This window comes from Bradyrhizobium sp. WYCCWR15520, from assembly GCF_056174665.1.
Window position 1 is genome coordinate 1 of record NZ_JBWBWM010000006.1, and the last position, 225,746, is coordinate 225,746.

The window sequence follows — 225,746 nt, forward strand, 5'->3', positions numbered from 1 at the left end:
AAATCGTGCCAAACTGTGCGGCGGTGGGCGTGTCTACGGTCGATGCTTGCATCTGACTCTCCGATGGTTCGAGTGTGGAAACCCAAACCTACCGGAGAGGGCACGCTCACCGCCCCATGGAATCTACACAGAGCGACCCCGCCTCAGTTCTTGGTCTTGTCGACCAGCGCGCCCTTCTTGATCCACGGCATCATGTCGCGGAGTTTTGCGCCGACTTCCTCGATCGGATGGGCGGCGAGCTTGGCGCGGGTCGCCTTGAACGAGGTCTGGTTGACCTTGTTCTCCAGCATCCAGTCGCGGGCGAACTTGCCGCCCTGGATGTCGGCGAGGACGCGCTTCATCTCGGCCTTGGTTTCGGCGGTCACGATCCGCGGGCCGGTGACGTATTCGCCGTACTCGGCGGTGTTGGAGATCGAGTAGTTCATGTTGGCGATGCCGCCTTCATAGATCAGGTCGACGATCAGCTTCACCTCGTGCAGGCACTCGAAATAGGCCATCTCGGGGGCGTAGCCGGCCTCGACCAGCGTCTCGTAGCCGCCCTTGATCAGTTCGACCAGGCCGCCACAGAGCACGACCTGCTCGCCGAACAGGTCGGTCTCGCACTCTTCCTTGAAGGTGGTCTCGATGATGCCGGCGCGGCCGCCGCCGATTGCCGAGGCATAAGACAGGCCGAGGTCATGGGCGTTGCCGGAGACGTCCTTGGCGATCGCGATCAGGCAGGGCACGCCGCCGCCGCGCTGGTATTCCGAGCGGACAGTGTGGCCGGGGCCCTTCGGCGCGATCATCAGCACGTCGAGGTCGGCGCGGGGGTCGAGCAGGTTGAAATGGACGTTGAGGCCGTGGGCGAAGACGAGCGCGGCGCCCTTCTTCATGTTGTCATGCAGGTGCTCGCGGTAGATGTCGCCCTGCAGCTCGTCCGGGGTCAGCATCATGACGAGGTCGGCCCATTTGGCGGCCTCGGCGACTTCCATCACCTTGAAGCCGGCGGCTTCCGCCTTCTTGGCCGAGGCCGAACCCTTGCGCAGCGCAATGGCGACTTCCTTGACGCCAGAGTCCTTCAGGTTCAGCGCATGGGCGTGGCCCTGGCTGCCATAGCCGACGATGACGACCTTCTTGCCCTTGATCAGGTTCAGGTCGGCGTCGCGATCGTAATAAACACGCATGGTCGTTTCCTCAATCGATGGCCAAAAAGGGCCGGTTAATCAGGCATTTGGGTGGGTGGGACCGCCGGCCGCCCGCGAATTTCCGGCGTTGTCTAGAGCATTTTCCTTCCGAGGGGAAATCCGTTTATGCATGGCCCGGTGCGGCATCATGCGTCCATGAAGACCGGATAGAGCGAGGCCAAGAGCAGCACCGCCATGACGATGTTGAAGGCGCGCACCGCCCGGCGGGAGGTCAGGACCGGCCGCAGCGCGGTGCCGAACAGGGCCCAGGCGGTGCAGGACAGGATTCCCAACAGCAGGCTGAGGCCGACCTGGATCGCGATGTTCCAGGGATAGGCTGCGATCGCCGCATAGGCGGTGATGGTGCCGATCACCATGACCCAGCCCTTGGCGTTGACCCACTGGAACATGGCCGCGCCCCAGAACGTCATCGGGCGGCCGCGGCTTTTGTCCTCCTCGGCGGAAGGTGGCTCGGACATCGCGATCGCCCAGGCCAGATAGATCAGATAGGCCGCGCCGGCATATTTCAGGATGGTCTGCAGCACCGGATAGGCGATGAAGATGGTGCCGAGCCCGAGGCCGACCGCGCCGACCATGAAGGCGAAGCCGACCGTGATGCCCATGATATGCGGGATGGTCGGGCGGAAGCCGTAAGTGAGCCCCGAGGACAGCAACATGATGTTGTTCGGCCCCGGGGTGAAGAACATCACGGTGGCGAACATGACGAAGGCGATCAAAAGCGACTGCGACATTGGGGGCCTCACGCGATCTTTGGCAGAACTTGTTTTTCTGAAGCCTGGGTAGGTTTGGACAGCAGCATGACGGCGATGCCGCCGACCACGGTGACCATGCCGGCGAGCCGCAGCGGCCCAAAAGTTTCGCCGAACACTACGCTCGATGCGGCGGAACCGACGAACGGCACCAGCAGCGCAAACGGCACCACCTGCGCCGCCGGATAGTCCCGCAGCAGCCGGCCCCACAGCCAGTAGGCGATACTGGTGGAGACGCCGCCCAGGCCGATCATGCACATCAGGCCGGTCAGCGACATGTGGGTCAGCGCATGCCAGGTCGGCTGCGGACCATTGCTGACCAGCGTCAACGCCAGCAGCGGAACTGCCGCGACCAGGCACAGCCACGCGAACAGGTCGAACATCGGCACGCCCTGCGCGCGCCGGAGCAGCAGATTGCCGGCCGCGAAGCTGAGCGGCGAGATCATCAGCACGGCAAATGCGCTGATGCTGAAATCGTAGCCGACGGTGCCGCAGATCATCAGTAACCCAGCGGTGGCAATACCGATGCCGACGCTCTGCCATGGGCCCGGCCGCTCGCGGAACAACAGCGCGGCAAAGCCGATGGTGAACAGCGCCTGGCTCTGCACGATCACGCTGGAAAGGCCGACGGGAACGCCATGCGCGATGGCGAAGGCTTGGGCCAGAAACTGGCCGAGGAACAGCGTGAAGCTGATCGAGGCCAGCACCGTCCATGAAATCTTGGGCCGCGCCACGAACAGGCAGGGCAAGGCGGCGATCGAAAAGCGCAGCGTCGTCATCAGTTCCGGCGAAAACTCATTGAGCGCGATCCGGCTGGCCACGAAAGCAAGGCCCCAGATCACCGCTACCAGCACGGCGATGCAGACATCCGCCGGTTTCATTTTTTTCTAGCTCTGTTGGTCCGGCTTTGGCTTGCGCAGGAGATAGGTGCCGTGGAGCGGCGCGTGGTAATCGACCGATTCCAGCGTGAAGCCGATATCGGTCAGCATGCGCTCGATCACCCAGCCGAAGGTCGAGTATTCGTCGCGCATATGGGTGACCACGCCTTCGCGCTGGAAATCGTGGTTCTTGATGGTGAAATCGGCCCATTGGTCGACATCGCGCTCGACGCCATCCGGCATGCTGACAAAGACGATGTCGCGCAGGTAGAAATTTGCGCCGGGCTTCAGCGCGGCATAGATCCGCGCCAGCGCCACCGCTTTCCAGAAATCCGGCAAATGATGCAGCGTGAATTCGCTGACGATCAGATCGTAGGAATTGGGCTGGTAGGCAAAGCTCAGCATGCCGGCCGGCTGGGTGCGGATTGCGATCTTGCGGTCGCGGGCCTGGATATTGGCGAGCGCCAGCATCGCCGGCGATATGTCTATTGCGTCTACTTCGGCCCCCATCAGCGCCGCTTCGCAGGCCAGTACGCCGTTGCCGCAGCCGATATCGGCCACCCGCCAGCCCGACTGCACACCAAGCATGGTGAGCGCGGCGCGGGCGCGCTCGTCGCTGTCGTCATGCCGGTCGTAGATCGAGGCGACCGCGCGATCGAGCCCGAGACGCCGTCTTTGAGTGTAGTACCAGTCCCGCGCCAGCATGTTCACATCCCCTCAGGCCCACGCCCGATTGCGGCAACGCCAGTGCGCGACACCTCGACAAGGCCGAGCGGGCGCATCAGGTCGATAAATTGACTGATCTTCGATGAATTGCCTGTGATCTCGAACACAAAACTTTCGGTCGTGGCGTCGATCACGCGGGCGCGGAACGCGTCCGCCAGCCGCAGCGCCTCGACCCGGCTGTCGCCGCGGCCACGCACTTTCACCATGGCGAGTTCCCGCTCGATCGAGCGGCCGGTGATGGTCATGTCGACCACGCGATAGACCGGAATCATGCGGTCGAGCTGGTGCTTGATCTGCTCGATCACCATCGGCGTGCCCGTGGTGACGATGGTGATGCGCGAGAGATGTTTCTGGCTCTCGGTCTCGGAGACAGTGAGACTGTCGATGTTGTAGCCGCGGCCGGAGAACAGGCCGATCACGCGCGCGAGCACGCCGGGCTCGTTCTGCACCAGCACCGAGAGCGTGTGCGTCTCGTTGGGATCGTGGCGCTCTTCCAGGAAGTAGGCGGATGCGGGCTGGTTCATGGTCGTCCCCTTACATGTCCTCTCATCACGCCATCGCTCGTTCGGCCGTCGGCGTGACCTCCGTCCCGACCCATTTGCGGAACAGATCGAAATCGATATTGCCGCCTGACAGGATCAGGCCGACGCGCTTGCCGGCGAGTTTTTGCTTTTCCTGCAGCGCGGCGGCGAGCGCGGCTGCGCCGGCGCCTTCGGCCAGGTTGTGCGTATCGGTCCAGTAGGCGCGGATCGCGGCTCCGACCTCATCGTCGGTCACCTGCACGATGCGCGCAGCGCCCTTGCGAATGGTGGCGAAGGCGTCCGGATCGGGGATGCGCGTCGCCATGCCGTCGGCCAGCGTATTGCTGGATTCGGTGGTCACGATTTTTCCTGCCGCAAACGACAGCGCGTAGGACGGCGCTTCGGTGGACTGCACGCCGACGATCTCCGTCTTCAGCCCGAGCAGATCGCGCGCCATGATGCAGCCGGAGATGCCGGAGCCCTGCCCGATCGGCACGTAGAGAATATCGAGATCGGGCGCGGCCCGGAACAGTTCGAGCGCGTAGGTGGCGACGCCAAGCACGAGATCCCTGTGGAACGACGGCACCATGTGCAGGCCGGCGAACTGGGCACGGCGCTGTGCCTCTTCGGCTGCCGCCTGAAAATCCTCGCCATGTTCGATCAACTCGGCGCCGAACGCGCGCATCGCGCGGTTCTTCTCGACCGAATTGCCCTTCGGCACATAGATCATTGCCGGCACGCCGTGACGGGAAGCCGCGAAAGCAAGGCTCTGGCCGTGATTGCCGCGGGTCGCAGAAATGATCCCTGGCGTGTTCGGCCATTCGCGCTTCAGGCGTTCGAGATAAACCAGCCCGCCGCGCACCTTGAAGGCGCCGATCGGCGTGTGGTTCTCATGCTTGACGATGACGCGCGTACCCAGCCGCTCGGCCAGCAGTGGCCAGGCATGCGCCGGCGTCGGCGGCACTGCCTGTCCTACAATTCCGTGCGCGCGTTCGAGCTCGGCGAGGTCAAACATGGATTCTCCCCACTAGCCGCACGCACGATGTGCTCCCTCGCCCCGCTCTTTGCGGGGAGAGGGTTGGGGTGAGGGGCTGCCTCCTCAAAGACGGTGAGGGAGGGACTCGCGGAGAGTCCCCCTCACCCGGCGCGTTGCGCCGACCTCTCCCCGCACGCGGGGAGAGGCAAAGAGAGAGAGCTCGTGATGAGCACTGCACAACCAATTACCTCACACCAGCGCCTTGCCGCCGGCGAAGGCCGCCGCCGTCGCTTCGTCAGTCGCTTCCACCGGCAGCAGCATTTCGTTGTGCGCCTTGCCGGACGGAATCATCGGGAAGCAGTTTTCCAGCGCTGCGACACGACAATCGAACAGTACCGGGCGCTTGACCTTGATCATCTCCTTGAGCGCGCCGTCGAGATCGCCCGGCTTGATCGCCTGGATGCCGACGCAGCCGAAGGCGTCCGCGAGCTTGACGAAATCCGGCAGTGCTTCCGAATAGGAGTGCGACAGCCGGTTGCCGTGCAGAAGCTGCTGCCACTGCCGCACCATGCCCATATACTGGTTGTTCAGGATGAAGATCTTGATCGGCAGTTCAAACTGAACTGCCGTCGACATCTCCTGCATCGTCATCTGCACCGAGGCGTCGCCGGCGATGTCGATCACGAGGCTGTCGGGATGCGCGACCTGCACGCCGAGCGCCGCCGGCAGGCCGTAGCCCATGGTGCCGAGCCCGCCCGATGTCATCCAGCGGTGCGGCTCCTCGAAGCCGAAGAATTGCGCGGCCCACATCTGGTGCTGGCCGACCTCGGTCGTGATGTAGGTATCGTGGCCACGCGTCGCCTCGAACAGCTTCTGGATGGCGTATTGCGGCAGGATAACGTCGTTGCTCTTCTTGTAGGCGAGCGAATTGCGCGCCCGCCAGGTGGCAATCTCCTGCCACCAGCTCTTGATGTCGGGTTTCTTCGCCTCGGCCTTGAACACCTGCAACAGGTCACCCAGCACGTTGCCGACATCGCCGATGATCGGCACGTCGACACGAATGTTCTTGTTGATCGAGGATGGATCGATGTCGATGTGGATCTTCTTCGAGCCCGGCGAAAACGCGTCGGTGCGGCCGGTGATCCGGTCGTCGAAGCGCGCGCCGACACACAGCATGACGTCGCAACCATGCATCGTCATGTTGGCCTCGTAGGTGCCGTGCATGCCGAGCATGCCGAGCCAGTTCTTGCCCGACGCGGGATAGGCGCCCAGCCCCATCAGCGTCGAGGTGATCGGGAATCCGGTGACCTCGACCAGTTCGCGCAGGAGTTTTGACGCCTCGGGTCCGGAATTGATGACGCCACCGCCGGAATAGATCACCGGCCGCTTGGCGGAAGCCAATAGCGCCACGGCCTTGCGAATCTGCGTCGCGTCGCCCTTCACCCGCGGCGTGTAGGAAACATGCACATCGTCCTTGCGCGGCGGATGATAGGTGCCGACCGCGAACTGCACGTCCTTGGGAACGTCGACCACGACCGGGCCGGGACGGCCTGAGCTCGCGACATAGAACGCCTCGTGCAGCACTTTTGCGAGATCGTTGACGTCGCGCACCAGCCAGTTGTGCTTGGTGCAGGGACGGGTGATGCCGACGGTGTCGCATTCCTGGAACGCGTCGTTGCCGATCAAATGAGTAGGAACTTGTCCGGTGATGCAGACCAGCGGGATCGAATCCATCAGCGCGTCCGTCAGCGGCGTCACCATGTTGGTGGCGCCGGGGCCCGACGTCACCAGCACGACGCCCGGCTTGCCGGTCGAGCGCGCATAGCCTTCGGCGGCGTGGCCGGCGCCCTGCTCGTGCCGCACCAGGATGTGCTCGACCTCGCTCTGCTGGAAAATCTCGTCATAGATCGGAAGTACCGCGCCGCCGGGATAGCCGAAGATGTGCTGGACGCCATGATCGATGAGCGCGCGCACGATCATCGCGGCGCCGGTCATCTGATTGGGGTCTTGGCTCTGGTCGGTCATGGTCTGCTCCGGATGCGCTGTTGGCGCGGCTTCTTTCGGTTGTCTGTTTTGGGAAATAAAAAGGGGCCCGAGAGGCCCCATGCACACCGCCTGAATTTGGATGGCCGTTAGCCACCCCCGGCGGTGCGCCTGGGTACGACGACGATCAGGAGTTTGGTAATAATATTACGCATTTTGCGGCTCGGACTTCCCAAAGGTTGCGCGGGTTATACCGTCCGGCTCCCGGAAGTCAAGGGATGGACGCTTTCGGCGCGATTTAGGCAGTGTAGCGGTGTTCCGGGCATTCGGCGAGGGGGAATTTTGCGCGTGCAGCCATGCGGCATCACGTCGAGGTCATTCCGGGATGGTCCGAAGGACCAGACCCGGAATCTCGAGATTCTCCGATGTGCAAGTGCACATCCTAGTTCGCATCTTCGATGCGCCCCGGAATGACGTTAGTCACCCACCCCCTCGCCGCTTCGGGCGTCACCCATTCAAACTCCGGCAACTGGTGCCGGAACCAGGTGAACTGCCGTTTTGCATAATGACGGGTATCCGCGCGGCCGATTTCGGCGGCCTCTTCGCGCGTAATCTCGCCGCCGAGGTAGCGGATCAAAGCCGGCACGCCATGGGCCTTCATCGCCGGCAGCAGTGGATCGAGCTTTCGCGCGGCGAGTGCGGCGACCTCATCCAGCGCACCTTCGGCCAGCATCGCGCCGAACCGTGCATCGATCCGCGCATAAAGCTGGTCGCGTTCGGGCGCGAGGAAAACTGCTGTGAATTCGCCGGGCGGCAGCAGCGGCGGCAGGCCTTCACGATGCCAGTCGGGCAACGCGCGGCCGGTCGCCTCGATCACCTCCAGCGCACGGGCGATCCGGGTGCGGTCGCGCGGTTTCAGGCGTTCGGCAGAGACGGGATCGCGCCGCGCCAGCTCGGTGTGCAACGCCTCGACGCCGTCGCGCTCCAGCCGGGCGCGCACGGCTTCTCGCACTTCCGTAGGGATCGGCGGCACCGCGGACAGGCCGCGCGTCAGCGCCTTGAAATAGAGGCCGGAGCCGCCGATGAAGATCGGCAGACGTTTTTCGGCGCGCGCTTCCGCCAATACCATTTCGGCATCCGCCACCCAGGCACCGGCCGAAAAATTGACCGACGCGTCGACATGGCCATAGAGCCGGTGCGGGACGCGCGTCTCCTCTTCCACCGTCGGCCGGGCCGTGATGATGCGGAGATCGCGATAGACCTGCATCGAATCGGTGTTGATGACGACGCCGCCGGCCTTTTGCGCCAATTCGAGCGCCATGGCCGACTTGCCGCTGGCGGTCGGCCCTGCGATAAGCACGGCCTTGCTCAAACCAAGCTGATGCGCCTGCATGTCCCTCGTCGCCACCCTCATCTGCAACCCGGCCAATCCGGCGCTCGACAGTACCATTGTCGACGGCGCGCTGGCCGTTCTCCCCTCGCCGGGAACGGCACAATGGCTGTTCGACGAAGTGGCAGTCGACATTCCCTTCGACAGCCAGGTCAATAGCCCGGACGAGATCAAGGCGATCGAAACCCGCCTGCAACGGGCGCGCGGCGATCTGCCGATCGACATTGTCGTGCAGCCTGCCGCGGCAAGGCGCAAGAAGCTTTTTCTGGCGGACATGGATTCCACCATGATCGGCCAGGAATGCATCGATGAGCTGGCCGACTTCGCCGGGCTGAAGGCCCATGTCGCCGCCATCACCGAGCGCGCCATGCGCGGCGAGATCGAATTCGAGCCGGCACTGCGCGAGCGCGTCGCGCTGTTGAAGGACATGCAGGTCAGCGTGGTCGACGATGTGCTGGCCAAGCGGATCACGCCAACGCCGGGAGGCCGCGAGCTGGTCATGACCATGCGCGCCAACGGCGCTTACACCTGCCTGATCTCGGGCGGCTTCACGCTGTTCACCCATGCGGTCGCCGCCAGGATCGGCTTCCAGGAGAACCGCGCTAACGAGCTCAGGGTGCGCGACGGCAAATTCACCGGCGAAGTCACTGAACCGATTCTCGGCCGCGCCGCTAAGCTCGCAACCTTGATCGAGCTGCGCGAATCCTTCGACCTCGACGAGATCGACACGCTGGTGACGGGCGACGGCGCCAACGACCTCGGCATGATCCAGGCGGCGGGACTCGGTGTCGCCTATCACGCCAAGCCCGCGGTTGCCGCAGCCGCCGCCGCGCGGATCGACTACGGCGATCTCACTGCGCTGCTCTATGCGCAGGGATATCGGCGCGAGGAGTTCGCGGACTAATTGAAATCGGCTCGTTGCTCACGCCAGCAACGTGAACCTATTGCGACGATGAGCAACCTTAAGTAGCTTGCACAAAAGGCATCTTAAGAGGTCGCAATGAGCCAACCTAAGACGGTTGATCGTGGCGTTTCACTTATCAAATTCGTACTAGGACTCTTAAGGGCTCACCCGGACGGCATGCGTCCGCGCGATATCTACGCGGAGATCGAATCGAAGCTGCCGCTGGACGATTTCGACAAGGAGACGATGAAGGGATCGGGGCTGCCGCGATGGCGAGCCGCCCTGCACTTCCTTTCCGTCGCGGCGACGAAGGCCGGATTGCTCGTCAAGTCGGACGGACGATGGCGGGTGACCGACGAAGGCCAGAAGTTCGTGACCCTGCCGGACTACGAACTCAAGCGGCTGATGCGGTCCCGCTACCGAGAATGGCGCTGGAGCCATCAGAAGAGCAAGACCGATGCTGGAATTGCCAACGCCGTCGACGAAACGCCGCCACCCGATACGTCGGTCTTGTTTGAGGATGCCAAGGAAAAGGCGCGCGACGAAATCGACACCTATCTCGACACGCTGTCCGGCTACGAGTTTCAGAACCTGGTCGCCGCGCTGCTGGAAGGGATGGGGTACGCCACCAGCACCGTTTCAAAGCCGGGCTCGGATGGCGGGACGGATATCCTGGCCTATATCGATCCGCTCGGCGCGCAGACGCCGCACATCCGGGTTCAGGTGAAGCATCGCGACCAGACGGCGTCGCGGGAGGATGTCGCGGCGCTTCGCGGCATTATCCGGGGTGACAGGGAAATCGGCCTGTTTGTTTCTTCCGGCGGCTTCTCACGGGAGGCGCGCCGCGAAGCCGGCAATGGCTCCGTCCATATCGAGCTGGTCGACCTCGACCGCTTTCTTGAACTCTGGCTGCAGCATTACAGCAAGATACCGGAAGTGAAGCGATCGAAGCTGCGCCTCGAGCCGATCCACTTTCTGGCGGTGGTCTCACTCACGTGAGGCCGTTTGGCTCTCCGACGGGCTAAAACTAGTCATGCCCGGACTTGATCCGGGCATCCATCAATCTTGAGCGAGTCTTGCGAATAGGATCGATGGCCGGGTCAAGCCCGGCCATGACGAGATAGATCTACTGCACGCTGAGCGCGACGAAGCGCAATTCGCCCTCGCCGTTCGAGACCAGCAGCAACACCGACTTCTTGCCGTCCTTCTTGAGCTGGTCGACACGCTTCTTGATGTCGGCGGCGCTACCGACCGCCTCCTGCGCCACCTCGACGATGACGTCGCCGGCGGACAGCCGCTTTTCGGCGGCATCGGAGGAGCCGTCAACACCGGTGACGATAACGCCCTTCACGCTCTCCTTGATCTTGTACTTTGTGCGCAGATCCTTGCTCAGCGTGGCAAGATCGAGGCCGAGCGCCTTTTGCGTCACCGGCTTCTCGACCGGGTCTTCCTTGGTCTTGGCGGCCGCCTGCTGCACCTTTTCAGTGTCCTCGAGGCGGCCGAGCGTGACCTTGCGGCTCTCCTCATTGCCCTTGCGGATGATGACCACGTCGACTTCTTTGCCGACCGCGGTGTCGGCCACGACGCGGGAGAGATCCTTCGGATCCTTGACGTCCTTGCCGTCGAACTTGACGACGATGTCGCCGGGCTCGATGCCGGCGGGCTTCGCCGGTCCCTTGTCGTCAACGCCTGCAACCAGCGCGCCGCGGGCGGGCTTGATGTTGAGGCTTTCGGCGATCTCGTCGGTGACCTGCTGAATGCGCACGCCGAGCCAGCCGCGGCGCAGCTCGCCGAACTGCCGGAGCTGATCGACCACGCCCGCCACCGTCTTCGACGGCACCGCGAAGCCGAGGCCGATCGAACCGCCGGTCGGCGAGATGATCAGCGTGTTGACGCCGACCACTTCGCCTTCGAGGTTGAACAAGGGTCCACCGGAATTGCCGCGGTTGATAGAGGCGTCGGTCTGGATGTAGCTGTCGTACGGCCCCTGGCTGATGTCGCGGTTGCGCGCCGACACGATGCCGGCCGTCACCGAGCCGCCGAGGCTGAACGGATTGCCGATCGCGATCACCCACTCGCCGAGCCGTAGCTTGTCGGAATCGCCGAACTTGACCGCGTTCACCGGCTTCACCGGCTTGAACTTCAGGACTGCGATATCGGTCTTCTTGTCGACGCCGACCAGCTCCGCCTTGATCTTGGTGCCGTCGTTCATGATCACGTTGATCTCGTCGGCGTCCGCGATGACGTGATTGTTGGTAACGACGACGCCCGCGGCGTCGATGATGAAACCGGAGCCGAGCGAATTGGTCTTGCGGCGCTGCATCTCGCCGCTCTTGTCGCCATCCTTGGGAGCGGCGCCGCGACGGTTCTTGAAGAAGTCGTCGAAGAACTCCTCGAACGGCGAGCCCGGCGGCAATTGCGGCATCGCTTCCCTGTTACCGCTGCCCTTGGCCTCGACGTTCTGCGAGGTCGAGATATTGACGACGGAGTCGATGACCTTCTCGGCGATGTCGGCGATGCCGTCAGGCCCGCGTGCGCTGGCCGGCGCCGCCGCCAGCATACTGGCGGCGCTGAACGAGATCGCAATCCCCAGCAGGCGCAGGCGGCTCGTCAAAGCGGGTCTGACACCGGTCATATCGGCTTGTCTCCAAAAGGGGTCAAATTTGGGGTCCACACTGCGCCCGAACGGGTCCGAGGCGCAAGCATCTGCACCTGATATTCCGGCGAAAAACCGGCGCCAGGCGACTCACGATTGCGTTGGCGCCACAGCTATTTGCGTCCGCTGGGGCACCGGCATTCCAAGGTGCGAAGCAAGCCAAGGCACTAAACAAACCAAGGCAGGCCATTACACGCCGGAGGAGCCTTAAAGTTCCAAGGCTGTCCGTCGAATCTCGCCACAAACGGCGGTAAAATGCGCTACCGCCGCACGAACCAGATCAGCAGCAGACCCACGACCGCCGAGACGATGCCGACGGTCCGCAGGATATTGTCCGGGGTCGCCAGCGCGCTTTTCATTGCCCGGCGCATCCAGGCCGGGCTCGCAGCGAACATCAGACCTTCGAGCACAAAGAGGATGCCCACACCGATGAGGAAGTCGGCGAACGCTATGGACCTCATCGGATGGCATCCCCCCGCTCTTTAAGCGCCTTTTGCTTTTTTGCCGGCGAAGCGGCCCCCCCGCTTCGCCGTAACGCGCGTATCCCTGGCCCGACCTTACTGCTTCGGCGCCGCTGCCGCCGGCGGGTGGCCGGACGGATTGGCAAAGAAGCGGAAGAACTCGGAATCCGGCCGCAGCAGGAAGCGGGTGTCGTTGGAGCGGAGCCCGGTTTCATAGGCCGACATCGAACGATAGAAGGCAAAGAAATCCGGATCCCGGCCGTAAGCCTCGGCGAACAGGCGGTTGCGCTCGGCGTCGCCCACGCCGCGCGTCTGCTCGGCGGTCGAATTGGCTTCGGCGACGATAACGGTCGCCTCGCGGTCGGCCTTCGAGCGGATCTCCTGCGACTTCTGGCCACCCTGGGCGCGGAACTCCTGGGCCTCGCGCTCGCGTTCGGTCTGCATTCGCTTGTAGACTGCCTGGCTGTTCTGCTCCGGCAGGTCGGCGCGGCGGATACGCACGTCGACCACCTGGATGCCGTACTGGTCGGCCTCCCGGTCGAGCTGGTCGCGGATGCGCGTCATCAGGCCCTCGCGCTCGTCGCGCACCACATTGATGAAGGTGACCTCGCCCAGCACGCGGCGCAATGCCGCGTTCAACAGCGTGGTGAGCTGGATGTTGGCGGCCTGGATCGAGCCGATGCTCTGATAGAAGCGCAGCGGGTTCTTGATCCGGTAGCGGGCGAAGGCGTCGACCACGAGCCGTTTCTGGTCGGAAGCGATGACTTCCTGGGACGGATTTTCCAGATCGAGAATGCGCTTGTCGATGCTGATGACGGTGTCGATGAACGGCGCCTTGAAGTTCAGGCCCGGCTCGGACACGACGTCGACCGGCCGGCCGAGCCGTACCACGAGCGCCTGCTCGGTCTGCGACACCGTGAAGATCGAGCTGTAGCCCACGATCACGAGGGCGAACAGCAGGATCAGGCTGACAATACCTGCAACCGGAGACCTCATCGTGTGCCTCCGCTCTGCTGCTGGCCGGCGGGCGGCGCCGGACGGCGCGGCGTCAATTCGCTGAGCGGCAGGTACGGCACGAGGCCTTGGCCTTGTCCGTTGTTGCCGCCGTCATAGACCAGCTTCTCGGAACCGCCGAGAATCCGCTCCATCGTCTCCAGATAAATTCGCTGCCGCGTCACGTCGGGCGCCTTCTTGTATTCGTCGTAGACTTTGCTGAAGCGTGCGCTCTGGCCCTTGGCCTCGGCGACCGCCTGTTCCTTGTAACCTTCGGCGACCTGCAGGATCTGCGCAGCGCGACCGCGGGCGTCGGGAACGACGCGGTTGGCATAGGATTGCGCCTCGTTCTGCAAGCGCTCGAAGTCGGCGCGCGCAGCCTGGACGTCGCGGAACGCGTCGATGACCTGCGCGGGCGGGTCGACCTTCTGCATCTGCACCTGCGTGATCTGAACGCCCGAGCCGTAATTATCGAGCGTCTTCTGCATCAGCTCGTGAACGGCCTGCTCGGTGGTGTTGCGGGCGCCGGTGAGGATCGGCTGGATCTGCGAACGGCCGATCACCTCGCGCATCGCGCTTTCGGCCACCGCCTTCACGGTGCCTTCGGGATTCTGGATGTTGAAGAGGAAATTGCCGACGCCGTTCGGCTTGATCCGCCACAACACCGTGAAATCGACGTCGACTATGTTTTCGTCGCCGGTCAGCATCAGGCTTTCTTCCGGCACGTCCCGCATGGTGCGGCCCCGCCTTGCAGGATCGTCGATCAGCGTCATGCCGATCGAGATGGTGGAGACGCGCAGCGCCTTGGGCAGCAGCACGGTTTCGATCGGATAGGGCAGATGATAGTTCAGCCCGGGTTCGACGGTGCGCACATGCTTGCCGAAGCGCAGCACTACACCGAGTTCTTCCGACTGCACGCGGAAGAAGCCCGACAACCCCCAGATCACCAGCGCGCCGGCCAGTACCAGCGCGATGCCCATGCCGCTGAAATGTCCGCCCGGCAGCAGCTGCTGCAGCCTGTCCTGGCCGCGCCGCAGAAGGTCTTCCAGATCAGGCGGCCTCGGCCCGACCGACTGCGGTCCACCGCCCCACGGTCCCTTGGGACCCTGACCCCAGGGGCCCCCGCCTTGATTCTTCCACGGCATATAAACTCTCCTCTGCGGGGGACCTGGGTCCGCCTGTTGGGGATGCCTCAGCCTCGCATATCCGCCCGGCTTTATAGGGGACCGCCCGGGCCCTTACAACGCAAGCTTCCTGCTCGAAGCAGCTATGCCTGACGCCATAATTGTCAATGCAAAACATTGGTTAGCGAGGTTAACGCTGATGGCGCCGACGAAATGTCACATAGGAGAAATCGGCACTGTCGTCCGGACCGGCCGGATTCCGCACGCGCGCCACCTCTTCCCACGCAGTCAGATCGACCGCCGGGAAGCTCGTGTCGCCCTCGGGCCGGGCGTGCACCTCGGTAATCTCCAGGCGATCGGCGCTGTCCATCCATTGCGCGTAGATTTCCGCACCGCCGATCACGGCGATCTCAGTGGCGAAACGCCGCAGCGCATCGCCGGTGGCGATCGCCTTGGCGTCGGTGAAGGAATGGGTAACCACCACGCCGTCGGCACGGAATCCGCTGTCACGGGTGACGACGATATTGGTCCGTCCGGGGAGCGGCCGTCCGATCGAGACGAAAGTCTTGCGTCCCATCACCACGGGCTTGCCCGTCGTCAGCGCCTTGAAGTGCGCCATGTCGGATTTCAGCCGCCACGGGATCGCGCCAGCGGCGCCGATCACGCCGTTCTCCGCGACCGCTACGACGAGAACGATTTCCATTAACGCGTCCCTTGCGCCAGCGCCGTCAGATCAGGACCGCCGACCCGGCAAATCGTCCACTCGTCCATCAGGACCGCGCCGAGCGATTTGTAGAATTCGATCGACGGCGTGTTCCAGTCCAGCACCGACCATTGCAAACGCGACCAGCCATTTGCCACGCATTCCTTTGCGAGATGCACCAAAAGCGCCTTGCCGATTCCCTTGCCGCGCAGCGCTGGGCGGACGAACAGGTCTTCCAGATAGATTCCGGAGCGGCCGCTGAAGGTCGAGAAATTGACGAACCAGACCGCGAAGCCGACCGGCTCGCCTTCCCATTCGGCAATCTCGCAGAACAGGCGCGGATTGGCGCCGAACAGCGCCGCGTCGATGTCAACCTCCGTCGCCTCCATTTCGTGGAGCAGCTTTTCGTATTCGGCGAGTTCGCGAACGAAGGACAGGACAAGTCCCGCTTCGCCCGGCCGTGCGCGGCGGATCGTGAGAGACATCAGATGCTCACACCGCGACTCATACAGCGACTTCGGCCTTGATATGCGGGTGCGGGTCGTAGCCCTCGAGCGCGAAATCCTCGTAACGGAAGGCGAAGATATCCTTCACGTCAGGATTGATCTTCATGGCCGGTAACGGACGTGTCGGCCGCGTCAGTTGCAGCCGCGCCTGTTCGAGGTGGTTGGAGTAGAGATGCGCATCGCCGAGCGAATGCACGAAATCGCCGGGCTTCAATCCCGTCACCTGCGCGACCATCATGGTCAGCAACGAATAGGACGCGATGTTGAAGGGGACGCCGAGGAACACGTCGGCCGAGCGCTGATAGAGCTGGCACGACAGTTTGCCGTTGGCGACGTAGAACTGGAACAGGCAATGACAGGGCGGCAGCGCCATCTTGTCGACGTCGGCCGGATTCCAGGCGCTCACGATCAGCCGCCGCGAATCCGGATTTCGCCTGATCATGTCGATGACGTTGGAGATCTGATCGATGCTGCGCCCATCCGGCGCCGGCCATGAGCGCCACTGCGATCCATAGACCGGACCGAGATCGCCGTTGGCGTCGGCCCATTCATCCCAGATCGAAACGCCGTTATCCCTGAGATATTTGATATTGGTGTCGCCGGCCAGGAACCAGAGCAATTCGTGCACGATCGCCTTCAGCGGCAGCCGCTTGGTGGTCAGCATCGGAAACCCGGCCGAAAGGTTGAACCGCATCTGGTGACCGAAGATCGACAGCGTGCCGGTGCCGGTGCGGTCGTGCTTCTCCGCGCCGTCGCTGAGGATGCGTTCAAGCAGGTCGTGATACTGGTTCATGGCTGGTGCTTCAGGCCTTCATCAGGACGGCGAATGTAGCGACCGGGACATCCGATCAACACGCCGATTCGGCGTCAAACACCGATTATACCCGGAAAAATGATCATCTTCCGCGCAAACGACAAGGGGCGGAACCCCTGTCCCGCCCCTCGCCCATCTGCTTGATTGCGTGAATTAATTGACCGGCTTCACCACCGGCGTCCACTTGGCGATTTCGCTCTTCACCAGCGTTCCCAGTGCCGCCGGCGTCCGATCGGCGGCAGGCGGGATGACGCTGCCGAGTTCGAGCAGGCGCTTGCGCACGCCCTCGTCGTCCAGCGCCTTGACCACCGCAGCGTTCAATTTGGCGACGACGTCCGCGGGCGTTCCCTTCGGCGCGAAGATCGCGTTCCACGCCTGGGCCTGGAAAGCCGGCAGGCCAGCCTCGGTGGTAGTGGGAACATCGGGCAGCGATGGATTGCGCTCCGGCGTTGCCACCGCATAGGCCTTGATGGTGCCGCCGTTGATCTGCGGCACAGCGTTGACGATCTGGTCGCACATGTAATCGACCTGCCCGGCCACCAGCGCGTTCATCGCCGGACCGGTGCCGTTGAAGGGCACGCCGATCGGCTTGACCCCAAGCACCGAGTTCAGCAATTCGCACGAAACGTTCGAAACCGAGCCGATGCCGGCATGCGCGGCGTTGACCTTGGCCTCGTTCGCCTTGACGTAGGTAATGAATTCCTTGAGGTCCTTGGGCGGCAGGTCCTTGCGCGCCAGGATCAGGATCGGCGTGCCGGCCAGCAGTCCGACCGGTTCGAAGTCCTTTTCCGGGTGATAGGCGAGCTTGGGATAAAGCGGCACGGAGGCCGCATGTGTGCCCATATGCCCCGTAATCAGCGTATAGCCATCATTGGCGGCACGCGCGGCACGGGTGGTGGCGGTGGTACCGCCGGCGCCGACCACGTTCTCGATGATGATGGTCTGACCGAGCGTCTGCGCCATGTGGCCGGTGACGATGCGCGCGATGACGTCGGTCGGTCCGCCCGCCGCGAACGGCACGATCATGGTGATGTTGCGCGTCGGATAGGCCTGCGCCAGCGCCTGCGACGAAGACAAGCCCAGTCCGGCAAGTACTGCCAGAAAACCGCTCGCGAGCGAGCGACCGTACCGATTCATTTTGATCTCCCGAAATCCGTTATAATGCCGAGCCCGCCGGGTCGGCATTTTCCATGGCATAGAAAATTAGCCCGAAGTCGACCAGACTTCGGGCTGCGGCGCACCGACGCAGGTCAGTTCTCCGACTCGACGAAAACCTCGTCGCGCTTCTTGCGGAGCGCTGGCAGTACCGTAAGGACCAGCAACGTTGCGGCAATTGCCATCAGCACCGCCGACAGCGGCCGCGTCAGGAAGACTGACCAGTCGCCGCGCGAGATCAAAAGCGCCCGCCGCAGGTTCTCTTCCATCAGCGGTCCAAGCACCATGCCGAGCAGCAAGGGCGCCGGCTCGAAATCGTGCTTGATCAGCCAGTAGCCGACCAGCCCGAATATGCCTGCAATGATTACATCCGTCGGCGCGTTGTTCACCGAGTAGATGCCGATGCAGCAGAAGATCACGATGGACGGGAACATCAGGCGATATGGCACGCGCAGAAGTCTCACCCATATCCCCACCAGCGGCAGGTTGATGATGAGAAGCATCAGGTTGCCGACCCACATCGAGGCGATCATGCCCCACACCAGATCGGGTTGCTTCTGCATCACCTGCGGACCCGGCACGATGCCGTGAATCGTCATCGCGCCGACCATCAGCGCCATGACGGCGTTGGGCGGGATGCCGAGCGTAAGCAACGGGATGAAAGACGTCTGGGCGGCCGCGTTGTTGGCGCTCTCGGGTGCTGCGACGCCCCGGATTTCGCCATGGCCGAACTTCGAGGGATCTCTCGCGACTTTTTTCTCGAGCGTGTATGCCGCGAACGATGCGATCGTAGCGCCACCGCCTGGCAGGATGCCGAGGATTGATCCCAGCACCGTGCCGCGCAAGACAGCCGGGGTCGAATCCTTGAGATCCCTCGCCGTCGGCATCAGTCCCGACACCTTCTCCTGGACGAGCTTGCGATCGGTTTCGCCGCCGGCGTCGAGATTGCGAATGATCTCCGCAAAACCGAAAAGTCCCATCGCCAGCGTGGCAAAGCCAAGACCATCGGCCAGTTCGGGAATGTTGAATGCCATTCGGGACGCGCCCGTCTCGATGTCGGACCCGACCATCGACAGCAGCAGGCCCATCACGATCATCGCGATCGCCTTCAGCACCGAGCCCTTCGCGAGCACAACTGCGAAGATCAGGCCGAGCACCATCAACGAGAAGTATTCGGCAGGACCGAACGCCAGCGCTACCTTGGTTAGCGGCGCACCCAAAAGGGCAATCAGCACGGTCGCGACACAGCCGGCGAAGAACGATCCGATCGCGGCGATCGCGAGCGCCGGACCGGCGCGGCCTCTTTTCGCCATCTGGAAGCCGTCGAGGGCGGTAACCACAGAACCGGCCTCACCTGGAATGTTCACCAGGATCGACGTGGTCGAGCCGCCATATTGCGCGCCGTAGTAGATGCCGGCCAGCATGATCAGCGCGCCTACGGGGGGCAGACCAAAGGTGATCGGCAGCAGCATGGCGACGGTGGCGATGGTGCCGATGCCCGGCAGCACGCCGACCAGCGTGCCGACCAGCGCGCCGATCAGACACAGGAGAATGTTGACCGGAATCGGAATGGATGCGCCGCCAAGAAAAGCGGGGCTCCACTGCACGAACTGGAAAACGACGCCGAAACCGAGTCCAAGATTTGAGAAGATATCTCCCATCACGCCCTCACCGGATCATGAAAGTCGGCAGGAGCTGCAAAGGCAGGCCGAGCGCATACGGAAACAACAGGCTGCAAAACGCCGTCAGGCAGATGGCCACGATCACCGTTTCCACCCACTTTGTCTCCGGTGTCCCGCATGCCGCGATCAGGAAGCTGGCCATAGCGGCAAAGATCATTCCCATGGACCGGATCGTGAAAGCAAACGTCAAAATCGCGACCGTCACGAAAAAAGGTCCGCGCCAATGGTATTTCGCAAGATGCGGACCTTCGGTGACAACGCCAACGATAGCAATCAGGGCGCCCAGTCCCAGCAGCAAGAACGCGAACATCCGCGGCGCGGTACCGGCGCCAAACGAAAAGCCGCGCATGCCCTGCAGATCGCTCGATGCCCAGAGGGCAAACGCAGCAATCGCCATCAGGGCAATTCCGCCGACGAATTCCTGCGGATTCCGAACCCATTTCGGCATGATGGATTTAACCGGCGCTTGGCCCGGCGTAGCGTTCATCTATACTCCTCCCCCAAAGGCGGATACGCCCGCTTGTTTGGATAACTTGAAAGCTTGTCCCGGAAACTTGCTAGCGACTTTCGTCGGATAACGCCAGCAAAACCAAAAACGCTTTTGGGCCGAACGGCAAACGGCGCCTTAAGACCGTAATCAAGCCCGCCGGTCGCAACCATTGCGATTGCATCGCCGCAACACCCCTGGGCGGACGGGCCAATCAGCGTCCACGTCCCGCGCGCTGGCCGGGCTAACATGGATGCGCGCCCGGGAAGCCGCACGGCGCCCCCTGCGTTTGGCGGATGCTCGAATCCGTGGCGAAACCGCAACTGGGCGACATCAAACCGAAAGTTCAGGCTGCGTTCCCGTCCCGTTCAGCGCCTTCGGCCCTGTTTTTCTCCAGCCTTCCACCCTATATTAGGCCTGCCGGTTCGCCGGCTATGGAAATAAATGACCGTCGCAATAAACCATTCGGACCCGGGGGCAGTACCCGGCGCCTCCACCCAAGCCCACCCGAGAGCAGCGGGTTTCGGCGGGGGCGAAACAGGATCGACGAGGGCGTAAAGGGCGCGTTTTTTCTCGGTATGGTTCCGCCGATATCGGGCCATGCAATAGTTGCAAACGACAACTATGCTCCGGTTGCTCAGGCTGCGTAACGCAGTTTGAAAGACCAATCTAAAGTCCTAGCGGGTTAAGCTCCGCTAGGCGGGGTCCGGAGGCACCTGGCAACAGAAGCCTCCACTTAATTCTTTTCATTTCCGGCCGACGGAGCCGTTGCTGCAAATTCGATCCGTCGCGCCTGCTGACCTCTGGCTCCCGCCGGGGTAGCATGGGCAAAGGGGCGAGTCGGGGCACCGGCGGCCACAGACGTAACAGGACGACCATGGCAACCGACCATATCCGTTATGACGTGCTGGCGCGCGACGCGCTGCGCGGGGTGCTGCGCCGCGTGCTGGCGGACGCCGCCGAACACGGCCTGCCCGGCGAGCATCATTTCTTCATCACCTTCCTGTCCACCGCCGATGGCGTGAAGCTGTCGCCGCGGCTCTTGGCGCAATATCCGGAAGAGATGACGATCATCCTGCAGCATCAGTTCTGGGATCTGGTGGTGACGGAGGATCGCTTCGAGGTCGGCCTGTCGTTCGGCGGCATCCCCGAGCGGCTGGTGGTGCCGTTCGCGGCGATCAAGAGCTTCCTCGACCCGTCGGTGCAGTTCGGCCTGCAATTCGAGCCGTCGGAAACCATGGCCGAGGCGCCGGCGGCAAAGCTGCCAGCGGTTCCAGCCGCGTCCGCCCTGCCCGTCGCCGCGCCGGAGCCCGAGCCCGCCGCGGAAAGCAAGGACGAGCCGGCCAAGACGAACGAAGGCGCGGAAGTGGTTCGGCTGGATCGTTTCCGCAAGAAATAATCTAAGCGCGGGAAACCCCGCCACGCTGTAATGTACGCGTTCCGCCATTTCACGGCGCAACGGACATTACGCATGGCTCGATCAGAAACATCCGGAAACAAATCCACCCGCAGCGAGACCGACAGCTTCGGTCCGATCGACGTTGACGCCGACCGCTACTGGGGCGCGCAGACGGAACGCTCGCGGCAGAATTTCAAAATCGGCCACGACCGCATGCCGCTGGCGATCGTCCATGCGCTCGGCCTCGTCAAGCTCGCCGCCGCCCAGACCAACCTGGAACTCGGACTGATTGACGAACGCAAAGCCAACGCCATCATCCGCGCCGCGCGCGAGGTGATCGAAGGCAAACTCGACGATCACTTTCCGCTGGTGGTCTGGCAGACCGGCTCCGGCACCCAGACCAACATGAACCTCAACGAGGTGATCGCCAACCGCGCCAACGAGATGCTGGGCGGCGAACTCGGCGCCAAGGAGCCGGTTCATCCCAACGACCACGTCAACATGAGCCAGTCGTCGAACGATTCATTTCCGACGGCGATGCATATCGCCGCCGCCGAACGCATCATCGCCGACCTGATCCCGGCGCTCGACGAACTGCATGGCGCATTGCGAAGCAAGGAAAAGGCGTTCGCCAAGATCGTCAAGATCGGGCGGACCCATACCCAGGACGCAACGCCGCTGACGCTGGGGCAGGAATTCTCAGGCTACGCCGCGCAGGTCGAGAGCGGGATCGCGCGGCTGCGGACGGTGGTGAAGGAACTGTTCCCGCTGGCGCAAGGCGGCACTGCGGTTGGAACCGGCCTCAATTCGAAGCCGAAATTTGCCAAACTGTTCGCCAAGCACGTTGCCGAAATTACCAAGCTTCCCTTCACCAGCGCAGCCAACAAGTTCGAGGCGCTGGCTTCCAACGATGCGTATGTCAGCGTGCATGGCGCGATCAATTCGGTCGCGACCGGTCTGTTCAAGATCGCCAACGACATTCGCCTCTTGGGCTCAGGCCCGCGCTCCGGTCTTGGTGAATTGGTCTTACCAGAAAACGAACCGGGCTCGTCGATCATGCCCGGCAAGGTCAACCCGACGCAGTGCGAAGCGATGACCATGGTGTGCTGCCAGGTGTTCGGCAATCAGACTGCCGTCACCGTCGCCGGCAGCCAGGGGCATTTCGAATTGAACGTCTACAAGCCGGTTTTGGCATATTGTATGATGAATTCCATTCAACTGCTGTCAGATGCGGCACGCTCGTTCACCGAGCACTGCGTGGTCGGCATCCGCGCCGACGAAAAGCGAATCCGCGAGTTGATGGAGCGATCGCTGATGCTGGTCACTGCACTGGCGCCGAAGATCGGATACGACAACGCCGCGAAGGTCGCCAAGTCAGCGCACGCACGCGGAACGACGTTGAAGGAAGAGGCTGTGCGCCTCGGCTTTGTGGACGCCGCCGAATTCGAACGCCTGGTGCAGCCGGACAAAATGACACACCCGGGCTGATGGCCGCATTCCCCCGGGAAACTACGGATGAGGGATAGAAATTATGGATGATATCTGAAGAATGAGGTTGATCATCTATCGCGATTGCGTTGATGCGTGGTAGGAGCAGGGATTATTCGGTTTTCGCAGAGCGAAATTTATTTTTTGATGTTATCAATAAGCGCTACACGGGGATTCCGGATGACCGGTCAATTTGCATGCGTGCTACGTGACTTTTTTCTGCCCCATGAATCATCATGCCTTCGAGTCGCCGGATGATGGAGACGAACATGGGCGACGTGATCAACCTGAAGCGATTCAAGAAGCGTAACGAACGGGAACAATCGGCAAATCAGGCCGATGCCAACCGCGCGCGGTTCGGCCGGACCAAAGCCGAACGCACGCTCGACGAACGTCGCAAGGATCGCGCTGCAGATCTTCTGGACCAGCACAAGCTCGATGACGGAGAGGCGTCATGAAGTCACCCGTCGTCAAGCGCTCGATCGTCGTCGCCGGCCACAAGACCAGCGTCAGCCTCGAAGAGGCTTTCTGGAACGGCATGAAGGAAATCTCGGGCCTGCGGAACATGACGCTGTCCGAGTTGGTCGGCGAGATCGACGGCAATCGCCAGCAGGGCAATCTGTCCTCGGCGATCCGCCTCTTCGTGCTCGACTACTTCCGCACCCGCGCCATGCCGGCCGCCGCGCCGGACGCGCCGCGGCCGCAGGCTTAGGCCTCGATCGGCGAGCGCGTTACGCCGCGCGCCCGCCCTCTCTGTCCGCTCAATAAACGAGTCCGGTGCCGGGCGGCTTTTCCAGCGCCGCGGCCAGCGACCGATACTCCTCGCAGCCGGTGCCGCAGATCGCCGCGATCCGGGTCAGATGATACGACGCCTGGTCGCGATTGCCCTGCTCGATCTGCCACAGGCCGTAATATTGCCAGGTCAGCACGTGCTTTGGATCCGCCTTCAACGCGCGCTCGTACCAGGTCTGCGACAGTTTGTAGTCGCCGAGCTTGCGATAGGAATAGCCGATCAGGTTGGCAACATTAGCATTGTCGTCGCGGCCGAGCGCCTTCAGCTGCGCGATGGCGTCAGCGTAGTCCTGTCGCTCGTAAATCGTTGCGTGCGCGGCGCGATATCCCTGCCTGAACGCGGCATCGTCGGCGCTCGACTGCTTGGTGGCCTTCTTCTTGGCTTTCGAGCTCGACTTGGGCCCGGACCGGTTGTCCGGCGGCGGCGGGGTGGCCGAAGGCGGGTCACCGCCGCCTCCCGCGGCAAAGGCCGGAATGGATGGCGGCGAAGCGATCAGAACCATTGAAAACATGGCCAGCGTTGCAAGCTTGATGGCCGACTTCATCATGCGAACCTCCGGTTTTCCTTACGTGAGTGAATCCATGGTCCAGCCGCAGGTACAGACCCCGCCGCAAGCGAAGTATTCCGCCGGTTCGCCTGGAAAGCGTTGCGCCAGCGGCAAGCTGGACGAATGATGACAATGCGTATCTAATTGATGGACGTCACAGTTCCCCTGCAAAGCAGTGGGCGGAACCGCTAATACAGACACCCATCGAGAGCCCTGGAGAGAGAAATGGACATCGCAAAGCTGACCACGCCTCGCGACCTCAGTCCATTTTCGGAAGCTCTCCATGCCTGCCTTTCTCGTTCTGGATTCCATCTCCCTTGCCACCCCTGACGGACGCCCGCTGTTCGATGGACTGACGCTCGCAATTGGCGACGAGCGCACCGGCCTTGTCGGCCGCAATGGTAGCGGCAAATCCACCTTGCTGCGCCTGATCGCGGGCGAGATCGAACCCGCCGGCGGATCGCTGCAGCGCATCGGCTCGATCGGCATGCTGGCGCAGCTGACCGATGAACGGCTGACGGTCGACGAGGCGCTCGGTGTCACCGGCGGTCTTGCCCGGTTGCAGCGGCTCGAACGCGGCGAAGGATCGCTTGCTGATGCGGCGGAAGCAGATTGGACGCTGGAAACGAGGATAGAGGCGGCGCTGACTGGGGCCGGAGTGTCGTCATTGCCGCTGGATCGCCCGATCGTCTCCTTGAGCGGCGGCGAGCGGACCCGGGTCGCGCTGGCACGCCTTTTGATCGAGGCGCCGGACCTGCTGCTGCTGGATGAGCCCACCAACAATCTCGATGCCGATGGACGGCACGCCGTGGCGCAATTGCTCGAACGCTGGCAGGGCGGCGTCCTCGTTGCCAGCCACGACCGCGCACTGCTCGAACGCGTCGACCGCATCGTCGAACTGACGCCGGTCGGCATCACGATATTCGGCGGCGCGTGGCCGGCCTTTGCCGAAGCGCGTGAGGCGGCGCGGGCCCGCGCCGCCGATGACCTCGAGCGCGCTTCGGACGCGCTGCGCAATACCGAACGCGCGGTGCAGAAGGCTCGGGAAAAGAAAGCACGCCGCGACAAGGCCGGCCGCGCCTGGCGCGCCAAGGGCATCGAGGACAAGATGTTCATGGATCGCGAAAAGGAGCGCGCCGAGAACAGCGCCGCGCGCGCAAGCCACCTCGCCGGCCGCCTGCTCGGCGAGCGCACCGAGGCGCTGGAAATGGCCAAGGCGCAAGTCGAGATCCTCACGCCGCTATCGATCGATCTGCCGCGCACCGATCTGCCCGGCGGCCGCGAGCTCATTATCTTCAAGGACGTCGTGATGACCTTCGGCGAGCGCCGTCTGTTCGGACCGCTGTCGTTCGACATTCGCGGACCCGAGCGGATTGCCATCCGTGGCGCCAACGGTTCTGGCAAGACCACCTTGTTCCGCCTGCTCACCGGTGAGCTGAAGCCTGCGAGCGGCGACATCGGCCGCTTCACCGACCGCATTGCCGTGCTCGATCAGCATATCGGCCTGCTCGATCCCGCGCTAAGCATTCTCGACAATCTGCGCCGCCTCAATCCGGAGCTCTCGGCCAACGCGGCGCACGCGGCGCTAGCGCGGTTTGCATTCCGCAACAAGGCGGCGCTGCAGATCGCATCAACGCTCAGCGGCGGCGAGCGGCTGCGCGCGGGGCTTGCCTGCGTGTTCGCGCGACCGCAGCCGCCCTTGCTGTTGCTGCTGGACGAGCCGACCAACCATCTCGACCTCGCCTCGATCGAGGAACTGGAAGGTGCGCTGAAAGATTTCGACGGCGCGCTGATCGCGGTCAGCCACGATGAGGCGTTTCTGCGGGCGATCGGGATCGAAAGGGAGATCGTACTGAGTTAGACCGCGCAATGACAGGGTGGCGTGACGCGATTGCCGAACGGCAGCGAATGACGCGAGGAGCCCGACGCGGACATGACGGTCAATCGCAGTCGTCTTGGAACCAAACTCCGCGCGGCCGCGCGCCATTTGCGCCCGGAGCGGTGCCCTGTCTTTCGAAGTATTAATTTCGCCGCCAGCATCTCGTAATGGCGGAGCTGGCAACCATACCGTCGACCATCAAAGCGCGAGGTTTTTTGTGGGCGGTGCGTTGGAATACAATCTTACAACGCTGAGAATTTCCCGAGCATATGTCAGCCTACTGTCCCGCCCTGAGGGTGGTGACGCGACGGCGATTTCTCTGGCGTGGATCGGAGACTTTGAGATTCGTATGCACGCAGCCGTGCCTACGAGTGCCGCGGAGCAGCCGCTTTTCATCATCGATATCTTTGACCATGACGCGCAACTCTTTATCGACAGCCGCGCTTGTCACACCGTTGCGGAAGGCGCCATCGCGTTCGACGAATTCCTGCATATGGCGGAGCCCGTAGTAGGCAGGCCGCACAACAAACCCCCTGTGCATGGGCCGCCCGACTGATCTATCTCAGGACTACAACCGAAAAGGCGAGCCCAGCTTGCATTCGGAAGCTAAGGGACCGGTTTCACCAAAGCCCCCCACGATGATTTATGCGCGTTAGTGCACGACCAACACAGGAACGCTTCCGTCCACCAGGACCTCCGATGTTTGACTCCCCAAAATCAGCTTCCTGAGGCCGCGACGCCCATGAGAGGCCATGACGATCAAGTCGCAGCCTCTGGACTTTGCTGTTCCGATAATCGCAGTGGCTGGATGCGCATTCGGAACATGCACGAGTTCTGCGGATATCCCGATCTGCTCGGCCATAGCTCGAGCTTCATCGAGGGCCTCGCGCGCGCGTTGCTTGCCGGCTTCGTCAAGGCTATCCATCATTTCCTGCGTGGGAAAGGCGTGTCCGCTCCCATAGTCGAGCAGCAGCGGTTCGGTGACGGTGATAACTGTCACCTTGGCGTTCAAGGCCTTTGCCAAAGCAAAGCCATGCTTAACGCCTTTTCTCGCGACATCCGATCCATCCGTGCTCACGAGAATATTGGCGTACATTCGTTGGCTCCCGTGCTCGTTGAACATTTCCTTAAAAAGTGAGCCTTTTTCCTTCAAAAAGTGAACCTTGGCCGTAGGACATCGTAGCAGAAAGTACCAATCCGGCGCGCGGAATCGATAGATCAGCAAGGCCGCCGCGAGCGGTTCCCGACCGCCGAAGAACTGCAACGACAGGGCAGCGCGAGGGGCGGTGCGCGATGGACCGATGATTGATCTATCTCAAGATTCCGAAACGCGGGCCCAGCTTACATTCGGAAGGCAGCGGTACGTCCCGGACAATCGAGAGGTGATGCATGTACCGGCATATTCTCATTCCGACGGATGGCTCGGACCTAGCGGAGCATGGGGTGGCGCATGGGCTCGCGCTGGCGAAATCCCTTGGAGCGAAGGTATCTGTTATCTTCGTTCTCGAACCGTTTTCAGAACTGACAGGGCGGTTCCTTGAAGCCGTCGCAAGATATGCCGAGCTGCGCAAGGAGCAGGCCACGAGCGTGTTGGATCGCGCGGCAAACGCGGCCAAGGAGGCTGGTATTTCCTGCGAGACGATTCAGGTGGAGAACGGGCAACCCCATCAAGCCATCATCGCATCAGCCGAGGACAAAGGCTGCGATCTCATTGTCATGTCATCGCATGGGCGCAGCGGACTTTCCAAGCTTCTGATCGGCAGTGTGACAAACAGGGTGCTCGCGCACGCGAAAATCCCCGTACTGATTTGTCGGTGAATGTGCAGACCGTCGATGGCTTAGAATATGCGCCTTGAGCATGATCTTTTCGGGAAACCGCTGCACACTTTTCCGGTCACGCTTTAGTTCGAGCGCGGCGACGGATTGCCGACCTGCGGCGTCAGCGCCAGCGGCGGACGCGGCGGCGGCGGCTTCTGCTTGGCGGCGCCCGGTGCGGGCCTGACGTCGATCGGCGGCGGCAGCGGCGCGACCTGCGGCTGGCCAGCGACAGGCGCGGGCGGCGCAGTGACGACGGGCGAGCGCTGCGGCGTAGCCGCCTTCTTCGCCGGCGGCCGCGGTTCGCGGCCACCCTTTGGCGCAGGCGTCGCCGGCGCGCTCGGTGTCGCTTCCTGGATCGGTGAAAAACCCTCTGCGGGCAGCACGATCGGCGGCGGCGCTGGCGGCGGCGGCTCGCCGCGTTCGATCGCATCAAGCCTTCGGGTTTCGTGATCGATCGCGCGCACCGCCAGCCATGACGACAACGGCGCGACATCGACGCTGCGGCTCAGCGCGTCCGGCGTGCCCACCGCAAGCAGTTGAATCTCCGGCTTCCCGGTCGTCATCGTCAGCGAAAGCGCGGCGCGGATATCGGCCTGATCGGCGGCAATATCGTATCCGCCGGAGACGATCGCCCGCACGCCATTGGCATCCAGCGTCGTCGCACCGACACGAAGCCGACCGTCGCGGATGGTGAACGGGATTTGCGCGGAAGGCACCACGAGCGCACCGGCCGGCAGCGCGGATTCGACGATCTGCTTCAATCGCACGTCGTCCTTGGCTTGCCCGCTGTCATTGGCGCGAACCGCGACCTCGAAGGCGCGCGGGTCGAGACCAGCAATCCTGGCCGCCTCCAGCGTCAGCGTTCCGCTGCCCGACAGCGCGCCCGCCAGCGCCGAGGCGCTGCGGCCCTGGCTCGTCAGCGTCATCTGCAGCGACGCGCGGCCGCCGGGCATCGCGAGATTGCGGTAGCGCAGCGCGGTGCCGTCCACGTCCGAGAGCTGGACGCTCGCATTTACCGCAATTCCGTTCGCACCCGGTCTTGCATCGATACTCGCGGTAACATCGCCGCCGCCGATCTTGCCCCTGATGTCATCGAAGCTCAGCGACCGGCCATCGCTTTTGACCACCCCGCTCACCGGCTGCAGTTCGCTTCCGCCCGGAAGCAGACCGCGCAGCGCCTGAAACGTGATTCTGCCGCGCCAGCCTTTCGCAAGCCCGGTGCCGAGCGGCTCGCCGGGATCGTGTCCGGCGGCACCGAGCGCCAGGGCAAAGGCCGGCGCCAGCGCGATCTGCTCGGCGCCGACTTCCCCCTCGATCTCCTTCTCCTCGCCGAGCATCGCCGCCACTCGGCCGCGCAGCCGCGAACCGCCGACGCTGCTATCGAGATCGTCGAAGGTCAGCCGGTTGCCGGCGAGCTGCACGCGCGACGTCAGGCCGATGTTCTGCGCCAGCGTATCCGCCGGCTTGAGATCGAGCAGCGGAGCGAAATCGGCGCGGCCAACCTTCAGGGCGAGACTGGCCGTGGCCTCCTGTGCCCATGGTTCGGCCGAGCCTTCGGCTTCGGCCTCGAGACCCGTTGCCGAGATCTTTGCCTTGAGCCGCAACGGCGCGCCCCATGCGCCCGTCGCGGTGCCCTCGAATTGCGCCGCGCCATCGCCCGCCGTGACGATGCGATCGAAGCCGAGCAGGCCGAGCAGAGCGCGCCCCTGCTCGGCTGACAGTTTCGCCGCGATCCCGACGTCGCTGCGCTGGAGCTCGGTGAGATCGATACCTTGAATTGCCGCGACGGCTGGCTTGGCGGTGATGGTGGTGACGCCCTTGAGCTGGGGCGACTCGAGCTCGGCTGTGGCACGGGCCTGGACGCGATCGGACGGCCGGGCTTCCCCGGTGAGGTCGAGCGTCAGTTTCAGGCGCGCCGGGCCCGGGCCGGTCCCCATCGCATTGAGCCGCGTGGCCAGCGACGGCGAGAAGGGAACGACCAGGCCGGTCAACCGGCCCAGCGAGGCGGCGGTCGAGTTGAGCGCGAACCATCCGGTCGCGTTGGTGCGGTCGAAATTGCCCGCCCCGTCCAGCGCCAGGCTGTCAAGCTCGCCGATCTTCAACTGCTCGAGCGATAGTTTCGCCGGCGAATAGGACAGTTTGGCCAGCAGCGGACGCAGCTCCTGGCCCGCGAAGGTGGCGCGGCCGACATCGAGCGAAAGTCTTCCCTCATCCGGCCACTCGCCTTGCGGGCCCGCCAGCGACCGCGCAAAGGCCGTGGCGGCATCGAGATCGAGGCGCTCGGACTTCAGCTCGGCGTCAACCCGCAAGCCCCGATTCGCTTGCCGGTGCGACACCGCCACCCGCCCCTCCACAGCGCCGCCATCGATGTCGGCCTTCATGGTGTCGATGGCAAAGCGCTCCGGCGCCACGGTGAGATCGCCGCGCAGGCGAAGCGGCTTCTGGCTGCGAAAGGCGCCGTCGCCGCGGCCCTGCAGCCAGGTCAATAGCGCCTCGGGATCGGAGGAATCGACGCTAACCGCCGCCTTGAACTGGTCCGGCGCGGCGCCCTTCGCTGCGGCTTCGCTGAGCGAAACCCTGGTCGCGCCGGGCGCGCGGAACTCCAGCCTGTGGACGCGCCACGATTTGGCATCGCTTTCGAGCTCGGCCGCGATGTCCTGCAGCGGCCGCCCGCCGAGGATGACCTGTTCGGAAGCGAGTTCAATTTGCGCTGATATCGGCAAATGCGGAACGACTGACGTGAGAGCCCGCAGCGCCGGCAACGCGCGAGCCGGCTCGGCGGCATTGTCCGTTGCATTTTCCTTGGTAACAAACCTGTCGGCATCGAGCTGACGCGCCGACAGCGCCGCACGCAACAGCGGCGCCGCACCGAAACGGATGTCGCCGCTGCCCGCAAGCTTCAGCGCGCGCTCCTCGGCGCCATAGGTCACCTCGACCTGTTCCAGCCGCGCCGCCGAATAGTCGGACTTGACCTTCGCAGCGATACGCCACGGTGGATCGTTGCCCTTCCCCTTCTGGCCGGGAGGAGCGACGAGCGTTATCGCGCCTTCGAACCGCGGCGCGCGGGAGTCGAAGTTCAGAAGGCCGTCGAGATCGATGGCGAGCGAACGCTGGCCCGGATCAATGTTGAGATGAACGCGGGTGCCGTTGCCGTCGGGCCCCTGTCCCGAGGAGACCCGAAACGGATAGCGCGTGCCGGACAGCATGAAATTGCCGTCGCCGCGGACCGAGCCGGCCAGCGAACGGACGTCGCCGCTGAAGGCAATGTCGTTCAGCTCGAGCGTGGAGCGGCTCGCCGCGTCATGCAGGGCGATGCGGCCGGTGAGATTGAGCCGGTCGATCGCCAGCGAACCCAGATTGACGGTCCCGGTCGTCGCCGGCCAGTCGATCCGTCCCTTGGCATCGAGGCCGAGATCGAGCGACATGCGGCTGATCGTCAGTTCGGTGGCGCGCACCTCGCCGCGCATCAGCGAGCCGAGGCTGAATTCCACGTCGAGCTTGTCGGCGCGAACCTTGCCGAGATCGTTGGCGCCGCCGACCGCGACCGAGTGCAGTTGCAGCGACGGCGCCGGCAACAGGCGCGCGTCGAGCTTGCCGCCGACCCGGACCGGCGCGCCGATGATGCGCGTCGCCTCAGCCTCGAATTGCGGCCGGAACTGGCTCCAGTCGATGAAATACGGCCCGACCAGCGCGGCAATCAGCGCAATGATGAAGGCGATTGCCAGGCCGAGCAGTGTCGTCTGCACGGTGCTTCCCCTTGAACCGCCCCGGCGCCGGCCGCGCGTCATGCCGGAACCGGTGCCGGGGCAGCCCGGAATATAGAGAGAAGTATGGCGAAGTCACAGCGTCATACTGACAGGAGCCCTGCCCGGCTCCGGCACCTGCGCCGGGGCCGAACCGCCGTGGCCGGCCGCGTTACCAGCTTGCCGGCAGCCGCTTCAGGCCGCGCAGCACGAAGGTCGGCCGCCATTCCGCATTGACAGCGTCATCGAGCCGCAGGTCCGGCAGCCGGCGCAGCAGGGTCGAAATCGCGATCTCGGCCTCGATCCGCGCCAACTGGGCCCCGAGGCAGAAGTGAATGCCGCCGCCAAAGGACAGCGGCCTCACATTGGGCCTGGTGATGTCGAGCTGCTCCGGCTTATCAGGATAGACCGCGGGGTCGTGGTTGGCGGAGCCGAGCAGGCACAGCACGCTCTCGCCCTTCGGAATGCGTTTTCCGCCGAGATCGTCGATGTCTTCCAGCGCCACCCGGCCGGTGAGTTGCACCGAGGAATCGTAGCGCAGGAATTCCTCGATGGCGTTGGTGATCAGCTCGGGCCGGGCCTTGAGCAGCGCGAGCTGATCCGGATTGCGATGCAGCGCCAGCAACCCGTTGCCGATCAGGTTGACGGTGGTCTCGTGGCCGGCACCGAACAGGAGAATGATGTTGGCGGTCAGTTCCTCGTTGGTGAGCTTGCTGCCGTCTTCCTCAGCCTGCACCAGTTGCGTGGTCAGGTCGTCACCCGGGTTCTTGCGCCTGAGCTCGAACAATTGCTGGAAATACATCGCCGCCATCGCGTTGCCGGCGTTGCCCTGCTTGATTTCCTCGGGCGAGAGCGGCACCGGATCGAGCAGGCGTCCGCCGTCGCGCGAACCGGTATAGAACGCTTCGCGATGCTCTTCGGGGATCCCGAGCATGTCGCAGATGATGGTGACCGGCAGGCGGAACGCGAAATCCTCGATCAGGTCCATCTTGCCCTGCGGGATGATGCGGTCGAGCGTCTCGTCGACGACCTGCTGAATGCGCGGGCGCATATCCTCGACCCGGCGCGCGGTGAAGGCCTTCACCACCAGCCCGCGCAGGCGAGTGTGGTCCGGCGGATCCTGCTGCAGCATCCAGTGGCTCATGCTGCGGAACACCGGCTCGTCCATGATCTTGGGGCCGTAGCGGCGAATGGTGCGCTCGACATAGTCCTTGCCGAACCGCTTGTCGCGCATGACGAGACTGACCTCGGCGTGGCGGCTTGCCACATACGCCCCGAACGACGTCAGATGCACCGGGTCGGTGGTGCGCATCCGCTCGTAATACGGATAGGGGTCGCGGATGAATTCCGGGGCCAGCGGATTGAACAACGGAGCGCTAGTGGCAGTCTGAACATGCTCGTTCATGGTGACCTCATGCTGGCTATGCGCCGTTCAGCGCGTTTCCCCGGGCCGATCGATCAAACTCGATACACTGTTGTATTGAGTTGCATTCTCGCCTAAACTGGGCAGATGTCAAGAGTGCGAACCAGGCCGACCAGGGACGATACCCGCGACAAGCTGTTCGAGGCGGCGGCGCGCGTGTTCGAGGAACAGGGCATCGGCGGCGCCAGCATCGAGACGATCGCGGCTGCGGCCGGCTTCACGCGCGGCGCGTTCTATTCAAACTTCAAGAGCAAGGACGAACTGATCATCGCCATGCTCGAGGATCACGTCGAGCAATCGATCGGCCGGATCCGCGATCTGCTCGAGCAGCACAAGACTCTCGCCGATTTCCTCGATGCGTTGAAGAGCATGAACCGCAGCGCGCAGGATCCGCTCGGCCGCTCTCCGCTGCTTCACATGGAAATGATCCTGTTCGTGGCGCGCGCCGAAAAGCGCCGCCCCGAACTCGCCAAGCGGCTTCGCGCGCGGCGGAAACTTGTCACCGACATCATCGAGACCACGGCGAGGAACAGCGGCAGGACGACCATTCTCAATCCGACATGGGCCGGCGCGCTGGTACTGGCGCTGGAGGATGGATTCCGCCTGCACCGCCTGATCGATCCCGAGACGACGGCGCCCGACAGTTTTTTCCGCGCCATCGGCGACCTGCAACGGGCGATGGGAATTTCGGCGGCGTGAGTGAACATCTTCCGCGTGCTTCCCCCTCGCGCGCCCCGCGGATGCTCGCGAACGATACATCGGATATTCGACACATTCCGCGCGCCAACCTATGCATCGTTTCGCTGCACGCGGAGGGATGCCCCTGAAATACCTGATCCTGATTTCGCTGTGTCTTGCCACCGCGCTTGACGCCAGAGCGGAGGAAGTCATTTCGCTCGCGCTGCCCGTCAGGTGCCAGCCGGGCCTGACCTGTTTCTTCCAGAGCTATGTCGATCACGACGCTTCCGACAAGGCCCGCGACTACCGCTGCGGCGGCCGCAGCTATGACGGCCATGACGGCACCGACATCAGGATCCGGAATCTGGAAATCCAACGGCAGGGAATAGAAGTGCTCGCCGCGGCGCCCGGCCGCGTCATCGGGACGCGAAACGACATGGACGACGTCTCGGTCAAAACCGTGGGCAAGGCTGCCATTGCCGGAAAGGAATGCGGCAACGGCGCGGTCATCGAGCATGAGGGTGGCTGGCGCACGCAATATTGCCACATGGCCAAGGGCAGCGTTCGGGTCAAGGTCGGCGATCAGATGACGACGGGACAGCCGATCGGCCTGGTCGGACTATCCGGCGATACCGAATTCTTCCATCTGCATTTCACGGTGAGGCATCACGGCAAGATCGTGGATCCCTTTGCCTATGGCGCGACGCAGGATTCCTGCGGCGGCGGCCGGTCGATCTGGGCCGCTTCGCTCGGCGAACAGATGCAATACCGCCCCCGCGAAATCATCGATTACGGCTTTGCCGCGATCGCTCCGACCATGGAGCTGGTCGAGTCCGGAGAAATCGGCAAGCATTCCGTCACGTCAGCTTCGGATGCGCTCGTCGCTTATGTGAGAGCCATCGGCTTGCAGGCCGGCGACCAGCAATTCCTCGCGGTGCAGGGCCCGGGTGGCGCGTCACTCTCCGCCAACAGCCTTCCCGCGCTCGATCGCGACAAGGCGCAGTTTCTCATCCTCTCCGGAAAGAAGCGCACCGAGGCGGCGTGGCCCGCCGGGCGCTACACCGCGACATACCGCGTCACCAGAGATGGCGCGGAAGTGCTGCGAAAGACCTTCGACATCGACGCGCTTCCGCGGTGAGTTCTTCATCCTGCTATTAGCCCGCGCCACTCCTGATCGGCACCTTGTGCATTCGTCCCGCGACCGCCCTCACCTTGCCCGGCGATGCCTGCCAGATCGCGATCCCCGACAGGATGCTGACGGCAATGCCGATGGCAAAGGCTGGCGTATAGCTGCCTGAAAGATCGTAGAGCAGCCCGGTCGCCCATGGGCCCGCAGCGCCGCCGGCCAGCGCCGCCAGCATGATGGTGCCGAAAATGCTGCCATATTGCTTGCCCTGAAAGATCTCCAGCACCACCGCGCCCATGATCGACGTCAGGCCATAGCCGAGCGCACCCTGGGTGAAGATCATGAGATAGACCAGCGGCAACACCGGCGCGAATTTCAAGGCGATCAGCGCCGCAAAGCAGATCGCAAAGCCAGCGCAGCTGATGGCCCAGATCCACTCGCGCCCGATGCGGTCGGAAAGATGCCCGAGCCAGATCTGGCCGGGAATCCCGAGCAGGCTGACGACGCCGAGCGCCCAGACCGCCACGCTGGCGCTGAAGCCGATGTCGAGCAGGTATTTGGTCTGGTGCACCTGCACCGCGTACCAGATATACAGGCCCGAGAAGTAACCGATCGCGATCCACCAGAAACGTGCGGTACGCAGCGCGCGGCGCAGCGTCCAGTCGGTGCCGGCCCAGACGGGATCGACCACGTTCGAAACGGGTGCTGCCGATGTCGCCGACGGCGCGGCGTCGCCGTCCGGCAACAGCCCGATATCCTCGGGGCGCTTGCGCAGGAAAAGATTGATCGGCGCCAGCACGGCGAACACGAGGATGCCCATCGCGGTGCAGGCGGTGCGCCAGCCGGTCTGCTCGATCATGTGCTGCACCCACGGCAGCAAGGTCACCGAGCCGATGCCTACGCCGGCAAAGGCGAGCCCCATGGCAAGCCCGCGGCGGCGAATGAACCAGTTCGGCAGAAACAGCGATTGGCCGGAATAGCCGAGGCACACGCTGCCCGCGCCGACCATTACGCCGATGGTGAGATAGAGATGCCAGGGCTGCGTCGTCAGCGGCGCCAGCAGCAGCCCGCCGCCCATCAGCGCGACGCCGAGCTCCATCACCCCGCGCGGACCGACGCGATCCATCATCCGCCCGATCAGCGGACTGACGCCGGCGGAGACCACGAAGCCGAACGAAAACGCGCCTGCAGTGACGCCGCGGTCCCAGCCGAACTCGCCAATGATCGGCGGAAAGAACAGCGAGAATGCCGTCCGCGCATTGACGCCGATCGCCATGGTCACGAACGTCACCACCACGATCAGCCAGCCGTAAAAGAAGGGAAGACGCATGGGGGATTTTTCGTGTTGGGTGTCCAAGATGCGCATACCTATTCGGCTCGCACTAGCGGGCGGCGACGTGCCGACGAGTCCAAAAAAATGCAAGCGCAATTCGGGCCTCGCAGTCGATCGGCTCGACGTTGTCAAACATGACTTCCTTTGCGACGTTTATGAGGATATCCTTTTCGAGCTTGCGGCTATTGCTCGCATTTTGATTTTAGGGAAACACAAGTAGAACTTTGTAGAAGTATCAATAATATGACACCATCGGTGCCGGAAGTACGACGACGCCTTGCAGCAATCCTCGCGGCCGACGTGGTCGGCTACACCCGTTTGATGGAGGCGCACGAGGAAAATACTCATGTCCGGCTCATGCAGTTGCGCTCTGAAATCCTCGATCCGGGCATCACGGCGCAAAACGGAAGGATCGTCAAGAATACTGGCGACGGCTTTCTTGCAACCTTTGAGACTGCACGAGATGCAACGCGCTGTGCTCTTTCGCTACAGGAAGCGGTGGCCGTAAAAACAGCGGGAATGCCCGCCGACGAGCGCATCAGCTTTCGTATGGGCCTGAATGCTGCGGACATTATCGTCGAAGAAAATGATGTCTATGGCGATGGCGTGAATATCGCCGCACGTCTTCAAAACTATGCGCCGGCGGGTGGCATTGTCGTTTCGGGCGCCGTTGCGGAGCAGCTTGGCGCAGATTTCAATGTCGGGGTAATTGATCTCGGCGACCTGCATCTTCGCAATATGGGCCGTCCCGTCCGCGTGTATTCGCTTCACCCTCCCAAGCAACCTGCGAAGCTCGTGGGGGAAGCTTTGATGGGTTCGGAACCGCGCCCTTCGATCGCAGTTCTGCCGTTCCGAATGAATTTGGCTACCCCCGACGAGGGGTATTTCGCCGATGGTGTTGTTGACGACATCATTCGCGGCCTTGCCGGACTCAAGGAGCTTTTTGTCGTATCACGAGGCTCCAGCCTTGGCTTTGGCGGCCGCAATATTGACGTGCGTGAGATCGGCCGCCAGCTCGGGGTTCGTTACGTCCTCTATGGGGGGGTACAGAGAACGGCGACGACGGTCCGTATTGTGACCGAGCTCAGTGATACCGAATCGGGAGAGGTCATTCGTTCGGATTTGCACGAAGGCGACCCTAGTGAACTCTTTGCCTTTCAGGATCGTATTGCCATCAACGTTGCAAAACAAATCGCGCCACAGGTTCGCGAACGCGAGTTGATGCGAGCGACGCGCAAACATCCCACGAACCTGACCGCCTACGAACTGGTGTTGCAGGGGCTCGAGCTGTTGTACCGAATGGATTATGACTCATTCTCCAGAGCCAGGGGTCTGCTTGAGCAAGCCATCTCGCACGATCCTAATTATGCGCTGGCCTATTCCTACGTTGCTCTTTGGTACATATTCCGCATCGGAGAGATTGGATCGCCGGATCCGGACGGCGACGCCGTCGCCGGTGCCAGATATGCCGCGGAAGCCATTGAACGAGGCGGTGACGATGCGTTCGCATTGGCAGTCTACGGCCACGCCCAGTCATTTATGCTCCACGACTTTCAGAAGGGAAGGATCGTGCTGGAGCGTGCCATTGCCGCCTGCCCAAGTTCGGCCATGGCCTGGACCATGGCAAGCGCCACATCCGGCTTCCTGGATGACGGCCCGACGGCAGTGCGCCAGGCTGAGCAAGGCGTGCGGCTCTCGCCGCTCGACGCCCGCTCGTTCTGGCATGAGGGATTGCTCGGTCAGGCTCATTACGTGAACGGCGACTATGAGCAGGCATTGGAGTGGGTGCGCAGCGCGGTGGCACGTAACGATCTAATTCGTTTCAATCAGCGCCTGCTCATCGCCACGCTCGGAGCCTTGGGCCGCAGCGAAGACGCCAAGCAGGCGGCGCGCCTCTACCGGCAGACTGAACCGAATTTCCGCATATCGTCCTACGTGAGGCGCTGCCCCTTCCGGGGCTCTGCCCTGGAGACCTGGCTTGGGCATTTGCGATCGGCAGGGCTTCCTGATTGACATCTATCGCCGGCGACAACCGTCGAACGAGGGGCGCTGCGGCATGGCACTGACGGTGAACACTGCGATCAAATGTTAATTTGGTTTCGTTGCCCTTTATCCCCCTATCCGTCACTCTGGCCCTACCGTCCAACGATCCTACATGCTCCAACGCGCTACCCTGATTGGTAATCAAGGACCCGTGTATCGCAAGTCCAGCTGTTGCGAGGGCATCAGCGTCTTCTTGGCAACCGAGATGATCCGGACGCCGGGCGGCGCTTTGGTAATCTCGTTCATGCGGATCAGTCGGGCCAACTCCAGATCGATCGACGTCGGCCCCGAACCATCCGGTGCCGTGGATTCGGCGCGACAACCCGTGAAGGAAAAATCCCCGTAGGCCGGCAGCGGATAGGGGTACCAGGGGTCGCCCCCCTGCAAAGGAGTGGGCCGTTCCATGATCCATTCGGCCGTCGCCCCCGAGACAAGGTATCCCGTTGGCGCGGAGACGTCGATTACTTGTAGGATCCCGCCCAAGGTAACGTTTTTGATGTGCAAGCGTACCGTCGTTGGATCAAGCACCGTCAAGCTGGCGTAGAACTCGTGGCCAGCCGCCACCGGCAAATTCAGAGGATGCCATGGCATGGGCGGGCCCTTCGCCCACCACTGATACCAGACCAAGTAGGTTGCGGCTCCGGATGCTCTTGTAAAGACCTGCATCGTCCCGATCTGCGGCAGAGTCGAATCGCGGTAGGATCGTTGCCCATCCAGCCCTATCCAGGTCGAGCTATAGTACTCAGGGTCCGCCCCCACCGCCGGTGCAGCAACCGTAGGCACGGTCCAGCTCCCCTCCACGAAGGTAATGTTGTCACCGCCCCTCGGCGTAACGAAGCCGCCAGACCAGTTATTGCTTCCCGTCGCGGGCCATGGATGGCCCGGCACAGCCAAGCTGATCGTCGCGAGATACTGCGAATAAGGATAGGCATCATCACTCACAGCCGGGATGAATTGCACCGGCTTGCCCGGTTCGGGCCCGGTAAGAAAGTTCGACCGGGCGATGTTGCCGGGCGATCCGGGCGGATAGTCATCAGGAACGGGAAGCCCGAAATACCGTAGCTCCTCGGCGGAGGCCTTCAATGGATCGAATGTTGGCCCCGGTAGCGGCAGAAATTTCGTCCTCTTGCGCAGTTCTGCCAGTGCATCGATCACAAATGGCGGCAACTTCATGGGTCCCTCCCCGATCAATTCAGCTTCCAATCGTCCATGGCCGCCCTGACGACGGCTCTGCCGAACTTTCCGATCTTGTAGTCGCCGGGTTTGCTGGGGTCGCCGCCCGCATTTAGTTCCGACAGTTTGTTGTAAACCGCGTCCGCCAGAGCGCTCCCGGCCTGCGAGTCGCTTGGATAATGAAGCCCGGCAATCTCGCGATTGCGCGCCACACGCTGGGCCAGCGCGGACAGCGTATCGTTGAGCGTTGTCAGGTGAGCCGCCGGCACATTGGGAGAAATTGAGAAGACCAGCTGCATGCATTTGGCCATCAGGTAAGCCTGCGTCGCGTGTCCGCTGGGAAACGACGAATGCCCCGGAACTGTCACCGGCGGCATCAAGCCCGGAATCTCCCAGGAGGGCCGCGGCCGATCAAAGACGTCCTTGAAGTGCAGGGCCGCAAATGAACCAATCAAACTGGCAATGTGCAGGACGCGGAAGGTGCGGAAGTGGGATCCTGGCTTCATGGCGAGCGCCTCCATGAAGGCCGTGATGAATTCGACATCCTGGGTCAGGATCTCGCCCAAGGCCGACGCTCGTTCGTCCCGCGCCATGTTGAACAGCCTTTCGTATTCCACCTGCTGAAAGGTCTTGCCAACGGCGGCAGCGTTGTTGAGGTTGAGCAGGATTTGAGCGAGCTGGTCGTTTAGGGCCTGTGTGGCCCAATTGGTGGATGCGAATTGCTTCAGAACGCGCCACGCGAACCAGCGCCCTGCCCAGTTGCGATCATCGAAGCTAACGTCGAAGCCGCCCGTTGTTGCGGCGGTGGCAAACCGAACCTTCTTAGGCGCGCCACTGGTTGTTGCATCCTGAATGTAAACCTGACGCAAAAGTTTCCCGAGCGGCGTGGTACTCGGGGTCTCCGTGGCAAACGGAAAGTCCGCCCGGTCGGGCAAAGTCCAGCCACCGCCTGAGTCGCCGTTCATGCCGGCGTTGCCGGTATTGCCGGTATTGCCCGTGTTACCCGTGTTACCCGTGTTGCCTGTGTTTCCCGTATTGCCCGTCATGACCACCTCCTCTTCGCTCTGACTATAGTTGACCTTGTCTAACCTACCCCGGCCACGGTCTCGTCGTCGGCGTTCAGCTGTTGAATAGCCTGTAAGTTGCCTTGCATTTGATCTGCATCAATGTGACGGCTGGTAAGGGCAAAAGGCTCATTGAGTGAGTGGATCGCCTCATTGATAAGTTCAAGGACGAGACATCGCCGTCGATCGTGCAGGCGACAATGCCGGAGCGCCACAAGTCGGCGTTCTTGCGTTTCGCAGCCATGTTCATGCTCTATCAGGCGAAATGCAATCTAGGCGGCACTCCTAAGGCGCGCGTGTGAGCCAGATCACTATGCTTCCAAAAAATTGTCAGGCAACTGGGGCAGGGATTATTTTGCTTTAAGCAGGAGGTTGCAATAATAGTACCGTACTTGCTTCGGATTCGGCGCACGGGCTACGGTAAGCCGCTGGTGAAATCTCGATCGCGAAGCAAACTCGATTGACGGAATTCCTCACGCACTTTCGCTAGCTGCCGTCCGCCTCCACCGCTCTGCATTCACCGCGCCGGCCGGCACCTCTCCCGCAACAATCGCCTCGACCTGCTTCACCGTCTCCAGCGCCTGGCTCTCGATCGCCGGCGGCGTCAGGCCGCCGATGTGTGGCGTGGCGATGACGTTCGGCAGTTTGGCGAGCTCCGGCGACGGCATCTGGTCCAGCGCGCGGCCGACATCCATCGCGGCGCCGGCGATGCGGTTGTCGCGCAATGCCGCCGCCAACGCCGCCTCGTCGACGAGATTGCCCCGCGACAGGTTGATGAAGAAGGCATGCGGCTGCATGCGCGCCAGCGCCGCCTGCCCGATCAGGTTTTCGGTTTGCTCGTTGGCGACAGCGAGGCAGACGACGTAGTCGGCGCGCGCCAAGAGATCGTCGAGCGGCACATGCCGGATGGCGGCGTCGCCGACGGCGGCATAAGGATCGGCGACCATGATCTCCATGCCCAGCACCTTGGCGATGTCGGCGAGGTAACGGCCGATGCTGCCGTAGCCGATGATGCCGAGCCGGCTGCCGGCCAGTTGCCGGCCCATGATGATTTCGGGTTTGCAGGCGGCATGATAGTCGGCGGTGGCGCGCGATACGCCGCGCGACAGATCGACCATGAAGCCGAGCGCGAGCTCGGCGACCGACTGGACGAAGCCGGGTCCGGCCCGCGTGACGAGGACACCGGCGGCGGATGCGGCGTCGACATCGATATTGCGGATATCGACAGCGCAGCGAACGAACGCTCGCAGTTTCGGAAGTTTAGGAAATATCTCGCCGGGACCCGCGGTGAGCCGGTCGGCGACGATGATATCGACGTCATCAGCCGCCGCGATCAGACCGGCGGCGTCGAGCGCGTCGTTTGCTTCGTGCAGTTTCACCTGCGCGATGGCCTGAAGCCCCCTGAGGCTGCGCTCGCCGTAATACTGCGCGCGCGCCTGCGGCGTATGGGTCAGCAGGACTTTCAACATTGGCAACTTCCTTGTCGATCGCTGCGGCATGCAGTCACGGCAAGTGCATCTATGGCCAAGCCCTGCGCCGCGTGCAAGGTGGTGGCCCCGCTGCCTACTTGCTCCGCGCGACCGTCGTGCCGTCCCAATCCTCGCCGGTGGGATTTTCAACCTGCTGGCGGCACCGTTCAATCATCAGGGATGAGGCGGCATCGTCCTTGCGGACCTCCAGCGCCTTCTCGAAGCCATCGATCGCGGCCATGAAGTCGCCCGCGCGCCAGGCAGCGAGGCCGGCCTCATAGGAAGTTACCCAATCGAGCTTGCCATCGAACTCACCGGCCATACCAAGCAATTCATAGATCTGCAGTCCACCCGCGCGGCCATAGACCGCCAGCCGGTCGAGCTCGCGGACCACGATGCTCTTCCCCGCGAGCCTTCGCGTTTCGGGGCCGATGATGATCGTGGAGCCGTACGTCTTGTTGGTGCTTTCCAGGCGGCTGGCGATATTCACGGCATCGCCGATCACGGTGTAGTTCAGCCGCACTTCCGACCCGATATTGCCGACCAGCATGTCGCCGGAGTTGATGCCGATGCGGATCCTGACGCTCTGGCCGTGGTCATCGACGAGACCGGCCTCCTCCACCGCGCGCCGGCACGCCAGCGCGGCGCGGCAGCAATCGACGGCGTGATCGGGATTGGGCGATGGCGCGCCCCAGAACGCCATCACGGCATCGCCGATGAATTTGTCGATGGTGCCGTTCTGATTTTGAATCTGCGCCGAAACGCAGTCGAAATAGCGCGACAGCAGTGGAATGATGCGGTCGCCGAGCCGCTCCGACATGCCGGTGAAGCCGGCGAGATCGATGAACATCACGCTCATCGGCCGCACCGCGCCGCCTAGCCGCGCGCCGTTGCCGTCGCTGATCAGGCGCTTGACGAGGTCGGCGGGAATGTATTTGCGAAACGCCGCCAGTCCCTGCGCCATGTCGCCGATCGCGCCCGAAAGATTGCCGATCTCGGTCAATCGCGACGGATGCCGTTGCACCTTGTCGAGATCGAAGCGCTCGACATGCCTGATCTCGTTGACCACCTTGATCAGGGGCGCTGCGATCAGCCGCTGGGCGAGCCAGGCCGACAATAGCCCGGCAAAGACGATCAGCACCGCAAGGCCGATCAGCAAGTTCCGGATCGTCATCTGGACCGGTCCGAGAAATTCCGATTCCGGCACCACGGTCACCAGCGACCAGCCTGGAAACGAAATTGGCGTGATCACCGCCTGATAGGCCTTGCCGTCCCGCGTCACCGTCGTATTGAACGGCTGCCCTTCGCCGGGTTCGTAGGCGCTGCCGGCGTTTCGGATTGCCTCGACCGCGACCGGAAACAGCGGATGATCGGTCTTCAGCGCCACCAGTTCGCTGGCATCGGGATCGGGCGAGGCCACCACCTTGCCGTCCCGCTCGAGAATGAAGGCGCCCGCCGATTTGCCGACCGTGAGCTGCGACAGGAAATTCGAGACGCGGGTCAGTTCGATGATGATGGCGACGACACCTGCCGGCTTCTTGTCGATCTCGACCGGCGCCGAGAAAGCCGCCGCCAGCCGGTCTCCGCGCGGATGCGTCGTCAGCGTCGACCAGTGTTCGTCATTGGTCTCCCTGACGACCCGAAACCATTGCTGCTCCGTCAGGGAATAGTCGGTGTCTTCGAACCAGCTTGCCTTGAGCTTGAGCTCGTCGCCGACGAATTCGTAGCGGTTGATGCGCATGTTGCGGTCGGGCGAGATCTCGAGCATCTCGATGACGTTGTTGCCGAGCTTGTGCCCGGCAAAGAACGAGCCGTCCGGCCATCCGAACGCCACCCAGGAGATGGTCGGCTGCGACAGCAATTGCGACCGGAATACGACTTCGCGTTTCCGGGCATCGCGCGGGTCGAACACTTTTTCGGCCAGCAGCGTCCGCACCGCCATCATGGAAGAACGCGCCTCCGTCGTGACCGACTGCAATTCGTCGCCCACTGCCGAAACGATCTGGTCGTTGATGGTGTTGGCGAGCGTCTGGCTGACCTGGTGAGCCGTGCGCCACCACAACAAATGCACGCCGACGGCGCTGACGACGATGGACGTCAGCACGAGGGCGGAAATGGCGGTGCGGATGCCGAGGCGCATGTGGGGGTCCTGTTCGCGGGCCGTTACCGGCCTTACGAGACCATACCAGCGCCTGTTTCAGCCGCGAGGCCATTTCGGCGCCCCGGACACGGCTCTGTGACCGCAGTTGAGCCGTAATGACGACGAAACTTCGCGATTGGCTGTTCCGTACATGTCAGGACGGCGCTATGCCTTGTGGCAATTCTCGAAGGTCATGCAATGCACGATGTTTCCATCCCGGCGGCCCTGATTGCCGGTCTCGTCAGCTTCCTGTCTCCTTGCGTTCTGCCGCTGGTGCCGCCCTATCTGATCTATCTCACCGGCGCGACCATCGAGCATGTCGCCAATGACGGACCGACGCAGGCCTCCAAGCGCGCGGTGATGGCTTCGGCGCTGATGTTCGTGCTTGGCTTTTCCACCGTCTTCGTGGCGCTCGGCGCCAGCGCCTCGCTGATCGGCAGCCTGATCCGCGCCTGGTCGGCAGAGCTTTCGATCCTGGCCGGCATCGTGATCATCATCATGGGCCTGCATTTCCTCGGCCTGACCCGGATCGGGCTGCTGATGCGCGAGGGCCGGATGCAGATGCCGAAGCCGGTCGGGCTGTGGGGCGCCTATGCCATGGGGCTCGCCTTTGCGTTCGGCTGGACGCCCTGCATCGGCCCCATTCTGGCGGCGATCCTGTCGATAGCAGCGGCCGAGGCCACCGTCGCCAAGGGCGCGGGCCTGCTGGCGGTCTATTCCGCCGGGCTTGGAATCCCGTTCCTGCTGGCGGCCTTCATGATCGAACAGTTCTCCTCGCTGTTTGCGCGGATGAAGCGGCATCTCGGCAAGGTCGAGCAGGCCATGGGCGTCCTGATGGTCATCACCGGCATCGGCTTCCTGACCGGCGCCGTCTCCAGCATCAGCATCTGGCTGCTCGAGACTTTCCCGGCCCTGCAAAATTTCGGCTGAGGCTCCGTAACAAGCGGGCGGTCGCCTGCGAAATTGCTGTCGGAGCCGGATTTCGCGCGGCACTTTCGAGCGCGCCGGATTGACGGAGACTGCAGGCCGGCGGCCCCGTCACGACAAATACCTAGAGGGGAGGTCGCATGAATTTTATCATCAATCTTCTTATCCTGTTGCCCGCTCAGATCGCGTCGCATTTTTCCTGGGCCGGACCGCTGATCATGCGGCTGATCGTCGGTTACACCTTCATGCTGGCCGGCTGGGGCAAGCTCAACAACCTGACGCAGGTGACCGAAAACTTTATCGGCTGGGGCATACCGTTTCCTGGGATACTCACCCCCTTCGTGGCTGGCGTCGAATTTTTCGGCGGCGCGATGCTGATCGTCGGCCTGTTCACACGCATTCCGGCCGCAATGCTGGCGGTGGTCATGGTCGTCGCCATCAGGTCGGCAAAATGGGGCGATGTCGATTCACTGGAGACGCTGCTCGGCTTCGAGGAGGCGACCTACTTCGCCGCCTTCATGTGGCTCGCCATTGCAGGTCCCGGCGCCGCCTCGCTGGACCGGCTGCTGGTGAATGCCAGCGGTCACCGCGACCCGTCGAAGGCGCTCACAATGCCGTGACATCGGCGAAAGGCTGAGCCCGGATCCTGCCGCCTGCGTAGCTCGAAAAAAAACGCCAGCCCTTCCGGGAGCCATCATGAAATTCGTCCGCATTGTCGCCTTCGTCCTCGCCGCCTCTCCGTCGCTCGCCGCGGACGGGCCGAAATGGAGCGAATGGAACGACGATCTGTTCGCCCGCGCGCAGGCCGAACAGCGTTTCGTCATCCTCGATCTCGAGGCGGTGTGGTGCCACTGGTGCCACGTGATGGAGAAGACGACCTACGCCGATCCCAAGGTTAGGGAATTGTTGGCGGAAAAGTATCTGCCGGTGCGGGTCGACCAGGACGCCAATCCAGACCTGTCGAGCCGCTATGGCGACTGGGGCTGGCCGGCGACCATTGTGTTCGGCCCTGATGGCACCGAGATCGCCAAGATCAGGGGATACATCGAGCCGGAACGAATGCAGGCGCTGCTCAAGGCGATCATCGATGATCCCACGCCGGGGCCGTCGGTCGGCGAAGCCTTTGAGGTGAAGCCATCCAGCTCCGCCTTCCTCGACAAGGAGCAGCGCGCCGCGCTGACAAAGAATGTCGACGAGTCCTACGAGGAAAAGCTCGGCGGCTGGGGCGAGAACCAGAAATACATCGACGCCGACAGCATGGATCTGGCGATCACCCGCGCCGAGGCCGGCGACACCATTGCGGCCAAGCGTGCCCGGCAGACGCTGGATGCCGCCATTGCGCTGATCGATCCGGTCTGGGGCGGCGTATACCAGTATTCCGAAGGCGGCTCCTGGACCCGCGTGCATTTCGAAAAGATCATGTCGTTCCAGGCGCAGTATCTCAGGCAATACAGCCAGGCCTACGCGCTGTGGAAGGATCCGAAATACCTTGCCGCCGCACGCAATATCGAACGCTATCTCGCGCAATTTCTGACGAGCCCCGAGGGTGCGTTCTATGTCAGCCAGGACGCCGATCTCGATCACGATACCGACGGTCATAAATACTACGCGCTGTCGGACCGCGAGCGCCGCAAGCTCGGCATGCCGCGCATCGACAAGAACCTGTACGCACGCGAAAACGGCTGGGCGATCTCGGGGCTTTCGGCTTATTACAACGTCACCAACGACGCCAAGGCGCTGGCGATCGCCGAGCGCGCGGCGAAATGGGTGATCGAAAACCGTGCACTGCCGGAAGGCGGCTTCCGCCATGGCGAAAAGGATCGCGGCGGGCCGTTCATCGGCGACACGCTGGCGATGGGCCAGGCCTTCCTCGATCTCTATGCTGCCACGGGAAATCGCGACTGGCTCACATCAGCCGCGAAGGCCGGCGATTTCGTCGCAACCTTCCGGGACGAGGCCGGCGGCTTCGTGACCTCGAAGACCGCGGAAGGCAAGACCGGCGTGCTTGCGAAGCCTGCGAAGCTGATCGAAGACCAGGTGCAGGTCGCAAGGTTCATGAACCTGCTCAACCGCTACTTCGGCGTTGATGCCTATCGCGAGCAGGCCGCGCATGCGATGCGTTATCTTGCCAGCGCCTCGGCCGGGATGATGCGTCCCCTGCCCGGCGTTCTGCTCGCCGACGAAGAACTCGCGGTGGAGCCGACCCACATGACGATCGTCGGACACAAGGACGACGCCCGCGCGAAAAGCCTGCATGCCCTGGCCCGCGCGCTGCCGGCCCGCTACAAGCGCCTGGAATGGCTTGATCCGCGCGAGGGTAAGCTGCCCAACCCGGACGTAGAGTATCCCGATCTCGGCGAACCCGCGGCCTTCGCCTGCAGCAACCGGATCTGCTCGTTTCCGTCCTTCAATGCCGAGGAGTTGCGCGCAACGGTCGCGCAGATGGCGAAGCTGAAGCCGGCGCGCGGATAGGCCGACCGAATTCCATTGTGCAATGCAATTCAGCGCGCGTCACGCCTAATCTCGCGCATCACGCCTAATCTGTTGAAGCGCGGCGCTTTCTGCGCGGCGCGCTCGCAGACAGCGCAGCGCGCAAACGAAATACTCTCAGGCTGCTCGGGGTTAGAGATCCACGGAATGTCCAACCGCAAAAAAAGAAAATTTTCTTTTGAAACTCTGTAACCAAATCGCCCGATGCCCCGTAGCTGGTTTTCGGATGCGCACTCGGTCACGGACGCTTGACGGTTTCCAGCAAGCAACCCGCGACCCGATTGCCATCCGTCACATCGCTTGCGTTGTGAGGGTCCGTGATCGGGCGATCAGCGGATGCTTGCGGCGTGTTGTCTTCAAACAATGATCGAGGAGATCGTCATGAAGTTGAATTCCAAATCCGGTGCGACGCTCGCCGCTGCCGCCGCCACGCTGTTCCTCGCCGGCTCGGTGGTGTCGACGGTGTCGACGCCTGCGAACGCGGCCCAGGGCAAGTGCATGGCCGGCAATGCCTGCAAGGGCCAGAGCGCCTGCAAGGGCTCGGCCAACGCCTGCAAGGGCCAGAACGCCTGCAAGGGCACCGGTTTCTCGATGACCTCCGAGAAGGCTTGCGCCGCCCAGGGCGCCAAGTTCGTCAAGGGTTGATCGAACGGACCAGATACCAGGAGGGCTCGGCACTGCCGGGCCCTCATTGTTTCGGCCCCGCGGCTAAAATACAATCGGCCCCGGGTGTAACAAAATTCAAACCCGCTGCGTAGCTCTCTCCGGGTGCCGTTTGTCGGCTGGAGCTATCGCTGCTTGCGGGCGGTGCACCCTCACATTTCCTATGGAGGATACAATGAAGATGACTCCCAAGTCCGGCGCCGTACTGGCCGCAGCCGCTGCCACCCTGTTCCTGGCCGGCACCACCGTGTCGACCGTGACCTACGCTGCCGGCGAGGGCAAGTGCGTCGGCGCCAATGCCTGCAAGGGCCAGAGCGCCTGCAAGGGCAGCGCAAACGCCTGCAAGGGCCAGAACGCCTGCAAGGGTCAGGGCTTCTCGGCCATGACCAAGGAAAAGTGCGACGCCGCCAAGGGTAAGTTCATGCCGTCCTAGGTCATGATCCCCGTCGAGGCCCGGTGTAGGCCGGGCCTCGCATCCATGCTAGGTTGAAAGACACGCCGCCCCGTTTGGCTGCCGGTTCGAGCGGAGACGAGATGAACGTCGCAAGCAGATTGCCAGATACTCCTGCGGCCGCGCTTGCAGACGGTCCGGCGACATCGGCCAAGCCGCCCTTCCTCGGCTTCGGCCTCGGCCTGCGCCACCAGCATTACGACGAAATTCTCAGCGGTAATCCGCCGATCGACTGGTTCGAGGTCATCAGCGAAAACTACATGCTGCCCGGCGGCCAGCCGCTGCGCACGCTGGACCGGATCTGCGAACGCTATCCTGTGGTGATGCACGGCGTGTCGATGTCGATCGCCTCCACCGCACCGCCGAATTTCGAATATCTGCAAGGCTTGAAGGATCTCGCCAAGCGCGTCGAACCGAAATGGGTGTCGGACCATCTGTGCTGGACCGGCGTGCACGGCAAGAACCTGCATGATCTCCTGCCGATTCCCTACACCAAGGAAGCGCTCGATCACGTCGTCAGCCGCGTGCAACTGGTGCAGGATTTTCTTGGCCGCGCCATCGTGCTCGAAAACGTCTCGACCTACGTGCAGTTCAACAATTCCGAAATGACGGAATGGGAATTTTTGTCCGAATTGTCGCGCCGCTCCGGATGCTGGCTGCTGTTCGACGTCAACAACGTCTATGTCAGCGCCTTCAACCACGGCTATGATCCCATGACCTTCCTCAACGGCATTCCGGCGGATCGGGTGGTGCAGTTTCACATGGCCGGCCACAGCCATATGGGCACCCATATCATCGACACCCACGACCATCCGGTGTGCGAGGACGTCTGGGATCTCTATGCCGCGGCGCTGAAACGCTTCGGCCGGGTCTCGACCATGATCGAGCGCGACGACAACATTCCGCCGCTCGACGAACTTGTGCGCGAGGTTGTCAGGACCCGCAAAATGGCCGAGCAGATATTGCCGGCAGGCAGCCGCGCGGTATGAGCGATTTCGCCCGACAGCAGGCCGAATTCCAGCGCGGCATCCTCGATGGCGACGATGCGGTGCTGGCAGATATCCTCGACAGCCCGCGGGAGAAACGCGAGGCGCTGTTCGGGGTCTATCGCTATGCCTATGGTTCGCGGCTGGTCGAGGCCATGCGCAATGACCACGAGTTGCTGCATCTTTATCTCGGCGACGAAATGTTCGACGAGATGGGGCACGCTTACGTCAAGGCGCGCCCGTCCGAGCACCCGAACCTGCGCTGGTTCTCGCAAGGCCTGCCGGCGTTTTTGAAATCGACCGCGCCCTACGCCGAGCATCCCGAATTGTCCGATCTCGCCGCGCTCGAAAAGGCGCTCAACGACGCCTTCGACGCCGCGGAAGGCAGGGTCGTCGAGCTGAGCGACATGGCGGGCTTTGCGCCCGAAGCATGGTCGGGCCTCAGATTCCAGCCGCATCCCAGTGCATCCAGGCTAGACCTCGCGACCAACGCATCTGCGATCTGGCTCGCGCTCAAGAACGAGGAAACGCCGCCCGACGCGGTCGGACTGGAGCGACCTGCGCATCTCCTGATCTGGCGCCAGGACGTCACGCCGATGTTCCGCGAGCTTTCGGCGGAAGAGGCGATGATGTGGGATGAGGCCAAGAACGGTATTCCATTCGGCGTGCTCTGCGAAATGCTCGCGACCTATGACGATCCCGACAGCGCGGCGGGCCGCGGCGCGGGCTATCTGCACGGCTGGATCACGGCGGGACTTTTGACGGATGTTTCCGTCGGTTCATGAAGAGGAGCGCTCGGCGAATGGGAAGTGACACCGATCGCCATTTCATCGAGCGCATGCATTGGGACGATGTCGCGCGGCGCATCGGTGATGGCGCGGTGGCGATATTGCCGATTGGCGCTGCCGCCAAGCAGCACGGCTTCCACCTCCCCCTCAATACCGATCGCATTCAGGCCGAATGGCTCGCAGCCAGGATGGCGGAAAAAATCGACGCGCTGGTCTGGCCGACGCTGACCTATGGTCATTATCCCGCCTTCACCGACTATGCCGGCAGCAGCAGCCTGTCGATTTCAACCTTCGAGGCCTTTGTGCGCGAAATTGCAGGCCAGATTCTTGGCAGCGGCTGCCCAAAGCTGCTCGTGCTCAATACCGGGATCAGCACCCTGGCCCCTGTCGATCGCGCCCTCGGGCGCCTCGACGGCGAACGGATCAGGCATTTATGGATCCATGAGGGTCCGCGCTATCCGCGCGTGGCGAGGCAATTGGCCGAGCAAGGCCATGGCAGCCATGCGGACGAGTTGGAGACCTCGCTGATGCTGGCGATGGCGCCGCATCTCGTTGACATGGCGCGCGCCGAAGCCAGCCCCGCTTTGATCCAGGAGACGCCGGGCGCATTGACCCCGTCTGATCCGAATTCGCCGAACTACAGCCGCTCCGGCTGCTATGGCGATCCGACGCGGGCGACTGCGGCCAAGGGCGAAGCCTTGCTCGCCGCCATCCTTGACGACCTCCACGAACAGGCCGCCGCGTTCATGGCGCAAGGGCCCGGCGAGCACCATTCGGCCGGGGCCCAAGCCGTGCTGCGATGAAGGCCGACGGCGCTCTTCGCTGGAGCGTTGCCGCCGCTGTCATCGCCGCGATGCTGGCAGGCACGGTTTCGTTCCGCGCCGCCGCGCAATCGGAATATATGCGCGGCGACCGCATGCCCTACGACGCGTTCGAGCGGCTGCCCCGGACCGACCTCGAGATAGGCGGCGGCACCATCCATGTCGCGTTCGCGCCGGGCGACATGGCGCTACCGAGGGAAAAATTGCTCGACTGGATCAGGATGTCGGCCCGGGCCGTCTCGACCTATTACGGGGGTTTTCCCGTCAACTCGCTGCGGCTGCTGCTCGTGCCCGTCGATGGCGGGCGCATTCGCGGCGGCACGACCTGGGGCTATCGCGGCGCCGCCATTCGCATTCCGCTCGGCCGCGATTCCACCGAGGACGTGCTGCGGCGCGACTGGGTGATGGTGCACGAGATGGTGCATACCGCCCTGCCCGACATTCCCGCCCGCTACGCGTGGCTGTCGGAGGGTCTCGCCGTCTATGTCGAGCCGGTCGCGCGGGTGCAGGCCGGCGACCTCTCCGCGCAGGAAATCTGGCAGGCGATGATGCGCGACATGCCGAAGGGCCTGCCGCAGGCCGGCGATGAGGGCCTCGACAACACTCCTACCTGGGGACGGAAATATTGGGGCGGCGCGATGTTCTGCCTGCTCGCCGATATCGAAATCCGCAAAGCGACGGGTAATCGCCTCGGTCTGCAGGACGCCATGCGCGGCGTGCTCGCCGCCGGCGGCAATCACGAGCAGAGCTGGCCGATCGAGCGCATTCTTGCAACAGCCGACAAGGCCGTCGGCGTCGACGTGCTAACGCGGCTGCACAACGAGATGGGGCCGAAGCCGGTGACACCGGACCTTGCTGCGCTCTGGCGCGATCTCGGATTGAAGCGGATTGGCGAAGATATTGAATTCGACGACACCGCGCCACTCGCCGCGATCCGCAAGGCGATCACCGCGCCGCACCGACCATAATGCATTTGAGAAGGATGATCCGGCCGCCGATCGCCGCCGGATCTCCTTGAGCGGAGTATCAGAACCGATAACTGGCGCCGACGCGCACGAGGTGCATCTCGTTGCGGAATTCAGTTCGCGTGCGGTCCCGGCTGGACAGCGTCACGCTGCCATAATCGGCGTAGAGATATTCGCCGCGCCCGACGAAATGCTTGGTAAAGGCATACTCGATGCCGGCGCCCGCGATCAGCCCGGCCTTGACCTGTTCGTCCCAGATCATTTCCTGCACGGTGTCGCAACCCTTCTGCACCGTATAGCGATAGCCATTGCCGATGCTGGCCACGCCGACACCGACGGCGCCGTACGCCAGCAGGCGGTCGAACGCGTAGCCGGCGCGCAGGCGAGCCCCACCGAACGCGCCGAAGCTCGACAGCAAGACGCTGTCGCCAAAGATCAGTTCGTCCCGTGACGAGGAGGACTTGCCCCACTCGAACTCGCCGCCGATCACGAACCGGTTGGCGAATTGATAATTGTAGCCGCCGTACACGCCGACGGCGAAGCCGCTCGCCTGCCCCTCCGCATGACGGCAAGCACCGTTTCGGCAGTAATCGGCCGCCCACGCCGCATATCCGCCACCGCCATAGATGCCGGCATAAAACCCGGTCCAGTTATAGGAGGGCGAAGGCAGGTCCGGAACACGGATTTCGGCAGCCTTCGCCGCCGGACCTGCCAGTAACAAGCCGCAAGCGGCAACAATCCCCCAGGAAACAAAACGCATCAACGCACCTCATCACGCACGCACACGCAACACATGTTGCGGGAACAAGCTGAAGAGGGCAGTTCGGGCGCGACGATGTTTAAGTCAGGCTGCGCCGTGTTGAAACGAGGCTATGTTTGGAACCAAACTGAGACGGCCGCCACAATGTACAACCTGTGAGCGAAGAGCGTCATTGCAGGACTTCGACCGCCACCTGCGGTTTCAACGCGAAGGTGGCGGACCGCAGGCGCACTGCTACTTTTTTGACGCGGCCGCTGGTGCGGGCAGCAAGACGAGCGCCGCGATCAGTCCTGCCGCTGATGCCATTGCCGCTGCCGAGAACAGCCAGACGTAGCTGATCGCCGATTCCTGGATATGAAGCACCGCGCCGAGAACTGCGATGCCCACCGCGAAGCCGGCTTGGCGCATGACGACTGTCACGGCAGATGCCAGGCCAGCAAGATCCGGCGGCACAAGCGACACGGCCGCGCCGGACAGTTGCGGATGAGCCAAGGCGACGCCGACCCCAATAGCGACAATCCCGCAGAAGGTCGGAATTAGCGGCGCTGAACCATCCGGGATCAGCGCGGTCGCAATGGTGGCATTGCCCGCTGCTAAAAACGCGAGCGCCAAGGCGAAGTGAAGCCGCCATCCCAGATGATTGACAAGCCGGCCTCCCAATGGCGGCAAGAACAGCATCGGCAGCGTGGCCGCCAGCAGCGCGATACCGGCCACTTCCGAGGACCAGTTAAAAGCAGCAGCAAAGAAGAGTGGCAGGTAGACGAGGATTGCCCAGTAGCCGATCGACACGGCGCACAAAAGGATCGCAATTCCGATCATGGCCGGTTGAACGAAAATGCCGGGATCGAGGATCGGGTTGTCGCGGCTTCTCTGCTGTATGCCGAATGCAGCTAGAAACACCGCACTTATTGCGAGACCCGCCACCATATGTGACGTCGACGTGCGGCCATGCAACAGCGCCTCGACGAGCGCAGTAAGCGCGCAGGTGAACAATACGACGCCCAGGATGTCGAGCGGCCGGGGCACCGCCTCGCGCGCTTCCGCGACCAGCCGCGGTACACCCCAGGCGACCAAGGCGCAGGCTGGCAAGTTGATGAGGAAAATCCAGCGCCAGCCGATCCACGCTGAGACAAGTCCGCCAATCGTCGGACCAAACGCCATGGCGACTCCGGACATGACACCAGCCAAGGCAAATGCGTTCGTGCGCGCCCTTGCTTGCACATAGACACTGGCGATCAGCGCGAAGCCGCCAGTCACGATGAATGCAGCCCCGATCCCCTGCAATGCGCGAGCGCCCAATAGCGTCGGTCCATCCCACGCCATCCCGCACGCCAAGGACGCGAGAGCGAAAATGCCGTTGCCGACAAGCATCGCCCATCGTCGCCCATACCGATCCGCCAGCGCCCCCGCAAACAACAAGCAGGCTGTGAAAGCCAAACTGTAGGCATCCATGACCCAAGCATATCCAGCAACGTCGAACCTGAGTTCGCGCGCGACAGTCGGCAACGCGATGACCACCGCCGTCACATCAAAGTTGGTGAGGAAAGCCGCCATACTTAAGAGCAGGGCCGGCATCATGGATTGTGCAGGCCGACCGGAGCCGTTGTCGGACATATTTGTTGGCTGTGTCATCGTGCGAGCTCTGACCTGCGTGACGGCTACTCGTGTCCTGGATTGCCGCTTTTTGCCAACGCCAATTGTTCACATCGCCATGAATATCGTTCATAGTGCTGGCATGCGTGCTCTTCCCCCTTTTGATGGCCTGATTGCGTTCGACGCGGCGCTGCGCCATCGCAGCATGACGCTCGCGGCCGGTGAGTTGGGGCTCACACAGAGTGCGATCAGCCATCGACTGAAGAAACTTGAGGGCTTTGTGGGCGCGCGGCTGTTTGATCGTACAGGGGGCGGTCTGTTGCCGACCGCAGCTGGCGTTACCTTGGCCGAGGGACTCGGGCGGATACTTGACGAGATGGCAGAGCTACGCGCCCGCTCGCGTGCGTCGGTGCGGCCGCTGACACTCAAGATAGGACTAGGCTCCGCCCTTGCGAACTACTGGCTGGCGCGGCGTCTGACGGCGTTTGCGTCCGCATATCCCGATATTGCGATCGAACTCTGCATCATCGAAAGCGATATTCAAGCGCGCGCCCTCGATCTCGACGTGCAGATTCGATGGCTTCCCAAAGTTGGCGCGCGCGCCACATCGACCCAGCGCCCGCTGTTCGACGAGATGGTTTTTCCGGTTGCGATCCCGTCTCTGCTGCCGCGTGGTCGGCCATTGCGGGAGCCGCACGTGCTCGGCACTTTGCCAGTACTGCACAAGGGCCTCGCTGGCCGGAACGATGGCGCGGAATGGTCGTGGCCGGTGTGGTTCGAACGGCTGGGCGTCACGGCTCCCGTTCAGGCCGGGCTTCGCTTCGATAATCTAGGCACGGCAATCGCTGCCGCCTTGCAGGGCAGCGGCGTCGTTCTAGCCAGGTCTTTGCTTGTTCATGATGCACTCGCGGAAAAGCGGCTTTGCCGCGTCGTGTCGTCAAACTGGGATATGACGTCCAGCAAGGCGCACATCATCCGCTGGCCTGCCGCCCTGGCCAATGACAGGCGTGTCGCACTGTTTGTTGACTGGGTTGTCAAGGAAGCGGAAAGAACATCCTTTCAATGAAGGTGCGTCGCCGCTGACATCAGCTCCCCGTCAACGAGCCTCCCTACCCCACCGGCACGATCTTGCCGGGATTGAAAATGTTCTGCGGATCGAGCGCCTGCTTCAGCGCGCGCATGGCGTCGATCGCCTCGGGGCCGAGTTCGGCCTTGAGGTATTTCTGTTTGCCCTGCCCGATGCCGTGTTCGCCGGTGCAGGTGCCGCCCATCGCCTGCGCCCGCTCGACCAGGCGATGCATGAAGTCCTCGCCGCGTGCCATTTCTTCCTTGTTGTCGACGTCGCATACCAGCGAGCAGTGGAAATTGCCGTCGCCGACATGGCCGACGATCGGCGACAACAGACCGAGCCGCTTCAGATCGTCCTCGGTCTCGGTGACGCAATCGGCGAGCCGCGAAATCGGTACGCAGACGTCGGTTGCCACCACGCCGGCGCCGGGGCGCAGCGCCTTGACGGACCAGTATGCGTCATGCCGGGCCTGCCACAGCTTGGTGCGGTCCTCCGGCTTGGTGGTCCAGGTGAAATCGCCACCGCCGCATTCCTTGGCGATCTCGCCAAAATTCTTCGATTGCTCGGCCACCTCGACGTCGCTGCCATGGAATTCCAGCAGCAACAGCGGCGTCTCCGGCAGGGTGAGCTTGGAATAGGCGTTGCAGGCGCGCACCTGCTCGGCGTTGAGCAGTTCGATCCGCGCCAGCGGAATGCCGGTCTGAATCGCCAGGATGGTCGCCTGGCAGGCGCCGCGCACAGTCTCGAACGAACAGGCGGCGGCCGCGATGGTCTCGGGAATGCCGCGCAATTTGATGGTGAGCTCGGAGATGATGCCGAGCGTGCCCTCAGCGCCGATAAAGAGATGCGTCAGGTCATAGCCGGCGGCGGATTTCTTCGCCCGCGTGCCGGTCGTGATGATCTCGCCATCGCCGCGCACCACTTTCAGCGCCAGCACGTTTTCACGGATGGTGCCGTAGCGCACCGCGTTGGTGCCGGAGGCCCGGGTCGAGGTCATGCCGCCGAGCGAGGCGTCTGCGCCGGGATCGATGGGGAAGAACAATCCCTGGTCGCGCAGATGTTCGTTCAGTGCCTTGCGGGTGACGCCGGGCTGGATCACGCAATCGAGATCCTCTGCATGGACTTCGAGAATCCGGTTCATGTCGCGCAAATCGATGCAGACGCCGCCGGCGGGCGCGTTGACCTGCCCTTCCAGCGAGGTGCCGGTGCCGAAGGCGATCACGGGAACACGGTGCCTGGCGCAGATCCGCACCAAGTCCTGAATGTCGGCGGTTTCTTCCGCCATCACCACCGCATCCGGCGGCTGGGTTGGCAGCCAGGTGGTGGTGTGGGCGTGCTGCTCGCGCACCGCCTGCGAGGTGATCAGCCTGTTGCCGAACCGCGCCGCCAGCGCCTCGACCGCGCTTGCCAGCGCCTGCGGCTCCGGCCGCTTCATACTACCCGATATCGTCGTCGCCACGTCAAATTCCTCCGGATTTGAGCGGACCGTGGCAAAGGATATAAGGGGGGTCAAGAGCGCGAAAACAACCACGGGATCAATGATGACGACCGCTGCTGCCGCCGGGGAAAACCTGAAGAATATGCCGCTACCGCCCGTCCCGTTCCTGTCCTCGGTGATGCAGATCGAGCCGCAATGGATCGATTACAACGGCCACCTCAACATGGCCTATTACAATGTGATGATGGACCGCGCGATCGACGAAATGTGGCTGCAACTCGGGATCGGGCCGGCCTACATGAAGGAACGCCAGTGCTCGACCTTCACCGCCGAGGCCCATGTTCGCTATCTGCGCGAGATTCATCTCGGCGATCCCGTTCAGATTTCGGTTTATCTGTTAGGTAACGACGCGAAGCGACTGCACACGTTCGAGGAACTGCGCCACGCGAGCGAAGGCTGGCTGTCCGCGACGTCGGAAAACATGACGCTGCATATGGACATGAAGCAGCGGAAGGTGGCGCCCTTCCCGCCCGACATTCGCGCGCGCATCGATGCCGTCGCCGCTTCTCATGCCGCCGTGCCGCGGCCCGAGGGTATCGGGCGCAAGGTCGCGATGCCGCCGAAATAGCGGAAACCTTCAGGCTGGCAGCCCGGCCTCCTGCAGGGCGCCGACCACCAGCTCGCACTGGCTTGGCGGCAGCGGGGGCATGCCGCGCTGGACTTCCGTGACCGTGAGATCGGGATAATGCTGCCGTAGCGCGCCGAGGCTGCGGCGGGCCTGCTGTCCGTGCCCAGCGAGCACATAGGCCGGGCACAGCGTGCGATGCACCCAGCTTGCGGAGGGATGTTCCGCCAACGCACGCTCCTGCCACTGCGCGCCTTCGGCGTATTGACCGGCGATGAACAGCGCGCAGCCGATCCCGACCATGCTGTTGAAGGCCAGCGGATCGTGGGGCGCGAGATCAAGCGCGATCTTGAAGCGCTCGATCGCCGATTGCGGATCGCCCTTGTAGACATCGATCCACCCGCCGCGGCTCCACGCCCAGGCCGATCCGCCGTCCATCGCCAGCGCGTTGCGGGTGACGAGATCGGCGGTATCGAACTCGTTGAGCAGCGACAGCGCGTTGCCGAGGATCGCCAGTACGGTGGCGTCGCCGGATAGCCCCCTCGCCCGGCTGGTCAGTTCGAGGCTGCGGGCGCGCTCTTGCTGCGGCGCATGGGTGAAGTGATAGACCACGCGCTGGACATGCGCCCACGCCGCCAGCGCGGTGGCCAGCGGGTGGTTCGGGTTCTGATCCATCGCGCGCTCCAGCAATTCCAGCGCGCGGGCATTGCCATTGGCATCGAGCGAGAGAACGCCCGGCATCGCCCGCAGCGCCAGGTCCTGCGCGCCGAGGCTGGTGATCGGCTTTCGCAGCGCGCGGTCGATCTCCGCCAGCCGCAGGCATGGCTGCAGCGCCGCAGCAATCCTGATAGCGAGATGTTCCGTCGTTGACGTATCGTCGCGCAGGACACCGTCCGCGCGATGGGCCCAGAGCTGGCCGCCGGTTTCCGTGTCGATCAGGCGGATGGTCAGGTGCGTCTGCGCGCCCGATCCCCTGATGGCGCCGCCGAGATGATAGCGCGCCGCCATTGACCGCGTTGCGACCGCGATGCCGGCGCGGGTCAATGCGGTGACGAGATCGTCGGCGATGTCGGCCGCGACTGCCAGATTTTCCGCCGCCGCCTCGATCGGCCCGAAGGCGATTGCCGGCCGGTCCCGCGCCGGCACAAACAGCGAGGGCGTCGCGCCGAGCGCTTCGGTGAGAACCGCCTGCCGCTTCAGCGTCTGCGACGGCGTTTCGCCATAGCGACGCCGATAGGCGATCGAGAATCGCCCGAAATGCGGAAAGCCGCAGCGTAGCGCCACGTCCATGACTTTGGCGCCCGGCGCACCCTGCAACAGTTTGCGACGGGCGCATTCGAGCCCGATCTCGCGCAGCACCGCGCGCGGGGTCTTGCCGACAAAGGTAAGAAACTGCCGCTGCAAGGTTCGGCCGGATACGCCGGCGATGGCGGCAAGCTCCGTCAACCGCCAAGAGTGCCCGATATTGGCACGCATCGCGTCCAGCGCACGCCTGACGCCGCGCGGCAGCGGCGACGTCACCGTCGAAACGTCCTGGCCGGCAATCATCCGCAACTCCGAAGGCCCCCGGTGGTGAGTCCTAGGAGCAGCGGAAAGGTTCACGTTCGGGATAGCCGTGTCGCGAACTGGATAGGCATCCGGCGGCCCCGGGGACTAATCCGGCAGCACGCTGAAATCGGGAAATTCACCGGACTCGAAGGAGAAATGACATGGCAACAACCGCCGCCGCCCAAGCCCAGCAACCCGGCCAGATCGACCTTTCCGCCCTGAAAACCAAGCAGCACGGCGCCTGGTCATCAGGCGATTACGCCGTCGTCGGTACCACGCTGCAGATCGTGGGCGAAGAGCTGTGCGAGAAGCTCGACCTCCGGGCCGGTCAGAAGGTGCTCGACGTCGCCGCCGGCAACGGCAATGTCACGCTCGCAGCGGCCCGCCGCTGGTGCGACGTCATGTCCACGGACTATGTGCCGAGCCTGCTCGAGCGCGGCCGCGCGCGTGCCGCGGCGGAAGGCCTGTCGGTCCAGTTCAAGGAGGCGGATGCGGAAGCCTTGGATTTTGGCGATGCGACGTTCGACGTCGTCGTCTCGACCTTCGGCGTAATGTTCACGCCGGACCAGGACCGCGCCGCTGCCGAATTGCTGCGGGTGTGCAAGAGCGGCGGCAAGATCGGGCTCGCCAACTGGACACCGGATGGCTTTATCGGGCAGCTGTTCAAGACGCTCGGCAAGTACCTGCCGCCGCCTGCCGGCGCGAAATCGCCCGCGCTGTGGGGCACGCAGGCGCGCATCACCGAGATGTTCGGAACATCAGCTGCCTCGATCAAGGCCGAGAAGCGGCACTTCACGTTCCGCTACCGCTCGCCGCTGCATTTTCTCGACGTGTTCAGGAATTACTACGGGCCGACGCTGAAAGCCTTTGCCGCGCTTGATGAAACCAACCAGCGCCGCCTCGCCGACGATATCCTGACGCTGATCGCGTCGATGAACCGCGCCGAGGACGGCACCATGGTGCTTCCGAGCGAATATCTGGAAATCATCATCGTCAAACGCTGACGGATTCAATCGTGACGCGGCGGCCTGAAACAGGCCGCCGCGATTGCTGCGTTCGCACGGAGTTTGAGATGATTTTCGAGACCCTTGGCCCGATCGACTACCACGAAAGCGGAACTGGCCCGACAGTGGTGCTCGTGCCGGGGATCGTGCAGCACCGGCTCGGTGTGCCTACGCTGGTCGTTTGGGGAGAAGCCAGCCATCCGGCTGTGGGCCGGGCGAATGATCTGCTGAGCCGCTGTATCCCGGGCGCCGACCGCGCGACGATTGCCGGCGCGGCTCATTTCATGATCGCGACGCACCCGAAGCCATTTGCGGACCTGGTCTCCCGCCATGTCGGGGAGTCCAGTCTCGAACTGGCCGCTGCCGCGCGCTAGTTGGCGCGCGGCAGCGTGCTTTGGGTTGCGCCTGCTAGACGTTGCTACGTCCGCGCACCAATCCGACCACGGCCGAGATCAGAAACAGGATCACGGCGATGAAGAAGATGGCCTTGGCGATTTCGACGGAGACGCCGGCGATGCCGCCGAAGCCCAGAACACCCGCGATCAACGCGATGATCAGAAACGTTACGACCCAGCTCAGCATGATATGACCTCAATTGCCTGTTGCTCTCTCGACGGCGGCGGCTGAATCGTCGCGCATCGACTGTTGAAACAATCCGCCCCGGAAACGATGGTTCCGGCCGCAAAAATCCCGAAATTTGACGATTTCGGCGGAACAAAATCACCCTCGAAGCACAAAATCGGGCGCTGAAAAGCGCCGGGATAAAACCTGTCAAAACGGCCTGATAGTCCCTATATGACCCGCAATCCCTGCTATGAAGGCTCCCCTTTACCGCCTCACGGTGCCATCGTGGGGCCGAGACGATTCGACCAATGACCGAGCCGAGCAAACTGCCGCATCGCGGCGTCCCCGAGCACCAGCCCGCGGCTGGCGGCATCGCCGCGCGTGCGCGGGCTGCGGCCGGTCCGCAATATCTCAACGGGCTCAATCCGGAACAGCGCGAAGCTGTTGAGACGCTCGATGGGCCGGTTCTGGTACTGGCCGGCGCCGGCACCGGGAAGACCCGCGTGCTGACCACGCGCATCGCCCACATCCTGAGCCAGGGCCGCGCGCGCCCGCATGAAATCCTCTCCGTGACCTTCACCAACAAGGCCGCGCGCGAGATGAAGCTGCGCCTCGGCCAGATGCTCGGCCAGGCCGTGGAGGGCATGCCGTGGCTCGGCACCTTCCACTCGATCGGCGGGCGCATCCTGCGCTTCCACGCCGAGCTCGTGCAGCTCAAATCCAATTTCACCGTGCTTGATGTCGACGATCAGGTCCGTCTGCTCAAGCAATTGCTGCAGGCCGAGAACATCGACGACAAGCGCTGGCCGGCGCGCATGCTGGCCGGGCTGATCGACGGCTGGAAGAACCGCGGCCTGACACCTTCGCAGGTGCCATCAGGCGAAGCCGCGATGTTCGGCAACGGCAAGGGTGGCAAGCTCTACGCCACGTATCAGGAGCGGCTGAAGATTCTCAACGCCGCCGATTTCGGCGATCTGCTGTTGGAGAACATCCGGCTGTTCCGCGAAAACCCTGACGTGCTCAGGCAATACCAGAACCGCTTCAAGTTCATTCTGGTCGACGAATATCAGGACACCAACGTCGCGCAATATCTGTGGCTGCGGCTATTGTCGCAGGCGCCGTCGCGACCGGGCGTGCCGCTGTCGGCGATCATTCCGGGGCGCATTGATTCCCCCATTCCGGGGCGCGTCGAAGACGCGAACCCGGAATCTCGAGGTGAAGAGGACTCAGCTCGAGATTCCGGGTCTGCGCTTTCAGCGCATCCCGGAATGACGACCGTTGCGGCCCCCGCCTCCCCACCCAAAAACATCTGCTGCGTCGGCGACGATGACCAGTCGATCTATGGCTGGCGCGGCGCGGAGGTCGACAACATCCTGCGCTTCGAGCACGATTTTCCCGGCGCCAAAGTCATCCGGCTCGAACGCAATTACCGCTCCACCGGTCATATCCTCGCCGCCGCCTCGCATTTGATCGCGCACAATGAAGGCCGGCTCGGCAAGACGCTGCGCACCGAGGACGTCGACGGCGAGAAGGTCACCGTCACCGGTTCCTGGGACTCGGAAGAAGAAGCCCGCGCCATCGGCGAGGAGATCGAGGAATTGCAGCGCGCCGGCGACAACCTCAACGAGGTCGCGATCCTGGTGCGGGCCTCGTTCCAGATGCGCGAGTTCGAAGATCGATTTGTCACCCTCGGCCTGCCCTATCGCGTGATCGGCGGCCCGCGGTTCTATGAACGCGCCGAAATCCGCGACGCGCTGGCTTACCTGCGCGTTATCAATTCGCCCGCCGACGATCTCGCCTTCGAGCGCATCGTCAACGTCCCGAAGCGCGGGCTTGGCGACGCCACCGTGCAGTTGCTGCACGACCACGCCCGCAAGCGCCGCATCCCGCTGTTCGAGGCCGCCCGCGCCGTGGTCGAGACTGACGAATTGAAGCCGAAGGCGCGCGGGAGCTTGCGCGAGCTCATTCTGCAGTTCGACCGCTGGCGCGCCCAGCGCGAGGTCACCGCGCACACGGAGCTGGCCGAAATCGTGCTCGACGAGAGCGGCTATACCGAGATGTGGCAAAAGGACCGCTCCGCCGACGCCGCAGGCCGTCTGGACAATTTGAAGGAACTCGTGCGCTCGATGGAAGAGTTCGAGAACCTGCAGGGATTCCTCGAACACATCTCGCTGGTGATGGACCGCGACGGTGGTGCCGAAGACGAAGCGGTGTCGCTGATGACGCTGCATTCGGCCAAGGGCTTGGAGTTCGACAACGTCTTCCTGCCCGGCTGGGAGGAAGGCCTTTTTCCAAGCCAGCGCACGCTCGACGAACAGGGCCGCGCCGGTCTCGAAGAGGAACGTCGCCTCGCCCATGTCGGCCTCACCCGTGCCCGCCGCCGCGCCAAACTCTATTTCGCGACCAACCGGCGCATTCACGGCACGTGGTCAACCACGATCCCCTCTCGCTTCCTCGACGAACTGCCGTCGGCCAATGTCGAGATCACAGAATCGAAGGGCGGCGGCGGCTGGGGCGGCAGCGGCGGCTACGGCCCCTCGCGCTTCGACAATGTCGAATCCTTCGGCTCGAGCTACTCCACGCCCGGCTGGCAGCGCGCGCAGGCCAACCGCAACCGCAGCCAGGCAGGCCGCAGCGGGCAGGCGCGCGGCGGTTTTGAGGAAAGCCAGTCGTCATTTACAGGCTCGCGCAGCGATGCCTCAGGCGGTTTCTCGCGCACCAAGCGCGGCCCGATGGTGATCGAAGGCGAGCTGGTCGCGAAATCCACTGGCACCGTCTCGGAATTCTCGCTCGACGACCGCGTATTCCACCAGAAGTTCGGTTACGGCCATGTGGTGAAGATCGACGGCAACAAGCTGACGATTGCGTTCGAGAAGGCCGGCGAGAAGAAGGTGGTCGATAGTTTCGTCGAGCGCGTATAGGGGCAGCTATACTGACTTGCCGCTGCAGGTCGCCGGCATGCCGAAAGCAGCATAATTTTTCCTCGTGCGATTGCATAAGCAGCATCGCGTTCCTATCTCCCGGTTCCCACCCCTCCTCCGCCTCGATCCGGCCGAAGCGCCGCTTCGACGCTGGCCACATTCCGTTTCAGACTGCCATGCTCGCGATGCCCACCATCATATCCGTCTCAAATCTGTCAAAGACCTACGGCTCCGGTTTCAAGGCGCTGAATGGTATCAATCTCGATATCAGGCGCGGTGAAATCTTCGCGCTGCTCGGGCCGAATGGCGCCGGCAAGACCACGCTGATCAGCATCATCTGCGGCATCGCCAATTTGAGCGAGGGCAGCGTCAGTGTCGGAGGACATGACATCAACAAGGATTATCGCGCGGCGCGCTCGCTGATTGGCCTGGTGCCGCAGGAACTGCATACCGACTCCTTTGAAACCGTGTGGGCGACCGTCAGCTTCAGCCGCGGCCTGTTCGGCAAGCCGAAGAACCCGGCCCATATCGAAAAGGTACTGAAGGACCTGTCGCTGTGGGACAAGAAGGACTCCAAGATCATCACGCTCTCCGGCGGCATGAAGCGCCGCGTGATGATCGCAAAGGCGCTCTCCCACGAGCCGCAGATCCTGTTCCTGGACGAGCCGACCGCGGGCGTCGACGTTGAGTTGCGCAAGGGCATGTGGGACGTAGTGCGCGCGCTCCAGGCCTCCGGCGTCACCATCATCCTGACCACGCATTACATCCAGGAAGCCGAGGAAATGGCCGACCGCATCGGCGTCATCAACAAGGGCGAGATCATCCTGGTCGAGGACAAGGCCGGGCTGATGCAGAAGCTCGGCAAGAAACATTTGAAGCTCTATCTGCAGGGCAAGGTCGACGCGATCCCCGCCTCGCTTGCCGCCTACCACCTCGAACTGTCGGACGACGGCCGCGCCGTGATCTATAACTACGACACCAAGGGCGAGCGCACCGGGATTACCAGCCTCTTGAGCGACCTCCGCGACGCCGGCATCCGCATCTCGGACCTCGACACCACCCAGTCTTCGCTTGAAGACATCTTCGTCAGCCTGGTGAGGGCGCCATGAATTTCCGGGCGATCCAGGCGATCTATCTGTTCGAAATGGCGCGCACCTGGCGCACGCTGCTGCAGAGCATCGTCTCTCCGGTGGTTTCCACCTCGCTCTATTTCGTGGTGTTCGGCGCCGCGATCGGCTCGCGCATCACCGAGGTCGAAGGCGTCAGCTACGGCACCTTCATCGTGCCCGGGCTGGTGATGCTGTCGGTCTTGACCCAGAGCATCGCCAACGCCTCGTTCGGAATCTACTTTCCGAAATTTGTCGGCACTATTTATGAAATCCTGTCGGCACCGGTTTCCTATGTCGAGATCGTGATTGGCTATGTCGGCGCGGCCGCGACCAAATCCATCATCCTGGGCCTGATCATCTTGGCGACCGCGGCGCTGTTCGTGCCGCTGCACATCCATCATCCCTGGTGGATGCTGACCTTCCTGGTGCTGACCGCGGTGACCTTCAGCCTGTTCGGCTTCATCATCGGCATCTGGGCCGACGGTTTTGAAAAGCTGCAGATGATCCCGATGCTGATCGTGACGCCGCTGACATTCCTCGGCGGCAGCTTCTACTCGGTGAACATGCTGCCGTCGGGCTGGCGCACCATCACCCTGCTCAATCCGGTGGTCTACCTGATCTCGGGCTTCCGCTGGAGCTTTTACGAGATCGCCGACGTCAGCGTGGCCCTGAGCCTCGGCATGACGCTCGGCTTCCTCGCCATCTGCATGGCGCTGGTGTGGTGGATCTTCAGGACGGGCTACCGGTTGAGGAATTGAGGGACGTAGCCTGGATGGAGCGAAGCTCAATCCGGGCTATAGGCCTCAGCGCGCGCACTCGCGAAAATGTCAGCACTTCGCGCCCCATTGCGCCGTCCTGCCGCCTTGCTTGCGCCGTGGGAGGCGTTAACGATTACGGCCGCGGGCCACTGGAACCAGTGCCGGTTTCCGGGCATATTCGATGCTTGGGACGGAGAGCCGGCGTTTTTAGTACAGGGCCCGGAGGCCAAAGGTAAAATGCGTTCCTTCCTCATTGCCGTCACCGCCCTGACGCTGTTCGCCTCGGGCGCCGTCCAAGCCAAGGTCGCCATCACAGTCGATAAGGACAACCAGCAGATGACCGTCGCCGTCGACGGCGTCGAGCGTTACCGCTGGCCGGTGTCATCAGGCCTTCCCTCCTACGAGACGCCGAGCGGCAGCTTCCGCGCCTTCCGCATGGAGGAGGATCACTACTCCAAGGAATTCGACGAAGCGCCGATGCCACACTCGATCTTCTTCACGAAGATCGGCCACGCCATCCACGGCACGGATTCGGTCAACCGCCTCGGCTCACCGGCGTCGCATGGCTGCGTGCGGCTGTCGCGCGAGAACGCCGCCAAGCTCTTTGCGCTGGTCAAGGAGCAAGGCGTGCTCAACACCACAGTGACGCTGTCGGGTTCGTCCCAGGTCGCACTGGCGCGCAATCCGCGGCCGCGCGGCAATACGGCGGTCGCCCGCCGTGCGCCGCTGCCGCAATATGAACAGCAATACGATTCCGCCGCCGGCGATCCCGTCGTGATCACGCCGCAACAGCAGCGCGTGTCGCCGCAGGCGCGGGCCGACGATGGCTACATCTATCCCGCCGATGGTACTTCGACCGAAGCGCGCTATCCCGCGCCCCCGAGCCGCCGCGTCTACGACACCCAGGCCTATCAGCAGCAGCCGCAATATTACGACAACCGCGGCTATGCACCGGCGCCGCAGGGCTACTATTACCAGCCGCGGCAACAGTACTATCAGCCGCGCGGGCTATTCGGTCAGAACTAGCCTGATGAAGAGGTGCGGTCGCAGACGGATCTGCGACCGAGGTCTCAGCCGTCGGTCGCGCTCGCAAGCTGCCGGTCGCGTTGCGCGGTCAGCCCCGACTGTTGCCAGGCGTCGTGAGCAATCATCCCTGCTGCCATCGCGACGACGAAAACGATGACCCCGGGCGACAATGTCGCGAGGCTCTCCAGCGCCGGTCCCGGGCATAACCCGACCAGGCCCCAGCCGATTCCGAACATCGCAGCGCCCGCCACCAGCGGCAGATCTAATCCCGATTTGCCCGGCCGGAAGTATTGTCCGGCAAACCAGGGCCGCGTGCCGCGATCGGCCAGCCGGAAGCCGGGCACCGAGACGGCAAGCGCCGCAACCATCACGACGAGCAGGCTCGGATCCCACGCGCCAAAGATATCCAGGAAGCCCAGCACCTTGGTCGGCTGCACCATGCCCGATATCAGGAGGCCCGCACCGAACACGAGGCCGCATAACAGGGGAGCAATGATCCACATGGCTCAGCCTCCCAAGACATGATGGGTGATGGCGACGGTAACGATCGCCATCACCATAAAGATGGCCGTGGCGGCAACGGACCGCGGCGACAGCCGCGCTACGCCGCAGATGCCGTGACCGGACGTGCAGCCACCGCCGAGCCGCGTGCCGAAGCCGACCAATAGCCCCGCCACGACAATGACGATCCAGTTCGACGGCAGCTTCGGCGGCGACATGCCGTAACCGATGAGGCCGGCGATGACAGGCGCCAGAATGAGCCCGGCAACAAAGGCGATGCGCCAGCCCTTGTCCTCGCCGCGCAAATTCAACAGGCCGCTGAAGATGCCGCTAATGCCGGCGATGCGCCCGGTCGATAGCATCAACAGGACCGCGGAAAGTCCGATCAGCGCGCCGCCGATCGCAGCCGACACGGGAGTGAAATTGGCCATCGTCGCTCCATCGGTTCAGGGCACACATGATCATAGGCGCGCCCTGCCCGGCTGCAAGACGGCTATTCCTCGCCCTTTCTGAGCCGACGCCACACCGCGCCCAGCACATTGGAATAATCGTCGGTCCAGACCCGCTGGTCGTCTTCGGCCTCGGTGAGCGCCCACTGGTCGGAGGATGCCAGCTTGCCGACATCGGCCTCTTCCCGCGCCGAAACCACGACCGAGGTCGAGAAGATATATTCACTGTCGCGACCGGTATCCTCGCTGTAGACCCAGCTCTTCAGATCGTTGGCATCGGCGATGCCGACGACCACGCTCGATAGTTCCAGATGCCGATTGGAGACGTGCATCACCACCGCGCCCTGCGGCGCCAGCTTGGACTTGTAGATCTCCATTGCCTCTTCGGTCGCCAGATGAATCGGAATCGCATCCGACGAATAGGCGTCGACGATGATCAGATCATAAACGCCGTCGGGCTCGCGCGCGAAGGTCAGCCGCGCATCACCGATCACGGGTTCGAGATTCGGCTCGCAGATCTGGATGTAGGTGAAATATTTCGGATCGCGCGCGGTATCGACCATGGTCTGGTCGATCTCGAAGAATTTCCACTCCTCGCCGGGTTCGGACGCGCAGACCAGCGTGCCGGAGCCGAGCCCGATCACCGCCACGCGCAACGGCGAGCCCTTGCGCTCGCGGACCGCGGTGATCGCCTGACCGATGCCGCCGTCCTTGTGGTAGTAGGTGATCGGCTCCGGCTGGCCGGTGACCGGCGTACCATCGTCGTTCCTGAATTTCTCGGCGCCGTGGATCGTGGTGCCATGCATCAGCACGTGATACTGGCCGTTCGGCGTCACCACGATCTTGTGGACGCCGAAAAAGCTGCGCACGGTTTCCACCCGCCCGTCGTCGGACGGATAGGCGCGCAACAGCACCAGCGCGACCACAACGGTTGCAAAAATCTTCCAGCGGTTGGCGTTGAGGCCAAGCGCCAGCAGCGCCGCCAGCACGCCGACCGCGCCGATCATCCAGACGCGATGATCTTCCAGCCAGTTGAATACTTTCCCGGTCGACCATGTCGGCAGAAGCAGCGCCACCGCCAGCGCGGCGAGGAATGGCCAGTACCATTGGCTCCAGCGCGACAGGCGTTCGTTGCCGGGCGGCCGGCACAGCGCCGCCAACGCCAGCAGGATCGGATACTCCGCGACCCATGAGAAGGTGAACGGCGCAATCAGGCCGGCGAACAAGCCGCCAACCATGCCGCCGAACGACAAGGCAACATAGAAGCCGGTGAGGTATTTCGCCGCCGGGCGGGTGCGCGCCAGTTCGCCATGGCAGGCCATCGCAATGACGAAGAAGCAGAGCTGATGCCCGCCGAGCGTCAGCAGCAGATTCTGCTCGCCGCCGAACGCGAGCAGCACCACGACGCCGGCGATCGCCAGCGGCTGCGCCAGCAGCATCCATTTGTGCGGCAGCAACGGACGCGACTGAAACACCAGCACCCAGGTCAAGAGATAGAGCGATAGCGGCAACACCCACAGGAGCGGCGCCGCGGCGACGTCGGTCGAAATATGCGCGGTCACCGCGATCAACAGCCCGGACGGCACGGCCGCCAAAAAGATCCAGCGTGCACGCAGCAGCCAGGATGGCGCCGGCGCGTCGCTATCGTCAGCCGGCATGTTCAGTTCCGCCGCCTTCGCCGGCGAGCGCAGCAGCAACACGCCGCAGGTTGCGATCAGCAGGATCAAAAGGCCATAACCGCCGGTCCAGATCAGGTTCTGCGTGCGCAGCGTGAACATCGGCTCCAGCAGTACCGGATAGGACAACAGCGCCAGGAAGCTGCCGATATTCGAGGAAGCGTAGAGGAAGTACGGATCGGGACCGTTGGGGTGCCCGGTGCGGACGAACCAGGCCTGCAGCAAGGGGTTATTGGCCGCGAGCGCAAAGAACGGCAACCCGATCGACACCGCGAACAGGCCGAGCAGCCAGAGCGCATAGCCTGAAGTCGGCGGATCGCCCCACCCGCTCGCGATCGACAGCGGCAGCGTCAGCATCGCAACCGTGAGCAGCACCAGATGGACCGCCACCGGAAGCTTGCGGTTGCGGAGTTGCATCAGGAAATGCGCATAGGCGTAGCCGCCAAGCAGCAGCGACTGGAAGAACACCATCGCCACCGACCAGACAGCCGGAGAGCCGCCGAGCCGCGGCAGCACCATTTTGGTGAACAGGGGCTGCACCGAAAACAGCAGCAACGCGCTGACGAAGATCGCGGCGGTGTAGACGACCAGGACCAGCCGGTTCCGACGTTCGGAAGGCAGGTCCGCTGAAACGGACAGATCGGAAGACGTCATCAAAACTCCGGCTGGAAACCGGCGGGCGCCGGTGGCGGGATGCCCGGCAGGGCCGCCGGCGGGCCGCAATGGAGCATAGGGCGACACGGCGAGCAATGCGGGATAAGAAAGCACGGATAGGGCGCTTCGCGCCCTTCCCGATCAAACCATCTTGAAACTGAAGCTGGCATGAACGAGACGGATGTTGTCATCATTGGGGCGGGGCATAACGGCCTCACCTGCGCGGCCTATCTCGCGATGGCCGGGCTGCGCGTCAAAGTGGTGGAGCGCCGCAAGGCGGTCGGCGGCGCGGCGGTGACCGAGGAATTCCACCCCGGCTTCCGCAATTCGGTCGCCGCCTATACGGTCAGCTTGCTCAACCCGCAGATATCAGCCGACCTGAAGCTCGCCGAACACGGCTTGCGCATCGTCGAGCGCCGCGCGCAGAATTTTCTGCCCGCGCCCGACGGCAGCTATCTCCTGACCGGTGAAGGCCGCACGCGGGCCTCAGTTGAAAAACTCAGCAAGCACGATGCCACGCGTATCGACGCCTTCTCGCGCGAACTGGAGGCCATCGCCGACGTGCTGCGGCAATTCGTGCTGCGCGCGCCGCCGAACCTCGTCGAGGGTTTTGGCATCGGTGCAATCCGCGAAGCTTTCAACGCCATGGGTACCGCCGGCATCCTGCGCAAACTCACGCTCGAACAGCAGCGCAGCCTGCTGGACCTGTTTACGCGGTCGGCCGGCGAAATGCTGGACGAGCGTTTCGAGAACGACCTGGTGAAGGCGCTGTTCGGCTTCGACGCCATCGTCGGTAATTACGCCAGCCCTTACGCCGCCGGCTCCGCGTATGTGATGCTGCACCATGCGTTCGGCGAGGTGAACGGCAAGAAGGGCGTGTGGGGCCACGCCATCGGCGGCATGGGCGCGATCACGCAGGCGATGGCGCGCGCGGCGCGCGGGGCTGGCGCGGAGATCGAAACCGAGGCCGGCGTGCGCGAGGTGATCGTCGAGAGTGGCCGCGCCGCGGGCGTGGTCCTCGACAACGGCGAGACCATTCGCGCAAAATACGTCGTCTCCGGCGTCAATCCGAAATTGCTGTATACGCGGCTGGTGCCGTCGAACGCGCTGGCGCCGGAATTCCTTGAGCGCATCGGGCGCTGGCGCAACGCATCAGGCACTTTCCGGATGAATGTCGCGCTCAATGCCCTGCCTTCCTTCACCGCCCTGCCCGGCTCGGGCGATCACCTCACCGCCGGCATCATCCTCGCGCCGAGCCTTGGCTACATGGATCGCGCCTGGCTCGACGCGCGCAGCCACGGCTGGAGCCGCGAGCCTGTCGTGGAAGTGCTGATCCCCTCGACGCTCGACTCGTCGCTCGCGCCGGAGGGCCAGCATGTCGCGAGCCTGTTCTGCCAGCACGTCGCGCCGGAATTGCCGGACGGGAAATCATGGGACGATCACCGCGAGGAAGTCGCCGACCTCATGATCGCGACGGTGGATAAATTCGCACCGGGTTTCGCAGCCAGCGTGATCGGCCGTCAGGTGCTGTCCCCGCTGGATCTGGAGCGGCAATTTGGCCTGCTCGGCGGCGACATCTTTCACGGGGCGCTGACGCTCAACCAATTGTTCTCGGCGCGACCGATGCTGGGCCATGCCGATTATCGCGGGCCGCTGAAAGGCCTCTACCATTGCGGCTCAGGCGCGCATCCCGGCGGCGGCGTCACCGGCGCCCCCGGCCACAACGCCGCGAAGGTGATCCTCGGCGATCACCGCGCGCTGTTCGGATAGGCTGACAAGCACACCGCGTGGTGAACGAAATCTTAACCCGCCACGGCCGGTTCGTTTCCCGCCCACAAATGGTGTGGAACAGGCTGTGGACAGCCGGTGGGTAACGGGCGGGAAAGCCTGTGGATTGGTTGTCGAAAACCCGCCGTAGCGGCGGTGGAAGGCATCGGTATGGCTACCGGCATAACTGGATCAGCAGGGCCCCGCTCGACTGTGGATAAGCGGTGGAAATGACCGGCAACGCCGGCCCAAAAATAACGGACCGGGCGCGCGACGCGCCCGGTCCCGAGATGCCCCGATACTTGGCAATTACTTCAGCGACGAGCTGATAGTATCGAAGTTGGTGCTGAGCTTGGTGCCGAGACCGTTCACGGCGGTGATGATCGCAATCGCGATACCTGCTGCGATCAGGCCATACTCGATGGCCGTGGCTCCCGATTCGTCCTTGAAGAATGACTTAATGATCGACATTGGCTGGTTCCGACCTGGGTTGATGTTCGTGGAACCGAGGTTCCCCCTGCAGTTCCTGTCCCGGAACCTACTGGGATGAATCTAAGGCCGCTCTAACGTCGGACCCGCAACTTTTCCGAGTATTACAACGTGAAATTTGCTCAAATTTGAATGAATCACCCTACCACCAATCGCGCCCCTCCTCCTTTCCTCCAGGCTTTTCAATGACTTATCGCGCGCCCACACATCGCGTCAATTTTGCCGTCGGTGACGAGCATACAGCCAAGGGTGTCGTCGATGTCCTGACCGAAGTTTTTTTTGAAGGCCAGGCCGCAATCGCCGCGTTCGAACGGCCGGATGGGCGATGGGACGTCACGGTGCATTTTGCGGAAGCACCCGACCAGGCGCTGATGCGCGAACTCGTGGCCAATGCCGCCGGCGCTGACATCGCCGCGGGCATCGTCTTCGACACGGTCGAAGCCAAGGATTGGGTCAAGGCCAGCCTCGAGGACCTCGTTCCCGTGCCCGCCGGCCGCTTCGTCGTCCACGGCCAGCATGACCGCGAGCGGATCGCACCCAACAAACTCGGCATCGAGATCGAGGCGGCGCTGGCGTTCGGTACCGGCCACCACGGCACCACGCGCGGTTGCCTGCTGCTGCTCGATCATGTCCTGAAAGCCTGGCGCCCACGCCGCGTGCTCGATCTCGGCACCGGCACCGGCGTGCTGGCGATCGCCGCGGCCCGGGCGCTGCATGAAAAGATCCTGGCCAGCGATATCGATCCGCCATCGGTGCAGGTCGCGCGCGACAATGCGCGGCTGAATGTAGCGGGACATCTGGTGTGCGCGGTCCGCGCCACCGGCTTCTCGGCGCCGCAATTTGCACAAGCCGCGCCGTTCGATCTGGTGCTGGCGAATATTCTCGCCAATCCGTTGCGGCAACTGGCGGGGCCGATGGCGCGGCATCTGGCGCCGTCGGCGCTAGTCATCCTCTCAGGGCTGCTGACGCATCAGGCGCCCGCCGTCATCGCCGCCTATCGCGCCCGCGGGCTGGTGCCGGTCCGCCACCTTCGCATCGAAGGCTGGAGCAGTCTGTTGCTGCGCAAGGTGAACTGAAACTCTATTCGGACGGTCTGTTCCGATTGCGGGCGATGACGCCCTTCTCTCTCTGCAACGACCGCTTGACGCGCGCCTCCGCGAACCGGTCGAGGATCTGAACGATGACGCCGCGCTGTTTCTTGTTAGCGACCGGCGGCGCCGGACCGCGATCGACCGGCGGTGGCGTAATCTTCTCGAACATGAAAGCAGGCATGGTGTATCCCCTCTTCGTTGAGTTGAAACACTCCTGGAGCCTCCCGGTATTCTTGAGCCGAACGGCCTGGGGCGCAAAACCATTCGTCCGACTAACGCGGACGGATATAGTGAAGCACGGAATATGCCAAATTGTGGCGAACTCGCCCGATTGCGGACGTCTCCGCCCAACTCTAAAGTGACCCGGCGATGTTCGAAGCCCATTTCCAGACATTCGAAGAACCCGAAGGCGGCGTGGCGCTCGCCGCACGTCTTGGCACCTTTCGCGAGGAACTGGCACAGCGGAAGCTGACCGGATTCGTGATTCCACGGGCAGATCAGCAGCAAAACGAGTATGTCGCGGCCTCCGAGGAGCGGCTGGCCTGGCTCACCGGCTTCACCGGCTCGGCCGGCATGGCGATCGTCCTGACGCGCGAGGCCGCTGTTTTCGTCGATGGCCGCTACACGCTGCAGGCCGCCAAACAGGTCGACCGCAAGGCCTGGCACATCGAGCCGCTGGCCGATCCGCCGCCGGAACACTGGCTGTCCCGACACCTTGCGGCCGGCGACCGCCTCGGTTTTGACCCGTGGCTGCACACTTCGGCGGCAGCGGAGCGTCTGGCCGCCGCCTGCGCCAAGGCCGGCGCGGAGCTGATCGCGGTCGAGAGCAACCCGCTGGACCAGATCTGGACCGAGCGCCCGGCCCCGCCGCGCGGCCCCGTCGCCATTCATGGCGTGCAGTTTTCCGGCGAGATTGAGGCCGAGAAGCTAAAGCGCATCCGGCTCGAGATCAACAAGCTCGGCGTCGATGCGCTGGTGCTGTCGGACAGCCACGCGGTGGCCTGGACCTTCAACATCCGCGGCGCCGACGTCTCGCACACGCCGCTGCCTCTGTCCTACGCGCTGGTGCCCAAGGACGGCCGCCCCACCGTCTTCATCGATCACCGCAAGCTTTCCAACGTGACACGCGACCATCTCGAACAATCCGCCGACGTCAGCGAGCCCGACGCGCTGGTGCCCATGCTGACCGAGCTCGCGCGCGGTGGCACCGCAATCGCGCTCGACAGCGCTACCGCAGCCGACGCGCTGAGCCGCCTGATCGCGGCCGCCGGGGGAAAACCGGTGCGCGGCAACGATCCGGTCAGCCTGTTGAAGGCGGTGAAGAACATCACCGAAATCGAGGGCACGCGGACCGCGCATCAGCGCGACGCGGTGGCGCTGACGCGCTTCCTCGCCTGGATCGACCGCGAGGCCCCCTCCGGCGCGCTGACCGAGATCGACACCGTCGAGGCGCTGGAAACGTTTCGCCGCCAGACCTGCGCGCTGAAGGATGTCTCGTTTCCGACCATCGCCGGCACCGGGCCGAACGGCGCCATCGTGCATTACCGCGTCACCCGCAAGAGCAACCGGCGGATTTCGCCCGGCGATCTGCTGCTGATCGATTCCGGCGCGCAGTATGAAGACGGCACCACCGACGTTACCCGCACCATCGCGATCGGCAATCCCACCGACGAAATGCGCGACCGCTTCACCCGCGTGCTGCGCGGCCACATCGCAATCGCCCGCGCGGTGTTTCCCGACGGCACCACCGGCGCGCAGCTCGATTCCTTTGCGCGGCAATTTCTGTGGCAGGCGGGCCTGGATTTCGAGCACGGCACCGGGCACGGCGTCGGCAGCTATCTCTCGGTGCACGAAGGCCCGGCGCGCATCTCGAAGCTCGGCACCACGCCGCTGAAGCGCGGCATGATCCTCTCCAACGAGCCCGGCTATTACAAGACCGACGCCTATGGCATCAGGATCGAGAACCTCGAACTGGTCATCGGCACCGACGTGCCGGGCGCCGAGAAGCCGGTGAACGCCTTTGAGACGCTGACGCTGGCGCCGATCGACCGCCGCCTGATCGACGTCAACATGCTGAGCGCAACAGAACTGAAGTGGCTCAACGACTACCACGAGCGCGTCAACCGCGCCGTGCGTCCCCATCTCGACGACAACGCCACCAAGCTGTGGCTGGATGAAGCCACCGCGGCGCTGCTGCCGCTTTAAGCGTCGCCCATCCTACTTCCAGCGGGCGCCCCCCGGCGAAGGCAGAGGATCCGGTACGCCGTGGCCCGCCTCCTACAGCGACACGGCGCGGGCGCCGGACACAAAATCGCGAAAACAACCCCATGCAAAGTAGAATCCAGCGGCCCAGCCTCGTACCCCGCCTCCCCAATTCAGCATGGCCGCATGCCGAAACGGTCGTTTTCGTTCTGACCCGCCCCGCTACAGTCGATCCAACCAACAGGATCTGAACTGAATGCACGGCGTCATGGGCAAGCCGCCCGGCGCGGCGGCGAATGCCGTTGCGACCTCGAAAATCATGCTGTTGATGCTGGTCGCGATGACCGGCGTCGCGCCGATCTCGCTTTACATGCTGGTGCCGGCGTTGCCCGTGCTGGCGACCACATTCGGCGGCGATATCTCGGTCGCGCAGATGACGGTGTCGCTCTACATGGTCGGCATCGCCTGCTCGCAGCTCATCATGGGGCCGCTGTCGGACAAGTTGGGCCGCCGCCCGGTGCTGCTCGCCGGCCTCGCCCTGATGGTGGTGGCCAGCATCGGCTGTTCGCTGGCGCAGACGCTGCCACAACTGATTGCCGCGCGCTTCCTGCAGGCGCTGGGCGGCGCCACCGGCATGGTGGTGAGCCGCGCCATCATCCGCGACCTCTACAGCCGCGAACGTATCAGCTCCATGATCAGTCTCGTCATTGCCGTCATGATGATGGCGCAGATGCTGAGCGCACTCGTCGGCGGTTTGCTGGAAACCGCGTTCGGCTGGCGCGCGATCTTCTATTTCATCACGGCGGCTTCGCTCAGCGTCGCGGTGCTGATCGCCATGGCGCTGCCCGAAACGCGCCGCGTCCGCAGCCAGAGCAGCAGTTTTCGTGGCGATATCAGCAGCCTGATCCGCAACCGCGCTTTCATCGGCTATGTGCTGTGCCAGGTGCTGGCGTCGCAGATCATTTTCATGTTCGCCGGCGGCGGACCCTACATCGTGGTGACGCAGATGGGCCGCACCACGGCCGAATACGGCGCCTGGTTTGCGACGACGGGTTTCGCCTATCTGATCGGCAATGTGTTCTGCGTCCGCTTCGCGCCGCGCCAGTCGCTGGAGCGGCTGATCTGGTTCGGGCTGGCGCTGCAATTTGCCGGCGCCCTGCTCAACCTTGTCTTCAGCCTCACCGGCACCAATCAGGCGCCGCTCTGGCTGTTCGGTACCCAGATGATCGTGATGGTCGCCAATGCCTTCGTGATGAACAACGCCGCGGCCGGTGCCATCAGCGTCCGCCCCGAAGCCGCTGGCACCGCCTCCGGCGCCATGGGCTTTCTGCAGCAAGGCGTCGGCGCGCTGGTCTCGCAATTCGGCGCCTATCTCGGCGGCCACTCTACCACCACGTTGCCGCTGACCGCCGCAATCTTCGCACTCTCGATCGCCTGCGCCTCGGCGATGTTCTTTCTCGTGCCGCAGCGAAACGTCGTAGTCAGTGAGGAACTGAAGGAGAAGGCGGAGGAGGAAGAACAGGGGATGTTATGAGGAGCGCGAAAATTGCCGGCACCGTCATTGCGAGCGCAGCGAGGCAATCCATAGCGTCTCATGGGGGTAGATGGATTGTTTCGTTCGCGGAGCCTGTCATCAGGCGCGCATTCGCGCGACCCGTTGGCTCCTCGCAATGACGAACTTGTCCTGCCTCACGACGCAATTGCCAGCCAAACAAATCAATCCCATTACTTTCTTACGCCGCAATGGATTGCTTCGCTTCGCTCGCAATGACGACTGCAACGACGAGCGTACATCATGCCTGATTTTCTCAAGATCGTTGCGCTGGGCGCCCTGCTCGTACTCTCATCCAGGCCAGTCATGGCGATTGACCGGGGCACGGTTACGCCGGCGGTCTTCGACTGCTGGGAGCCCGAGCGCATTTTCAAGCAATGCGCGGCAACCGGCCCCGACGGGCGGCCGCGCCTGAAGCGATCCTTTTTGGCTCGACTTCGATATGACCGCGATGGGTTGGCTTCCGTCTTGCTAATGGATGGGACCGACAAGCAAAAAAGCCAATGGTATTACGTTCGACGCGGCGTCATCCCGGTGCCGGTCAAAGTGATGGATAACGGACCGGACTATTTCGAGGACGGTCTCGCGCGATCGCCGGTCGGCGGCAAGATTGGATATATTGACCGCAAACTCAATCTCGTGATCCCGGCGACGTATGACGGCGCCTATCCGTTCAAGGATGGAGTTGCCGTTGTCTGCACGGCTTGCACGCTTGTCTTTGACAACACCGTCACTGAAGGCGAGCGTAGCTGGTACGAGGGCGGACAATGGGGACGCATCGACCGCAGGGGACGCGTGGTCTCACCCTTCCGGCCGTGGGAGAAAGGCAAGCGCTTCGATTTCGACTGACGGGTGAACTCTTGTGATTTATCCGAAAGCCACTGCTCGCAGCTCTCCCTCCCGTCATTGCGAGCGGAGCGAAGCAATCCATCGTGCCACACGCTGAGACATGGATCGCTTCGTCGCGGAGCCTGTCATCGGGCGCGCATTCGCGCGACCCGTTGGCTCCTCGCAATGACGGCGAGAGAACCGCTCACTCCCCGATCAGCTTCAGCCACTCGTCCTCGGTCAGCACCTGCACGCCGTGCTTCTTGGCCTCCGCCAGCTTTGATCCCGCGCCCGGCCCGGCGACGACATAGTCCGTCTTCTTCGACACCGAGCCGGCGGCCTTGGCGCCCAGCCGCTCAGCCTTCGCCTTGGCTTCGTCCCGCGTCATCTTTTCCAGCGAGCCAGTGAACACCACGGTCTTGCCGGCGACGGCCGAATTGCTCTTTGGCTTTTCGGCGTCGATGATCTCGTTCAGTTCCTTCACCAGCCGCTCGACGATGCCGCGGTTGTGACTTTCGCCGAAATAGGCGGCGACGCTCTTGATCACGGTGTCGCCGATCTGGTCCAGCGCGTCCATCTCCGCGATGGTCTCCTCGTCGCCCTTGGCGACCGCAAGGCAGGCGTCGTGGAACGCGTCCCACGAACCGTAGCCGCGCGCCAGGGCCAGCGCCGTGGTCTCGCCGACATGGCGCATGCCGAGCGCGTAGATAAAACGCTCCAGTGCAATGCGTCGGCGGTTCTCGATCGCAGCGAACAGGTTGCGCACCGAAGTTTCGCCGTAACCCTCGATCTCTTCAAGCTTGAGCTTGGCGTTGCGCTTCGGCAGCGTGAAGATATCAGCCGGTTCGGTCACCCATCCATGATCGAAGAAATACTGAAGCTGCTTCTCGCCGAGCCCGTCGATGTCGAACGCCCGCCGCGACACGAACAGCTTTAAATGCTCGATCTTCTGGAACGGACAGGCGAACTCGCCGGTGCAGCGGGCGCGCGAGCCCTCCTCGCCGGTGGCCGTCTCCTCGCGCACAACGTCAGTGTGCAGCGGGCACGGGCATTTCTTCGGGAAGTGAAATTCCTTGGCGCCTTTCGGCCGCTTGTCGATGACGACATCGACCACCTGCGGGATCACGTCGCCGGCGCGCTGGATCACGACGGTGTCGCCGATCCTGATATCGCGGCCCTCGCGCAACACTTCGCCCTTGTTGCCGATGCCCTTGATGTAATCCTCGTTGTGCAGCGTGACGTTCTGCACGATGACGCCGCCGACGCCGACCGGCTCCAGCTTGCCGACCGGCGTGAACGAACCGGTGCGGCCGACCTGGATCTCGATGTCGCGCAGCACCGTCATCGCGCGCTCGGCCGGGAATTTGTGCGCGACGCCCCAGCGCGGCGTGCGCGAGACGAAGCCGAGCCGCTCCTGCCAGTCGATGCGGTCGACCTTGTAGACGACGCCGTCGATATCGTAGTCGAGCTCGGCGCGCTGCTCCTCGATCTTGCGGTGGAAGGCGATGAGTTGATCGACGGAATGACACAGCTTGGTCAGCGGATTGGTCTTGAAGCCGCAGCGCTCGAACCAGTGGATCATGCCGGTCTGCGTGCCTTCCGGCATCGCGCTCATCTCGCCCCAGGCATAGGCGAAGAAACCGAGCGGGCGCGATGCCGTGATGCTTGGGTCCTTCTGACGTAGCGAGCCCGCAGCCGAATTGCGCGGGTTGGCGAAGATGGTGTCTCCCGCGGCTTTCTGGCGTTCGTTGAGAGCAAGGAACGCCTTCTTCGTCATGTAGACTTCGCCGCGCACCTCGCAGACATCGGGGACGTTGCGCCCTTTCAATTTCTGCGGCACATCTTCCAGTGTGCGGATATTGGCGGTGACGTCCTCACCTTCCGCGCCGTCGCCACGGGTGGCGGCGGTGACGAGCTCGCCGCCCTCATAGCGCAATGACATCGAGAGACCGTCGATCTTCGGCTCGGCGGAAAAATCGACCTTGTCATCCGGCAGCTTCAGGAACCGTGTGATGCGACCGACGAAGTCGATCACGTCCTGCTCGGCAAAGGCATTGTCGAGCGACAGCATCGGCAGCGCATGCCGGACCTTTTTGAAACGCCCCGACGGCGCGGCGCCGACCTTTTGCGACGGCGATTCCGCGCTGACGAACTCCGGAAATCGTTTTTCAATGGCATTGAAGCGCTGCCGCAACGCGTCGTATTCGGCGTCGGTCACGCTTGGCGCGTCTTCCTGATAATAGCGCTTGTCGTGCCCTTCGAGCTCCAGCGCCAGCCGCATGTGCTCGACCTTGGCCTGCGCCTTGGTGAGCTTTTCGACATCGACGAGAGTCTTTTTCGCTTTCACAGCCATGGCCGCGTGCCACCGCCTACGCCGTCGCCGCGCGCAGCAGCCGCTCCGCCGCCGCCCTCGCCTCTGCGGTGATCTCGGCGCCGGCCAGCATGCGGGCGATTTCCTCGCGGCGGTGGTCGGCGGCGAGCGCGTTGACGCGGGTGGCGACGCGCTTGCCCTTGTCGAGCGCGTCCTTGGATATCAAAAGATGCTGGCTGGCCCTTGCAGCCACCTGCGGCGCGTGCGTCACCGCCATCACCTGGACCTGGCCGGCCAGGCGCGCCAGCCGCGAGCCGATCGCGTCGGCCACGGCGCCGCCGACGCCGGTATCGATTTCGTCGAACACCAGTGTCGGCGCCGAACCGCGGTCGGCCAGCACCACTTTCAACGCCAGCAGGAAGCGCGACAGCTCGCCGCCGGAGGCGACCTTCATCAGCGGCCCCGGCTTCGTCCCCGGATTGGTCTGCACCCAGAACTCGACGCGATCGATGCCTTGCGGTCCCGGCGACTTCGCATCCGCTTCGACCTGGGTCGTGAACTTCGCGCGCTCGAGTTTCAGCGGCGCCAGTTCGGCATTGACGGCCTTGTTGAGTTTTTCGGCTGACTTGATCCGGGCCGCGGACAGTTTTTCGGCCGCCGCGCCGTAGCGCTGGTCGGCCTCGGCAGCAGCCGCTTCCAGTTTCTTCAGCCGGTCGGCGCCGGCATCGATTAGCGCGACGTCGGAGACGAATTTCGCGGCGAGCGCCGCGAGCCCATCCACCGGTGTCGAATATTTGCGCGAGGCGGCACGAAGCGCAAACAGCCGCTCCTCGATGCGCTCGAGCTCGGCGGGATCGAAATCGGCCGCGACGAGCGCTGCACTGAGATGCTGGTCCGCCTCTTCCAGCGCGTTGATCGCGATGTCGATCGCCCTCACTGCCGGCTCGACCAGCGCCGGCGAATTGGCGGCGCGGCGTTCGAGGCGGCGCACGGCGGCCGCCAGCGCCGGTACCGGCGAGTTGTTGCCGCCGACCGCCTCCTGCGCCTCGCGCAGGTCGCTGGCGATCTTCTCGCCCTGCATCATGATGGTCCGGCGTTCGGCGAGCGTCGTCTCCTCGCCGTCCTTCGGCTTCAACGCTTTGAGTTCGTCGGCGGCGTGGCGCAGATAATCCGCCTCGCGGGCGGCGCGCTCCATGCTGGCGCGGTGCTCACCCAGCGCCTGGTTGGCGGTGCGCCGCGCCTCCCACAGCGTCTCCAGCGCCGCGACTTCCTTCTCCAGCCCGGCAAAGGCATCGAGCAACTGCCGGTGCGTCGAGGCATCGACCAGCGCGCGCTCGTCATGCTGGCCGTGAATCTCGACCAGGACGGCGCCGACGGCCTTCAAGGTCTGAACGCTGATCGACTGGTCGTTGATGAAGGCGCGGGTGCGGCCGTCGGCAAGCTGCACGCGGCGGAGAATCATCTCGCCGGTGTCGTCGAGACCGTTCTCGGAAAGGATCTTCGTCGCCGGGTGGCCCTTGGGCACATCGAAGGTGGCGGTCACCTGGCCCTGTTCCGCGCCATGGCGGACGAGGCCCGAATCGCCGCGGCCGCCGAGCGCCAGCGCGAAGGCATCGAGCAGGATGGATTTCCCCGCGCCGGTTTCGCCGGTCAGTACCGCGAGGCCACGGGAGAATTCGATATCGAGCCGTTCGATCAGGACGATGTCACGGATCGACAGACGCGCGAGCATGCGAAGTTATTTCCTAGCCGAGACCCATCTTCTTGAAGGCCCTGGAAATATAGGAACCCTTGTTCTCGCTCGGCTCGAGACCGCCGGACTTTACAAGATTATAGGCGTCCTTGTACCAGCGGCTGTCAGGAAAATTGTGCCCAAGTACGGCCGCTGCCGTCTGCGCCTCGCCGACGATGCCGATCGACATATAGGCCTCGGTCAAGCGCGCCAGCGCTTCCTCGACATGCCGCGTGGTCTGGTAGCGGGTGACCACGGTCTTGAAGCGGTTGATGGCGGCAGTGTAGTCACGCCGTTCCATGTAATAGCGGCCGACGTCCATTTCCTTGCCGGCGAGCTGGTCGCGCGCGCCTTCGAGCTTGGCCTTGGCGGAATTGGAGTATTCCGAGGTCGGATATTTGCGAATCACCTCTTCCAGCGCCGCGATCGCCTTTTCGGTGCGGGCCTGGTCGCGGGAGATGTCCGGGATCTGGTCGTAATGCGAGGCCGCGATCAGGTATTGCGCGTAGGCCGCATCGGGGCTGCCGGGATGCAGCGTGACGTAACGGGTCGCAGCGCCAATGCAGCTATCGTAGTCGCCCTGATTGTAGAAGGAATAGGCCGACATCAGCAGCGATTTGCGCGCCCAGTCCGAATAAGGGTGCTGACGGTCGACTTCCTCGAATTTCTTCGAGGCCGCCTTGTTATCCTTGCGCTGGTTCATCAGGTACAAGCCCTCATTGTAGAGCTTGTCCGCGGGCTCCTCGTTGAAGGTGTCGTCCTTCTGGGTGAACTTGTCCCACAGCGCGCCGGTGCCGCAGCCGCTCAAGGGAATCGCGAGCGCAATCAGGCCCGCTGCCAGCCGCAACGACCGTCCGAGGCTGGAAAGCCTGAGTGAATTGCTGGGTTCAAGCGTCATACGCTGTGCCGACATGGAATCTGTGACCTGACGCCCTGTGATGCGACTGATGAATGAGCCCGCCCGTCCGTGAACCGTCGTCATGGACGTCATATTCCCCGTGCCCATTCCCCGAACTCAATGCGTTTGGTGCCCAATTCTTCAAGGCCCGTTGCGCACTGTCGTGCAGCCGCGGGCCTCTCTAGCCGAAAAATGGTTCTCGACCAACCGAATACGCAGCCAATTCGCCCGGATTAAGGCGGCTCGCCTGCCTCGTTACCAATTGTGGTTATTACGGAAAATGCGCCCATGCGGCGCAAAACGGCTCAGAAATTCAAAGATTTTGCAAAGACGGGCGTTCAGGAAACGTCCGGGCCGTAGGCTGGGGCGATCATGCCGCCCACCATGCCCGCGCCCGCCTCGACATGGCTACGGGGACGGCGTGCCGGCTCGGCATCGACCACCCGCCAGGCGCTGCGATCGGCCAGCAGGGCCGTCAGCACGGCGTGGTTCAGCTTGTGGCCGCCGCGCACCGAACGATAGGCGCCGAGCAGCGGCAGACCGGCCAGGGTAAGATCGCCGACCGCGTCCAGCACCTTGTGACGGGCGCATTCGTCGCTGAAGCGGAAGCCTTCGGGGTTGAGCAGGCGGGTATCGTCGAACACCACCGTATTCTCAAAGGAAGCGCCGAGCGCAAAGCCGGCGCTCCAGAGCCGCGCCTGGTCGTTCATGCAGCCGAAGGTCCGGGCGCGGGAAATCTCGCGGCGGAAGCTTTCGGGGCTGAGATCGATCGAATAATTCTGGCGGCCGATCACGGGGTTGGCGAAGTCGATCTCGACCTCGACACGGAACCCGTTGGCATGCGGGCGCAGCTCGCCAAAGCTGTCGCCGATCGCGACCTGGACCGGCTTCAGCACCTGAATGAAGCGGCGGGAGGCCGACTGGGTGACGATGCCGGCCTGATCGATGGCGGCAACGAAGGCAGCCGAGCTGCCGTCCATGATCGGAACTTCGGGGCCGTCGACTTCGATGATGGCGTTATCGACTCCCATGCCGCGCAAGGCAGCGAGGACATGTTCGGCGGTGGAAACCAGCGGGCCCTCGCGGTCGCCGAGAACGGTGGCAAAATCGGTGGCGGTAACGGATTCCGCGATCGCGGGAACTTCGCGGTCAGCCTCATCGAGGCCGGTGCGGACAAAAATAAAACCCGCATCCACGGGAGCAGGTCCAAGCGTCAGGCTGACAGGTAAACCGGAATGGACGCCAACGCCCGTTACGGTGGCTTGCGCACGAAGCGTCGTTTGGCGGCTGAATTTCATCGATAACTGCCCACTACCCGACTTAACCTAAAGACAGGAACCGCGCGCTAGCGCCGATTCGCGTTCTAGGCATCCCCAAGTCACGGCAGACCATAATCATTTCCCAAAGGTCGCCAACTCACGCTTCTTTACGGATTGTTACCCTATCTCTGCCGCATTCACGCCAAGGGTTAACCAAATTCCGGCACGGCCGCCTCCGGTTCCAACTGTGACATTTGAGCACTTAAAGCATAATTAACTCTTTAAAATCAGCCGGTTAGAGAAACACTCACCGTTCCAAAGAGAAAGGCCCCGGCGAGGTCAGCCGGGGCCTTGCGAGTCGCCTCAATTGTTACAAAGCTCAGTTGGCCTGCCTTCGCAGGAAGGCCGGGATATCAAGATGGTCGTCTCCCTGTGGCGCCGAGGCAACAGGTGCGGGGCGGCCATGAACGTCAAGCCCCTGCGGCGCCGGCCGTTTTGCGTACTCGGATACCGGGTCGTGATTCGCCATTTGCTGGGCGACGGTGCGCTGCGGCTTGCGCTCGGGGAGCGGCGGCAGCGGCGCCATTGCCGGGCCGGAGGCACGCGCCGCGATCGGCGGCTCGTTCTCCTCGTCGCGGCGGCCGAGGCCGACATTGGCCAGCCGCTGCAACAGCGACAGCTTGGACTTCTGCGGATGCTCTTCCTCTGCCTCGCCGCGGGCCTGCCGGATTTCGGCCTGCGCCGGCATCGGGAGATCCTCGAACTTCGGCATCCGCGGCGTGCGGACCGGCGGACGTTCGGCGGCCTGCGGGATGAAGGTTTCGGGCGCCGACGGCTCGGGCTCGACGCGAGCGGCTTCCTTGTGGTCCGGGAACAGCGACGGCTTCTGCGCAATCGGGCGAACCGTGACATCGCCATAGGAGGCCGGCTGGATCGGCGCAGCGGCGGCAGGTTCCGGCGCGACCGCCGCGGCGATGGCGGCGAGCGCCGCGCGCTCGACATTGCCGCGCGGGGCCGGCGCAGCGCCCGGTGCGGGACCCGGAGCGATCATCTGCGGCGCAGCCGTCGGCTCGAGCTTCTGGGCGCGCTCGGCCAGACGCGCATTATCGGCGCGCAGGCGAGCGGTCAGTTCGGCCAACCGGTTGTCCGGCGAAGCCGGGGTAGCGGCGGCCGGGGCAGCGCCAGCAGCGGCGGCAGGGGTGCTCGCGTTGCGCGCGATCTGCGACTGGTCGATGCCGGTCGCGACCACGGACACGCGGATGATGCCGTCCAGCGATTCGTCGAAGGTGGCGCCGACGATGATGTTGGCGTCCTGGTCGACTTCCTCGCGAATCCGGGTGGCGGCTTCGTCGACCTCGAACAGGGTCAGGTCCTTGCCGCCGGTGATCGAGATCAAGAGGCCGCGCGCACCCTTCATTGATGAGTCGTCGATCAGCGGGTTGGCGATCGCAGCTTCCGCCGCGGTCAGCGCACGCTTCTCGCCGGTCGCCTCGCCGGTGCCCATCATCGCCTTGCCCATCTCACGCATCACGGCGCGGACGTCGGCGAAGTCGAGGTTGATCAGGCCTTCTTTCACCATCAGGTCGGTGATGCAGGCGACGCCGGAATAGAGCACCTGGTCGGCCATCGCGAAGGCGTCGGCGAAGGTGGTCTTTTCGTTGGCGACCCGGAACAGGTTCTGGTTCGGGATGATCAGCAGCGTGTCGACCACCTTGTGCAGTTCGGCAATGCCGGACTCGGCGGTGCGCATGCGGCGCTGGCCTTCGAAGTGGAACGGTTTGGTGACGACGCCGACGGTGAGGATGCCCATGTCGCGCGCGGTCTTGGCAATCACAGGCGCTGCGCCGGTGCCGGTGCCGCCGCCCATGCCGGCGGTGACGAACACCATGTTGGCGCCCGAGAGGTGGTCGCGCAGTTCGTCGATGACTTCCTGCGCAGCCGCCGCGCCGACATCAGGCTGGGACCCCGCGCCGAGGCCCTGCGTCACCTGGGTGCCCATCTGCACGATGCGCTGGGCCTTCGACATCGTCAGCGCCTGCGCGTCGGTGTTGGCGACGACGAAATCGACGCCCTGCAACCCGGCAGTAATCATGTTATTGACGGCATTGCCGCCTGCTCCACCGACGCCGAAGACGGTAATCCGCGGTTTCAGCTCGCTGATGTCAGGGGGGGTCAGATTGAGTGCCATGGTTGCCTCTCCTACGACGCGCGCGTTGGTTCGCCCCGGCCGACGGCCGCGGGATTTGGTGAAAATCGTTTGGTCATTGGACCGGTCATCAGAAGCCCTCGCGAAGCCATCGTCCGACCTTTCCGAAATAGCCGTCAGTCCCTGTCCTGAGCTGCCGCGTGTGCCGCGGTTCGACGTGTTCCAGATGAGCGTATTGCGGATAGACTAGGAGGCCTGCGGGCACCGCGAACGAGGCGCTCTTGGCCTCGTTGGGCAGCCGGCCGAAGCCGAGCGGACGGCCGATGCGGACCGGCCGGTTGAGAATGCGGGCGGCGAGTTCGACCGTGCCGGTGAGCTGGGAGGCGCCGCCGCTCAACACAACCCGCGCCCTCGGCTCTGCCGCAAAGGGGGAATCCGCGAGCCGGTCCCGGACCATTTCAAAAATCTCCTCCGCGCGATGCCGGACGATGTTGGCAATCGTGGCGCGCGAGACGATCTGCGGCGCATCGTGTTCCTCGCCCGCAGTCGGTACAGACATCAGCTCGCGCGCATCGGACCCGCCGGTCAGCACGGTGCCATATAACGTCTTGATTCGCTCGGCATCCGCAATGCATGCGCCGACGCCGCGTGCAAGATCCATCGTGACGTGCTGGCCGCCGAGCGCAAAACCGCTCGCATGGACGAACCGGCCGCCGGAATAGGTCGCGATCGTGGTCGAACCTGCGCCCATTTCGACCACGGCGGCGCCGAGATCCGCCTCGTCGTCGGTCAGCACCGACAGGCCTGCGACATAAGGACTCGCCGCCATGGCCTCGACGTTCAGATGGCAGCGCTCGACCACCAGCATCAGATTGCGGGCAACGGTGGCATCCACCGTCACCACCTGCATGTCGACGCCGAACTGCCGGGCCACCATGCCGCGGGGGTCACGGATGCCCTTGACGCCGTCGAGCGCGTAGCCGACGGGGAGCGCGTGAAGCACCGTGCGCCCCTCGCCGGTGGCGTGGCGCATGCCGGTGGAAGTCACGCGGGTGACGTCATCGGAGGTGACCGCGCCGCCCCTGATATCGGCGGCAGCCTCAACAAGCTGGCCCTGCAACCGGCCGCCGGAAACCGACAGCAATACCGACTCGACGCGGACCTTGGCCATGCGTTCGGCCAGCGCCACCGCCTGGCGCACCGCCTGCTCGCATTCGGCGAGATCGATCACCGCGCCGGCCTTGACGCCGCGCGACTGGATCTGGCTGTAGCCGATCAATTCCACCGCATGGCTGCGGCCGCGCAGCGCCTCGCTCGGCGGCGACGGCTTCAGCCGCGCGATCATGCAGGCGATCTTGCTGGTGCCGATATCGAGCGAGGCCACCAGCGCCGTGCGCTTGTGGTCGACGGGCCGCGTCTTCGGGGTCTGGTTGCGATCGAGGCCGGTCATGCTGAATCACCGGGCTTTTTCTTGGTCTTCTTGTCCTTGAACAGCTCTTCGCGGGCCTTCGCCGCGTCTTCCGACAATTGCACCGTGAGCCTATCAGGCAGGCGCATGTCGACGGCAACGATGTCGCGCGAGAACAGCCGGTCTTCCTTGTCGAGCTTGCTGAGCATGGCCAGTGCATTGCCGACGTCGTTTTCCGGCAGGCGGATGTCGAGGCCGTCCTTCAGCCGCAAATTCCAGCGCCGCTCGCCGACGAGGATCGCCGCCTTGGTGACCGCGCGAACCTGCGGATAACGGTCGAGCAACGCGAGGAAATCGCGGGCCTTGAGGTCGGCGCCCTTCCCCACCACCAGCGGCAGCGTCACGAAGCGGCGCGACACATAGGGCTCCAGCACGGCGCCGTCCTCGGAGATCACGGACAGCCGGCCACCCTGCTGCCACAGCGCGAACGCCGTGCGCTCGACGAGGTCGATCTGCAACTGGCCGGGATAGAGCTTCAGGATGGTCGCATCAGCGATCCACGGATTGGCCTTGAGCTTGTCGCGCAGGGTGGCGGCATCGAGGAACAGCAGCGACGAGCGGCCATTGACGCCGCCGATCGCGAGCACCTCGTCCTGGCTCAATTGCCTACGGCCATTGATGATGACTTCGGTAATGCGGAATCCGGCCGAATTGGCCAGCGCATTGCGCGTGTCGCTGAGTGCGGTCGTGAATGCGTCGAGGTGACCGCCCTTGACGATGCCAAAGCCGGCGCTGCCGAGCAGCATCAGGACGGTCAAGGCGACGCCGAGGCGATTCGGAAGGTAGCGCTCGACCAGACGGACCATGCGATTCGACGGCTCGCGATCAATCACAGGTTTGGCCGGGGTCCGGGCCCGGGCGCGACGGCCCAGCCACTCGCGCAGCAGCACGACCGCTCCAATAGCGGCTGCTTTCAGGTCAGCCTGGGGCCCCACCGATCTCACCGACCGCGTGAGGCGTCCTGCACCATCCATTGCACGAGCCTGTCCAAGTGTTGTTCCCGCAAGCGTTTTTGCGGGTCTTCGCGAGTCTTGGCTCAGATGACGTCTCGGCCGTGCCGGACTTAAGTGCTGACCTGAAGTCGGAACAGCGCACACCCCGGCAGCCAAGCGCCACATGCGCCGCCAGCGTTAACCTTCGGACTTACTGGTAAACAAAGTGTAAAAACGCGGGGGTGCGGGTGCGTTTTGATGCGTCTTTTGAGTAGTTTGCCGCTCAACTGTTAGGATTTTGAAACAATTTTAGTGGTCAGGCCCCCGGTTCCCCGTTAACTCCCGGCCGGGACAGGTCAAGTCCGGCCGCGGGCACGCCGTTCGGCCAAGGCAATCTGATCGCGCAGGAAATCCGGAAACTCGATCCCCTGGACCTTGAGCGCCTTCGGGTAGAGCGAAGCCGCGGTCAGGCCCGGCAAGGTGTTGGTTTCCAGATAGACCAGCCCCCTCTCCGAGACGATGAAGTCGGTCCGGGAATAGCCGGTGCAAGACAGCGCCTTGTGCGCGCGGAGCGCCTGATCCTGCAGTTGCGCCGTGATTTCAGGCGAGAAGCGCCCCGGGCAGATCTCCTGAGTCGATTTCAGCAGATATTTCGCCGTGTAATCGAAGGTGCCCTCCCCCGGGACAATCTCGATCGGCGGAAGCGATATTGTCGTCCCATCCGATTGCTCCAGCACGCCGCAGGTTGCTTCCACGCCGGCGATGTACACCTCGATCAGATATTCCTCGGTCTTGGCGGCGTTGCGGACCGCGACGAGATCCTGCTTGGCGTTGACGAAGATCAGGCCATAGCTCGAACCGTCGCGCGCCGGCTTTGCGATCAGCCTGCCGTAATCGGCAAACGCCGCGTCAAGGTTTTCCAGGGCGACGCCGTCCGGCGTTGCAACCCCCGCAATCGCCACAAACCGTTTCGCCGCGGTCTTGTCGAAGGCGAGGTTCGACGACGCCGAGCCGGAGCCGGTGAAGGGAATGCCGCGGATTTCGCACATCGCCTGCAGTTCGCCGTTCTCGGCCCGGCCGCCGTGCAGGCCGAGTACCAGCACGCGATCCTCGGCCTTGGCCTTGTCCAGCGCCGCCTCGAGCGCGATGCCGCGGTTGGCCGGCTTGAACTCATCCTCGAAGGGACGCGAATGCTCTAGCAACGCCTTCGAATCGACCTCATGAACGGTATCCGCCACATGCCAGAACCAGAGATCGGCTTCCGGCAAGGCGCGGTGCAACGCCTGCGCGCTCGCCACCGAAACCAGTCGCTCTTTATTGGTGCCGCCGAAGAGAATGGTTGTCCGCATCAGCCTCTACCTATCCGTCATTCCGCTATCGGTCATTCCGGGATGCTCCGAAGGAGCAGACCCGGAATCTCGAGATTCCGGGTTCGCGCTGCGCGCGCCCCGGAATGACGACTATGCAGGAATCCCGATCCGCTTGATTTCCCAATGTAGCTCTATGCCCGAATTCGCTTTAACCCGCTCGCGCACGGTTTCGCCCAAGGTTTCAATATCATGGCCGGTGGCGTTGCCGGTGTTGATGAGGAAATTGCAGTGCATTTCCGACACCTGCGCCCCGCCGACGCGCAAGCCCCGGCAGCCGGCGGCGTCGATCAGTTTCCAGGCGCTGTTGCCGGGCGGATTCTTGAAGGTCGACCCGCCGGTCTTTTCGCGAATCGGCTGAGCGGTTTCGCGGTGATTCTGCACCTCGTTCATCCGCGCGCGAATGGTTTCAGCGTCGGTGATCTGTCCGCGAAAACGCGCAGAGGTAAAAATGATCGAAGTGTCGACGCCGCTGTTGCGATAGACGAACTTCATGTCGGCATTGGAGAAGACATGCCTGGTGCCGTCGCGGCCGACGCCGACGGCATCGAGCAGCACGTCCTTGGTCTCGCTGCCATTGGCGCCAGCATTCATCCGCAGCGCGCCGCCGATCGTGCCGGGAATGCCGAAGAAGAATTCCATGCCGCCGATCGTGGCGGCCGCCGCCGTTTCCGCCACGCGCTTGTCGAGCGCGGCCGTGCCGGCGCTGACGATGTCGCCCTCGGCTCTGGTCTCGCCGAACGCCCGTGGCGACAGGCGGATCACCACACCTTCCATGCCGCCGTCGCGCACGATCAGGTTGGAGCCGACGCCGACGACATAGACCGGCAACTCCTTCGGAAGCAGCTTCAAGAAGTAGGCGAGATCGTCTTCATCCGCCGGCGTAAACAGCACCTGCGCCGGCCCGCCGACGCGAAACCAGGTCAACTCCGCCAACGACTGGTTTGCGAGCAACCGCCCGCGGAGCTGCGGCATCGCGGCTTTCAGATCGGGCGTGATGTCGGGAAAAGCCACTGTTACCCCAACGCTTTCAATTCGCCGGGCAGTGCGTAGGCCCATTGCGTGATGTTGCCGGCGCCGAGGCACACGACGAGGTCGCCAGAGCCTGCGAGGCCGTGAACGATTTTTGCCAGCTCCGCCGGACCCGGTAGCGGGATCACCTCGCGATGGCCGTGGGCGCGCAGGCCGGTGACGAAATGGTCGCGGTCGATACCTTCGATCGGCGCCTCGCCGGCCGGATAGACCTCGGCGACGATGACCGCATCGGCATCGTTGAAGCAGGTGCAGAACTCCTCGAACAGCGACTGCAGCCGGGTGTAGCGATGCGGCTGCACCACGGCGACGACCTTGCCGTTGGTGGATTCACGTGCCGCTTTAAGAACGGCCGCGATCTCGACGGGGTGATGGCCGTAATCGTCGATCACGGTAACGCCGTTCCACTCGCCGGTCCGGGTGAAGCGCCGCTTGACGCCGCCAAAACCTGCGATCGCCTTGCGGATCGCGTCGTCGGACATGCCGAGTTCATGCGCCACCGCGATCGCCGCCGTCGCGTTCGAGGCGTTGTGGCGCCCCGGCATCGGCAGCATGAGATCCGCGATCTCATGGGTGGCGTCGGTCTTGCGGTTGCGGAACACGACCTTGAATGTCGAGCCGCCGCCGTTCGGCGTCAGGTCGACCAGCCGCACGTCGGCCTGCGGGTTCTCGCCATAGGTGATGATGCGGCGGTCCTCGATCTTGCCGACCAGGCTCTGCACCACGGGATGATCGGTGCACATGACCGCAAAGCCGTAGAACGGTACGTTCTCGACGAAATTACGGAACGCCTCCTGGATCGCCTCGAATGTCCTGAAGTGATCGAGATGCTCGGGGTCGATGTTGGTGACGATCACGACATCGGACGGCAGTTTCAGGAACGTGCCGTCGCTCTCGTCCGCCTCGACCACCATCCAGTCACCCGCCCCGAGCCGCGCGTTGGAACCGTAGGCGTTGATGATGCCGCCGTTGATGACGGTGGGATCGAGACCGCCGGCATCGAGCAGCGTCGCGACCATCGTGGTCGTCGTGGTCTTGCCATGGGTGCCGGCGATCGCGACGCAGCTTTTCAGCCGCATCAGTTCGGCCAGCATTTCGGCACGGCGCACCACGGGGATGCGCTGGGCGCGCGCCGCCATCAATTCGGGATTGTCGCGCTTGATCGCGGTCGAGACCACGACGACGTCGGCGCCGTCGACATTCTCTGGCCTGTGGCCAACCGAGACCTTGACGCCCTTCTCCCGCAGCCGGGCGACATTGCCGCTCTCGGAGGCGTCCGAACCCTGCACGGTGTAGCCGAGATTGACCAGCACCTCGGCGATGCCACTCATGCCGATGCCGCCGATCCCGACGAAGTGAATGGGTCCGATCTCGCGCGGCAGTCTCATGAAACGTTCCCTATCGTCATCATCCGTGAAGGCGGATGATCCGGTATCCCGCGAAGCCGACGCTCAAATCAGCCTTGCGGAGTACTGGATGCCCCGCTTTGGAAGCCGCTGACAAGGGGCAATTTTGCGGACAACCGTCTAGATTCCGGCGGTTTTCATCACCAGATCGGCCAGCCGTTCGGCGGCGTCGAGCCGGCCGACCTGGCGCGCGGCAGCGGCCATCGCGGTCAGCCGGGCGGGCTCGGCGGCAAAGGCGGAGATTTCGGCCGCGAGCCGATCGGGCGTGAATTCGCCCTGCGGGATCCGCAAGGCGCCCTCCACCTTGGCCAGCACGCCGGCATTGGCGAACTGGTCCTGGTCGATCGCGCCCGGCAGCGGCACCAGAATCGAGGGCCGGCCGATCGCGGCGAGTTCCGCCACGGTGCCGGCGCCGGAACGCGAGATCACGAGATGGCTGGACGCCAGCCGCGCCGGCAGGTCGGCAAAGAACGGCGCGAGTTCAGCCTTGATCTTGAGCCGGTCATAGATCGCGCGCACCCGCGCCATGTCTTCCTCGCGCACCTGCTGGGTCAGGACTATGCGGCTCCACAGCACCGGCTCGAGCCGCTCGACGGCTGGCGGCACGATGTCGCTCATCACCCGCGCACCCTGGCTGCCGCCGACCACCAGAAGGCGCAGCGGCCCGTTCGGTTCGGGCGACGCAAACGGCTCAGCGGCGGCGGCAAGGATCGCAGGGCGCATCGGTGTGCCGACAGTCGTGGCCTTTCCCGCAAGCGCGGGATCGCGATCGAGCACGCCCGGCAGCGAGGTCGCGATCGCGTTGACGCGGCCGGCGAGAAAGCGGTTGGCCCGGCCGAGCACGGCATTGGCATCGTGAATGATGGCGGGCACACCGAGCAGCCGCGCCGCGATCAAGGGCGGCAGCGTCGGATAGCCGCCGAAGCCGACCACGGCCGCGGGCTTTAGCCGCCTCACCAGGTTGATTGCGACGCCCGTTCCGTAACCGAGCGTGATGACGGTGCGCGCCAGCGATACGGGATTGCGGCCGCGCACGGTCTCGCTCGGCACCACGTCGATATTGTCGCGGGTAAAGAGCCCGCTGTAGCGCAGCGCACGGGCATCGGTGGCGAGCCGCACGCGCAGGCCACGTTTGATCAGTTCGACGCCGAGCGCTTCGGCCGGAAACAGATGGCCGCCGGTACCCCCGGCGGCCAGCAGAATGAGAGACGTGTCAGTCATTGTACAATCTTTGCAGCCGTCATTGCGAGCGCAGCGAAGCAATCCATAGCGCGGCGGAACGGAAAGATGGATTGCTTCGTCGCTGGCGCTCCTCGCAATGACGAAAAGCGCGTCTTTTCGGCTACGTCAAGCGTATCCGCGCGCCACGCCGGCGGCGTTCATCGATTCCACCTCGGTGCGCGGACGCTGCCGCGTCAGCGCCAGCATCATGCCGACGCCATAGGCCAGCGAGATGATCGACGAGCCGCCATAGGAGATGAACGGCAGCGTCATGCCCTTGGCCGGGATCAGTTGCAGGTTCACCGCCATGTTGATCGCCGCCTGCACGCCGAACAGGATCGCGAGCCCGGAGGCGGCAAAGCGCGCGAACATGTCCTCGCTGGCATAGGCGCGCATCAGCGTACGGATCACGACGAAGGCAAACAACGCAACCAGCGCCAGGCAGAGGATGATGCCGAATTCTTCCGCGGCCACCGCGAACACGAAGTCGGTGTGGCTGTCCGGCAGGCTGCGCTTGGCGATACCTTCGCCGGGCCCGAGCCCGAACCAGCCGCCGTTCCAGAACGCTTCCATCGCCATGTCGACCTGGAAGGTGTCGCCGGAGGCCGGATTCATGAAACGCTTGATGCGGCCCGCGACGTGCGGAACCAGCAGATAGGCGCTGAACAATCCCGCGGCGGCCGCGCCGGCAAGGCCGGCCACCCAGATCATCCGCATGCCGGCGATAAAGAACAGCGCGCCCCACACCATCAGGATCAGTATGGTCTGGCCGAAATCCGGCTCCATCACCAATAGCGCCACCAGCATCAACAGCAGCGCCATCGCCATCGAGGTCGCCGGCATTTCCGGCCGCTTGGTCGATTCCGCAAACAGCCACGCCGCCATCACGACGAAGGCAGGCTTGGCGGATTCGGACGCCTGGATGTTGACGCCGAGCAGCGTGATCCAGCGCCGCGATCCCTTCACCTCGGCGCCGAAGACCAGCGTCGCCACGATCAGGATAACGCTCACCACGAACACCAGTAGCGCCAACCGGCGGATCTGCTTCGGCGACAGGAACGACACCCCGACCAGCACTAGCAGAGACGGCACCAGGAACAGCATGTGCCGGCTGAAGAAGTGGAAGGGATCGAGCCCGATCCGGGTCGCCACCGGCGGGCTCGCCGCCAGCGACAGGATCACGCCACCCAGCATCAGCGCCATGATCGCGCCGAGCAGCAGCTTATCCACGGTCCACCACCAGTCCGAAAACGGGGTGCGTTGGTCACGGTGGAGCATGGGCGTCCCCAAATGGCAGAGGTACGCCCATTGGTGGAGCAGGATGGTTTATGGGGGGTTAATGGGATGGGTAAAACTTTTTAGATAGAACTCGGTCGCGTCCAACTAAAAGTCGTCATACCCGCGAAGGCGGGTATCCAGTACGCCGCGGCTTCTCCGTTCGATTACCGGCATCTCTGGAATACTGGGTCATCCGCTTTCGCGGGTGACGACAGTTCGTAGGATGGGTGGAGCGAAGCGATACCCATCAATTGCGTTGGCGAAAGATGATGGGTTTCGCTGCGCTCTACCCATCCTACGGTCAAACTACTTTATCCTCGTCTCGGCCGCGATCAGCTCTTTGCCTTCCGCGGTCCTGATCGTGAGCTTCACCTGTTCGCCGCTGCCGCCGGCCGGGATCGTCGCGGAAATGCGGTTTCCGTTTTTCGGGTCGGCTTCCACGGCGTCGTCGAACAATATTGCATCACCGCGTTTCAACGTTACGCGCAACGGCGTTGCCGGTTCGATACTGAAGAACTGAAGATGCACGCCCGCTGCCGTGGCTGACAAATTGATCAGGATATTCTCGTTCGCATGCGTCACGTTGCTCATGCCGACGGTCGGGCTGTAGGTCTCCGGAATCGACACCTCGCCGCGCGCGGGAAGCGTAGCGCGGTGGAAAAACTGATCCGATACGCCTGCCCACAGTTCGACGTAAGGCCGCGCTTCGCTCGGGTCCTTGCGCGCGTCGGTCTCGTTCGTGAACGACTGATATCCCCACGTCCACATCTTCAGGCCGCGTGTGACCGTATTGTCGGCGATGCGGATGATCCCCTCCTCGTTGTCGTGGTTGATCACACCCCAAAAATTCCCGCCCTGCATATCGGGCGCCGCGTAGGCGATGCCCATCGTCGGCCAGTTCTTGAAGTAACGCAACTTTTCGAAACGGCTCCTGCCCGCACCGGCGCTCTCGTCGCCTTCGGACAGATTGGCCGACCAGCGGGGCGTGCTGTAGGCCTCAATCGGCGCGATGATTTCGGCACCGCCGGTCGTCTTGGGATTGTTCGGGTCCGATCCCGGCGCGAGCGTCGTGCACGTCCAGTACTCGTAATCGACCGCGTTGGCTTGCGGGTTTTTCAGAACCACACGCGTGTCGAGCGCGGCGCGATCGGCTTTCATCGTGACATAGTAAGTCGCTTCAATACCCGTCGGCCCCTTGATAAACGGCTTTGGTGCCGCGGAATAGGCGACGTCATCCTTGAGCGACATCGATACCGTCACTTCGCCGGTGCTCTCCTTCACGACCTTCAAATCCCACGGCTTCAGCCATGCCCTGCCGTGCTCGGGATCCGGGAATGTAGGGAAAATGCCGCCATACACCATCAGCCAGTCGTAGTAGAAATTGCCAGCTTTCATGCCGTAAGGCACGCCTACTTCCGTGCGATAGAGCTGTTCGTGGCCGGTCGGCTTGTAAATGATGGAAAGAATGCGCCCGCCAAATTCGGGGACGAGCGTTACCTTCAGATAGCGATTCTCCAGCACGTGGGCCTTGAACGTGCGATCGACGATGGTCTGCTTGTCGAGCGACCCGTCGACGAATCCGTTCTCCGCGGAGGTCGCGTGCTTGACGGTGCTCCACGTGATCGTCGACTCGCTGAGAGATACGCTGTCGGACTCCGGCGAAGCCGCATCTACCGGGGAATAAAACGCGGAGGTCACCGAAAACACCGCAAGAGCGAAACGAACACGGGTACGTGCCGGAGCATGAATTGCCATTTGCGACACCCTCGAATGAGCAGGATGCAGGATGGGTAGAGCGAAGCGAAACCCATCAATCCGGTAACCGCTGCCAGCTATTATTTAGGGTGGGCCGCGCAAGGCGACACCCCCTTCCAGCGATGTGTGGGCGCGTCGTGTCGCAACGCCGGCCGCCCCATCTCGGGCTTACGGGCGGGGTGCTCTCACAAACCGATACGGTACGCCGCCGAAAGCCAGGGTCAGGACGCCATCCTCAGCGAACGAAAATTGCGTGCGTTCAACACGCGGCGCTGATGGCTGGTCCGTGACGATGGTCGAATCCTCGACTCGATACCGAAGATTGATGATTTGGCGCTTGTCGCGCTCGCGAATTGTGTATCGCAGCCCGCCACTCTCATCGAATTCAAGCAGCACGTCTCCCAAGTTCGCCAGCGCTTGCGCATCCGTCTTATCAACTATCCACGCGCCCGGCAGATTCATGCGCAATCCCGAAATTGAGCCGTCGATGCCAGCATCGTCACACCACCGGCTTGACGCCCGGCAGCGCCGTCACCAGGTCGCGAAACTTGGCGCCGCGGATTTCGAAGTTGCGGTACTGGTCGAACGAGGCACAGGCGGGCGACAGCAGCACCACGGGATCGGCAATCCCCGACGCCTCCGCATCGCGCGCGGCGCTGGCCACCGCAACATCGAGCGTTTCCGAAATCTCGTGCGGCACGCGTTCGCCCAGCGTTCCCGCAAACTCCTGCGCGGCCTCGCCGATCAGATAGGCTTTGCGGATGCGCGGAAAGTATTCGGTGAGGCCGGTGATACCGCCCTGCTTCGGCTTGCCGCCGGCGATCCAGTAAATATCGGCGAAGGAAGACAGCGCGTGCGCGGCGGCATCGGCATTGGTGCCCTTGGAGTCGTTGACGAACAGCACGTTGCCGCGGCGGCCGACCTGCTCCATGCGATGCGCCAGACCCGGAAAGCTGCGCAGGCCGTTTTGCAGCGTATCGGTCGAGATACCCATTGCGAGCGCGCAGGCCGCGGCGCAGGCCGCGTTCTGCGCGTTGTGCAGGCCGCGCAGCGAACCGATACCGCCCAGCCTTGCGACCTCGCGGCGCGCACCGCCGGACGCCTGCACGATGGTTTCGCGCTCGACGTAGACGCCGTCGGGCAGCGGGTTCTTCACTGATATCCGCACCACGCGCTTGCCAGACTGATCGAGGCGATCGGCGATGTTGCGGCACCAGCCGTCATCGACGCCCACGATCGAGGTGCCCTGCGGCTGCACGCCGGCGACGAGCCGCGCCTTCACGGCAGCGTAGTGCTCCAGCGTGCCGTGGCGGTCGATATGGTCTTCGCTGACATTGAGGAGAATGCCGACGGACGGATCGAGCGAGGGCGCGAGGTCGATCTGATACGACGACATCTCGACCACATGCACGCGCCCCATCCGCGGCGGCTCCAGCGACAGGATCGCGGTGCCGATATTGCCGCCCATCTGGGTGTCGTAGCCTGCCACCTTCATCAGATGCGCGATCAGCGCGGTCGTGGTCGACTTGCCGTTAGTGCCGGTGATGGCGACGAACGGCGCGTCCGGCGCATGACGGCGGCGCTCGCGGCAAAACAGTTCGATGTCGCCGATCACCTCGCAGCCGGCCTGCCGCGCCATCAGCACCGACCAATGCGGCGCCGGATGCGTCAGCGGCGCGCCGGGCGTCAGGATCAGCGCGGAAAAGTTCGACCACGACACCGTGCGCAGATCGGCCGTGGTGAAACCGGCCTGCGCCGCCTTGGCGACGTTGTCGGCACTGTCGTCGCCCGCGATCACCTCCGCGCCGCCGGCCTTCAGCGCGTGGCAGCTCGCTAGGCCGGAACCGCCGAGACCGAAGACGGCGACCGTCTTGCCTGCGAATGACGTGACAGGGATCATGCGGCACACGTCATTCCGAGGCGATGCGCCAGCATCGAACCCGGAATCTCGAGATTCCGGATTGCCGCTTCGCGGCCTCCGGAATGACGGTTGATAGAATAACTCCCCAAGAACATCACCGCAGCTTCAGCGTGGAAAGGCCGGCGAGCGCCAGCATCACCGAGATGATCCAGAACCGGATCACGATCTGCGGCTCGGTCCAGCCCTTCTGCTCGAAATGATGATGCAGCGGCGCCATCCGGAACACGCGTTTTCCCGTCAGCTTGAACGAGGTCACCTGCACGATCACCGATACCGCTTCCAGCACGAACAGGCCGCCGATCACGGCCAGCACGATCTCGTGCTTCACCGCCACCGCGGTCGCCCCCAGCATGCCGCCGAGCGCGAGCGAGCCGGTATCGCCCATGAAGATCGAGGCCGGCGGCGCGTTGAACCAGAGGAAGCCGAGACCGGCGCCGAGCACGGCGCCGCACAGCACTGCAAGCTCGCCGGTACCGGCGACATATCGGATCTGCAGATAATCCGAAAACACCGCGTTGCCGGTCAGATACGAGATCATGCCGAAGCTGGCGGCGGCGATCATGACCGGCACGATGGCAAGCCCATCGAGACCGTCGGTCAGGTTCACCGCATTGCCGGCGCCGACGATGACGAAGGCGCCGAAGATCACGAAGAACCAGCCGAAATTGATCACCACGTCCTTCAGGAAGGGAATCGCGAGCGACGTCGATGTCACGTCGCGGCCGAGCCGCACCAGCGCGTAGCAGGCCACAAGCGCAATCACCGCCTCGATCAAAAGCCGCAGCTTGCCGGCGAAGCCGCTATGGCTCTGCTTGGTCACCTTCAGATAGTCGTCGTAGAAGCCGACGAAGCCGAAGCCGAGCGTCACCGCCAACACGATCCAGACATAGGGGTTGAGCGGGTTGGCCCACAGCAACGTCGAGACGACAAGGCCGGAGAGGATCATCAGCCCGCCCATCGTCGGCGTACCCTTCTTGGAGATCAGGTGGGATGCCGGGCCGTCGGTGCGGATCGGCTGGCCCTTGCCTTGCCGGAGTCGCAGATGATCAATGATCCAGGGCCCGAACAGGAACACGAACAGTGCGCCCGTCACCATCGCCCCGCCGGTACGGAAAGTGATGTAGCGAAATACGTTCAGCGCGCCGCGGAAGATGCCAAAACCGGGAACGGTGTTGGAAAGCTCGATCAGCCAGTAAAACATTCAGGTAGGCCCTATCACGCGGCTTGGTTGCGCCGTCTTTGGAGGGAAGCGCTCCGGGAGCGCCTTGATAATCGTTTTCATCCTCAAACCAAGCAAATCCTGGTCATGCATGGGGTATTGACGAATCGCCTCTCGTGGAAGCAACGGCAGCCGGGTGCGGCCAGTCTACGCCTTTGCCTGCAAGGCGGCCAGCAGGCGGGGCACAAACTTGTTCACCCAGAACATCTTTTTGCTGCCCTTGACCACCACCACGTCCCCGTCCCGCAGCAATGCGGCGATTTGTTGGGGATCGAGCGTGGCCGGATCTTCATGCCAGCCGAGCGCCCGCTCCGCCGGGACGAGATCATATAAATGACGCATCAAGGGACCGACGCAGTAGATGCCGTCGATATCAGGCAGGTCTGCCGCGAGCTTCACGTGATAGGCGGGCGCATCAGCGCCCAATTCCAGCATGTCGCCGAGAATAGCGATGCGCCGGCCAGATTTCACCGGCCGCGCCTTCAGGCTGCCGAGCGCGGCCACCATGCTGGCGGGGTTGCCGTTGAAACTGTCATCGATCACGATGACACCATTGGCCGACTGTTCCACGCCGCGGCCGGTCATGATGCCGACATGACCGAGTTCTTTCGCCAGCGCCGCCGGATCGAGCCCGGCCGCATGGATCGACGCCAGCGCGGCGAGCGCATTCTGCAGGCGGTGCGGCGCGCCGGGCGTCAGGCCGAATTCGATCGGCTTGCCGTTGACCTGAACGGCAACGTTCCAGCTCTCGCCCTCGGGCGTGTGCTGCAGTTCCCGCACCTCGGAGGCTTCGCCGAAGCGAACGACCTTGCCGTTCCATTCCGGCGCCGCGACATCATCAGGCAACACCAGCACGCCGTCCTTGGGCAGGCCCTGCGCGATGCTCACCTTCTCGCGCCGGATCGCTTCCAGGCTGCCGAGCTTTTCCAGATGCACCGGCTGCACGTTCACCACCAGCGCCACCGTCGGCTTTGTCAGTTCGCTCAGCCGCGCGATCTCGCCGGTCTGGTTCATGCCCATCTCAACGACCCACACGCTCGCGCTTGGACTGGCATTGCACAGCGTCAGCGGCACGCCCCAGAAATTGTTGAAGCTGCTCGGGCTCGCGTAGGCATTCGGATAGGCGGCGAGGAATTCCTTGGTGCTGGTCTTGCCGGCGCTGCCGGTCAGGCCGATCACCGGACCGTTGAAGCGCGCCCGCGCCGCGCGCGCGAGCGTCCAAAGCCCGTCAATCAGCGTATCCTTCACGACCAGTTGAGGAACGCTCACGCCGGCAATTCGATGCGGAACGATCATTGCCACCGCGCCGGCCGCCTCCGCCTTGTCGGCAAACTCCCAGCCGTCGCGCGCGCTGGCGAAACTGGAGATGAAACCGCCGCTTGGCGTGCCGCTTAGCGCCACGAACAGGCTGCCCGATTTCACCAGGCGGCTGTCCTGCGTGACGAAATCGATCGGCGTGCCGGGGAATTCCCCTGACAGCCCCAGCGCGCGCGCAACTTCGGCAACCGTCCACAATGGCGTAGCGCTCATACCACCCTCGCTGCGAGCGCGGCCGCCACCGCCTCATGATCACTGAACGGCAAGACCCTGTCGCCGACGATCTGCCCGGTCTCGTGGCCCTTGCCGGCGATCAACAGCGCATCGCCGGGCTGCAGCGCCGCGATCCCTGCCCTGATCGCCTCGGTGCGATCGCCGATATCGGTTGCGCCCTTCGCTTCGGCCAGAATGGCGGCGCGGATCGCAGCCGGATTTTCGCTGCGCGGATTATCGTCGGTGACGATGACGTAATCGGCATTCTCGGCCGCGATCGCGCCCATGATCGGGCGTTTTCCCGCGTCGCGGTCGCCGCCGGCGCCGAAGATGACGATCAGCTTGCGTTTCGCATAAGGCCGCAGCGCCTGCAGCGACTTCGCCAGTGCATCCGGCTTGTGCGCGTAATCGACGAAAATCGGCGCGCCGTTGTATTCGCCGACACGCTCCAGCCGCCCCTTGGCGCCTTCGAGATGTTCGAGCGTTGCGAACACCTCGGCCGGATCGCTGCCGGTTCCGATTGCGAGCCCCGCGGCAACCAGCGCATTCTCGATCTGGAATTCGCCGACCAGCGGCAGCTTGATCGTGTAATTGCGCCCGCGATGTTCGAGCGCGAGGTTCTGCGCAAATCCTTCGACGCTGACACCGACAAGGCGGATATCTTCGCCGTCACCATCGGTATTGCCGCCGACGGCGATGATGCGCAAGCCCCGCGCCTGCGCCGCATCGATCACTTGCGGCGAGCAATCATGATCGGCCGAAATCACGGCCGCCCCGCCAGGCGCGATCAGGTCGCGGAACAGCCGCAGCTTGGCAGCGAGGTAATGCGCCTCATCCGGATGGTAGTCCATGTGGTCGCGCGACAGATTGGTAAAACCGCCGGCGGCGATGCGGACGCCATCGAGCCTGAACTGGTCGAGCCCGTGCGAGGATGCCTCGAAGGCCAGATGCGTGACGCCGTCGCCCGTGATCTCGTCGAGCTGCTTGTGAAGCGCGATCGGGTCCGGCGTCGTCAGCGAGCCGTAGACCGTGCGTTTTGGCGATACCAGACCGATGGTGCCGATGCTTGCGGAAGCGTGGCCGAGCCGTTCCCAGATCTGCCGCGTGAACGCCGCCACCGAAGTCTTGCCGCTGGTGCCGGTCACCGCCGCGATCGTCGCAGGCTGACGCGGAAAAAATCGCGCCGCCGCCATCGCCAGCGTGCGGCGCGGATTTGGCGTGACGACGAACGGCACGCGGAGGCCCGGCGGCGCGTGGTCACCGGCTACCGCGACCGCACCCGCCTGTATCGCCGCATCGACGAAGCGCGAGCCGTCAGTCTTGCTGCCGGCAAGTGCAAAGAACAGGTCGCCCGGCTTCACCGCGCGGCTGTCGAAGCTGAGGCCCTTCACATCGACAGCTTCCGCCTGCGGCTCGATCGCCGCGTCATCGCTGAAGAGGTCGCGAAGTTTCATGGTGTTCCAGTCCGGCCCGGCGCAGCACTGCGCCAGGATAATGATCCGAATCGGATCATTATCCTCTCTATTTTGGGAGCATGATCTTGTCGGAAAACCGGTTTCCACTTTTCCGGATCATGCTCCTGATACGCCTTACTGGGTTGTCCTCGATGCCGCAAGAATAAGGCGGTCGGACGGCGGCAGGTCGAAGCGCGGTTCGATGCCCAGAAGCGGACCGATGCGGGCAATCACCTTGCCGCCGGTCGGCACCGCGTTCCAGCCCGAGGTGATGAAGCCATGGGTTTCCGGCAGCGCCTTCGGCTCGTCCAGCATCACCAGGAGCTGATACTGCGGATTGTCGGCCGGGATGATCGCGGTGAAGGAGTTGAGCACCTGCTTCTTGGAATAGCGGCCGTTGACCACCTTTTCCGAGGTGCCGGTCTTGCCGCCGATATAGTAACCCTTGACGTCGGCCTTCTTGGCGGTTCCGATCTCGGCGTTCAGCCGCATCAGATAGCGCATCTTGTCGGAAGTTTCGGTCCGCAGCACCTTCTTGGCCATCGCCCTCGCCTCCTCTTCCGACCGCTTGAGGAAGGTCGGAGGGATCAAAAGACCGCCATTGATACAGGCATTGATGCCCATCACCGCCTGCAGCGGCGCCACCGCGATGCCGTGACCGAACGAGGCCGTGATGGTGTTGAGCTCGCTCCAGCGCTTCGGCACGATCGGGGACGCGCTTTCCGGCAGCTCGGTGCGCAGACGGTCCATCTGGCCGAGCTTCTTCAGGAACGCCTTGTGCGCTTCCACCCCCTGGGCCAGCGCGATCTTGGCCGCGCCGACGTTGGAGGAGAAGGTGAACACTTCCGCCAGCGTGATGTTGCGGCCGACCGGATGGGTGTCGTGAATGGTGAACTTGCCGAACTTCAACGCCCCGCGCCCGTCATATAGCGTGTTGAGGTTGGCCTTGCCGGAATCCAGCGCCATCGCCAGCGTCAACGCCTTGAAGGTCGAGCCCATTTCGAACACGCCCGTGGTCAGGCGGTTGATGCGCTCAGGGTCGTGCGCCTCCTTCGGGTTGTTCGGATCGAAATCCGGCAGCGACACCAGGGCCACGATCTCGCCGGTCCTGACATTGGAGACGAGGCCGGAAGCCGCCTTGGCCTTGTACTTCTCCTTCGCCTTCAGCAATTCATCGCGCAGCGCGTGCTCGACGCGCAAGTCGATCGACAGTTCCACCGGCTTCTGCAGCCGATCGGTGGCAAAGCCGGCGCGGTGCAGATCGGCCAGACCGTTATTATCCAGCCACTTCTCCATTCCGGCGATGCCCGCGTTGTCGATGTTGACGAGGCCGATCAGATGGGCAACGGCCGCGCCGGTCGGGTAGACGCGCTTGTTCTCACGCAGGAAACCGATGCCGGGAATGCCGAGCTTGTGGATGTCATGCTGCTGCTTCGGCGAGATCTCGCGCTTCAGCCAGACAAAACCCTTGCGCGACGACAGGCGCGCGCGCGCCTCTGCGGTATCGAGGTCCGGCAGCGCCGCGGTCAACAGCTCAATCGCCTCGTCCTTGTCGATGATGCGCCGGGGCTCGCCGAACAGACTCGGCGCCTTGACGTCGGTCGCCAACACCTCGCCGTTGCGATCGACGATGTCGGGCCGCGCGGTCGCAATCGCGTCCTGCGAGGCGGTGCGGCGCGCGCCATGGCTGTCGGCGCCAACTGCGAACATCACCAGACGTCCGGCCAGCACCGCATAGATCGCGGCGAACAGCAGGATCGCAAGGCCGACACGCGCCCGCGCCTTGGCGGCGCGATCGACATTGCGCCCGTAAAGCAGGCTGCGGATCAAGCGCTGACGCCACGGTTCCGCAGGCTTTCTCGTCGTATGGGTCAACGCCCGGCCGGTCATTGCTGATCTCCCGCTGCCGGAACGGAGCCGGTCGTGGGCGGCGCCTCGGCGGCAGCCTCGATGGTGTTGATCATGGCGCCGATCGGATCGGGCGCGCCGGGCCGCGCAAATGCCGGTGGCCGTTCCGGTAAATTCTTCAGCTGGTCATATTGCGTGGCGACCAGCGGCTTCAGCCCGAGATGGCGCTCGGCCAGTCCCTGCAGCCGCAGCGGCGCATCGAGCTTGGCCCATTCCGCGCGCAGCGCCGCGATGGCGTCGCGCTGCTCGCGAATTTCCGCGTTCAGCCGCAGCACGCGCTCGACGCGCGAGGTCGATTCCATCTTGATCCGGTAGACATAGGCGGCCGCGAACACCAGAACGCCGATGACGAGGAAGTGGATGATCCGCATCGTCAGCCTCCCCTCATCACGTCGGCGAGAACAGGCCATGCGGGCAAGCGATCCGCCGCATGCGCGGGAGCTGTGGTGCGCTCGGCCGCGCGTAGCTTGGCGGAACGCGCGCGCGGATTGGCAGCCACTTCGGCGTCCGTTGGCGTGACCGGGCGCTTGGTCAGGATCTGAAAGCTCGGCGCGGCCTGCGCCACTTCGGGCAGATGGCGCGAGCCACCGCCGGTCTTGCCGCGCGCGTTGAAGAAATCCTTGACGATGCGGTCTTCCAGCGAATGAAACGACACCACCACCAGCCGCCCGCCGGGCTTCAGTACCCGTTCGGCCGCCGAAAGCGCCAGATGCAGTTCGTCGAGTTCGGCGTTGACGAAGATCCGTAAGCCCTGGAACGTGCGCGTCGCCGGATGAATCTCGTTCGGCTTGGAGCGCACTACCTTGCCCACGATATCGGCCAGCGCTTGCGTGGTGGTGATCGGCGCTTCCTTGCGCGCCGCCACGATCGCCCGCGCCACAGCGCGGGAATGCCGTTCCTCGCCGAAGATATAGATGATGTTGGCGAGATCGGCCTCGGATGCCTTTGCCACCACGTCGGCGGCGGTCGGGCCGTCACGGCCCATCCGCATGTCGAGCGGGCCGCCGAGCCGGAACGAAAAACCGCGCTCGGCCTGATCGAGCTGCATCGAGGAAACGCCGACGTCCATCACGACGCCGTCTACCGCGGCCGCGCCTTGCGCGGCGCAGACTTCCGCCAGGTTGGAGAACCGGTCCTCGACCAGGGTCAGCCGTCCCTCGGACTGTTCGACCAGATCGAACGCGCCGGTAATCGCCGACCGGTCGCGGTCGATGCCGATGACCTGTGTTCCCGCCACGGTGAGGATGGCGCGGCTGTAGCCGCCGGCGCCGAAGGTGGCGTCGACATAAACACCGCCGTCCCTGGGATTGAGCATCTCGACCGCCTCGCGGCCGAGTACCGAGATATGGCGCGGCGCAGCCTCGCTCATGCGCCATCCTCTGGCGTTTTCCAGTCTGCGATATGAAAACTGGACGCGAACCGGCCCATTGCGCCTCGAATCTCTGCGCTTCGCCGGGCTTTTCCGACCAAAAGGCCGCGCCCCCGCGCGACTGCCGCTTCTCACCTGGCCTCGCGCCCGCTCATTTCCAAACGGAATTTGCTGGGTTGCCATGGCATTTCGAGCGTGAAACGGGGCCTCGGCCGTCCCCAACCCGGTTCGGCTCTTCACCACTTAGTAACGGCACTTAGCGTTAAGAAAGCGTTGATGATCCCCGACGGGTTTTGCACGCTTTTGAACCGGTGGAAAATGGTGATGCGCCTCGCACACACCTGGTTCAAAATGCGAGACGGAACCCGGCCGGCAGCTGTGCCGCGTCTAACGTAAATGAATAGTAAATGATATTGCCGTTTGAACACGATACTGCCGCTCTGCCGCCCCGTTTGGGTTTAAAAAATGACTACTGGTTCGTTCGCATCTGCTGGTAATGATTCGAGGCGTCAACGCGCCCTTCCCGTACCCAGGGCCAACGCCGACATGAAGACCTTTACCCCCGATTCCTCGATCGCCTCCGACGTCATCCCCTCGCCGAACCATGGCGACCGCAACAACGGCCGCGTCGCCGACATGATCCTGCTGCACTACACCGGCATGCCGGATGTGGAAGGCGCGATTGCCCAGCTCTGCACCCCCGGAACCGACGTATCGGCGCATTACATCGTGCTGGAAGACGGCCGCATCGTGCAGTCCGTGCCGGAAGCCAAGCGCGCCTGGCATGCCGGCGTCTCCTCCTGGGCCGGCGAGGAAGACATCAATTCCTGCTCGATCGGGATCGAAATCATCAACCGCGGCCACGACTGGGGCTATCCGGATTTCCCGTCGCGCCAGATCGCCGCCGTGATCGCGCTCTGCCGCGGCATCATGCTCCGCCGCAAGATCGCTGCGCATCGCGTGCTCGCGCATTCCGACGTTGCTCCCGCGCGCAAGAAGGACCCCGGCGAAAAATTCCCGTGGCACTTGCTGGCCAATTCCGGCGTCGGCCATTGGGTGCAGCCGGCGCCGATCGTGCGCGGTGAAACGCTCAAGCTCGGCTTGATCAGCGACGACGTCGCCAACATGCAGGCGGCGCTGGCCAAATACGGCTACAACGTCCCGACCCATGGCAAATTCGACGGCCCGACCATGGAAGTGGTCACCGCATTCCAGCGCCACTTCCGCCCCGCCCGCGTCGACGGCATCGCCGATCACTCGACCATGAGCACGCTGCACGCGCTGCTGGCGAGCCTGCCGGCGGATGCGATGACGACGGTGGCCGCGGCGAAGTAGTTAGCTCCTCCGATCTTTAACCTCTCGTCATGGCCGGGCTTGTCGCGGCCATCCACGTCCCCGCGCTGGCGCTGCTTGGGGCGCGGGACAAGGCGAGGGCCGCTGTGCAGGCCGGACTTGCGCTCGATCGGTGCTTCACCATCAGCAGGTTCCGCGCCAATACACTGAGCGATGATCCGACCTTCCTCGCCAAACGCGAGCGCGTTTACGAGAGTATGCGCATCGCCGGGGTGCCGGAAGGATAGCTGTTCGCAGCTTGGTGGACGAGAGGCTGCAGCCTTAAGGTGGCGACGGTGTTAACCATCCGTTAACCATAGCTTTTCATGATGCTGCTCGTGTGTCTGTGTGTGCGTGTGTTCGCGACGGGGTTTGAATATGGCGCAGCGTAATTCCAGAGCGTCAGCTGAAGAGGACGAGAGCGTCCTGAGCTTTCCCCCAGCGTCGACACCCGACAAGGGAGCAACGGCCCTCGATATGGTTTATCAAGCGGCCGCTGTCTTCCGCAGTATGGAAGCGCATGCTCGCGAGACCGAAGCCCACGCCCAATCGCTTTGCAGCAGCGCCTTGGAAAGATTGCAGCTTGCCGAAATGCGAGCTGAGGCCGCCGAGCGGGCGCAACGTGAACTCATCATCACCGCCGAACATAAGCTGCAATATGCGTGCAAAGCACTAGAACAGGCCCGGTCGTGTATTGAAGCCCAAAAGGATAAGCTGACGGCTGTAGAACTTCGTGCCGAAGTGGCTGAAGCCGAAGCGCGACAAGCCAAGGAAGCGCTCGCGCTTGTTGAAGAGGCCATTCGCAAGCGTCTGCTTTGCGCAAACCCAAATGTCGATAGCAGGTTGACAGCAGTAGCTTGATACATTGCGACCGTCTTTGGCTCAAGCCGAAGAGGAAGACGGGGATGCCCGCGACAAGCCCGGGCATGACGGTAACGAATCCAGCTCCGCAATCCGCCGCGCATAGTACCGCCGCAACGGCTCGAGCTGCGTTGCCACCGTCGCCGCCAGATAGGCTTCGCGCGCCGCGTCGTGCCGATGCAGCCGGCGCAGCAAATCGGCGCGTACGGCCGGCAGCAATTCATAGCCTTTCAGCCCGCCCCGCGCGTCCAGCGCATCGACCAGATCGAGCGCCCTCGCCGGCCCGTCGACCATCGCGATGGCCGCGGCGTGGTTGAGTTCGATCACCGGCGACGGGCTGATCCGCAGCAGCACTTCATAGAGACCGGCGATCTGTGGCCAGTCGGTATCTTCATAACTGGTCGCACGCGCATGCAGCGCGGCAATCGCCGCCTGCACCGCGTAAGGCTGCGGCCGCCCCGGCATCCGCAACGCGCCTTCAACCAGCACCAAGCCCTCGGCGATCTGGCGTTGGTCCCACAGGCTGCGGTCCTGCTCTTCCAGCAGCACGATGTCACCGCCGGCGGTCTGGCGTCCGGCGCGGCGCGCATCGTGCAACAGCATCAGGGCCAGCAACCCTTTGGTCTCGCCACGGCTCGGCATCAGCGCATCGAGCAACCGCGCCAGCCGGATCGCCTCGCGCGCCAGATCCGGCCGCATCAGTTCCGCCCCGGAGGTTGCGGCGTAGCCTTCGGTGAAGACGAGATAGATCACGGCTAGCACGCCGCGCAGGCGTGGCTCCAGCACTTCGCGTTCCGGAACCTCGAAGGGGATGCCGGCGAGACGGATCTTCTGCTTGGCGCGCAGCAGGCGCTGCGCCATCGCTTCCTCGCTTGCGAGAAACGCGCGCGCGACCTCGGCCGTGGTGAGGCCACACACCGTTTTGAGCGTCAGTGCGACCTGCACTTCGGCGGCAAAGGACGGATGGCAGCAGGTAAAGATCAGCCGGAGCACGTCGTCGTCGAGCCCGCCGTCGGATGGCTCGTACGCGTACGGCCCTGACGCATTGAGCAACAAATCATGCGTCAATTCCTGCTGCTTGCCGCGGAACGCAATGTTGCGCCTGACACGATCGACCGCCTTGTTCCGGCCGACATTGACCAGCCACGCGCGCGGATTGGACGGCACGCCGGCGGAAGGCCAACGTTCGAGCGCTGCCGCAAACGCATCCTGCAAGGCATCCTCAGCCAGATCGAAATCGCCGACGAGGCGGATCAGCGTGGACAGCGCCCGCCCCGCCTCGTCGCGGAATATTTTCTCGATCTCGCCTGGTGTCATGCCATCGCTGGATGTCAATCATAGACCATGATCGGCCTGACCTCGATCGAACCAACCTTGGCGGTGGGAATTCTGGCAGCAATGCCCAGCGCGGTGTCGAGATCCCTGGCCTCGACCAGATAATAGCCGCCGAGCTGCTCGCGCGTCTCCGCAAATGGACCGTCCGTGGTCAACATCTTGCCGTCGCGAACGCGCACGGTGGTAGCCGTCGCCGTCATTTGCAGGGCGTCACCGGCCTTGAAGTTGCCGCTCTGGATAATGGATTGGGTGAATGCGCGGTATTCCGCCGTCATCCTCTGGAGCTCGGAAGCGTCCATCTTTGCCTGCTCGGCTTCGTTTCGATAGATCAACAACAGATACTGCATTTTGAAACTCCTTCTGACCGGCTGGATCGCCGACACCCAGTCGAATGGGCTTCCCGCAAAACGACATCGTCACGGAAATTTATTTTTGGCGGTAGGCCGCCCCCAAGGAGGGACATCGGAAACATGAACAATGCCAGCGGGCATTCAAGACTTCCCGCCGGCCTCCGCAAGCTTACGCCTCAGCTCCCTGACTTCCTCAAACCGCTTCGTCACGTCGCGCATGACAGCCACGGTGCCCGCGACCTCCTGCGACGAGTCTCGCAGCAACACGATCGTGAATTCGACTGAGATGCGGCGTCCATCGCTGGTCAGCGCAGGCACCGACAGCATGTCGCCCTGGCCGTAACGGCTCGTTCCCGTTTCCATCGTGTGACGAAAGCCAGCCCAGTGCCGCGCGCGCAAATTCTCGGGGATAATAAGGTCGAGCGATTGGCCGATGGTCTCGCCGGCCGAAAATCCGAAGATCCGTTCGGCGCCGGGATTCCAGAACGTGATGTGGCCCTCACGATCGGTCGCGATGATCGCGTCGGAGGCGCTATGCAGCAGGGCTTCACCAAGACCGGCAGGAATATTCATCGGGCGTCACCCCTAGCCTATGCTCACCGGCATCAAATGCCGCCGTGCAGCGTCTGTCAAAATCGCGCACATGGAACCCAATTAACCATCGCGGTCGCTTGACGCGGCGCGCCGGAGTCCCCATTCGTAAGCCGTCAGTCGGCCGGACGGCCGCTCCCGCTATGGTCGAAAGGCTGCGGGGGAGGAAAGTCCGGGCTCCATCGACATACGGTGCCGGATAACGTCCGGCGGGGGCAACCCCAGGGAAAGTGCCACAGAGAACGAACCGCTTCCCCACCCGAAAGGGCGGGGGCAGCAAGGGTGAAAAGGTGCGGTAAGAGCGCACCGCGTATCCGGCAACGGAAACGGCATGGCAAACCACACCGGGAGCAAAACCGAATAGGGACGGCAACGTGGTAAGTTCGCCGCAAGGCGATAACACCGCAGGGTGATGTCAGGCCCGCCGTCCGGGTAGGTTGCTCGAGGCCATGTGCAAGCATGGTCCCAGAGGAATGGCCGTCACGTACCATTCGCAAGAATGGTGCCCTACAGAACCCGGCTTACAGGCTGGCTGATATCTGATGAATGAGGGGCTCGGCGAAACACGCCGGGCCCCTCGCCATTCATAGGCGTCGCGCACGCAACGACCTCAATCGCGCCCCGCCTCGCCGATCGCCTGCGCCAGCCGCGCCGGATTGCTGAAGAACATCTCATGGCTGCCGTCGCACTCGACCAGGCGGAACAGCCCCAGCCGCTCCGACAATCGCGGATGCCATGGCATGCCGTGCGGCAAGGCGATGTCCTGCCGGCAATTGACGTAGGATTTGCCGATCGGCAGTTCCGCCAGCGGACGCTTCAGCGCGATCCTGTCGGTGAAGGTCTTGTAGGGATGCAGGTTCAGTTTGGCATAGGCGGATTTTGCCAGTTCGAGGTCGGCATCGTTGATGAAGGCATCGCGCCAGATTTCGAACGGCAGCATCACAGCGCCGTTGTTGGCGGCGGCCACCGCATCGAACAGGCCGACATAATGCGGCGGCACCATGTCGTTGAGGCATTCCCCGTCCAAGGGCACGAAGGCGTTGACGTAGACGAGCCGCTTGACTCTGTCCGTCAGGCGGTCGGCGACGCCCGAGATTACCATCCCGCCATAGGAGTGGCCGACCAGGCGGATGTCGCGCAGATTGTTCGCCTCGATGTAAGCGACAATCGAGGAGATCGCCTGCTCGAGGCCAGTCTCCTTGCGATCGTCGTCCCTGTTGTTGCCGGCCACCGTCGGGCAATGCACGACATGGCCGCTCTTTCGCAGATGTCCGGCCACCGCTTCCATTTCCGCGCCGGTGTGCCACGCGCCGTGAACCAGTACATAAGTGTCTGCCATTGCCGTCTCCCCTCGATTTCGACAAATCGAACCTTGATAGAGATGGCGTCTCGTCCCCGATGGCCGAATTCGGCCACCGTCGTCGCCTGATTGCGCCAAGGGATGCTATAATAATGCGTCAGCGCTGCCGCCGGAATGCGCCCGGGGTCATGCCGAGAAACTTTCGGCACTGACGGATGAAGTGGGATGGATCTGATAGCCCGACCCGCAGCCCGATACCGCCGACGCTGATGCGATCGAACCGCGGCTCGCTCAGCATCCTGCGCGCCGCCGCCATCCGGCAATCGTTGAGCAGTCCGCTGAACGTCAGGCCCGCTTTGTTGAGGCAGCGGTGCAAGGTCCGCTCCGAGACACGCAAATCCTCCGCGACCATCACAGCCGTCAACCCCGGTTCGGCGTAGCGCAGCCTTATGACACGGCCGATCTGGTCCAGAAGCCTTGCGGCATCGCGCTGCTCGGCAGGCGTGGCCGGAATCTCGCTGCTGAACCCAAGCGCCAGCAGCGCGCCGAGCTGGTCGGTCAGCACCTGCGCCGGCAGCGGCCGGTCCGTGGCGAGCTGCGGAGTCAATTGGCAGGCAAATGCGCTGAGCGCCGCACCCCAGCCGGCGCGACCGTCGATGCGCTGCCCGATGCGCCGCTCCGGATCTGATATCCACGATTCGACCCAGTGTATCGGCAGCTCCAGCGACAGCGTGTCCGCGTTCACCGGAAAGTTGAATTCATAGCAGCGCCTGGAATCCAGCAGGACGAGATCCATCGGCCGCATCCGCGACGCGTGACCGTTCTGCATCACCGTCCAGTCGTTGTCGGTCTTGCACAGCAGGTAATAGTAGTTGGCAGTACTGCGGGCGACGCTAGCTTTCCGACGGTAGACGTGCTGCGCCGATCCTTGCACGCGGTTGATGCCGATCGTGTCGAGTTGCCCGCGCTGAACGGAGCAGTCGAAGCCTGATCGAACCTGCGTCGTGATATCCATTTCGAGAAAACATTCGCAGACGGCGCCGATCCAATAATCCAGGCGCCGTTCCGGCTCGACCAGACCGGTCGACCACGTCTCGATTCCTGCCGTCGTTCTGGCTGTCACGGCCCGCCCTCCCCGATCGACGCCGACACCGGTTCGCCAGCTTGTTGAGCGGTTGACGGAGAGTCAATCCTGCGGAGAGGTTTCGTGGCCCGGATGAAGCGCAGCGCAATCCGGGATTCTCGAGCCATGGCATGCAGCGCCCCGGGTTGCGCTGCGCTCCACCCGGGCTACGGGACTAGCCCACAATCTTCTGCAGCAACGCCATCAGCGCTTCCGGCGCGGTGACATTCGGCGAATGGCTGGCGTCGACCTCGTAATAGCTCCAGGCCGCATCCCCCTTCGTCATCTTGGCGAACGGCCCGAACGTGTCGGCCGGCGTGATGCGGGTCGCGTAGATATAGCTGCGCGGCAAGGTCAGCGGCCCGCCCTGCAGCTTGAATTTTGTTTCAAAGCATTTGATCGGCATGTCGACGCGGCGTGCGCTGAGCCATTCGACGTCGGCGGGCGCAGTATCCGGCGGCGTCGGGTTCGGCGGCACGCGCCAGCCGTCGCCGCTCGTTGCGAGCTCCTGCATCCGCGCCCGCGCCGCCTCGTTCAGGTCGAGCAGCGATTGCCCGCCTTCGGGCACGAAGGCGTCGATATAGATGAGCTGCCTGACCTTGTCGCGGGCGCGGTCGGCGACACCGGTCGCGACCATGCCGCCATAGCTGTGGCCGATCAGCACGATGTCGCGCAGGTCTTCATACCTGATGACGGCAAGCATGTCCTCGATATGCGAATTGAGATCGATCGCCGGACCAGCCAGATGCGCGCGCTCGCCAAGGCCGGTGTAGCTCGGCGTGATCAGGCGATGCCCGGCGGCCTGCATCAGCGGATGCATCTTCTTCCAGGCCCAGCCCGCGGACCAAGCGCCGTGACAGACGAGGAAGGTTTTCGAGGGAGTTGCGCTCATCGGACCGTTTCCACCGGGTTGTTGTTTAAGGCTTCGATTGCGATAGTACCTGCCAGCTTCGTCGTGTAAACGTCGCTGCAAAATCGTCACTGTCATTCCGGGGCGCATCGAAGATGCGAACTGGGATGTGCGGTTGCACATCAGAGAATCTCGAGATTCCGGGTCTGGTCCTTCGGACCATCCCCGGAATGACGGGAGGAAAGAGAAGAGTGGACGCATCCACCTACGCCATCTTGTTGGCCGGCGCGCTCGCCGGCGGTTTCGTTTCGGGTCTCTCCGGCTTTGGCACCGCGCTGATGGCGCTGGGGATCTGGCTCTATATCGTGCCGCCGGCCATTGCCGTGCCGCTGGTCCTGATCTGTTCGGTTACGTCCCAGATATCGACGCTGCCGTCGATGTGGAAAGTTCTCGACTTCAAACTGGCCTGGCCCTTCGTGGCCGGCGGTCTCGTGGGCATGCCGATCGGGGTGCTGCTGGTCGCGCGCGCCGACCCGCAACACTTCAAGCTGAGCGTCGGTGTGATGCTGCTGGTATTTCCCACCGCACTCTACTTCATCCGCAAGCCGATGGCGTTTCGTTTCGGCGGCCGCATGGCCGATCTCTGTATCGGATTTGCTGGCGGCATTCTCGGCGGCCTTGCCGGCCTGTCGGGTCCGCTGCCGACGCTGTGGGCCAGCATCCGCGGCTGGACCAAGGATCAGCGCCGTGGCGTTTTTCAAATATTCAACGGCAGCGTGCTCGGCGCCGCGCTCATCCTGCAGATCGCCAGCGGTTTCGTGAAATTGGATGTGCTTTGGCTGGCCATGCTGGCCTTGCCGGGTACCCTGATCGGCGCCCAACTCGGCATGCGAACCTACCACGCGCTGAACGACCGTAATTTCTACGATGTCGTGCTGGGGCTGCTGTTTATGTCCGGCGTCGTCTTGGTGTGGAGCAGCATTGCTCCGAGGTAAGCGGCGCATGGCCGCCATGTGCTCCGAGTAGATTGCTGTACGCTCACCGGCAAAGCGGCTAACCAATCGCGTCATGAGCTCCCCTGCTTCGCGCGAGCGTCTCGGCCTGGTGCTGGGCTTCATCGGCATGGCGATCTTCGGCGGCACGCTGCCGGCGACGCGGATCGCCGTTGCGGAAATTGATCCGATTGCACTGACCTCGCTGCGCACCGCGATCGCCGGGCTGTGCTCGCTGGCGCTCCTCCTGGCATTGCGTCGTCCCTTGCCACGCCGTGCGCTGTGGGGGCAACTGGTCATTGCAATGCTATGCGTCGCCGTCCTGTTTCCACTTCTGATGTCGCTCGGCATGCAGACCGTCGACGCTTCGCATGGCGGAGTGGTGCTCGGGATTTTGCCGATCGCCACCGCGCTCGTCGCCGTCGCCATCACCCACGAACGGCCGAGGCCGCTGTTCTGGATCGCTTCCCTCGCGGGCGCCGCGCTGGTGATCGCGTTTTCGCTGCGCGAAGGTGGCGGCGCATTCTCGACCGGAGATCTGCTCCTGTTCGCCGCCGTGGCCGTCTCCGCCATCGGCTATGCATTTTCCGGTCGGCTCACATCGCACATGCCGGGCTGGGAAGTTATAAGCTGGATTCTCGTGATCGGCCTGCCGCTCTCGATCCCCGCCGCAGCGCTGACCCTGCCGCATGATGTCGGCCAGATTGCCCTGAAGCCCTGGCTTGGCTTGCTCTATGTCGCGCTGTTCTCGCAATGGATCGGGTTCTTCGCGTGGAACGCCGGCCTCGCAATGGGCGGCATCGCGCGGGTGTCGCAGATCCAGTTGCTACAGCCCTTCGTCACCTTTGCATTGGCCGCCTTCTTCAACGACGAGACCATCACGCTGCAGATCCTGCTGTTTGCCGCCGCGGTGGTGGCGACGGTCGCGATCTCGACACGCACGCGCGCCAAACCGGCGCCCGCAGCGCCGCAGCGAGACCGCGAGCCGCCTCAGCTCGTGGCGTCCTGATCCCTGAGCACCGGATGATCTGCCATCAGTTCGGCGCGGCTTTTCTCTGAATGGATAGCCCGAAGCAGCACGCGCGCGGTCTTCAGATGCTCGACCTTCACGCATAGCCGGATGATCTGGCCGAGCGAGGCGTCACGCATGGCGTCATCGGAGATTTTCGTGGCGATTTCGAGCGTGCATTTGATCGCTGCCTGATATCGCGCGGCATCGGCGGCCCGATCCTTCTCGGCATGGCGGCCACCGGCCGCCATTTTTTCCGCGATGGCCCCGGCCACAGCGCAGATGTCGCGGATCCTGTGCGCCGCGGCGATATCGTCCAGCGGCTCGTCGCCGGCAACTTCCCAGATATCCGGCTGCGGATCTTTTCGAAACCAGCCCATCGCACGAGCCCTCTCGATGCCGGAAATATATTCCGGCATCGAGCGGCTCCGCAACAGCAGGCCTCCTACTCGGCCGCCGTGATGCGGCCGAACTCGGTGGCCTGCAGCTCGAACAGGCCGCGATAGATGCCGCCGGGGCGCGTCGTCAGCACGGCATGGGTGCCCTGCTCGACGATCTCGCCGCGATCGAACACCAGGATGCGGTCGAGGCTGCGCACCGTCGACAGCCGGTGCGCAATCACGATCGAGGTGCGGCCCTTCATCAGCCGCTCCATCGCCTGCTGGATCAAGCCTTCCGATTCCGAATCGAGGCTCGAGGTCGCCTCGTCCAGGATCAGGACCGGCGCGTCCGCCAGGAACGCGCGCGCCAGCGCGACGCGCTGCCGCTCGCCGCCCGACAGCTTGACGCCGCGCTCGCCAACCAGCGTGCCATAGCCTTTCGGCAGCCGCAGGATGAACTCATGCGCATTGGCGAGCCGCGCCGCCTGCTCGATCGCCGCCATGCTGGCGCCCGGCCTGCCATAGGCGATGTTTTCGGCCAGCGTGCGGTGAAACAGGATCGGCTCCTGCTGCACGATCGCGATCTGGCTGCGCAGCGAATGCTGCGTCGCCAGCGCGATGTCCTGACCGTCAATCAGGATCTTGCCGCCACTGACGTCGTAGAGCCGCTGCACCAGCTTGACGAAGGTGGTCTTGCCGGAGCCGGAGCGGCCGACCAGACCGACCCGCTCGCCGGCGCGAATCTCCACCGACAGGCCGTCATACAGCGGTGCGCGATGGCCGCCGTAATGGAACGTCACGTCGTCGAACACGATGCGGCCGCCCTGGATGTCGATCGGCTTCGCATCCGGCGCATCGGCAATGCCGATCGGCTCGTCATGGATCGCAACCAGCTCCTCCATGTCGTTGACCGAACGTTGCAGATTGTTGATGTGCATGCCGACGTCCCGCAGGTAAGCGTGAATGATATAGTAGCTGGTCAGCACATAGGTGACGTCACCCGGCGTGGCGCGGCCGGCAATCCACAGCAGGATCGCCCCGCCGATCACGGAGGCGCGGAAGCACAGCAGCACCGCGAGCTGCGCCGTGCTCGTGTAGTTGTAGCGATACCATGTCCTGCGCACCCGCGTGCGCCACCGACTGACGACGCCGGCCAGCCGCGCGTCCTCGCGCGCTTCCGCGCCGAAGGATTTTACCACCGCATTGCAGGTCAGGGCGTCTGCCAGCGTGCCGCCGACCTTGGTGTCCCAGGCGTTGGAGACGCGCGCGGCCGGCGCGATATAGTTCACCGAGAAAGCCATCGTCATCGAGACATAGATCACGGTGCCGACCGCAATCACCGCGCCGAGCACCGGCCAGTGCAACCCAAGCAGGATCATCGAGCCGACCAGCACCAACAGCGAAGGCATCAGCGCCATCAAGATGGTGTCGTTCAACAGATCGAGCGCCCACATGCCGCGCGTGATCTTGCGCACGGTCGAACCGGCAAACGAGTTGGCGTGCCAGTCGGTCGAGAAGCGCTGCACGCGCGCGAAAGCGTCGCGCGACACGTCCGACATCGTCTTCAGCGTGAACGGCACGATCGCCTGCAGACCGGTCAGCCGCAGGATCATCGACATAAGGCCCAGCGCGACGATGCCGCCGAATGCGACGAACGCGGCATGCTGCGCCGCCGGATCGGAGGTGCCCAGCGTCAGCGCATCGACGAGGCGGCCGGAGAAGATCGGCATGAACAGGTCGGCCGCGGTCGCGCCGAGCAGTCCGCCGGAGACCACGGCGGCGCGGCCGGGCTGCTGCAGCCAGTGGCGGAACACGAACGGAATCACCACACGTATAGCGGCGGGACGCTTGTCTTGATGAACGGTCATGGCGTCATCCGGCTGCGCGCAAGGCACACGCCGGCTCCATCTGAAATGACGGCGCGACGGCCAGAGGCCAGACGCATGCGTCGTTGAAAACTGTCGTTAAGTCGTTGGGAAGCCTGGAAAGATCGGGCGTCAGTCCCGATCAGGGCCGGCGGAGATCGCGCTCAGCAACGCGACCGAAAAACCAGCACGGGCATCGGACGCGAGGACGCGATCTGCGAATACATCGAAATCATGCAAATCTCCCCGGTGCGAGCGACAATGCCGCTGCTTATAAATGCATCATGGGTGATTTGCAACATGACAAGCGCGTGATCGCGCGTGGTTGCATCTTCGCTCAATGCGCGTCGCCGCCGATCACCGTGGCGGAAGGCTTCTTGAGCGTGAGCACGAGCAGGCTCAGGCCGAAATAGAACACGGTGAGCATGAAGAAGGCGTCGCCATAGCCCATGACCACGGCCTGGCGGTGCACGATCTGCGACAATTGCTTCATCGCCATCAGCGCGGCATCGCCCATGCCCTGCAGGCGCTGGGTGAACATGTTGAGCGTCTCGACCGCGGTGGCATTGCCCCAGGTGACGCGGTCGTGCAGGCGGGCGATGTGCAGGTCGGTACGCTCGTTCAGCACCTGGTTGATGACGGCCAGGCCCACCGCCCCGCCGAGGTTGCGCGTCAGGTTGAAGAGGCCGGAAGCGTTCTTCACCCGCTCCGGCGCCAGCGTGCCGAGCGCGATCGTATTGGTCGGCACCATCGCCAGCATGATGCCGGCGCCGCGCAAAATCTGCGGCAGCAGCAATTCGTAGAAATCATATTCCTTGGTGATCCAGGTCATCTGGTAGGAGCCGAGCGCGAACAGCACCAGGCCGATCGCGATCAGATAGCGCATGTCGTACTTCGCCATCAGCCGCCCGACGATCGGCGCGGTGAGGAACATGGCGACGCCGGAGACGAACATGGTCTCGCCGATCATCAGCGGGCTGTAGCCGCGCACTTCGGCGAGATAGCGCGGATACATGTAGGTGAGGCCGTAAAGCCCGATGCCGACGCAGAACGAGATCAGGCAGCCGACGCCGAAATTGCGGTCGGTGAAGGTCCTGATATCGACGATCGGCTCGCGCGCGGTCAGCACGCGCCAGAAAAAGGCGATGGCCGAGACCGCGCAGATCGCCGCACACACCGCCACCGAGGTGTCTTCCAGCCATTGCGACTGCGGCCCCTCCTCCAGCACATATTCGAGCGTGCCGAGGAAGCCCGCCATGAACAACAGGCCCCACCAGTCGAAATGATCGAGCAGCGCAAAATTGGGCCGGTCGAAATCACACAGCATCCACACGCCGATGGTGATTCCGATGCCGGGAACGATGTTGATGAAGAAAAGCCAGTGCCACGACATCATGTCGGTAATTATTCCACCGACCGTCGGTCCGATGGTCGGCGCCAGCGTGGCGACCAGGCCGATGATCGGGCCGACAATGTGAAACTTGGAACGCGGAAACACCGTGTAGGCGGATGCAAACACGGTGGGGATCATGCCTGCGCCCAAAAATCCCTGGATCGCGCGCCACAGGATCATCTGCTCGATGGTCGAGGCGAAGCCGCAGAAGAAGCTTGCGACGGTGAAGCCGGAAGCGGAAATCGCAAACAACAGACGCGTGCCGAAGGCGCGCGACAGGAAGCCGGAGAGCGGGATCGCGATCACCTCGGCGATCAAATACGAGGTCTGCACCCACGATACTTCGCTGGAGCTGGCGGAAAGCCCCGCCTGAATCTGCTGCAGCGACGCCGAGACGATCTGGATGTCCAGGATCGACATGAACATCCCGAACACCATGATGAGAAACGCGAACAGCCGCCGCGGCGGGACATGGTCATCGGCCGCGGCGTTTATCATCGAAGGCGATGCGGTGCTGGCGTCAGCCATGGTCAACTCGGAACACGCCGGGCGCTTCGCCCAGGGTTTTTAAGAAGAATTACTTCGGTTGAACCGTCCCGGGCGCGTCGAGGTCCGCTTCGCTGTCGGCGTCGGCCGCGCCCTCGCGGGTGTCGACGGTGGTGTAGACCGACATGCCGGCGCGCAGCAGGTTCTGCCTGGCGACCTCCTTCGGCACGCGAATGCGAACCGGCAGCCGCTGCACGATCTTGGTGAAATTTCCGGTGGCATTGTCCGGCGGCAGCAGCGTGAACACCGATCCCGCTGCGGGCGAAATGCTGTCGACGACGCCGGCGAACTTGCGATGACCATAGGCGTCGACCGAGATCTTCACCGGCTGGCCGGGACGGATGCGCTTGAGCTGGGTTTCCTTGTAGTTGGCGTCGATGAAGACGTCATTGAGCGGCACGATATTGGCGAGCCGCTGCCCGGCCTGGATGAAATCGCCGGCATTGACCAAACGATTGGAAAAAGTGCCGTCGACCGGCGCGCGCACCGCGGTGAAGGCAAGGTCGCGCTCGGCCTTGGCAAGCTGGGTCTGCAATTCCGCAAGCTGCGCGCGGGCTTCGGCCTGCTGCGCTTTCGTCACCTCGACATTGTCGCGTGCGGCGTCATGGGCCGCCTGCGCCGACCTCACCGCAGCGACGCCCTGATCGCGGCTGGCTTCTGAGACCTCAAAGGCGGCGCGCGAGGCAAACCCCTTGGTGCTCAGCGTCTGCTGGCGATCGAAGTCGAGACCGGCCCGCTTCATCGCGGCTTCCGCGGAAGCGAGCTGCGCCTTGGTCTGCTCAACGGCGCTTTCGAGCGCGGTGACCTGACGGCCGATGCGGTCGATGACGGCCTCTTGCGTTGCGATCTTGCTGCGCGCGGCTTCCACCGCGATGCGATAGTCGCCGTCGTCGATCCTGAAAATCACGTCGCCGGCGCGAACCAGCGAATTGTCGCGCGGCAGGATCGCCGCGACATGGCCTGAGACTCGGGCGCCGAGCGTGGTGTTGTTGGCGCGAACATAGGCATCGTCGGTCGAGACATAGAAGCGGCCGACGAGAACGTAGTAGACGCCGTAACCGGCGGCCGCGAGCGCGAGCAAGCCGAGCACGCCCATCATGACGAACTTGCGCTTGCCTGGTTTCGCCGCCGGTGCCGCGGCGGCGCCGGCGGGCGACTCAACCGGCTGTTCCGTTACCGGCGCGCCGGGCGCATCCGCAGAGCGGCGCCTTGCCTCTTCCGCAGCAAGGCGCAGCTGAGCCGCGACGTCGGCTTCATCCTCCGCCGTTTCAGGTCCGGTGCGAACAACGCGCGCGGCCTGATCTCTGACTCCGGCCATCACCGAGCCTCCCCATGATAACGCGCAGCACCAGCGAAGCTTCGCGCCGGCACCATCGGGACAAAATGTAGCATTGACCGAACGGTTCGGTCAACATAACCATTCAGGAGTAGACCATAAAGCGAAGGCATCTGCCGGCCTGCATCACGGGTTGAATTCTTTCGCGAGAAGATAAACCAATGGTTGCACCCACATCAAACTCCATTCACCCCTTGGGCGAGGAGGATAGCGCCAAGCGCCGCCAGATTTTGGATGGCGCGCGAAAGGTGTTCATGGATCTGGGCTTTGATGGGGCCAGCATGAACGAGATCGCCCGCGCTGCCGGGGTTTCCAAGGGCACGCTTTACGTCTACTTCGCCGACAAGAGCCGGCTGTTCGAAGCCATCCTCGAGGACGAAGCGCTCGAAAAGGGCAAGATCGCCTACAATCTCGACCCCAAACGCGATGTCGAAACCACCCTGCGGGAGTTCGGCCAGACCTATATCGGTTCGATATGCCGCCCGGGCGGCGGATCGTCGATCCGCACAGTCATGGCGATCGCCGAGCGGATGCCGGATGTCGGGCGCCAGTTCTACGCGAACGTGCTGGCGAAGACGATCAACCGTCTCGCCGATTATCTGCAGGCGCATGTCCGGTCGAACGATCTGGCGATCGACGACTGCCAGCTTGCCGCCGCGCAGTTCCTGCAGATGTGCCAGGCGACGCTGTTTCTGCCGTTCGTGTTCCAGGCCGAGCCCGCGCCATCGGCGGAGCGCATCGCGCGCGTGGTCGACAGCGCGACGCGGATGTTTTTGGCGACGTATCGGGCGAAGCGGGCGTAAGCCGCCCGCCCCTTTCTGACGCCAGCTAGTTTAGAACCTGTACGTTGCGCTACCCAGCACGGTGCGACCGATCCCGAAGAAGCAGTCGCCACGGGCGAGGCACGCAGTGACATGGCGGTTGTCGGCGATATTGCTGGCGTTGACCTGAAAGCGCCACGGCCCGGTTTCGTAGCGAATCATGGCGTCGAACAGCGTGTAATCAGGCGTGCGGATTTTGTCGGCGCCGTCCCAGGACTCGCCGATGTAGCGCACGCCGCCGCCGACGGTCACGCCCCGACGTCGTTCGCTTCCTGACGACCAACCTCAACGAAGAGAAGGCCGCCAATACCAAGCTCAACACGGTCGCGCTTCGCAAAGGCATCAACAAGAAAGCCGTGGCCTAGGAACCAAAGTTCGGATCGACAGTTGTCTTGGCCCCCGGGAGGGCAGGGTTATGTCTGTTAAGAGCGCACTTTTCTGGCTGACTGGCGTGCCGCTATCGATCATTCTCCTGCTCGCACTTTTCCTGCATCCCGGCTGACGCGCTCGCTCACGAACGCGTCGCACGCCGGAATTTACCGGACGGCGCCATATGCCCGTTAACGGGCAAATGTCCCTCACATCACCTCACCGCAAATCGCATCAGCGCGTCGCGGTCGATCTCGATGCCGAGCCCGGCTCCATCCGGTACGGCAACGAGGCCGCCCGAATGTTCGATCGGCCGGGTGAGGATCGCCTGGCGAATCGGGTGCTCGGTGCGGTCGAACTCCAGGATCGGCTCGAGCGGCGCCAGCGACCGCGGCGTGTGCGACGGCAGGACGGCAAGGAGCTGCAGCGATGCGGCAATCGCAATCCCCGTCCCCCAGACGTGCGGGTTGTACCTGATGCCGAACGCCTCGGCCATGTCGGCAATCTTCTTGCATTCGGAAAGCCCGCCCGCCGCGCAGGTGTCGGGCTGGATGATGTCCATCGCGCGTGACACCAGCACATCGCGGAAGCCGAACCGTGTGAATTCGCATTCGCCGCCGGCGACCGGAATCGAGATCGCGGCTTTCACCTCGCGGTACCCTGCGAGATCCTCCGGCGGCACCGGCTCCTCGAACCATCCGATGTCATAGCGCTCGATCATCCGGCCGAGACGGATCGCCGCCGTCGCGTCATAGGCGTGGTTGGCGTCGACCATCAGCGCAATGCCGGGCCCGATCGCCTCCCGCACGGCGCGCGTCACCGCGGCATCTTCCTCCACGCCGAAACCCACTTTCAGCTTCACCGCCCTGAAGCCCTCTGCGACGTAGCCCGCGGCTTCATCCGGCAGATAGCGCAGCGGATCGCCGGATTTGCGCCGGTAGAGTCCCGTCGCATAGGCCTGTACCTGGCTTCGGCTCGCACCTCCGAGCAATTGGTGGACGGGAACGCCGAAAAATTTTCCCTTGATATCCCAGAGCGCGATATCGATTCCGCTCAGCGCCTCGATGACGACGCCCTTCTGGCCGTGATCGCGCAACGCGGAATAGACTTTTCGCCACAGAAAATCGGTTCGCAGCGGATCCTCGCCGACCAATAGCGGCGTCACGCTTTCGACCGCCGCTGCGGTGATCCGCGCCGGCCCGTAGCATTCGCCCCAGCCCGTCAGGCCGTCGCTGGTCTCGACTTCGACTACCATTGCGGCGCGCGTGTCATACCAGGCGCGGGAGTAGGCAAAGGGCTGCGAGAGGGCCGCTTCAAGGACGTGGGCGCGAACGCTCCTGATTTTCATGACCTGGCTCTCCCTCGCGGGATTTTGGATGCAGCCCGCTTGAACGCAACGATAGGCGGATCGGCCGAGGACGAAAACCCCCGGTGACGCAACGGTCTCGCTTCCACATATGCGCCGGCGGGATCGCGACAGCGCCAGCACCCGGCGCTTGTTGTCTCGCCGGTCAGGGTGCAGACTTCTGCGTCCCCGATGCCGGTGCCGGAAACGAAGTGACCCGTCTCGCTTTCATGCTCGCGCTGCTTTTCACCGCGCCCTGGGAGGAAGCGGAGATCGTTGACGTAAGGACCGCGGCCCGGTCGACCTTGCGCCATTCACCTGTCAGGACGTCACCCGCAGCAGCGTCATCAGCCGGGTATGCTACGACACCGAGAGCCGGCGCATGCTTATCCAGCGCCACGCGGCCTACCACCAATATTGCGATGTGCCGAAGGACACGATCGATGCGCTGCTGAACGCGCCATCGATGGGTCAGTACTTCAATGCCAACATCAAGGCAGCCGCCGGCCACGACGGCAACGTGCCGTACGACTGCCGGATACACAAAGCGCCGTCATATCAGTGACATCGCATCCTCGCGCCGGCGTGATTTGACATTTTGTCTTCTTTTGTCAAATTCGTCAAATGGGCCCGCGTACCCGCATTCTCGACGCCGCGATGCTGGTGTTCCGCCGGCACGGCTTCCGCCGTTCGTCGATCGAGCAGGCGGCGGAGGCCGCCGGCCTGACGCGGCAGGCGCTCTACCACCACTTCAAATCCAAGGAAGCGCTGTTCCGCGCCGTGATCGAGCGGCTGCATGAGGACGCGCTCGCCGCCGAGATCGCGGCGGCCAGCGCGGCGGAAAAAGCCGGCGGCAGCCTTGCCGACATTCTCGTCGCGTCCGTAACCGCTAAGCTGGGGCAACTCGCCGCTTCGCTCGACGGCTCGCCCCATGTCGAGGAACTCTTTTCCGAACATCTCGTGCAGGCGCGCGACCTCTACCAGAAATACACGGCAGCCTATGCGGAGCAGCTTGCGGCGACGATTGTGCGCGTCTGCCGCAAGCAGGATCTCACCCTCAGCCCCGGCATGACGCCGCGCGATCTGGCGCGCTGTGTCGAGATGGCGGTCAACGGCACCAAGGCCGCCTACCCGGCGCTGCAGCCGGCCGGCGCCCTCCTGAAGGATCTCGAGATCATGCTACGCACGCTGATCGCGGGCGCCCTCGGCCCGGCGAAACCGCGCACGGCTCAACCAAAGCCAGCGAAGAAATCCGCCCGCAAACCTGGAGATCGCAAATGAGCACCATGACGATCAACGGCAAGCTCGCTTCCCTTCCCGACGATCCAGATACGCTGCTGGTCGATGTCGTGCGCGATGCGCTCGACCTCACCGGCACCAAGCTCGTCTGCGGTGCCGGCGTCTGCGGCGCCTGCACGTTGCTGGTCGACGGTGAGCCCGCCGTGAGCTGCCTGATGCCGGCTCGATCAGCCGCGGATCGGAACGTGACCACGGTCGAGGGCATCGGCGCAGCAAAACTGCATCCGGTGCAGAAGGCCTTCATGGCGCACGACGCCCTCCAATGCGGCTTCTGCACGCCGGGCTTCATCGTCGAGGCTGCTTCGTTTCACGATTCGTGGCGCGCGGCGAAGGGAACGGCGGTGCCCTCGCGCGAGGAAATCGGCGCGGCATTGTCGGGCCATCTCTGCCGCTGCGGCGCCTATGACGGCATCTTTCGTGCCGTGGCCGACGCCTGCGCCGGCCGCTTCGACGGCAACGATATCCTGCCGCCGCGCATGGAGGCACGCGACAAGGTGACGGGATCGGCGAAGTATACCGTCGACATCCACCATGACGGCCAGCTTGAAGGCGTGATCCTGCGCTCGCCGTTCGCGCATGCGCGGATCAACGAACTCGATCTCGCGCCCGCGCGCGCGATGCCGGGCGTTAGCGCCGCGATCCCGCTGCTCGGCGACGATCGCATCGTTCGCTATGTCGGCGAACCCATCGCAGCCGTCGCTGCCATCGATCGCAAGACGGCGCTCGCCGCCATCGCCGCGATCAAGGTCGTCAGCGAGCGCCTGCCCTCCACGATCGGACTCGATGAAGCGCGCAGGGCCGACGCGCCCGTCGTATTCGAAAAATCCGCGCGCAAGAAGGCCGGCAACGTCTCCGAAGGCGGCGGTGCGCCCGCCTCATGGAAAGGCAATGTCCGCGGGCCGTCGGCGGCCTTCTCCAAGAAGCCGAAGAAGGTACGAAGCTGGGTCGACGGTGCGCGCGCAGCGAATAATCCGTTGCTGGTGGAAGGCACCTTCCGCACCGGCACGCAACAGCACGCCTGCCTGGAGCCGCATGCGGCGGTGGCGCGCTTCGACGGCGACCGGCTCACCGTGCATGTGTCGACGCAGGCGGTGTTTCACGTGATGGAGCTGATCGCCAAGCGTTACAAGCTCGACCACGACAAGGTGCGCGTGATTGCCGACCATGTCGGCGGCGGCTTTGGTTCAAAGGCTGCGCTGGGCGTGGAAACGACCACCGCGATCGAACTGGCGCGCGAGGCCAGGGCGCCGGTGCGCGTCGCCTATGACCGGCACGAAGAGCTTTCGGTTACCGGCTATCGGCCGGCGACGGAAATGAAGATCGCGCTGCTGCCGTCCGAGCAGGGCGAATTGAAAGCGTTGTCGTTCACCGCACATGCCGACACCGGCGCCGCGACCAATTCGACCATCGCCGCCCTCGCCCGCCTGATCTATCCGGCGGAAGCAAAAGAGCTCGCCGATTTCGACGTCATCAGCAATTTGCCGGCCGGCGCTCCGTTCCGCGGTCCTGGCGGCCCGCCGATGGCGTTTGCGCTGGAACAGGCAATCGACGAAGCGGCACTACGCATGAACGTCGATCCGATCGCGCTGCGCAAACGCTGGGATCCCGATCCCAACCGCCAGCGACTCTATGATTGGGCCTCAAGCCTGGAGGTCTGGCGCAACCGCAAACCGCTCGCCGCGCAAAGCGGTCGTTATCGTCGCGGTGTCGGCGTCGCCACCGGTTACTGGCTTTATCTGTGGCAGCCCGGCTCGAAGGTCGAGGTGGCGGTGAAGGGCGGACGCCTGATCGCCAGCACCGCGACGCAGGATATCGGCACCGGCACCCGCACGGTGATCGCCAATACGCTCGCGCGCGAGTTCGGGCTGGAGCCGCATGAGGTCGAGGTCCGGATCGGCGATTCAAAACTGCCGGAAGGGCCGGGCTCCGGCGGCAGCCGGGTCACGGCGTCTGTGATCCCGCCGATGCTGCTTGCGATCGAGCAGCTGAAAGCCGCGATCCAGCAAAGCACAAAACGGCAGCCGGTCCCCGGCTCGAACGCGCCATGGCGCGAAATGCTCGCTTCATCGCCCGACCTCAGCGTTTCCAGCGTGCGGCCGGAAGACAGCAAGCCGACGGTGCCGGGCGTCCAGTCGCCGCTGAAGCAGGCCGGCTTCTTGGGCTGGATCTTCGGCTGGATGATGCGGCGCTTTTCCAACCTTGCGATCGGCGCGGGCGTGCCGAGTTCGGTGCAGGTCGTCGAGGTCGAAGTCGATACCTGGCTCGGCCATGTCCGCGTCGTCAAGGTTCACACCGGCATTGCGGTCGGCAAAATCGTGGCGCCCGCACTGGCGCACAGCCAGGCGGCCGGCGCTGTCATTCAAGGCATCGGCTACGCGCTTTATGAAGCACGCGAAGTCGATCCCCGCACCGGCGACGTGCTCAGCGGCGGCATGGAGGACTATCGCATTCCCGGGATCGCGGACACGCCCATCATCGACGTGCATTTTGACCAGGGTGGCTTCGATCACGTGCTCGGCGGCAGCGTCGGCATCGGCGAGGTCGCCACCGTGCCGACCTCGCCGGCGGTCGCCAACGCGATTCAAAATGCCACCGGCGTTCGGCTGACCGAAACGCCGATCCGTCCCGACCGTCTCGTCGCCGCACTCAAAGGGAGGGCCGCCGCATGACACCGATAGCCTCGACCGCCGCGCAAGCGGGCGAATTCCGCGCCGCCGGCACCGACCTCTCCGAGCGGCGCCGCAGCGGCGTCTCGACGGGACCCTTGATCGACATTTCAGCCGCGCCCGATACGATCGGAATGCATTGGAACGCCGACGGCAGTGTGCGCCTCGGCGCCTTCACCACCATTGCCGCCATCGCCGCCGACGCACGCCTCCCTGCGGCCTATCCGGGCATCGCGGCCTCCGCGGAAGGCCTGGCGACGCCGCAGATCCGCCACCTCGCCACCCTCGGGGGCAATCTCGCGCAACGTTCGCGCTGCTGGTATTTTCGAAATCCGCATATCGCCTGCCTGAAGAAAGGCGGGGCGGATTGTCCGGCGCGATCGGGCAATCATCTCTATCACGTCGCCTTCGATCTCGGCCCCTGCGTGGCGCCGCATCCCTCGACGATGGCGGCCGCGCTGCTTGCCTATGAGGCAAAGGTGACAACCAGCCAGAGAAGTTCGCTGACGATCGGCGACCTCCTCGGCGACGGCTCCAACGGCACCGCCGACAATGCGCTGCAGCCGGGCGAGATGATCAAGAGCATCGAGCTTCCCGTCCCGCTGCAAGGCGAGCGCGCCCTGTACAAGCGCGCGATCAGCCGCACCCATGCCGAATGGCCGCTGGTCGAGATCTGCGCCCGCGCGGTGGTCAAGGACGGCACGTTCCAGTTCGTCCGCCTCGCCGCCGGCGGCATCGCCCCGGTGCCGCTACGGCTTGCGGCTGCGGAAGCGGCCTTGCAGGGCAAGCCGGCCAACGCAGCGACCATCGCCGGCGCCGCCGAACAGGCGACCGCAGGCGCAAAGCCGCTGCCGATGACGGGCTACAAGCTCGATCTCTTGAAGGGCGTGGTGAGGGATTTGCTGGAACGGCTGGCGGCTTAAGTTCGTAGGATGGGTCGAGCGAAGCGATACCCATCAACGCACGAGCGATGGGTATCGCTTCGCTCGCCCCGTCCTGCAAGCCGCTACTTGCCGGCAGGCAGCTTGACCGGGATGTGGCGGGAGGTGCTTACCACGCGCGGGCTCCCGTCGGGGTTGCTGTGGCTCTTGATCGTTTCCAGGATCAAAATGAATTTTTCGGCAAGCATGTGCGTCGCCTCAATGGATGGTTGCTCTTTCCATTGGTCCGCGGCAATCGCCAGGAAATTCAATCAACTATTCGAGAGCGCGCCTTGCCGAGGTGATCGCTGGTCGGATCTCGTGATTTGTAGGATTGGCTGAGCTCTTGCGAACCTATCACCTCGCGAACGGAATCGATGGGTACCGCTTCGCTCCACCCATCCTACGCGTCTAATCCGCTACGAAGCCAAGAACGCTAATGATCCTCGAACTCGTCTTCCTCGTTGACCTTGCTTCTGCCCCCGAACCATCGCGAGATCGACTTCTTGGCTCCGAGCGACCCCGTCGGATAGGGCTCGCGTGAAGCATAGGGGTTACGCTGGGCGCGCGCGGCGACCTGTTCGCCCGACACCGCGGCCGGCTGGCAGATGGTGCGGCGCGAGGCGCGGCGCATCAGGTCGACGTGGATGTGATCCTCGTGGTGGGAGTTGGAGCCGGGCGCCAGCACGGTGTTGAACTGCTGACAGGCGCTTGCCTGCACGTCGCGCAAAAAGCCCTGCTCTTCCGGCATGCCGCGCCAACCGCCCTTGACCGTGATGCGGCGGCCGTCGGCGAGCGTGAAGGCCGCGATGTCGAGCGCGTTGCCGAACGCGTGCTCGGAAATATGAGCATGCGGATTGCCGTTCATGCCGCGGCAGGAATAGGCGGAGATCTGCTTGATCTCGGCGACGCGCGCGCCGAACCAGCGCATCGCCGCCGGCTGCACGGAATCGGTGAGCCAGCGGTCGAGCGCGGAGACGATCGGACACGCCAGCGTCGCCGCCGGCTTCATCGAGACCTGGCCGAAGGCGCTGACCGAATTACCTTGCGCGGGCCCGAGCCGCGGCGCGGCCGGTGATGGCGGATAGGATGGCGGCGAATACGGTGCAACAGAAGGCGCGGTATAACGGCCCTGGGACGGATAGGAAGGCGGCGCCGCATAGCCGCCGCCGCGCGATGACGGCGCGCCTTCCGGCGGCAGATCGATGTCATCCTGCTGCGAGGCAACGCCCGGCGCGGAGAGCGAGATCGGCCCGTTCGACGGTGCCGCATAGTTCGGCTGGCGCGGCGCCGGTTCCGGATAGCTGCTGCCCGGATAATTTCCCGAATAGCTCTGCTGGGGCGGAGCTGCCGCCGGCGCACGGTTGATCGGCCAGCGCGGCTGATTGCCGATATTGCCTGGAGGCCGCAGGCTTTCGTCTGCAAAGCCGAACGAGGTGATGTTTTCGCCGAGCGCCGCCACTTTCAGCGGGTATTCCGCACCGCACACGCCGGGACCGGAAATCGGGTCGATCCGGACCACTTCCGCGCTCTCCTTGACCGCGCCGGACTTCAGACAAGCGACTTCGGCCTCGGTACGCCACGGTTCGCGCTCGGCGGACTGAAAAAATCCGCGGCCACAACCCGCTAGCGAGACGAGGACGAAGGAGCCGACGAGATACAAACGAACTCCGCGCGTCATCGCCGCGCACGTTCAACTAATTTATTTAAAGACTCTTCAACATGTTGTTTTTACAAATTTTTTACCATGTTTATCGGGCGTTCGGCTGCGGCAAGCCCCTGGATGGACAGCAACGCTGACTTTTTTGGGCCGGGAACGCTTTGCTAACCTAAAGTGTTACTTGCGGGCACGACGTGAACCCAGGGAGCTTTCCCAATGGATTTCGTAAGTCCTCTCGTTAGCAGACTTGGCGTTGTAACAGCGTATGTTGCATTCGCTTTCGTCGCCGCGATTGTGCTTGGCGTTTTCTAGAACTACCCGTCCAGACAAGTGGACCCGAACGCCCGGTGACGCCGTCACCGGGCGTTTTCGTGGGCGCTACGAGCGCGGCGGCGCGGCGGACACCATCATCAGGCTGTCGGCGCGGCGCATGACGCGGCTCCAGTTGTTGCCGGAGCAGTAGAAGCGGAGAAACGCGCAGGCCTCGACGCGAAGCGTGTTGATCCCCTTCATCGACATCGTGCCGTAATAGGTCTCGCGACTGTCCTGGCTGTAGACGCTGCCGGTCCATTGCCGCTCGGTCTTCGGCTTCATGTTGACCAGGATTGCCTCGCCCTTCTCGGACGATGCACTGAGCGCGTAGCCGCACAGCGCGTTGCCGCATTTTGCGATCCGCACCGTTCCCTTGCCTTCGGTCTGCCAGTCGCCGATCGGCGAATCCGATGGCTCTTCCTCCGGCTGATGCGCGACGCGTTCAACCTGTTGCGCCGGCTGCGCGGTCTCGACCGGCTTCGCAACCGGCGGAGGCGGCGGCAATGGAATCGAAACCTGCTGAGCCGGCGGGGGAGTTGGCGGAGATGGCGGTGATGCTTCGACGGTCTGGGTCGTTGATTCCGCCGTGGTGTAGACGGCCGGTGGCGCGGTGACGATGGTCTTGGACGGCGGCGTGGGCGGTGGCGGCGCGGGTGGCGAAACCGTCTGTGGCACAGGCGGCACGGGCTTCGCCGGCACCACGCCCACATCGCGATCGTCGCCATAGCGGTCGCGCCTGTGACGCCAGTTGAGGCTTCGGGAGACCGACGTCGAGGCGCACGACGCTGAGCGGCAATGCCTGGAGGATTCGATGTACACCCGGTGGCCACCGATGCTGAATGAAATCGAGCGGCCGGCGTGGGCCGAAGAACTGAGCAGCATCAGCACGGCGAGAAAACAAAACCATTTCATCGAAGCCTCCCGCGGGTGATCGCGGAAAACTAGTCGCGGGGGATTTCAACGGGATGTGATTTGAATCACCGAGCCAACCTGCCGCTTCCAGGAGTCATGTGACGTACCGCACAGAACGTGCCCTCGCTCCCGCATAGGGTCTGCCCACGTTCACCGCCAGCGCTCACAGGCCGCTCAGGGAGGCCCTCATGAAGAAGCTCTACATCCTCGCCGCATTGTTGATGGCCACCACCTCGGCGCAGGCCGGCGGCATTACCTTCCAGGTCAACGGCGAGCGCATTCGCGTCGACGCGCCGCGCAACTGCAACGCCCTTTCCTGCATCAAGATCACCGCACCCGGCTATAACGGCACGCTCGGCAATGTCGACCTCAAGGGCATGGGCTCGAAGAGCAAGGACGACGATGACGTCGTGACGGCCACGCCGGCGAAACCGGCGGCGCCTGCACCGGCTCCGGTTCAGGCGACTGCGCCGCAGCCCCCGGCTCCCGCTGCTGCGCCCGCGCCTGCGCAAGCAACCGTCGCGGCCGCTACCCCGGCACAAGTCGACGTCGCGCCGCCCGCTCCGTCCCCGCCGCCCGCACCAGTCGCTGCCGCGCCCGCGCCGAAGCCGGCGCCGGTGGCCGCCGCGTCCGATCCGAACTCCCCGCTCGGCGTCTGGGCGACCGAAGAGAACAAGGGCAACGTGCGTATCGAGGAATGCGGCGCCAATATATGCGGCTATTCCGTCAACACCGGCGCAAGGATTCTGATCAACATGAAGCCGCAGGGCAACAAGTGGACCGGCCGGATACATGACCCCGACAGCGGCCGCAATTACGACTCGACGATCGCCCTGAAGGGGACCAACACGCTCAAGGTCCAGGGCTGCGCCTTCGGCGGCATGTTCTGCGGCGGCCAGACCTGGAAGCGCGTGAGCTGACTACCTCTTCCTGAAACTTCTTCTCCCTTCCTCCCTGAGACTTGGGCCCCGTGAGATTTCACGGGGCCCTCTTTTTGCGCAATTGCAAGAGGCTGATCGCGACCACGTTTGCGCTTGGCCTGCTGACCACGGCCGCCAACGCCTACACGCAGGAGCAGGAGCAGATGTGCAGCGGCGATGCCATGCGGCTCTGCTCTTCCGAAATTCCCGATGTCGAGCGCGTCACCGCCTGCATGGTCCAGAAGCGCGCGCAGCTCAGCGATGGCTGCAAGGCCGTCTTCCGTTACGTGCCGCCGGCCACCGCGACACCCGTGAACTACGCGCCCACGGCAAAGCCTTCCAAGCCGCTGAGCCTGACCCCGGTCAAGCGCGGCTGAGGCCTTCTCACACGTAACGCTCACACGTAACGTCACAGCGCCATGCCCGGACATCCCGGGCGTGGCGCTGATCGTTTGTGGCGGCCGACAACAAGCGGCCATGTTCATCCCGCATTCAGCCGGGCCGCGCTGAAATCGCGCTCCCGCCGCCCGCCTTCTCCCGCCCACGGAAATATCCTGATGCCGCGCCATCTTTCCTTCGCGCTTGTGCTGCTGGCCGGCAGCACGATGATCGGCGCGACGGACGCTTTCGCGGCTGCTTCCGAACCGACGCAACTGGCGCAGGCGCAGACCGATCCTTCGCAGTCCGCCACACCGGCGACACCGGCGCCCGATGCGTCCACGCCCGCCACCGATGCGCAGGTGCCGGAGGAGCCGATCGGCAACGTCGCCACCGTGACCGGCAGCGCCAGCGTGATCCGCAACGACACCACCACGCCGCTCAAGGTCAAGGACGACATCTACCTCAACGATATCGTGCAAACCGGCGCCAATGCGGCGCTCGGCATCACCTTCATCGACAACACCACTTTCAATCTCAGGGCCAACACCAAGATCACCATCGACAATTACGTCTATGAAGACGGCGGCAAGAGCAACGCGGCGATCTTCGACGTCGCCAAGGGTACCGCGGCATTCGTCGCCGCGTCGGTTGCGAAAACCGGCGACATGAAGATCACGACGCCAACGGCGACGCTTGGCATTCGCGGCACCACCGGTCTGGTCGAGGTGCCGGAGGGTGCTGCCGCCAACAAGCCCAACAATGTCGCGGTCAAGCTCTATCCCGACGCTGACGGGCGGGTCGGCCGCATTGAGGTCAATGACCGCGCCGGCGCGCGGCTCGGCTTTCTGACGCAGGGCGCGAGCGGCTTCACCATCCGCCCCGGCGCGGGCGGCGTGCGTTTTGCGGCGGTGCCGCTGGTTATTCCGCAAGCCGCGATGCTGCGCGACCAGGGCTTTGTGCGGCAGCTTCACTCGACGCAGAATCTCGGCCGGCAAGTCGTGTTCCAGCAGCGCGAATTCCGCCGCGCCAATCCCGGTTTCCTCAATCCGAACCGCCCGATCCGGCAGCTTCAGCCTGGCCAGCAGCGGCCGAATGGTCTGCCCGGACAAGTCAGGCCCGGACAGCAGCAGCCCGGTCAGTTGAACCGTCCCGGACAGCAACAACCCGGTCAGATCAGGCAGAACGGCCTGCCCGGACAACCCGGTCAACCGCCACTGCCGGCCGTGCCGAACCAGGGACAGCAGCCGCCTGGCCAGCTCAATCGTCCCGGACAGCCGCAAGCGCCGGGTCAATTGAACCGGCCCGGTCAGCAGCAGCCGGGCGCGCCGAACCGCCAGGGACAGCAGCAGCCACCTTCGCCGACACGGCCGGGCCTGCCGCCACGCGCAGGCCAGCAACAGCCGGCTTCGCCCAATCAACCGGGCCTGCCGCCCCGCGTCGGACAACCCACATCGCCGGGTGCTCCACCGGCCGGTTTGCCGCCACGCGTCGGACAACCGCAACACCCCTATGCGCCCGCGCAGCCCGGCGAGCCGCAGGGACGGCCGCTGCCGAACCGTTTCGGCGTTCCCGGATTGCAGCGTCAGCCCGGTGTTCAAGGCGCGCCCGCCCTGCAGCGGCCGGGACTGCCCGCCGCGCCGCGACGGCCCGCGCCGCAACGGGGCAAACCGCCGCCGAGGGACCTGCGCTAGGGAAAGATTGAGTCAGGCCGCGCGCCGCAGCCAGTCCCGGACTCTCTCAAAGAAGTTTCTGGGCGGCTGCTGTCGCGTTCGCATCTCGGCCGCATCGACGGCCACCGGCTCTATCTCCGGAGCAAATGACGATGTGACAGCGGGCTGCGCTTCTTCAACGGATGCAGTGGCGGTCGCGTCCATCACCTCCGTCACCTCGTCCGGCTGCACAAGCTGCGGCGAGGGTTGATCGGGCAGCGGCGACGCAAGCGTGGGAGTGACCGCGGGAGGCGCTGTCACGCCAGTCCGTCTCGTCCGGCGCTTTTCCGGCACCGGTTGTTTGGCCCGCGCTTTGCGAGCATGCGCAGCCGCGGAGAGCGCAATCGGGCCTACATTTTCCAGAAACGCGCGCTCGTAACCACGCGAGAGCCGGTCGACGGCGTCGGCTAGCGGCAGCCAGTCCACGGCCCTCACATCCCGCATCAGCTCGTGAACCGCGTCACCGCGCGCTTCCATGCGCCAGTAATGCACGACCTTGGAGCCGCCGCGGGATTCGTAGACCAGCGTGCCCAAGAATTCGTGCACGGAAACGTCGTGCCCGGTTTCTTCAATCACCTCGCGTTCGGCCGCGGCGCGCGGCGTCTCGCCGTCGTCAAGCTTGCCCTTGGGCAGGACCCACTCATTGCGCTTGCGCAGGCGCACCACGGCGACCAGCGGAGTCTTCGCCTGCCGCAGCACAATACCTCCCGCCGCCAGCACAGGCGTTCGCGCCATCTCTCTCTTCCCGTATTATCGCACCTAGCGAATCCAGTGCGACCGCGAGCTTATAAAGACATGAGCGCTGAGAATCGAGATCAAACCTGCGGTTTCTTCAACAACGGCTCGCCGGCGCGAATGCGTGTTCCCTCCGCGACACCGTCGGCGAATTCGAAACTCTCCGGCGCCAGCACGATGATGGTCGAGCCGTGCTCGAACCAGCCGAGCTCGTCGCCTTTCTTGACCCGCGCAAAGCAGGCGAAGTCCACCGGTCCCCTGCTCTGCGCGTTGAGCGTGACATCGAGGAAATGCAGGCGGATGCTGGCGACAAGAATGGCGGCGACCGGCACCAGCGTCAGCGCCTCGCCGGTCGAAAGCCGCGAGCGCAGCACCGCGCGCTCGTTCTTGCAGAACAAACGCTCCACTCGCTTCAGCGCGATCGGATTGACGTTCCAGACATCGCCATGGATGAACGTCACCCTCTTGATGGTGGCGTCATAGGGCGCGTGGAAGCGGTGATACATGCTCGACGTCAACCTGAGCGTCAGAAAGCGGCCGTTGCGGTGTTGCTCCACCAGCGCGGGATCGCCGAGCAGATCCAGCAGCGAATAAGGCGCGCCCTTGATCTGGAACAGCTCGGTATCGGCGATTTTGCCGAACGCGCCGATGATGCCGTCGGAAGGACTGGCCACGATGGCCGGGTCAGGATCCGCCGGCCGCAGCCCCGGGCGCAGCTCCCGCGTAAAGCAGTCATGCAGGCTTTTGAATTCGGTCTTTTTGGCTTCCGACAGATCGAGATCGGAAAACAGCCGCCAGCACCCGATCGAGAAATCGCGCACCAACGGGTTCTCGATCTTGCTGAACCAACCCATGAAGCGTGTCAGCGCCGCCCGCGGGACGCGGTTGGTCAGCAGGAAATTGAGGTCCTCCTGCTGGGTGAAGCGGGCGATCAGGCCCCGGATTGTCATCAATCTGTCAGGTGGATTGGCTAGCGCTTCAGGCATGGATTCATCCCTTCCGATTCTTTCGCTGTCCGCCGCTGCGATCGCTAGCGCCGCGGCAGTCTTTCCCAAATTGCAGGCCCGGCTGGCGCTGTCGCGCGCCAAGCACCGTTCGCTGACCGGACATTCCAAAATGTCGAAAATGGTCGCGCGGCTGGTGCCGCATTACGAGTTCGACATCGACGATTTCTTCGCGTCCGACGGCGCGCCCGTCGACGTCGCCATGCAGCGCCAGGTCGCTTTCTTCCGGCTCGCCTGCCTCTTTGAGGAGCGCTACGCCAAGGGTCGGAAGATGACGGCCGAGGCGGCCGAACACATCTCCGACCTGCAGTTCACGGAAACCTACCGGGTGCCGTTCCAGTACAGCCGGCTGGTGCGCGAAAATCTCGGCACCGGCGCGTTCATGGAATCCTCGGCCGGCGTCACCGTCACCGACGTCGACGGCAATGTGTTCTACGACCTGACCGGCTCCTACGGCGTCAATATTTTCGGCAACGACTTCTACAAGGAGTGCATCACGGAAGGCGAAAAGCGCGCCCATGCGCTCGGCCCCGTGCTCGGTCCCTATCATCCCGTCATCACCGACAACGTCCGCCGGCTGTGCGGGATTTCGGGACTCGACGAAGTCTCGTTCCACATGTCCGGCACCGAAGCGGTCATGCAGGCGGTGCGGCTGGCGCGTTACCACACCCGCCGCTCGCATCTGGTTCGCTTTGCCGGCGCCTATCACGGCTGGTGGGGCGACGTGCAGCCCGGCGTCGGCAATCCGGTTTCGCCGCACGAGACCTATACGCTGGCCGACATGTCGGAGCGGACGCTGCATGTGCTGCGGACACGCAAGGACATCGCCTGCGTGCTGGTCAATCCGCTGCAGGCGCTGCATCCGAACGCCAATGCTCCGGGTGATTCCGCCCTGGTCGACTCCTCGCGCAAGGGCGCGTTCGATCGCGCGGCCTACACCGAGTGGCTGAAAAAATTGCGCGAGGTTTGCACCGAGCGCGGCATCGTTCTCATCTTCGACGAGGTCTTCGTCGGCTTCCGTCTCGCCGCCGGCGGCGCCCAGGAATATTTCGGCGTTCGCGCCGACATGGTGACCTACGGCAAGAGCCTTGCCGGCGGCCTCCCCGTCGGCGTGGTGTGCGGCCGCAAGGAGTTGATGCGGCGCTTCCGCGACGATCGCCCCGCCGACGTCTGCTTCGCCCGCGGCACCTTCAATTCGCACCCCTACGTAATGACGGCGATGGACGAATTCTTGAGCCGCCTCGCCAGCCCGAACTTCAACGCGGTCTATCAGGGACTCGACGAGACCTGGGACGGCCGTGCCAAAACCTTGAACGAACGGCTGGCCGCAAGCGATCTGCCCGTCCGCGTCAGCAATCTCTCCTCGATCTGGACGGTGCAATATACCGAGCCGTCCCGCTACAACTGGATGCTTCAATACTACCTGCGCGCCGAGGGGCTGGCCTTGAGCTGGGTCGGCACCGGCCGGTTGATCTTCAGCCTGAACTATACCGACGCTGACTTCAACGAAGTCGCCGACCGTTTCGTTACGGCGACCGACAAGATGAAGCGCGACGGCTGGTGGTGGCATGAGGCTTCGCTGACCAACAAGGATATCAAGCGGCGGATTCTGAAAGAGATGCTTGCCAAACGATTTGGGCGCTAAGGGCGCGCTTCCGTTTGCAGTCATCGTCAGGCTGTCCCTTCGTCATTGCGAGGAGCGAAGCGACGAAGCAATCCACCTATCCCCGCGCGGAGAGGTGGATTGCTTCGCTTCGCTCGCAATGACGAACTGAGAGAGTTCGGAACACGCAGATAATTGCCTTTCGACATGGCCGGGCTTGTCACGGCCATCCACGTCTTTCTTGCTACTAACATCGCAGATTGCTGGCGCCCAAGAACGTGAATGCCCGGGACAAGCCCGGGCATGACGGTGACCATGTTCGGCCACTCACGCCGGCTTGACGTGCTTCTCCAGACCCGGGTCGATCAGCTCGCCCTTCATCAGAGCCAGCGGCGCCTTGTAGTACAGCTTGAGATCGCTGAAGGGATCGGTGAGGATCTTGGTCATCCAGACCAGGCCGGTCTCGACGTCGCGGATGAAGAACAGGTGCACGGTGCGGAACAACAGCCCGCCGATTCCGACCGCCAGCCACACCTTGGCCACCTGCCGCATGAAGTCGGCGTTCGAGGTCCAGGGTTCGACCAGGCCGAACAGCGTCGGGCTGAAATACAGCACCAGCGGCGACAGCGCCCAGATCGTCATCAGCACGACCTTGCGCTGCAGATTGTAGCCGACCTTGATCTCTTCCTTGTGCTCATGGGTCGCCTGGTTGACGTGGTCATAGCCCTTGGGCTCGAAGAAGAAGTGACCGGCCTGGCGCGTCGTCATCGAGACCAGCCAGCCGACCAGCGCCGACACCACGGGATCGAAGAACAGCATGACATAAGCGAACAGGAAGCTCGCGGCGCTGACGAAGTGCAGCGACTGGTTGATGCGGCTGTGGTGATAGTAGCGATGGTCATCCCAGCGCTGGGTTCGCAGTTCTTGCAGGAAGTTCTTGATCATTCTCTACCCCCTCGTTCTTTCGCGTGTGACGTTTATCGGGATTCGATGTCCGGCATATGACATCATGAAGTTGACATGTGACTGTTCGCAGCGACGCGATGACGCAAGCAGCAATGCTAGCGTCAGGCCGCCGCGGCGACGTCGATTTTGCGGAAACGCACCAGCGAGAAATGCCCGAGCGGCGGCACCAGGCGGCGCTCCGCCAGCTCCATGCCACGCGCGCCGGCCAGCCACTGCGCATAGCGCGACCACGCGAACTCGGCGGTGCGGAAGCCGAGCGGGCGCACCACCGGCTGCAGCCGCTGCTCGATGAAGCGACGCATGCCGGCATCCGCGCTGACGCGGGTGAGGATGATGAGCTCGCCGCCCGGCCGCAGCACGCGGGCGAATTCGTCGAGCGCCTTTTCCGGGTTCGGCACCGCCGTGACGACATATTGCGCCATCACCACGTCAAAGGAATCGTCCGGAAATTCGAGGTTTTCGGCGTCCATCACCGCGAGGCCCTCGACGTTCTTCAGGCCGAGTTCGTCGACGCGCTTTTTCGCCTTCTCCAACATTAACTCGGAAATGTCGGTGCCGAAGATGCGCAGGTGCGGCGCGTATAGCGGCAGCGAAATGCCGGTGCCGACGCCAACCTCGAGCACGCGGCCGCCGATCTTGTTGGTCGCCGCAATCGCCGCCTTGCGGCCCTTGGAGAACACGCCTCCGAACACCAGGTCATAAACCGGCGCCCAGCGGTCATAGGCCTGCTCGACCGTTTCGCGGTCGAAATCGAGCGGCCTCGTGCCGTCAAGCTTGATGATGTCTGCCATGATTGTCCTGCCTTCTCGTCTTACGCATATGACTGGTTTGATGGTTCGAACGTTCGCAGCCCTACCCCTGCACGGCGCTGGTCGCGGGCGCCCGGCGCACCGGCCGCAGCGCGCGGCTCGGCTGCAACGCGGTCAGATTGCCGATGAACTGCCGCGCGCTGTTTTCCCAGGAGCGCGAAAGCGCAAAACTCCGGCAGGCCTCGCGCGACATCGTCAGTGCGCGCAGGCACGCGCTGCGCAGGTCGGTGTCGATTGCGCCGATCGGATGATCGGCAATGACGTCCTTCGGACCGGTAACGGGGAATGCAGCAACCGGCGTGCCGCACGCCAAGGCCTCGAGCTGCACGACTCCGAACGTATCGGTGAGGCTCGGAAACACGAAGACGTCGGCGGCGGCGAGATGCGCGGTCAGGTCCGCGCCCTTCTTCTCGCCAAGGAAGATCGCGTCGGGGAATTGCTTTGCGAGTTGCGCCCTCTGCGGTCCGTCACCGACGACCACTTTCGATCCCGGCAGGTCGAGCGACAGGAACGCCTCGAGATTCTTCTCCACCGCGACGCGGCCCATGGTCATGAAGATCGGCCGCGGCAGGTCGAGCGTCGCAGGCGCGTGCGGGTTGAACAGTTCGGTGTCGACGCCGCGCGTCCAGAAGCCGAGCTTGCGGAACCCCCGCGCGGCAAGCTCCTGTCGCAGCGAATCGGTTGCGACCATTGTCGTGGAGGCCGCAGCATGAAACCGCTGCAACACTGCATATCCGACAGCGACCGGGAGACCGATGCGGACGGCGATGTATTCTGGAAAACGCGTCGTATAGGACGTGGTGAACGCAAGCTTGCGGCGGCGGCAATAGGCCCGCACCATCCAGCCGATCGGCCCTTCGGTTGCGATATGGATGGCGTCGGGCGCGGCCTCCTCGATCCGCCGCGCGATCTCGCGCCGGTTCGGCAGCGCGATGCGCAACCCCGGATAGGTCGGCAGCGCCATCGAGGGAAACCCGTCCGGGGTCAGGAAGCTGATGTCGGCATCGAGCGTTGCGGCGCTGCGCGCCAGCGACGTCAGCGTGCGAACGACGCCGTTCACCTGTGGATGCCACGCATCCGTCGCAATCAAGATCTTCATGGCTCGAATCCGAGATTAACGATTCTCAAATCCGACGTTGGGACATGGATATTTCAGGCGTATGACGTCATCGTTCTGTAAGGTTGTTTTTTAAACCCATCTCCACGGATTTCAGGTAACGTGACAGAATGATGTCAGACCCGAACGACAATTCCGCACGATCCCGCCGCCGGCGAAAGCAGAAGAGCTACGCGCTGCTGATCCTTGCCGCGGGCATGCTCGCATTCGGCGTCGCTGCCGGCACGCTGTACTACGTGCTGCGGCCGACCACGCTGCGGATCGCGGTCGGTCCCGCCGGCAGCGATGACCAGAAACTGGTCCAGTTGATGGCGCAGACGTTCGCACGCGAGGGAAGCTCGGTGCGGCTGTCGTTGGTCACGACGGAAGGAGCGGCCGAAAGCATCGCGTTGTTCAGGGACGGCAAGGCCGATCTGGCGGTGGCGCGCGGCGACCTGAACCTGCCGGAGAATGCCGAGTCGGTCGCCATCCTTCGCAAGAATGTCGTCGTGCTGTGGGCGCCTTCCGGCCATCCCGCTAAGGGCTCGAAGAAGCAGGCCACACCCAAGATCAAGAGTCTCGAAGAACTCGCCGGCCACCGCGTCGGCGTGATCGGGAGGACGCAGGCCAATGTCACACTGCTGCGCAGTATTCTGAAAGAGTCCGGCATCAATCCCGACAAGGTCACAATCAGCCAGTTCGCCACCGACAAGATCGGCGAGATGGCGAAAGATCAGTCGGTCGACGCATTCATGGCGGTCGGCCCGCTCAAGAGCAAGATCACGGTGGATGCGATCGCGGCAACGGCGACCGCCCGCGGCGAGCCGAAGTTCCTGCCGATCGACGTCGCCGACGCGATCGCGAAGAAGAACCCGATCTACGAATCCGAGGAAATTCCCGCCAGCATCTTCGGTTCATCGCCGCAGCGGCCGGAAGACAAGGTCGATACCGTTGCCGTCAACCACCTGATCATCGCGCCGAAGTCGTTGTCGGACACGGCGGTCGCCGCCTTCGCCCGCCAGCTCTTCACCAACCGCCAGCAACTGGCGCGTGAACTGCCGACCGCCTCGCAGATCGAGAAGCCCGATACCGACAAGGACGCTGCGTTACCGGCGCATGCCGGCGCGGCCGCCTATATCGACGGCAACGAGCGAACGTTCCTCGAAAAATACACCGACTACATCTGGTTCGCGGTCCTGATCGTCTCGGGCCTGGGCTCGGTGGGCGCCTGGTTCAAGCACTACTGGAACAGGGACGAACGCGAGGTGTATGTCGGTCATCGCGATGAACTGCTCGATCTGATTTCCAAGGTACGCAAGGCGGAAACGCCGGACGAGCTAGCGGAGATGCAGAACACGGCCGACGGCATATTGCGTCACGCGCTCGACTGCTACGACGACGGCGCAGTCGAGGACGGCGACCTGTCGGTGATCGGGCTTGCGCTCGAACAATTTCATCATGCGGTCGCCGACCGCCGCACCGTACTCAGCGCCGGCGAAGCCGGCATGCCGCGGATGCATGCCGGCCAGGCTTGATTCGTTCGGCAGGCTTTCCCTCGTTCGACCAGAACTGCCCGCATCGAGCGGAGCGTCGCAAGCCCTACACCATCTGATGGGGCGGTCAAAAGAAGCGGAGCCGCCTTTATCGCATTTGATCGTAGGCATCTGCGAGGAAATGATCGAAACTCTCGATCCGAATGAGGCCGAGTCGCGGATATTCCATATCGGTCACGATGTAGAGCGCGATGGTCAGCGTTCCCGCAAAGAGAGCCATGTGTATCCAGCTTTTCCCTGCGTTCGCGGCCATGCCGAACCCGGCAAGTAGCGAGCAGCCTAGACCGAGGCCAAACAGCATAAAGTAGATAATCTGCGGCGGATGTTTTTCGGCAGCACCTGCACGCTGGCGTGCAACCTCGAACAGGCTATTCAGCGCTGGGAGCGACAAAGCGCATGCAGGACGGTAGTTCGGTTGCGGGCAAGCTGCCACCGCGGCGTCCCATAACTGGTTCTTGAGTTCAACTAGCTTCTTTTCCTGCTGGTCTGAAAAATCTTCCGCTCGCTGAAACAGCAAGAAATCATGCGCCATGCGATATAGATCAATCCGGGCGCGAACGTATTCTTTGAGGCTGGTTTGAAGCTTGGGCCCGTCGTCTCCGCCGAAAAGGCTTAGTCGGTCATATGCCGTGGTGGCGGCCGTCGCTTCCTGAATGACCAACTGCCGGCGGTCATCAAAGCGTTGCAGCGCACCGGAGATGGTGAATGCCAGCAGTAAACCCATCAATCCGAATATCGCGCCTTCAACAGTCGCTAATCCTCCGATACCCTCGCTGCCGCTCCGCTTGCGATGGCGCAAACCGAGGTACTGACCCAACCGTAGCAAGGTGATTGAGCCGACAAAAAATAAGACGGCAATTACCACGGCAAACAACATGAAGATCATTTTTGATCTCCATTACGGACCCCCCACTTTACCCCGCGAAGTGTGGCGCTAGTTATGCAGGCACTGGGGCGCTCCGGTTCCACGCGTTAGATGGTACCAACGGCGCTGGCGACAGGGGCGTTCCGCCTTGGGGTCGACCTTCTCGGGAGCATCGCTTCCCCGGGCGTTGGCGAGGCAAAAAGCCAGCACGGGTCACAGATTGTCGGTCGGCCCAGCGACGCCGAACCGCTCGGCAAGGGACACAAGTTCCGTCAAGGACCGGACCTGCATCTTCTCCATCACATTGCGGCGGTGGGCCTTGATCGTGCGCACAGTCAATCCCAACGCGTCGGCGACCGCCTTGTTGCTTTTACCGCGAATGACAAGTTCGAAGACCTGCCGTTCGCGCGGCGTCAAGGTTGAGAGACGGGAGAGAGTGTCCTCCCGCGCGCGCTTTAGACTAAGCACTGCATTGTGATGCAAAATGGCTCGTTCGACGGCTTCAAGCAGTCGATCCGATGATACTGGCTTGATCAGAAAATCGACCCCGCCGGCCTTTATGGTCCGCACCGTAGTCGGAATGTCGGAGTGATCACTGAGGAATATGATGGGCAGCGTCGAACCTAGTTCGCTCAGGCGCGCTTGCAGATCCGGCCCGCTTATTCCTGGCAGTCTCACATCGAGAAGAATGCAGCCCGGCAGTTCGTCGCTCGGCAAGCGATCCAGAAGATGCCGAGCCGAAGCATAGGTCGAGACTTCATAACCGAATTGCTTCAATACATCTTCTATGGTTTTGCGGAAGGTTGCGTCGTCATCGACAACGTGCACGGGCTTGGGAGCCTTCAATTCCATGGCACTCGACCTCCGGTCTTCGGCCAAGAATTGTGGCACCGACACCCGATCGTGCACGTTTCTTCATCCAGGTGCTTCCAGCACCAACATTTGTTAGGTCTGAGCTGACACGAGGCGGCGCGCCTGATCCTTTTAACGGCGAAAGCGAACGCACTCCTCAGTCAGATAGTTGACGCGTGTCCGTCAATGCTTTGCAATAACGCGCATGACTCCAGACAGCGAACATTCGATACATCGCCGAAAGGCGGGCGTTCACGTCGTCTGATTTTCTGAATTCACACCAATGGGAAAAGTTTGGATAGGCTCATCCCGCTGGTTGGCGTCAGCGCCAATGGCGGCGGTGATGACGATGGCCCCAGTAGTGACGATATCCCGATCGTTGCCAGCCATAGCTCGTGTAGGGATTACCCCGCCCATAGTTCTGGCAATTTGAGTTCGGATAGAACTGGGCGCACTTGCCTGGATTGGTAATGACGTGCTGCGCCGATGCCGGATTGGCGGGAACGAACAGGAGCAGCAAGGCAACGGCACCAAACAAAATCGCTGGTCTCGTCATGGCGGTCTCGCTTATCTCTGGACTGCAACGCCAACGGCGCCGGGTCCCATGAGTTCCTTTTTGACCCCTTGAAAGCTCGGACCAGGCGCGTGCCTGGTGCGCCCCCGCCAGCAACGAAACCTTAACGAAACAATTCCCTAACGCCACGAAACCATTTTGGCGATTTCGTGCAAATGTCCTGAAACGGTTCATCGGTACAGGTTTCCCCAACGACGCGCCGAGAACGGCGCGACAGGATTTTAAAACAGGGGCGACCAATGTTTAATTCATTCAGGCTGAACACCCGCTTTGCTGCCGCCACTCTGGGCGCACTCGTGATCGGCGCCACCGCATTTTCCGCACCCGCCACTGCTGCTCCGCTGCCGCTGTTTCCGTTCTTCCTGCCGCAGATCGAAGCGGCCCCGCCGCCGGTCGCGGCTGCGCCCCGGGATGAAGACGACCGTTCGGTCGAGCTGCCGGCCCGTCTGCGCCGCCAGGTCGTGAACTACTATACCCGCGAGGCGCCAGGCACGATCATCATCGATACGCCGAACACCTATCTTTATCTCGTACTCGGCAACGGCCAGGCGATGCGGTACGGCATCGGCATCGGCCGCGACGGCTTCACCTGGTCGGGCACCCAGACGATCACCCGCAAGGCGGAATGGCCGGCCTGGACCCCGCCCCCGGAAATGATCGCCCGCCAGCCCTATCTGCCGCGTCACATGGCCGGCGGCCCCGGCAACCCGCTCGGCGCCCGTGCGATGTATCTCGGCGGCACCATCTATCGCATCCACGGCACCAACGCGCCGGAGACGATCGGAACCCGCGTTTCTTCGGGCTGCCTGCGCCTCACCAATGAGGACGTCAAGGACCTCTATTCGCGGGTGAACGTCGGCACCAAGGTGATCGTGCTGCCGATGACCGATCGCCGCGCCGATCTCGGCCGCACCATACGCTAGGCGGTTTAAGTTTCTCAAATAGCGAAAGACGGCCCTCGCCCAGGGGGGTCGTTTTTTATTGACCGAAGGTGTCGCCCCTCTGCGCGGGTGGCGTCCCCCTCACCGCCCCTGTAAAATGCCCCTGGGGCGATTCAACGGGATCCGGGGGCACGATGCGTCTGCCGATGCGTCTGAAGACGATTGCGATTGCGCTTGTGGTCGTCGTCGTCTCGTTTGCCGCAAGCCTGAAGCTCATGGACGTCGTCGCGCCGCGCGCCACGAACCGCCCGCCGCCGCTCGCCGAATTGCCGCCGCTGCCGCCGGCGCCGCGCGCGTCCACCGTGATGGCGCCGATTGCAGTGACGCTATCGGCAATCCGTGACGCCGCCGACCGCGGCGCGCCGCGCTCTTTCGCGGGCAAGGCCGACAATCCGATCTCGCAGATCCTGCAGAACGCCGATATCGGCTGGACCGCGTCGCGAGGGCCGATCAGCGCGACCGGAGCGCCGGACGTGCTGTCGCTGGCGACGCCGCTGACCGGCACACTGAACGTCACCGGCTCGCTGTCGGCAAAGGCAACCGGGGCGGTCGGCGAGGCGCTCGGCGGCCTGCTCGGCGGCAACGTCGCCAAGCAGATCGGCAGCGTGAACATCAAGAACCTCAACGCCAGCGCCGAGATCAAGGGCAACGTCGTCATCACCTCGCGGCCGAAGATCGCCGCCAACTGGCGCATCGAGCCGAATTTGGCGGCGCAGGTCAATCTCGGCGACACCAGCCTCACGGTGGCCGGCGCGCGCGTCAACGTGCCGGCGCAGGTGAAGCCGTTGATCGACCAGAACGTCGCCGAGCAGATCGCGCTGGTGCAGACGCGCCTGCAGAACGATCCGACCTTCGAACGGAACGCGCGGGTGCAATGGGCCAAGGCCTGCCGCTCGATCCCGCTACAAGGCACGACAGCCGGATCGACCATGCCGACGCTGTGGCTGGAATTGCGCCCCACACGGGCAATCGCCGCGCAGCCGCGCATCGATACGGCGAACCTGACGCTGACGCTCGGCATCGAGGCGGAGACCCGCATCACGCCTGCCGAGACCAAGCCGTCCTGCCCGTTCCCCGCCACCATCGCCATCGTGCCGCCGACGCCGGGACGCGTCGCCATCGGCGTGCCCATGGACATGCCCTTCACCGAGATCAACAAGATCGTGGAGGCGCAGTTCGCTGGAAAGACGTTTCCGGAAGACAGTTCGGGCGCGGTCGACGTCACCGTCAAGCGCGCCAGCGTGGCCGCATCCGGCAACCGTCTGCTGATTTCACTGCTGGTGAACGCCAGGGAGAAAAAGAGCTTCTTTGGCCTCGCCGGTGAAGCCAATGTGCACATCTGGGGGAAGCCGGTGCTCGATCAGGCCGAACAGACACTTCGGCTGGCCGATATCGAGCTCGCCGTCGAGTCCGAAGCCGCCTTCGGGCCGCTTGGCGCCGCGGCGCGCGCGGCGATCCCGCACATGCAGAAGACGCTGGCGGAAAAAGCTGTCGTCGACCTCAAGCCGTTCGCGAGCAATGCGCAAAAGAAGATTGCCGCCGTCATCGCAGACCTCCAGAAGAACGAGGACGGCCTGCGCGTCTCGGCCGAGATCAGCAAGCTGCGGCTTGCCGACATCGCCTTCGATTCCAAAACGCTGCGCGTGATCGCGGAAGCCGAAGGCGCGATCAACGTCTATGTGAGCGCGCTGCCGGCGTTGTGACGCAGCGACCATCACACCATCGCGTGAGGAGGTGACAGCGGGCCGCCGCGGCCCCCATGATGGGTTCCGCGCGAGCGACGGCACTGGACCTTTATGCCGTTCCTATAACGCCGGCCAAACACTGCTCTCGATTTTATATACCGGAAGGCCGATCTCTTCCGCGCGGTCTAGAACCGCGATCGACGGAATGGAGAACGAGTCGTGCGTGCGCAGGCTGTTGTTCAGGCCGCGGCGTCCTTCTGCGGACTGGATGTCGAGCAAGTCCACGCGCGTGGCCGCACTGCTCGGTGTCCTCTTGAAGATCAGCGTTGCGGTCAACGCACTGACAATCATCGCCGATGGCAGCAGGCCATAATCGTGACAGGAGATGTCCCGGCTGCGCCATTTCAAAGCGGGAGTTGAGCCGGTGACCAGCATTGAATCGAAACTGCAGCAGGACGTCACCCAGGGGCCCGATGCCGGTCTCCTTTTAGGCCCGGCAGCGTCTGAGGTGGCGCGCTACCTTGCTTCAATCGCAATGACCGCCCTCGCAACCGTCGTGGCTGTCGGTGTCGACAGCAAGTTGACGATTCCCAACCTGTCCCTCGTGTTTGTCGTGCCAGTTATCGTGGCGGGTGTCACCCTTGGCTTGGGTCCATCGCTCTGCTCGGCGGTGCTTGGCGCGCTGGCCTTCAATTTCTTTCTTACTGAGCCGCGCTATTCACTCGCCGTTGATGACGCGGCAAACATCTGGGCGATTGGGCTGCTGTTTGTCGTCGGGCTCATCGTCAGCGGCGTTGCCTTCACTTCTCACCAGAGGGCCGCCGAGGCTGAACGGTTGAAAAGGCAGGTAAGTGTGCTGCAAGGCTACTGCCGCGACATTGCCGCAGCCGGCGGCACGAAGGCGGTCGTCTCGATCACTTCCAAGGCACTTGCTGCACTCTTCCAGGTTCCTGTCGCCGTGATGCTTGTTACGGAAGGCAGGGTGGTTCTGCTCGATCAGGTCGGTGACGTGGAGCCGCAAGAAGCCGACCTGGAAGTGGCACGATCTGCTGTTGCGACCGGAACGGTGATGCGCAGCGGCGTCTACCCGAATCTCGCTTCGCGCTTTGACTTTTGGCCGGTGAAAACGGCAGCAGCTCAAAATGCCGTCATTGGACTGGCATTCGATCCGGACGAGCCTCCCTCGAGGCCAGAGGCCCTCGTCGACGTCATTGCGCGTGTCCTGGCCCTGACGCTTGACCACCAACATGCTGAGGGTCTCGGCAGAAACCAGCAATAGCGGCTCGGCGCCATCGCCTTCGATTCCAATACGCTGCGCGTGATCGCGGAAGCCGAAGGCGCTATCAATGTCCACGTGAGCACGCTTGCCGGTGCTGTAGGCGGCCTGCAGCGCAGCTCCCGCGCCGTCATTGTAAAGCGCAACGAAGCAATCCGCGTTTCCCCGCGAGGAGAGATGGATTGCTTCGTCGCTTCGCTCCCTTGCGCAAACGCCTCGCGTTTGTCGCAGGCAATGACGGTTCACCGCGCAAGAGCGCCGACGCCGACTACGACCCTTCGAACTTGAACGAGACCTTCACCTTGGCGCGGTAGGCTTCGACCTTGCCGCTGGTGTCCAGTTGAAGATCGAGCTGCACGATCTCGGCGACGCGCAGATCGCGCAGCGATTCTCCGGCGCGGCTGACCGCAGCCGCCGCGGCCTTCTCCCAGGAATCCTTGCTGGTGCCGATCAGCTCGATGACCTTGTAGACACTCTCAGCCATGTCGTCCTCCCGTTGATGCAAAGGTCGATGGAAGGCAGGAGGCAGGTGCTCCTGCCGCGCTTGCAACCTAACATCGGGACGCCGACGCCGATAGGATGCGCCGCACCATGCACGAGGGGTACTTGCAAAACAAAATGGCCGGGCGGCATCACGCCGTCCGGCCATTTTGAGGAAGCCTGCGGTTTTTGAGGCCGCGGCGTTACTCGGTCGTATACTTGAACTCCGGCATCGCCTTCAGCTGATCCTTTGTTGCACTGAGCGTGGCGTGATCCGGATACCACGGATTCTTCTTCACGGCCGGCGCAGCAGGCGCGGTCGCCGCACCCGTCGTCGTGCCCGTGCCGGTCGCAGGCCTTGCGCCGCCGGTCGCAGGCTGGGTCGAGGCGCCGGTATAGGCGATCGGCTCCTCGACGAACTTCACCTTGTCCATCGGCACCGCGACGAGATGCTCACCGACGCCGAGGAAGCCACCGACGCCGATCACCACGGCTTTGATATCGCCGTTCTTGTCGGTCAGGAGATCGTTGATCGATCCGAGGCTTTCGTTGCTGTCGTTATACACGTTCAGGCCAACCAGCTTCGAGGTCCGCCAGTTGCCCTTGAACGACGAGGTATCGGACGCAGCCGCAGGCGCGGCGGTGGTTGCTTTATCCGTCGTTGCCGACGGAGCTTGCGCAAACGCAACACTCGCCAGCAGCGCGGAGGCCGCGATGCCGGCAACGGCATATTTGGTCAACATATCCGTTCTCCTCAGTTCAGAAACGCTTTGAGGAAAACCCGGCACATTAACAAGTGTTCCATATATATTACGCGGGAACACTCGCTTTGCGTGCGTCAGAAGCCGCCCCAGTAAGGCGGCATGCCGTAATAGCGATGCAGCTCTGCTTCCTTAGCGCGATCGCCCCAGTCGAAATCCATGTCCGCACGGAATGACGGCGCGCGCCTCAGCTCCTCATCGTCGATATCGAGTTCGTAGGCTTCGAACCTGGTGTTGTAGCGCAGCCGTCCCCAAGGCAACGGGATCAGATTGGCTCCGATGCCGAGAAAGCCGCCGAAACTCAGGATAGCATAGGATACTTTGCCGGTGACCTTGTCGATCATCAGCCGTTCGATGTGGCCAATCGTATCCCCGTTCGGCCGGCGCACCGCGGTCCCCTCGACACGGTCGCTTGCGATCAACGGATGCGGCTTGGCCATGACGTCGCTTGCCATTGAACCCTCCACACATCTGTATAGAAACCAACGTTGCACTGCGTGAGCAGTTCCGCCGCCGAAATGAGACAACCATCCTTCCCTTTCGGAAAGGCTGGACAGGCCGACGCGGGAAGAACGTCAGCTCTGGAAGTCGATCAGAAGCGCCGAGTAACTTGGCCGGCAATCAAATCGTCGATCTTGGATTTGAGCTCGTCGGGCGAGGGCCGCGTGCCGCTGGCCTGGGCGCTGGCGCGGCTCGCCTGCATGGCGGAATCGATATCGGTCAGCGCCGCCGACAACGCGTCCTGATCGGACGAACTGATGGCGCCGGATTTAACTTCGGACAACAACTCGTTCCGCAACATCTGCAGGGGCGACTGACGGGTATTGATGGAGGCCGCCGAAATCGAGGTCATGATAGCTCCAGGGATGGGTCAGGTGATTCGGTTACTCGCGGGAACGCATCGGACGCGGCGAACGTAGGGCTCGCGCTATTAACGAGGTCTCTTCAGCGCGCCCCTCGCCTGTTGCCCGGTATTGCCCGGGGCCATCCAGAAACATCCGGAAACAAAAATCCTTCGCCCACACGCCCGAATCACCGACAAAAGGTCGGAATGGCCCAGGCAATCCCAACATCCTCGTCGTCGAGGACGACCGCGAAACGCGGACGCTGATTGCAAAATACCTGCGCAATAACGCCTGCAACGTGAGGACGGCTGTCGATGGCCGCGAGATGGCGCGCGCCATGACCGACCGCCGGGTCGATCTGTTGATCCTCGACGTCATGCTGCCCGGCGAGGACGGTCTCACCCCTCTGCCGCAAGGTGCGCGCGGAATCACAGACGCCGATCGAGGACGATGATCCCGGCATTTCGGATGCGCAGAAGCAGAACATGCTGGAGCCGTTCGTGCGCGGCGACGACGCTCGCAACATGGATGAGGCGGCGGGCTTCGGCCTCGGCCTGTCGATTACGAACGCCATTGTGCTGGCGCATGGCGGGACGCTGTCGCTGCACGACCGGCCGCCGCACGGGCTGGTGGTGCGCATGCAATTGCCGACACGTCAGAACGGCGGCCGCGCCGCGGCCTAGTTCATCGCGTCAGGCAGCCAGCGCGTCGGGATCGGCTTCCTCGTAGATGGCGATCGCCTCGAAGCGATAGTCGCAGGCGCGGCAGAACCAGAGAAAGGAGGTGCGGCCTTGACTGCTCTCGACCCAATCGGGTCTCGGAATCGGCTTGCCGCACTGGGCGCAGGGATTTCCGCGAGGCAGATAGCTGGTGTCAAGTCGAGCCATGGCGCATCTCCCTAGATTTCGGACGCCGTAACGACGTCTCGCTTTTTGAAATTTCGTTGAATGGGACAGGTTTGCTGTCGGAATGAATTGATTGGTATTTCGTCGCGGCGTCTTCTTTACACCTTGACTGCGACTTTTGCACGACATTCCTCGCGCGTCCGCATGACGCAGATTCGCGTCGACAGACGCGATGCATCGCACGCACAACGTTAACGTCACGTGAGCCGCGTTCGTTAACACATGCCTCCGCGCAGAGATCTCGCCGCGATGTCGTCCGCTTTTTGCCACATCTTGGCCCGCACATGGAACTAACCGGAAGCATCAATCGTTCACGCGTCCATCCGCCGAGATCGTTTTTATGAAAAGTTTTCCGAAATTCGTCTGGCTCGCCGCCACCGCGGCGCTGTTCGTTTCATCGGCCGCAATCGCGCAGAGCCGCGCGCAATATGAAAGCATGGTCGCATCGCACGCAGCCGCCAACAACGTGCCGGAAGCGCTGGTGCATCGCGTGATCGTGCGCGAGAGCAAATATCATCCGAACCTGGTCGGGCGCGGCGGCACCATCGGGTTGATGCAGATCAAGCTGCCGACCGCGCGCGGCCTCGGCTACACCGGCGATGCCGCGGGCCTGCGCGATCCCAGCACTAACCTCGCCTGGGGCATCAAATACCTTGCCGGCGCCTACCGCGCCGCGGGCGGCGACCACAGCCGAGCCGTGCGCTATTATGCGAGCGGCTATTACTACGCTGCAAAGCGCCAGCGCCAGGAACGGCCGCTGCAAATCGCGCCGGTCCTCGCAAGTGATGCACCGCCGAAAATCGTCGCCGCGCCGGTCGCGACGGCCAGAACGCCCGCCGACGCCAACGCGCTGCAGACGGCAAAATAGCTAAGTCTCGTGTCCCGGGCGCGGGGCAGCGCGTTTGCGCTGCTCCGCAAAACCGGGACCCAATGCCAGCCGTCCGAGACCCCAGCTCAGCAGCGCACCGCTGCTGCACTGCGCTGGGGTCCGGGCGCGATAGCGGGGGCAGGTTCCCGCACGGCCGCGTTGACACCTCCACCCAACCGCCTACATTAGACCTGTTCCGAGGGGTGCTCCGTGAGGAGCTGAGATACCGCAAACTTTGGGCCGAACAGCCCAAGACCGCGGTGACCCTTTGAACCTGATCCGGGTCATGCCGGCGAAGGGACAGGGATGTACCAGAAGTCAGATCTGCGCGGGGATTCTCCCGTTTCCATCATCGGCGCGGGCATTGCCGGCGCATGGCAGGCCTTGCTGTTCGCCCAGGCCGGCCACGCCGTCACTCTGTACGAGCGCAGTGACGCCGCTATGACGCTTTCCACCAGCCACTGGGCCGGCGGCATGCTGGCGCCCTGGTGCGAGGCCGAGACCTCCGAGCCCGTGATCGGCCGGCTCGGCATCCGCTCGCTCGATCTGTGGCGCGAGCATTTTCCCGATACCCCGTTCAACGGCTCGCTGGTCGTGGCACACCCGCGCGACCGCGCCGATCTCGAACGCTTTGCCAGACTCACCGCCGGCCATGTCAGGCTCGACGCGCAGGCGCTGAGCGAGCTCGAACCGTCGCTGGAAGGCCGCTTTCGCACCGGCCTGTTCTACGCCGACGAGGGCCATGTCGAGCCGCGAAAGGTGCTCCCCGAGCTGCACGCCCGCATCACAGCGGCTGGCGGCACCATCAAGTTCGACTGCGATGCAAAAGCGGAAAATCTCGACGGCGTCGTCATCGATTGCCGCGGGCTGTCCGCGCGCGACGAGCAGCCGGAGCTGCGCGGCGTCAAGGGCGAGATGATCATCGTCGAGACTTCAGAGGTCGAGCTGTCGCGCCCGGTGCGGCTGATCCATCCGCGCTGGCCGCTCTATGTGATCCCGCGCGGCGACGGCAAGTTCATGCTGGGCGCGACCTCGATCGAGGCCGAGGACACCGGCGTCAGCGTCCGCTCGGCGCTGGAGCTTTTGGGCGCCGCCTATGCCGTACACCCGGCCTTTGCCGAGGCGCGCATCGTCGAATTCGGCTCCGGCCTTCGGCCTGCCTACCCGGACAACCTGCCGCGGATCACGGCCGGCAAGAACAAGATCGCCGTGAACGGGCTTTACCGCCACGGTTTCCTGCTGGCGCCCGCGCTCGCGGAAGCGACACTCGCCTTTGTGCAGCGTGGCGCCATCGACAATGAGGTGATGCGATGCGTGTGACCGTTAACGGCGAAGCGCGTGAGATCGCCTCGACGCGTGTGGACGCGCTGCTCAGCGAACTCGAATACGAAGGCACGCATTTCGCGATCGCGCTGAATTACGACGTGCTGCCGAAAAGCCGCTGGGCCGAGACGCCGCTGAAGGCCGGCGACGAGATCGAGATCATCACGCCGCGGCAGGGAGGGTGAAGGCGATGGTGAGCAGAGCCGCAGTCTCCCTTAACCTCTCCCCGCAAGAGCGGGGCGAGGGAGCAAACCGGAATCGCGGAGGCGCATAGTGCTGAACTTCTACGGCAAAACCTTTTCCTCCCGCCTGCTGATCGGCACGGCGCTCTATCCGTCGCCCGCGATCATGCAGGACGCGATCCGCGCCTCGGGCGCCAACATCGTCACCGTGTCGCTGCGGCGCGAGGCTGCCGGCGGCAAGAGCGGGGACGCGTTCTGGTCGCTGATCCGCGAGCTCGATGTCACGGTATTGCCGAACACCGCAGGCTGCCGCAGCGTGCGCGAGGCAGTGACCACGGCCAAGCTCGCACGCGAACTGTTCGGAACGCCCTGGATCAAGCTGGAGGTGATCGCCGACAACGATACGCTGCAGCCCGACGTGGTCGGCCTCGTGGAAGCCGCCGGCATCCTGATCAAGGACGGCTTTGAAGTGTTCCCCTATTGCACCGAAGACCTTTCGGTCGCGATGCGGCTGGTCGATGCCGGCTGCAAGGTGGTGATGCCGTGGGCCGCGCCGATCGGAAGTGCAAAAGGCATCACCAACCGCGACGCGCTGAAACTGATGCGCGAACGTTTGCCCGACGTGACGCTGGTGGTCGACGCCGGCCTCGGGGCGCCCTCGCATGCGGCGCACGCCCTCGAACTCGGCTACGACGCCGTGCTGCTCAACACCGCGGTTGCAAAAGCCGCCGATCCGGTCGCGATGGCGAATGCGTTCCGCCTCGGCGTCGAAGCCGGCCGAACGGCTTACGAAGCCGGCCTGATGGAAGCCCGCGACTTCGCCTCCCCCTCAACCCCTGTGATCGGGACCCCGTTCTGGCATGCCGTATCCTGACAGATTTTACCCCGTGGTCGACAGCGTCGCCTGGGTAGCCCGGCTGGCGCTGCTCGGCGCCGGCACCATTCAACTGCGCGCCAAGGACCTCAATGAATCGGAAGCGCTGCAGATCGTCACCGACGCGCTCGAAGTCATCAAGGGCACCGACGTCAAGCTCGTGGTCAACGATTACTGGCGCGCGGCGATCGTCGCCGGCGCCCAGCATTTGCATCTCGGCCAGGAAGATCTCGTTGACGCGGACCTCGACGAAATCCGCAAAGCCGGACTGACGCTCGGCATCTCTACCCATGACGACGAAGAACTGGCGACGGCGCTCGCCGCCAAGCCCGATTACATCGCGTTGGGTCCGATCTTCCCGACCACGCTGAAATCGATGCGCTTCGCGCCGCAGGGCATTCCAAAAATCACCGAATGGAAGAAACGCATCGGCGACATCCCGCTGGTCGCGATCGGCGGCATCAAGTTCGAACAGGCGGCCGAGATTTTTGCGGCCGGCGCCGACTCCATCGCCGTCGTCAGCGACGTCACCCAGAACGCCGACCCGGATGCGCGGGTGCGACAATGGCTTGGCCAGAGCGCGGAGGCTGCGTGAGATGAAGGCGAACCCATCAGCCGTCATTGCGAGCGAAGCGAAGCAATCCATTGGCACCGAGAATTCGGCGACAATGGATTGCTTCGTCGCTTCGCTCCTCGCAATGACGGACGAGACATATGCGCTCGCGGAGGCACCCCCACCCCAACCCTCCCCCGCAAGAGCGGGAGAGGGAGCGCAGCGAGTCCTCGTTACCCTCTCCCGCTTGCGGGGGAGGGTGGCGCGCGCGTCAGCGCGCGACGGGTGGGGGCTCGCGCCACAAATTTCGCTACCGGATGGATCCGCAGTGCGGCCCCGTCCGGAATGACAATAAGATAACGGAGGATACCTTATGAACATCCGCTCCAATCCCGACACCACCCTGCCCGCCGTCACCACCGGCCCGCTCGCCTCGTCGCGAAAAATCTTCGCCACCCCCGATGCCGCGCCCGATCTGCGCGTACCCTTGCGCGAAATCATCCTCAGCGAGGGCGCAGGCGAACCGAACCTGCCGGTCTACGACACCTCCGGCCCCTACACCGACCCCTCCGTCACCATCGACGTCAACGCCGGCCTGCCGCGCAATCGTATGGCCTGGGTGAAGGAACGCGGTGGCGTCGAGGAATATGATGGACGCGCGATCAAGCCGGAAGACAACGGCAATGTCGGCGCCTCGCATGCCGCAAAGGCCTTCACCGCGCATCACAAGCCGATCCGCGGCCTCGACGGCCACAAGATCACCCAGCTCGAATTCGCCCGCGCCGGCATCATCACCAAGGAGATGATCTACGTCGCCGAGCGTGAAAATCTCGGCCGCAAGCAGCAGCTCGAGCGCGCGGAGGCCGCATTGGCTGATGGAGAAAGCTTTGGCGCCTCGGTGCCCGCCTTCATCACGCCGGAGTTCGTCCGCAGCGAGATCGCGCGCGGACGCGCCATCATCCCCTCCAACATCAACCATGCCGAACTCGAGCCGATGATCATCGGCCGCAACTTCCTGACCAAGATCAACGCCAATATCGGCAACTCCGCCGTCACCTCGTCGGTGGAAGAGGAAGTCGACAAGATGGTGTGGGCGATCCGCTGGGGCGCCGATACCGTGATGGACCTCTCGACGGGCCGCAACATCCACACCACGCGGGAATGGATTTTGCGCAACTCGCCGGTGCCGATCGGCACCGTGCCGATCTACCAGGCGCTGGAGAAGTGCGAAGGCGATCCGGTAAAACTGACCTGGGAGCTATACAAGGATACGCTGATCGAGCAGTGCGAACAGGGCGTCGACTATTTTACCATCCACGCCGGCGTGCGCCTGCCCTACATCCACCTCACCGCCAACCGCGTCACCGGCATCGTGTCGCGCGGCGGCTCGATCATGGCCAAGTGGTGCCTGGCGCATCACAAGGAGAGCTTCCTCTACACCCATTTCGACGAGATCTGCGACCTCATGCGCAAGTATGACGTCTCGTTCTCGCTCGGCGACGGCCTGCGCCCCGGCTCGATCGCTGATGCCAACGACCGCGCGCAGTTCGCTGAACTGGAGACACTCGGCGAGCTCACGAAGATCGCGTGGGACAAGGGCTGCCAGGTGATGATCGAGGGCCCCGGCCACGTGCCGATGCACAAGATCAAGATCAACATGGACAAACAGCTTAAAGAGTGCGGCGAAGCCCCGTTCTACACGCTTGGGCCGCTGACCACAGACATCGCGCCGGGCTACGACCACATCACGTCGGGCATTGGCGCCGCCATGATCGGCTGGTTCGGCTGCGCCATGCTCTGCTACGTCACGCCGAAGGAGCATCTCGGCCTCCCCGACCGCAACGACGTCAAGGTCGGCGTCATCACCTACAAGATCGCGGCCCATGCCTCTGACCTCGCCAAGGGCCACCCCGCCGCGCAACTCCGCGACGATGCGCTGTCCCGCGCCCGCTTCGACTTCCGCTGGACCGACCAGTTCAACCTCGGCCTCGATCCGGACACGGCCAAGAGCTTCCACGACGAGACGCTGCCGAAGGAAGCCCACAAGGTCGCGCACTTCTGCTCGATGTGCGGCCCAAAATTCTGCTCGATGAAGATCACGCAGGACGTACGGGACTACGCGGCAACGCTGAACGATCCGACTGGAATCGGGATGTCGGTGAGCGGCACCATCGAGGACGGAATGGCGGCGATGAGCGCCAAGTTCAAGGAGATGGGGTCAAGCGTCTATCTGGATGCGGACAAGGTGAAGGAGAGCAACCGGGTGCTATGAGGACTGCGCACGCATCCGGATAGCCATGACCGACAGCCTCACCGGTGTCTGGGACGGCACCTTTGTTCAGCAGCAGGTAGGGATGGTCACGTTTCTGGCGACGCTCATCGAAACCGGTGGCGCGCTCACAGGAAACGTGACCGAACCCTGTACCGTCCCCGGCTGCCCGATCAGCACCCACAACGCTTCGATTGCGGGTCATCGATCCGGCAGCGCCGTCTCGTTCATCAAGCGCTACGAGCCGCCCGGCCACGGCTATAACTCTGTCTCCTATGAGGGCTCGGTTAATGCCGACGTGACGGAAATCGACGGGCGCTGGAAGCTGCCGGGCACCGCGGTCTCCGGGACGTTTCTGATGGTCCGGTCGAGCAAGCCTGCAGAAGCGGTGACGACCGAAGAATGGGCGAAGGAGCCGGTGCGGTAGCGAGCAAGCGTAGCCCGGATGAGCGCAGCGACATCCGGGACGAAGATCCCCGCATATCGCTGCGCTCATGCAGGCTACGGCCTTCGGGCCTCCTGGCCAGTACGCGACTGTCGAACTGCCACCCGGTCCGCATCGTGTAAGTTCGCCGAATGAGTTCTGGACCCGAGCAATTTGGGCGTGCCCCACCCCGCCGATTTCGTAGTTGAGGCGGGCAAGGCATACTATCTGCTGCCCAAGCGTTGGGGCGACGATGCCGGTTACACCTACACATGGTGGGTTCCGTCGTCGTGCCGCAGAGGAGCTCCGTCGCGCACAGCTCCTTCTCCGTTCATGCCGCCGCTGCAAGCGCTCCGCCGCCGGCGGAATTTGACAAAATTGAGCTATGCGAAGCTCACGCCACTATCTGCCTGCTACCGAACATATACCTATAGGTGTTGAAAATAATCACCAAAACTTTTCCGTGCTCATTAATCCTTCGTTAACCATTCGCGCCCACGCTTCCCTGCGGCAGGGGGAGTGTGATTCCTGATGTTTCTGCTCCGCGTTTCGGAGCAGGCGTCGATCGGGAGGTGTTGATGCCCCGTGAGTATTTTGACGTTTATCTCGGCACGGACTGTGTTCCGGTGACCGAAATTCCGCTGTCGGATTTCAAAAGCCCGTCGCCCCATGAGATCGTGCCGATGCTGATCGGCTCGACGGTCGAGGCGATCGAACGCGAGCTCGTGCTGCAGACGCTGGCGCGCTGCCACGGCAATCGCACCCACGCCGCGCGCCTGCTCGGGCTCTCGGTGCGCACCATGCGCAACAAGATCCGGCAGTACGCGACCGATGGCGCCGACATACCGGCCCACAATTAGAGCGCAGATTGAGCAAAGCGATCTTCGCCGACTTGTCCGCCGTAGCTCGCCAGAGCGAAGGCGGAAGCTTGGGGAGCGAGGCGGAAGCGTGCCCACCATCATGAGCGCGGCGTGAACTGGTGGGCACGGCGCTCCGCGCCTTTGCTCACCCTGCGGACCCGTCGCTGCGGACTGATTTGCCTTTCGTGCAAGCGCAATCTCAACGTGTGCCCTGCGGCAAACTGGCACGACGGGCAAATCACTAAAACCTGTCCAGCACTTCGCGCAAAAATATTCCGCTTAACATGGCGGGCAAATCAGCGGCATGACTCCGCTCGTCTCACCCGATGGAGGCGCGGCTCGCGATCGTCACGAACGTGCGGTGAGATGCGATGGACGTGAATGGCGCACACGACGTAGGCGCCTGACACGCCGTCATTGCGAGCGCAGCGACTTGTCCGCCGTAGCTCGAAGAGCGAAGGCGGAAGCAAATCCATCTATCCCGACGCCGAGACATGGATTGCTTCGCTTCGCTCGCAATGACGGGGATAGGTCGCGGCGTACCGGATCGCCCGTCAAGCCGAGCGACGACCATGGAAAGCTGAACGACGCCCCGACCAACCGCCACAGGCGATGACCATGCCTCTGAGCACAATCAGGCGGCACCATGCGCCTATTTGAAAATCAAATGACCGAGCCACACTTCGATTATTTTTTGTTTACCCGTCGAGATTGAAATGACCTGACTTATTTTCGACGCACGAAACGCCAAGAAGAGTTGAGATCGCGGAGTCGCAATAAAGATAAAGTCCGTGGCGGGGAAAGGGAAAACGTGGGTGAACTCCTAGGCTCGTTAGCATTTTCTCTGATCGTCATCGCGCTGATCGCCGCCGCCTGGGCCTGGATTTCGACGCTGCTCAGGAAAGGGATGATGGCGTTGCTCGGCTTCGACCGGATCTGCGTCCAGCAATTCGAGACCGTGCTGCTCTACCGGAACGGGCGTTTTGAAAAAGCCCTCACCCCCGGCCCACACCGCATCCGCGCCGGAAGCCGCCAGCTAGTGCGGATCGATCTGCGCCCGGAGGTGTTTCGGTTCAAGCAAGGCGCCGTCTCCGCCGACCGCTTTGCCCTCAACTTCATCTATGTCGTGCGGACCCAGATCGTCGACCCCCGGGCCTCGTTCGAAAGCACGCAGAGCTACCGGGACGAGGTCTGCATGCGCCTGCAATCGGTGGTGAAGGCGGTGTGCAGCCGCAAATCCCGCCTCGAAATTCAGATGGACCACCAGACCTTCAGCAACAGCGTCCAGAAGGCGGCCAACCAGGTGTTTCGCTCGATCGGTTGCGAATGCCTGACCTTCGAGCTGATGGAGGTCGATGTCGCCGGGCTTGCCGTCGAGTTGGACAACAGGCGAGCGGGCGTAGCGGTGCACGCGCCTGTGGCCGTGGGTGAGAAGGGCGCGTTCGCTGCAATGTGATCGCGCCGGGCCCGGCGGCGGATCGATCGGGCACGCCGCCGCCGGCCACCGGGAATAAATTGGGCCGTCAGGGCCTGACAGGGAGACGGCTCCCGCTGCGCCACTCCCGATTTTCGAATGAATCATTCTAGCCGGCGCCCCGGGCCGTATCGCGATGCCGTCACCAGGCTGAGCGCCTGCGCAGCTCGTCTGCGCAAGCCGAATGGCTTCCGGGATTGCGCAAATGGCGGCAATGCCCAACTCTTCCCTATCGTCATTCACCCGGACCCATCAGACATGAGCCAGACCAAACTGTTCGAGCCCTTCAAGCTTGGCCCGATCACCCTGCCGAACCGCTTCGCGATGGCACCGCTGACCCGCAACCGCGCGGTGCCTCCCGGCATGGTGCCGAGCCCGCTCGCGGTCGACTATTACGGCCAGCGCGCATCCGCCGGGCTTCTCATCACCGAAGCCAGCCAGGTCTCGCAACAGGGCCAGGGCTATCAGGACACGCCCGGCATCTATTCGAAGGAGCAGGTCGAAGGCTGGCGCAAGGTCACCGACCGCGTGCACGAAAAAGGCGGCCGCATCTTCATCCAGATCTGGCATGTCGGCCGCATCTCGCACACCACGCTGCAGCCCCGCGGCGGCAAGCCGGTGGGACCAAGCGCGATCCGCGCCAAGGGCAAGACCTTCGTCAACGGCACGTTCACTGAAATCTCAGAGCCCCGCGCGCTGGAGCTTTCGGAGATTCCGGGGATCATCGAGGACTTCAAGCGCGGCACCGAGAATGCGCTGGCCGCCGGTTTCGACGGCATCGAAATTCACGGGGCCAACGGCTATCTGCTCGACCAGTTCGCGAAAGACGGCGCCAACAAGCGTACCGACGCCTATGGCGGCGGAATCGAGAACCGCGCCAAACTGATGCTGGAAGTGTCGAAGGCGGTCGCCGCGGTCGCCGGCCCCGAGCGCACCGGCATCCGCATCTCGCCGGTGACGCCGGCCAATGACGTTTCCGACAGCAATCCGCAGCCTCTGTTCGACCACATCGTCGATGGGCTCAGCGCGCTGAAGCTGACCTATATCCACGTCATCGAAGGCGCGACCGGCGGCCCGCGCGACAACGCTCCGTTCGACTACGCATCCTTGCGCAAGCGCTTCAGCGGTGCCTATGTCGCCAATAACGGCTACGATTTCGACCTCGCGACAAAGGTGCTCGAGGCCGACGCCGCCGATCTCATCGCGTTCGGCAAACCGTTCATCTCGAACCCGGATCTGGTCGAACGTCTGAAGAAGGGCGCGCCCTTGAACGAATGGGACAAGGCAACGTTCTACGGCGGTGGCGCCAAGGGCTACACAGACTACCCGACGCTGGGAGCTGCGCAGGCGGCGGAGTGACCCCTCCCTCTGGCGAGGTAAGAAAAGAAAAAAGGCCGGGATCGCTCCCGGCCTTCTCCTGTTTGCATCACTCGCAGCTTGCGAAGCTTACTTCGCCTCGGCCCGCTTCGGCGGGGTGGCCGGCCACGACTTCACCAGCGTGTCGTAGTCGACGGTTTCGCCCTTCGGCTTTTCGTTCGCCAGCTTGCGCTGGGGAGCGACGTTGCCGTCCTTTTCGGACTTGGCGAACCAGAATTCGGCCGTTTCCTTCTTGTTCAGCTTCGGCCCGCACTCCTTCTGCACGCCGGACTTCTCAAGACGCTCGAGCACCGAGTCCTGGGCTGCGGCCAGCGCGTCCATCGCCTGTTGCGGCGTCTTCGCACCGGACGACGCATCGCCGATGTTCTGCCACCACAATTGAGCAAGCTTCGGATAGTCAGGCACGTTGTTGCCGGTCGGAGTCCACTGCACGCGCGCGGGCGAGCGGTAGAACTCGATGAGGCCGCCGAGCTTCGGCGCACGCTCGGTGAACGACTTATCCCAGATGTCGGATTCACGAACGAAGGTGAGACCGACATGGCTCTTCTTCAAGGACACCGTCTTGGAGTTGATGAACTGCAGATAGAGCCAGGCCGCCTTGCGGCGATCCGGCGGGGTCGACTTCAGGAGTGTGGCAGAGCCGGCGTCCTGATAGCCGAGCTTCATGCCCTCTTTCCAGTACGAGCCGTGCGGCGACGGCGCCATGCGCCACTTCGGCGTGCCGTCGGCATTCACGACCGGGATACCGGGCTTCACCATGTCGGCGGTGAAGGCGGTGTACCAGAAGATCTGCTGCGCGATCGCACCTTGTGCCGGCACCGGTCCCGATTCGGAGAAGGTCATGCCTAGCGCCTGCGGCGGGGCATACTTCTTCATCCACTCGAGATATTTGACGATCGAATAGACCGCCGCCGGGCCGTTGGTGTCACCGCCGCGCTCGACGGATGAACCGACGGGACGGCAGCCTTCCATTCGGATACCCCATTCGTCGACCGGCTTGCCGTTCGGGATGCCCTTGTCGCCGTTGCCGGCCATCGACAGCCAGGCGTCGGTGAACCGCCAGCCGAGCGAGGGATCCTTCTTGCCATAGTCCATGTGGCCATAGACCTTGACGCCGTTGATCTCCTTGATGTCGTTCGTGAAGAACTCGGCGATGTCCTCATACGCCGACCAGTTCACGGGCACGCCGAGCTCGTAGCCATACTTGGCCTTGAACTTGGCCTTGTACTCCGGATTGGAGAACCAGTCGTAGCGGAACCAATAGAGGTTCGCGAACTGCTGGTCGGGAAGCTGATAGAGCTTGCCGTCCGGACCCGTGGTGAAGGATTTGCCGATGAAGTCGTTGACGTCGAGCTGCGGATTGGTGACGTCTTTGCCCTCGCCGGTCATGTAATCCGACAGGATCACGGTCTGGCCGTAACGAAAGTGGGTGCCGATCAGGTCGGAGTCATTGATCCAGCCGTCATAGACGTTCTTGCCGGATTGCATCTGGGTCTGCAGCTTTTCAACGACGTCACCTTCCTGGATCAGGTCGTGCTTGACCTTGATGCCGGTGATCTCGGTGAAAGCCTTCGCCAGCGTCCGCGCTTCATACTCATGCGTCGTAATAGTTTCCGACACGATGTTGATTTCCATGCCCTTGAAGGGGGCGGCGGCCTTTTCGAACCACTGCAGCTCCTTCAGCTGGTCGGCCTTCGACAGCGTCGACGGCTGGAACTCGCTGTCGATCCACCTCTGGTTAGTGGCGTCGTCCGCACGCGCGGGTGCGGCAATGGTCACGGAAGCGGCGATCAGCGCAGCCGCGCTGGTCATCGTCAGAAAGCTCTCCTTGGTCAACGGACCATTCCTTCCTCTCAAGCGTCGCATGTTGGATCCTCCGGTTGCAGCGACAAACACAAACTCAGGCCCGGGTTGATCCCGGATCTGCTCTTTTTCGCTCCTCAGACGGTGCGGAAAATCGCAACGGCCGAGACCAGCGAAATCAGGGTTGCGAGCCACAGGCTCGAAATCTCAACGCCCTCCCCGATCGGCAGCGTGGCGATCGGATCGGTGCCAACAAAGGCGATCCACAGCAAATGAATGACGGCTGACAACACCAGCGAAATGAAAAGCCGGTCGCCGCGTGTGGTCGGAATGCGCAAAACACCGACGCGCTCGGCTTCGGGATAGACAGCCGCAAGCCAGGTCATGGCGCCGAGCGTCAGCGCCAGCATCACGAAAAAGATCGCGGTCGGCAGCGTCCAAGCCATCCATGCGATGTGTTCCATGGCTACACCCGTCCCAGCGCGAACCCGCGCGCGATGTAGTTGCGGACGAACCAGATCACTAGCGCGCCAGGAATGATGGTGAGCACACCGGCGGCGGCGAGCAGGCCCCAGTCCATGCCGGCGGCCGAGACCGTGCGCGTCATAATGGCCGAGATCGGCTTGGCGTTAACCGACGTCAGCGTTCGCGCCAGCAGCAATTCGACCCAGGAGAACATGAAGCAGAAGAACGCCGCGACGCCGATGCCGCTCGCGATCAAGGGCACCAGGATCTTGGCGAAGAAGCGCGGGAACGAATAGCCGTCGAGAAATGCAGTTTCGTCGATCTCGCGCGGCACGCCCGAGACGAAGCCTTCGAGAATCCACACCGCGAGCGGCACATTGAAGATGCAGTGCGCGAGCGCGACCGCCCAGGGCGTATCGAACAGGTTGATCGCCGAATAGAGGTTGAAGAACGGCAGCGCGAACACCGCCGCCGGCGCCATGCGGTTCGACAACAGCCAGAAGAACAGATGCTTGTCGCCGAGGAAGCGGTAGCGCGAGAAGGCATAGGCCGCCGGCAGCGCCACCGCAATCGAGATCACGGTGTTGATCAGGACGTAAGTCAGCGAGTTGATGTAGCCGGAGTACCAGCTCTCGTCGGTGAAGATGCGCTTGTAGTTCTCCAGCGTGGGCTGGTGCGGCCACAGCGTCATCGTCGTGACGATCTCGGTGTTGGTCTTGAAGCTCATGTTGACAAGCCAGTAGATCGGCAACAGCAGGAAGATCAGGAACAGCACCATGATGATGCGGCGGCCGGGAATCGAATTCATCAGACGCCTCCCGGCTTGGCGGGACGCTCAGTCCCGGCATTGGTCATGACGGTGTAGAACACCCAGCACACGATGAGGATGATCAGGTTGTAGACCAGCGAAAGTGCTGCGGCCTTGCCGAGGTCGAACTGCCCAAGCGCGATCTTGACCAGTTCGATCGAGACAAAGGTGGTGGAATTGCCTGGGCCGCCGCCGGTGACCACGAACGGCTCAGTGTAGATCATAAAACTGTCCATGAAGCGCAACAGCACTGCGATCAGCAGCACGCGGTTCATCTTCGGAAGTTGGATCGCCTTGAACACCGCCCAGCGCGAGGCGCCGTCGATCTGCGCGGCCTGATAATAGGCGTCGGGGATCGACTTCAGGCCGGCGTAGCAGAGCAGCGCGACGAGGCTGGTCCAGTGCCAGACGTCCATCACGATCACGGTGGCCCAGGCATCGAACTCGTTGGAGACATAATTATAGTCGAAGCCGAGACTGTTCAGCGTGTAGCCGAGCAGACCGATATCCGGCCGGCCAAAAATCTGCCAGATCGTACCGACCACGTTCCACGGAATCAGCAACGGCAACGCCAGGATGACAAGGCATACGGCAACCGTCCAACCCTCGCGCGGCATCGACAGCGCTACCACGATTCCGAGCGGCACCTCGATGGCCAGGATGATGGCGGAGAACAGCAGGTTGCGGCCGAGGGAGGCCAGAAAGCGCCCGCCGAGATCGGTCGAGGGATCGAGCAGCTCCTTGAACCAGCCGACGCCGTTCCAGAAGAACTGGTTGTTGCCGAACGTGTCCTGCATCGAATAGTTCACGACCGTCATCAGCGGCAGGATCGCGGAGAACGCGACCACCGCGAATACCGGCAGCACCAGGAACCAGGCCTTTTGGTTGATGGTCTTGTCCATCAGGCAACCCCCTCGACCAGACGGCTGTCGGCATAGACGTGAACATGGGCGGGATCGAACACGAGGCCGACCGTATTGTCGGACACGGAGAATCCCGGCGGCACCCGCGCGGCGAACTTGGCATCGCCGATCCGCACGCGGGCGAAACGCGCGCGGCCGAGATCGTCGATGCGCTCGATCGTGGCCGATAGCAGGCCCGATGCGGGAGCGGCGATATTGACGAATTCCGGCCGCACGCCGATCTCGATCTTCGCACCTGCCGGCAGCACGCCGTAATTGCGGTGCAGGCCGATGACGTGGCCGTCGATCCGCGCCTCATGCCCGCCCACGACAGCCGGCACGATGTTCATGCCGGGCGAACCGATGAAGTAGCCGACAAAGGTATGAGCTGGCTTGTCGAACAGCTCGGCGGGCGTGCCGCTCTGCACCACACGGCCGTCATGCATGACGACCACCGTATCGGCAAAGGTCAGCGCCTCGGTCTGGTCATGGGTGACGTAGATCATCGTGAGATCGAGTTCGCGGTGCAGCGCCTTCAGCTTCGAGCGCAACTGCCACTTCAGTTCGGGATCGATCACCGTCAGCGGCTCGTCGAACAGAACGGCAGCGACGTCGGAGCGGACGAGGCCACGCCCAAGCGAAATCTTCTGCTTGGCGTCGGCGGTCAGGCGCGTCGCCTTGCGGCCGAGATAGGGCGTGAGATCCAGGAGATCGGCGATCTGCTTCACCCGCTTCTCGACCTCGACTTTCGCCACGCCGCGGTTCTGCAGCGGAAATGCAAGGTTCTGCCCAACCGTCATGGTGTCGTAGATCACCGGAAACTGGAACACCTGCGCGATGTTGCGCTTCTGGGTTGACAGCGGTGTGATATCGGCGCCGTCGAACAGGATTTTTCCCCGCGAGGGCGTGACGATGCCGGAGATCAGGTTGAGCAGCGTGGTCTTGCCGCAGCCAGACGGGCCGAGCAGCGCGTAGGCGCCGCCCTGCCGCCAGGTCATCGTCACCGGCTTCAGCGCAAACGACTCCGCCGGCGCGTCATTACCGCCGTAGGAATGTGCGAGATCGACGAGGTCAATGCGTGCCATGTCGCATCTTCCTCACATGCTCTTGGTTTGTGATGGTGCGGCGACCAGGCGGTCGGCTGCGTCGAACACGAAGACATTGTCGGGATCGAGCACGGCATCGAGCACATGGCCGGGCTCGTACTCATGCACGCCCGGCAGCACCGCGACCCAGTTGGAGGCTCCGCGGTTGAGATGCACAAAACTTTCCGAACCGGTGATCTCGGTCACGGTGACGGTGGCGTGAAAGGCATGGCGGCCGGCGACGCCGTTTGCCACTTCGAGCTGATGGGCGCGAAAGCCGACGCGATACGGACCGTCTGCGAGCGATGCGTAAAGCCCGGTGGCCGGCGCCTGGATGCCGCCGGCATATTGCACGGACCCGTTCTTCTTCTCGATGCCGACGATGTTGAGCGGCGGATCGGAGAACACCTGCGCCACCCGCAGCGTATCGGGCTGGCGATAGACTTTTGAGGTATCACCGGCCTGCAGAACCTTGCCTTCCCACATGCAGACGGTGTTGCCGCCGAGCAGCAGAGCCTCCGAGGGTTCGGTCGTGGCATAGACGAAGATCGAGCCCGACGCTTCGAAGATGCGCGGCAGTTCAGCGCGCAATTCCTCGCGCAGCTTGTAATCGAGATTGGCAAGCGGCTCGTCGAGCAGGACGAGGTCGGCGCCCTTGACCAGCGCGCGCGCGATCGCCGTGCGCTGCTGCTGGCCACCGGAAAGCTGCAGCGGCGTGCGCTTTAGATAGGGCTCGAGCCGCAGCAGTTTTGCTGCCTCCTGGACCCGCCGGTCGATTTCCTCACGCGGCCTGCCCTGCACCCGCAGGGGGGAAGCGATGTTCTCGTAAACCGTCAGCGAGGGATAGTTGATGAACTGCTGATAAACCATCGCGACCGACCGCTGCCGCACATCTGCGCCGGTGACATCGTTGCCGTCGACCAGCACGCGGCCGGTTGCAGGCTTATCCAGACCGGCGAGCAGCCGCATGATCGAGGTCTTGCCCGACAGCGTCGGTCCGAGCAGCACGCTCAGCGTGCCGCGTTCCAGCGTTAGCGAGACGTCGCGAATGGTCGCCATGCCATCCACGGTTCGCGTGACATGTTCGAGCGTGACGCTCATGGCCGTCCTCCCGCCTCACGCAAAGGACGTTCGTCGGAGCCGCTGTTGGCCTTGATCCATTCGTCGAGGGCTGCGATTTCGTCGGCCGACAGCCGCAAGCCGAGCTTGGACCTCCGCCACACCACGTCTTCGGCGCTGCAGGCCCATTCGTTCGAAATCAGATAGCGGACCTCGCTTTCGGTCAGCGTAGCGCCAAACGACTGGCCGAGGTCGGCGAATGATTTCGCGTTGCCGAGCAATTTTGTCGCACGCGTGCCATAGGCATGCGCGAGCCGATTGGCGTGCGCCGGTTCGAGGAACGGATATTTCCGTGTCAGTTCCGCGGTCAGCGCAGCGACCGCCGAAACATCCATGTCGCCGCCGGGCAGCGGCGCCTTGCCGGTCCAACCTTCTTTGTCTTTCGCACTGTGCAGGTAGGGCGCGAGCCGCTCCAGCGCTTCTTCCGCCAGGCGCCGATAGGTCGTGATCTTGCCGCCATAGATCGACAGCAGCGGCGCGCCGCCCGGCGTGTCGAGTTCGAACACATAGTCGCGCGTCGCCGCCTTCGCTTCGCTGGCGCCGTCGTCGTAGAGCGGGCGCACGCCAGAATAGGTCCACACGACGTCGGCAGGCAGCACCGGCTTTTTCAGGTACTCGCTGGCCGACGCACAGAGATATTGAATCTCCTCGGGACTCGCCTTCACCTTGCCCGGATCGCCGTCATAGTCCCGATCGGTGGTGCCGATCAGCGTGAAGTCGTCCTGATAAGGAATGACGAAGATGATGCGGCCGTCGGCATTCTGGAACATGTAAGCGCGGTCGTGATCGTAGAGCTTGCGCACCACGATGTGGGAGCCCTGCACCAGCCGCACCTTCGCGCGCGCGTTGACGCCTGAGCCCGACGAGAGCACCTGTTCGACCCATGGACCGCCGGCGTTGACCAGCGCGCGCGCCTGGATCGTGGTGCGCATACCGCTGATCGTGTTCTCGACGGTGAGGTGCCAGATGCCGTCGATTTGCCTGATCTCGACCGCGCGCGAGCGGGTGTGGATTTCTGCGCCGCGGTCCGCCGCATCCCGCGCAGTGAGCACGACGAGACGCGCGTCATCGACGAAGCAGTCGGAATATTCGAAACCGCGCCTGTAGCGGTTGGCGATCAAGGGTTTGCCCACTTCGTCATGGACGAGATCGACCGAGCGTGTCGGCGGCAGCAGATGGCGGCCGCCAATATGGTCGTACAGGAACAACCCTAGCCTGAGCAGCCATGCCGGGCGCAAGCCGGAATGGTGCGGCAAAACGAAACGCAACGGCCTGATGATGTGGGGTGCGATCTGCCAGAGAACTTCGCGCTCGATCAGCGCTTCGCGAACCAGGCGGAATTCGTAGTATTCGAGATAGCGCAGCCCGCCGTGCACCAATTTGGTCGACCAGGACGACGTTCCACTCGCCAAGTCATTCATTTCACAAAGGAAAACGGAATTGCCCCGGCCTGCCGCGTCGCGCGCGATGCCGCAGCCATTAATACCGCCTCCGATAATGGCGAGGTCGAATATCCGATCCAACAGACGCTTCCCCGGCGATCGCCCGTTCACTTCGGCGATTTTACTTTCGGATTAGAGTTAATCACAAACAAAAACGAAAGCAAGTCGAAAGCAAGAAGACGAAAGAGGGGCTGGCAAGGGACGCCCTGATTGATCGACGCGGTCAGGTCCGCTGCTGTGGCAGCGGACCTCCGCTCACGATGTAGACGCCTACGGAAATCCCGGCGATCGCAATCCAGTCCGTCGCCGTCGGCCACTCGCTGAGAATCGGGATTGCCATGACAGCTGTCATCGCCGGGGACAGAGCGGCAAACGCCGCCCCGCTCGAAGCGCCGAGGATGCTGACGGCGCGCCCGTAGAAGACGAGGGATACGATTGCGGTCAGAAGCCCCTGCACGAACGCTTGAAGCGCCAGATCGCTCCATGAGACTTTTGCGAAACTCGCACCCTCCACGAACAAATAAGCGGGCATGTAGAGAAACAAGGCGCCGACGGCGGCGATCCCCGCCGCGTGCAGCCCATCAAGCCGCGCGTGACGCATCGCGACGGTGTAGCAGGCCCACGCCACGGCGGCCCCGAGAAACAGCGCGTGCCCGATCGCCTGCCCGGACCCGCTCGCGCTGCCGGTATCCCAAGCGATGCCGAAGACGCCGAGCAGGATCAGCACGAAGCCGATCTTTTTCGCAGCCGTGAACGGCTCTTGCAGGATCGCCGCGGCAAGCAGCGCGACCGCCAGCGGCATCACCCCGGGAAACAGCGCGCCGGCATGCGCAGCTGGCACGAACAGCAGGCCTACGTTCGCGAACAGGACGGGGGCGCCGCCACCGAGCACGATCGCCGCCAGCCCCATCCAGCCGAGACGCTTAAGAGCAAGGCCCTTGCTCACGACGTACGGCAGCAGCAGCAAACCGGCCACGCCGAAACGAAGCGCAGCGATGTCCCACGGCGTGAGGCTGGTCTTGAGGCCCAGGCGCGCCACCACGATCCATCCGGACCAGATGCTGACGGCGGCGAGACCGTAGAGTGCGCCGCGGATGTATTCCGCGGTGGTACGTCCAGCGACGGCAAAATCCGTCATCATGGCCTCCCGGTGGGAATGGACGGCGCGTAACCCTTTTGATATATTTTACAGGTTACGATGGAGCACGACGTGAGGCAAGCAGAACGCGCCAATCCGTTCGAATGGAGCGGTGGGCATCCGGCTCTGGACCTCGTGAACACCCTGGATGAGCGGCCCTCGCCCACGCCGATCGAGAACCTGGCCACGTATCATGACCTGACACGCTTCACGGCGCTGGCGGGACTGCTCGATCGTCGGACCGCAGCACGTCTGCAACGGCTCGATAGCCGCTCCGGTTCGCACATCGTGAAACGCGCGCGCAAGCTTCGCGAGCATCTTCATGATGTGCTGGCTGCTGCAAATTCAGGCCGGCCCGCACGGCAGGGCGATCTCGACGCGCTATCCGCCGCGATCCGGGCGGCCCATGCGGCCCAGACCCTGGTCTCCTCGCCCTCGCTCGGATTGGCCAATCGCCGCTGGTCTCCTGCGCTGACGCGCGAAATTCCCCTGCATGCCTGTTCGCTCGCTATCGAATGTCTACTCGTGGACGAAGATCGCAAAAGAATTCGCAAATGCAGCGCCTCAGACTGCGACGTCTATTACCTCGACACAAGCAAGGGCCGGCGCCGGCAATGGTGCAGCATGCAAGGCTGCGGAAATCGCGAAAAGCAGCGGCGATGGCGTTCCGCGACGCGATAGGGCCGAAGCGCTATCGCAGTCGCACGGCGGCGGCAGGAGGAATCGGCTCGCCCGGCTCATCGATATCCGCCGCCGGCTTCTCCATCGCCTCGATCACCTCGATGCCGCGATGGTGGCAGATGTTGGCAAGTCCTGCCGGCAACGGCGCGTCGGTCACAAAAGTCTGGATCTGACTGAGATGGGCGATGCGCACCGGCGCGCTGCGGCGGAGTTTTGTCGAGTCCGCGACCAGCATGACGCTGCGGGCGTTCGCGATGATGGCCTGCGCCGCCTGCACCTCGCGATAGTCGAAGTCCAAGAGCGCGCCCTCCTCGTCGATCGCGGAGGCGCCGATGATGGCGTAATCGACCTTGAACTGGCCGATCAGGCTGATCGCGGTCGAGCCGATCACCGCGCCGTCGGCGCGGCGCACCGCACCGCCCGCCACGATCACCTCGATGCGCGGGTGCCGGTAGAGCAGCATCGCGACATTGAGGTTGTTGGTGATGACAAGCAGGTCCTCATGCGAGGTCAGCGCGCTTGCGACTTCTTCGGTCGTGGTGCCGATGTTGATGAACAGCGAGCAGCCGTTCGGAATCCGCGACGCCGCGGCGATGCCGATCGCCCGCTTCTCCTCCGCTGCCACGAACCGCCGCGCCTCATAGGCGAGGTTTTCGACGCCGGAGGCGATGATCGCGCCGCCGTGGATACGGGTCAGCGAGCGCTGGTCGCAGAGGTCGTTGAGGTCCTTGCGGATGGTCTGCGCCGAGACCTCGAAGCGCTTGGCGAGGTCTTCCACCATCACCCGGCCAAAGGCGCGGGCGATGTTCAGGATCTCAGTCTGGCGGTGGGACAGTCCGGCCATGGCGGCACCCTTGAGATACTTTGGGGCACGAGGACAGTTTGGGGCACAAAGTTGCCGTCATGGTGCGGCTGATTGGCGTCGCGGTCAACGAGGGAGATCGGCCGCACGGGCAGCCGACGGGCCGAAACAGGGAAACTGGTTAAGGCAAGCGAAGTAGTACGCGGCGCTCGACAAAACGACAGATGGCTGAAAGAGTGCCGCACAACTCAAAAATGGAGGAAACCATGAAGATCGATCGGCGTCAGCTCGCCCTGCCCGTACTCGCGCTTGGGCTGACACTTGGGCTCATGAGCGCCGTCCCCGCGTTTGCCGGTGCGGACGAGGATGCCATTGCGAAGAACGTCGAAGCCTTCCGTGCGGCACAGGCCGCTGGCAATGCCGAAGGGATCGCCTCACTCTGCGCCGAAGAACTTAGCTACAGCCACTCGAACGCCAAGGTCGACACCAAGGCGGCGCTTCTCGACGGCGTCGCCAAGGCCAACTACAAATGGACGTCGCTCGAATACAAGGATCCCACGATCCGCGTCGTCGGCCCGACCGCCATCGTGCGCTTCAACTTCGTCGGCGAGCAGGAGTTCACCGACGGCAAGAAGACGCCGCAGAACCTGCACATCCTGATGAACTGGCAGAAGCAGGGCAACGACTGGAAACTGCTATCGCGGGCGGCCACCAAACTCTGACCTGCACACGACCGGCGCTGGCGGCTAAGCCGCCAGCATCATCCCACTGGCGAGACGGCAGGCCGCGCGCTCGGCCTCCCGCGCGTTGCGAAAAATCTGACCTTCCAACTGGTTGAAGCGGTGCGAGGCGGCAAAGAACCGATAGCCTTCCGGCGCGCGCACGATGATCCCCGCCGGCTGCGAACCGACTTCGATAATATAGGTGTCCGACATGACCCAGCCTCTGATTTCTTCCGGGCTTACAACGGGTTGCAGGGCAGATTGTTCCCGCTTCGTCGTTGCGTCGTGAGGCCGGTTTATGTCAAAGCTGGGCGTGGAATACACTGGCGAATCGCCCAAATGGCCGGAGAACTGACATGATGCCGAAATTCGCGCTCTCGATGCTGGTCGCTCTGGCGGTTTACGCGCCGCTCCAGGAGGCGGCGGCGCAGGAAAGCACGCTCGGCGGCGCACTGTTCGGCGGCGCCGCGGGCGCGATCGTCGGCGGCGCGCTCGGCGGTGGCCGAGGCGCAGCGGTCGGCGCGATCGTGGGTGCCTCGACGGGGGCCGCAATCGGCGCCCAGGGCGAGCCACGGCCCGGCGGTTATCGCTGGTATCAGGGCGGCTGCTATGTGGAGCAGCCCGGCGGCTGGCAGGCAGTTTCGCCGCGCTATTGCGGCGTCCAGGCACAATACGCACCGCCGCCGCCCCGCTATTACGACGACACGCCGCGCTGCATGCGCTCATCGACCTACGATCCGCGCCGTGGCACGTTCATCGGCCGCGACGGCTACGAGCGTCCCTGCCCGTAAGATTTTAGGTCTTAATCACGCCGTCCGCTCCAACCGGCTGCGGACGGCCGTTGTCGTCGATCGAGACGTAAGTGAAATTGCCGTCGGTCACCAGGATCTGTTGCAATTCCTTGCGGCGCACGACCCACGCTTCGAGATGGATCGTGAGCGAGGTGCGCCCGACCCGCACCAGATTGGCGTAGACCGAAACGAGATCGCCGACATAGACGGCTTTGCGAAAATTCATCGCCTCGATCGCCACCGTCACGGTGCGGGATTTGGCGATTTTGGAAGCAGCTACGCCGCCGCCAATATCCATCTGGCTGAGCAGCCAGCCGCCAAAAATGTCGCCATTGGCGTTCGTGTCGGCCGGCATCGCCAGCGTGCGGATGCAGAGCTCGCCGCGCGGCTCGGTTTCGGTGTTGGGCGGCGCGTGCACATGCGCCTCCGTCACTTGAACGTCTCCCAGCCGGCATCGGGCGTAAACCGGCCGCCGAATTTGTCGGTCAGCGCTTCCAGCGTCGAGACCACGTTCTCCACGCCCCGGGTTCGCGCATAGTTCAAGGGACCGCCGCGGAACGGCGCGTAGCCGGTGCCGAAGATGACCGCGCCGTCGACGACGTCGGCGTTGTCGACGATGCCCTCGCGCAGGCAGGCGACGCAGACATTCGACATCGGCAGGATCAGCCTATCGATCATTTCCGCCGACGGCTCCGAGATCACGGACATGCCGCCGGTGTCGGCCTTGCCGTCCTTCCAGGTGTAAAAGCCCTTGCCGGTCTTGCGGCCGAGTTCGCCCTTGGCGACCTTTTCGCGCAGCCAGGCCGGCGTCGGCGGCAGCATGTCGCCGAATTTCGAGCGCAGCATGTCGCCGACATCGAGGCAGATGTCGAGGCCGACCTGATCGGCAAGTTCGATCGGCCCCATCGGCATCCCGAACTTCTTGGCGGCGGCGTCGATGACCGTCTTGTCGATCTTTTCGTCCAGCATCACCATCGCTTCCAGCATGTAGGGCGTCAGCGCGCGGTTGACGAGGAAACCGGGCGAAGACTTCACCGGCAGCGGCAGGCGATCGATGGCGCCGACAAAGGCCAGCGCCTCCTTCAAGAGTTGCGCGTCAGTGCCGTCATGGCTGACGACTTCGACGAGCTGCAGCCGCGAGACCGGATTGAAGAAGTGCAGGCCCAGCAGCCGCTCGGGCTTTTGCAGCGTGGTGCGCAGGTCCTGTAGCGGGATGCTCGAGGTGTTGGTGGCGAGAATCGCGCCCGGCTTCATCTTCGGCTCAAGGCCGGCGTAGACCTTCTGCTTCAATTCAAGCTTTTCCGGCACCGCCTCGATGATGAGATCGGCGTTCCGCACGCCTTCGGCCTGCATGTCCGGCATCAGCCGGTCCAGTGCATCGCGCACGGCCGTGCGCTTGCGCAGGATCTTGCCGTAGAGATCGGCGGCGCGCTTGATCGCGCCCGCGATCGGTTCCGGCTTCATGTCGGCTAGCGTCACCCGCAAATCCTGCCCGGCGCACCAGGCGGCGATGTCGCCGCCCATGGCACCGGCGCCGATGACGTGAACTTGCTCGATCTTGTTGCCGCTGCCGGCAAGCTTCTTCATCTGCTCGCGCAGGAAGAATACGCGGATCAAGTTCTGCGCGGTCGGCGTCACCATCAATCTGGCGAACGACGTCTTCTCCGCGCTCAGCATCGCCCGCCGGTCGCCGCCGTGCTTCTCCCAGAGATCGATCAGCGCATAAGGCGCGGGATAATTCGCTTCCGGCGCAGCCTTGGCGGCCTCGCGGCGCATCCGTCCGGCGAGGAATCCCCTGACGGGGCCGAGGCTCAGAATAGTGTTGAGCGGGCCCGGCTGTGCGCGCTTCAGGCGGCCGGACACGGCGTCCTTCACCGCATTGCGAACATGCCGCTCCTGCGTCACGGCGTCGACCAGCCCGAGCGACTTTGCCCGGCGCGCATCGATGGTCTTGCCGGTCAGCATCAGCGGCATCGCCTGCATCGGATTGACGAGCTGGGTGAAGCGCACAGTGCCGCCGAGGCCGGGATGCAGGCCGAGCATCACCTCGGGGAAACCGAACCGCGCGTCCTCGATCGCAATCCGCATCTGGCAAGCCAATGCCACCTCCAAGCCGCCGCCGAGGCAGAAGCCGTGGATCACGGCCACGCTCGGAACCCGCAAGGTTTCGAGGCGGTCGATCACCGCATGCGCGCGGCCGATCTCGGTCTCGACTGCGGTTACGTCGGTTGCGCCGCGAAACGCGTTGACGTCGGCGCCGGCGATGAAGCCGGATGTCTTGGCGGAGCGGATGACGAGACCTGTGGGACGCTGGCTTTCCAGCTCGGACAAGATCTTGTCCAACTCTTCGAGCAGGTTAGCCGACAGCGTATTGGCGCTGGTGCCCTCGCGATCGAACAACAGCCAAGCGACGCCATCGGCATCGCGCGTCAGCTTGAAATTCCTGTACGCGCTGTCGGCGCTTGGCGTAGGCCCGAGTTCGAGCACGCGATCGCCGAGAACATTCATGATCTGGCTATCCATGCTCACACCGTCTCTATCAGCATCGCGCCGCCCTGCCCGCCGCCGATACATTCGGTGGCGATGCCGCGCCTGGTTCCCAACCGTTTCATGGCATTGACGAGATGCAGCACGATGCGGTTGCCGCTGCAGCCCACGGGGTGGCCGAGGCTGATCGCGCCGCCATCGACGTTCAGTCTGGTCTGGTCGAGTTCGCCCGCCGCGCCGTCGAGGCCCAGAATCTCCTTGCAGAACTTCTCGTCGTTCCAGGCAGCAAGACAGCCCAGCACCTGCGTCGCAAACGCCTCGTTCAATTCCCAGGTCTCGATATCGGAAAGCGTCAGCTCGTTGCGCTTCAACAGCTCCGTCGCCGACAATACAGGACCGAGGCCCATGATGCCGGGATCGAGCGCCGACCAATGGCTGTCGAGAATAACCGCCTTCGGCACCAGTCCGTGTTTCGCCACCGCCTCTTCGGACGCAACGATCACCCAGGAGGCGCCGTCGGTGATTTGCGAGGAATTGCCGGCGGTGACCTTGCCCCAGGGACGTTCGAACACCGGCCTCAGCTTTGCCAGCGATTCCGGCGTCGAGTCCGGCCGCACGCCATCGTCATGATCGTAGAACTTGCCATCGCGCACAAATGCGGTTTCGACCTCGCCCTTGAGCCAGCCTTCCGATTGCGCCTTCGCCAGCCGCCGGTGGCTTTCGGCGGCATAGGCGTCCGACTGCGCGCGGGTCACGCCGAACAGATGCCCGACCACTTCGGCGGTCTGGCCCATATTCAGTTCGGTGATAGGGTCGGTCAGCCCACGCTCAAGCCCGATGATCGGCTTGAAATAGCTCGGCCTCACCTTGAGCGCGGCCATGATCTTGGCGCCGATGCCCTTGGCGCCGGCAAGGCCTGCGAACCAGCGCACGCCCTGTTGCGGCCAGACCAGCGGGGCGTGGCTCAGCGCTTCCGCGCCGCCCGCAAGAATGAGGTCCGAGACGCCCTCGCGGATGTAGCGGTAAGCGGTATCGATCGACTGCATGCCGGAGCCGCAATTGATCTGCACGGTGAAGGCAACCATCCGCTCGCCCATGCCGAGCCGCAGCGCAGCGACGCGCGCGGGATTCATCTCGTCGGCAATGACATTGACACAGCCGAGGATGACCTGGTCGAAGGCGTCAGGCGCAAACGGCTGCCGCGCCAGCAGCGGCCGGCCGCACTGCACTGCGAGATCGACCGGGGTGAACGGCCCGGGGCCGGAGCGCGCTTTCAGGAACGGCGTCCGGCTGCCGTCGACGATAAAAACCGGTCGCGCCATCAGCTTGCCGCCCTCTGTTCACCCAGTTCCTGGAAGAACTGATGCACGTCGGCGCCCTTCCTGTAAATCGGCGACAATGCCTCAGGTGCGAAATCATCAACCTCGATCACTTTGGCAACCGCCTCATGCGCGGCGGCCAGCTTCTCGCCCTGCGCCTGGGTGATGACGCCCTTCTTCACCGCCTCCTTCCAGTCATGCAGGCGCGCCGCGCGCATCTGCTTTGCGACGTCCTCCACCGCCGTGACCAGACGGAACGCCTTTTCCAGCCGCGCGATACCGCCGTCATCATCGACGGCTGACAGGTCGGCGGTGAGCCGGTCGCGTGCTGCCGACGGCTCCAGCACGAGCTGCGCACATTCATGCACGACACGGTCGGACGGCCCGGTCACCTTTGCGCCGAACGGCTGGATCAGGAATTTCAGGATCACAGCGACGAACCGGTTCGGCAGGTTGGCGAGGATTTCGGCGAAGCGGTTTTCGATGGTGCGGAAGCCGCTCGCCATGCACCATTCGAGTGCGGCGAAATCGGTCTGCTGGCGTCCCTCGTCCTGCCAGCGCTTGAGCGCGGCCGACAGCAGATAGAGTTCGGAGAGGATATCGCCGAACCGGGCCGAGAGCATTTCCTTGCGCTTGAGCGCGCCGCCCAGCGTCAACAGCGCCATGTCGGCGCACAGCGCGAACGCCGACGAATAGCGCGAGAGCTGACGATAGAACCGCGTCGCCTCGCCGGCATCGGGTGCCGGAGCAAATAGGCCGCCGGTCCAGCTCCGGCCCCAGGCGCGGAACATGGTCTTGAAGCTGTGGCCGACATGGCTCCAGAACGCCTTGTCGAAGGCTTCCAGGCCCCTGGCACGGTCGGCTTCACCCAGTGCATTCATTTCGTCGAGCAGGAATGGATGTGCGCGGATCGCGCCTTGGCCAAACACGATGAGATTTCGCGTGAGGATATTGGCGCCCTCGACGGTGATGCCGACCGGCACCGCACGATAGAGGCTGCCCATATAGTTCTGCGGTCCGTCGATGACGGCCTTGCCGCCATGGATGTCCATGGCGTCGTCGATCACGATCCGCATCCGATCGGTGGCATGCAGCTTCATGATGCCGGAAATGACCGCGGGATGATGCCCCTGGTTGAGCGCGGCGCAGGTCAGCCGGCGTGCCGCGTCGAGCAGGTAGGCGGTGCCGGCGATGCGGGCAAGCGGCTCCTCGATGCCTTCGAACTTGCCGATGGAAATGCCGAACTGCTCGCGGATGCGGGCATAGGCGCCGGTGGTGCGCGCCGCATAGGCCGCGCCCGCCGCCGACAGCGACGGCAGCGAGATGCCGCGGCCGGCGGCGAGCGCCGTCATCAGCATCTTCCAGCCCTGCCCGAGGCGCTCCTGCCCGCCGATGATGTAGTCCATGGGAATGAAGACATCGCGGCCCCAGTTTGGGCCGTTCTGGAACACCTGCATCGCCGGCAGATGGCGGCGGCCAATGTCGACGCCGGGCAGATCGGTCGGGATCAGCGCGACGGTAATGCCGAGTTCTTCCTCGGTGCCTACGAGATGATCGGGGTCATAGGCCTTGAAGGCGAGACCGAGCAGCGTCGCGACGGGACCGAGCGTGATGTAGCGCTTGTGCCAGTTGAGCCGCAGGCCCAGCACTTCACGCCCCTCGAAATTGCCTTTGCAGATGATGCCGGTGTCGACCATCGAGGCCGCATCGGAGCCGGCTTCCGGGCTGGTCAGCCCGAAGCAGGGAATGTCGGTGCCTTCGGCAAGGCGCGGCAGCCATCGCTGCTGCTGCTCCGTGGTGCCGAAGCGCATCAATAGTTCGCCGGGTCCAAGCGAGTTCGGCACCATTACGGTGACCGCTGCGGTCAGTGATCGCGAGGAGAGCTTGCGCACCACTTCCGAATGCGCATAGGGCGAGAAGCCGAGTCCACCAAATTCTTTCGGAATGATCATGCCGAAGAATTTGTGGCGCTTGATGAAGGCCCACGCCGCCGGCGGCAGATCGCGCCATTCCCAATTGATTTTCCACTCGTCGAGCATGGCGCAGAGCTCGTCGACCGGGCCGTTGAGGAAGGCTTTTTCTTCATCAGTCAAAGTGGCCGGCGCAACAGCCAGCAATTTCGACCAGTCGGGATTGCCGGTGAAGAGGTCGGCATCCCACCAGACATCGCCCGCCTCCAGCGCCTCGCGTTCGGTATCGGACATCGCGGGCATGGCGCCGCGCGCGAAAGCGAAGATCGGCTTGCTGATGAAATCGCGGCGGAAGCTCATGGCGACCTCCTCATGATCGGGGCGCGACACCGCGCCTCACCTGGCCAAACGCAGTTCATTCTAGCTGAAAAGCTCGGAATTCGGGGCCGTTAGCGCCCGGAATGAAGCGAAATTGATAAACCGGGAGATAACGGCTGATGTCCCGGACCCGTTCCAGCACGACTTGCATTATCCGGCGGTTGAAGACGGACGTTGCAGGATGGTCCTGCGGCGGCGCCGGCCCGACCAGCGGGCGAACTTCTTACGAGTCGCGCTTGTGGCGTTGTCGTTCGTTGGGGACGAACACGGCAAACACTTCCCTAACGCGAACGGCCGGCGTCACGTCGCGGGTAAAGCGAAGCTCCGCCGTCGTCCGGGTCTCTTCGACGCGCGGCGCATAAAGGGCGCTGCCATAGAGCGATCCGTCGAACCGCAAATTGCTTTCGTTGTCAGTGAGGTAAGCGTTCGAAACAAACAGGAATACGAGCAGCGTCGATCCGACGACGGTAAAATATTTGAATATGGGCATTGGTATACGAGCCTTCCCCTTCTTTGGAGGGAAGGTGCATCGCGCGTCATCAAAGCGAGGTTTAAGGGCGCCCAGCTTTTGCCCGAACGGTTGGCTGCCAGTTGCCTATTTGTGACAAATCCTAATGAATCGCCGTGGATCGACTAGCGAGACAACCCCGCGGCAGCTGCTCCACCCCGCCGTTGCGAGCAATCGCTTCGAACGATCGGGCCTCCGGCTCGCGCCGGTGCCCGATCGCAAAATTGAACCAAGAACCACTCAGCCCGGTCCGGCACCCTGCGTTGCCGTGTACACGGCGTAGAGCGACTGGCTCGCAGCCATGAACAGGCGATTGCGTTTCGGTCCGCCGAAGCAGATGTTGCCGCACACTTCGGGCAGGCGGATGCGACCGATCAGCTTGCCATCCGGCGACCACACCGTGACGCCGCTATAGCCGACCGCGCGGCCGGCATTGCTGGAGCACCAGACATTGCCGTTGACGTCGCAGCGCACGCCGTCCGGTCCGCATTTCACGCCATCGACCATGAAGTCGCTGAACCGCTTGTGGTTGCTGAGCTTGTTGTCGGTGCCGACATCGAACACGAACATCTCGCCCTTGCCGCCCGGACCGGTATCACCCGGCCCCTTGCCGGTGCTCGCAACGTAAAGCTTCTTATAGTCGGGCGAGAAGCAGAGGCCGTTGGGATCGGGCACCTGCTCCTCGGTGACGACGAGATCGATGCGGCCGGACGGATCGATGCGATAGCAATTGGTCGGCAGCTCGCGCTTGCCCGGCACGAAGCCGGCTGGCTGGCCGATCCTTGGATTGAGCTTGCCGGCGGAATTGCTCGGTCCTCCAGCAACGTCGGGCTCGCCCTCGTAGAGCTGGCCGCCATAGGGCGGATCGGTGAACCAGTAGCTGCCATCCGGATGGGCGACGACGTCGTTCGGCGAGTTCAGCTTCTTGCCATTGTAGGAATCGGCCAGCACGGTCGCGGTGCCGTCGTGCTCGTAGCGCACCACGCGCCGGGTGAGATGTTCGCAGGAAAGCTGTCGCCCCTGGAAGTCGAACGAGTTGCCGTTACTGTTGTTGGACGGCGTGCGGAAGACGCTGACGTGACCGTCGTCCTCCGACCATCGCATCTGCCTGTTATTGGGAATGTCGCTCCACAGCAAATAGCGCCCCTGCGAGCTCCAGGCCGGGCCTTCCGCCCACAACAGTCCGGTATGGAGACGCTTGATCGCGGTGTTGGGCTGAGCGAGGTCGTTGAAGGACGGGTCGACGGCAATGATGTCGGGATCCCAGAAATAGGTTGTCGGGGCGCCGCGCGGACTGAAATCGCGCGGCGGGCTGGTGACTGTCGACGGCGGCGCCACGGGGCCGGTCTGGGCCAATGCGCTGCCTATCCCGGTGGCGGCGGCGCCTGCACATGCCGCCAAGCCCTGGACAAGCGTTCGTCGCGAGATCGTGGCTTCTGAATCGCACTCCTCATGGCGCGTCATCGAGTCCTCCCAAATGTGTTTGCCGGCCGTTGATCCGGCCTGGCAACTTGAGGTTAATCCGGACTGCGTCCGGTTGCGAGAGCCGCTTCGGATTCGGGCTCGCCTAATGAAGCTCGCAGTCGATCATGGCAACACCTCGTCCAAACGAGAGTCTGTCCGGGAGAAAGCCTCCGTCGTCGCTTGGGGCAATTGCCCACGTGGCTATCAGGCGGGCGACATGCTAGTCATTCGCCGGTTCGTCGAACTCTCCGGCAAATCCTCCCCGCGGGACAACAAAATGAAAACGCCGATGCGACAGACATTGCGCTGCACCGCGGGATCGCGCGCCGGACGGCTCCTTGCCGCGGTCTTGTCGTTGGCGATGTGGACCAGCACGGCTGCGGCCAACCAGGCGGCCAGCATCCCCGCGCCGTCTCTAGACAAGCTCGAGCGCATCACTGAATTTTTCAACAATGAGGTCGCGACCGGAAAGCTGCCGGGCGCCGTCATATTGATCCAGCAGCACGGCAGGCCGGACTATCTGAAATGTTTCGGCGTCCAGGATGTCGAGACCAAAGCTCCGATGTCATCAGACACGATCTTTGCGCTTCATTCGATGACGAAGCCGATCACCAGCGTCGCGGCCATGATGCTGATCGACGCAGGCAAGCTCTCGCTCGCCGACTCCGCCTCAAAATTCATTCCGGCATTTGCCGACGTCAAGGTTGGAGTGGCGTCCGCCGCGGCTGACGGGACGCCCTTTCTGAAACTTGTCCCGCCGGACCGGCCGGTGACGATCGAGGACCTGCTGCGCCATACCTCGGGCATCACCTACGACTACATCGGCGGCAAGCTGATCGACAAAGCGTATAAGGACTCCGGCCTTTTCGACGGCAGGTACAACAACAAGGTGTTTGCAGAGCGCATCGCCAGGTTGCCGCTGGCAAGACAGCCCGGCACGCTTTGGCGCTACGGCCATTCGACCGATGTGCTCGGCCGCATCATCGAGATCGTATCCGGACAGACGCTCTATCAATTCGAGAAGCAGCACATCTTCGATCCGCTCGGCATGACCAGCACCAAATACGTTCTCGAAAGCGCCGGCGAACACGCCCGGATGGCGGAGCCGCTGCCGAACGACACCATCCTGAAGGATTCAGAGGCTGAACGGCGCGCCCATCCCGAATGGGAGTCCGGCGGCGGCGGGTTGGTCTCGACCTTGAACGACTATGCGCGCTTTGCCCAGATGATCCTCAACGGCGGGGAGTTCGACGGCAAACGCTACCTCAGCCCAGCGGCGTTCAGGGCGATGACATCTGACCATGTCGGGCCGACGTCCGGCGTTGCGCGGGATTATTTCTACTTTCCCGGCGATGGCTTCGGCTACGGTTATGGTCTTGCGGTACGCACCGATCCGGGAAACGCCAAACCGCCGCCGCCGGGTTCAATCGGCGAACTCAAATGGGATAGCGGCAGCGGCACCTATTTCGGGGTCGATCCTCACCTGAACATGATCTACATCATGCTGGAGCAGACCCAGAACGAACGGGGCCGCATCCTGCCCGCCTTCAAGAAGCTGGTTTACGACGCATTCGCCACGGACAATTGATCCGGTCGCTGCGCTACGTCAAACCTTCGTCGGGAATATTGAGCACGTTGCCGCATGCCTTGCAGTGGACCGCATCGCTGTCGTGACGCTGCAATCCGCAGGTGGGGCAGGAAAACCGCACCTTGTGCGGGGTCAGCAGCGCGCGGGCGAGATTGAAAAACAGGGTCACGCCGAAAATCATGATGACGACCGTAATCATGCGGCCGGCCGTTCCCGACAGGGTAATGTCGCCAAAGCCGGTCGTCGTCAGCGCGGTCACCGTGAAGTACAGCGCGTCCGCATAGTTCGCAATCTGTGGATTGCGAAACTTCTGCGTCTCGTAAACGATCGCAGTCATCACGAAGATGAATACCGCGAGGTTGGTGACCGCAAAGATGACTTCCTCATTGCGCCGGAAGAAATTGCTGTCTTCGCGCAGACGCGCCAGCATCTGGTAGTCGCGCAACAATCGCAGCGTCCTGAGCACGCGAAGAAAGCCGCCGGCTTCTCCCGCAAGCGGCGCCAGGAATGATATGATCGCGACGATGTCCGTCCAGGTCGAGAAGCGGGTGAATTCGCGCAGCCGATGCCGGCTGACCAGCAATCGCGCGGAAAAATCCGCAAGGATAACGACCCCGAACAGAACGTCGAACGTTTCGGTGATTTCATTCGAAGGCAGGAACGACGTCGCGATGATGAACAAGACAGTTACGATATCGAACACCAGCAGCGCATAGCGAAAACGGACGCCCTCCGGCGTCGCGCCCTCGTAGAGGCTGCGAGTGCTTCGTCTTATGGAAGCGAACGACATGGCGGCATCTTCACCATTCGCACGTGCTATTGCAAATGATGGTTGGTGGCGACAGAGAAATCACTTCCTGTTGGCCGCCTCGCGTTCGATGAACGCCACCTCGGTGCCCTTCTTCAGGAGCATTGCCAGCCTGTCGGCGTCCCAGTTGGTGAGGCGCACGCAGCCATTGGACTCTGACTTGCTGACTTTAGACGGGTTGGGCGTCCCGTGAATGCCATATCCTTCCTCTGAAAGTCCGATCCATTGCGACCCGACGGGATTATTGGGGCCGGGCCTGATCTTGAAGGCTCGTTTGGATTTGACTCCCTTGAACTTGTAATCCGGATTGTACCGGTAATACGGATTTGCATCGATCGAGATCACCTTGAGGACGCCGCCGGGGCTCGGCTTCTCCTCGCTGCCCACGGTCGCGGGAAAAAATGCGATCAGTTCGGAGTTCGCGAAGGCTTTGACGGTTTGAGACGCCTTGTCGACCTCGACACGCGTCACGGCCGGCTTGCCCTCCTTGGCCGGGACGTTGACCACCGCGATCGTTTGTCCGGCCTCGTCGAATTTCTTGCCGGGATTAAGAGCTGCGAGCAGCGCTTCGCTCATGTGAAACTTTTCGGCGAGGGCTTCCCGCGGGCTGGTGTAGTCCAGCGACTTGAGGTCTTTCAGGTCTTCCATCTTCTCAGGAAGCTTCTTCAGGAACGGGCCTTTGACGTCCTTGTCCGCGATCTTGTAATCGACGACGACCGGATCCGAACCGGTGGCAAGCAAAGCGGCCCAGATTTCGGAAGTCAGGGGCTGCTTGCCTACGGCCAGGCCTTTGGATTCGGCAAACGCCTTCAGGGCTTTCTGGGCATTCTCGCCAAGCTTGCCGTCGATCTCGCCCGGGGAGAAATTGGCGCGGTCGAGCAGCACCTGAGCCTTGACGATGACGGGATCGATCTTGCCGTTGGCCGGCAGCTTGCCCTTGAATTCCGCGTTGTTGATAGCTGCCGCGTCGGGGCCGGCAACGGCCGGCGCGGCGAAGCAGGCGAGCAGAAACAGCCCGGCAAACCAGCGGATCATCGGCAATCTCCCAAATACGGACGATAAAGATTTCGACGGGCCGGAGTTCCCTGCAGCCGTCGGTTCAGAAGCGTAGCCCGGGTGTAGCGAAGCGTAACCCGGGTAAGGGAGAAGAAAGATCAATCCGGCCGGATCATCTCGAACATGTTTTCCGGCTTGATCTCGAAATAATCGCCCCGGCGGCCGGCGCGGACGATCGGATGGGCCAGCCCGGTCTGGTAGACGCCGTCCTTGATGAAGGCCTTGTCGATGTGGACCGCGACGACTTCGCCGAACGTCACCCAGGCCTGCGCCTTCTCGCCGTCCTTGCCCTGCAACTGGAGTATCTGCGTCAGCTTGCACTCGAAGGCCACAGGGCTTTCCGCCACTCGGGGCACGTTGACGAGCTTGCAGGGCGCGGCCGTGAGCCCTGCGATCTTGAACTCATCGACGTCGCGGGCAACGTGCGCCGCTGTCGCGTTCATCTGCTTCGCCAGATCCATGGTGGCGAGGTTCCAGACGAACTCGCCGGTGTCCTGGATATTGCCCGCGCTGTCCTTCCAATTGGTCGAGGAGAAGCCGATGATCGGCGGCACGTAGCAGAAGGCGTTGAAGAAGCTGTAGGGCGCCAGATTGACGTTGCCGCTGCCGTCGCGCGAGGAAATCCAGCCGATCGGGCGCGGGGCGATGATGGCGTTGAAGGGATCGTGCTTGAGGCCGTGGCCGTTCTTCGGCTCGTAAAAGTGCAGGTCTTTGGTCGTCACGCCGGGACTCTTCCGTCATTGCGAGGAGCGAAATAGCGACGAAGCAATCCAGGCCGCGTCGCGCGGAGCCAGTGGATTGCTTCGCTTCGCTCGCAATGACGACGGAGTCAAGTGGCGAAGAGCTTAATTCGCCTTGCGCGGCTCAAGAGCCCGGAAAAGGAAATCGATCATCTGGTCGATCGTTGCGCTGGGCTTGTTGACGGCCTGCGCGATCATCTGCGGGTGGAAAAAGCGGACCATGCCGGTGCAGGTGCAGAGCGCCGCCAACGGCAGGTCGGGCGCCTCAAACTCGCCGGACGCCACGCCCTGTGCGATCACCTGGCCGATGATACCTGTAACGCATTCAATATGGACGACACAGACGTCCCAATCCTCCTCCATCGCGATCTCGACCATCTCGTGCAGCTTGGAATCGCCGACATAGCGCTCGGTGTTCATCCGATTGATGGTCTTGAGCAACTCGCGCAAGCGAGGTTTCGCCGGACCGGGCTGGGCTGCGATCCGCCGCGCCTCGACCTCGACCTCGCCCATCAGCGTGCGAGCCACGCCCTCGTGGATCGACTTCTTCGAATCGAAGAAGCGATAGACGTTGGCGGGGCTCATCCGCAGTTCCTTGGCGATGTCGGCGACCGTCGTCTTCTGGTAGCCCATCTGCCTGAACAGACGCTCCGCCACCACGAGAATCTTTTCCCGGGTATCCGTCTCGACGTGTTCAGAAATAAGCGTCATGTCAGCTCTCAATGTTCAATTATTCTGCGGCGTCGGCAAGCGGAATCGCGTGTGGTCCTTTCGGATGCAACTTGGCCTCATGCTGCGCCGCAAGATCAGGTTGCTCGGCCTGGCCGCTTTCCTCCAGGCTCTTCCTGAACCAGAGGGCGTAAAGACCCGGCAGGTACAGCAAGGTCAGGAAGGTTGCAACAAACAACCCGCCCATGATGGTGATCGCCATCGGCCCCCAGAAAGCGGAGCGGGACAGCGGAATCATGGCCAGAATCGCTGCCAGCGCGGTCAGCACCACCGGGCGGGCACGGCGGACGGTGGCTTCGACGATGGCTTCCTTGCGCGTCAAGCCCTGAGAAACATCCGCCTCGATCTGATCGACCAGGATCACGGCGTTCCGCATGATCATACCGGCCAGCGCGATCAGCCCGAGCAGCGCCACGAAGCCAAACGGCTGGTTGGCGACGTTGAGGCCGAGCGAAGCGCCGACGATGCCGAGCGGCGCGGTGAGGAACACCAGGATCAGGCGCGAGAAGCTCTGCAACTGGATCATCAGCAGCGTCAGCATCACCATGACCATCAGCGGAAACAGCACGAAGATCGAGGCATTGCCCTTGGCGGATTCCTCGAACGCGCCGCCCGGCTCGATCCGGTAGGCCGGCTCGAGATGGTCGCGGATTTCCTTCAGCTTCGGCCAGATCTGGTTGGTGACGTCGGGTGCCTGGACACCGTCGACGACGTCGGTGCGCACCGTGATCGCCATGTCGCGGTTACGCCGCCACATGATCGGCTCCTCATGGGAATATTCGATCTTGGCGATCTGCTGCAGCGGCACGGCGACGCCGTTGCGCGAGGTCACGGTGAGGTCGCCGACGCTCTTGAGATCGAGCCGTTCGGACGGGATCGCGCGGGCGACCACGCCGACCTTCTCGATGCCGTCGCGGATGGTCGTGACCTGCGCGCCCGAGATCAGCATGGCAAGCGCCTGCGAGACGTCCTGCGGCGTGAGGCCGAGCGCGCGGGCGCGGTCCTGATCGACGACGAGCTTGAGGTAAGGCGACTGCTCGTTCCAATCGAGCTGCGGCTCCACGACGTTGGGATTCTGCTTCATGACGTCGCGCACCTTGTAGGCGATGTCGCGAACGGTATTGGCGTCGGGGCCGATGACGCGGAACTGCACGGGGAAGCCGACCGGCGGGCCGAAGTTGAAGCGATCGATGCGCACGCGCGCTTCGCTCAACTCGCCCTCGGAAACCGCCTTCTCCAGCCGCGCCTTGATGCGCTCGCGGGCCTCGACGTCCTTCGAGACAATCACGATTTCGGCAAAGGCCTCGTTCGGCAGTTGCGGATTGAGGCCGAGCCAGAAGCGCGGTGAACCCTGACCAACATAGGAGGTATAGGTCGCGATATCCTTGTCGTCCTTGAGCAGCGTCTCGGCCTTCTTCACGGATTTTTCCGTGACATTGAAGGCGGTGCCTTCCGGCAGGCGCAACTGCAGGAACAGCTCAGGCCGTTCGGAGAGCGGGAAGAACTGCTGCTGGACCTGACCGAAGCCGACGATCGAAAGAGCGAACACGCCAACGGTGGCCGCAACCACTTTGATCCGGTGATCGACGCACCACTGCACCACAGCGCGCAGGCCGCGATACATGCGCGTCTCGTAGATCGCATGCGGATCGTGGTTGTGATGCACAGCGATATTGGGCAGCAGCTTGACGCCGATATAGGGCGTGAAGATCACCGCGACGAACCAGGAAGCGACCAGCGAGATCGCCACGATCCAGAAGATGCCGCCGGCATATTCGCCGACCGCCGAATTGGCAAAGCCGATGGGGAGGAAGCCAGCGGCCGTGACCAGCGTCCCCGTGAGCATCGGAAACGCAGTTGATTCCCAGGCAAAGGACGCCGCGCGGACGCGGTCCCAGCCCTGTTCCATTTTCACCACCATCATCTCCACCGCGATGATGGCGTCGTCGACCAATAGGCCGAGCGCGATGATCAGCGCGCCGAGCGTGATGCGGTGCAGGTCGATCGACATCGCGTTCATGACGATGAAGACGATGGCGAGCACCAGCGGCACCGACATCGCGACCACGATACCGGTGCGCCAGCCGAGCGCGACGAAGGAGACGAACAGCACGATCGCCAGCGCCTCGACGAAGGAATGCACGAACTCGCCGACCGCGCGCTCGACCACCTTCGGCTGATCGGCAATCTGCTCGACCTCGATGCCCTGCGGCACGGCCTTCATGAATTCGTTGGTCGCCTTCTCGACGTCCTTGCCGAGTTCGAGGATGTTGGCGCCCTTGGCGGTGACCACGCCGATGCCGATCGCGGGCTTGCCTTCTTGGCGGGCGACGAAGGTGGGCGGATCGACGAAGCCGTGGGTGACGGTGGCGATATCGCCGAGCCGGAACACGCGGCCATTGCTTTCGACCGGAGTTTCCGCGACCGCCTTGGCGCCGTCGAGCGCGCCGGTGACGCGCAGCGGCACGCGCTGCGAGGAGGTTTCCACCGTGCCGGCTGGCGTGACGTTGTTCTGCTTGGCCAACGAATCGAACAGCGCCTGCGGCGTGATGCCGAGCGTCGCCAGCTTGGCATGCGAGAACTCGACGAAGATGCGCTCGTCCTGGGTGCCGTAGAGATTGACCTTGGTGACACCCGTGACCTTCAACAGCCGCTGGCGCATGCCCTCAGCCGTCTTCTTCAACTGCGCATAGTCGGCGCCGTCGCCGGTCATCATATAGAGAATGGAATCGACGTCGGAGAATTCGTCGTTGACGTTCGGGCCGAGCAGGCCGGCGGGCAACTGGCCCTGCACGTCGGCAAGCTTCTTGCGCAAGAGATAGAACAGGTAGGGCACGTCCTTCGGCGGGGTCGAATCCTTGAACGTGACCTGCATCGCCGTGAACGAGGGCTTCGAATAGGTCTGCACCTTCTCGAAGAACGGCAGTTCCTGCAGCTTCTTCTCGATGGGATCAGCGACCTGGGTCTGCATCTCCTGCGCGGTCGCGCCCGGCCAAATCGCCGAGACGTTGACCACCTTGACCGTGAAGAACGGATCCTCGGCGCGGCCGAGCCGCTCATAGGAGAAGAAACCGGCAGCACCCAGCACGATCATCAAAAACAGGATCAGGGTCGGATGGCTCACCGCCCAGCCCGAGAGATTGAAGCGCTTCATATCACTCTCCAGCTTCGAAATCTGATTCCACCGTCATTGCGAGCGAAGCGAAGCAATCCACCTATCCGCTTGTGGCGCTATGGATTGCTTCGTCCCTTCGCTCCTCGCAATGACGCCGGTTAATTGACGGGACTAGAACGACAGCGACGACACCACCCGGACCTTCTGGGCCGGATCGAGCTTCTGCACGCCGAGCGCGACCACCTTGGCGCCATCGCTGACGCCGCCGGAGATCACGACCGAATTGCTCTCGTAGGATTTCACAATGACCGGCTGCAGCTTCACCGCGCCGGCATCGTCGACGGTATAGAGCGAGGGATTACTGCCCTGGCTGAACAGCGCCGACAGCGGCAGCTTTGCCACGCGCTCGGTGGCGGCATCCGCCAGCGTCAGCGTCGCGGTCATGCCGAGCGAGACCTTGTCGTCGGCCTCAGGCAGCGAGAACTTGGCGAGATAGGTCCGCGTCGCCGGATCGGCCGACGGCGCGATCTCGCGCAATTTCGCGGTGTATTTCTTTTCCGAGTCCGACCACAGCGTCACGCTGGCGGTGCCGGACTTGGCGCGGCCGACCAGCGTCTCGGGGATCGCGACCACGGCCTCCTTTTCGGCAAAGCGCGCAACACGGATCGCGGTCTGGCCGGAAGCCACGACCTGGCCCGGTTCGATCAAGGTTGCGGTGACGACGCCGCGGGTATCGGCGAGGAGCGTCGCGTAAGAAAGTGAGTTCTTGGTAAGTTCGACCTGCCGCTCGGCGCGGTTATAGCGCGCCCTCGCCTCATCGGCGGCCGCGCGGCTCTGGTCCATCTGCGCATCCGTCGTCCAGCCCTTGGCGCGCAGATCCTTGGCGCGCTGTTCGGAGGCGCTCGCCTGAGCCAGCACACCGGTAGCGGCGCGGAATTCAGCCTCGGCCTGCTCGGCCTGCAGCTTCAGATCGACTTCATCGAGGGTGGCGAGCGGCTGGCCCACATCCACGGTCTGACCGACCTCGACCAGGCGCCGGGCGACCTTGCCGGGGACGCGGAAACCCATGTCGGTTTCGATCCTGGGCCGGATGGTGCCGACGAAGCTGCGTTCCGGGGTCTCAGCCGCGTATTTCACGGTCGCGACCAGAACCGGACGGCCCGGAACGGCCGTTTCCGCCGCCTTTTCATTGCAGCCGGCCAACGCGAATACCGCAAACGCCAACGAAGCTCCCGTCAACAGCCTGTAATAGCTAGAGAAAACGGAACGGGCGAACATCGGACTCTCCATCGCAGGATCTGGTGAAGAGTATCGAATGCTCACTGACGATTGTCAACATTCGTCACTGATCATGAATTCGTGAAGGAAAGTTAAGTTAAGAGGTAATTGCTTTCCGGAGAGATGCCTCCCGGGCCGGCTCGATGCTTAGTCCAGATCTGCCCAATAAATCTCGGGGGACGGAGCCCTCAGCCCGCGCGAGGCTCCCTGGATCGCTGCACTCCACGGCTTTCGCTACCCTCGACCCGCCCGCATCAGGCACGTCGAGCTTTCTGGCGCTTCTTCTTTGCTGTGGTCTTCTTCGGGCCTCTCGCGGTCTTGCTCGCAGGCCTTGATTTTTGGTTGCTCGATTTCCCGGCGGCCGACCTTTTCGTCGCCTTTTTTGCGGTTCGAGTCTTGGCAGAGGAAGCCTTCGCATTTCGAACCTTGGCAGTTCGTGCCTTGGCAGCGCCGGCTTTCCTCGCCCTAGCTGCCGGCGCACTGCTCCGCTTCTTCGCCGTGCGCTTCCGACGCTCGGGCGCGGCTGCAACCGGCGGCGCCATCAGGGGATCGGAAACGAGGCCATCGGCAGCGAGGGGGACATAGACCGCCGCGCGTTCGTCAGGCTTCAAGCCCGCCTCATCGGTCTTCAACGCCTGGCTCGCGGCTTCCGTCGCGGTGCTGGCGATTTCCTTCACCGTGTCGGTGAATTTTTCCAGAATTGACTTGTCCTTGTCCATGTCGCCTCCCCGGCGGCTTTGCAGCATGGAACTAACAAACCCGGCAGCGGCGGGTTCCTAAACGGAAACCCTAGTCCGCTAACTGAAACCGCTGGAAGCGGTGCAGCTCTTCCTCGATGCGGCGCTTGTAGTCCTTGCGTGCCGCCCTCGCCGCGCCCTTGCCGACCCAGCTCCATTTCTGCATCAGCAGCTTCTTGTTCTGGCGATCGGTCTTGATATCGATCGCGGCGACGATGTCTTCGCCGACCAGCACGGGAAGCGCGAAATAGCCGAACAGGCGTTTCTCTTTCGGCACATAGGCTTCGAAGCGGTGGCCGTAGTCGAAGAACAATTCGGTACGCTTGCGCTGGATAACAAGCGGATCGAACGGCGAGAGAATGTGCACCGGGCCATTACCGGCCTCCACTGACAGCTTCGCCTCCAGCACTTCCGGCCGGGCCCAATGTTCCTGCTTGCCGGCGCCTTCGAGCGCGACCGGCACCAGTTCCTTGCGCCGCACCCGCGCCTCGATCAGCCGCCGCACCGCGGGCTTGCTCGGCGCGTCGAGATGGCAGATGGAATCCAGGCTGACGACGCCTTGGGAGCGCAACGCGCGCTCGAGCAGATAGGCGGTGATTTCCGCCGACCTTGCCGGCTTCGGCGGCTTGTCCCAGCCGAAGTGCCGCGCCATCAGCTCATAGGTCTTGAGCATACCGTTGCGTTCGGAAATCGTCACCTCGCCGGTGTAGAAGGCAAGCTGCAGCGCCCGCTTCGAGGGTTTGCGGCTCTGCCACAGATGTTCCTTCTCGGTCAGAACGTCGTCCTCGATGTCGCGGATGGTCAGCGGGCCGTCGCGCCGCAACAGCCGCATCACCTTGCGGGTGTCCTCAGGCTTGACGGACGCAAACCAGCGGTGACCCTCGCGCCGGTGCTCCCGCATCGCCGGAACGAAAAAGCGAAAATCCTTCGCCGGCACATAGGACAGCGCGTGCGTCCAGTACTCGAACACGCTTTTGTCGACGCTCTGCGCCTGGCGCAGGTCGGCGCGGGTGTAAGCCGGGATGCGGCTATAGAGAATGTGATGATGAGAACGCTCGATGACGTGGATGGTGTCGATCTGCACGTAGCCGAGATGATCCACCGCCGCCGCAACCGCGGCCGGTCCGGCGCCGAACGGCTCGCTGGTATCGAGCCGCTGAGCCTGCAGCCAGATTCGCCGGGCCTCAAGCTTGGTCAGGGAACGGGGTTCGGTCGCGCGGAGCATCGCGCGGCAATGTATCGGGATTCGCGCGCCTTGGGAGTCCCGGGTTCCCCGATCGCCGCCTCGCGGTGCGAACTCACCTCACCGCTTCTGCCGCTCTCCCACGCTGCCGGTTGCGATCTCGGCCTCGCAGGAGGCGCGACCCGGCTGGGGCGCATGGCATTTGTAGACCTGGCCGGTGAGACGATCGACCAGCCACGCGCTTTCCTCCGTCGGGCTTTCGAACCCGACATAGCGGCCGCCGAGCGCGTTGATCAGCGTCGACAGCAAAATTGCAGCGGCGATCATCGCCGCGCCGATCAGTGTTGGCATTGAACTTCCGGAACCGGCAGGCTCCGACGCGCTGGTGCGATAACCCTGATACTCACGCTGACGCTTGACTGACTGTAACACCCGCCCCGTCCGTTTGGTTGCGCCGAACGATTTGTATTCGGATTTTTTGTGAGTCGTTCTGCTAGAAGCGCATCTGGCCGTTTTGTTGTCCACAGATCGGCGCTGACGCGACGGTCCATCTTTTTTCTTTGCTGAAATCGACAGCGCAATTGACTCAACTGGCTGGATGACACGCCGCGCACCGTAGAACTACGTGCTGCAGGGCGTTGGGACCGCCATGCTTCGAGCACGCGTGGTCTCGACTTGCCGGAAGCTTTGCCGGAGTAGTGTCTTTGGAAAAATCAGCGACCCGTTCCGCCGATCGACGCGTGACTCAAATCACTCAAGCAACGTCGGATGAATCGATCCGCAGACAACACGACGGCAAGCAAGGCGACCTTGCGCGGCCTTCAACGCCTTGCAGCGCCTATTGAAAAGTACGCTCCCTACAGAAAGCCGGCGTTAGCCAATGTGATCTGAGTCACATTGCCCGCTTTGAACCCGTCCTATCCTCGCAGCATCAAAACGTCATGCACGCCGGTTTGCAGGCGTTAACAACTGAGGATTAAGACAATGACCCGCTTTGTTTCCATCATGACCATCGGCGCCGCGCTATCGATGACGGCGGGCGTCGCTGTCGCCGGCGACACCGTCTCGGCTGACAAAATTCTGGACGCCCTGAAGCCGAAGGCCGGCGTGACCCGCGGCCTCTCGACCGGCCCGCAGCAGCCGGTGGACGTTGCCGCAAAGGCCAAGGAAACCAACTTCGTCGACTCGCTCCGCAACCGCAAGACCCGGTCGCTGTCACTCGGCGAGCGCCAGGAAATCGCGGAACTTGCCGCGAGCAAGCCGAAGATCGATCTCGAAATCCAGTTCGACTACAACTCGGCCGATATCAGCAAGAATTCGGTTTCCGCCGTGCAGGAACTCGGCAAGGCGCTGTCCGATTCGACCCTGAAGGGTTCGACCTTCGTGGTCGCCGGTCATACCGATGCGATCGGCGGCGAGGCGTATAACCAGGATCTTTCCGAGCGCCGGGCCGATACGATCAAGCGATACCTGACCGAGAAGTACGGCATCGCTGGCGCCAATCTCGTGACCGTCGGCTATGGCAAGACCAAGCCGAAGGATGCGAATGCGCCGATGGACCCGACCAACCGCCGCGTTCAGGTCGTCAACATGGACACCAAGACCGCCGCGAAGTGAGGTCTTGTAAAATCGATCCGCCTGCCACCTGCGGCAGGCGGATTTTCTATTGGCGGATACAAATCGCCAAGGCGCAACGCTCCGACCCGTCGATCTACGACTTGTCGAGGATTTCCCTGATCCTTGCCGCCAGCAAGGCCTGGGTGACCGGCTTCTGCAGCAGCGACACGCCGGGGTCCAGCCGCCCCTGATGCACGATCGCATCCCGCGAATAGCCGGTCATGAACAAGACCCGCAGGCCGGCTTGGCGATGATGCAGTTGGTCGGCCAGTTCGCGGCCATTGAGGCCGGGCATCACGATGTCGGTCAGTAACAGATCGATCCGGAACGGATTGGCATCGAACAAGGCGAGCGCGGCCGCGCCGTTCGCCGCCTCGCGAACCCGGTAGTTCAGGTCTTTCAGCGTCTCGACCAGATACGATCTCACATCGCACTCGTCCTCGACCACCAGGACGGTTTCGCTTCCCGAACTGCCGACAAGAGGGCCCTCGCCCTGTCCGGCGATCTCGGGTGCGGCAGCGGCACGGGGCAGGTAGATCCTGATTGCCGTTCCATGTCCAACCTCGCTGTAGATCTTGATCTCGCCGCCGGATTGCTTGACGAAGCCGTAGACCTGACTCAATCCGAGGCCGGTGCCATGCCCCGGCTGCTTGGTCGTAAAGAACGGATCGAACGCCTTCTCCTGGACTTCTCGCGGCATTCCTGCGCCGGTATCGCTCACCGCGATCAGCACATATTCGCCCGGCGGCACGCCTGCGTTCCGTTGCGGATAGCCCTCGTCAACGGAGACATTGCTGGTCTCGATCGTCAGCCTGCCGCTGCCCGCCATCGCGCCCGAGATTTTGGCGTTCATGGCGTCCTTGGCATTCACGACGAGATTGAGAATCGCCGCCTCCAACTGGCTGGGATCGACCTCGACCTGCCAGAGGTCGGCGCCGCCGATGACTTCAAGGTCGATCGTCTCACCTAACGTCCGCCTGAAGAAATCCGACATGCCGGCGATCAGCTGGTTGACGTTGGTCCGTTTCGGATCGAGCGGCTGCCGGCGCGCGAATGCGAGCAACCGCTGCGTCAACATCGCCGCGCGCTGCGCGCCGTTCGCGGCGTTGGCGATCACCCGTGTCAGCCGTTCGCGCGTGGCATCGCTCCACGAATGCAAGCAGCGATCGGCGATCTCGAGATTGCCGCTGATGATCGTGAGCAGATTGTTGAAATCGTGCGCCACACCGCCGGTCAGATGCCCGATCGCCTCCATCTTCTGCGACTGCCGAAGCATGTCCTCGGCTTCGCGCCGGTACATGCCTTCCTGAGCCAAAGCGATTTCGGCCGCCCGCAACTGCGACGGCGAAGGCAACGCGAGCACTTTCGGCAACAGCGGCCACAGCATCGCCGCCGTCACGATCGACGCCGCAGCGGTCATCGCCTTGACGATGCCTTCGATGCCATAGACCGGATACCAGAGCGTGATGATCGACATCACATGGCCGACGCCGCAAGCCATGATGAAGAGCGCGAATGCCCAGAAGACCCAGCCGAAATCGACATCGCGGCGCTTCGAGACGAAGATCGAAAGCGCGATTGGGATCGAGAAATACGCAGCGGCGATGATGACGTCAGAGGCAACATGGAGCCAGATCAGCTGGGGTTCCCACAGCAGGCATATTCCATGCGGCGCAAACATCGATGAATCGAGCAGACGTTCAAAGAAGGCCCACATGCCGTTCGTTCCTTTAAACGGGGATTCGAGCGATTCATACAGCGACGAATCTACGGCGAGCCCATGACCCGTACAAGTGGACTACTCGGGTAACCAATCGTTAAGCGTTCTGCGCCGAACGACAGTCTCAAATCCAGTTCTGGAAGATCATCAGGCGACTGAACGTCGCCATCGACGTACCTATGAACGCGGCCGATATCGGCAACATTGCGGCGAATCCAACAAAACCGATTCCGACATAGGCCCATAGCAGCCATGCCGGCGTGCTGCCGCGTTTCAAGGCATAGACCAGCGCAAGACTCGCGGTGGTCGCCGCCGGAAGATAGTAATAGATGAAGCCGAGCGTTCGCGGCAGCAGTGCCCATGCGAGGTACGGGCCGAAATAGAATGCCAGGACCAGAAAGGCATCAACCCGCCGCGTCACGATCCAGTCGCGCAGACAGATCGCGACCGCGATCAGCGCCGGCCACAGGATCAGCGGATTGCCGAGGAAGACCACGGCGGCAATCCGGTCGTCATCTACTTTGTCGAAGAGGTACCAGACCGGGCGCACCAGGAACGGCCAGGACGGCCATGAGCTCATATAGGTGTGACCCGCGATCGCGGTCGTGGTGTTATCGCCAAAGATTCGCCGCTGCGCTTCCAGGATGTTCGCCACCGAAAATCCGTAGAGCGGAATGAAGGTCGCGAGATAGACGGCGATCGGAATCAGCACGAAACAGATTGCGAAATGCCACCACCTGAAATCGGGCCACAGATCGGGCCGGTACCAGTCATCCGGCCGGGCGTCGGCGAACTGGGTGCGCCAGCTTTGCATCAGGCGGATCGCGGCGACGATGACGATGCAGACCGCGAGCACGAACAGCCCGCTCCACTTGCAGCCGGCCGACAAGCCGAAGCCGATCCCGGCAAGCGCGAACCACAGATGCGGCCGCTCTCTTCTAAAGCCACGCATGAACGCGGCGATCGCGAACAGGCTGAAGGTAAGCGCGAAAATATCCAGCATCGCGATCCGCGATTGCACGAACAGCATCTGGTTGAAGAAGGCGAGCAGGCTCGCTGCGATGGCCGGCCCCTGCGCTGCGAACAGCGCCAGGCCGCATAAATACACCGCGACGATGGCGAGCGATCCGAACAGCACGGCTGGATAGCGCCAGCCCAACGGCCCGTCGCCGAACGAATGGATCGACAGCGCGATGAGCTGCTTGGCGAACGGCGGATGCATCGGATTGAGCATCGGCTCTCGCATGACAGGCTCGAGCATCTGGCGCGCCGCCGGAACGTAATGCACTTCGTCGAAGTAGAATTTTTCCGGCGCAGTGACGCCAATCAGCATCGCGAAGTGCGCAAGAACAAAAAGGACTCCCGCGATGACGCCTGTGCGCATCATCGAACCTGGCAGAACGGAAAGTGATTGGGTTGCTGGCTTCACGGGCGATCTGGCTGGAATCAGGGACCAAAAGAGATTGCGGCAAAATTGAGTGTGGCCACTCCAGATTTTTATGTCCATCGCATTGAACGCATTTCGATTTCGCAATTACTAATCGATCGGCGCGTAAGCCGCACAAGTGATAATTCTGCCACATCGCATGCGCGCGCGATCCGGTACGATGTCGGGATAAATCGATCGGTTTTTTGAAATGAATTTCTGTAACTGCTTTTCTTCGCTATCTGCAATTGGCCTGGTGACTGCGTTGATGACGGCTCCCGCGTGCGCGCAAACGCGCGTCGGCGAAGCAGCCGTCGTCAAGAATGAAGTGCTCCGCGTGGCCGGCCCCTCGACCACCCAGATCAAGGTTGGCGATGGGGTGCTGCGCGACGAGACCGTGCGCACCGGGATCGACAGCGCAACGCGGCTGGTGATGGCCGACAGCACCAACCTCTCGCTCGGCCCCAATGCGACGCTCAAGCTGGACCGCACCGTTTTCGACGACGAGCATCACTACCGCGAGGTCGCAATACGCATGACCTCGGGCGCGTTCCGATTCGTTACTGGCCAATCGGACAAGGCCGCCTACAAGATCACGACGCCGCTGGCGACCATCGGCGTGCGCGGCACCACGCTCGATATTCTCTCGCAGCGCGGCCAGACGATCGTCAATTTGCGGGACGGCGCGGCTTCGGTCTGCACGGTCAGCTTTGAGTGCATCCAGCTTACGCGGCCCGGCGACACCGCCATCATCACCTCCAGCGGTGCCGGCGGCAGGTCGACTATCAAGAAGACCAACAGCCCGCCATGGACCTTTGCCGCGACCTGCGGCGCCGCGGCCGGACTCTGCAGCACCACGCAATAAGCGTCGCCGGCCATTGTCGACGACGGCAGCGATCCCACCGGCATGCTGTGCGGGCGCTGACAATGGCGAACTTCCCCCGCGGCCTTCTGCTGTCCGCAGCGCTCTTTCTGTCGCTGCTCGAGGCGCCATCGTCGTCTGCGCGGGCACAGTCGCCGTCGCCTTCGCCCACTCCGACGGAGGAATGCGTCGAGTGCTACACGCCGACGCCCACGCCGAGCCCCTCTCCCTCGCCGAGCCCTTCGGCTTCGCCTACACCGACGCCAAGCCCGACACCGACGCCTGGCACCAACGCACCGTCGTTGGCCACGCCCGGCTCGAGCGCCGGATCGATCAACGACCTCGCCGGGCAGCGCTTCAACCAGATGATCACCAACCGCGTGCTCGGCAACGTGCTGCTGGGGATCAACGAGCAGGTCAATTGCAATGATTGCATCAGCGCGTTCGGTTCGGCTGGTTCGTTCTCGGCCGGCATTCACGGTCGCAAGAACCTGACGCCCAATCTGTCGCTGCTGGCTGGTATCGCCTACGCCCAATTCAATGAGGGCGGGTATCACGTCACCAGCGCGCCGATCGGCGCGTTCGCGCTGCGCTACGATTTTGTCGACTGGGGATCATCGCGGCCATTCTTCGATATCGGCACCATCCTGTCGCCGTTCCAGAAGGTGCGCTATTCGCGCAGCTATGCGACCAGCCTCGGCGCAGTATCGCTGGAAAGCTCGACATCGAGCGAAAACTACGCCGTCTACGGCCGCGCCGGCTGGATGAGCCGGTTTTCGCCGCGCGATGAGGCCGCAGCTTACGTCGAGGTCTGGCAGCTGTGGCAACGGGTGGAGGGCTATACCGACCCTGCGGCCGCGTACAATCCGTTCGACGCCTCGATCGCCACGGGCACCGACCGCACCAGCCTCATCAAGATCGGCGGACAATGGACGCACCTGTTCGGCTCGAGCGTCGAGGCCAACATCAACGGCGGATGGGTGCAATCCTTTGGGACGCGATCCGGCATCGTCGCCAGCGTGACCGGTGACGGCACCATCGTGCCTACGATCGGCAACCAGGGCTGGCTTGAATATGGCGGCCGGCTCGGCTTCCGCATCACCAAGGGCTGGGTCGCCGATCTCTTCCTCAACGGCACCGCCGGCCGGCAGCCGATCGGCAACACGCTTCACGGCGGCATAGGGTTGCGGATCAGTTATTAGGAAAACGTGTAGGCCTGTAGGGTGGGTTAGCGCAGCGTAACCCACCCTCTTTCTTCGCGCGTCGGTGGGTTACGCCTTCGGCTAACCCACCCTACGATCCTCCTACGCCGCGCTCTTTCCTTCATACGCCCGCTTCAGGCCTTCAACATCGAGCTTGACCATCCCGAGCAGCGCCTGCATGGCCCGCTTCGCGCCGGCGGAATCCGAACCACCGAGATATGTCGGCAGCGCACTTGGCACGATCTGCCACGAAACACCGAAGCGATCCTTCAGCCAGCCACATTTGCTGGGCTCGCCGCCATTCGCCAGCAGCGCATCCCAAAGCCGGTCGACCTCGGCCTGGTCGGCACAGTCGATCTTGAAAGAGACCGCGTGCGTATGTTCCAGCTTCATGCCGCCGTTCAGCGCCATGAAGCTCTGGCCGGCCAGCGTGAATTCGACCACCAGCACCGTGCCGGCCTTTCCGGCAGGGCCGTCGATCGGATTGCGCTGGATCTTCGTGATCCGGGAATCCGGCACCAGTGAAACATAGAGGTTCGCAGCCTCCTCAGCCTCGCCGTTGAACCACAAGCAGGGAGAAATCTTGGACATGGATAAACTCCGGTTGCTGATGCGTTCGATTGTCAGGCGGTAGCGGGCTGTGCGGCGGTTGCAGCCGCGACATCCATCCACATCACTTCCCAATGGTGGCCATCGGGATCTTCGAAGCTGCGGCCATACATGAAGCCGTAATCCTGCTTCGGACCCGGATCGGCACCGCCGCCCGCGCTTTGCGCCTTGCGGACCATGTCGTCCACCGCATCGCGGCTGTCGGCAGAAAGGCAGATCAGAACCTGGCTGGTGGCCTTGGCGTCGGCGATCTTCTTCGAGGTGAACTGGCGATATTTGTCGTGCGTCAGCAGCATGACGTAGATCGTTTCGGAGAAAACCATGCAGGACGCCGTATCGTCGGAGAACTGCGGGTTCTTTTCGCCGCCGATCGCCTGATAGAAGGCAGTCGAACGGGCGAGATCGCTGACCGGCAGGTTGACGAAGATCATTTTGGCCATAAGTGGGCTCCTTTTCGCGGGGTTCGGGCCTAGGACGAACGGACGGGGACGGGTCCGACATCCCTTTCAAATTATTTTTCAGACGGCGAATCGACACGCGATCACCGGAGCCGGCCGCGAACGGCCGCTACCTGCCCTTGAATTCGGGCTTGCGCTTTTCGGCGAACGCCTTGACGCCTTCCTTGAGGTCATCGCTGTCCCTGATGACATCGAGCAGCCGGCGCACGTCGGCGACCGTTTCCAGCGGCCCCTTCGGCATGGACTCGCGGGCGAGCTTTTTCAACGCCCGCACCACCAGCGGCGCGTTGGCGGCGATCTTGGCCGCCATCTCCTGGGCGAGCGCGACATGCTGCCCCTTCGGGGCCACCTTGTTGACGAAGCCGATCTGGTAAGCGCGCTCCGCCGACATTTCCTCGCCGACCAGCAGAAACTCCATCGCGATCTTGTGCGGCATGCGCGCCATCACCGAGGAGACGCCGCCGGCGGTGGTGCCGATCTTGCCCTCGGGGTAGATGAAGCGCGTCGTCTCCGACGCCACGCACATGTCGGCCATCTGGACCAGCACGAAGGCACCGCCGACGACCCAGCCAGATGTCGCGGCGATGACAGGCTTGTCCAGTTCGACTCCCAAGCCCGGCACGGCGTGCCACATGTTGACGGGAAGATCCCTGACGTCGGCGCCGACCGAAAAATATTTCTCTTCGGACGATGCGAGCACGGCAACGCGGTCGTCGCTTTCGTGAAAGCGGAGCCAGGCTTCGCGCAGTTCGTCACACAACGCATTATTGAGCGCGTTGTGCGCCGAGGCGCGATCCATGGTGATGGTGGCGACGTGGCCCGCGCTCTCGTAGCGAACAAGCTTCATGGGATTCACCCGCGCGATCCGCACCAGGGCGGCGTTTGTTGTTTCTTATTTCTTCTCAGCGGGATCGCGGTGCACCGGGTCGACCCACAGCACGGTCTCCGGCTTTTCCACCGGCTCGATGTCGAGGTTGATCGCCACCGCCTCGCCGTCCGAGCGCACCAGCACGCATTCCAGCACCTCGTCAGGGCTGGCGTTGATCTCCTGATGCGGCACGTAAGGCGGCACGAAGATGAAGTCGCCGGGACCGGCTTCCGCGGTGAATTGCAGGTGCTCGCCCCAGCGCATCCGCGCCTTGCCCTTCACGACATAGATGATGCTTTCGAGATGGCCGTGATGATGGGCGCCGGTCTTGGCGTCGGGCTTAATGGTAACCGTGCCCGCCCATAATTTCTGCGCGCCGACGCGGGCGAAATTGATCGCGGCCTTGCGGTCCATGCCGGCGGTCGAGGGAACGTTGGGATCGAGCTGATTGCCGGGAATGACGCGGACGCCATCATGCTTCCAGCGCTCGGCATCGTCATGAGAATGATCGTGGGAATGGGTGTGATCGTGAGTGCCGCTCATCTTGTTGCTTTCTAAATGGCCTGATTGCCCGAACGGTACATAAATCCTCGATGGCAAACCAGCCAAATCGAGGAACTTTTGAGCCGGTCTTGTATGCGCGTTCTTCTTACCTCGCCCCGCCTGCCGGGAGAGGTCGGATTGCACGGAGTGCAATCCGGGCGAGGGGTACAGGTCTATCGGAAAAATCTCATCGGGCGGAGAGAGCCCCTCACCCCAACCCTCCAAGAGCGAGCTTCGCTCGTCTCGACCCCGCAAGAGCGGGGCGAGGGAGCGCAGAGACTACCGCCGCGCCCTCCCCACCACATTCGGGTTGACCACGTTGATGGGTGAACCGGCGGCGTAGGCTGTGATCTGATCAAAGATATCCGTGAACTGGATTTCGTATTCGTCGCGCGAGACATAGCCGAGATGCGGCGTGCAGACCACGTTGTCCATATTCAGCAGGGGATCGTTGACATCGCGCAGCGGTTCCTTCTCGTAAACGTCGACCGCCGCCATGCCGGGTCGCCCGGCGCGTAGCGCATTGACCAGCGCGTTCGGCTCGATCAGTGGCGCGCGGCTGGTGTTGACCAGCAGCGCCGTCGGCTTCATGCGTGCGAGATCTTCGGCCTTGACGATACCGCGCGTGGCATCGACGAGGCGCATGTGCAGCGACAGCACGTCACAACGCTCGAAGAAATCAGCCTTGCTGGCGGCGGTCGCGTATCCGTCGGCGCGGGCCTTCGCCATGGCCGGCTCGCGCGCCCATACCAGCACGTTCATGCCGAACGCCTTGCCGTAGCCAGCAACGACGGCGCCGATCCGGCCGTAACCATAGATGCCCAGCGTCCTGCCGCGCAGCGTATGGCCGACGCCGATCTGCCATTTGCCGGCCTTCAGCGCCGCCATCTGCTGCGGAATGGCGCGCATCGCCGCCAGGATCAAGCCCCAGGTGAATTCGGCTGTGGCATAGGAGGGTGTATCGGCGTGCTGGCTCGACGACACGATAATGCCGAGCCCGGTGCAGGTATCGATGTCGATATGCGGATAGACGCTACGCTGGCTGATCAGCTTCAGCTTCGGCAGCCGCTCCAGTAGCGGCGTGCGGATCTGTGTCCGCTCGCGGATCAAGACCAGCGCTTCGGTATCCTTCAGGCGCTCCGCCAGCAGACCCACATCCTGGACGTGATCGTTCCAGATCGTGACGTCGTGCCCGGCGAGCTTACGAAAACAGTCGAGGGTGCGCACCGTGTCGAAATAATCGTCGAGGATCGAGATCTTCACGATGCGCTCCCATCAATGCGCAGCTATTTCACCGCCAGCAATTCGACGTCGAACATCAGCGTCGCATTCGGCGGAATGACGCCGCCGGCGCCGCGCGCGCCGTAGCCGAGCGCGGGCGGAATGATCAGCGTGCGCTTGCCGCCAACCTTCATCGAGGCGACGCCCTCATCCCAACCGCCGATCACCTGGCGCTGGCCGATCTTGAACTCGAACGGCTCGTTGCGGTCGACCGAAGAGTCGAATTTCTTGCCCTTCTGGCCATTTTCGTAAAGCCATCCGGTATAGTGCATGACGCAAGTCTGGCCGGTCTTCGGCGAGGCGCCGGTGCCTTCCTTGCTGTCGATGATCTGCAAGCCTGAAGCTGTGGTCATGGGTTTTCCTGCGGTCTGGGCCGATGCCATCCTGATGGCAGCGGGCGTGGAAACCGCCGCTGCCACGGCGGCACATGCGGTCCGGATAATCGTGCGTCGGGAGAAGCGCATCTCAGTATACCTCGTTCGAGAGACCGACGTCTCTAGCGCAGAGCGGGCGGTTTCCCTAGCCATTTTTCAGCGGCCAGCCATGCTGTCATCGCGATCGATGGCGAATTCGTGCAGCAGCGGCGAGGTTTTTCCGGCGATCAGATCGCCGATCAATCGTGCAGCGAGAAAACTGAACGTGATGCCGTTGCCGCCATAGCCGTAGGCCGCATAGATGCCCTTGGCGTCGGGGACCGGACCGACCAGCGGCAATCCATCATGCGTGGTGCCGAACGTGCCCGCCCAGCGGATTTCGACCTCGGTCTTTGCCGCCGGCCAGAGCGCGGCTAGCCTTCTTGCGAGGATGACTGATTTTTCGGAAATCAGGCGGTCACGCGCTTCCGGCTCGACAATCTCCGTGCTGTCTTCGCCGCCGATGATAATGCGTCCGGCCCGCGTCGTTCGCGCATAGAGATAATCCTTCGCGTCCTCCCAGATCAGCGTGCCACCGTTCCAGACGCTTTGCGGCTGCGGAACGGTCGCGATCGCCCAGCTCGACGACACCGCGTGCACGGAAGACTGCACGATGTCGGGCATGACGTAACCGGTGGCGAGAACGACAGATGACGCCTCAATCTCGCGGTCGTTGGAAAGACGGACGTTGACCGTGCGCCCGGCGGCATCGAACACAACGGCCTCCGCTTCGAACCGCCGCGCCCCGCGCGCCATCGCAGCCTCGAGCATCCCATGCGCCAGTTGCACGGGATCCGCATCGGCCGCACCCGAGGAGATGATCGCACCGGCACGCACAATGCCAAAGCTGTCGCGCAGTCTGCCGTGATCCAGAAACTCGCCCGGCAGGCCGGCGCGCATCCGCCGGCGGTGCTCCTCCATCAGATCAACGCTGTTCTCGTTCGCCGCGAGATAGAGCGAGTTCTTCTCCCGCATGCCGCAGACAATGCCGAGCTCGGCCACCAGCGATTTCAGGCCGGCGACGGCCTCGAAGCTGGCGCGATAGACCCGCGCGGCGCGCTCGAAGCCGCAAGCCTCGCTCAGGTCCCGCAGCGGCTGGTCGATTTCCCACAGCAGCATCGAGGTCGAGGCCGCGGTGCTGCCGCGGCCAGGCAGCTCGCGATCGATGATCACTACATCCAGGCCCTGACGCGTCAGGCGTTCGGCGACCATCGAGCCGGTGATGCCGGCGCCGACGATCAGTGCGTCGCATTTTATATTTTCGCTGAGTTCGAGACGCGCGTGCTGTCCCGCCCTCGCAAACCAGGGCGAACGACCGCCGTGCAGGTCGGCCTGATCGAAATCCTCGGGACCGAGTGAGCTGATGATCGCCCCCTGAAAACAGGCGGCCATCTCCTGGCAAGAGGACGGCCCGCCGCATCGTCCTAACGAATGCGAGGGGCTTGCGGTTCCGGCGACGAAGACCCCGCTGGGCTCAGTAGCCCAGCGCGCAGCCGTCCTTGCGGGGATCGGAGCCGCCGGTCAGCGTGCCCTTCTCCCAGTCGATCCAGATCGCCTGGCCACCGCCGAGCGGACCGACCACGCTGGTGGTCTTGTGCCCGATCTTCTTCAGGCCTTCGACGATCTCGGGCGGCACGCTGTCCTCGAGCTGATAGACCCCCTCGTAGTGCAGGCCACGCGGCATATCGATGGCTTCCTGCACGTCGCAACCATAGTCGAGAATGTTGGTCAGCACATGGCTCTGCCCCACCGGCTGGTACTGACCGCCCATCACGCCGAACGGCATCACCGCGCGGCCGTTCTTCGTGGCGAGTGAGGGAATGATGGTGTGCAGCGGGCGCTTGCCCGGCGCGATGCAGTTGGGGTGGCCGGGTTGAATCCGGAAACCGCCGGCGCGGTTCTGCAAGAGGATGCCGGTCTTATTGGACACGATCGCCGAGCCGAACGAATGCGCGATTGAGTTGATGAACGAGCAGACGTTGCGGTCTTTGTCGACCACGGTGATGTAGACGGTCGACGGATTCATCGGCGGCGCGACGTTCGGCAGATCGAGCAGCCGATCCATCTTGATGTTGTTGATGTGCTCTTCGGCAAACTCCTTGGCGAGGATGCCGGCGACGTCGACATGCACTTGCTGGGGATCGCCGATGTACTGCTCGCGCATCATGTAGGCGATGCGCGCGGCCTCCGCCTCCAGATGGAAGCGCTCGATGCTGAGCGGCGCGAACTTGGTCAGGTCGAAGCGGGAAAGGATGTTCAGCATCACCAGCATGGTGATGCCAGGACCGTTCGGCGGGCACTGCCAGACGTCGTGGCCCTTGTACATCGTGCCGATCGGCGCTGTCGTTTCGGTCGAATGCGCGGCAAAATCTTCCAGCGTGTGCAGGCCCCCGATGCCGCGCAAGGTTTCCACCATGTCGGCGGCGATCTCGCCGGCATAGAAGGCGTCGCGGCCGTTCTTGGCAATGGCGCGCAGCGTCTTGCCCAGTTCGGGCTGGCGGATCACGTCGCCGGCGACCGCCGGCTTGCCGTGCGGCAGCAGATAGCGCTCGGTGTTGGTGCCGTTCTTCAGCTTCTCGAACTGGTTCTTCCAGTCGAAGGCGATGCGAGGCGCAACGACATAGCCTTCCTCGGCGGCCTTGATGGCGGGTTGCAGCAGCGTGTCGAGCCCCATCTTGCCGTGGTCGCGCAGGATCGTGTCCCAGGCGTCGATCGCGCCGGGAATGCTCACCGAATGGGCCGATGTCAGGGGCACCGAATGGATCTTGCGCTCCAGGTACCATTCGGCGGTCGCCGCCATCGGCGCGCGGCCGGAGCCGTTATAGGCGACGATCTTGCCCTCGCCCCTCGGCTGGATCAGCGCGAAGCAATCGCCGCCGATGCCGGTCGATTGCGGCTCGATGACGCCGAGCAGCGCACAGGCCGCGACCGCAGCGTCCGCGGCCGTGCCTCCGGCCCGCATCACGTCGATGGCGACCAGCGCGGCGTCCGGATGCGACGTTGCCACCATCGCGTTCTGGGCATGGACCGTCGAGCGGCCGGCGAAATGGAAATTCCTCATCGCGAGTGCTTTCTTTTCAGCGTTCTTGAGCATCCCGCGGGGACCATCGGGGCGGGTTTACAGACGGTTCTTTGGCATATTCATCCCCGGCAGGGCAATGGTTGGCATGCCAGCGGGGCGTCAGGGCCAATGTGCGGAGTATGCAGGGCTTTACGGGGTTTCCCCGGCCCGACCTGCCTGATAAACGGGCGCCATGCCGTTCAAGGTCGCCGCCTTCTATCAATTCGCCGCGCTGCCGGACTTCCGGGAGTTGCGCGAGCCGCTGCGCGCGATAGGCGCCGGCCTCGGGATCAAGGGCAGCGTGCTGTTGGCGCAAGAGGGCATCAACGGCACGGTTGCGGGCAGCGACGAGGGCATCGACGCGCTCGTCCACGAGTTGCAGCATGGCGCCCTTTTCGGCGGCCGGCTCGACAACCTCGAACTGAAATTTTCGACCGCTGGCGACATGCCATTTCAAAGGCTGAAGATCCGGTTGAAGAAGGAAATCGTTACGCTCGGAGATGCCACGGTCGACCCGACGCGGCAGGTCGGCACCTATGTCGAACCGTCGGAATGGAATGAGTTGATCGCCGCTCCCGACACGCTGGTGATCGACACCCGCAACGCCTTCGAGGTGGCGATGGGCACGTTCGAGGGCGCCGTCGATCCCGGCATCAAGAGCTTTGGGCAGTTCAAGGATTTCGCCGCGGAGAAACTCGACCCGGCGAAGCACAGGAAGATCGCGATGTTCTGCACCGGAGGCATCCGCTGCGAGAAGGCCAGCGCCTACCTTTTGGCCCGTGGATTTTCCGAGGTCTATCACCTCAAGGGCGGCATCCTCCGCTATCTCGAAGGGGTACCGGAGGAAGAGAGCCGTTGGCGCGGCGAATGTTTCGTGTTCGACGAACGCGTGGCACTGGGTCACGGCCTGCGGGAGCGCAGCGATGGCTCGCATGAGTGAAGTCAATAGATTGAGCGATAGCATCGACAGCTTGAACGATCGCCTCGACGCGCTGGAGATGCGGCTGACCTATCAAGACGTGACCATCGAAACATTGAATCAAACGGTCACGGCGCAGTGGGCCGAGATCGACAGGCTGACGCGGAAGGTCGCGGAACTGAAAGAGCGCTTGCGAGAAGCCGAGAACAACATGCCGGGCCCAACAAACGAACGGCCACCGCATTACTAACGCTTGCTCGCCCAAACAAAAGCGGCTCCTTAGGGAAGGAGCCGCTCCTGCCGCGCGATCATGCGCGGGTATTCAACGGTGAGTGCGCTAGCGGAAGACCGCGCGGACTTTGTCCCACAGCGATGGATTCTCATGTTCGCGATCGGCTTTCGACGGCGCCGGTTGCGCGGCGCTCACGGGGTCAGATGCCGGGAACGTGTCGACTAGCCCGGCCTGAAGCTTTTCGTGGGTTTCCCGATCAGCCTTGGCCGCTTCACGGGGATCGTCGGCGTGTTTGTCATGCGCCGCAGGATTGAATTTCTCGGCCATAGGTACCTCCATGGCTGAGATAACGGCTCGGTTTTGCGCCGGTTCCACCAACGTGTCTCGCATCATTCCTTGGCCAATCGGGAACCTGCGTGTATCAGAGGCGCCAGAGCAGTGTTGTCGCAGGAACCTTTCGTTTTGTCCCAGAAGTCCGCCGAAAAACCATTTCTCGAGGTGCTGTCCGGCCACAGGCAGAAGGTGCCGCCCGTCTGGATGATGCGGCAGGCCGGTCGCTATCTGCCGGAATACCGCGAACTGCGCGCGAAAGCCGGCGGCTTCCTCGATCTGTGCTTTACGCCCGAATATGCCGCCGAGGTGACGCTGCAGCCGATCCGCCGCTTCAACTTCGATGCCGCGATCATCTTCTCCGACATTCTCGTGATCCCCTACGCGCTCGGCCGCTCCGTGCGCTTCGAGGCCGGTGAAGGACCGCGGCTCGATCCGCTGGATACGCCGGAGCAGGTGACGACGCTGGCGCGCGAGGCCGATTTCGGCAAGCTCGAGCCGGTCTACGAGGCGCTGCGCCGCGTGAAGCGCGAACTCGCGCCTGAGATCGCGCTGATCGGCTTCTGCGGCGCGCCGTGGACCGTCGCGACCTATATGGTCGCAGGACAGGGCACCCCGGACCAGGCGCCGGCGCGCATGATGGCCTATCGCCATCCCGATGCGTTCGCCAAGATCATCGACGTGCTGGTGGAGAATTCGATCGAGTACCTGCTCGGCCAGCTCAAGGCCGGCGCCGATTGCTTGCAGATCTTCGATACCTGGGCCGGCGTGTTGCCGCCGCGCGAATTTCAGCGCTGGTCGATCGAACCGGTAAAGCGCATCGTCGCCGGCGTGCGCGCGCAAGCGCCCGATGCGAAGATCATCGGCTTTCCCCGCGGCGCTGGTGCGCTGCTGCCGGCTTACGTCGAGGCGACCGGCGTCGACGCCGTCAGCATCGACTGGGCGGCGGAGCCTTCCATGATCCGCGAACGCGTGCAGAACCGCGTCGCCGTGCAAGGCAATCTCGATCCGCTGGTATTGATCGCGGGCGGGGCCGCGCTCGACCGCGCCGTCGACGATGTGCTGGCGAACTACGCGCGGGGGCGGCTGATCTTCAACCTCGGCCACGGCATCCAGCCGGAAACCCCGATTGCTCATGTCGAGCAGATGCTGAAGCGGGTAAGGGCGTTCAAGGGCTGAGGCAACAGCTCCCTCGCCCCGCTCTTTGCGGGGTCGAGACGAGCGAAGCTCGCTCTTAGAGGGTCGGGGTGAGGGGCTCTCTCCGCAAAGCTGGTGCGAGTTGATAGACCTGTACCCCCTCACCCGGCGCTACGCGCCGACCTCTCCCCGCAAGCGGGGCGAGGTTAGAACGCTTACCGCGCGTCCTCCAAGATCATGTCCGACGCCTTCTCGGCAATCATGATGGTCGGCGCGTTGGTGTTGCCTGACATCAAATCCGGCATGATCGACGCATCGACGACGCGCAATCCTTCGATGCCGCGCACGCGCAAGCGCTGGTCGACGACGGCGAGCGCATCGCTCCCCATCCGGCAGGTCGAGGTCGGGTGATAGACCGTGCTGCCGGTACGGCGGCAGAAATCGAGCAGTTCATCGTCGCTCTGCACTTTCGGACCGGGATCGACTTCCGCGACCGCGTAGGCCTTCAGCGCGGGTGCTGCAAGAATCCTGCGCAGGATACGGATGCCGTCGATGAAGGCGCGGCGATCGGTTTCGGTCGCGAGATAGTTGATGCGGATTTCCGGCGGCACGGCGGGATCTGCGCTCTTGATGCGGAGCGAGCCGCGGCTCTCGGGACGCAACTGACAGACCGAAGCGGTGAAGCCGGAAAGCGCGTGAAGTTTCTCGCCCATCTTGTCGGTCGAGAACGGCAGGAAATGAATCTGGATATCGGGCGAGGCCAGCCGCGGGCTGGTCTTGAAGAACGCGCCCGACGTGCCGGCGGCAATCGTCAGCGGCCCCTTGCGCAACGCGGCGTACTGAATGCCCGCCATCATCTTGCGGATCGGATGATTGACCACGTCATTCAGGGTGACCTTTTGCGCGCAGCGCGTGATCAGTCGCACTTGCAAGTGGTCCTGCAGATCGTTGCCGACGCCTGGCGCGTCGAGCACGATCTCGATGCCGTGTTGCTTCAACAGATCTGCCGGCCCGACACCGGAGAGCTGCAGCAGTTGCGGCGAATTATACGCGCCGCTGGAGACCAAAATCTCCTTGCGCGCCCGCGCCGTGCGCACGCGGCCTTCCTGCTTGTACTCGACCGCTTTCGCGCCACGTCCTTCGAACAGGATACGCTGCGCCAGCGCTGAAGTTACGATGTGGAGGTTGGGCCGCGTCCTGGCGGGACGAAGATAAGAGAACGCCGTGCTAGCGCGGCGCCCGCGCCGGGTCGTGGTCTGGAAGAACCCCGCCCCTTCCTGCGTGGCGCCGTTGAAATCGGGATTGGTTGGAATGCCGGTCTCGGCGGCGGCAACGACAAACGCTTCCGATAACGGATCGTGGTGCCGCCAGTCGGATACCGGGAGCGGGCCATCGCTGCCGTGATATTTGTCCGCGCCGCGCTGCTGGTTCTCGGCCTTCTTGAAATAGGGCAGCACGTCGTCATAGCCCCAGCCGGTATTGCCGCGTTGGCGCCAGCGATCGTAATCCTCATGCTGGCCGCGCACGTAGAGCAGGCCGTTGATCGAACTGGAGCCGCCGAGCACTTTTCCGCGCGGCTGGAACACCTGACGACCGTTCAGGCCCGGTTCCGGCTCGGTCTGGTACATCCAGTTGACGGATTTTTCCTTGAACAGTTTGCCGTAGCCGAGTGGCACGTGGATCCAGAGGTTGGTATCCTTCGGTCCCGCCTCCAACAGCAATACCGAATGTTTGCCGTCGGCGCTCAGGCGATTGGCGAGCACGCATCCGGCCGAGCCGGCGCCGACGATAACGTAATCGAATTCGGAAGCATCATTGTTCTTGTTCATTTGTTTCCCCCGCAGGCGGACAGAACAGGTAGCGGGGCGGCCACAGGCGGTCAATTCCCTCCCGGTCGCAGGCGTGGAAATAGAAGACTTCCAATCGTGGTGGCGGCAACTTCACCGGACAATCTGCCGCATCCCGGAATGACGACGCGCTCGTCCCGTCATATCCCAGGATGCATTTTTCACCTGCGGAAGATTACTAAAATTCGTCCGACTAGCTGGCGGCGAGCTTCAGGAAGTCCGGCGGCCGGCGCTCGGCGAATGCCACGAAAGCCTCTCGCGCCTCGGCGGTCTTCAGGCGAGCCGCGAACTGCTCGCTTTCCGTCTTGATCTGCGCCATCAGAAGTTCCGGGTTGCGCATCAGCCGCTTGGTGGTGCTGACGGCGCCCGCCGGCTGCTTCGCCAAACGCGATGCGAATGCCCTCGCCTCTGCGTCGAGCTTGTCGAGCGGCACTACGCGGTTGGCGAGACCCCAGGCGAAGGCGGATTTGGCATCGACGGCTTCACCGAGCGCGAACATCTCAAAGGCACGGGCATAACCGATGCGAAGCGGCATCAAGATGCTGGAAGAGGCTTCCGGCACCAGCGCCAGATTGACGAACGGCGTCGACAACAGCGCATTCTCGGCCAGCACGACCAGATCGCAATGCAGCAGCATCGTGGTGCCGATGCCGACGGCGCGCCCCTGAACGGCCGCGACCAGCGGGCGGCTCGAATGTGCGAGCGCCTGCAGGAAGCGACCGACATGCCGCTCGCCCTGGACGGCGCCGGTCGCGATAGCGGCGAACTCGCCGACATCGTTGCCGGCAGTGAACATATCGCCCTCGCCGCGGATCAGCAGCACGCGCACGGATGCATCCGTCTCGGCGGCTTGGATCGCATCCGCCAGCGCGCCATACATCGCGTTGGTGAGTGCGTTCTTCTTGTCGGGACGGGCCATCGTCAGCGTCAGGATCCCGTCGCTCTTCTCGATCTTGATATGCTCTGTCATTCGTCTTCTCCTCTGGGAAATCTCGTTTGCATCGTGGTCAGCCAGCGCGCGACGACGTCGATCTCGGCGTCGGTAAATCCATCAGTGAGGCGCGCGTTGACCTCGACGAGCCCGGCTTTCGACTGCGCCATCGCCTCGCGGCCGGCCGGTGTCAGCCACAGACGCCACGCGCGCCCGTCATCGGGATCGGCGCGCCGCTTGATCAGGTTTGCCGCCGTCATCCGGTCCACCAGGCCGCTGATGCCGGGCGGCCCGAGATCGAGCGCTGCCCCCGCCTCGCCCATCAGCACGCCGTCACGCTGGCCCAGAATGAACAGCAGGCCGGCCTGTGTAGCGGTTACGCCGCTGTCCTGCCTGCGCGCCATCATCCAGCGCTGCAGCCGGCGCTGCGCGACGTTGAGCAGGAACACCAGCCGGTGCTCGCGACGGGGGCTCATCATGCTGAGGTCGATTTATTTCGCACGCGAACTATCTAGGTGAGTGCGGGGAGGTTGTCACGATGATTTTGAGCCGATGCCACGAGGACATTTCTGGGGCTGATCCGTCCACAGCGAGCTGGTTTGAAAGAAAACGTGATCGATCAGCAGCTTATCCGAAAAATCGATTTTCGATTGACGATCTCGCCTCTCCTCGCCACTCTGCGCCGCCATGAGCAGTATCGGGTTGAGTTTTGGCGACAGCCTTGCCCACGAACGGCCTCGCAGCCTGACGTCCGCCGTTCAGGAACGGCTGCGCGCGGACATTCTCTCGACCCGGTTGTTGCCCGGCCAGAAGCTGCATATCGCCGGTCTCGCCAAACAGTTTTCGGTCAGCCTCGCCGCGGTGCGCGAAGCGCTGTCGCGGCTGGTCGCGGACGGGTTGGTGCAGGCGTCCGACCAGCGCGGCTTTCGCGTCAGCCCGGTATCGCCGGCCGACCTGCGCGACGTGACGCAAACCCGTGTCGACATCGAGGGGCTGGCGCTGCGCCGCTCGATCGAGCGCGGCGATGCGGCCTGGCTTGCGTCGGTGGAGAAGTCGTTCGCGGCGCTCTGCGCCGTTCCCCACACCTATCCTGATGATCCGACGCATCACTATGAGGAATGGGTGGTCCGGCACCGCGTCTTCCACCGTACGCTGGTGAATGCCTGCGGCTCGCAATGGCTGCTGGGCTTTCGCGACGTGCTGCACGAGCAGAGCGAGCGCTATCGACGATTAGCGATCCGACGCAACACCGAAAAGTCCCGCAACGTTGAGTCCGAACACGCCGCGATCGTGCGCGCCGTGCTCAAGCGCGATGCCGATGCCGCGGTCGCGGCGCTCGCGGCACATTTCCAGACCACCATGCGTCTCGTCGAGCTCGCAGCACCGAAAATTTCCGGAGATGGCGACACCGCCTGATCGAGCGCTCGAACATCAAATCAAGAAAAGCAAAAGGGAAACGTCACAATGAAGATCACGCGACGCCACATACTGGCAACGATATCAGCCGCCACCGTGCTGGGCGCATCGGCCATGGCGCAAGCCGCAGACACCGTCCGCATCGGGCTTCCGACGAAAACCTATTGGCCGACCACGATCGCGGAAACCGCGGTGCGCCAGAAACTGTTCGAGAAGGAAGGCATCAAGGCCGAGCTGACGATCTATCGTGGCGGAGCCGAGACATTCGAGGCGATGGCGGCAGGTGCCGCTGATGTCATTCTCGACGCGACTTCGCTGGTATCGGCCGGGCGCAAGAAGGGGGTCAACTCCAAGGTGCTCGCGAACGCCGCCATGGGCTATTACGGCTGGCAGTTGATGACGCTTTCGAAATCGACGCTCGGCGTCAACGATCTGAAAGGCAAGAAGGTCGCCATCACCTCCGCGGGCTCCGGCTCCGACCTGCTGGCGCTGTGGACCCAGCAGGACAAGAAGATCGAGTTCACCCGCGTTCCCGTCGGCGGCGGTGGGCTGGTGCCGAACCTGCTCGCAGGAAACGTCGACGCAGCGGTGGTTTATTCGCCGCTAAGCTTCCAGATCTCCAAATCGGGCGAAGCGCGCAGCATTCTCGACTTCTCCAAGGAAGTACCGCCGAACCTCGCTGCGGGGTGGATCGCGCTCGACAAATACGTACAGGACAAGCCGCAACTGGTGCAGAAGACACTGAACGCGCTCTATGGCGCGCTGATGTTCATGCGCGCCAACAAGGACGCCTCCGTCAAGCTGATCACCGAGCTTTATGAAATACCCGCGGAGATCGCGGCGCTGGAATACGAAAACACGATCATGAAGCTTGAAACCGACGGCAGCATGGACGGGCCGAAGATCACGGAGCAGCTTCAGCTCGCACTCGACATGGCCAAGGCCGGCGGCATGAAGGACCTTGGGCCGGCGGCGGAGATCATCTCGACGCAGTTCAAGCCGGTTCCGACCAAGTTCTGAGGCAGACGCAATGCGAGCAGGCATTGGCGTAAAGGCGGCGCGGATCGCCATTGTAGTGGCGCTGTTTGCGATATGGGAGATCCTGTCGCGGACCGGCATCGTCAATCCGCGCCTGCTTCCCTCCGCTTCCGACACGCTTTTCACGCTGGGCGATCTCCTGCAGCGGGCGAGCGTGCGTAGGGATCTCGTGGTCACCGCGAGCGAGGTGGCGACCGCGTTCGCACTCGCCGTTCCCGTCGGTGCCCTGATCGGCTTCCTGATCGCGGAGAACCGTTACTTCGCCGATGTCGCGAAACCGCTGCTGTTCTTTGCCTTCAGCATCCCGAAATCGATCTTCCTGCCGATGTTCATCCTGGTGTTCGGGGTCGGCTTTTCGCAGAAGGTCGGCTTCGGATTCTTCTCGACCATCTTCATCGTGATCATGTCGACCACGACAGCGGTGGAGTCGGTCAAGGTCGAACACCTGACGGTCGCCCGCTCCTATGGCGCGACACCGATGCAGACCGCATTTCGCGTCTATTTGCCGAGCATGCTCCCCGTTCTGCTGGAGGCGCTGCGGATATCGATGATCTTCAATCTTACCGGCGTCATTCTCGCCGAAATGTACGCCTCGCGCGACGGCATCGGCCATCAGATCGCGACCTGGGGCGAGAATTTTCAGATGAAGCAGTTGCTCGCCGGCGTGGTGATGATCGCGGCCATTGCGATTGCCTTCAATGAACTGGTCAGATGGGTGGAAACACGATGCAGCCATTGGCGAACATAACCCCGCTGAAGCCGGCCGGCGCGATCGAGGTCCGCAATGTCGGGCAGGTCTTTAAGACCACGACGCAGGATGTCGTCGCCCTCGATAATGTATCGCTCGACGTCAAGCCCGGCCGCTTTGTCGTGCTGGTCGGCCCGAGCGGCTGCGGCAAATCCACGCTCCTGATGATGATGGCCGGGCTGCGCCAGCAGACCTCAGGCACGATCACGATCAGCGGCGCGCCGATCCCCGAGCCCGACCCCAATCGCGTCGGCGTGGTATTTCAGGAAGCCAGCCTTTTTCCTTGGCTCACCGCAGAAGAGAATGTCGAATTCCCGCTGGCGTTGCGGGGAGTCACGAAAAGCGATCGCCGCGCCCGGGCGCAGGATGCGTTAAAGCTCGTCGGCCTCGACGGTTTCGGCAAGCGCCATCCGCATGAACTGTCCGGCGGCATGAAGCAGCGCGTCTCGATCGCGCGCGGCCTGGTGCAGGATCCGCCGGTATTGCTGATGGACGAGCCGTTCGCGGCACTCGACGAGCAGACCCGCATGACCATGGGCGATGAGCTGCTGCGGATCTGGGCAGCGACTGGCAAGACCGTGGTATTCGTCACCCACAGCCTGACGGAAGCGGTCTATCTCGCCGACGAGGTGATCGTGATGTCGCCGCGGCCCGGCCGCATCGTCGATCATCTGCAGGTCTCGCTGCCGCGGCCGCGCACCTATGAGATGCTGAGCGGCGACGCGTTCGGCAGCCTGCGCGACCGCATCTGGCGGCATATACGCAAATCGGCATGAGGCGAGCATGAGCGCGGCAACGCTTCGCAGATTGATCGTGGTGGCCCTGATCGCGCTGTGGGAAATCCTGCCGCGCGCGGGCCTCATTCCCGAGCTGTTCCTGCCATCGCTGTCCTCGACGCTCGCGGCCGGCTGGAACGAGGCCGGCGAGTACGGCCACGCGCTGGCCGTGACGCTCTATGAGGTCGCAATCTCGATGGCATTCGCCTGCGGCGGCGGTATTTTGCTCGGCGCCATCGTCGGCAGCCTGCCGCGGCCGCGCATCCTGATCATGCCGATGGTCTCGAGCCTCTATGCGGTGCCGCTCGTCATCCTCTATCCTGTCTTCACAGTCTGGCTCGGCATCGGCTCGGAATCCAAGATCGCCTTTGCCTCGATCTACGGCTTCCTACCGACGATGCTGGCGACCGCCGCAGGCATCCAGACCATCGATCCGCAATTGCTGCTGGCCGCCCGCAGCATGGGCGCGACGCTCAGCCAGCGTCTGATTCGCGTGATCATCCCGGCGGCGATCCCGACCGTGCTGTCCGGCCTGCGCGTCGGCGGCGCGCTTGTGATCGTCGGCGTGGTGGTGTCGGAAATGCTGATCTCGTCGGCAGGAATCGGCTATCTGATCTCGCGCTACCGCACCATCCTCGACAGCCCGCATGTCTTCGCCGGCGTGCTGCTGGTGCTGGCGATGGCGATCGCGTTCAACGCCGCGATCAAATGGATCGAGCGCAAGGCCGCGATCTGGCAGACCGGCACCCGCGCCGGACAAGCTGCGTCGGAAGAAATAGCGCCCACGGCGCTGCAGCCTGCTACCTGACGGAGAAGCTGCGTGTTCGACCTGACGCTGACATTCGACAATGGTCCCGAGCCCGGCGTCACGCCGCGCGTGCTCGATACCTTGCGCGAGCGCGGCATCAAGACGACCTTCTTCGTGATCGGCGAAAAGCTTGGCGACCCCGAGCGCCGTCGGCTGGCAGGGCGCGCGCACGACGAGGGCCACTGGATCGGCAATCACACCTTTACGCATTCGGTGCCGCTTGGGCAGCAAGTCGCTCCCGAAGCGGCGCAGTATGAAATTGGTCGGACGCAAGATGCGATCGGCGACCTCGCCCATTCAGAGCGCTGGTTCCGGCCGTTCGGCGGCGGCGGCAATCTCGATCGGCGGCTGTTGAAGCCTTCGGTCGTCGATTACCTCATCCGCAACAAGCATAGCTGCGTGCTCTGGAACGCAATCCCGCGAGACTGGGATGATCCGGACGGCTGGGCCGACCGGGCCATCGAGCAATGTCAGACGCAGCCGTGGAGCCTGATGGTGCTGCACGATCTACCCGGCGGCGCCATGGATCATCTCGAACGCTTTATCGACCGCGCCGCGAAAGCCGGCGCGCATTTCCACCAGGACTTTCCGCCCGACTGCGTCCCGATCCGGTCAGGCGAGATCGTGCTGCCCATCCAGCCCTACGTTTCCAACATCGAAGAGAGTGTCACACCATGAAGATCGCGAGTTTCAAGGCCGGCCCGACCGTAACCTACGGCCTGATCACGAACACCGGCATCATCGATGCCGGGAAGCGGCTGAAAGCGCATCCGACCCTGAAGTCGCTGCTCGCAAAGGGATCGCTCGACGAACTGAAAGCGCTGCAAGGCGAACGGCCCGATTACGCGCTGGCCGAAATCGAATTGCTGCCGACCGTGCCCGATCCGGACAAGATTTTCTGCATCGGCGTCAACTACGCCACGCATCTGGCCGAAAGCGGCCACCCCACCCCGCCGCATCCGATGACCTTCACCCGCTTTGCCAACAGCCAGGTCGGCGGCGGCCAGCCGATGATCCGGCCGCTGGAATCAGAACGTTTCGACTTTGAAGGCGAAATGGCCGTCATCATCGGCAAGGCCGGCCGCCGCATTGCGCGCGAAGAGGCGCTCGCGCATGTCGCAGGTTATGCCTGCTACAATGACGGCAGTATCCGCGACTGGCAGCGTCACACCTCGCAATTCGCGCCGGGCAAGAATTTCGTCGGCACCGGCGCGTTCGGCCCCTGGATGGTCACGACGGACGAAATCCCTGATATCAGCAAGCAGACCATTGCGACCCGCCTCAACGGCGTCGAGGTGCAGGCCGCGCCGATCTCGGACCTCGTGTTCGATGTTCCGGCCCTGATTGCCTACTGCTCGACCTTCACCGAACTCGCACCCGGCGACGTCATTGTCACCGGCACCACCGGCGGCGTCGGCGCCTATCGCACACCGCCGCTCTGGATGAAGGATGGCGACGTGGTCGAAGTCGAAGTGTCCGGCATCGGCGTGCTGCGCAATCCGGTCAAGGACGAGGTTGCTGCGACTGCAACGCGCGCGGCCTGATTCTCTTTTTTTGTTGACGCGTTTTCTTCACGCGAACCGGTATCCACTTCGCTTGAAAACGCTATGCGAATAACAAGAGCAAGGAGGTAATCATGAACCTGCCCAAACATCTGCTGCCGACCACGGTCGTCGGCAGTTACCCGCAACCGGAATGGCTGGTCGATCGCGCAATGCTGTCCAAAGTGGTGCCGCGCACGCGTTTGCATGCGATGTGGCGGCTGCCGGCCGAACATCTGGAGGAGGCGCAGGACGACGCCACCATCGTCGCCATCCGCGACATGGAGCGCGCCGGCATCGATATCGTGACCGACGGCGAAATCCGCCGCGAAAGCTATTCGAACCGCTTTGCCACCGCGCTCGAGGGCATCGACGACGAAAATCCGGCGATGATCACCTCGCGCAGCGGGCACGCGACGCCGGTCCCGCGCGTCGTCGGCCCGGTGAAACGCCGCGGCCCGGTCGAGCGGCACGATATGGAATTCCTGCGCAAGAACACCGACCGCGCGGCCAAGATCACCCTGCCCGGCCCGTTCACGATGAGCCAGCAGGCCAAGAACGAGTACTATAAGGACGACGAAGAGCTGGCGATGGCGTTTGCCGAAGCCGTCAACGCCGAAGCGCTCGACCTGCAGAAGGCCGGCGCCGACGTGATCCAGCTTGACGAGCCTTGGGTGCGCAACAATCCCGATCTTGCCCGGCAGTACGCCGTCAAGGCGATCAACCGCGCCTTGCAGGGCATCACCGTGCCGACCGTGGTGCATCTGTGCTTCGGCTATGCCGCGGTCGTCCCCGGCTCGACCAAGCCAGCCGGCTACTCCTTCCTCGCCGAGCTCGCCGACACCAGTGCCGAGCAGATTTCGATCGAGGCGGCGCAGCCAAAACTCGATCTCGGCGTGCTCAAAGATCTGTCGTCGAAGAAGATCATGCTTGGCGTGCTCGACCTCGGCAATCCCGAGATCGAAACCGCCGATGTGGTGGCCGGCCGAATTCGCAACGGCCTGAAGCATGTCGCGGCCGATCGGCTGGTTGTCGCGCCCGATTGCGGCATGAAATACATGCCGCGCCATGTCGCGTTCGGAAAGCTCAAGGCAATGTGCGATGCGGCCGCGACCGTACGCAAGGAGCTGAGCTAGGTCCGGCCGCTTCATCTATCAGGCTAAGGAGCTGTTCGAACGGATCCCGATCGCGGGCCCGTACCAGATGGATCGGTGCACTGGAAAGACGCAGCCAACTCTCTGCTTCGGCCAGCCAATACACCTTGCTGTGTGGTTCGCGCCGTGCGAGCTGCCTGCAAAGTGCCGCCCGCCAAATCAACTCCAGGCGACTTGCCATGCGCATCCCCTGCCATGGGTGATGCTTCATGCTGGTCCCGGGGACTGGACGGGTTCCTTGATCTACGTCAAGCGTCGCGACGATTTAGGACGCTGCGCTAGATCGGATTACCTTTCAACCACGCCGCGCCCCGCGCGTATAACGCCTCGACTTCGGGCCCCTTCAGACCGGGCATATCGCGCTTGACGGTATAACCGATGCGGGTCTGCAGATAAGCGAGGTGCCGGTAGCCCTGTGGAAACTGCTCAAGCAACGCCCTATCCAGAACAGGCGCTGTGCCGGGGGTAACGGGGTCCATCCGGTCCTTCTCATAGATCGGCTGGCGCAGCACGATTCCCCATCGCCCATCCCGCTTTTCGAGGAAGTCGTAGAACCGCCCGGTGCAGAGCACGTCGCACAGCACGCCTTCGACCTCGGCGCGCTGCGAGATCGTCATCTTGGTCTGCGAGATCGCCCGGTTCCCGGCGAGATCGACCGAAATACCACCCAGGAAGTGCAGGATGCTGACGCCCTTGGCCCAGGCCTGCTTGTTGATTTCGATGAACTCGTCGCCGGTGCCCTGCGTCCAGGTCGCCATCATACGGCCGTCCGGATGCCAGACGGTGCGGAAACGCTCCCAGTCGCCGGCATCGCGCCAGATCGCCCAGTTCTGCAACAATTCCCGGATCAGGCGATCGTCTTCAATCTCGGCGTCACTTCTGGGCATGCGGACGTTTCCCTAGGACATTTTTCTCAAGTGTTCATGAGACATAGCCGCGCCAGGCATAAGCTGACAAGCCGGACGGCCCGGCGCCGTCACAACAGCCTGGCGCGAACGAACAGCGCACGCAGCGCGTTGGTCGCTTGCACGGTCAGCATCGCGTTATCGGCGGCACCTTGCAGTGCACTGATAGCATCGGCGTGCAGCGCGCGGAATTCGATCCATTCGATCGAAGAGAGATTGGTAATGAAGCGATAGGCCTGACCGACGGTGGCGATCGACACCGTCCCGCCGTTCAGGTTGATCTTGAAGACCGCTCGCAACGGCGTATCGGAATCGGCGACGTCGCCGGCGACCGAAGTCATGACGGAGACGGTGAACGCCGCGATGCGGTCAGGCCTTCGCGAAGGCTCGGCACAACGACGAGCCGCTTCACCTCGCCGTTTCGGTAGGCCTGCAGGAACCTGTCATAATCCTTGATCGAGACGCAGCCGTTGGAATCGCCGTTGGGCCCGAGCAGGTAGCTGTGGACGAGCAAGCCGTTTCGCCCATGCATTTCGTTTTCGCCGACCGGCGTCATGCGCAGCGCCGCGACGCCATGAAACAGTTTCTCGCGCGGTTTCAGATCGTAGACGTTCGGCGGCGTTGCGCCGACCATGCGCTGGTCGACATGCGCCGGATTGTCCATCAGGCTGCCGAGCCCGGAGTGTGCCTCAAGCTTGACGCCATTCGGCAGGTACACCGTGCGGGCCGAAATATCGTAGACGGCGGTCTGACTGTCGTAGCCAAGCGCGGCCAGATCCTTGCGCTCGCTCAGCAGCCCGTCTCCCGGCGTCAGCGACGCCAACGAGAAGCGCATCGGCACCAGGTCGGCGAGCTTCTCGAACATCGTGCGGTTATCGGCCGAGACCGTCGGCGGATCGTTCCTCATCGACTGAAGATTGGCCAGGACCGGCCGGGATCTTGGCAAGGGAATCGCAGCCTCAACCGTTGGCGCAGGCTGCTCGGGCTCGGGCTGGACAACCTGCTCTCGCGATGGTCCGCCCAACTGGCTTTCGATATGCCCGAACTCAGCCTCGAAGTCAGAGCGTTGCGGGCGTACGGCGGGACGCGAGGGGTAATTGATGGCCAGCGAACGGCGCACGGAGGACGGACCGAACCGCTCGTCGAACGAGGTTGTGCTGGCAACATTCGCGGATGCGGGATCGACCCAGCGGGACAGATCGAAATCGGTCGCCCAGGCAGCCAGCCCCAATGCCATGGCGAACGCCGCGACCCCGAATGCCGCTTCGCGGTACAATCGGGTACGCGGGCGCGAAGCAAGCTCGGCTGCGCTGGTCGTACGATTACCCATCTATCCCCGGCTCGGCGCTTCGGAATCACGTCTGATTCCTAAAGGATTCACCGAATAAGTCCCCACCATAATGCAAACCAAAGTAAGGCATAATCGAGACAAGTGTTTGGCCGCCATCATGACCTGCACAATCCGCAGGTTCAAGCCTTCTGACAAGGTCGCACCGGCGGGTCGGCGGCGCTCAGGGCCGCAGGACCGGATTGGTATTTGGTACCGGCGCCTGCTCCATTTCAGCGTGCTCCGGTAGCTTGTCCGCATGCACCGCGAGCGCCGGCCCGATCCAGATCGGATCGGCCAGATGGTCCCGGCGCGGATTGGTCGTGTTCGGATGGACCAGAACGCTCAATTTGCCATGGTTGAGCATCAGCCAGGGCACCAGTTCGGGGAATATCTCGCGGGCAAAGGCGACCTGGTACATGGCCTGATCGTGCGGCCCGACCTTGACATCGTGCCAGCGCCCGAGCGTGACCGAGAAGCGCTCGCCGATCCAGCTGCGCAGTTGCTCGGCTTCGGCCCGTGTGGTCGCTGGATCGTAATAGATATGGGCGTGATAGCTGGCGATCTCGCCCAGTGGTCGCGGCCCGCCCGCTCCCGGCTCACCCGTCATGGCCTTTGCTCCACGCCATCGCTGCTTTGGACCGGTCGATGATCGCTGCAACCGGGGGCGTGGTCAATGTGCAGGTGTCAGCCCAACCGCTTCTTGCTGCTCTCGAAGACGGTCATGCCGGCGGCGGCGTCGAGGTCGACCTCGGTTGCTTCCGTCAGGCGCGCCATCGTCATGTAGAATCCGATCGCAAGGATCGATTCGACGATCTCCTGCTCGCTGAAGTGCTGGCGCATCGCGGCAAAGACCGGTGCTGCAACGCGCACGTTCTCGATCACTTCACGGCCGAACGCCAATAGCGCCTTTTCGGCCTCATTGAAGGCGGCGTCCTCGTATTTGCCCTGCTCGATGCAGTCGATCTGCCGTTGCGTGACGCCGACGCCGAGCGCGATCGGAACATGCTGCCGCCACTCATATTCCCCATGCTCCCACTGCGCGACCTGGAGGATCAGCAACTCGCGATTGACGTGGCTGAGCTTCTGGCGGTGCAGGATCGAATTGGCGAACCGCATCGCCGGAATGAAATTGGCCTCGGCATGCGCCATCATCCGGAAGATATTCAGGACGACCGGCATCCTGTCGAAGGACGTGCGTATGTCGCCGCCGGTTGCCGCCGGGTCGATTAGAGGAAGTCTTGCCATCCGCTTTTTCCTTATGTTGCTGTTCTTGTTGTTGAATCGTTGGCGACGCTGCGCCGCTCAGCGCCCACCCACCTCGCGGATGGGATCGGAGCCGTCCCAGCCGGCGGCGACCTTGCGGATGTGCTCGAAGAAGCTCCCCTTGCTGCCGCTGATGTCTGAAATTTCCACCACGGTCCCGGGATGGGCCTGCGTATCGAAATAGGCAAAGCGGCCCTTTTCGCCGCCGATCTGCCCCTCGTGACCCACTTTATAGCCAAGCGACAGCGCGCGGTCGTAGAGAGCCTGATAGTCGCGGGTCCAGTACGACATGTGTTGCAAGCCTTCGCGGCCGGAATCGAGAAACTCCTTGTACATCGAGGGCGCATCGTTGCGCTGCTGGATCAGCTCGATCTGGAGATCGCCGGAGTTCGCCAGCGCCACGCTCATCTCCATGGCGGAGTCCTGGCCGCGGTGGCGGAAGTAATCGGTCTTGACCTTGTCGATGTAGTACCAGGGCCCGACGCCCATCACATTGACCCAGTGATCCATCGCGGCGCGGATATCACGCACCACATATCCGTTCTGGCAGGCCGCGCCAAAAATACGGCTCATTGAAACCTCCCGTCTGCTTGCCGGCGGTACATGCTTGCCGCCTCGTGTTCTTCTTGATCCCGCAGTTCAGCCGATCGACCTGCCTCCGTCGATCACGAGTTCGGTGCCGGTGACGTAGCGGCTTTCATCGCTGGCGAGCCACAGAATGCCGTTGGCAATATCTTCAGGTGCCGCCTTGTACCCGAGCGGGACGGCGCGTTCGGTGAGCTTATCCAGCGTCGGGCCGCGCTCCCGTCCGCCGTTCGCGCCGTCCTCGACGGTGCCGATCAGCGTGTCCCAGATCGCGGTTTCGGTGATGCCGGGATGCAGCGAGTTGACGCGCACGCCGTCTCTGGCGGCGGCGCATTCCAGCGCGACCGATTTCGTGAACAGCCGCACGCCGCCCTTGGTCGCACAATAGCCCGAGACGTTCGGCGACGCCTTGATCCCCGCGATCGAGGAAACGTTGATGATGCTGCCGCCCCCGCCAGCCCGCATCAGCGGCAGCGAATGCTTCACGCCGAGGAAGACGCCGTCGAGATTGACGGCCACCTGCCGCTTCCAGTCGGCGAAAGCCATATCGACGACAGGGCCCGAAAGGCCGATTCCGGCGTTGTTGACGAGGACATCGAGCCGGCCAAACCGCGCCTTGATCGCGGCCACGACCGACTGCCAGTCTTGCTCGCGTGTCACGTCGTGATGGTAGTATTCGCACTCGCAGCCGCCGGCGCTCAATTCGCGCAGCAGGCCTTCGCTCTTCTCATCCTGCAGATCGGTCGCGACAATCTTCGCGCCCTCGCGGGCCAGCACCAAAACGGCGGCCCGCCCGATGCCATTGGCAGCGCCGGTCACCAGAACGACCTTTCCTTCGACACGCCGCGTCATGGCTGGGTCCGTTTCCCCGTTTTTCAGGCCGTTCGGCCGTGTTGTTGCGTGCAGGAATAATGGGCAGGTTTTTGGAAACGTTTCCATACTTTATCTGTCTAAGCCGCGCAAGATCGGTATTGTAGGACATAGCATCTTGTATATCGTTTTCAGATTACGCTAGATTTCAGCGTTGCGCGGCCTAGCGCCGCAATCTTCGGCCGATCGAGATGTAGCGATGAACAGGGTGCAAGAAGGACCAGTGGCAAAGGGCCGGCGGACCAGGCCTGCACGTGCCACCATTCGTGATGTCGCGGCCCAGGCCGGCGTATCCGTCAGCAGCGTCAGCCGGGTCATGAACGGCGAGCCGCATACCAGCCCCGAGTTGCACGCGCGGATCATGCGGGCGGTGAACCGGCTACGCTTCGAGCCGCATTCGGCGGCGCAGGCCCTGCGTTCGCGCGAGAGCAAGACAATCGGCTGCATGGTCTCCGACCTCTCCAATCCTCTCTACAGCGAGATGATCAACGGCGCGGAGGAAGAATTGCAGCGCGCCGGCTATGTGCTGATGCTCGCCGCGACCCGCCACGAGGAAGGCCGCGAGACCGCGTTCGTCTCAGCGGTGCGCCGGCGGCGGATGGACGGATTGCTGCTGTTTGCCGGCGACAATGCCCACACTGATTTCACCGGTGCGCTTGCAAACCTCGACTTGCCCTGCGTGGCGATCGATCGCGAGGTGCCCGGCGTGCCGTCCGTGCGCGCGGACCATCGCGGCGGCGGCCTCGAAATCACCCGCTATCTGATCGGGCTGGGCCATCGCCGCATCGCGCTTCTTACCGGACGCGCGGCGCTGCTACCGAGTTCGGAGCGCCTCGCCGGCTATCGTCAGGCCCATGCCGAAGCCAGGCTCGCGGTCGATCCCGATTTGATCCGGCCGCAGACGCAGGGCTCGAGCATTGCGTTCAGCGACGTCTGCCAATTGCTGCGGGGGCCCAACCGTCCAACGGCAATCATCACGCTGGGCACGCACATGCTGGCCGGCGTGATGGACGCACTCGCCAGCAGCGGCCTGCGCTATCCCGACGACGTGTCGCTGGTATGCATCGGCGACACCGACCTAGCCCGGCATGCAACGCCGGGCATTTCTGCGTTGACCTGGGATCTGGACCAGATGGGC

Annotated in this window: 214 protein-coding genes, 2 other RNA genes, 3 pseudogenes and 1 riboswitch (1 of these 220 running past the window's edge); of the genes and pseudogenes, 85 read left to right on the plus strand and 134 right to left on the minus strand. The window is 63.4% G+C overall.

The features are described 5' to 3' along the window. Nucleotides 1-143: 143 nt before the first annotated feature. The 8 genes from ilvC to miaA all read right to left on the minus strand — a co-directional run bounded on the left by ilvC (nt 144) and on the right by miaA (nt 8,410). On the minus strand, nt 144-1,163 hold the full coding sequence (ilvC, locus tag AC0QUY_RS08175; RefSeq protein WP_065752640.1) for a ketol-acid reductoisomerase: 1,020 nt from the start codon (nt 1,161-1,163) through the stop codon (nt 144-146). A 146-nt stretch (nt 1,164-1,309) separates the two neighbouring features. Further along, nucleotides 1,310-1,915: a LysE family translocator gene (locus AC0QUY_RS08180; RefSeq protein WP_161849385.1), complete on the minus strand. Its 606-nt coding sequence runs from the start codon at nt 1,913-1,915 to the stop codon at nt 1,310-1,312. Nucleotides 1,916-1,923: 8 nt separating this feature from the next. Further along, entirely contained in the window at nt 1,924-2,814 is an 891-nt protein-coding gene (locus AC0QUY_RS08185; RefSeq protein WP_161849386.1) for an EamA family transporter, read from the minus strand. A 6-nt stretch (nt 2,815-2,820) separates the two neighbouring features. Then, the gene (locus AC0QUY_RS08190; RefSeq protein ID WP_161849387.1) at nt 2,821-3,516 is read right to left on the minus strand and encodes a class I SAM-dependent methyltransferase; all 696 of its coding nucleotides are present in this window, start codon (nt 3,514-3,516) and stop codon (nt 2,821-2,823) included. A gap of 2 nt (nt 3,517-3,518) precedes the next feature. After that, the gene (gene ilvN / locus AC0QUY_RS08195) at nt 3,519-4,061 is read right to left on the minus strand and encodes an acetolactate synthase small subunit (protein ID WP_161849388.1); all 543 of its coding nucleotides are present in this window, start codon (nt 4,059-4,061) and stop codon (nt 3,519-3,521) included. A 25-nt stretch (nt 4,062-4,086) separates the two neighbouring features. Continuing rightward, complete coding sequence (locus tag AC0QUY_RS08200; RefSeq protein WP_475386467.1) at nt 4,087-5,073, minus strand: threonine dehydratase; 987 nt, start codon at nt 5,071-5,073, stop codon at nt 4,087-4,089. Between the two features lie 210 nt (nt 5,074-5,283). Continuing rightward, nucleotides 5,284-7,059 carry an acetolactate synthase 3 large subunit gene (locus tag AC0QUY_RS08205; protein ID WP_161849390.1) on the minus strand — a complete coding sequence of 592 codons (1,776 nt, stop codon included), beginning with the start codon at nt 7,057-7,059 and terminating at the stop codon, nt 5,284-5,286. Nucleotides 7,060-7,459: 400 nt separating this feature from the next. Then, complete coding sequence (gene miaA / locus AC0QUY_RS08210) at nt 7,460-8,410, minus strand: tRNA (adenosine(37)-N6)-dimethylallyltransferase MiaA (RefSeq protein ID WP_475386468.1); 951 nt, start codon at nt 8,408-8,410, stop codon at nt 7,460-7,462. Between miaA and serB the strand changes: the two genes are divergently transcribed. Beyond that, a complete protein-coding gene (gene serB / locus AC0QUY_RS08215; RefSeq protein ID WP_475386469.1) occupies nt 8,409-9,311 on the plus strand; it encodes a phosphoserine phosphatase SerB in 903 nt (300 codons plus the stop codon). The two genes, miaA and serB, sit on opposite strands and share 2 nt — an antisense overlap. Nucleotides 9,312-9,407: 96 nt before the next feature. Further along, on the plus strand, nt 9,408-10,310 hold the full coding sequence (locus AC0QUY_RS08220; protein WP_475386470.1) for a restriction endonuclease: 903 nt from the start codon (nt 9,408-9,410) through the stop codon (nt 10,308-10,310). Nucleotides 10,311-10,437: 127 nt separating this feature from the next. Here the strand turns inward: AC0QUY_RS08220 and AC0QUY_RS08225 are convergent, their stop codons facing one another. From AC0QUY_RS08225 to AC0QUY_RS08270, 10 genes are all read right to left on the minus strand, one after another. Then, nucleotides 10,438-11,946, minus strand: a complete 1,509-nt coding sequence (locus AC0QUY_RS08225; protein ID WP_161849394.1) for a Do family serine endopeptidase — start codon at nt 11,944-11,946, stop codon at nt 10,438-10,440. Nucleotides 11,947-12,227: 281 nt separating this feature from the next. After that, the gene (locus AC0QUY_RS08230) at nt 12,228-12,428 is read right to left on the minus strand and encodes a DUF2065 domain-containing protein (RefSeq protein ID WP_057838630.1); all 201 of its coding nucleotides are present in this window, start codon (nt 12,426-12,428) and stop codon (nt 12,228-12,230) included. A gap of 96 nt (nt 12,429-12,524) precedes the next feature. Next, nucleotides 12,525-13,424, minus strand: coding sequence for a protease modulator HflC (gene hflC, locus AC0QUY_RS08235; RefSeq protein WP_161849395.1), 900 nt, complete (start codon nt 13,422-13,424; stop codon nt 12,525-12,527). Next, the gene (gene hflK / locus AC0QUY_RS08240) at nt 13,421-14,566 is read right to left on the minus strand and encodes an FtsH protease activity modulator HflK (protein ID WP_161849396.1); all 1,146 of its coding nucleotides are present in this window, start codon (nt 14,564-14,566) and stop codon (nt 13,421-13,423) included. Before hflK ends, hflC begins: the two co-directional genes overlap by 4 nt. 169 nt (nt 14,567-14,735) lie before the next feature. Next, nucleotides 14,736-15,248, minus strand: coding sequence for a dihydrofolate reductase (locus AC0QUY_RS08245; RefSeq protein WP_475386471.1), 513 nt, complete (start codon nt 15,246-15,248; stop codon nt 14,736-14,738). Next, on the minus strand, nt 15,248-15,733 hold the full coding sequence (locus AC0QUY_RS08250; RefSeq protein WP_475386472.1) for an N-acetyltransferase family protein: 486 nt from the start codon (nt 15,731-15,733) through the stop codon (nt 15,248-15,250). The genes AC0QUY_RS08245 and AC0QUY_RS08250 overlap by 1 nt, the downstream gene beginning before the upstream one ends. Nucleotides 15,734-15,752: 19 nt before the next feature. Continuing rightward, entirely contained in the window at nt 15,753-16,547 is a 795-nt protein-coding gene (locus AC0QUY_RS08255; RefSeq protein WP_161849399.1) for a thymidylate synthase, read from the minus strand. Between the two features lie 174 nt (nt 16,548-16,721). After that, nucleotides 16,722-17,705, minus strand: a complete 984-nt coding sequence (locus tag AC0QUY_RS08260; RefSeq protein WP_475386473.1) for a tripartite tricarboxylate transporter substrate binding protein BugD — start codon at nt 17,703-17,705, stop codon at nt 16,722-16,724. A gap of 113 nt (nt 17,706-17,818) precedes the next feature. Next, the gene (locus AC0QUY_RS08265) at nt 17,819-19,384 is read right to left on the minus strand and encodes a tripartite tricarboxylate transporter permease (protein WP_161849401.1); all 1,566 of its coding nucleotides are present in this window, start codon (nt 19,382-19,384) and stop codon (nt 17,819-17,821) included. 7 nt (nt 19,385-19,391) lie between these two features. Continuing rightward, the gene (locus AC0QUY_RS08270; protein ID WP_161849402.1) at nt 19,392-19,892 is read right to left on the minus strand and encodes a tripartite tricarboxylate transporter TctB family protein; all 501 of its coding nucleotides are present in this window, start codon (nt 19,890-19,892) and stop codon (nt 19,392-19,394) included. 380 nt (nt 19,893-20,272) lie between these two features. Between AC0QUY_RS08270 and ssrA the strand changes: the two genes are divergently transcribed. The 5 genes from ssrA (at nt 20,273) to AC0QUY_RS08295 (ending at nt 23,491) form a co-directional block, all read left to right on the plus strand. After that, nucleotides 20,273-20,629: a transfer-messenger RNA gene (gene ssrA / locus AC0QUY_RS08275) on the plus strand. A 140-nt stretch (nt 20,630-20,769) separates the two neighbouring features. Then, complete coding sequence (locus AC0QUY_RS08280; RefSeq protein WP_161849403.1) at nt 20,770-21,291, plus strand: SspB family protein; 522 nt, start codon at nt 20,770-20,772, stop codon at nt 21,289-21,291. Nucleotides 21,292-21,363: 72 nt separating this feature from the next. After that, nucleotides 21,364-22,779: a class II fumarate hydratase gene (gene fumC, locus AC0QUY_RS08285; protein WP_475386474.1), complete on the plus strand. Its 1,416-nt coding sequence runs from the start codon at nt 21,364-21,366 to the stop codon at nt 22,777-22,779. 269 nt (nt 22,780-23,048) lie between these two features. Next, a complete protein-coding gene (locus AC0QUY_RS08290; RefSeq protein WP_161849405.1) occupies nt 23,049-23,237 on the plus strand; it encodes a DUF4169 family protein in 189 nt (62 codons plus the stop codon). Then, nucleotides 23,234-23,491 (plus strand): ribbon-helix-helix domain-containing protein, encoded by a 258-nt coding sequence (locus AC0QUY_RS08295; RefSeq protein ID WP_161849406.1) that lies wholly within the window; start codon nt 23,234-23,236, stop codon nt 23,489-23,491. Before AC0QUY_RS08290 ends, AC0QUY_RS08295 begins: the two co-directional genes overlap by 4 nt. A gap of 49 nt (nt 23,492-23,540) precedes the next feature. Here AC0QUY_RS08295 and AC0QUY_RS08300 read toward each other — a convergent pair whose 3' ends face one another. Then, complete coding sequence (locus tag AC0QUY_RS08300; protein ID WP_475386475.1) at nt 23,541-24,119, minus strand: tetratricopeptide repeat protein; 579 nt, start codon at nt 24,117-24,119, stop codon at nt 23,541-23,543. A 283-nt stretch (nt 24,120-24,402) separates the two neighbouring features. On the opposite strand from AC0QUY_RS08300, the gene AC0QUY_RS08305 reads away from it, so the two are divergent. After that, nucleotides 24,403-25,980, plus strand: a complete 1,578-nt coding sequence (locus AC0QUY_RS08305; RefSeq protein ID WP_161849408.1) for an ABC-F family ATP-binding cassette domain-containing protein — start codon at nt 24,403-24,405, stop codon at nt 25,978-25,980. Between the two features lie 295 nt (nt 25,981-26,275). On the opposite strand, the gene AC0QUY_RS08310 is transcribed toward AC0QUY_RS08305, so the two are convergent. Then, the gene (locus AC0QUY_RS08310) at nt 26,276-26,491 is read right to left on the minus strand and encodes a hypothetical protein (protein ID WP_161849409.1); all 216 of its coding nucleotides are present in this window, start codon (nt 26,489-26,491) and stop codon (nt 26,276-26,278) included. 159 nt (nt 26,492-26,650) lie between these two features. Further along, the gene (locus tag AC0QUY_RS08315) at nt 26,651-27,094 is read right to left on the minus strand and encodes a universal stress protein (protein WP_161856161.1); all 444 of its coding nucleotides are present in this window, start codon (nt 27,092-27,094) and stop codon (nt 26,651-26,653) included. 293 nt (nt 27,095-27,387) lie between these two features. Here AC0QUY_RS08315 and AC0QUY_RS08320 point away from each other — a divergent pair, with 293 nt between their 5' ends. Further along, nucleotides 27,388-27,816 (plus strand): universal stress protein, encoded by a 429-nt coding sequence (locus tag AC0QUY_RS08320; protein WP_475386476.1) that lies wholly within the window; start codon nt 27,388-27,390, stop codon nt 27,814-27,816. Nucleotides 27,817-27,899: 83 nt separating this feature from the next. On the opposite strand, the gene AC0QUY_RS08325 is transcribed toward AC0QUY_RS08320, so the two are convergent. Both AC0QUY_RS08325 and AC0QUY_RS08330 read right to left on the minus strand, forming a co-directional pair. Then, nucleotides 27,900-31,562: an AsmA family protein gene (locus AC0QUY_RS08325; protein ID WP_475386477.1), complete on the minus strand. Its 3,663-nt coding sequence runs from the start codon at nt 31,560-31,562 to the stop codon at nt 27,900-27,902. A 169-nt stretch (nt 31,563-31,731) separates the two neighbouring features. Beyond that, complete coding sequence (locus tag AC0QUY_RS08330) at nt 31,732-32,964, minus strand: cytochrome P450 (protein WP_475386478.1); 1,233 nt, start codon at nt 32,962-32,964, stop codon at nt 31,732-31,734. 105 nt (nt 32,965-33,069) lie between these two features. Between AC0QUY_RS08330 and AC0QUY_RS08335 the strand changes: the two genes are divergently transcribed. Together AC0QUY_RS08335 and AC0QUY_RS08340 are read left to right on the plus strand one after the other, a co-directional pair. Continuing rightward, entirely contained in the window at nt 33,070-33,681 is a 612-nt protein-coding gene (locus AC0QUY_RS08335) for a TetR/AcrR family transcriptional regulator (protein ID WP_475386479.1), read from the plus strand. A 118-nt stretch (nt 33,682-33,799) separates the two neighbouring features. After that, nucleotides 33,800-34,798: a M23 family metallopeptidase gene (locus tag AC0QUY_RS08340; protein WP_475386480.1), complete on the plus strand. Its 999-nt coding sequence runs from the start codon at nt 33,800-33,802 to the stop codon at nt 34,796-34,798. Between the two features lie 16 nt (nt 34,799-34,814). On the opposite strand, the gene AC0QUY_RS08345 is transcribed toward AC0QUY_RS08340, so the two are convergent. Next, a complete protein-coding gene (locus tag AC0QUY_RS08345) occupies nt 34,815-36,116 on the minus strand; it encodes an MFS transporter (protein WP_475386481.1) in 1,302 nt (433 codons plus the stop codon). 246 nt (nt 36,117-36,362) lie between these two features. On the opposite strand from AC0QUY_RS08345, the gene AC0QUY_RS08350 reads away from it, so the two are divergent. Further along, complete coding sequence (locus AC0QUY_RS08350; protein WP_475386482.1) at nt 36,363-38,132, plus strand: adenylate/guanylate cyclase domain-containing protein; 1,770 nt, start codon at nt 36,363-36,365, stop codon at nt 38,130-38,132. A 171-nt stretch (nt 38,133-38,303) separates the two neighbouring features. Here the strand turns inward: AC0QUY_RS08350 and AC0QUY_RS08355 are convergent, their stop codons facing one another. Together AC0QUY_RS08355 and AC0QUY_RS08360 are read right to left on the minus strand one after the other, a co-directional pair. Beyond that, a complete protein-coding gene (locus AC0QUY_RS08355) occupies nt 38,304-39,335 on the minus strand; it encodes a G1 family glutamic endopeptidase (protein ID WP_475386483.1) in 1,032 nt (343 codons plus the stop codon). A 14-nt stretch (nt 39,336-39,349) separates the two neighbouring features. Continuing rightward, the gene (locus AC0QUY_RS08360; protein WP_475386484.1) at nt 39,350-40,381 is read right to left on the minus strand and encodes a phosphatase PAP2 family protein; all 1,032 of its coding nucleotides are present in this window, start codon (nt 40,379-40,381) and stop codon (nt 39,350-39,352) included. A gap of 158 nt (nt 40,382-40,539) precedes the next feature. Between AC0QUY_RS08360 and AC0QUY_RS08365 the strand changes: the two genes are divergently transcribed. Next, nucleotides 40,540-40,701, plus strand: coding sequence for a hypothetical protein (locus AC0QUY_RS08365; RefSeq protein ID WP_475386485.1), 162 nt, complete (start codon nt 40,540-40,542; stop codon nt 40,699-40,701). Between the two features lie 171 nt (nt 40,702-40,872). On the opposite strand, the gene AC0QUY_RS08370 is transcribed toward AC0QUY_RS08365, so the two are convergent. After that, the gene (locus AC0QUY_RS08370) at nt 40,873-41,865 is read right to left on the minus strand and encodes a hydroxyacid dehydrogenase (RefSeq protein WP_475386639.1); all 993 of its coding nucleotides are present in this window, start codon (nt 41,863-41,865) and stop codon (nt 40,873-40,875) included. A gap of 97 nt (nt 41,866-41,962) precedes the next feature. Further along, nucleotides 41,963-44,008 carry an adenylate/guanylate cyclase domain-containing protein gene (locus tag AC0QUY_RS08375; protein ID WP_475386486.1) on the minus strand — a complete coding sequence of 682 codons (2,046 nt, stop codon included), beginning with the start codon at nt 44,006-44,008 and terminating at the stop codon, nt 41,963-41,965. 198 nt (nt 44,009-44,206) lie between these two features. Here AC0QUY_RS08375 and AC0QUY_RS08380 point away from each other — a divergent pair, with 198 nt between their 5' ends. From AC0QUY_RS08380 to AC0QUY_RS08420, 9 genes are all read left to right on the plus strand, one after another. Next, nucleotides 44,207-44,938 (plus strand): cytochrome c biogenesis CcdA family protein, encoded by a 732-nt coding sequence (locus AC0QUY_RS08380; protein ID WP_161849421.1) that lies wholly within the window; start codon nt 44,207-44,209, stop codon nt 44,936-44,938. Between the two features lie 137 nt (nt 44,939-45,075). After that, the gene (locus tag AC0QUY_RS08385) at nt 45,076-45,555 is read left to right on the plus strand and encodes a DoxX family protein (RefSeq protein WP_475386487.1); all 480 of its coding nucleotides are present in this window, start codon (nt 45,076-45,078) and stop codon (nt 45,553-45,555) included. A gap of 76 nt (nt 45,556-45,631) precedes the next feature. Continuing rightward, nucleotides 45,632-47,407, plus strand: a complete 1,776-nt coding sequence (locus AC0QUY_RS08390) for a thioredoxin domain-containing protein (protein WP_475386488.1) — start codon at nt 45,632-45,634, stop codon at nt 47,405-47,407. A 399-nt stretch (nt 47,408-47,806) separates the two neighbouring features. After that, the gene (bufA2, locus tag AC0QUY_RS08395; protein ID WP_202639161.1) at nt 47,807-48,070 is read left to right on the plus strand and encodes a BufA2 family periplasmic bufferin-type metallophore; all 264 of its coding nucleotides are present in this window, start codon (nt 47,807-47,809) and stop codon (nt 48,068-48,070) included. Nucleotides 48,071-48,263: 193 nt separating this feature from the next. Next, entirely contained in the window at nt 48,264-48,521 is a 258-nt protein-coding gene (gene bufA2 / locus AC0QUY_RS08400) for a BufA2 family periplasmic bufferin-type metallophore (RefSeq protein ID WP_161849423.1), read from the plus strand. Between the two features lie 101 nt (nt 48,522-48,622). Next, the gene (gene bufB, locus AC0QUY_RS08405) at nt 48,623-49,528 is read left to right on the plus strand and encodes an MNIO family bufferin maturase (RefSeq protein WP_475386489.1); all 906 of its coding nucleotides are present in this window, start codon (nt 48,623-48,625) and stop codon (nt 49,526-49,528) included. Next, nucleotides 49,525-50,310, plus strand: a complete 786-nt coding sequence (locus AC0QUY_RS08410; protein WP_161849425.1) for an HvfC/BufC N-terminal domain-containing protein — start codon at nt 49,525-49,527, stop codon at nt 50,308-50,310. Before bufB ends, AC0QUY_RS08410 begins: the two co-directional genes overlap by 4 nt. Nucleotides 50,311-50,327: 17 nt before the next feature. Next, nucleotides 50,328-51,116, plus strand: a complete 789-nt coding sequence (locus tag AC0QUY_RS08415) for a creatininase family protein (protein ID WP_161849426.1) — start codon at nt 50,328-50,330, stop codon at nt 51,114-51,116. Next, a complete protein-coding gene (locus AC0QUY_RS08420; protein WP_475386490.1) occupies nt 51,113-52,102 on the plus strand; it encodes a hypothetical protein in 990 nt (329 codons plus the stop codon). The genes AC0QUY_RS08415 and AC0QUY_RS08420 overlap by 4 nt, the downstream gene beginning before the upstream one ends. Nucleotides 52,103-52,160: 58 nt before the next feature. Here the strand turns inward: AC0QUY_RS08420 and AC0QUY_RS08425 are convergent, their stop codons facing one another. Continuing rightward, nucleotides 52,161-52,859, minus strand: coding sequence for an outer membrane protein (locus tag AC0QUY_RS08425; RefSeq protein ID WP_475386491.1), 699 nt, complete (start codon nt 52,857-52,859; stop codon nt 52,161-52,163). A 234-nt stretch (nt 52,860-53,093) separates the two neighbouring features. Beyond that, on the minus strand, nt 53,094-54,491 hold the full coding sequence (locus AC0QUY_RS08430; RefSeq protein WP_475386492.1) for an MFS transporter: 1,398 nt from the start codon (nt 54,489-54,491) through the stop codon (nt 53,094-53,096). A gap of 79 nt (nt 54,492-54,570) precedes the next feature. On the opposite strand from AC0QUY_RS08430, the gene AC0QUY_RS08435 reads away from it, so the two are divergent. After that, complete coding sequence (locus AC0QUY_RS08435) at nt 54,571-55,518, plus strand: LysR substrate-binding domain-containing protein (protein WP_475386493.1); 948 nt, start codon at nt 54,571-54,573, stop codon at nt 55,516-55,518. Between the two features lie 43 nt (nt 55,519-55,561). Here AC0QUY_RS08435 and AC0QUY_RS08440 read toward each other — a convergent pair whose 3' ends face one another. Beyond that, nucleotides 55,562-56,956, minus strand: a complete 1,395-nt coding sequence (locus AC0QUY_RS08440; RefSeq protein WP_475386640.1) for an FAD-binding oxidoreductase — start codon at nt 56,954-56,956, stop codon at nt 55,562-55,564. A 106-nt stretch (nt 56,957-57,062) separates the two neighbouring features. On the opposite strand from AC0QUY_RS08440, the gene AC0QUY_RS08445 reads away from it, so the two are divergent. Further along, nucleotides 57,063-57,587 (plus strand): thioesterase family protein, encoded by a 525-nt coding sequence (locus AC0QUY_RS08445; RefSeq protein WP_475386494.1) that lies wholly within the window; start codon nt 57,063-57,065, stop codon nt 57,585-57,587. Between the two features lie 9 nt (nt 57,588-57,596). Here the strand turns inward: AC0QUY_RS08445 and AC0QUY_RS08450 are convergent, their stop codons facing one another. Beyond that, nucleotides 57,597-59,132, minus strand: a complete 1,536-nt coding sequence (locus AC0QUY_RS08450) for a helix-turn-helix domain-containing protein (protein WP_475386495.1) — start codon at nt 59,130-59,132, stop codon at nt 57,597-57,599. Nucleotides 59,133-59,293: 161 nt separating this feature from the next. Here AC0QUY_RS08450 and AC0QUY_RS08455 point away from each other — a divergent pair, with 161 nt between their 5' ends. Next, on the plus strand, nt 59,294-60,136 hold the full coding sequence (locus tag AC0QUY_RS08455; protein WP_475386496.1) for a class I SAM-dependent methyltransferase: 843 nt from the start codon (nt 59,294-59,296) through the stop codon (nt 60,134-60,136). Nucleotides 60,137-60,204: 68 nt separating this feature from the next. After that, nucleotides 60,205-60,510 carry an alpha/beta fold hydrolase gene (locus AC0QUY_RS08460; RefSeq protein ID WP_475386497.1) on the plus strand — a complete coding sequence of 102 codons (306 nt, stop codon included), beginning with the start codon at nt 60,205-60,207 and terminating at the stop codon, nt 60,508-60,510. A gap of 34 nt (nt 60,511-60,544) precedes the next feature. On the opposite strand, the gene AC0QUY_RS08465 is transcribed toward AC0QUY_RS08460, so the two are convergent. Further along, nucleotides 60,545-60,718 (minus strand): DUF1328 domain-containing protein, encoded by a 174-nt coding sequence (locus AC0QUY_RS08465; protein ID WP_082650163.1) that lies wholly within the window; start codon nt 60,716-60,718, stop codon nt 60,545-60,547. Between the two features lie 290 nt (nt 60,719-61,008). Between AC0QUY_RS08465 and AC0QUY_RS08470 the strand changes: the two genes are divergently transcribed. The 4 genes from AC0QUY_RS08470 to AC0QUY_RS08485 all read left to right on the plus strand — a co-directional run bounded on the left by AC0QUY_RS08470 (nt 61,009) and on the right by AC0QUY_RS08485 (nt 66,514). Then, a complete protein-coding gene (locus AC0QUY_RS08470; protein ID WP_475386498.1) occupies nt 61,009-63,621 on the plus strand; it encodes an ATP-dependent helicase in 2,613 nt (870 codons plus the stop codon). Between the two features lie 185 nt (nt 63,622-63,806). Beyond that, nucleotides 63,807-64,730, plus strand: coding sequence for an ABC transporter ATP-binding protein (locus tag AC0QUY_RS08475; protein WP_475386641.1), 924 nt, complete (start codon nt 63,807-63,809; stop codon nt 64,728-64,730). After that, on the plus strand, nt 64,727-65,488 hold the full coding sequence (locus tag AC0QUY_RS08480) for an ABC transporter permease (protein ID WP_161849434.1): 762 nt from the start codon (nt 64,727-64,729) through the stop codon (nt 65,486-65,488). Before AC0QUY_RS08475 ends, AC0QUY_RS08480 begins: the two co-directional genes overlap by 4 nt. A gap of 237 nt (nt 65,489-65,725) precedes the next feature. Beyond that, the gene (locus AC0QUY_RS08485; RefSeq protein ID WP_475386499.1) at nt 65,726-66,514 is read left to right on the plus strand and encodes a L,D-transpeptidase; all 789 of its coding nucleotides are present in this window, start codon (nt 65,726-65,728) and stop codon (nt 66,512-66,514) included. Between the two features lie 44 nt (nt 66,515-66,558). Here AC0QUY_RS08485 and AC0QUY_RS08490 read toward each other — a convergent pair whose 3' ends face one another. The 3 genes from AC0QUY_RS08490 to AC0QUY_RS08500 form a co-directional block, all read right to left on the minus strand. Then, nucleotides 66,559-67,017 carry a DUF6691 family protein gene (locus AC0QUY_RS08490; RefSeq protein ID WP_161849436.1) on the minus strand — a complete coding sequence of 153 codons (459 nt, stop codon included), beginning with the start codon at nt 67,015-67,017 and terminating at the stop codon, nt 66,559-66,561. A gap of 3 nt (nt 67,018-67,020) precedes the next feature. Then, nucleotides 67,021-67,446 (minus strand): YeeE/YedE family protein, encoded by a 426-nt coding sequence (locus tag AC0QUY_RS08495; RefSeq protein WP_161849437.1) that lies wholly within the window; start codon nt 67,444-67,446, stop codon nt 67,021-67,023. Between the two features lie 62 nt (nt 67,447-67,508). Next, entirely contained in the window at nt 67,509-69,794 is a 2,286-nt protein-coding gene (locus AC0QUY_RS08500) for a spermidine synthase (RefSeq protein WP_475386500.1), read from the minus strand. Nucleotides 69,795-69,962: 168 nt separating this feature from the next. Here AC0QUY_RS08500 and AC0QUY_RS08505 point away from each other — a divergent pair, with 168 nt between their 5' ends. Then, entirely contained in the window at nt 69,963-71,564 is a 1,602-nt protein-coding gene (locus tag AC0QUY_RS08505; protein ID WP_475386501.1) for a phytoene desaturase family protein, read from the plus strand. A gap of 306 nt (nt 71,565-71,870) precedes the next feature. Here AC0QUY_RS08505 and AC0QUY_RS08510 read toward each other — a convergent pair whose 3' ends face one another. Continuing rightward, entirely contained in the window at nt 71,871-72,032 is a 162-nt protein-coding gene (locus AC0QUY_RS08510; RefSeq protein ID WP_057862367.1) for a Flp family type IVb pilin, read from the minus strand. Between the two features lie 203 nt (nt 72,033-72,235). Here AC0QUY_RS08510 and AC0QUY_RS08515 point away from each other — a divergent pair, with 203 nt between their 5' ends. Then, nucleotides 72,236-73,126, plus strand: a complete 891-nt coding sequence (locus tag AC0QUY_RS08515; protein WP_475386502.1) for a 50S ribosomal protein L11 methyltransferase — start codon at nt 72,236-72,238, stop codon at nt 73,124-73,126. Between the two features lie 4 nt (nt 73,127-73,130). On the opposite strand, the gene AC0QUY_RS08520 is transcribed toward AC0QUY_RS08515, so the two are convergent. After that, nucleotides 73,131-73,322 carry a hypothetical protein gene (locus AC0QUY_RS08520; protein WP_161849441.1) on the minus strand — a complete coding sequence of 64 codons (192 nt, stop codon included), beginning with the start codon at nt 73,320-73,322 and terminating at the stop codon, nt 73,131-73,133. A 188-nt stretch (nt 73,323-73,510) separates the two neighbouring features. On the opposite strand from AC0QUY_RS08520, the gene AC0QUY_RS08525 reads away from it, so the two are divergent. The 3 genes from AC0QUY_RS08525 (at nt 73,511) to AC0QUY_RS08535 (ending at nt 77,744) form a co-directional block, all read left to right on the plus strand. After that, a complete protein-coding gene (locus AC0QUY_RS08525; protein ID WP_161849442.1) occupies nt 73,511-75,346 on the plus strand; it encodes an aminopeptidase P family protein in 1,836 nt (611 codons plus the stop codon). Nucleotides 75,347-75,599: 253 nt separating this feature from the next. Then, nucleotides 75,600-76,877, plus strand: a complete 1,278-nt coding sequence (locus tag AC0QUY_RS08530) for a multidrug effflux MFS transporter (RefSeq protein ID WP_475386503.1) — start codon at nt 75,600-75,602, stop codon at nt 76,875-76,877. 261 nt (nt 76,878-77,138) lie between these two features. After that, nucleotides 77,139-77,744, plus strand: a complete 606-nt coding sequence (locus AC0QUY_RS08535) for a WG repeat-containing protein (RefSeq protein ID WP_475386504.1) — start codon at nt 77,139-77,141, stop codon at nt 77,742-77,744. Between the two features lie 184 nt (nt 77,745-77,928). Here AC0QUY_RS08535 and ligA read toward each other — a convergent pair whose 3' ends face one another. The 21 genes from ligA to rsmH form a co-directional block, all read right to left on the minus strand. Further along, nucleotides 77,929-80,076 carry an NAD-dependent DNA ligase LigA gene (gene ligA, locus AC0QUY_RS08540; RefSeq protein WP_475386505.1) on the minus strand — a complete coding sequence of 716 codons (2,148 nt, stop codon included), beginning with the start codon at nt 80,074-80,076 and terminating at the stop codon, nt 77,929-77,931. Nucleotides 80,077-80,092: 16 nt separating this feature from the next. Further along, nucleotides 80,093-81,766 (minus strand): DNA repair protein RecN, encoded by a 1,674-nt coding sequence (recN, locus tag AC0QUY_RS08545; protein WP_475386506.1) that lies wholly within the window; start codon nt 81,764-81,766, stop codon nt 80,093-80,095. A 13-nt stretch (nt 81,767-81,779) separates the two neighbouring features. Further along, entirely contained in the window at nt 81,780-82,679 is a 900-nt protein-coding gene (locus AC0QUY_RS08550) for an outer membrane protein assembly factor BamD (protein WP_161849446.1), read from the minus strand. A gap of 323 nt (nt 82,680-83,002) precedes the next feature. Further along, the gene (lpxC, locus tag AC0QUY_RS08555; RefSeq protein WP_161849447.1) at nt 83,003-83,962 is read right to left on the minus strand and encodes a UDP-3-O-acyl-N-acetylglucosamine deacetylase; all 960 of its coding nucleotides are present in this window, start codon (nt 83,960-83,962) and stop codon (nt 83,003-83,005) included. Between the two features lie 340 nt (nt 83,963-84,302). Beyond that, the gene (gene ftsZ, locus AC0QUY_RS08560; RefSeq protein WP_475386507.1) at nt 84,303-86,111 is read right to left on the minus strand and encodes a cell division protein FtsZ; all 1,809 of its coding nucleotides are present in this window, start codon (nt 86,109-86,111) and stop codon (nt 84,303-84,305) included. An 88-nt stretch (nt 86,112-86,199) separates the two neighbouring features. Then, nucleotides 86,200-87,519, minus strand: a complete 1,320-nt coding sequence (gene ftsA, locus AC0QUY_RS08565) for a cell division protein FtsA (protein ID WP_161849449.1) — start codon at nt 87,517-87,519, stop codon at nt 86,200-86,202. Further along, nucleotides 87,516-88,511 (minus strand): cell division protein FtsQ/DivIB, encoded by a 996-nt coding sequence (locus AC0QUY_RS08570; protein ID WP_475386508.1) that lies wholly within the window; start codon nt 88,509-88,511, stop codon nt 87,516-87,518. The genes ftsA and AC0QUY_RS08570 overlap by 4 nt, the downstream gene beginning before the upstream one ends. 314 nt (nt 88,512-88,825) lie before the next feature. Beyond that, on the minus strand, nt 88,826-89,818 hold the full coding sequence (locus tag AC0QUY_RS08575; protein WP_475386509.1) for a D-alanine--D-alanine ligase family protein: 993 nt from the start codon (nt 89,816-89,818) through the stop codon (nt 88,826-88,828). A 111-nt stretch (nt 89,819-89,929) separates the two neighbouring features. Then, complete coding sequence (gene murB, locus AC0QUY_RS08580; RefSeq protein WP_475386510.1) at nt 89,930-90,850, minus strand: UDP-N-acetylmuramate dehydrogenase; 921 nt, start codon at nt 90,848-90,850, stop codon at nt 89,930-89,932. Nucleotides 90,851-90,852: 2 nt separating this feature from the next. Further along, complete coding sequence (gene murC / locus AC0QUY_RS08585; RefSeq protein ID WP_475386511.1) at nt 90,853-92,256, minus strand: UDP-N-acetylmuramate--L-alanine ligase; 1,404 nt, start codon at nt 92,254-92,256, stop codon at nt 90,853-90,855. Between the two features lie 138 nt (nt 92,257-92,394). Further along, nucleotides 92,395-93,495, minus strand: a complete 1,101-nt coding sequence (gene murG, locus AC0QUY_RS08590) for an undecaprenyldiphospho-muramoylpentapeptide beta-N-acetylglucosaminyltransferase (protein ID WP_475386512.1) — start codon at nt 93,493-93,495, stop codon at nt 92,395-92,397. A gap of 126 nt (nt 93,496-93,621) precedes the next feature. Next, entirely contained in the window at nt 93,622-94,773 is a 1,152-nt protein-coding gene (ftsW, locus tag AC0QUY_RS08595) for a putative lipid II flippase FtsW (RefSeq protein ID WP_475386513.1), read from the minus strand. A gap of 306 nt (nt 94,774-95,079) precedes the next feature. Next, nucleotides 95,080-96,528, minus strand: coding sequence for a DUF5107 domain-containing protein (locus AC0QUY_RS08600; RefSeq protein WP_475386514.1), 1,449 nt, complete (start codon nt 96,526-96,528; stop codon nt 95,080-95,082). 168 nt (nt 96,529-96,696) lie between these two features. Then, complete coding sequence (locus AC0QUY_RS08605; protein ID WP_475386515.1) at nt 96,697-96,990, minus strand: hypothetical protein; 294 nt, start codon at nt 96,988-96,990, stop codon at nt 96,697-96,699. A 37-nt stretch (nt 96,991-97,027) separates the two neighbouring features. Beyond that, a complete protein-coding gene (gene murD, locus AC0QUY_RS08610) occupies nt 97,028-98,428 on the minus strand; it encodes a UDP-N-acetylmuramoyl-L-alanine--D-glutamate ligase (RefSeq protein WP_475386516.1) in 1,401 nt (466 codons plus the stop codon). Nucleotides 98,429-98,543: 115 nt separating this feature from the next. Then, the gene (gene mraY, locus AC0QUY_RS08615) at nt 98,544-99,650 is read right to left on the minus strand and encodes a phospho-N-acetylmuramoyl-pentapeptide-transferase (protein ID WP_161849461.1); all 1,107 of its coding nucleotides are present in this window, start codon (nt 99,648-99,650) and stop codon (nt 98,544-98,546) included. A 165-nt stretch (nt 99,651-99,815) separates the two neighbouring features. Then, entirely contained in the window at nt 99,816-101,198 is a 1,383-nt protein-coding gene (locus AC0QUY_RS08620; protein ID WP_475386517.1) for a UDP-N-acetylmuramoyl-tripeptide--D-alanyl-D-alanine ligase, read from the minus strand. Continuing rightward, nucleotides 101,195-102,652 carry a UDP-N-acetylmuramoyl-L-alanyl-D-glutamate--2,6-diaminopimelate ligase gene (locus AC0QUY_RS08625; RefSeq protein WP_475386518.1) on the minus strand — a complete coding sequence of 486 codons (1,458 nt, stop codon included), beginning with the start codon at nt 102,650-102,652 and terminating at the stop codon, nt 101,195-101,197. The genes AC0QUY_RS08620 and AC0QUY_RS08625 overlap by 4 nt, the downstream gene beginning before the upstream one ends. 135 nt (nt 102,653-102,787) lie before the next feature. Further along, nucleotides 102,788-104,542, minus strand: a complete 1,755-nt coding sequence (locus tag AC0QUY_RS08630; protein WP_475386520.1) for a peptidoglycan D,D-transpeptidase FtsI family protein — start codon at nt 104,540-104,542, stop codon at nt 102,788-102,790. Beyond that, complete coding sequence (gene ftsL / locus AC0QUY_RS08635) at nt 104,539-104,931, minus strand: cell division protein FtsL (RefSeq protein WP_065752716.1); 393 nt, start codon at nt 104,929-104,931, stop codon at nt 104,539-104,541. Before ftsL ends, AC0QUY_RS08630 begins: the two co-directional genes overlap by 4 nt. A 2-nt stretch (nt 104,932-104,933) precedes the next feature. Then, entirely contained in the window at nt 104,934-105,929 is a 996-nt protein-coding gene (rsmH, locus tag AC0QUY_RS08640) for a 16S rRNA (cytosine(1402)-N(4))-methyltransferase RsmH (RefSeq protein WP_475386521.1), read from the minus strand. A 546-nt stretch (nt 105,930-106,475) separates the two neighbouring features. Here rsmH and AC0QUY_RS08645 point away from each other — a divergent pair. The 3 genes from AC0QUY_RS08645 (at nt 106,476) to AC0QUY_RS08655 (ending at nt 108,122) form a co-directional block, all read left to right on the plus strand. Further along, complete coding sequence (locus tag AC0QUY_RS08645) at nt 106,476-107,264, plus strand: N-acetylmuramoyl-L-alanine amidase (RefSeq protein WP_475386522.1); 789 nt, start codon at nt 106,476-106,478, stop codon at nt 107,262-107,264. A 29-nt stretch (nt 107,265-107,293) separates the two neighbouring features. Beyond that, nucleotides 107,294-107,509 carry a hypothetical protein gene (locus AC0QUY_RS08650; protein WP_475386523.1) on the plus strand — a complete coding sequence of 72 codons (216 nt, stop codon included), beginning with the start codon at nt 107,294-107,296 and terminating at the stop codon, nt 107,507-107,509. Nucleotides 107,510-107,639: 130 nt separating this feature from the next. Further along, nucleotides 107,640-108,122 carry a nucleotide exchange factor GrpE gene (locus tag AC0QUY_RS08655; protein WP_475386524.1) on the plus strand — a complete coding sequence of 161 codons (483 nt, stop codon included), beginning with the start codon at nt 107,640-107,642 and terminating at the stop codon, nt 108,120-108,122. Between the two features lie 21 nt (nt 108,123-108,143). On the opposite strand, the gene AC0QUY_RS08660 is transcribed toward AC0QUY_RS08655, so the two are convergent. The 3 genes from AC0QUY_RS08660 to AC0QUY_RS08670 form a co-directional block, all read right to left on the minus strand. Then, nucleotides 108,144-109,439, minus strand: a complete 1,296-nt coding sequence (locus AC0QUY_RS08660; protein WP_475386642.1) for an RNA polymerase sigma factor — start codon at nt 109,437-109,439, stop codon at nt 108,144-108,146. A 14-nt stretch (nt 109,440-109,453) separates the two neighbouring features. Beyond that, nucleotides 109,454-109,804, minus strand: coding sequence for a YciI family protein (locus tag AC0QUY_RS08665; protein WP_475386525.1), 351 nt, complete (start codon nt 109,802-109,804; stop codon nt 109,454-109,456). A gap of 144 nt (nt 109,805-109,948) precedes the next feature. Beyond that, nucleotides 109,949-110,380 (minus strand): PAS domain S-box protein, encoded by a 432-nt coding sequence (locus AC0QUY_RS08670; protein WP_475386526.1) that lies wholly within the window; start codon nt 110,378-110,380, stop codon nt 109,949-109,951. A 134-nt stretch (nt 110,381-110,514) separates the two neighbouring features. Here AC0QUY_RS08670 and rnpB point away from each other — a divergent pair. Further along, nucleotides 110,515-110,938: RNase P RNA component class A (rnpB, locus tag AC0QUY_RS08675), an RNA gene on the plus strand. 70 nt (nt 110,939-111,008) lie between these two features. On the opposite strand, the gene AC0QUY_RS08680 is transcribed toward rnpB, so the two are convergent. The 3 genes from AC0QUY_RS08680 to AC0QUY_RS08690 all read right to left on the minus strand — a co-directional run bounded on the left by AC0QUY_RS08680 (nt 111,009) and on the right by AC0QUY_RS08690 (nt 113,713). Next, nucleotides 111,009-111,737, minus strand: coding sequence for an alpha/beta hydrolase (locus AC0QUY_RS08680; RefSeq protein WP_475386527.1), 729 nt, complete (start codon nt 111,735-111,737; stop codon nt 111,009-111,011). Between the two features lie 118 nt (nt 111,738-111,855). Continuing rightward, the gene (locus tag AC0QUY_RS08685) at nt 111,856-112,821 is read right to left on the minus strand and encodes a helix-turn-helix domain-containing protein (RefSeq protein ID WP_475386528.1); all 966 of its coding nucleotides are present in this window, start codon (nt 112,819-112,821) and stop codon (nt 111,856-111,858) included. A gap of 175 nt (nt 112,822-112,996) precedes the next feature. After that, nucleotides 112,997-113,713, minus strand: a complete 717-nt coding sequence (locus tag AC0QUY_RS08690) for an alpha/beta fold hydrolase (RefSeq protein WP_475386529.1) — start codon at nt 113,711-113,713, stop codon at nt 112,997-112,999. Between the two features lie 209 nt (nt 113,714-113,922). Here AC0QUY_RS08690 and AC0QUY_RS08695 point away from each other — a divergent pair, with 209 nt between their 5' ends. Then, entirely contained in the window at nt 113,923-114,666 is a 744-nt protein-coding gene (locus AC0QUY_RS08695) for a sulfite exporter TauE/SafE family protein (RefSeq protein WP_475386530.1), read from the plus strand. 73 nt (nt 114,667-114,739) lie between these two features. Next, entirely contained in the window at nt 114,740-115,672 is a 933-nt protein-coding gene (locus AC0QUY_RS08700) for a DMT family transporter (protein WP_475386531.1), read from the plus strand. On the opposite strand, the gene AC0QUY_RS08705 is transcribed toward AC0QUY_RS08700, so the two are convergent. The 4 genes from AC0QUY_RS08705 to AC0QUY_RS08720 all read right to left on the minus strand — a co-directional run bounded on the left by AC0QUY_RS08705 (nt 115,654) and on the right by AC0QUY_RS08720 (nt 121,174). Then, nucleotides 115,654-116,091, minus strand: a complete 438-nt coding sequence (locus AC0QUY_RS08705) for a hypothetical protein (RefSeq protein ID WP_475386532.1) — start codon at nt 116,089-116,091, stop codon at nt 115,654-115,656. The genes AC0QUY_RS08700 and AC0QUY_RS08705 overlap by 19 nt on opposite strands. A gap of 26 nt (nt 116,092-116,117) precedes the next feature. Then, nucleotides 116,118-117,920: an ABC transporter ATP-binding protein gene (locus AC0QUY_RS08710; protein WP_475386533.1), complete on the minus strand. Its 1,803-nt coding sequence runs from the start codon at nt 117,918-117,920 to the stop codon at nt 116,118-116,120. A 334-nt stretch (nt 117,921-118,254) separates the two neighbouring features. After that, on the minus strand, nt 118,255-119,838 hold the full coding sequence (locus AC0QUY_RS08715) for a DHA2 family efflux MFS transporter permease subunit (RefSeq protein WP_161849479.1): 1,584 nt from the start codon (nt 119,836-119,838) through the stop codon (nt 118,255-118,257). A 49-nt stretch (nt 119,839-119,887) separates the two neighbouring features. Beyond that, complete coding sequence (locus AC0QUY_RS08720) at nt 119,888-121,174, minus strand: HlyD family secretion protein (protein ID WP_475386534.1); 1,287 nt, start codon at nt 121,172-121,174, stop codon at nt 119,888-119,890. A gap of 179 nt (nt 121,175-121,353) precedes the next feature. Here AC0QUY_RS08720 and AC0QUY_RS08725 point away from each other — a divergent pair, with 179 nt between their 5' ends. Further along, a complete protein-coding gene (locus AC0QUY_RS08725; protein ID WP_475386535.1) occupies nt 121,354-121,995 on the plus strand; it encodes a TetR/AcrR family transcriptional regulator in 642 nt (213 codons plus the stop codon). 30 nt (nt 121,996-122,025) lie between these two features. Here AC0QUY_RS08725 and AC0QUY_RS08730 read toward each other — a convergent pair whose 3' ends face one another. Together AC0QUY_RS08730 and AC0QUY_RS08735 are read right to left on the minus strand one after the other, a co-directional pair. After that, nucleotides 122,026-122,265 (minus strand): hypothetical protein, encoded by a 240-nt coding sequence (locus tag AC0QUY_RS08730; RefSeq protein ID WP_475386536.1) that lies wholly within the window; start codon nt 122,263-122,265, stop codon nt 122,026-122,028. A gap of 331 nt (nt 122,266-122,596) precedes the next feature. Further along, nucleotides 122,597-123,730, minus strand: a complete 1,134-nt coding sequence (locus AC0QUY_RS08735) for a mandelate racemase/muconate lactonizing enzyme family protein (protein ID WP_475386537.1) — start codon at nt 123,728-123,730, stop codon at nt 122,597-122,599. Between the two features lie 343 nt (nt 123,731-124,073). Here AC0QUY_RS08735 and AC0QUY_RS08740 point away from each other — a divergent pair, with 343 nt between their 5' ends. The 4 genes from AC0QUY_RS08740 to AC0QUY_RS08755 are packed head-to-tail and all read left to right on the plus strand — an operon-like array spanning nt 124,074 to nt 128,615. Further along, nucleotides 124,074-124,292 (plus strand): KTSC domain-containing protein, encoded by a 219-nt coding sequence (locus tag AC0QUY_RS08740; RefSeq protein ID WP_475386643.1) that lies wholly within the window; start codon nt 124,074-124,076, stop codon nt 124,290-124,292. Nucleotides 124,293-124,351: 59 nt separating this feature from the next. Then, a complete protein-coding gene (locus tag AC0QUY_RS08745; protein ID WP_475386538.1) occupies nt 124,352-125,008 on the plus strand; it encodes a TetR/AcrR family transcriptional regulator in 657 nt (218 codons plus the stop codon). After that, complete coding sequence (locus AC0QUY_RS08750) at nt 125,005-127,695, plus strand: molybdopterin-dependent oxidoreductase (RefSeq protein ID WP_475386539.1); 2,691 nt, start codon at nt 125,005-125,007, stop codon at nt 127,693-127,695. The genes AC0QUY_RS08745 and AC0QUY_RS08750 overlap by 4 nt, the downstream gene beginning before the upstream one ends. After that, nucleotides 127,692-128,615, plus strand: a complete 924-nt coding sequence (locus tag AC0QUY_RS08755) for an FAD binding domain-containing protein (RefSeq protein ID WP_475386540.1) — start codon at nt 127,692-127,694, stop codon at nt 128,613-128,615. The genes AC0QUY_RS08750 and AC0QUY_RS08755 overlap by 4 nt, the downstream gene beginning before the upstream one ends. An 83-nt stretch (nt 128,616-128,698) precedes the next feature. Here the strand turns inward: AC0QUY_RS08755 and AC0QUY_RS08760 are convergent, their stop codons facing one another. From AC0QUY_RS08760 to AC0QUY_RS08770, 3 genes are all read right to left on the minus strand, one after another. Beyond that, complete coding sequence (locus tag AC0QUY_RS08760; RefSeq protein ID WP_202639163.1) at nt 128,699-128,884, minus strand: hypothetical protein; 186 nt, start codon at nt 128,882-128,884, stop codon at nt 128,699-128,701. A gap of 164 nt (nt 128,885-129,048) precedes the next feature. Next, entirely contained in the window at nt 129,049-130,293 is a 1,245-nt protein-coding gene (locus AC0QUY_RS08765) for an extensin-like domain-containing protein (protein WP_475386541.1), read from the minus strand. 357 nt (nt 130,294-130,650) lie between these two features. Further along, nucleotides 130,651-131,496: a DUF2147 domain-containing protein gene (locus AC0QUY_RS08770; RefSeq protein WP_475386542.1), complete on the minus strand. Its 846-nt coding sequence runs from the start codon at nt 131,494-131,496 to the stop codon at nt 130,651-130,653. Between the two features lie 188 nt (nt 131,497-131,684). On the opposite strand from AC0QUY_RS08770, the gene AC0QUY_RS08775 reads away from it, so the two are divergent. From AC0QUY_RS08775 to AC0QUY_RS08785, 3 genes are all read left to right on the plus strand, one after another. Continuing rightward, a complete protein-coding gene (locus AC0QUY_RS08775) occupies nt 131,685-132,416 on the plus strand; it encodes a DUF2147 domain-containing protein (RefSeq protein WP_475386543.1) in 732 nt (243 codons plus the stop codon). Nucleotides 132,417-132,490: 74 nt separating this feature from the next. Then, nucleotides 132,491-132,793 carry a hypothetical protein gene (locus AC0QUY_RS08780; protein ID WP_475386544.1) on the plus strand — a complete coding sequence of 101 codons (303 nt, stop codon included), beginning with the start codon at nt 132,491-132,493 and terminating at the stop codon, nt 132,791-132,793. Nucleotides 132,794-132,973: 180 nt separating this feature from the next. Then, on the plus strand, nt 132,974-134,488 hold the full coding sequence (locus AC0QUY_RS08785; protein WP_475386545.1) for a FecR family protein: 1,515 nt from the start codon (nt 132,974-132,976) through the stop codon (nt 134,486-134,488). Between the two features lie 12 nt (nt 134,489-134,500). On the opposite strand, the gene AC0QUY_RS08790 is transcribed toward AC0QUY_RS08785, so the two are convergent. Then, entirely contained in the window at nt 134,501-135,205 is a 705-nt protein-coding gene (locus AC0QUY_RS08790) for an NUDIX hydrolase (RefSeq protein WP_475386546.1), read from the minus strand. Between the two features lie 116 nt (nt 135,206-135,321). Further along, nucleotides 135,322-136,191 carry an archaetidylserine decarboxylase gene (gene asd, locus AC0QUY_RS08795; protein ID WP_475386644.1) on the minus strand — a complete coding sequence of 290 codons (870 nt, stop codon included), beginning with the start codon at nt 136,189-136,191 and terminating at the stop codon, nt 135,322-135,324. A 34-nt stretch (nt 136,192-136,225) separates the two neighbouring features. Here asd and AC0QUY_RS08800 point away from each other — a divergent pair, with 34 nt between their 5' ends. Continuing rightward, nucleotides 136,226-137,890 carry an aminotransferase class III-fold pyridoxal phosphate-dependent enzyme gene (locus AC0QUY_RS08800; RefSeq protein WP_475386547.1) on the plus strand — a complete coding sequence of 555 codons (1,665 nt, stop codon included), beginning with the start codon at nt 136,226-136,228 and terminating at the stop codon, nt 137,888-137,890. 285 nt (nt 137,891-138,175) lie between these two features. Here the strand turns inward: AC0QUY_RS08800 and AC0QUY_RS08805 are convergent, their stop codons facing one another. From AC0QUY_RS08805 to AC0QUY_RS08815, 3 genes are all read right to left on the minus strand, one after another. Then, nucleotides 138,176-138,793, minus strand: coding sequence for a hypothetical protein (locus AC0QUY_RS08805; protein ID WP_161849492.1), 618 nt, complete (start codon nt 138,791-138,793; stop codon nt 138,176-138,178). A 122-nt stretch (nt 138,794-138,915) separates the two neighbouring features. After that, nucleotides 138,916-139,605 (minus strand): class I SAM-dependent methyltransferase, encoded by a 690-nt coding sequence (locus tag AC0QUY_RS08810; protein ID WP_057859489.1) that lies wholly within the window; start codon nt 139,603-139,605, stop codon nt 138,916-138,918. A gap of 61 nt (nt 139,606-139,666) precedes the next feature. Continuing rightward, complete coding sequence (locus AC0QUY_RS08815; RefSeq protein ID WP_475386548.1) at nt 139,667-140,722, minus strand: glycosyltransferase family 4 protein; 1,056 nt, start codon at nt 140,720-140,722, stop codon at nt 139,667-139,669. 131 nt (nt 140,723-140,853) lie between these two features. On the opposite strand from AC0QUY_RS08815, the gene AC0QUY_RS08820 reads away from it, so the two are divergent. Beyond that, the gene (locus tag AC0QUY_RS08820; RefSeq protein WP_475386549.1) at nt 140,854-142,254 is read left to right on the plus strand and encodes a TAXI family TRAP transporter solute-binding subunit; all 1,401 of its coding nucleotides are present in this window, start codon (nt 140,854-140,856) and stop codon (nt 142,252-142,254) included. A gap of 106 nt (nt 142,255-142,360) precedes the next feature. Here the strand turns inward: AC0QUY_RS08820 and AC0QUY_RS08825 are convergent, their stop codons facing one another. The 3 genes from AC0QUY_RS08825 to AC0QUY_RS08835 form a co-directional block, all read right to left on the minus strand. After that, the gene (locus tag AC0QUY_RS08825) at nt 142,361-143,158 is read right to left on the minus strand and encodes a bestrophin-like domain (RefSeq protein ID WP_475386550.1); all 798 of its coding nucleotides are present in this window, start codon (nt 143,156-143,158) and stop codon (nt 142,361-142,363) included. Nucleotides 143,159-143,350: 192 nt separating this feature from the next. Beyond that, nucleotides 143,351-143,989, minus strand: a complete 639-nt coding sequence (locus tag AC0QUY_RS08830; protein WP_475386551.1) for a response regulator transcription factor — start codon at nt 143,987-143,989, stop codon at nt 143,351-143,353. Nucleotides 143,990-144,311: 322 nt separating this feature from the next. Continuing rightward, a complete protein-coding gene (locus tag AC0QUY_RS08835; RefSeq protein ID WP_475386552.1) occupies nt 144,312-144,545 on the minus strand; it encodes a hypothetical protein in 234 nt (77 codons plus the stop codon). 257 nt (nt 144,546-144,802) lie between these two features. Between AC0QUY_RS08835 and AC0QUY_RS08840 the strand changes: the two genes are divergently transcribed. Further along, the gene (locus AC0QUY_RS08840; RefSeq protein ID WP_475386553.1) at nt 144,803-145,486 is read left to right on the plus strand and encodes a L,D-transpeptidase; all 684 of its coding nucleotides are present in this window, start codon (nt 144,803-144,805) and stop codon (nt 145,484-145,486) included. 152 nt (nt 145,487-145,638) lie between these two features. After that, nucleotides 145,639-147,207, plus strand: a complete 1,569-nt coding sequence (locus AC0QUY_RS08845; protein ID WP_475386554.1) for a DUF4403 family protein — start codon at nt 145,639-145,641, stop codon at nt 147,205-147,207. Nucleotides 147,208-147,309: 102 nt separating this feature from the next. Here AC0QUY_RS08845 and AC0QUY_RS08850 read toward each other — a convergent pair whose 3' ends face one another. After that, the gene (locus tag AC0QUY_RS08850; RefSeq protein ID WP_161849500.1) at nt 147,310-147,624 is read right to left on the minus strand and encodes a hypothetical protein; all 315 of its coding nucleotides are present in this window, start codon (nt 147,622-147,624) and stop codon (nt 147,310-147,312) included. Between AC0QUY_RS08850 and AC0QUY_RS08855 the strand changes: the two genes are divergently transcribed. Next, entirely contained in the window at nt 147,614-148,468 is an 855-nt protein-coding gene (locus tag AC0QUY_RS08855) for a DUF4118 domain-containing protein (RefSeq protein WP_475386555.1), read from the plus strand. The two genes, AC0QUY_RS08850 and AC0QUY_RS08855, sit on opposite strands and share 11 nt — an antisense overlap. A 265-nt stretch (nt 148,469-148,733) precedes the next feature. Here the strand turns inward: AC0QUY_RS08855 and AC0QUY_RS08860 are convergent, their stop codons facing one another. The 4 genes from AC0QUY_RS08860 to AC0QUY_RS08875 all read right to left on the minus strand — a co-directional run bounded on the left by AC0QUY_RS08860 (nt 148,734) and on the right by AC0QUY_RS08875 (nt 150,559). Further along, nucleotides 148,734-148,949, minus strand: coding sequence for a dodecin family protein (locus AC0QUY_RS08860; RefSeq protein WP_161849502.1), 216 nt, complete (start codon nt 148,947-148,949; stop codon nt 148,734-148,736). A gap of 199 nt (nt 148,950-149,148) precedes the next feature. Next, nucleotides 149,149-149,688, minus strand: a complete 540-nt coding sequence (locus tag AC0QUY_RS08865; RefSeq protein WP_161849503.1) for a PRC-barrel domain-containing protein — start codon at nt 149,686-149,688, stop codon at nt 149,149-149,151. Nucleotides 149,689-149,783: 95 nt separating this feature from the next. Then, nucleotides 149,784-150,161, minus strand: coding sequence for a PRC-barrel domain-containing protein (locus AC0QUY_RS08870; RefSeq protein WP_475386556.1), 378 nt, complete (start codon nt 150,159-150,161; stop codon nt 149,784-149,786). Between the two features lie 137 nt (nt 150,162-150,298). Further along, nucleotides 150,299-150,559, minus strand: a complete 261-nt coding sequence (locus AC0QUY_RS08875) for a hypothetical protein (RefSeq protein WP_161849504.1) — start codon at nt 150,557-150,559, stop codon at nt 150,299-150,301. A 218-nt stretch (nt 150,560-150,777) separates the two neighbouring features. Between AC0QUY_RS08875 and AC0QUY_RS08880 the strand changes: the two are divergent. Both AC0QUY_RS08880 and AC0QUY_RS08885 read left to right on the plus strand, forming a co-directional pair. Beyond that, nucleotides 150,778-150,994 (plus strand): annotated as a pseudogene (locus tag AC0QUY_RS08880) (response regulator); the annotation flags it as partial. Next, nucleotides 150,992-151,234, plus strand: a pseudogene (locus AC0QUY_RS08885) (ATP-binding protein); the annotation flags it as partial. The pseudogenes AC0QUY_RS08880 and AC0QUY_RS08885, both read left to right, overlap by 3 nt. Before the next feature lie 9 nt (nt 151,235-151,243). On the opposite strand, the gene AC0QUY_RS08890 reads toward AC0QUY_RS08885, so the two are convergent. Next, nucleotides 151,244-151,438, minus strand: a complete 195-nt coding sequence (locus AC0QUY_RS08890; RefSeq protein ID WP_057859503.1) for a hypothetical protein — start codon at nt 151,436-151,438, stop codon at nt 151,244-151,246. A 358-nt stretch (nt 151,439-151,796) separates the two neighbouring features. Here AC0QUY_RS08890 and AC0QUY_RS08895 point away from each other — a divergent pair, with 358 nt between their 5' ends. From AC0QUY_RS08895 to AC0QUY_RS08940, 10 genes are all read left to right on the plus strand, one after another. Next, nucleotides 151,797-152,324, plus strand: coding sequence for a transglycosylase SLT domain-containing protein (locus AC0QUY_RS08895; RefSeq protein WP_475386557.1), 528 nt, complete (start codon nt 151,797-151,799; stop codon nt 152,322-152,324). Between the two features lie 189 nt (nt 152,325-152,513). Continuing rightward, a riboswitch (TPP riboswitch) is annotated at nt 152,514-152,643 on the plus strand. Next, nucleotides 152,631-153,644 (plus strand): FAD-dependent oxidoreductase, encoded by a 1,014-nt coding sequence (locus AC0QUY_RS08900; protein ID WP_161849506.1) that lies wholly within the window; start codon nt 152,631-152,633, stop codon nt 153,642-153,644. Its footprint overlaps the riboswitch before it by 13 nt. Further along, nucleotides 153,635-153,832 (plus strand): sulfur carrier protein ThiS, encoded by a 198-nt coding sequence (gene thiS / locus AC0QUY_RS08905; RefSeq protein WP_475386558.1) that lies wholly within the window; start codon nt 153,635-153,637, stop codon nt 153,830-153,832. The genes AC0QUY_RS08900 and thiS overlap by 10 nt, the downstream gene beginning before the upstream one ends. Before the next feature lie 88 nt (nt 153,833-153,920). After that, nucleotides 153,921-154,703: a thiazole synthase gene (locus AC0QUY_RS08910; protein WP_475386559.1), complete on the plus strand. Its 783-nt coding sequence runs from the start codon at nt 153,921-153,923 to the stop codon at nt 154,701-154,703. Next, on the plus strand, nt 154,690-155,298 hold the full coding sequence (locus tag AC0QUY_RS08915) for a thiamine phosphate synthase (protein ID WP_475386560.1): 609 nt from the start codon (nt 154,690-154,692) through the stop codon (nt 155,296-155,298). Before AC0QUY_RS08910 ends, AC0QUY_RS08915 begins: the two co-directional genes overlap by 14 nt. Before the next feature lie 331 nt (nt 155,299-155,629). Continuing rightward, nucleotides 155,630-157,528 (plus strand): phosphomethylpyrimidine synthase ThiC, encoded by a 1,899-nt coding sequence (thiC, locus tag AC0QUY_RS08920; protein WP_475386561.1) that lies wholly within the window; start codon nt 155,630-155,632, stop codon nt 157,526-157,528. A 25-nt stretch (nt 157,529-157,553) separates the two neighbouring features. Further along, nucleotides 157,554-157,952, plus strand: a complete 399-nt coding sequence (locus AC0QUY_RS08925; protein ID WP_475386562.1) for a hypothetical protein — start codon at nt 157,554-157,556, stop codon at nt 157,950-157,952. 575 nt (nt 157,953-158,527) lie between these two features. Further along, the gene (locus AC0QUY_RS08930) at nt 158,528-158,809 is read left to right on the plus strand and encodes a helix-turn-helix domain-containing protein (RefSeq protein ID WP_161849512.1); all 282 of its coding nucleotides are present in this window, start codon (nt 158,528-158,530) and stop codon (nt 158,807-158,809) included. A gap of 910 nt (nt 158,810-159,719) precedes the next feature. Next, complete coding sequence (locus AC0QUY_RS08935) at nt 159,720-160,265, plus strand: SPFH domain-containing protein (RefSeq protein WP_161849513.1); 546 nt, start codon at nt 159,720-159,722, stop codon at nt 160,263-160,265. A 276-nt stretch (nt 160,266-160,541) separates the two neighbouring features. Further along, nucleotides 160,542-161,642, plus strand: coding sequence for an alkene reductase (locus tag AC0QUY_RS08940; protein WP_475386563.1), 1,101 nt, complete (start codon nt 160,542-160,544; stop codon nt 161,640-161,642). A gap of 87 nt (nt 161,643-161,729) precedes the next feature. Here AC0QUY_RS08940 and AC0QUY_RS08945 read toward each other — a convergent pair whose 3' ends face one another. From AC0QUY_RS08945 to AC0QUY_RS08980, 8 genes are all read right to left on the minus strand, one after another. After that, nucleotides 161,730-163,526 carry an ABC transporter substrate-binding protein gene (locus AC0QUY_RS08945; protein ID WP_475386564.1) on the minus strand — a complete coding sequence of 599 codons (1,797 nt, stop codon included), beginning with the start codon at nt 163,524-163,526 and terminating at the stop codon, nt 161,730-161,732. A 74-nt stretch (nt 163,527-163,600) separates the two neighbouring features. After that, nucleotides 163,601-163,927, minus strand: a complete 327-nt coding sequence (locus AC0QUY_RS08950; RefSeq protein WP_161849516.1) for a DUF2160 domain-containing protein — start codon at nt 163,925-163,927, stop codon at nt 163,601-163,603. A gap of 2 nt (nt 163,928-163,929) precedes the next feature. Continuing rightward, the gene (locus tag AC0QUY_RS08955; protein WP_161849517.1) at nt 163,930-164,736 is read right to left on the minus strand and encodes a carbohydrate ABC transporter permease; all 807 of its coding nucleotides are present in this window, start codon (nt 164,734-164,736) and stop codon (nt 163,930-163,932) included. Next, nucleotides 164,736-165,638: a carbohydrate ABC transporter permease gene (locus AC0QUY_RS08960; RefSeq protein WP_161849518.1), complete on the minus strand. Its 903-nt coding sequence runs from the start codon at nt 165,636-165,638 to the stop codon at nt 164,736-164,738. Before AC0QUY_RS08960 ends, AC0QUY_RS08955 begins: the two co-directional genes overlap by 1 nt. Next, nucleotides 165,638-166,723, minus strand: coding sequence for an ABC transporter ATP-binding protein (locus AC0QUY_RS08965; RefSeq protein WP_475386565.1), 1,086 nt, complete (start codon nt 166,721-166,723; stop codon nt 165,638-165,640). The genes AC0QUY_RS08960 and AC0QUY_RS08965 overlap by 1 nt, the downstream gene beginning before the upstream one ends. Before the next feature lie 12 nt (nt 166,724-166,735). Further along, nucleotides 166,736-167,824 (minus strand): ABC transporter ATP-binding protein, encoded by a 1,089-nt coding sequence (locus AC0QUY_RS08970; protein ID WP_475386566.1) that lies wholly within the window; start codon nt 167,822-167,824, stop codon nt 166,736-166,738. Further along, nucleotides 167,821-169,365, minus strand: coding sequence for a glycerol-3-phosphate dehydrogenase (glpD, locus tag AC0QUY_RS08975; RefSeq protein ID WP_475386567.1), 1,545 nt, complete (start codon nt 169,363-169,365; stop codon nt 167,821-167,823). Before glpD ends, AC0QUY_RS08970 begins: the two co-directional genes overlap by 4 nt. A 142-nt stretch (nt 169,366-169,507) precedes the next feature. After that, nucleotides 169,508-170,422 (minus strand): DMT family transporter, encoded by a 915-nt coding sequence (locus tag AC0QUY_RS08980; protein ID WP_475386568.1) that lies wholly within the window; start codon nt 170,420-170,422, stop codon nt 169,508-169,510. Nucleotides 170,423-170,494: 72 nt separating this feature from the next. On the opposite strand from AC0QUY_RS08980, the gene AC0QUY_RS08985 reads away from it, so the two are divergent. Next, the gene (locus AC0QUY_RS08985) at nt 170,495-171,103 is read left to right on the plus strand and encodes a CGNR zinc finger domain-containing protein (RefSeq protein ID WP_475386569.1); all 609 of its coding nucleotides are present in this window, start codon (nt 170,495-170,497) and stop codon (nt 171,101-171,103) included. Between the two features lie 10 nt (nt 171,104-171,113). On the opposite strand, the gene AC0QUY_RS08990 is transcribed toward AC0QUY_RS08985, so the two are convergent. Next, nucleotides 171,114-171,947 carry a DeoR/GlpR family DNA-binding transcription regulator gene (locus AC0QUY_RS08990; RefSeq protein WP_475386570.1) on the minus strand — a complete coding sequence of 278 codons (834 nt, stop codon included), beginning with the start codon at nt 171,945-171,947 and terminating at the stop codon, nt 171,114-171,116. Nucleotides 171,948-172,171: 224 nt separating this feature from the next. Here AC0QUY_RS08990 and AC0QUY_RS08995 point away from each other — a divergent pair, with 224 nt between their 5' ends. Beyond that, complete coding sequence (locus AC0QUY_RS08995) at nt 172,172-172,627, plus strand: nuclear transport factor 2 family protein (RefSeq protein ID WP_475386571.1); 456 nt, start codon at nt 172,172-172,174, stop codon at nt 172,625-172,627. A 24-nt stretch (nt 172,628-172,651) separates the two neighbouring features. Here the strand turns inward: AC0QUY_RS08995 and AC0QUY_RS09000 are convergent, their stop codons facing one another. Next, nucleotides 172,652-172,840, minus strand: a complete 189-nt coding sequence (locus AC0QUY_RS09000) for a hypothetical protein (protein ID WP_161849524.1) — start codon at nt 172,838-172,840, stop codon at nt 172,652-172,654. A 143-nt stretch (nt 172,841-172,983) separates the two neighbouring features. Here AC0QUY_RS09000 and AC0QUY_RS09005 point away from each other — a divergent pair. After that, nucleotides 172,984-173,283 (plus strand): annotated as a pseudogene (locus AC0QUY_RS09005) (glycine zipper domain-containing protein); the annotation flags it as partial. 139 nt (nt 173,284-173,422) lie between these two features. On the opposite strand, the gene AC0QUY_RS09010 reads toward AC0QUY_RS09005, so the two are convergent. The 6 genes from AC0QUY_RS09010 to AC0QUY_RS09035 form a co-directional block, all read right to left on the minus strand. Then, nucleotides 173,423-173,851: an acyl-CoA thioesterase gene (locus tag AC0QUY_RS09010; protein WP_475386572.1), complete on the minus strand. Its 429-nt coding sequence runs from the start codon at nt 173,849-173,851 to the stop codon at nt 173,423-173,425. Beyond that, a complete protein-coding gene (locus AC0QUY_RS09015) occupies nt 173,848-175,941 on the minus strand; it encodes a 3-hydroxyacyl-CoA dehydrogenase NAD-binding domain-containing protein (RefSeq protein ID WP_475386573.1) in 2,094 nt (697 codons plus the stop codon). Before AC0QUY_RS09015 ends, AC0QUY_RS09010 begins: the two co-directional genes overlap by 4 nt. A gap of 2 nt (nt 175,942-175,943) precedes the next feature. Further along, nucleotides 175,944-177,227, minus strand: coding sequence for an acetyl-CoA C-acetyltransferase (locus AC0QUY_RS09020; protein ID WP_475386574.1), 1,284 nt, complete (start codon nt 177,225-177,227; stop codon nt 175,944-175,946). Further along, the gene (locus AC0QUY_RS09025; protein WP_475386575.1) at nt 177,227-179,494 is read right to left on the minus strand and encodes an acyl-CoA dehydrogenase; all 2,268 of its coding nucleotides are present in this window, start codon (nt 179,492-179,494) and stop codon (nt 177,227-177,229) included. Before AC0QUY_RS09025 ends, AC0QUY_RS09020 begins: the two co-directional genes overlap by 1 nt. 241 nt (nt 179,495-179,735) lie before the next feature. Then, complete coding sequence (locus tag AC0QUY_RS09030; RefSeq protein ID WP_475386576.1) at nt 179,736-180,002, minus strand: hypothetical protein; 267 nt, start codon at nt 180,000-180,002, stop codon at nt 179,736-179,738. Between the two features lie 258 nt (nt 180,003-180,260). Then, complete coding sequence (locus AC0QUY_RS09035) at nt 180,261-181,484, minus strand: SMP-30/gluconolactonase/LRE family protein (protein ID WP_475386577.1); 1,224 nt, start codon at nt 181,482-181,484, stop codon at nt 180,261-180,263. A 361-nt stretch (nt 181,485-181,845) separates the two neighbouring features. Between AC0QUY_RS09035 and AC0QUY_RS09040 the strand changes: the two genes are divergently transcribed. Next, complete coding sequence (locus tag AC0QUY_RS09040; protein ID WP_475386645.1) at nt 181,846-183,072, plus strand: serine hydrolase domain-containing protein; 1,227 nt, start codon at nt 181,846-181,848, stop codon at nt 183,070-183,072. 13 nt (nt 183,073-183,085) lie between these two features. On the opposite strand, the gene AC0QUY_RS09045 is transcribed toward AC0QUY_RS09040, so the two are convergent. From AC0QUY_RS09045 to AC0QUY_RS09085, 9 genes are all read right to left on the minus strand, one after another. Then, a complete protein-coding gene (locus tag AC0QUY_RS09045; RefSeq protein WP_475386578.1) occupies nt 183,086-183,862 on the minus strand; it encodes a potassium channel family protein in 777 nt (258 codons plus the stop codon). Between the two features lie 60 nt (nt 183,863-183,922). Continuing rightward, complete coding sequence (locus AC0QUY_RS09050; protein ID WP_475386579.1) at nt 183,923-184,915, minus strand: L,D-transpeptidase family protein; 993 nt, start codon at nt 184,913-184,915, stop codon at nt 183,923-183,925. A 119-nt stretch (nt 184,916-185,034) separates the two neighbouring features. Further along, entirely contained in the window at nt 185,035-185,658 is a 624-nt protein-coding gene (locus AC0QUY_RS09055; RefSeq protein WP_475386580.1) for a flavin reductase family protein, read from the minus strand. Nucleotides 185,659-185,781: 123 nt separating this feature from the next. Next, a complete protein-coding gene (locus AC0QUY_RS09060) occupies nt 185,782-186,387 on the minus strand; it encodes a TetR/AcrR family transcriptional regulator (protein WP_475386581.1) in 606 nt (201 codons plus the stop codon). Nucleotides 186,388-186,406: 19 nt separating this feature from the next. Continuing rightward, nucleotides 186,407-189,559, minus strand: coding sequence for an efflux RND transporter permease subunit (locus AC0QUY_RS09065; RefSeq protein ID WP_161849535.1), 3,153 nt, complete (start codon nt 189,557-189,559; stop codon nt 186,407-186,409). Nucleotides 189,560-189,691: 132 nt separating this feature from the next. After that, on the minus strand, nt 189,692-190,798 hold the full coding sequence (locus AC0QUY_RS09070; RefSeq protein ID WP_475386582.1) for an efflux RND transporter periplasmic adaptor subunit: 1,107 nt from the start codon (nt 190,796-190,798) through the stop codon (nt 189,692-189,694). A 254-nt stretch (nt 190,799-191,052) separates the two neighbouring features. Beyond that, nucleotides 191,053-191,517: a hypothetical protein gene (locus AC0QUY_RS09075; RefSeq protein WP_161849537.1), complete on the minus strand. Its 465-nt coding sequence runs from the start codon at nt 191,515-191,517 to the stop codon at nt 191,053-191,055. Between the two features lie 70 nt (nt 191,518-191,587). Beyond that, on the minus strand, nt 191,588-192,760 hold the full coding sequence (locus AC0QUY_RS09080) for a winged helix-turn-helix domain-containing protein (protein ID WP_161849538.1): 1,173 nt from the start codon (nt 192,758-192,760) through the stop codon (nt 191,588-191,590). A 78-nt stretch (nt 192,761-192,838) separates the two neighbouring features. Continuing rightward, complete coding sequence (locus AC0QUY_RS09085) at nt 192,839-193,069, minus strand: hypothetical protein (RefSeq protein ID WP_161849539.1); 231 nt, start codon at nt 193,067-193,069, stop codon at nt 192,839-192,841. A gap of 633 nt (nt 193,070-193,702) precedes the next feature. Here AC0QUY_RS09085 and AC0QUY_RS09090 point away from each other — a divergent pair. After that, entirely contained in the window at nt 193,703-194,335 is a 633-nt protein-coding gene (locus tag AC0QUY_RS09090) for an OmpA family protein (RefSeq protein ID WP_161849540.1), read from the plus strand. Nucleotides 194,336-194,429: 94 nt separating this feature from the next. On the opposite strand, the gene AC0QUY_RS09095 is transcribed toward AC0QUY_RS09090, so the two are convergent. Continuing rightward, complete coding sequence (locus AC0QUY_RS09095; protein WP_161849541.1) at nt 194,430-196,052, minus strand: ATP-binding protein; 1,623 nt, start codon at nt 196,050-196,052, stop codon at nt 194,430-194,432. Nucleotides 196,053-196,179: 127 nt separating this feature from the next. Then, nucleotides 196,180-197,442 carry a phospholipid carrier-dependent glycosyltransferase gene (locus AC0QUY_RS09100; protein ID WP_475386583.1) on the minus strand — a complete coding sequence of 421 codons (1,263 nt, stop codon included), beginning with the start codon at nt 197,440-197,442 and terminating at the stop codon, nt 196,180-196,182. Between the two features lie 307 nt (nt 197,443-197,749). On the opposite strand from AC0QUY_RS09100, the gene AC0QUY_RS09105 reads away from it, so the two are divergent. Beyond that, entirely contained in the window at nt 197,750-198,346 is a 597-nt protein-coding gene (locus AC0QUY_RS09105; RefSeq protein ID WP_475386584.1) for a FecR family protein, read from the plus strand. A 47-nt stretch (nt 198,347-198,393) separates the two neighbouring features. Further along, the gene (locus AC0QUY_RS09110; protein ID WP_475386585.1) at nt 198,394-199,545 is read left to right on the plus strand and encodes a hypothetical protein; all 1,152 of its coding nucleotides are present in this window, start codon (nt 198,394-198,396) and stop codon (nt 199,543-199,545) included. A 102-nt stretch (nt 199,546-199,647) separates the two neighbouring features. Here AC0QUY_RS09110 and AC0QUY_RS09115 read toward each other — a convergent pair whose 3' ends face one another. The 8 genes from AC0QUY_RS09115 to ggt all read right to left on the minus strand — a co-directional run bounded on the left by AC0QUY_RS09115 (nt 199,648) and on the right by ggt (nt 206,778). Continuing rightward, nucleotides 199,648-200,136, minus strand: a complete 489-nt coding sequence (locus AC0QUY_RS09115) for a VOC family protein (protein ID WP_475386586.1) — start codon at nt 200,134-200,136, stop codon at nt 199,648-199,650. Between the two features lie 32 nt (nt 200,137-200,168). Then, the gene (locus tag AC0QUY_RS09120) at nt 200,169-200,594 is read right to left on the minus strand and encodes a VOC family protein (protein ID WP_475386587.1); all 426 of its coding nucleotides are present in this window, start codon (nt 200,592-200,594) and stop codon (nt 200,169-200,171) included. Nucleotides 200,595-200,721: 127 nt separating this feature from the next. After that, a complete protein-coding gene (locus tag AC0QUY_RS09125; RefSeq protein ID WP_475386588.1) occupies nt 200,722-201,459 on the minus strand; it encodes an enoyl-CoA hydratase/isomerase family protein in 738 nt (245 codons plus the stop codon). Nucleotides 201,460-201,504: 45 nt separating this feature from the next. Next, nucleotides 201,505-202,023 carry a cupin domain-containing protein gene (locus AC0QUY_RS09130; RefSeq protein ID WP_475386589.1) on the minus strand — a complete coding sequence of 173 codons (519 nt, stop codon included), beginning with the start codon at nt 202,021-202,023 and terminating at the stop codon, nt 201,505-201,507. A 279-nt stretch (nt 202,024-202,302) separates the two neighbouring features. Then, nucleotides 202,303-203,286 (minus strand): D-2-hydroxyacid dehydrogenase family protein, encoded by a 984-nt coding sequence (locus AC0QUY_RS09135; protein ID WP_475386590.1) that lies wholly within the window; start codon nt 203,284-203,286, stop codon nt 202,303-202,305. A 23-nt stretch (nt 203,287-203,309) separates the two neighbouring features. Beyond that, nucleotides 203,310-203,768 carry an FKBP-type peptidyl-prolyl cis-trans isomerase gene (locus AC0QUY_RS09140; RefSeq protein ID WP_475386591.1) on the minus strand — a complete coding sequence of 153 codons (459 nt, stop codon included), beginning with the start codon at nt 203,766-203,768 and terminating at the stop codon, nt 203,310-203,312. A gap of 66 nt (nt 203,769-203,834) precedes the next feature. Beyond that, nucleotides 203,835-205,109, minus strand: coding sequence for an NAD(P)/FAD-dependent oxidoreductase (locus AC0QUY_RS09145; RefSeq protein WP_475386592.1), 1,275 nt, complete (start codon nt 205,107-205,109; stop codon nt 203,835-203,837). Nucleotides 205,110-205,191: 82 nt separating this feature from the next. After that, a complete protein-coding gene (ggt, locus tag AC0QUY_RS09150; RefSeq protein ID WP_161849550.1) occupies nt 205,192-206,778 on the minus strand; it encodes a gamma-glutamyltransferase in 1,587 nt (528 codons plus the stop codon). A gap of 193 nt (nt 206,779-206,971) precedes the next feature. Between ggt and trhO the strand changes: the two genes are divergently transcribed. Together trhO and AC0QUY_RS09160 are read left to right on the plus strand one after the other, a co-directional pair. Next, nucleotides 206,972-207,718 carry an oxygen-dependent tRNA uridine(34) hydroxylase TrhO gene (gene trhO / locus AC0QUY_RS09155; protein WP_161849551.1) on the plus strand — a complete coding sequence of 249 codons (747 nt, stop codon included), beginning with the start codon at nt 206,972-206,974 and terminating at the stop codon, nt 207,716-207,718. Next, nucleotides 207,711-207,947, plus strand: coding sequence for a SlyX family protein (locus tag AC0QUY_RS09160; protein ID WP_161849552.1), 237 nt, complete (start codon nt 207,711-207,713; stop codon nt 207,945-207,947). Before trhO ends, AC0QUY_RS09160 begins: the two co-directional genes overlap by 8 nt. Before the next feature lie 87 nt (nt 207,948-208,034). Here AC0QUY_RS09160 and AC0QUY_RS09165 read toward each other — a convergent pair whose 3' ends face one another. Further along, complete coding sequence (locus tag AC0QUY_RS09165; protein ID WP_161849553.1) at nt 208,035-208,256, minus strand: hypothetical protein; 222 nt, start codon at nt 208,254-208,256, stop codon at nt 208,035-208,037. Between the two features lie 135 nt (nt 208,257-208,391). Here AC0QUY_RS09165 and hemE point away from each other — a divergent pair, with 135 nt between their 5' ends. Further along, nucleotides 208,392-209,438, plus strand: coding sequence for a uroporphyrinogen decarboxylase (hemE, locus tag AC0QUY_RS09170; RefSeq protein WP_475386593.1), 1,047 nt, complete (start codon nt 208,392-208,394; stop codon nt 209,436-209,438). A gap of 173 nt (nt 209,439-209,611) precedes the next feature. Here hemE and AC0QUY_RS09175 read toward each other — a convergent pair whose 3' ends face one another. The 3 genes from AC0QUY_RS09175 to AC0QUY_RS09185 all read right to left on the minus strand — a co-directional run bounded on the left by AC0QUY_RS09175 (nt 209,612) and on the right by AC0QUY_RS09185 (nt 212,653). Continuing rightward, a complete protein-coding gene (locus AC0QUY_RS09175; RefSeq protein WP_475386594.1) occupies nt 209,612-211,225 on the minus strand; it encodes a GMC family oxidoreductase in 1,614 nt (537 codons plus the stop codon). Between the two features lie 211 nt (nt 211,226-211,436). Next, the gene (locus tag AC0QUY_RS09180) at nt 211,437-212,213 is read right to left on the minus strand and encodes an enoyl-CoA hydratase (protein WP_475386595.1); all 777 of its coding nucleotides are present in this window, start codon (nt 212,211-212,213) and stop codon (nt 211,437-211,439) included. Further along, nucleotides 212,210-212,653 (minus strand): MarR family winged helix-turn-helix transcriptional regulator, encoded by a 444-nt coding sequence (locus AC0QUY_RS09185; protein WP_475386596.1) that lies wholly within the window; start codon nt 212,651-212,653, stop codon nt 212,210-212,212. Before AC0QUY_RS09185 ends, AC0QUY_RS09180 begins: the two co-directional genes overlap by 4 nt. 208 nt (nt 212,654-212,861) lie before the next feature. Between AC0QUY_RS09185 and AC0QUY_RS09190 the strand changes: the two genes are divergently transcribed. The 8 genes from AC0QUY_RS09190 (at nt 212,862) to AC0QUY_RS09225 (ending at nt 219,637) form a co-directional block, all read left to right on the plus strand. Continuing rightward, on the plus strand, nt 212,862-213,590 hold the full coding sequence (locus AC0QUY_RS09190; protein WP_475386597.1) for a GntR family transcriptional regulator: 729 nt from the start codon (nt 212,862-212,864) through the stop codon (nt 213,588-213,590). Nucleotides 213,591-213,638: 48 nt separating this feature from the next. After that, nucleotides 213,639-214,610, plus strand: coding sequence for an ABC transporter substrate-binding protein (locus AC0QUY_RS09195; protein ID WP_161849558.1), 972 nt, complete (start codon nt 213,639-213,641; stop codon nt 214,608-214,610). 10 nt (nt 214,611-214,620) lie between these two features. Continuing rightward, nucleotides 214,621-215,376 (plus strand): ABC transporter permease, encoded by a 756-nt coding sequence (locus tag AC0QUY_RS09200; RefSeq protein ID WP_475386598.1) that lies wholly within the window; start codon nt 214,621-214,623, stop codon nt 215,374-215,376. Then, nucleotides 215,355-216,152 carry an ABC transporter ATP-binding protein gene (locus AC0QUY_RS09205; protein WP_475386599.1) on the plus strand — a complete coding sequence of 266 codons (798 nt, stop codon included), beginning with the start codon at nt 215,355-215,357 and terminating at the stop codon, nt 216,150-216,152. The genes AC0QUY_RS09200 and AC0QUY_RS09205 overlap by 22 nt, the downstream gene beginning before the upstream one ends. A 7-nt stretch (nt 216,153-216,159) precedes the next feature. Next, nucleotides 216,160-216,960 (plus strand): ABC transporter permease, encoded by an 801-nt coding sequence (locus AC0QUY_RS09210; protein ID WP_475386600.1) that lies wholly within the window; start codon nt 216,160-216,162, stop codon nt 216,958-216,960. Nucleotides 216,961-216,972: 12 nt separating this feature from the next. Then, nucleotides 216,973-217,638: a polysaccharide deacetylase family protein gene (locus AC0QUY_RS09215; RefSeq protein ID WP_475386601.1), complete on the plus strand. Its 666-nt coding sequence runs from the start codon at nt 216,973-216,975 to the stop codon at nt 217,636-217,638. Next, on the plus strand, nt 217,635-218,504 hold the full coding sequence (locus AC0QUY_RS09220) for a fumarylacetoacetate hydrolase family protein (protein ID WP_475386602.1): 870 nt from the start codon (nt 217,635-217,637) through the stop codon (nt 218,502-218,504). Before AC0QUY_RS09215 ends, AC0QUY_RS09220 begins: the two co-directional genes overlap by 4 nt. A gap of 92 nt (nt 218,505-218,596) precedes the next feature. Continuing rightward, nucleotides 218,597-219,637, plus strand: a complete 1,041-nt coding sequence (locus AC0QUY_RS09225; protein WP_202639165.1) for a uroporphyrinogen decarboxylase family protein — start codon at nt 218,597-218,599, stop codon at nt 219,635-219,637. A 296-nt stretch (nt 219,638-219,933) separates the two neighbouring features. Here AC0QUY_RS09225 and AC0QUY_RS09230 read toward each other — a convergent pair whose 3' ends face one another. From AC0QUY_RS09230 to AC0QUY_RS09260, 7 genes are all read right to left on the minus strand, one after another. Beyond that, nucleotides 219,934-220,542 (minus strand): nuclear transport factor 2 family protein, encoded by a 609-nt coding sequence (locus AC0QUY_RS09230; protein WP_475386603.1) that lies wholly within the window; start codon nt 220,540-220,542, stop codon nt 219,934-219,936. 89 nt (nt 220,543-220,631) lie between these two features. After that, the gene (locus AC0QUY_RS09235; RefSeq protein ID WP_475386604.1) at nt 220,632-220,901 is read right to left on the minus strand and encodes a hypothetical protein; all 270 of its coding nucleotides are present in this window, start codon (nt 220,899-220,901) and stop codon (nt 220,632-220,634) included. Then, on the minus strand, nt 220,898-221,890 hold the full coding sequence (locus AC0QUY_RS09240; RefSeq protein WP_475386605.1) for a DUF2778 domain-containing protein: 993 nt from the start codon (nt 221,888-221,890) through the stop codon (nt 220,898-220,900). The genes AC0QUY_RS09235 and AC0QUY_RS09240 overlap by 4 nt, the downstream gene beginning before the upstream one ends. A gap of 181 nt (nt 221,891-222,071) precedes the next feature. Then, nucleotides 222,072-222,497: a DOPA 4,5-dioxygenase family protein gene (locus AC0QUY_RS09245; protein ID WP_161849567.1), complete on the minus strand. Its 426-nt coding sequence runs from the start codon at nt 222,495-222,497 to the stop codon at nt 222,072-222,074. A 77-nt stretch (nt 222,498-222,574) separates the two neighbouring features. After that, nucleotides 222,575-223,135 (minus strand): carboxymuconolactone decarboxylase family protein, encoded by a 561-nt coding sequence (locus AC0QUY_RS09250; RefSeq protein WP_161849568.1) that lies wholly within the window; start codon nt 223,133-223,135, stop codon nt 222,575-222,577. Nucleotides 223,136-223,192: 57 nt separating this feature from the next. After that, a complete protein-coding gene (locus tag AC0QUY_RS09255) occupies nt 223,193-223,726 on the minus strand; it encodes a VOC family protein (RefSeq protein WP_475386606.1) in 534 nt (177 codons plus the stop codon). Between the two features lie 66 nt (nt 223,727-223,792). Continuing rightward, a complete protein-coding gene (locus tag AC0QUY_RS09260) occupies nt 223,793-224,590 on the minus strand; it encodes an SDR family NAD(P)-dependent oxidoreductase (RefSeq protein WP_475386607.1) in 798 nt (265 codons plus the stop codon). A 217-nt stretch (nt 224,591-224,807) separates the two neighbouring features. Here AC0QUY_RS09260 and AC0QUY_RS09265 point away from each other — a divergent pair, with 217 nt between their 5' ends. Next, a protein-coding gene (locus tag AC0QUY_RS09265; protein ID WP_475386608.1) for a LacI family DNA-binding transcriptional regulator crosses the window boundary here: on the plus strand, nt 224,808-225,746 show its 5' portion. 126 nt of this gene lie beyond the right edge of the window; 939 of the gene's 1,065 nt are visible here — the first part of the coding sequence; the start codon lies at nt 224,808-224,810; its stop codon lies off the right edge, out of view.

Bases quoted from the DNA above. Each gene is read 5' to 3' on its own strand.
- ilvC (WP_065752640.1), bottom strand. From the start codon at position 1,163: ATGCGTGTTTATTACGATCGCGACGCCGACCTGAACCTGATCAAGGGC.
- AC0QUY_RS08180 (WP_161849385.1), bottom strand. From the start codon at position 1,915: ATGTCGCAGTCGCTTTTGATCGCCTTCGTCATGTTCGCCACCGTGATG.
- AC0QUY_RS08185 (WP_161849386.1), bottom strand. From the start codon at position 2,814: ATGAAACCGGCGGATGTCTGCATCGCCGTGCTGGTAGCGGTGATCTGG.
- AC0QUY_RS08190 (WP_161849387.1), bottom strand. From the start codon at position 3,516: ATGCTGGCGCGGGACTGGTACTACACTCAAAGACGGCGTCTCGGGCTC.
- ilvN (WP_161849388.1), bottom strand. From the start codon at position 4,061: ATGAACCAGCCCGCATCCGCCTACTTCCTGGAAGAGCGCCACGATCCC.
- AC0QUY_RS08200 (WP_475386467.1), bottom strand. From the start codon at position 5,073: ATGTTTGACCTCGCCGAGCTCGAACGCGCGCACGGAATTGTAGGACAG.
- AC0QUY_RS08205 (WP_161849390.1), bottom strand. From the start codon at position 7,059: ATGACCGACCAGAGCCAAGACCCCAATCAGATGACCGGCGCCGCGATG.
- serB (WP_475386469.1), top strand. From the start codon at position 8,409: ATGTCCCTCGTCGCCACCCTCATCTGCAACCCGGCCAATCCGGCGCTC.
- miaA (WP_475386468.1), bottom strand. From the start codon at position 8,410: ATGCAGGCGCATCAGCTTGGTTTGAGCAAGGCCGTGCTTATCGCAGGG.
- AC0QUY_RS08220 (WP_475386470.1), top strand. From the start codon at position 9,408: ATGAGCCAACCTAAGACGGTTGATCGTGGCGTTTCACTTATCAAATTC.
- AC0QUY_RS08225 (WP_161849394.1), bottom strand. From the start codon at position 11,946: ATGACCGGTGTCAGACCCGCTTTGACGAGCCGCCTGCGCCTGCTGGGG.
- AC0QUY_RS08230 (WP_057838630.1), bottom strand. From the start codon at position 12,428: ATGAGGTCCATAGCGTTCGCCGACTTCCTCATCGGTGTGGGCATCCTC.
- hflC (WP_161849395.1), bottom strand. From the start codon at position 13,424: ATGAGGTCTCCGGTTGCAGGTATTGTCAGCCTGATCCTGCTGTTCGCC.
- hflK (WP_161849396.1), bottom strand. From the start codon at position 14,566: ATGCCGTGGAAGAATCAAGGCGGGGGCCCCTGGGGTCAGGGTCCCAAG.
- AC0QUY_RS08245 (WP_475386471.1), bottom strand. From the start codon at position 15,248: ATGGAAATCGTTCTCGTCGTAGCGGTCGCGGAGAACGGCGTGATCGGC.
- AC0QUY_RS08250 (WP_475386472.1), bottom strand. From the start codon at position 15,733: ATGTCTCTCACGATCCGCCGCGCACGGCCGGGCGAAGCGGGACTTGTC.
- AC0QUY_RS08255 (WP_161849399.1), bottom strand. From the start codon at position 16,547: ATGAACCAGTATCACGACCTGCTTGAACGCATCCTCAGCGACGGCGCG.
- AC0QUY_RS08260 (WP_475386473.1), bottom strand. From the start codon at position 17,705: ATGAATCGGTACGGTCGCTCGCTCGCGAGCGGTTTTCTGGCAGTACTT.
- AC0QUY_RS08265 (WP_161849401.1), bottom strand. From the start codon at position 19,384: ATGGGAGATATCTTCTCAAATCTTGGACTCGGTTTCGGCGTCGTTTTC.
- AC0QUY_RS08270 (WP_161849402.1), bottom strand. From the start codon at position 19,892: ATGAACGCTACGCCGGGCCAAGCGCCGGTTAAATCCATCATGCCGAAA.
- AC0QUY_RS08280 (WP_161849403.1), top strand. From the start codon at position 20,770: ATGGCAACCGACCATATCCGTTATGACGTGCTGGCGCGCGACGCGCTG.
- fumC (WP_475386474.1), top strand. From the start codon at position 21,364: ATGGCTCGATCAGAAACATCCGGAAACAAATCCACCCGCAGCGAGACC.
- AC0QUY_RS08290 (WP_161849405.1), top strand. From the start codon at position 23,049: ATGGGCGACGTGATCAACCTGAAGCGATTCAAGAAGCGTAACGAACGG.
- AC0QUY_RS08295 (WP_161849406.1), top strand. From the start codon at position 23,234: ATGAAGTCACCCGTCGTCAAGCGCTCGATCGTCGTCGCCGGCCACAAG.
- AC0QUY_RS08300 (WP_475386475.1), bottom strand. From the start codon at position 24,119: ATGATGAAGTCGGCCATCAAGCTTGCAACGCTGGCCATGTTTTCAATG.
- AC0QUY_RS08305 (WP_161849408.1), top strand. From the start codon at position 24,403: ATGCCTGCCTTTCTCGTTCTGGATTCCATCTCCCTTGCCACCCCTGAC.
- AC0QUY_RS08310 (WP_161849409.1), bottom strand. From the start codon at position 26,491: ATGCAGGAATTCGTCGAACGCGATGGCGCCTTCCGCAACGGTGTGACA.
- AC0QUY_RS08315 (WP_161856161.1), bottom strand. From the start codon at position 27,094: ATGTACGCCAATATTCTCGTGAGCACGGATGGATCGGATGTCGCGAGA.
- AC0QUY_RS08320 (WP_475386476.1), top strand. From the start codon at position 27,388: ATGTACCGGCATATTCTCATTCCGACGGATGGCTCGGACCTAGCGGAG.
- AC0QUY_RS08330 (WP_475386478.1), bottom strand. From the start codon at position 32,964: ATGAACGAGCATGTTCAGACTGCCACTAGCGCTCCGTTGTTCAATCCG.
- AC0QUY_RS08335 (WP_475386479.1), top strand. From the start codon at position 33,070: ATGTCAAGAGTGCGAACCAGGCCGACCAGGGACGATACCCGCGACAAG.
- AC0QUY_RS08340 (WP_475386480.1), top strand. From the start codon at position 33,800: ATGCCCCTGAAATACCTGATCCTGATTTCGCTGTGTCTTGCCACCGCG.
- AC0QUY_RS08345 (WP_475386481.1), bottom strand. From the start codon at position 36,116: ATGCGTCTTCCCTTCTTTTACGGCTGGCTGATCGTGGTGGTGACGTTC.
- AC0QUY_RS08350 (WP_475386482.1), top strand. From the start codon at position 36,363: ATGACACCATCGGTGCCGGAAGTACGACGACGCCTTGCAGCAATCCTC.
- AC0QUY_RS08355 (WP_475386483.1), bottom strand. From the start codon at position 39,335: ATGAAGTTGCCGCCATTTGTGATCGATGCACTGGCAGAACTGCGCAAG.
- AC0QUY_RS08360 (WP_475386484.1), bottom strand. From the start codon at position 40,381: ATGACGGGCAATACGGGAAACACAGGCAACACGGGTAACACGGGTAAC.
- AC0QUY_RS08375 (WP_475386486.1), bottom strand. From the start codon at position 44,008: ATGCGCCTCGGCATCCGCACCGCCATTTCCGCCCTCGTGCTGACGTCC.
- AC0QUY_RS08380 (WP_161849421.1), top strand. From the start codon at position 44,207: ATGCACGATGTTTCCATCCCGGCGGCCCTGATTGCCGGTCTCGTCAGC.
- AC0QUY_RS08385 (WP_475386487.1), top strand. From the start codon at position 45,076: ATGAATTTTATCATCAATCTTCTTATCCTGTTGCCCGCTCAGATCGCG.
- AC0QUY_RS08390 (WP_475386488.1), top strand. From the start codon at position 45,632: ATGAAATTCGTCCGCATTGTCGCCTTCGTCCTCGCCGCCTCTCCGTCG.
- bufA2 (WP_202639161.1), top strand. From the start codon at position 47,807: ATGAAGTTGAATTCCAAATCCGGTGCGACGCTCGCCGCTGCCGCCGCC.
- bufA2 (WP_161849423.1), top strand. From the start codon at position 48,264: ATGAAGATGACTCCCAAGTCCGGCGCCGTACTGGCCGCAGCCGCTGCC.
- bufB (WP_475386489.1), top strand. From the start codon at position 48,623: ATGAACGTCGCAAGCAGATTGCCAGATACTCCTGCGGCCGCGCTTGCA.
- AC0QUY_RS08410 (WP_161849425.1), top strand. From the start codon at position 49,525: ATGAGCGATTTCGCCCGACAGCAGGCCGAATTCCAGCGCGGCATCCTC.
- AC0QUY_RS08415 (WP_161849426.1), top strand. From the start codon at position 50,328: ATGGGAAGTGACACCGATCGCCATTTCATCGAGCGCATGCATTGGGAC.
- AC0QUY_RS08420 (WP_475386490.1), top strand. From the start codon at position 51,113: ATGAAGGCCGACGGCGCTCTTCGCTGGAGCGTTGCCGCCGCTGTCATC.
- AC0QUY_RS08425 (WP_475386491.1), bottom strand. From the start codon at position 52,859: ATGCGTTTTGTTTCCTGGGGGATTGTTGCCGCTTGCGGCTTGTTACTG.
- AC0QUY_RS08430 (WP_475386492.1), bottom strand. From the start codon at position 54,491: ATGACACAGCCAACAAATATGTCCGACAACGGCTCCGGTCGGCCTGCA.
- AC0QUY_RS08435 (WP_475386493.1), top strand. From the start codon at position 54,571: ATGAATATCGTTCATAGTGCTGGCATGCGTGCTCTTCCCCCTTTTGAT.
- AC0QUY_RS08440 (WP_475386640.1), bottom strand. From the start codon at position 56,956: ATGAAGCGGCCGGAGCCGCAGGCGCTGGCAAGCGCGGTCGAGGCGCTG.
- AC0QUY_RS08445 (WP_475386494.1), top strand. From the start codon at position 57,063: ATGACGACCGCTGCTGCCGCCGGGGAAAACCTGAAGAATATGCCGCTA.
- AC0QUY_RS08450 (WP_475386495.1), bottom strand. From the start codon at position 59,132: ATGATTGCCGGCCAGGACGTTTCGACGGTGACGTCGCCGCTGCCGCGC.
- AC0QUY_RS08455 (WP_475386496.1), top strand. From the start codon at position 59,294: ATGGCAACAACCGCCGCCGCCCAAGCCCAGCAACCCGGCCAGATCGAC.
- AC0QUY_RS08460 (WP_475386497.1), top strand. From the start codon at position 60,205: ATGATTTTCGAGACCCTTGGCCCGATCGACTACCACGAAAGCGGAACT.
- AC0QUY_RS08465 (WP_082650163.1), bottom strand. From the start codon at position 60,718: ATGCTGAGCTGGGTCGTAACGTTTCTGATCATCGCGTTGATCGCGGGT.
- AC0QUY_RS08470 (WP_475386498.1), top strand. From the start codon at position 61,009: ATGACCGAGCCGAGCAAACTGCCGCATCGCGGCGTCCCCGAGCACCAG.
- AC0QUY_RS08475 (WP_475386641.1), top strand. From the start codon at position 63,807: ATGCCCACCATCATATCCGTCTCAAATCTGTCAAAGACCTACGGCTCC.
- AC0QUY_RS08480 (WP_161849434.1), top strand. From the start codon at position 64,727: ATGAATTTCCGGGCGATCCAGGCGATCTATCTGTTCGAAATGGCGCGC.
- AC0QUY_RS08485 (WP_475386499.1), top strand. From the start codon at position 65,726: ATGCGTTCCTTCCTCATTGCCGTCACCGCCCTGACGCTGTTCGCCTCG.
- AC0QUY_RS08490 (WP_161849436.1), bottom strand. From the start codon at position 67,017: ATGTGGATCATTGCTCCCCTGTTATGCGGCCTCGTGTTCGGTGCGGGC.
- AC0QUY_RS08495 (WP_161849437.1), bottom strand. From the start codon at position 67,446: ATGGCCAATTTCACTCCCGTGTCGGCTGCGATCGGCGGCGCGCTGATC.
- AC0QUY_RS08500 (WP_475386500.1), bottom strand. From the start codon at position 69,794: ATGACGTCTTCCGATCTGTCCGTTTCAGCGGACCTGCCTTCCGAACGT.
- AC0QUY_RS08505 (WP_475386501.1), top strand. From the start codon at position 69,963: ATGAACGAGACGGATGTTGTCATCATTGGGGCGGGGCATAACGGCCTC.
- AC0QUY_RS08510 (WP_057862367.1), bottom strand. From the start codon at position 72,032: ATGTCGATCATTAAGTCATTCTTCAAGGACGAATCGGGAGCCACGGCC.
- AC0QUY_RS08515 (WP_475386502.1), top strand. From the start codon at position 72,236: ATGACTTATCGCGCGCCCACACATCGCGTCAATTTTGCCGTCGGTGAC.
- AC0QUY_RS08520 (WP_161849441.1), bottom strand. From the start codon at position 73,322: ATGCCTGCTTTCATGTTCGAGAAGATTACGCCACCGCCGGTCGATCGC.
- AC0QUY_RS08525 (WP_161849442.1), top strand. From the start codon at position 73,511: ATGTTCGAAGCCCATTTCCAGACATTCGAAGAACCCGAAGGCGGCGTG.
- AC0QUY_RS08530 (WP_475386503.1), top strand. From the start codon at position 75,600: ATGCACGGCGTCATGGGCAAGCCGCCCGGCGCGGCGGCGAATGCCGTT.
- AC0QUY_RS08535 (WP_475386504.1), top strand. From the start codon at position 77,139: ATGCCTGATTTTCTCAAGATCGTTGCGCTGGGCGCCCTGCTCGTACTC.
- ligA (WP_475386505.1), bottom strand. From the start codon at position 80,076: ATGGCTGTGAAAGCGAAAAAGACTCTCGTCGATGTCGAAAAGCTCACC.
- recN (WP_475386506.1), bottom strand. From the start codon at position 81,766: ATGCTCGCGCGTCTGTCGATCCGTGACATCGTCCTGATCGAACGGCTC.
- AC0QUY_RS08550 (WP_161849446.1), bottom strand. From the start codon at position 82,679: ATGTCGGCACAGCGTATGACGCTTGAACCCAGCAATTCACTCAGGCTT.
- lpxC (WP_161849447.1), bottom strand. From the start codon at position 83,962: ATGAAATTCAGCCGCCAAACGACGCTTCGTGCGCAAGCCACCGTAACG.
- ftsZ (WP_475386507.1), bottom strand. From the start codon at position 86,111: ATGGCACTCAATCTGACCCCCCCTGACATCAGCGAGCTGAAACCGCGG.
- ftsA (WP_161849449.1), bottom strand. From the start codon at position 87,519: ATGACCGGCCTCGATCGCAACCAGACCCCGAAGACGCGGCCCGTCGAC.
- AC0QUY_RS08570 (WP_475386508.1), bottom strand. From the start codon at position 88,511: ATGGATGGTGCAGGACGCCTCACGCGGTCGGTGAGATCGGTGGGGCCC.
- AC0QUY_RS08575 (WP_475386509.1), bottom strand. From the start codon at position 89,818: ATGCGGACAACCATTCTCTTCGGCGGCACCAATAAAGAGCGACTGGTT.
- murC (WP_475386511.1), bottom strand. From the start codon at position 92,256: ATGAGACTGCCGCGCGAGATCGGACCCATTCACTTCGTCGGGATCGGC.
- murG (WP_475386512.1), bottom strand. From the start codon at position 93,495: ATGACTGACACGTCTCTCATTCTGCTGGCCGCCGGGGGTACCGGCGGC.
- ftsW (WP_475386513.1), bottom strand. From the start codon at position 94,773: ATGCTCCACCGTGACCAACGCACCCCGTTTTCGGACTGGTGGTGGACC.
- AC0QUY_RS08600 (WP_475386514.1), bottom strand. From the start codon at position 96,528: ATGGCAATTCATGCTCCGGCACGTACCCGTGTTCGTTTCGCTCTTGCG.
- AC0QUY_RS08605 (WP_475386515.1), bottom strand. From the start codon at position 96,990: ATGAATCTGCCGGGCGCGTGGATAGTTGATAAGACGGATGCGCAAGCG.
- murD (WP_475386516.1), bottom strand. From the start codon at position 98,428: ATGATCCCTGTCACGTCATTCGCAGGCAAGACGGTCGCCGTCTTCGGT.
- mraY (WP_161849461.1), bottom strand. From the start codon at position 99,650: ATGTTTTACTGGCTGATCGAGCTTTCCAACACCGTTCCCGGTTTTGGC.
- AC0QUY_RS08620 (WP_475386517.1), bottom strand. From the start codon at position 101,198: ATGAGCGCTACGCCATTGTGGACGGTTGCCGAAGTTGCGCGCGCGCTG.
- AC0QUY_RS08625 (WP_475386518.1), bottom strand. From the start codon at position 102,652: ATGAAACTTCGCGACCTCTTCAGCGATGACGCGGCGATCGAGCCGCAG.
- AC0QUY_RS08630 (WP_475386520.1), bottom strand. From the start codon at position 104,542: ATGACCGGCCGGGCGTTGACCCATACGACGAGAAAGCCTGCGGAACCG.
- ftsL (WP_065752716.1), bottom strand. From the start codon at position 104,931: ATGCGGATCATCCACTTCCTCGTCATCGGCGTTCTGGTGTTCGCGGCC.
- rsmH (WP_475386521.1), bottom strand. From the start codon at position 105,929: ATGAGCGAGGCTGCGCCGCGCCATATCTCGGTACTCGGCCGCGAGGCG.
- AC0QUY_RS08645 (WP_475386522.1), top strand. From the start codon at position 106,476: ATGAAGACCTTTACCCCCGATTCCTCGATCGCCTCCGACGTCATCCCC.
- AC0QUY_RS08650 (WP_475386523.1), top strand. From the start codon at position 107,294: ATGGCCGGGCTTGTCGCGGCCATCCACGTCCCCGCGCTGGCGCTGCTT.
- AC0QUY_RS08655 (WP_475386524.1), top strand. From the start codon at position 107,640: ATGGCGCAGCGTAATTCCAGAGCGTCAGCTGAAGAGGACGAGAGCGTC.
- AC0QUY_RS08660 (WP_475386642.1), bottom strand. From the start codon at position 109,439: ATGACACCAGGCGAGATCGAGAAAATATTCCGCGACGAGGCGGGGCGG.
- AC0QUY_RS08665 (WP_475386525.1), bottom strand. From the start codon at position 109,804: ATGCAGTATCTGTTGTTGATCTATCGAAACGAAGCCGAGCAGGCAAAG.
- AC0QUY_RS08670 (WP_475386526.1), bottom strand. From the start codon at position 110,380: ATGAATATTCCTGCCGGTCTTGGTGAAGCCCTGCTGCATAGCGCCTCC.
- AC0QUY_RS08680 (WP_475386527.1), bottom strand. From the start codon at position 111,737: ATGGCAGACACTTATGTACTGGTTCACGGCGCGTGGCACACCGGCGCG.
- AC0QUY_RS08690 (WP_475386529.1), bottom strand. From the start codon at position 113,713: ATGAGCGCAACTCCCTCGAAAACCTTCCTCGTCTGTCACGGCGCTTGG.
- AC0QUY_RS08700 (WP_475386531.1), top strand. From the start codon at position 114,740: ATGAGCTCCCCTGCTTCGCGCGAGCGTCTCGGCCTGGTGCTGGGCTTC.
- AC0QUY_RS08705 (WP_475386532.1), bottom strand. From the start codon at position 116,091: ATGCCGGAATATATTTCCGGCATCGAGAGGGCTCGTGCGATGGGCTGG.
- AC0QUY_RS08710 (WP_475386533.1), bottom strand. From the start codon at position 117,920: ATGACCGTTCATCAAGACAAGCGTCCCGCCGCTATACGTGTGGTGATT.
- AC0QUY_RS08715 (WP_161849479.1), bottom strand. From the start codon at position 119,838: ATGGCTGACGCCAGCACCGCATCGCCTTCGATGATAAACGCCGCGGCC.
- AC0QUY_RS08720 (WP_475386534.1), bottom strand. From the start codon at position 121,174: ATGGCCGGAGTCAGAGATCAGGCCGCGCGCGTTGTTCGCACCGGACCT.
- AC0QUY_RS08725 (WP_475386535.1), top strand. From the start codon at position 121,354: ATGGTTGCACCCACATCAAACTCCATTCACCCCTTGGGCGAGGAGGAT.
- AC0QUY_RS08735 (WP_475386537.1), bottom strand. From the start codon at position 123,730: ATGAAAATCAGGAGCGTTCGCGCCCACGTCCTTGAAGCGGCCCTCTCG.
- AC0QUY_RS08745 (WP_475386538.1), top strand. From the start codon at position 124,352: ATGGGCCCGCGTACCCGCATTCTCGACGCCGCGATGCTGGTGTTCCGC.
- AC0QUY_RS08750 (WP_475386539.1), top strand. From the start codon at position 125,005: ATGAGCACCATGACGATCAACGGCAAGCTCGCTTCCCTTCCCGACGAT.
- AC0QUY_RS08755 (WP_475386540.1), top strand. From the start codon at position 127,692: ATGACACCGATAGCCTCGACCGCCGCGCAAGCGGGCGAATTCCGCGCC.
- AC0QUY_RS08765 (WP_475386541.1), bottom strand. From the start codon at position 130,293: ATGACGCGCGGAGTTCGTTTGTATCTCGTCGGCTCCTTCGTCCTCGTC.
- AC0QUY_RS08770 (WP_475386542.1), bottom strand. From the start codon at position 131,496: ATGAAATGGTTTTGTTTTCTCGCCGTGCTGATGCTGCTCAGTTCTTCG.
- AC0QUY_RS08775 (WP_475386543.1), top strand. From the start codon at position 131,685: ATGAAGAAGCTCTACATCCTCGCCGCATTGTTGATGGCCACCACCTCG.
- AC0QUY_RS08785 (WP_475386545.1), top strand. From the start codon at position 132,974: ATGCCGCGCCATCTTTCCTTCGCGCTTGTGCTGCTGGCCGGCAGCACG.
- asd (WP_475386644.1), bottom strand. From the start codon at position 136,191: ATGACAATCCGGGGCCTGATCGCCCGCTTCACCCAGCAGGAGGACCTC.
- AC0QUY_RS08800 (WP_475386547.1), top strand. From the start codon at position 136,226: ATGGATTCATCCCTTCCGATTCTTTCGCTGTCCGCCGCTGCGATCGCT.
- AC0QUY_RS08805 (WP_161849492.1), bottom strand. From the start codon at position 138,793: ATGATCAAGAACTTCCTGCAAGAACTGCGAACCCAGCGCTGGGATGAC.
- AC0QUY_RS08810 (WP_057859489.1), bottom strand. From the start codon at position 139,605: ATGGCAGACATCATCAAGCTTGACGGCACGAGGCCGCTCGATTTCGAC.
- AC0QUY_RS08815 (WP_475386548.1), bottom strand. From the start codon at position 140,722: ATGAAGATCTTGATTGCGACGGATGCGTGGCATCCACAGGTGAACGGC.
- AC0QUY_RS08820 (WP_475386549.1), top strand. From the start codon at position 140,854: ATGTCAGACCCGAACGACAATTCCGCACGATCCCGCCGCCGGCGAAAG.
- AC0QUY_RS08825 (WP_475386550.1), bottom strand. From the start codon at position 143,158: ATGATCTTCATGTTGTTTGCCGTGGTAATTGCCGTCTTATTTTTTGTC.
- AC0QUY_RS08830 (WP_475386551.1), bottom strand. From the start codon at position 143,989: ATGGAATTGAAGGCTCCCAAGCCCGTGCACGTTGTCGATGACGACGCA.
- AC0QUY_RS08835 (WP_475386552.1), bottom strand. From the start codon at position 144,545: ATGACGAGACCAGCGATTTTGTTTGGTGCCGTTGCCTTGCTGCTCCTG.
- AC0QUY_RS08840 (WP_475386553.1), top strand. From the start codon at position 144,803: ATGTTTAATTCATTCAGGCTGAACACCCGCTTTGCTGCCGCCACTCTG.
- AC0QUY_RS08845 (WP_475386554.1), top strand. From the start codon at position 145,639: ATGCGTCTGCCGATGCGTCTGAAGACGATTGCGATTGCGCTTGTGGTC.
- AC0QUY_RS08850 (WP_161849500.1), bottom strand. From the start codon at position 147,624: ATGCTGGTCACCGGCTCAACTCCCGCTTTGAAATGGCGCAGCCGGGAC.
- AC0QUY_RS08860 (WP_161849502.1), bottom strand. From the start codon at position 148,949: ATGGCTGAGAGTGTCTACAAGGTCATCGAGCTGATCGGCACCAGCAAG.
- AC0QUY_RS08865 (WP_161849503.1), bottom strand. From the start codon at position 149,688: ATGTTGACCAAATATGCCGTTGCCGGCATCGCGGCCTCCGCGCTGCTG.
- AC0QUY_RS08870 (WP_475386556.1), bottom strand. From the start codon at position 150,161: ATGGCAAGCGACGTCATGGCCAAGCCGCATCCGTTGATCGCAAGCGAC.
- AC0QUY_RS08875 (WP_161849504.1), bottom strand. From the start codon at position 150,559: ATGACCTCGATTTCGGCGGCCTCCATCAATACCCGTCAGTCGCCCCTG.
- AC0QUY_RS08890 (WP_057859503.1), bottom strand. From the start codon at position 151,438: ATGGCTCGACTTGACACCAGCTATCTGCCTCGCGGAAATCCCTGCGCC.
- AC0QUY_RS08895 (WP_475386557.1), top strand. From the start codon at position 151,797: ATGAAAAGTTTTCCGAAATTCGTCTGGCTCGCCGCCACCGCGGCGCTG.
- AC0QUY_RS08900 (WP_161849506.1), top strand. From the start codon at position 152,631: ATGTACCAGAAGTCAGATCTGCGCGGGGATTCTCCCGTTTCCATCATC.
- thiS (WP_475386558.1), top strand. From the start codon at position 153,635: ATGCGTGTGACCGTTAACGGCGAAGCGCGTGAGATCGCCTCGACGCGT.
- AC0QUY_RS08915 (WP_475386560.1), top strand. From the start codon at position 154,690: ATGCCGTATCCTGACAGATTTTACCCCGTGGTCGACAGCGTCGCCTGG.
- thiC (WP_475386561.1), top strand. From the start codon at position 155,630: ATGAACATCCGCTCCAATCCCGACACCACCCTGCCCGCCGTCACCACC.
- AC0QUY_RS08925 (WP_475386562.1), top strand. From the start codon at position 157,554: ATGACCGACAGCCTCACCGGTGTCTGGGACGGCACCTTTGTTCAGCAG.
- AC0QUY_RS08930 (WP_161849512.1), top strand. From the start codon at position 158,528: ATGCCCCGTGAGTATTTTGACGTTTATCTCGGCACGGACTGTGTTCCG.
- AC0QUY_RS08935 (WP_161849513.1), top strand. From the start codon at position 159,720: ATGGCGTTGCTCGGCTTCGACCGGATCTGCGTCCAGCAATTCGAGACC.
- AC0QUY_RS08940 (WP_475386563.1), top strand. From the start codon at position 160,542: ATGAGCCAGACCAAACTGTTCGAGCCCTTCAAGCTTGGCCCGATCACC.
- AC0QUY_RS08945 (WP_475386564.1), bottom strand. From the start codon at position 163,526: ATGCGACGCTTGAGAGGAAGGAATGGTCCGTTGACCAAGGAGAGCTTT.
- AC0QUY_RS08950 (WP_161849516.1), bottom strand. From the start codon at position 163,927: ATGGAACACATCGCATGGATGGCTTGGACGCTGCCGACCGCGATCTTT.
- AC0QUY_RS08955 (WP_161849517.1), bottom strand. From the start codon at position 164,736: ATGAATTCGATTCCCGGCCGCCGCATCATCATGGTGCTGTTCCTGATC.
- AC0QUY_RS08960 (WP_161849518.1), bottom strand. From the start codon at position 165,638: ATGGACAAGACCATCAACCAAAAGGCCTGGTTCCTGGTGCTGCCGGTA.
- AC0QUY_RS08965 (WP_475386565.1), bottom strand. From the start codon at position 166,723: ATGGCACGCATTGACCTCGTCGATCTCGCACATTCCTACGGCGGTAAT.
- AC0QUY_RS08970 (WP_475386566.1), bottom strand. From the start codon at position 167,824: ATGAGCGTCACGCTCGAACATGTCACGCGAACCGTGGATGGCATGGCG.
- AC0QUY_RS08980 (WP_475386568.1), bottom strand. From the start codon at position 170,422: ATGACGGATTTTGCCGTCGCTGGACGTACCACCGCGGAATACATCCGC.
- AC0QUY_RS08990 (WP_475386570.1), bottom strand. From the start codon at position 171,947: ATGGCCGGACTGTCCCACCGCCAGACTGAGATCCTGAACATCGCCCGC.
- AC0QUY_RS08995 (WP_475386571.1), top strand. From the start codon at position 172,172: ATGAAGATCGATCGGCGTCAGCTCGCCCTGCCCGTACTCGCGCTTGGG.
- AC0QUY_RS09000 (WP_161849524.1), bottom strand. From the start codon at position 172,840: ATGTCGGACACCTATATTATCGAAGTCGGTTCGCAGCCGGCGGGGATC.
- AC0QUY_RS09015 (WP_475386573.1), bottom strand. From the start codon at position 175,941: ATGGATAGCCAGATCATGAATGTTCTCGGCGATCGCGTGCTCGAACTC.
- AC0QUY_RS09020 (WP_475386574.1), bottom strand. From the start codon at position 177,227: ATGGCGCGACCGGTTTTTATCGTCGACGGCAGCCGGACGCCGTTCCTG.
- AC0QUY_RS09025 (WP_475386575.1), bottom strand. From the start codon at position 179,494: ATGAGCTTCCGCCGCGATTTCATCAGCAAGCCGATCTTCGCTTTCGCG.
- AC0QUY_RS09030 (WP_475386576.1), bottom strand. From the start codon at position 180,002: ATGCCCATATTCAAATATTTTACCGTCGTCGGATCGACGCTGCTCGTA.
- AC0QUY_RS09035 (WP_475386577.1), bottom strand. From the start codon at position 181,484: ATGACGCGCCATGAGGAGTGCGATTCAGAAGCCACGATCTCGCGACGA.
- AC0QUY_RS09040 (WP_475386645.1), top strand. From the start codon at position 181,846: ATGTGGACCAGCACGGCTGCGGCCAACCAGGCGGCCAGCATCCCCGCG.
- AC0QUY_RS09045 (WP_475386578.1), bottom strand. From the start codon at position 183,862: ATGTCGTTCGCTTCCATAAGACGAAGCACTCGCAGCCTCTACGAGGGC.
- AC0QUY_RS09050 (WP_475386579.1), bottom strand. From the start codon at position 184,915: ATGATCCGCTGGTTTGCCGGGCTGTTTCTGCTCGCCTGCTTCGCCGCG.
- AC0QUY_RS09060 (WP_475386581.1), bottom strand. From the start codon at position 186,387: ATGACGCTTATTTCTGAACACGTCGAGACGGATACCCGGGAAAAGATT.
- AC0QUY_RS09065 (WP_161849535.1), bottom strand. From the start codon at position 189,559: ATGAAGCGCTTCAATCTCTCGGGCTGGGCGGTGAGCCATCCGACCCTG.
- AC0QUY_RS09070 (WP_475386582.1), bottom strand. From the start codon at position 190,798: ATGTTCGCCCGTTCCGTTTTCTCTAGCTATTACAGGCTGTTGACGGGA.
- AC0QUY_RS09075 (WP_161849537.1), bottom strand. From the start codon at position 191,517: ATGGACAAGGACAAGTCAATTCTGGAAAAATTCACCGACACGGTGAAG.
- AC0QUY_RS09080 (WP_161849538.1), bottom strand. From the start codon at position 192,760: ATGCTCCGCGCGACCGAACCCCGTTCCCTGACCAAGCTTGAGGCCCGG.
- AC0QUY_RS09085 (WP_161849539.1), bottom strand. From the start codon at position 193,069: ATGCCAACACTGATCGGCGCGGCGATGATCGCCGCTGCAATTTTGCTG.
- AC0QUY_RS09090 (WP_161849540.1), top strand. From the start codon at position 193,703: ATGACCCGCTTTGTTTCCATCATGACCATCGGCGCCGCGCTATCGATG.
- AC0QUY_RS09095 (WP_161849541.1), bottom strand. From the start codon at position 196,052: ATGTGGGCCTTCTTTGAACGTCTGCTCGATTCATCGATGTTTGCGCCG.
- AC0QUY_RS09100 (WP_475386583.1), bottom strand. From the start codon at position 197,442: ATGATGCGCACAGGCGTCATCGCGGGAGTCCTTTTTGTTCTTGCGCAC.
- AC0QUY_RS09105 (WP_475386584.1), top strand. From the start codon at position 197,750: ATGACGGCTCCCGCGTGCGCGCAAACGCGCGTCGGCGAAGCAGCCGTC.
- AC0QUY_RS09115 (WP_475386586.1), bottom strand. From the start codon at position 200,136: ATGTCCAAGATTTCTCCCTGCTTGTGGTTCAACGGCGAGGCTGAGGAG.
- AC0QUY_RS09120 (WP_475386587.1), bottom strand. From the start codon at position 200,594: ATGGCCAAAATGATCTTCGTCAACCTGCCGGTCAGCGATCTCGCCCGT.
- AC0QUY_RS09125 (WP_475386588.1), bottom strand. From the start codon at position 201,459: ATGAAGCTTGTTCGCTACGAGAGCGCGGGCCACGTCGCCACCATCACC.
- AC0QUY_RS09130 (WP_475386589.1), bottom strand. From the start codon at position 202,023: ATGAGCGGCACTCACGATCACACCCATTCCCACGATCATTCTCATGAC.
- AC0QUY_RS09140 (WP_475386591.1), bottom strand. From the start codon at position 203,768: ATGCGCTTCTCCCGACGCACGATTATCCGGACCGCATGTGCCGCCGTG.
- AC0QUY_RS09145 (WP_475386592.1), bottom strand. From the start codon at position 205,109: ATGGCCGCCTGTTTTCAGGGGGCGATCATCAGCTCACTCGGTCCCGAG.
- ggt (WP_161849550.1), bottom strand. From the start codon at position 206,778: ATGAGGAATTTCCATTTCGCCGGCCGCTCGACGGTCCATGCCCAGAAC.
- trhO (WP_161849551.1), top strand. From the start codon at position 206,972: ATGCCGTTCAAGGTCGCCGCCTTCTATCAATTCGCCGCGCTGCCGGAC.
- AC0QUY_RS09160 (WP_161849552.1), top strand. From the start codon at position 207,711: ATGAGTGAAGTCAATAGATTGAGCGATAGCATCGACAGCTTGAACGAT.
- AC0QUY_RS09165 (WP_161849553.1), bottom strand. From the start codon at position 208,256: ATGGCCGAGAAATTCAATCCTGCGGCGCATGACAAACACGCCGACGAT.
- AC0QUY_RS09175 (WP_475386594.1), bottom strand. From the start codon at position 211,225: ATGAACAAGAACAATGATGCTTCCGAATTCGATTACGTTATCGTCGGC.
- AC0QUY_RS09180 (WP_475386595.1), bottom strand. From the start codon at position 212,213: ATGACAGAGCATATCAAGATCGAGAAGAGCGACGGGATCCTGACGCTG.
- AC0QUY_RS09185 (WP_475386596.1), bottom strand. From the start codon at position 212,653: ATGATGAGCCCCCGTCGCGAGCACCGGCTGGTGTTCCTGCTCAACGTC.
- AC0QUY_RS09190 (WP_475386597.1), top strand. From the start codon at position 212,862: ATGAGCAGTATCGGGTTGAGTTTTGGCGACAGCCTTGCCCACGAACGG.
- AC0QUY_RS09195 (WP_161849558.1), top strand. From the start codon at position 213,639: ATGAAGATCACGCGACGCCACATACTGGCAACGATATCAGCCGCCACC.
- AC0QUY_RS09200 (WP_475386598.1), top strand. From the start codon at position 214,621: ATGCGAGCAGGCATTGGCGTAAAGGCGGCGCGGATCGCCATTGTAGTG.
- AC0QUY_RS09205 (WP_475386599.1), top strand. From the start codon at position 215,355: ATGCAGCCATTGGCGAACATAACCCCGCTGAAGCCGGCCGGCGCGATC.
- AC0QUY_RS09210 (WP_475386600.1), top strand. From the start codon at position 216,160: ATGAGCGCGGCAACGCTTCGCAGATTGATCGTGGTGGCCCTGATCGCG.
- AC0QUY_RS09220 (WP_475386602.1), top strand. From the start codon at position 217,635: ATGAAGATCGCGAGTTTCAAGGCCGGCCCGACCGTAACCTACGGCCTG.
- AC0QUY_RS09225 (WP_202639165.1), top strand. From the start codon at position 218,597: ATGAACCTGCCCAAACATCTGCTGCCGACCACGGTCGTCGGCAGTTAC.
- AC0QUY_RS09230 (WP_475386603.1), bottom strand. From the start codon at position 220,542: ATGCCCAGAAGTGACGCCGAGATTGAAGACGATCGCCTGATCCGGGAA.
- AC0QUY_RS09235 (WP_475386604.1), bottom strand. From the start codon at position 220,901: ATGACTTCGGTCGCCGGCGACGTCGCCGATTCCGATACGCCGTTGCGA.
- AC0QUY_RS09240 (WP_475386605.1), bottom strand. From the start codon at position 221,890: ATGGGTAATCGTACGACCAGCGCAGCCGAGCTTGCTTCGCGCCCGCGT.
- AC0QUY_RS09245 (WP_161849567.1), bottom strand. From the start codon at position 222,497: ATGACGGGTGAGCCGGGAGCGGGCGGGCCGCGACCACTGGGCGAGATC.
- AC0QUY_RS09250 (WP_161849568.1), bottom strand. From the start codon at position 223,135: ATGGCAAGACTTCCTCTAATCGACCCGGCGGCAACCGGCGGCGACATA.
- AC0QUY_RS09255 (WP_475386606.1), bottom strand. From the start codon at position 223,726: ATGAGCCGTATTTTTGGCGCGGCCTGCCAGAACGGATATGTGGTGCGT.
- AC0QUY_RS09260 (WP_475386607.1), bottom strand. From the start codon at position 224,590: ATGACGCGGCGTGTCGAAGGAAAGGTCGTTCTGGTGACCGGCGCTGCC.